At 65.1% G+C, this 223,158-nt stretch carries 214 protein-coding genes, 1 tRNA gene and 1 riboswitch (2 of these 216 running past the window's edge); of the genes, 123 read left to right on the forward strand and 92 right to left on the reverse strand.

Annotation, left to right across the window (positions count from 1 at the left end; translation table 11 throughout):
* The 3 genes from J2X67_RS12270 to J2X67_RS12280 form a co-directional block, all read right to left on the reverse strand.
* Positions 1-1,243: the 5' portion of a PhoH family protein gene (locus tag J2X67_RS12270; RefSeq protein WP_309953344.1), read on the reverse strand. Its footprint begins 572 nt before the window's first position; 1,243 of the gene's 1,815 nt are visible here — the first part of the coding sequence; it begins with the start codon at positions 1,241-1,243; the stop codon falls past the left edge of the window.
* A gap of 211 nt (positions 1,244-1,454) precedes the next feature.
* Complete coding sequence (locus J2X67_RS12275) at positions 1,455-1,931, reverse strand: peroxiredoxin (protein WP_007830801.1); 477 nt, start codon at positions 1,929-1,931, stop codon at positions 1,455-1,457.
* Positions 1,932-2,066: 135 nt separating this feature from the next.
* Entirely contained in the window at positions 2,067-2,450 is a 384-nt protein-coding gene (locus tag J2X67_RS12280) for an Mth938-like domain-containing protein (protein ID WP_126748869.1), read from the reverse strand.
* 100 nt (positions 2,451-2,550) lie between these two features.
* Between J2X67_RS12280 and J2X67_RS12285 the strand changes: the two genes are divergently transcribed.
* The 6 genes from J2X67_RS12285 to J2X67_RS12310 all read left to right on the forward strand — a co-directional run bounded on the left by J2X67_RS12285 (position 2,551) and on the right by J2X67_RS12310 (position 8,732).
* The gene (locus tag J2X67_RS12285) at positions 2,551-3,780 is read left to right on the forward strand and encodes a pyridoxal phosphate-dependent aminotransferase (protein WP_281150127.1); all 1,230 of its coding nucleotides are present in this window, start codon (positions 2,551-2,553) and stop codon (positions 3,778-3,780) included.
* Positions 3,781-3,805: 25 nt separating this feature from the next.
* Positions 3,806-5,128 (forward strand): homoserine dehydrogenase, encoded by a 1,323-nt coding sequence (locus tag J2X67_RS12290; RefSeq protein WP_309953345.1) that lies wholly within the window; start codon positions 3,806-3,808, stop codon positions 5,126-5,128.
* Between the two features lie 21 nt (positions 5,129-5,149).
* A complete protein-coding gene (gene thrC / locus J2X67_RS12295) occupies positions 5,150-6,565 on the forward strand; it encodes a threonine synthase (RefSeq protein ID WP_309953347.1) in 1,416 nt (471 codons plus the stop codon).
* Between the two features lie 85 nt (positions 6,566-6,650).
* Positions 6,651-7,196, forward strand: coding sequence for a molybdopterin-guanine dinucleotide biosynthesis protein B (gene mobB, locus J2X67_RS12300; RefSeq protein WP_309953348.1), 546 nt, complete (start codon positions 6,651-6,653; stop codon positions 7,194-7,196).
* Positions 7,189-8,466 carry a gephyrin-like molybdotransferase Glp gene (glp, locus tag J2X67_RS12305; RefSeq protein ID WP_309953349.1) on the forward strand — a complete coding sequence of 426 codons (1,278 nt, stop codon included), beginning with the start codon at positions 7,189-7,191 and terminating at the stop codon, positions 8,464-8,466. The genes mobB and glp overlap by 8 nt, the downstream gene beginning before the upstream one ends.
* Positions 8,467-8,480: 14 nt before the next feature.
* Entirely contained in the window at positions 8,481-8,732 is a 252-nt protein-coding gene (locus tag J2X67_RS12310) for a MoaD/ThiS family protein (RefSeq protein WP_309953350.1), read from the forward strand.
* Here J2X67_RS12310 and J2X67_RS12315 read toward each other — a convergent pair.
* Complete coding sequence (locus J2X67_RS12315) at positions 8,719-9,714, reverse strand: 4-hydroxy-tetrahydrodipicolinate synthase (RefSeq protein ID WP_309953352.1); 996 nt, start codon at positions 9,712-9,714, stop codon at positions 8,719-8,721. The two genes, J2X67_RS12310 and J2X67_RS12315, sit on opposite strands and share 14 nt — an antisense overlap.
* A gap of 153 nt (positions 9,715-9,867) precedes the next feature.
* On the opposite strand from J2X67_RS12315, the gene J2X67_RS12320 reads away from it, so the two are divergent.
* Positions 9,868-10,344, forward strand: a complete 477-nt coding sequence (locus J2X67_RS12320; protein WP_309953354.1) for a molybdenum cofactor biosynthesis protein MoaE — start codon at positions 9,868-9,870, stop codon at positions 10,342-10,344.
* Positions 10,345-10,357: 13 nt separating this feature from the next.
* On the opposite strand, the gene J2X67_RS12325 is transcribed toward J2X67_RS12320, so the two are convergent.
* The 4 genes from J2X67_RS12325 to J2X67_RS12340 all read right to left on the reverse strand — a co-directional run bounded on the left by J2X67_RS12325 (position 10,358) and on the right by J2X67_RS12340 (position 14,817).
* A complete protein-coding gene (locus J2X67_RS12325) occupies positions 10,358-10,900 on the reverse strand; it encodes a hypothetical protein (RefSeq protein WP_309953355.1) in 543 nt (180 codons plus the stop codon).
* Positions 10,901-10,955: 55 nt separating this feature from the next.
* The gene (locus J2X67_RS12330; RefSeq protein ID WP_309953357.1) at positions 10,956-12,635 is read right to left on the reverse strand and encodes a hypothetical protein; all 1,680 of its coding nucleotides are present in this window, start codon (positions 12,633-12,635) and stop codon (positions 10,956-10,958) included.
* 3 nt (positions 12,636-12,638) lie between these two features.
* A complete protein-coding gene (locus J2X67_RS12335) occupies positions 12,639-13,334 on the reverse strand; it encodes a hypothetical protein (protein WP_309953359.1) in 696 nt (231 codons plus the stop codon).
* A 490-nt stretch (positions 13,335-13,824) separates the two neighbouring features.
* Complete coding sequence (locus tag J2X67_RS12340) at positions 13,825-14,817, reverse strand: Bug family tripartite tricarboxylate transporter substrate binding protein (protein WP_309953361.1); 993 nt, start codon at positions 14,815-14,817, stop codon at positions 13,825-13,827.
* Positions 14,818-14,927: 110 nt separating this feature from the next.
* Here J2X67_RS12340 and clpB point away from each other — a divergent pair, with 110 nt between their 5' ends.
* The 5 genes from clpB (at position 14,928) to J2X67_RS12365 (ending at position 20,346) form a co-directional block, all read left to right on the forward strand.
* On the forward strand, positions 14,928-17,549 hold the full coding sequence (gene clpB, locus J2X67_RS12345) for an ATP-dependent chaperone ClpB (RefSeq protein ID WP_309953363.1): 2,622 nt from the start codon (positions 14,928-14,930) through the stop codon (positions 17,547-17,549).
* A 9-nt stretch (positions 17,550-17,558) separates the two neighbouring features.
* Positions 17,559-17,900: a hypothetical protein gene (locus tag J2X67_RS12350; protein WP_309953365.1), complete on the forward strand. Its 342-nt coding sequence runs from the start codon at positions 17,559-17,561 to the stop codon at positions 17,898-17,900.
* Between the two features lie 128 nt (positions 17,901-18,028).
* Positions 18,029-19,213, forward strand: coding sequence for an acetyl-CoA C-acyltransferase family protein (locus J2X67_RS12355; protein WP_309953366.1), 1,185 nt, complete (start codon positions 18,029-18,031; stop codon positions 19,211-19,213).
* A 16-nt stretch (positions 19,214-19,229) separates the two neighbouring features.
* Positions 19,230-19,637 (forward strand): alternative ribosome rescue aminoacyl-tRNA hydrolase ArfB, encoded by a 408-nt coding sequence (gene arfB / locus J2X67_RS12360; protein WP_157613180.1) that lies wholly within the window; start codon positions 19,230-19,232, stop codon positions 19,635-19,637.
* Positions 19,638-19,776: 139 nt separating this feature from the next.
* The gene (locus J2X67_RS12365) at positions 19,777-20,346 is read left to right on the forward strand and encodes a DUF3299 domain-containing protein (RefSeq protein ID WP_309953368.1); all 570 of its coding nucleotides are present in this window, start codon (positions 19,777-19,779) and stop codon (positions 20,344-20,346) included.
* A gap of 6 nt (positions 20,347-20,352) precedes the next feature.
* Here J2X67_RS12365 and J2X67_RS12370 read toward each other — a convergent pair whose 3' ends face one another.
* From J2X67_RS12370 to J2X67_RS12380, 3 genes are all read right to left on the reverse strand, one after another.
* Positions 20,353-21,237, reverse strand: a complete 885-nt coding sequence (locus J2X67_RS12370; protein WP_309953369.1) for a LysR substrate-binding domain-containing protein — start codon at positions 21,235-21,237, stop codon at positions 20,353-20,355.
* A 19-nt stretch (positions 21,238-21,256) separates the two neighbouring features.
* Positions 21,257-22,999: a SulP family inorganic anion transporter gene (locus J2X67_RS12375; RefSeq protein WP_309953370.1), complete on the reverse strand. Its 1,743-nt coding sequence runs from the start codon at positions 22,997-22,999 to the stop codon at positions 21,257-21,259.
* Between the two features lie 110 nt (positions 23,000-23,109).
* Entirely contained in the window at positions 23,110-24,462 is a 1,353-nt protein-coding gene (locus J2X67_RS12380; RefSeq protein WP_309953371.1) for a M20/M25/M40 family metallo-hydrolase, read from the reverse strand.
* Between the two features lie 151 nt (positions 24,463-24,613).
* Between J2X67_RS12380 and J2X67_RS12385 the strand changes: the two genes are divergently transcribed.
* Entirely contained in the window at positions 24,614-25,522 is a 909-nt protein-coding gene (locus J2X67_RS12385) for a LysR substrate-binding domain-containing protein (RefSeq protein WP_309953373.1), read from the forward strand.
* On the opposite strand, the gene J2X67_RS12390 is transcribed toward J2X67_RS12385, so the two are convergent.
* The 4 genes from J2X67_RS12390 to J2X67_RS12405 all read right to left on the reverse strand — a co-directional run bounded on the left by J2X67_RS12390 (position 25,519) and on the right by J2X67_RS12405 (position 28,761).
* Positions 25,519-26,727: a beta-ketoacyl-[acyl-carrier-protein] synthase family protein gene (locus J2X67_RS12390; protein ID WP_309953374.1), complete on the reverse strand. Its 1,209-nt coding sequence runs from the start codon at positions 26,725-26,727 to the stop codon at positions 25,519-25,521. The genes J2X67_RS12385 and J2X67_RS12390 overlap by 4 nt on opposite strands.
* Positions 26,724-27,011 (reverse strand): acyl carrier protein, encoded by a 288-nt coding sequence (locus J2X67_RS12395; RefSeq protein WP_309953376.1) that lies wholly within the window; start codon positions 27,009-27,011, stop codon positions 26,724-26,726. Before J2X67_RS12395 ends, J2X67_RS12390 begins: the two co-directional genes overlap by 4 nt.
* A gap of 49 nt (positions 27,012-27,060) precedes the next feature.
* Positions 27,061-27,747 carry a phosphatase PAP2 family protein gene (locus tag J2X67_RS12400; protein ID WP_309953378.1) on the reverse strand — a complete coding sequence of 229 codons (687 nt, stop codon included), beginning with the start codon at positions 27,745-27,747 and terminating at the stop codon, positions 27,061-27,063.
* Between the two features lie 117 nt (positions 27,748-27,864).
* On the reverse strand, positions 27,865-28,761 hold the full coding sequence (locus tag J2X67_RS12405) for a helix-turn-helix transcriptional regulator (protein ID WP_309953379.1): 897 nt from the start codon (positions 28,759-28,761) through the stop codon (positions 27,865-27,867).
* An 88-nt stretch (positions 28,762-28,849) separates the two neighbouring features.
* Here J2X67_RS12405 and J2X67_RS12410 point away from each other — a divergent pair, with 88 nt between their 5' ends.
* Complete coding sequence (locus tag J2X67_RS12410) at positions 28,850-30,103, forward strand: MFS transporter (RefSeq protein WP_309953382.1); 1,254 nt, start codon at positions 28,850-28,852, stop codon at positions 30,101-30,103.
* Between the two features lie 58 nt (positions 30,104-30,161).
* Complete coding sequence (locus J2X67_RS12415) at positions 30,162-30,914, forward strand: sulfite exporter TauE/SafE family protein (protein WP_309953383.1); 753 nt, start codon at positions 30,162-30,164, stop codon at positions 30,912-30,914.
* A gap of 16 nt (positions 30,915-30,930) precedes the next feature.
* Here the strand turns inward: J2X67_RS12415 and arsC (J2X67_RS12420) are convergent, their stop codons facing one another.
* The 9 genes from arsC (J2X67_RS12420) to J2X67_RS12460 form a co-directional block, all read right to left on the reverse strand.
* Positions 30,931-31,314, reverse strand: a complete 384-nt coding sequence (gene arsC / locus J2X67_RS12420; protein ID WP_309953384.1) for an arsenate reductase (glutaredoxin) — start codon at positions 31,312-31,314, stop codon at positions 30,931-30,933.
* A 10-nt stretch (positions 31,315-31,324) separates the two neighbouring features.
* Positions 31,325-32,011 carry a glutathione S-transferase family protein gene (locus J2X67_RS12425; RefSeq protein ID WP_309953386.1) on the reverse strand — a complete coding sequence of 229 codons (687 nt, stop codon included), beginning with the start codon at positions 32,009-32,011 and terminating at the stop codon, positions 31,325-31,327.
* Positions 32,012-32,043: 32 nt separating this feature from the next.
* Positions 32,044-32,556, reverse strand: a complete 513-nt coding sequence (locus tag J2X67_RS12430) for a 6,7-dimethyl-8-ribityllumazine synthase (RefSeq protein WP_309953387.1) — start codon at positions 32,554-32,556, stop codon at positions 32,044-32,046.
* 108 nt (positions 32,557-32,664) lie between these two features.
* A riboswitch (FMN riboswitch) is annotated at positions 32,665-32,838 on the reverse strand.
* A 124-nt stretch (positions 32,839-32,962) separates the two neighbouring features.
* Positions 32,963-34,054 (reverse strand): DNA glycosylase AlkZ-like family protein, encoded by a 1,092-nt coding sequence (locus tag J2X67_RS12435; protein ID WP_309953389.1) that lies wholly within the window; start codon positions 34,052-34,054, stop codon positions 32,963-32,965.
* Positions 34,055-34,122: 68 nt separating this feature from the next.
* Positions 34,123-35,001: a sugar phosphate isomerase/epimerase family protein gene (locus J2X67_RS12440; protein ID WP_309953391.1), complete on the reverse strand. Its 879-nt coding sequence runs from the start codon at positions 34,999-35,001 to the stop codon at positions 34,123-34,125.
* Between the two features lie 8 nt (positions 35,002-35,009).
* On the reverse strand, positions 35,010-36,197 hold the full coding sequence (locus J2X67_RS12445; RefSeq protein WP_309953393.1) for a dihydrodipicolinate synthase family protein: 1,188 nt from the start codon (positions 36,195-36,197) through the stop codon (positions 35,010-35,012).
* Between the two features lie 10 nt (positions 36,198-36,207).
* Positions 36,208-37,371: a Gfo/Idh/MocA family protein gene (locus tag J2X67_RS12450; RefSeq protein WP_157613194.1), complete on the reverse strand. Its 1,164-nt coding sequence runs from the start codon at positions 37,369-37,371 to the stop codon at positions 36,208-36,210.
* A gap of 54 nt (positions 37,372-37,425) precedes the next feature.
* Entirely contained in the window at positions 37,426-38,409 is a 984-nt protein-coding gene (locus tag J2X67_RS12455; protein ID WP_309953394.1) for a tripartite tricarboxylate transporter substrate binding protein, read from the reverse strand.
* A gap of 143 nt (positions 38,410-38,552) precedes the next feature.
* Positions 38,553-39,209 carry a TetR/AcrR family transcriptional regulator gene (locus J2X67_RS12460; protein WP_309953395.1) on the reverse strand — a complete coding sequence of 219 codons (657 nt, stop codon included), beginning with the start codon at positions 39,207-39,209 and terminating at the stop codon, positions 38,553-38,555.
* A 93-nt stretch (positions 39,210-39,302) separates the two neighbouring features.
* Between J2X67_RS12460 and J2X67_RS12465 the strand changes: the two genes are divergently transcribed.
* Positions 39,303-41,021, forward strand: a complete 1,719-nt coding sequence (locus J2X67_RS12465) for a thiamine pyrophosphate-binding protein (RefSeq protein ID WP_309953397.1) — start codon at positions 39,303-39,305, stop codon at positions 41,019-41,021.
* A 99-nt stretch (positions 41,022-41,120) separates the two neighbouring features.
* On the opposite strand, the gene J2X67_RS12470 is transcribed toward J2X67_RS12465, so the two are convergent.
* Together J2X67_RS12470 and J2X67_RS12475 are read right to left on the reverse strand one after the other, a co-directional pair.
* Positions 41,121-41,561: an SWIB/MDM2 domain-containing protein gene (locus J2X67_RS12470; RefSeq protein ID WP_019653319.1), complete on the reverse strand. Its 441-nt coding sequence runs from the start codon at positions 41,559-41,561 to the stop codon at positions 41,121-41,123.
* A 155-nt stretch (positions 41,562-41,716) separates the two neighbouring features.
* Positions 41,717-42,643, reverse strand: a complete 927-nt coding sequence (locus J2X67_RS12475) for a DMT family transporter (protein WP_309953399.1) — start codon at positions 42,641-42,643, stop codon at positions 41,717-41,719.
* Positions 42,644-42,712: 69 nt separating this feature from the next.
* Here J2X67_RS12475 and J2X67_RS12480 point away from each other — a divergent pair, with 69 nt between their 5' ends.
* From J2X67_RS12480 to J2X67_RS12530, 11 genes are all read left to right on the forward strand, one after another.
* Entirely contained in the window at positions 42,713-43,114 is a 402-nt protein-coding gene (locus J2X67_RS12480) for a gamma-glutamylcyclotransferase family protein (protein ID WP_309953401.1), read from the forward strand.
* 244 nt (positions 43,115-43,358) lie between these two features.
* Positions 43,359-44,678, forward strand: coding sequence for an isocitrate lyase (gene aceA, locus J2X67_RS12485; protein ID WP_126748901.1), 1,320 nt, complete (start codon positions 43,359-43,361; stop codon positions 44,676-44,678).
* A gap of 326 nt (positions 44,679-45,004) precedes the next feature.
* A complete protein-coding gene (thrS, locus tag J2X67_RS12490; protein ID WP_309953404.1) occupies positions 45,005-46,912 on the forward strand; it encodes a threonine--tRNA ligase in 1,908 nt (635 codons plus the stop codon).
* Between the two features lie 103 nt (positions 46,913-47,015).
* On the forward strand, positions 47,016-47,630 hold the full coding sequence (gene infC, locus J2X67_RS12495; protein WP_309953670.1) for a translation initiation factor IF-3: 615 nt from the start codon (positions 47,016-47,018) through the stop codon (positions 47,628-47,630).
* Positions 47,631-47,796: 166 nt separating this feature from the next.
* A complete protein-coding gene (rpmI, locus tag J2X67_RS12500; RefSeq protein WP_007832497.1) occupies positions 47,797-48,000 on the forward strand; it encodes a 50S ribosomal protein L35 in 204 nt (67 codons plus the stop codon).
* A 24-nt stretch (positions 48,001-48,024) separates the two neighbouring features.
* The gene (gene rplT, locus J2X67_RS12505) at positions 48,025-48,384 is read left to right on the forward strand and encodes a 50S ribosomal protein L20 (RefSeq protein WP_012747009.1); all 360 of its coding nucleotides are present in this window, start codon (positions 48,025-48,027) and stop codon (positions 48,382-48,384) included.
* 114 nt (positions 48,385-48,498) lie between these two features.
* On the forward strand, positions 48,499-49,575 hold the full coding sequence (gene pheS, locus J2X67_RS12510; RefSeq protein ID WP_309953406.1) for a phenylalanine--tRNA ligase subunit alpha: 1,077 nt from the start codon (positions 48,499-48,501) through the stop codon (positions 49,573-49,575).
* 45 nt (positions 49,576-49,620) lie between these two features.
* Positions 49,621-52,062, forward strand: a complete 2,442-nt coding sequence (gene pheT / locus J2X67_RS12515) for a phenylalanine--tRNA ligase subunit beta (RefSeq protein WP_309953407.1) — start codon at positions 49,621-49,623, stop codon at positions 52,060-52,062.
* Between the two features lie 5 nt (positions 52,063-52,067).
* Positions 52,068-52,439, forward strand: a complete 372-nt coding sequence (locus tag J2X67_RS12520) for an integration host factor subunit alpha (RefSeq protein WP_309953408.1) — start codon at positions 52,068-52,070, stop codon at positions 52,437-52,439.
* Positions 52,440-52,504: 65 nt separating this feature from the next.
* Positions 52,505-52,966 (forward strand): MerR family transcriptional regulator, encoded by a 462-nt coding sequence (locus tag J2X67_RS12525; protein ID WP_309953410.1) that lies wholly within the window; start codon positions 52,505-52,507, stop codon positions 52,964-52,966.
* 26 nt (positions 52,967-52,992) lie between these two features.
* A tRNA-Pro gene (locus J2X67_RS12530) sits at positions 52,993-53,069 on the forward strand.
* Between the two features lie 332 nt (positions 53,070-53,401).
* Here J2X67_RS12530 and J2X67_RS12535 read toward each other — a convergent pair.
* Both J2X67_RS12535 and J2X67_RS12540 read right to left on the reverse strand, forming a co-directional pair.
* Positions 53,402-53,677, reverse strand: coding sequence for a hypothetical protein (locus tag J2X67_RS12535; RefSeq protein ID WP_309953412.1), 276 nt, complete (start codon positions 53,675-53,677; stop codon positions 53,402-53,404).
* Between the two features lie 163 nt (positions 53,678-53,840).
* Entirely contained in the window at positions 53,841-54,320 is a 480-nt protein-coding gene (locus J2X67_RS12540) for a VOC family protein (protein WP_309953413.1), read from the reverse strand.
* A 225-nt stretch (positions 54,321-54,545) separates the two neighbouring features.
* Between J2X67_RS12540 and J2X67_RS12545 the strand changes: the two genes are divergently transcribed.
* Positions 54,546-57,581, forward strand: coding sequence for a PAS domain S-box protein (locus J2X67_RS12545; protein WP_309953414.1), 3,036 nt, complete (start codon positions 54,546-54,548; stop codon positions 57,579-57,581).
* 15 nt (positions 57,582-57,596) lie between these two features.
* Here the strand turns inward: J2X67_RS12545 and J2X67_RS12550 are convergent, their stop codons facing one another.
* Positions 57,597-58,838, reverse strand: a complete 1,242-nt coding sequence (locus tag J2X67_RS12550) for an MFS transporter (protein WP_309953415.1) — start codon at positions 58,836-58,838, stop codon at positions 57,597-57,599.
* 116 nt (positions 58,839-58,954) lie between these two features.
* Positions 58,955-60,550, reverse strand: a complete 1,596-nt coding sequence (gene norR / locus J2X67_RS12555; RefSeq protein ID WP_409050488.1) for a nitric oxide reductase transcriptional regulator NorR — start codon at positions 60,548-60,550, stop codon at positions 58,955-58,957.
* A 139-nt stretch (positions 60,551-60,689) separates the two neighbouring features.
* Here norR and hmpA point away from each other — a divergent pair, with 139 nt between their 5' ends.
* On the forward strand, positions 60,690-61,874 hold the full coding sequence (hmpA, locus tag J2X67_RS12560) for an NO-inducible flavohemoprotein (RefSeq protein ID WP_309953419.1): 1,185 nt from the start codon (positions 60,690-60,692) through the stop codon (positions 61,872-61,874).
* A 25-nt stretch (positions 61,875-61,899) separates the two neighbouring features.
* On the opposite strand, the gene J2X67_RS12565 is transcribed toward hmpA, so the two are convergent.
* Positions 61,900-62,343, reverse strand: a complete 444-nt coding sequence (locus J2X67_RS12565) for a universal stress protein (protein ID WP_309953421.1) — start codon at positions 62,341-62,343, stop codon at positions 61,900-61,902.
* Between the two features lie 98 nt (positions 62,344-62,441).
* Here J2X67_RS12565 and J2X67_RS12570 point away from each other — a divergent pair, with 98 nt between their 5' ends.
* The 15 genes from J2X67_RS12570 (at position 62,442) to J2X67_RS12640 (ending at position 75,554) form a co-directional block, all read left to right on the forward strand.
* A complete protein-coding gene (locus J2X67_RS12570) occupies positions 62,442-64,787 on the forward strand; it encodes a cation-translocating P-type ATPase (protein WP_309953423.1) in 2,346 nt (781 codons plus the stop codon).
* Complete coding sequence (ccoS, locus tag J2X67_RS12575) at positions 64,787-64,924, forward strand: cbb3-type cytochrome oxidase assembly protein CcoS (RefSeq protein ID WP_309953425.1); 138 nt, start codon at positions 64,787-64,789, stop codon at positions 64,922-64,924. The genes J2X67_RS12570 and ccoS overlap by 1 nt, the downstream gene beginning before the upstream one ends.
* 65 nt (positions 64,925-64,989) lie before the next feature.
* Positions 64,990-66,429: a cytochrome-c oxidase, cbb3-type subunit I gene (gene ccoN, locus J2X67_RS12580; protein ID WP_309953427.1), complete on the forward strand. Its 1,440-nt coding sequence runs from the start codon at positions 64,990-64,992 to the stop codon at positions 66,427-66,429.
* 10 nt (positions 66,430-66,439) lie between these two features.
* Positions 66,440-67,069, forward strand: coding sequence for a cytochrome-c oxidase, cbb3-type subunit II (gene ccoO / locus J2X67_RS12585; protein ID WP_309953429.1), 630 nt, complete (start codon positions 66,440-66,442; stop codon positions 67,067-67,069).
* Positions 67,070-67,082: 13 nt separating this feature from the next.
* Entirely contained in the window at positions 67,083-67,223 is a 141-nt protein-coding gene (locus J2X67_RS12590) for a cbb3-type cytochrome c oxidase subunit 3 (RefSeq protein ID WP_309953431.1), read from the forward strand.
* Positions 67,224-67,242: 19 nt separating this feature from the next.
* Positions 67,243-68,157, forward strand: a complete 915-nt coding sequence (gene ccoP / locus J2X67_RS12595) for a cytochrome-c oxidase, cbb3-type subunit III (protein WP_309953433.1) — start codon at positions 67,243-67,245, stop codon at positions 68,155-68,157.
* 10 nt (positions 68,158-68,167) lie between these two features.
* Positions 68,168-69,610 carry a cytochrome c oxidase accessory protein CcoG gene (ccoG, locus tag J2X67_RS12600; protein ID WP_309953434.1) on the forward strand — a complete coding sequence of 481 codons (1,443 nt, stop codon included), beginning with the start codon at positions 68,168-68,170 and terminating at the stop codon, positions 69,608-69,610.
* A 10-nt stretch (positions 69,611-69,620) separates the two neighbouring features.
* On the forward strand, positions 69,621-69,911 hold the full coding sequence (locus tag J2X67_RS12605; RefSeq protein WP_309953436.1) for a FixH family protein: 291 nt from the start codon (positions 69,621-69,623) through the stop codon (positions 69,909-69,911).
* Positions 69,908-70,159 (forward strand): hypothetical protein, encoded by a 252-nt coding sequence (locus J2X67_RS12610; RefSeq protein ID WP_281150193.1) that lies wholly within the window; start codon positions 69,908-69,910, stop codon positions 70,157-70,159. The genes J2X67_RS12605 and J2X67_RS12610 overlap by 4 nt, the downstream gene beginning before the upstream one ends.
* Positions 70,156-71,568, forward strand: coding sequence for an oxygen-independent coproporphyrinogen III oxidase (gene hemN, locus J2X67_RS12615; RefSeq protein WP_309953438.1), 1,413 nt, complete (start codon positions 70,156-70,158; stop codon positions 71,566-71,568). The genes J2X67_RS12610 and hemN overlap by 4 nt, the downstream gene beginning before the upstream one ends.
* Before the next feature lie 2 nt (positions 71,569-71,570).
* Complete coding sequence (locus J2X67_RS12620) at positions 71,571-72,281, forward strand: sulfite exporter TauE/SafE family protein (RefSeq protein WP_309953439.1); 711 nt, start codon at positions 71,571-71,573, stop codon at positions 72,279-72,281.
* 91 nt (positions 72,282-72,372) lie between these two features.
* Complete coding sequence (locus J2X67_RS12625) at positions 72,373-73,557, forward strand: fatty acid desaturase (RefSeq protein WP_309953441.1); 1,185 nt, start codon at positions 72,373-72,375, stop codon at positions 73,555-73,557.
* 24 nt (positions 73,558-73,581) lie between these two features.
* Positions 73,582-74,166 carry a hemerythrin domain-containing protein gene (locus J2X67_RS12630; RefSeq protein ID WP_281150197.1) on the forward strand — a complete coding sequence of 195 codons (585 nt, stop codon included), beginning with the start codon at positions 73,582-73,584 and terminating at the stop codon, positions 74,164-74,166.
* Positions 74,167-74,213: 47 nt separating this feature from the next.
* On the forward strand, positions 74,214-74,636 hold the full coding sequence (locus tag J2X67_RS12635) for a universal stress protein (protein WP_309953443.1): 423 nt from the start codon (positions 74,214-74,216) through the stop codon (positions 74,634-74,636).
* Positions 74,637-74,762: 126 nt separating this feature from the next.
* The gene (locus J2X67_RS12640; RefSeq protein WP_309953445.1) at positions 74,763-75,554 is read left to right on the forward strand and encodes a Crp/Fnr family transcriptional regulator; all 792 of its coding nucleotides are present in this window, start codon (positions 74,763-74,765) and stop codon (positions 75,552-75,554) included.
* Positions 75,555-75,574: 20 nt separating this feature from the next.
* On the opposite strand, the gene J2X67_RS12645 is transcribed toward J2X67_RS12640, so the two are convergent.
* Entirely contained in the window at positions 75,575-75,850 is a 276-nt protein-coding gene (locus tag J2X67_RS12645) for a hypothetical protein (RefSeq protein ID WP_309953446.1), read from the reverse strand.
* 222 nt (positions 75,851-76,072) lie between these two features.
* Here J2X67_RS12645 and J2X67_RS12650 point away from each other — a divergent pair, with 222 nt between their 5' ends.
* On the forward strand, positions 76,073-77,215 hold the full coding sequence (locus tag J2X67_RS12650) for a hypothetical protein (protein ID WP_309953448.1): 1,143 nt from the start codon (positions 76,073-76,075) through the stop codon (positions 77,213-77,215).
* Between the two features lie 11 nt (positions 77,216-77,226).
* Here J2X67_RS12650 and J2X67_RS12655 read toward each other — a convergent pair whose 3' ends face one another.
* The 3 genes from J2X67_RS12655 to J2X67_RS12665 all read right to left on the reverse strand — a co-directional run bounded on the left by J2X67_RS12655 (position 77,227) and on the right by J2X67_RS12665 (position 79,695).
* Positions 77,227-77,931, reverse strand: coding sequence for an SDR family oxidoreductase (locus J2X67_RS12655; protein WP_309953449.1), 705 nt, complete (start codon positions 77,929-77,931; stop codon positions 77,227-77,229).
* A 37-nt stretch (positions 77,932-77,968) separates the two neighbouring features.
* On the reverse strand, positions 77,969-78,970 hold the full coding sequence (locus J2X67_RS12660; protein ID WP_309953451.1) for an NADP-dependent oxidoreductase: 1,002 nt from the start codon (positions 78,968-78,970) through the stop codon (positions 77,969-77,971).
* 125 nt (positions 78,971-79,095) lie between these two features.
* A complete protein-coding gene (locus tag J2X67_RS12665) occupies positions 79,096-79,695 on the reverse strand; it encodes a TetR/AcrR family transcriptional regulator (RefSeq protein ID WP_309953452.1) in 600 nt (199 codons plus the stop codon).
* Between the two features lie 97 nt (positions 79,696-79,792).
* Here J2X67_RS12665 and J2X67_RS12670 point away from each other — a divergent pair, with 97 nt between their 5' ends.
* Both J2X67_RS12670 and J2X67_RS12675 read left to right on the forward strand, forming a co-directional pair.
* Complete coding sequence (locus tag J2X67_RS12670) at positions 79,793-80,872, forward strand: RNA methyltransferase (protein ID WP_309953672.1); 1,080 nt, start codon at positions 79,793-79,795, stop codon at positions 80,870-80,872.
* A 92-nt stretch (positions 80,873-80,964) separates the two neighbouring features.
* Positions 80,965-81,759 (forward strand): DUF899 domain-containing protein, encoded by a 795-nt coding sequence (locus tag J2X67_RS12675; protein ID WP_309953454.1) that lies wholly within the window; start codon positions 80,965-80,967, stop codon positions 81,757-81,759.
* Between the two features lie 42 nt (positions 81,760-81,801).
* On the opposite strand, the gene J2X67_RS12680 is transcribed toward J2X67_RS12675, so the two are convergent.
* Both J2X67_RS12680 and J2X67_RS12685 read right to left on the reverse strand, forming a co-directional pair.
* Positions 81,802-82,224 (reverse strand): DUF6766 family protein, encoded by a 423-nt coding sequence (locus tag J2X67_RS12680; RefSeq protein WP_157613215.1) that lies wholly within the window; start codon positions 82,222-82,224, stop codon positions 81,802-81,804.
* Positions 82,221-82,679: a low affinity iron permease family protein gene (locus J2X67_RS12685; protein WP_309953457.1), complete on the reverse strand. Its 459-nt coding sequence runs from the start codon at positions 82,677-82,679 to the stop codon at positions 82,221-82,223. Before J2X67_RS12685 ends, J2X67_RS12680 begins: the two co-directional genes overlap by 4 nt.
* A 230-nt stretch (positions 82,680-82,909) precedes the next feature.
* Between J2X67_RS12685 and J2X67_RS12690 the strand changes: the two genes are divergently transcribed.
* The gene (locus J2X67_RS12690) at positions 82,910-83,398 is read left to right on the forward strand and encodes a DUF2231 domain-containing protein (RefSeq protein ID WP_309953459.1); all 489 of its coding nucleotides are present in this window, start codon (positions 82,910-82,912) and stop codon (positions 83,396-83,398) included.
* Positions 83,399-83,427: 29 nt separating this feature from the next.
* Here the strand turns inward: J2X67_RS12690 and J2X67_RS12695 are convergent, their stop codons facing one another.
* Positions 83,428-84,408 (reverse strand): tripartite tricarboxylate transporter substrate-binding protein, encoded by a 981-nt coding sequence (locus tag J2X67_RS12695; RefSeq protein ID WP_309953461.1) that lies wholly within the window; start codon positions 84,406-84,408, stop codon positions 83,428-83,430.
* Positions 84,409-84,647: 239 nt separating this feature from the next.
* Here J2X67_RS12695 and J2X67_RS12700 point away from each other — a divergent pair, with 239 nt between their 5' ends.
* Positions 84,648-85,196, forward strand: coding sequence for a MarR family transcriptional regulator (locus tag J2X67_RS12700; RefSeq protein ID WP_309953463.1), 549 nt, complete (start codon positions 84,648-84,650; stop codon positions 85,194-85,196).
* 39 nt (positions 85,197-85,235) lie between these two features.
* Here J2X67_RS12700 and J2X67_RS12705 read toward each other — a convergent pair whose 3' ends face one another.
* Positions 85,236-85,931 carry a GntR family transcriptional regulator gene (locus J2X67_RS12705; RefSeq protein ID WP_309953465.1) on the reverse strand — a complete coding sequence of 232 codons (696 nt, stop codon included), beginning with the start codon at positions 85,929-85,931 and terminating at the stop codon, positions 85,236-85,238.
* Between the two features lie 99 nt (positions 85,932-86,030).
* Here J2X67_RS12705 and araD point away from each other — a divergent pair, with 99 nt between their 5' ends.
* From araD to J2X67_RS12730, 5 genes are all read left to right on the forward strand, one after another.
* Positions 86,031-87,758, forward strand: coding sequence for an L-arabinonate dehydratase (gene araD, locus J2X67_RS12710; RefSeq protein WP_309953467.1), 1,728 nt, complete (start codon positions 86,031-86,033; stop codon positions 87,756-87,758).
* 50 nt (positions 87,759-87,808) lie between these two features.
* Positions 87,809-88,519: a ribonuclease activity regulator RraA gene (locus J2X67_RS12715; protein ID WP_309953469.1), complete on the forward strand. Its 711-nt coding sequence runs from the start codon at positions 87,809-87,811 to the stop codon at positions 88,517-88,519.
* 44 nt (positions 88,520-88,563) lie between these two features.
* Positions 88,564-89,565 (forward strand): tripartite tricarboxylate transporter substrate binding protein, encoded by a 1,002-nt coding sequence (locus J2X67_RS12720; protein WP_309953471.1) that lies wholly within the window; start codon positions 88,564-88,566, stop codon positions 89,563-89,565.
* A 150-nt stretch (positions 89,566-89,715) separates the two neighbouring features.
* Positions 89,716-90,447 carry a Crp/Fnr family transcriptional regulator gene (locus J2X67_RS12725; RefSeq protein ID WP_309953473.1) on the forward strand — a complete coding sequence of 244 codons (732 nt, stop codon included), beginning with the start codon at positions 89,716-89,718 and terminating at the stop codon, positions 90,445-90,447.
* Positions 90,448-90,667: 220 nt separating this feature from the next.
* The gene (locus tag J2X67_RS12730; RefSeq protein WP_309953475.1) at positions 90,668-91,108 is read left to right on the forward strand and encodes a LuxR C-terminal-related transcriptional regulator; all 441 of its coding nucleotides are present in this window, start codon (positions 90,668-90,670) and stop codon (positions 91,106-91,108) included.
* Positions 91,109-91,138: 30 nt separating this feature from the next.
* Here the strand turns inward: J2X67_RS12730 and J2X67_RS12735 are convergent, their stop codons facing one another.
* Positions 91,139-91,360, reverse strand: a complete 222-nt coding sequence (locus tag J2X67_RS12735; protein WP_309953477.1) for a hypothetical protein — start codon at positions 91,358-91,360, stop codon at positions 91,139-91,141.
* 190 nt (positions 91,361-91,550) lie between these two features.
* On the opposite strand from J2X67_RS12735, the gene J2X67_RS12740 reads away from it, so the two are divergent.
* From J2X67_RS12740 to J2X67_RS12750, 3 genes are read left to right on the forward strand one after another with little or no spacing between them, the layout of a single operon-like run.
* A complete protein-coding gene (locus J2X67_RS12740; RefSeq protein WP_309953478.1) occupies positions 91,551-92,072 on the forward strand; it encodes a hypothetical protein in 522 nt (173 codons plus the stop codon).
* Positions 92,073-92,106: 34 nt separating this feature from the next.
* The gene (locus tag J2X67_RS12745) at positions 92,107-93,459 is read left to right on the forward strand and encodes an SDR family oxidoreductase (RefSeq protein WP_309953480.1); all 1,353 of its coding nucleotides are present in this window, start codon (positions 92,107-92,109) and stop codon (positions 93,457-93,459) included.
* Between the two features lie 10 nt (positions 93,460-93,469).
* Positions 93,470-93,946: a DUF2269 domain-containing protein gene (locus J2X67_RS12750; RefSeq protein WP_309953481.1), complete on the forward strand. Its 477-nt coding sequence runs from the start codon at positions 93,470-93,472 to the stop codon at positions 93,944-93,946.
* Here J2X67_RS12750 and J2X67_RS12755 read toward each other — a convergent pair whose 3' ends face one another.
* From J2X67_RS12755 to J2X67_RS12770, 4 genes are all read right to left on the reverse strand, one after another.
* The gene (locus J2X67_RS12755; protein ID WP_309953483.1) at positions 93,947-94,207 is read right to left on the reverse strand and encodes a hypothetical protein; all 261 of its coding nucleotides are present in this window, start codon (positions 94,205-94,207) and stop codon (positions 93,947-93,949) included.
* A gap of 27 nt (positions 94,208-94,234) precedes the next feature.
* Complete coding sequence (locus J2X67_RS12760) at positions 94,235-95,140, reverse strand: ZIP family metal transporter (protein ID WP_409050489.1); 906 nt, start codon at positions 95,138-95,140, stop codon at positions 94,235-94,237.
* Between the two features lie 250 nt (positions 95,141-95,390).
* A complete protein-coding gene (locus J2X67_RS12765) occupies positions 95,391-97,178 on the reverse strand; it encodes a hypothetical protein (RefSeq protein WP_309953484.1) in 1,788 nt (595 codons plus the stop codon).
* Entirely contained in the window at positions 97,178-97,708 is a 531-nt protein-coding gene (locus J2X67_RS12770; RefSeq protein WP_309953486.1) for a dual specificity protein phosphatase, read from the reverse strand. The genes J2X67_RS12765 and J2X67_RS12770 overlap by 1 nt, the downstream gene beginning before the upstream one ends.
* 206 nt (positions 97,709-97,914) lie before the next feature.
* Here J2X67_RS12770 and J2X67_RS12775 point away from each other — a divergent pair, with 206 nt between their 5' ends.
* Together J2X67_RS12775 and J2X67_RS12780 are read left to right on the forward strand one after the other, a co-directional pair.
* Positions 97,915-99,300, forward strand: coding sequence for a UDP-glucose/GDP-mannose dehydrogenase family protein (locus J2X67_RS12775; RefSeq protein ID WP_309953488.1), 1,386 nt, complete (start codon positions 97,915-97,917; stop codon positions 99,298-99,300).
* A 47-nt stretch (positions 99,301-99,347) separates the two neighbouring features.
* Positions 99,348-100,400 carry an SDR family oxidoreductase gene (locus J2X67_RS12780; RefSeq protein ID WP_309953490.1) on the forward strand — a complete coding sequence of 351 codons (1,053 nt, stop codon included), beginning with the start codon at positions 99,348-99,350 and terminating at the stop codon, positions 100,398-100,400.
* Here the strand turns inward: J2X67_RS12780 and J2X67_RS12785 are convergent.
* Together J2X67_RS12785 and J2X67_RS12790 are read right to left on the reverse strand one after the other, a co-directional pair.
* Positions 100,319-101,275 carry a glycosyl hydrolase gene (locus J2X67_RS12785; protein WP_309953492.1) on the reverse strand — a complete coding sequence of 319 codons (957 nt, stop codon included), beginning with the start codon at positions 101,273-101,275 and terminating at the stop codon, positions 100,319-100,321. The genes J2X67_RS12780 and J2X67_RS12785 overlap by 82 nt on opposite strands.
* Positions 101,272-102,423, reverse strand: coding sequence for an inositol-3-phosphate synthase (locus J2X67_RS12790; RefSeq protein WP_309953494.1), 1,152 nt, complete (start codon positions 102,421-102,423; stop codon positions 101,272-101,274). Before J2X67_RS12790 ends, J2X67_RS12785 begins: the two co-directional genes overlap by 4 nt.
* A 295-nt stretch (positions 102,424-102,718) precedes the next feature.
* Here J2X67_RS12790 and J2X67_RS12795 point away from each other — a divergent pair, with 295 nt between their 5' ends.
* The 10 genes from J2X67_RS12795 to J2X67_RS12840 are packed head-to-tail and all read left to right on the forward strand — an operon-like array spanning position 102,719 to position 112,832.
* Positions 102,719-103,837, forward strand: coding sequence for an NAD-dependent epimerase/dehydratase family protein (locus tag J2X67_RS12795; RefSeq protein ID WP_309953496.1), 1,119 nt, complete (start codon positions 102,719-102,721; stop codon positions 103,835-103,837).
* Positions 103,834-104,967 carry an NAD-dependent epimerase/dehydratase family protein gene (locus J2X67_RS12800; RefSeq protein WP_309953498.1) on the forward strand — a complete coding sequence of 378 codons (1,134 nt, stop codon included), beginning with the start codon at positions 103,834-103,836 and terminating at the stop codon, positions 104,965-104,967. The genes J2X67_RS12795 and J2X67_RS12800 overlap by 4 nt, the downstream gene beginning before the upstream one ends.
* Before the next feature lie 2 nt (positions 104,968-104,969).
* Positions 104,970-105,923 (forward strand): zinc-binding dehydrogenase, encoded by a 954-nt coding sequence (locus J2X67_RS12805; protein WP_309953499.1) that lies wholly within the window; start codon positions 104,970-104,972, stop codon positions 105,921-105,923.
* A complete protein-coding gene (locus tag J2X67_RS12810) occupies positions 105,920-106,984 on the forward strand; it encodes a Gfo/Idh/MocA family oxidoreductase (RefSeq protein WP_309953501.1) in 1,065 nt (354 codons plus the stop codon). Before J2X67_RS12805 ends, J2X67_RS12810 begins: the two co-directional genes overlap by 4 nt.
* Positions 106,974-108,143 carry a glycosyltransferase family 4 protein gene (locus J2X67_RS12815; RefSeq protein ID WP_309953503.1) on the forward strand — a complete coding sequence of 390 codons (1,170 nt, stop codon included), beginning with the start codon at positions 106,974-106,976 and terminating at the stop codon, positions 108,141-108,143. The genes J2X67_RS12810 and J2X67_RS12815 overlap by 11 nt, the downstream gene beginning before the upstream one ends.
* Complete coding sequence (locus tag J2X67_RS12820; RefSeq protein ID WP_309953504.1) at positions 108,131-109,252, forward strand: glycosyltransferase; 1,122 nt, start codon at positions 108,131-108,133, stop codon at positions 109,250-109,252. The genes J2X67_RS12815 and J2X67_RS12820 overlap by 13 nt, the downstream gene beginning before the upstream one ends.
* On the forward strand, positions 109,249-110,355 hold the full coding sequence (locus J2X67_RS12825) for a glycosyltransferase (RefSeq protein WP_309953506.1): 1,107 nt from the start codon (positions 109,249-109,251) through the stop codon (positions 110,353-110,355). The genes J2X67_RS12820 and J2X67_RS12825 overlap by 4 nt, the downstream gene beginning before the upstream one ends.
* Complete coding sequence (locus J2X67_RS12830; protein WP_309953508.1) at positions 110,352-111,449, forward strand: glycosyltransferase; 1,098 nt, start codon at positions 110,352-110,354, stop codon at positions 111,447-111,449. The genes J2X67_RS12825 and J2X67_RS12830 overlap by 4 nt, the downstream gene beginning before the upstream one ends.
* Before the next feature lie 17 nt (positions 111,450-111,466).
* Positions 111,467-112,285 (forward strand): TIGR04290 family methyltransferase, encoded by an 819-nt coding sequence (locus tag J2X67_RS12835; protein ID WP_309953509.1) that lies wholly within the window; start codon positions 111,467-111,469, stop codon positions 112,283-112,285.
* Positions 112,272-112,832, forward strand: a complete 561-nt coding sequence (locus J2X67_RS12840; protein WP_309953510.1) for a DUF1003 domain-containing protein — start codon at positions 112,272-112,274, stop codon at positions 112,830-112,832. Before J2X67_RS12835 ends, J2X67_RS12840 begins: the two co-directional genes overlap by 14 nt.
* Positions 112,833-112,859: 27 nt before the next feature.
* Here J2X67_RS12840 and J2X67_RS12845 read toward each other — a convergent pair whose 3' ends face one another.
* Positions 112,860-113,453, reverse strand: coding sequence for a DUF4142 domain-containing protein (locus J2X67_RS12845; protein WP_309953512.1), 594 nt, complete (start codon positions 113,451-113,453; stop codon positions 112,860-112,862).
* Between J2X67_RS12845 and J2X67_RS12850 the strand changes: the two genes are divergently transcribed.
* Entirely contained in the window at positions 113,446-113,625 is a 180-nt protein-coding gene (locus tag J2X67_RS12850) for a hypothetical protein (RefSeq protein ID WP_309953513.1), read from the forward strand. The genes J2X67_RS12845 and J2X67_RS12850 overlap by 8 nt on opposite strands.
* Entirely contained in the window at positions 113,622-113,906 is a 285-nt protein-coding gene (locus J2X67_RS12855; RefSeq protein ID WP_309953515.1) for a hypothetical protein, read from the forward strand. Before J2X67_RS12850 ends, J2X67_RS12855 begins: the two co-directional genes overlap by 4 nt.
* A gap of 3 nt (positions 113,907-113,909) precedes the next feature.
* Here the strand turns inward: J2X67_RS12855 and J2X67_RS12860 are convergent, their stop codons facing one another.
* From J2X67_RS12860 to rpoN, 3 genes are read right to left on the reverse strand one after another with little or no spacing between them, the layout of a single operon-like run.
* On the reverse strand, positions 113,910-114,140 hold the full coding sequence (locus tag J2X67_RS12860; RefSeq protein ID WP_309953516.1) for a hypothetical protein: 231 nt from the start codon (positions 114,138-114,140) through the stop codon (positions 113,910-113,912).
* A gap of 15 nt (positions 114,141-114,155) precedes the next feature.
* A complete protein-coding gene (locus J2X67_RS12865; protein ID WP_309953518.1) occupies positions 114,156-114,407 on the reverse strand; it encodes a hypothetical protein in 252 nt (83 codons plus the stop codon).
* Positions 114,408-114,426: 19 nt separating this feature from the next.
* On the reverse strand, positions 114,427-115,884 hold the full coding sequence (gene rpoN, locus J2X67_RS12870; RefSeq protein ID WP_309953521.1) for an RNA polymerase factor sigma-54: 1,458 nt from the start codon (positions 115,882-115,884) through the stop codon (positions 114,427-114,429).
* A 216-nt stretch (positions 115,885-116,100) separates the two neighbouring features.
* Between rpoN and J2X67_RS12875 the strand changes: the two genes are divergently transcribed.
* A complete protein-coding gene (locus J2X67_RS12875) occupies positions 116,101-116,478 on the forward strand; it encodes a histidine kinase dimerization/phospho-acceptor domain-containing protein (RefSeq protein WP_309953522.1) in 378 nt (125 codons plus the stop codon).
* Positions 116,479-116,591: 113 nt separating this feature from the next.
* Entirely contained in the window at positions 116,592-118,049 is a 1,458-nt protein-coding gene (locus J2X67_RS12880) for a sigma-54 dependent transcriptional regulator (RefSeq protein WP_309953524.1), read from the forward strand.
* Here J2X67_RS12880 and J2X67_RS12885 read toward each other — a convergent pair.
* Positions 118,019-118,225: a hypothetical protein gene (locus tag J2X67_RS12885; protein ID WP_309953526.1), complete on the reverse strand. Its 207-nt coding sequence runs from the start codon at positions 118,223-118,225 to the stop codon at positions 118,019-118,021. The two genes, J2X67_RS12880 and J2X67_RS12885, sit on opposite strands and share 31 nt — an antisense overlap.
* Positions 118,226-118,371: 146 nt before the next feature.
* Here J2X67_RS12885 and J2X67_RS12890 point away from each other — a divergent pair, with 146 nt between their 5' ends.
* On the forward strand, positions 118,372-123,000 hold the full coding sequence (locus tag J2X67_RS12890; protein ID WP_309953527.1) for a PAS domain S-box protein: 4,629 nt from the start codon (positions 118,372-118,374) through the stop codon (positions 122,998-123,000).
* Positions 123,001-123,056: 56 nt separating this feature from the next.
* On the forward strand, positions 123,057-124,067 hold the full coding sequence (locus J2X67_RS12895; RefSeq protein WP_309953529.1) for a chemotaxis protein CheB: 1,011 nt from the start codon (positions 123,057-123,059) through the stop codon (positions 124,065-124,067).
* 18 nt (positions 124,068-124,085) lie between these two features.
* On the opposite strand, the gene J2X67_RS12900 is transcribed toward J2X67_RS12895, so the two are convergent.
* Complete coding sequence (locus J2X67_RS12900) at positions 124,086-125,006, reverse strand: manganese catalase family protein (protein ID WP_309953531.1); 921 nt, start codon at positions 125,004-125,006, stop codon at positions 124,086-124,088.
* Between the two features lie 206 nt (positions 125,007-125,212).
* On the opposite strand from J2X67_RS12900, the gene J2X67_RS12905 reads away from it, so the two are divergent.
* Together J2X67_RS12905 and J2X67_RS12910 are read left to right on the forward strand one after the other, a co-directional pair.
* Positions 125,213-125,710: a ferritin-like domain-containing protein gene (locus J2X67_RS12905; RefSeq protein ID WP_309953533.1), complete on the forward strand. Its 498-nt coding sequence runs from the start codon at positions 125,213-125,215 to the stop codon at positions 125,708-125,710.
* A 132-nt stretch (positions 125,711-125,842) separates the two neighbouring features.
* Entirely contained in the window at positions 125,843-126,052 is a 210-nt protein-coding gene (locus tag J2X67_RS12910) for a KGG domain-containing protein (RefSeq protein ID WP_309953535.1), read from the forward strand.
* Positions 126,053-126,076: 24 nt separating this feature from the next.
* On the opposite strand, the gene J2X67_RS12915 is transcribed toward J2X67_RS12910, so the two are convergent.
* Positions 126,077-126,649: a hypothetical protein gene (locus tag J2X67_RS12915; RefSeq protein WP_309953537.1), complete on the reverse strand. Its 573-nt coding sequence runs from the start codon at positions 126,647-126,649 to the stop codon at positions 126,077-126,079.
* Positions 126,650-126,871: 222 nt separating this feature from the next.
* Between J2X67_RS12915 and J2X67_RS12920 the strand changes: the two genes are divergently transcribed.
* Positions 126,872-127,138, forward strand: a complete 267-nt coding sequence (locus J2X67_RS12920; RefSeq protein ID WP_309953539.1) for a hypothetical protein — start codon at positions 126,872-126,874, stop codon at positions 127,136-127,138.
* A gap of 18 nt (positions 127,139-127,156) precedes the next feature.
* On the opposite strand, the gene J2X67_RS12925 is transcribed toward J2X67_RS12920, so the two are convergent.
* A complete protein-coding gene (locus J2X67_RS12925; RefSeq protein WP_309953540.1) occupies positions 127,157-127,570 on the reverse strand; it encodes an SIR2 family protein in 414 nt (137 codons plus the stop codon).
* The gene (locus J2X67_RS12930) at positions 127,567-128,052 is read right to left on the reverse strand and encodes a hypothetical protein (RefSeq protein ID WP_309953542.1); all 486 of its coding nucleotides are present in this window, start codon (positions 128,050-128,052) and stop codon (positions 127,567-127,569) included. The genes J2X67_RS12925 and J2X67_RS12930 overlap by 4 nt, the downstream gene beginning before the upstream one ends.
* Positions 128,053-128,224: 172 nt before the next feature.
* On the opposite strand from J2X67_RS12930, the gene J2X67_RS12935 reads away from it, so the two are divergent.
* Positions 128,225-128,482 (forward strand): hypothetical protein, encoded by a 258-nt coding sequence (locus J2X67_RS12935; protein ID WP_309953544.1) that lies wholly within the window; start codon positions 128,225-128,227, stop codon positions 128,480-128,482.
* Between the two features lie 29 nt (positions 128,483-128,511).
* Here J2X67_RS12935 and J2X67_RS12940 read toward each other — a convergent pair whose 3' ends face one another.
* The 3 genes from J2X67_RS12940 to J2X67_RS12950 form a co-directional block, all read right to left on the reverse strand.
* Positions 128,512-129,942, reverse strand: a complete 1,431-nt coding sequence (locus tag J2X67_RS12940) for a Coenzyme F420 hydrogenase/dehydrogenase, beta subunit C-terminal domain (RefSeq protein WP_309953546.1) — start codon at positions 129,940-129,942, stop codon at positions 128,512-128,514.
* Positions 129,935-131,125 (reverse strand): polysaccharide pyruvyl transferase family protein, encoded by a 1,191-nt coding sequence (locus tag J2X67_RS12945; protein ID WP_309953548.1) that lies wholly within the window; start codon positions 131,123-131,125, stop codon positions 129,935-129,937. Before J2X67_RS12945 ends, J2X67_RS12940 begins: the two co-directional genes overlap by 8 nt.
* 89 nt (positions 131,126-131,214) lie before the next feature.
* Positions 131,215-132,006, reverse strand: coding sequence for an OBAP family protein (locus J2X67_RS12950; protein WP_309953550.1), 792 nt, complete (start codon positions 132,004-132,006; stop codon positions 131,215-131,217).
* Positions 132,007-132,270: 264 nt separating this feature from the next.
* On the opposite strand from J2X67_RS12950, the gene J2X67_RS12955 reads away from it, so the two are divergent.
* Positions 132,271-136,416 carry a chemotaxis protein CheB gene (locus J2X67_RS12955; protein WP_309953552.1) on the forward strand — a complete coding sequence of 1,382 codons (4,146 nt, stop codon included), beginning with the start codon at positions 132,271-132,273 and terminating at the stop codon, positions 136,414-136,416.
* A gap of 21 nt (positions 136,417-136,437) precedes the next feature.
* Here J2X67_RS12955 and J2X67_RS12960 read toward each other — a convergent pair whose 3' ends face one another.
* The 4 genes from J2X67_RS12960 to arsC (J2X67_RS12975) all read right to left on the reverse strand — a co-directional run bounded on the left by J2X67_RS12960 (position 136,438) and on the right by arsC (J2X67_RS12975) (position 139,306).
* Complete coding sequence (locus tag J2X67_RS12960) at positions 136,438-137,808, reverse strand: NUDIX domain-containing protein (RefSeq protein WP_309953554.1); 1,371 nt, start codon at positions 137,806-137,808, stop codon at positions 136,438-136,440.
* A 46-nt stretch (positions 137,809-137,854) separates the two neighbouring features.
* On the reverse strand, positions 137,855-138,058 hold the full coding sequence (locus J2X67_RS12965; protein ID WP_309953555.1) for a hypothetical protein: 204 nt from the start codon (positions 138,056-138,058) through the stop codon (positions 137,855-137,857).
* 95 nt (positions 138,059-138,153) lie between these two features.
* Positions 138,154-138,894, reverse strand: coding sequence for an arsenical resistance protein ArsH (gene arsH / locus J2X67_RS12970; protein ID WP_309953556.1), 741 nt, complete (start codon positions 138,892-138,894; stop codon positions 138,154-138,156).
* Positions 138,860-139,306: an arsenate reductase (glutaredoxin) gene (gene arsC / locus J2X67_RS12975; RefSeq protein WP_309953557.1), complete on the reverse strand. Its 447-nt coding sequence runs from the start codon at positions 139,304-139,306 to the stop codon at positions 138,860-138,862. Before arsC (J2X67_RS12975) ends, arsH begins: the two co-directional genes overlap by 35 nt.
* Before the next feature lie 29 nt (positions 139,307-139,335).
* On the opposite strand from arsC (J2X67_RS12975), the gene J2X67_RS12980 reads away from it, so the two are divergent.
* From J2X67_RS12980 to J2X67_RS13000, 5 genes are all read left to right on the forward strand, one after another.
* Entirely contained in the window at positions 139,336-139,659 is a 324-nt protein-coding gene (locus J2X67_RS12980) for a metalloregulator ArsR/SmtB family transcription factor (RefSeq protein WP_309953558.1), read from the forward strand.
* A gap of 1 nt (position 139,660) precedes the next feature.
* A complete protein-coding gene (gene arsB / locus J2X67_RS12985; RefSeq protein WP_309953560.1) occupies positions 139,661-140,695 on the forward strand; it encodes an ACR3 family arsenite efflux transporter in 1,035 nt (344 codons plus the stop codon).
* A 132-nt stretch (positions 140,696-140,827) separates the two neighbouring features.
* Positions 140,828-141,607, forward strand: coding sequence for an exodeoxyribonuclease III (locus J2X67_RS12990; RefSeq protein WP_309953562.1), 780 nt, complete (start codon positions 140,828-140,830; stop codon positions 141,605-141,607).
* A gap of 42 nt (positions 141,608-141,649) precedes the next feature.
* Positions 141,650-142,345 (forward strand): AP2 domain-containing protein, encoded by a 696-nt coding sequence (locus tag J2X67_RS12995; protein WP_309953564.1) that lies wholly within the window; start codon positions 141,650-141,652, stop codon positions 142,343-142,345.
* A 138-nt stretch (positions 142,346-142,483) separates the two neighbouring features.
* Complete coding sequence (locus J2X67_RS13000; RefSeq protein WP_309953566.1) at positions 142,484-143,170, forward strand: EAL domain-containing protein; 687 nt, start codon at positions 142,484-142,486, stop codon at positions 143,168-143,170.
* A 78-nt stretch (positions 143,171-143,248) separates the two neighbouring features.
* Here J2X67_RS13000 and J2X67_RS13005 read toward each other — a convergent pair whose 3' ends face one another.
* The 3 genes from J2X67_RS13005 to J2X67_RS13015 all read right to left on the reverse strand — a co-directional run bounded on the left by J2X67_RS13005 (position 143,249) and on the right by J2X67_RS13015 (position 150,120).
* Positions 143,249-145,141 (reverse strand): ATPase, T2SS/T4P/T4SS family, encoded by a 1,893-nt coding sequence (locus tag J2X67_RS13005; protein WP_309953568.1) that lies wholly within the window; start codon positions 145,139-145,141, stop codon positions 143,249-143,251.
* A 121-nt stretch (positions 145,142-145,262) separates the two neighbouring features.
* Positions 145,263-148,307 (reverse strand): PAS domain-containing protein, encoded by a 3,045-nt coding sequence (locus J2X67_RS13010; protein ID WP_309953570.1) that lies wholly within the window; start codon positions 148,305-148,307, stop codon positions 145,263-145,265.
* 148 nt (positions 148,308-148,455) lie between these two features.
* Positions 148,456-150,120: an alpha-amylase family protein gene (locus J2X67_RS13015; protein ID WP_309953571.1), complete on the reverse strand. Its 1,665-nt coding sequence runs from the start codon at positions 150,118-150,120 to the stop codon at positions 148,456-148,458.
* A gap of 59 nt (positions 150,121-150,179) precedes the next feature.
* On the opposite strand from J2X67_RS13015, the gene J2X67_RS13020 reads away from it, so the two are divergent.
* Complete coding sequence (locus tag J2X67_RS13020) at positions 150,180-151,790, forward strand: alpha-amylase family glycosyl hydrolase (protein ID WP_309953572.1); 1,611 nt, start codon at positions 150,180-150,182, stop codon at positions 151,788-151,790.
* A 29-nt stretch (positions 151,791-151,819) separates the two neighbouring features.
* Here J2X67_RS13020 and J2X67_RS13025 read toward each other — a convergent pair whose 3' ends face one another.
* The 5 genes from J2X67_RS13025 to J2X67_RS13045 all read right to left on the reverse strand — a co-directional run bounded on the left by J2X67_RS13025 (position 151,820) and on the right by J2X67_RS13045 (position 155,214).
* Positions 151,820-153,166 carry an erythromycin esterase family protein gene (locus J2X67_RS13025; protein WP_309953573.1) on the reverse strand — a complete coding sequence of 449 codons (1,347 nt, stop codon included), beginning with the start codon at positions 153,164-153,166 and terminating at the stop codon, positions 151,820-151,822.
* Positions 153,163-153,855 (reverse strand): phosphoribosyltransferase, encoded by a 693-nt coding sequence (locus tag J2X67_RS13030; protein WP_309953575.1) that lies wholly within the window; start codon positions 153,853-153,855, stop codon positions 153,163-153,165. The genes J2X67_RS13025 and J2X67_RS13030 overlap by 4 nt, the downstream gene beginning before the upstream one ends.
* 107 nt (positions 153,856-153,962) lie before the next feature.
* Positions 153,963-154,301 (reverse strand): hypothetical protein, encoded by a 339-nt coding sequence (locus tag J2X67_RS13035; protein ID WP_309953577.1) that lies wholly within the window; start codon positions 154,299-154,301, stop codon positions 153,963-153,965.
* A 38-nt stretch (positions 154,302-154,339) separates the two neighbouring features.
* Complete coding sequence (locus J2X67_RS13040) at positions 154,340-154,744, reverse strand: Hsp20/alpha crystallin family protein (RefSeq protein WP_309953578.1); 405 nt, start codon at positions 154,742-154,744, stop codon at positions 154,340-154,342.
* Between the two features lie 32 nt (positions 154,745-154,776).
* Entirely contained in the window at positions 154,777-155,214 is a 438-nt protein-coding gene (locus tag J2X67_RS13045) for an Hsp20/alpha crystallin family protein (protein WP_309953580.1), read from the reverse strand.
* Between the two features lie 257 nt (positions 155,215-155,471).
* Between J2X67_RS13045 and J2X67_RS13050 the strand changes: the two genes are divergently transcribed.
* The 9 genes from J2X67_RS13050 (at position 155,472) to J2X67_RS13090 (ending at position 173,690) form a co-directional block, all read left to right on the forward strand.
* Positions 155,472-155,831, forward strand: coding sequence for a hypothetical protein (locus tag J2X67_RS13050; RefSeq protein ID WP_309953582.1), 360 nt, complete (start codon positions 155,472-155,474; stop codon positions 155,829-155,831).
* A 129-nt stretch (positions 155,832-155,960) separates the two neighbouring features.
* Complete coding sequence (locus J2X67_RS13055; RefSeq protein ID WP_309953583.1) at positions 155,961-156,284, forward strand: hypothetical protein; 324 nt, start codon at positions 155,961-155,963, stop codon at positions 156,282-156,284.
* Positions 156,285-156,454: 170 nt separating this feature from the next.
* Positions 156,455-158,353 carry a 1,4-alpha-glucan branching protein GlgB gene (glgB, locus tag J2X67_RS13060; protein ID WP_309953585.1) on the forward strand — a complete coding sequence of 633 codons (1,899 nt, stop codon included), beginning with the start codon at positions 156,455-156,457 and terminating at the stop codon, positions 158,351-158,353.
* Positions 158,350-160,401, forward strand: a complete 2,052-nt coding sequence (locus J2X67_RS13065) for an alpha-1,4-glucan--maltose-1-phosphate maltosyltransferase (protein ID WP_309953586.1) — start codon at positions 158,350-158,352, stop codon at positions 160,399-160,401. The genes glgB and J2X67_RS13065 overlap by 4 nt, the downstream gene beginning before the upstream one ends.
* 12 nt (positions 160,402-160,413) lie before the next feature.
* The gene (gene treS / locus J2X67_RS13070; RefSeq protein WP_309953587.1) at positions 160,414-163,743 is read left to right on the forward strand and encodes a maltose alpha-D-glucosyltransferase; all 3,330 of its coding nucleotides are present in this window, start codon (positions 160,414-160,416) and stop codon (positions 163,741-163,743) included.
* A 59-nt stretch (positions 163,744-163,802) separates the two neighbouring features.
* Entirely contained in the window at positions 163,803-164,567 is a 765-nt protein-coding gene (locus J2X67_RS13075; protein WP_309953588.1) for a mechanosensitive ion channel family protein, read from the forward strand.
* Positions 164,568-164,624: 57 nt separating this feature from the next.
* A complete protein-coding gene (glgX, locus tag J2X67_RS13080) occupies positions 164,625-166,787 on the forward strand; it encodes a glycogen debranching protein GlgX (protein ID WP_309953590.1) in 2,163 nt (720 codons plus the stop codon).
* On the forward strand, positions 166,784-168,637 hold the full coding sequence (gene treZ / locus J2X67_RS13085) for a malto-oligosyltrehalose trehalohydrolase (protein WP_309953592.1): 1,854 nt from the start codon (positions 166,784-166,786) through the stop codon (positions 168,635-168,637). The genes glgX and treZ overlap by 4 nt, the downstream gene beginning before the upstream one ends.
* Positions 168,630-173,690, forward strand: a complete 5,061-nt coding sequence (locus tag J2X67_RS13090) for a malto-oligosyltrehalose synthase (protein WP_309953593.1) — start codon at positions 168,630-168,632, stop codon at positions 173,688-173,690. The genes treZ and J2X67_RS13090 overlap by 8 nt, the downstream gene beginning before the upstream one ends.
* A gap of 20 nt (positions 173,691-173,710) precedes the next feature.
* Here the strand turns inward: J2X67_RS13090 and J2X67_RS13095 are convergent, their stop codons facing one another.
* Positions 173,711-174,160, reverse strand: a complete 450-nt coding sequence (locus J2X67_RS13095) for a glutaredoxin domain-containing protein (RefSeq protein WP_309953595.1) — start codon at positions 174,158-174,160, stop codon at positions 173,711-173,713.
* 946 nt (positions 174,161-175,106) lie between these two features.
* Here J2X67_RS13095 and J2X67_RS13100 point away from each other — a divergent pair.
* The 7 genes from J2X67_RS13100 (at position 175,107) to J2X67_RS13130 (ending at position 181,823) form a co-directional block, all read left to right on the forward strand.
* Positions 175,107-175,538, forward strand: coding sequence for a hypothetical protein (locus J2X67_RS13100; protein ID WP_309953596.1), 432 nt, complete (start codon positions 175,107-175,109; stop codon positions 175,536-175,538).
* 289 nt (positions 175,539-175,827) lie between these two features.
* Complete coding sequence (locus tag J2X67_RS13105; protein ID WP_309953597.1) at positions 175,828-176,259, forward strand: hypothetical protein; 432 nt, start codon at positions 175,828-175,830, stop codon at positions 176,257-176,259.
* 256 nt (positions 176,260-176,515) lie between these two features.
* Positions 176,516-177,226 carry a hypothetical protein gene (locus J2X67_RS13110; RefSeq protein ID WP_309953598.1) on the forward strand — a complete coding sequence of 237 codons (711 nt, stop codon included), beginning with the start codon at positions 176,516-176,518 and terminating at the stop codon, positions 177,224-177,226.
* Between the two features lie 403 nt (positions 177,227-177,629).
* Positions 177,630-177,956 (forward strand): hypothetical protein, encoded by a 327-nt coding sequence (locus J2X67_RS13115; RefSeq protein ID WP_309953600.1) that lies wholly within the window; start codon positions 177,630-177,632, stop codon positions 177,954-177,956.
* A gap of 643 nt (positions 177,957-178,599) precedes the next feature.
* Positions 178,600-179,508 (forward strand): LysR family transcriptional regulator, encoded by a 909-nt coding sequence (locus tag J2X67_RS13120; protein WP_126748004.1) that lies wholly within the window; start codon positions 178,600-178,602, stop codon positions 179,506-179,508.
* A gap of 123 nt (positions 179,509-179,631) precedes the next feature.
* On the forward strand, positions 179,632-180,492 hold the full coding sequence (locus tag J2X67_RS13125; protein WP_309953602.1) for an NmrA family NAD(P)-binding protein: 861 nt from the start codon (positions 179,632-179,634) through the stop codon (positions 180,490-180,492).
* A 14-nt stretch (positions 180,493-180,506) separates the two neighbouring features.
* Positions 180,507-181,823: a serine hydrolase domain-containing protein gene (locus tag J2X67_RS13130; RefSeq protein ID WP_309953603.1), complete on the forward strand. Its 1,317-nt coding sequence runs from the start codon at positions 180,507-180,509 to the stop codon at positions 181,821-181,823.
* 557 nt (positions 181,824-182,380) lie between these two features.
* Here the strand turns inward: J2X67_RS13130 and J2X67_RS13135 are convergent.
* From J2X67_RS13135 to J2X67_RS13155, 5 genes are all read right to left on the reverse strand, one after another.
* Positions 182,381-186,442 (reverse strand): response regulator, encoded by a 4,062-nt coding sequence (locus tag J2X67_RS13135; protein ID WP_309953605.1) that lies wholly within the window; start codon positions 186,440-186,442, stop codon positions 182,381-182,383.
* A gap of 64 nt (positions 186,443-186,506) precedes the next feature.
* Positions 186,507-187,664, reverse strand: a complete 1,158-nt coding sequence (locus J2X67_RS13140; RefSeq protein ID WP_309953606.1) for a two-component system response regulator — start codon at positions 187,662-187,664, stop codon at positions 186,507-186,509.
* A 338-nt stretch (positions 187,665-188,002) separates the two neighbouring features.
* On the reverse strand, positions 188,003-188,227 hold the full coding sequence (locus tag J2X67_RS13145; RefSeq protein WP_309953608.1) for a hypothetical protein: 225 nt from the start codon (positions 188,225-188,227) through the stop codon (positions 188,003-188,005).
* Between the two features lie 115 nt (positions 188,228-188,342).
* Positions 188,343-188,678 (reverse strand): hypothetical protein, encoded by a 336-nt coding sequence (locus tag J2X67_RS13150; RefSeq protein ID WP_309953676.1) that lies wholly within the window; start codon positions 188,676-188,678, stop codon positions 188,343-188,345.
* A 103-nt stretch (positions 188,679-188,781) separates the two neighbouring features.
* Positions 188,782-189,138: a hypothetical protein gene (locus tag J2X67_RS13155; protein ID WP_309953609.1), complete on the reverse strand. Its 357-nt coding sequence runs from the start codon at positions 189,136-189,138 to the stop codon at positions 188,782-188,784.
* A gap of 376 nt (positions 189,139-189,514) precedes the next feature.
* Between J2X67_RS13155 and J2X67_RS13160 the strand changes: the two genes are divergently transcribed.
* A complete protein-coding gene (locus J2X67_RS13160) occupies positions 189,515-189,904 on the forward strand; it encodes a hypothetical protein (RefSeq protein ID WP_309953610.1) in 390 nt (129 codons plus the stop codon).
* Positions 189,905-189,976: 72 nt separating this feature from the next.
* Here the strand turns inward: J2X67_RS13160 and J2X67_RS13165 are convergent, their stop codons facing one another.
* Both J2X67_RS13165 and J2X67_RS13170 read right to left on the reverse strand, forming a co-directional pair.
* On the reverse strand, positions 189,977-190,315 hold the full coding sequence (locus J2X67_RS13165) for a PRC-barrel domain-containing protein (RefSeq protein ID WP_157613327.1): 339 nt from the start codon (positions 190,313-190,315) through the stop codon (positions 189,977-189,979).
* 86 nt (positions 190,316-190,401) lie between these two features.
* Positions 190,402-190,848, reverse strand: coding sequence for a helix-turn-helix domain-containing protein (locus J2X67_RS13170; RefSeq protein ID WP_309953612.1), 447 nt, complete (start codon positions 190,846-190,848; stop codon positions 190,402-190,404).
* 78 nt (positions 190,849-190,926) lie between these two features.
* Here J2X67_RS13170 and J2X67_RS13175 point away from each other — a divergent pair, with 78 nt between their 5' ends.
* Complete coding sequence (locus J2X67_RS13175; RefSeq protein ID WP_309953613.1) at positions 190,927-191,790, forward strand: class I SAM-dependent methyltransferase; 864 nt, start codon at positions 190,927-190,929, stop codon at positions 191,788-191,790.
* A gap of 4 nt (positions 191,791-191,794) precedes the next feature.
* Here J2X67_RS13175 and J2X67_RS13180 read toward each other — a convergent pair whose 3' ends face one another.
* From J2X67_RS13180 to J2X67_RS13190, 3 genes are read right to left on the reverse strand one after another with little or no spacing between them, the layout of a single operon-like run.
* A complete protein-coding gene (locus J2X67_RS13180) occupies positions 191,795-194,323 on the reverse strand; it encodes a cbb3-type cytochrome c oxidase subunit I (protein WP_309953614.1) in 2,529 nt (842 codons plus the stop codon).
* Complete coding sequence (locus J2X67_RS13185; protein WP_309953616.1) at positions 194,320-195,261, reverse strand: c-type cytochrome; 942 nt, start codon at positions 195,259-195,261, stop codon at positions 194,320-194,322. The genes J2X67_RS13180 and J2X67_RS13185 overlap by 4 nt, the downstream gene beginning before the upstream one ends.
* Complete coding sequence (locus tag J2X67_RS13190; protein ID WP_309953618.1) at positions 195,258-195,668, reverse strand: c-type cytochrome; 411 nt, start codon at positions 195,666-195,668, stop codon at positions 195,258-195,260. Before J2X67_RS13190 ends, J2X67_RS13185 begins: the two co-directional genes overlap by 4 nt.
* 78 nt (positions 195,669-195,746) lie before the next feature.
* Here J2X67_RS13190 and J2X67_RS13195 point away from each other — a divergent pair, with 78 nt between their 5' ends.
* The gene (locus tag J2X67_RS13195) at positions 195,747-196,625 is read left to right on the forward strand and encodes a c-type cytochrome (RefSeq protein WP_409050490.1); all 879 of its coding nucleotides are present in this window, start codon (positions 195,747-195,749) and stop codon (positions 196,623-196,625) included.
* A gap of 25 nt (positions 196,626-196,650) precedes the next feature.
* Here the strand turns inward: J2X67_RS13195 and J2X67_RS13200 are convergent, their stop codons facing one another.
* Both J2X67_RS13200 and J2X67_RS13205 read right to left on the reverse strand, forming a co-directional pair.
* Positions 196,651-197,082 carry a hypothetical protein gene (locus J2X67_RS13200; RefSeq protein WP_309953621.1) on the reverse strand — a complete coding sequence of 144 codons (432 nt, stop codon included), beginning with the start codon at positions 197,080-197,082 and terminating at the stop codon, positions 196,651-196,653.
* Between the two features lie 150 nt (positions 197,083-197,232).
* Positions 197,233-199,014 (reverse strand): thiamine pyrophosphate-requiring protein, encoded by a 1,782-nt coding sequence (locus J2X67_RS13205; RefSeq protein ID WP_309953622.1) that lies wholly within the window; start codon positions 199,012-199,014, stop codon positions 197,233-197,235.
* A 213-nt stretch (positions 199,015-199,227) separates the two neighbouring features.
* Between J2X67_RS13205 and J2X67_RS13210 the strand changes: the two genes are divergently transcribed.
* Complete coding sequence (locus J2X67_RS13210) at positions 199,228-199,542, forward strand: plasmid stabilization protein (RefSeq protein ID WP_157613337.1); 315 nt, start codon at positions 199,228-199,230, stop codon at positions 199,540-199,542.
* 45 nt (positions 199,543-199,587) lie between these two features.
* Here J2X67_RS13210 and J2X67_RS13215 read toward each other — a convergent pair whose 3' ends face one another.
* Positions 199,588-200,193 (reverse strand): isochorismatase family cysteine hydrolase, encoded by a 606-nt coding sequence (locus J2X67_RS13215; RefSeq protein WP_309953623.1) that lies wholly within the window; start codon positions 200,191-200,193, stop codon positions 199,588-199,590.
* A 75-nt stretch (positions 200,194-200,268) separates the two neighbouring features.
* On the opposite strand from J2X67_RS13215, the gene J2X67_RS13220 reads away from it, so the two are divergent.
* From J2X67_RS13220 to J2X67_RS13250, 7 genes are all read left to right on the forward strand, one after another.
* Positions 200,269-200,415, forward strand: a complete 147-nt coding sequence (locus tag J2X67_RS13220; protein ID WP_309953624.1) for a hypothetical protein — start codon at positions 200,269-200,271, stop codon at positions 200,413-200,415.
* A gap of 69 nt (positions 200,416-200,484) precedes the next feature.
* A complete protein-coding gene (locus tag J2X67_RS13225; RefSeq protein WP_309953626.1) occupies positions 200,485-201,300 on the forward strand; it encodes an SDR family NAD(P)-dependent oxidoreductase in 816 nt (271 codons plus the stop codon).
* Between the two features lie 16 nt (positions 201,301-201,316).
* Positions 201,317-202,489: a DUF3182 family protein gene (locus tag J2X67_RS13230; protein ID WP_309953628.1), complete on the forward strand. Its 1,173-nt coding sequence runs from the start codon at positions 201,317-201,319 to the stop codon at positions 202,487-202,489.
* Positions 202,470-203,249, forward strand: a complete 780-nt coding sequence (locus J2X67_RS13235) for a S9 family peptidase (RefSeq protein ID WP_281150343.1) — start codon at positions 202,470-202,472, stop codon at positions 203,247-203,249. Before J2X67_RS13230 ends, J2X67_RS13235 begins: the two co-directional genes overlap by 20 nt.
* A gap of 11 nt (positions 203,250-203,260) precedes the next feature.
* Complete coding sequence (locus J2X67_RS13240) at positions 203,261-203,743, forward strand: hypothetical protein (protein ID WP_309953630.1); 483 nt, start codon at positions 203,261-203,263, stop codon at positions 203,741-203,743.
* Between the two features lie 98 nt (positions 203,744-203,841).
* The gene (locus J2X67_RS13245) at positions 203,842-204,339 is read left to right on the forward strand and encodes a hemerythrin domain-containing protein (protein ID WP_309953632.1); all 498 of its coding nucleotides are present in this window, start codon (positions 203,842-203,844) and stop codon (positions 204,337-204,339) included.
* 103 nt (positions 204,340-204,442) lie between these two features.
* A complete protein-coding gene (locus J2X67_RS13250; protein WP_309953634.1) occupies positions 204,443-205,033 on the forward strand; it encodes a hemerythrin domain-containing protein in 591 nt (196 codons plus the stop codon).
* Here J2X67_RS13250 and J2X67_RS13255 read toward each other — a convergent pair whose 3' ends face one another.
* A complete protein-coding gene (locus J2X67_RS13255) occupies positions 205,034-206,347 on the reverse strand; it encodes an FAD-binding oxidoreductase (RefSeq protein WP_309953636.1) in 1,314 nt (437 codons plus the stop codon).
* Complete coding sequence (locus J2X67_RS13260; protein ID WP_309953678.1) at positions 206,348-207,772, reverse strand: saccharopine dehydrogenase C-terminal domain-containing protein; 1,425 nt, start codon at positions 207,770-207,772, stop codon at positions 206,348-206,350. It abuts the gene before it with no gap.
* Between the two features lie 197 nt (positions 207,773-207,969).
* Between J2X67_RS13260 and J2X67_RS13265 the strand changes: the two genes are divergently transcribed.
* On the forward strand, positions 207,970-209,601 hold the full coding sequence (locus J2X67_RS13265; RefSeq protein WP_309953638.1) for a phospholipase D family protein: 1,632 nt from the start codon (positions 207,970-207,972) through the stop codon (positions 209,599-209,601).
* 33 nt (positions 209,602-209,634) lie between these two features.
* On the opposite strand, the gene J2X67_RS13270 is transcribed toward J2X67_RS13265, so the two are convergent.
* The 4 genes from J2X67_RS13270 to J2X67_RS13285 all read right to left on the reverse strand — a co-directional run bounded on the left by J2X67_RS13270 (position 209,635) and on the right by J2X67_RS13285 (position 212,069).
* Positions 209,635-210,141: a murein hydrolase activator EnvC family protein gene (locus J2X67_RS13270; protein ID WP_409050491.1), complete on the reverse strand. Its 507-nt coding sequence runs from the start codon at positions 210,139-210,141 to the stop codon at positions 209,635-209,637.
* 137 nt (positions 210,142-210,278) lie between these two features.
* Positions 210,279-210,791, reverse strand: coding sequence for a CreA family protein (locus J2X67_RS13275; protein WP_309953640.1), 513 nt, complete (start codon positions 210,789-210,791; stop codon positions 210,279-210,281).
* Positions 210,792-210,796: 5 nt separating this feature from the next.
* Positions 210,797-211,348 carry an NUDIX hydrolase gene (locus J2X67_RS13280; protein WP_309953642.1) on the reverse strand — a complete coding sequence of 184 codons (552 nt, stop codon included), beginning with the start codon at positions 211,346-211,348 and terminating at the stop codon, positions 210,797-210,799.
* Positions 211,349-211,367: 19 nt separating this feature from the next.
* Positions 211,368-212,069, reverse strand: a complete 702-nt coding sequence (locus J2X67_RS13285) for a fumarylacetoacetate hydrolase family protein (RefSeq protein ID WP_309953644.1) — start codon at positions 212,067-212,069, stop codon at positions 211,368-211,370.
* 89 nt (positions 212,070-212,158) lie between these two features.
* Between J2X67_RS13285 and maiA the strand changes: the two genes are divergently transcribed.
* Together maiA and pgeF are read left to right on the forward strand one after the other, a co-directional pair.
* Positions 212,159-212,797, forward strand: a complete 639-nt coding sequence (gene maiA / locus J2X67_RS13290) for a maleylacetoacetate isomerase (protein WP_309953680.1) — start codon at positions 212,159-212,161, stop codon at positions 212,795-212,797.
* Between the two features lie 17 nt (positions 212,798-212,814).
* Positions 212,815-213,570: a peptidoglycan editing factor PgeF gene (pgeF, locus tag J2X67_RS13295; protein ID WP_309953681.1), complete on the forward strand. Its 756-nt coding sequence runs from the start codon at positions 212,815-212,817 to the stop codon at positions 213,568-213,570.
* On the opposite strand, the gene J2X67_RS13300 is transcribed toward pgeF, so the two are convergent.
* On the reverse strand, positions 213,502-213,840 hold the full coding sequence (locus J2X67_RS13300) for a hypothetical protein (protein WP_309953646.1): 339 nt from the start codon (positions 213,838-213,840) through the stop codon (positions 213,502-213,504). The genes pgeF and J2X67_RS13300 overlap by 69 nt on opposite strands.
* Positions 213,841-213,954: 114 nt before the next feature.
* On the opposite strand from J2X67_RS13300, the gene J2X67_RS13305 reads away from it, so the two are divergent.
* Together J2X67_RS13305 and J2X67_RS13310 are read left to right on the forward strand one after the other, a co-directional pair.
* Positions 213,955-215,715 (forward strand): class I poly(R)-hydroxyalkanoic acid synthase, encoded by a 1,761-nt coding sequence (locus J2X67_RS13305; RefSeq protein WP_309953648.1) that lies wholly within the window; start codon positions 213,955-213,957, stop codon positions 215,713-215,715.
* Positions 215,716-215,790: 75 nt separating this feature from the next.
* On the forward strand, positions 215,791-216,969 hold the full coding sequence (locus J2X67_RS13310) for an acetyl-CoA C-acetyltransferase (RefSeq protein WP_157613354.1): 1,179 nt from the start codon (positions 215,791-215,793) through the stop codon (positions 216,967-216,969).
* A 544-nt stretch (positions 216,970-217,513) separates the two neighbouring features.
* On the opposite strand, the gene J2X67_RS13315 is transcribed toward J2X67_RS13310, so the two are convergent.
* A complete protein-coding gene (locus tag J2X67_RS13315; protein WP_309953649.1) occupies positions 217,514-218,422 on the reverse strand; it encodes a LysR family transcriptional regulator in 909 nt (302 codons plus the stop codon).
* Positions 218,423-218,579: 157 nt separating this feature from the next.
* On the opposite strand from J2X67_RS13315, the gene J2X67_RS13320 reads away from it, so the two are divergent.
* The 5 genes in view from J2X67_RS13320 to J2X67_RS13340 are tightly spaced (at most 52 nt apart) and all read left to right on the forward strand, a layout consistent with a single transcriptional unit that may run on beyond the window.
* Complete coding sequence (locus tag J2X67_RS13320; RefSeq protein ID WP_309953683.1) at positions 218,580-219,557, forward strand: tripartite tricarboxylate transporter substrate binding protein; 978 nt, start codon at positions 218,580-218,582, stop codon at positions 219,555-219,557.
* A gap of 34 nt (positions 219,558-219,591) precedes the next feature.
* On the forward strand, positions 219,592-220,500 hold the full coding sequence (locus tag J2X67_RS13325) for a MaoC family dehydratase N-terminal domain-containing protein (RefSeq protein WP_309953651.1): 909 nt from the start codon (positions 219,592-219,594) through the stop codon (positions 220,498-220,500).
* A 19-nt stretch (positions 220,501-220,519) separates the two neighbouring features.
* Positions 220,520-221,701, forward strand: a complete 1,182-nt coding sequence (locus J2X67_RS13330) for a CaiB/BaiF CoA-transferase family protein (RefSeq protein ID WP_309953653.1) — start codon at positions 220,520-220,522, stop codon at positions 221,699-221,701.
* Positions 221,702-221,706: 5 nt separating this feature from the next.
* Positions 221,707-222,570: a CoA ester lyase gene (locus J2X67_RS13335; RefSeq protein WP_309953686.1), complete on the forward strand. Its 864-nt coding sequence runs from the start codon at positions 221,707-221,709 to the stop codon at positions 222,568-222,570.
* A 52-nt stretch (positions 222,571-222,622) separates the two neighbouring features.
* Positions 222,623-223,158 carry the 5' portion of a tripartite tricarboxylate transporter substrate-binding protein gene (locus J2X67_RS13340; RefSeq protein ID WP_309953655.1) on the forward strand. Its footprint extends 469 nt past the window's final position, so the window shows 536 of its 1,005 coding nt (coding positions 1-536); it begins with the start codon at positions 222,623-222,625; its stop codon lies off the right edge, out of view.

A 223,158-nucleotide genomic window follows, 5' to 3' on the forward strand; every position in this document is an offset into this window, starting at 1 on the left:
TGAGGGTGACGAAGTCGACTTCCGGGTCCATCAGCAGGTTCATCGCGAAGTTCTGCTCGCGGTTGCGCGTGTTCACGCCCCACACGGCGTTCTTGCCCGAGCTGTAGTCCTTCAGCGTCTTGAACACCGCGGTCTTGTCGCGGATTTCAGTGACGCGCGCGTACATGCTCGGCTCGCCCGGCGCTTCGAAATACACGAACTGGTTGATGTACAGGTTGGGCACCAACGGCCCGCTGATGCGATAGAAGGTGCTGCTGCCACTTTGCCAGCTCTCGACTGTCTTGCTTTGGCGCGTCCAGAAGTCGGCCGGCAGCGCGAGCGAGCCTGCGTAGAGCAGGTCGCCGTCCTCCAGCGTCTTGTCGTTCTGGTAATCGTCGGCGGCCAGGCCGAGGGCGCGCGCCTTGACGCGCATGTTGATGTCCTTCGACACCAGCACCACCTCTTGCTTGGGACGGCCGGGTTGGTCCTTGGCATATTGGTCGCGCAAGGCCTGGACTACGCCGAGGATCTGGTTGTCCGCCTTGCCCTGCGGCAGGCTGACCGGCAGCGAATAGTCCAGCGGCGCCGTCTGGAAGAACAGCTTGCCGCCAGCCTCGCGGTGGCCTGTGGTGTCGAGCTTCAGGCCCTTGGCAATGTCGGCATCTTGCGCTGCGGCCAGGGCGTCGAGCGTGCGGCTCGTCTGGCGGCCATTGCGGGCGACTTCGGTCGTGCCCTTCTTGTGGCCGTCCAGTTCCTCGAGCACGATCATCGGCAGGAAGATGTCGTGTTCTTCGAAGCGGAACAGGCACATCGGGTCATGCAGAAGCACATTCGTGTCGAGCACGAACAGCTTGGCAGGGCCATTGGATTTGGCGCGTTTGGTCCGGGCTGGAGCTTGCGGTACTGCAACTTGCGCCGGCGCCGGCACGTAGGCAGCCGGAGGTGCTTCGGGCTCGCTGCGGGCAGCCGGCCGTTGCTCCTGGTTTCGGTCCTGGCTGCGTTGCTGGTTCCGCTCCTGGTTTCGGGAGGATGTGGATTTGGACCTGGTCCCGCGGCTCGAAGGAGCAGCCTCCGCAGCGCCGCCTACCGCATCGGCGGCGTTGCGGTCGAACAATTCCAACGGCTGGGATCCGCTCGCCGTGGATGAATCGGCACGCGATTCGCCCGAGCGGCGAGATCCCTTGTGCAAGGAGCGGGCGGGTGCATCGTGCGCATCCGGCGAGAGCAATGCGGCGCGTTTCGTGGGGGCGGGAGGCAATGGCATGTGTCAGGTCGCTCGCAGGAGTTGGAAACCAGAAAACGAAAAAGCCGCCTGTAGACCAAGGCGGCTTTGTTCGGGGGATGCGGTCGTGGAGCTCAACGGCATGAGGCCATTATGCACACCCGCCGTGACGCGTCTCGTGCTGTTTGCACCGTTCGTTGGGCATTCCCCACGAAGCGATGCAAAAGCGCACAGAAGGCGCTTCTTGTAACTGTCAGGCAGCCTTCTTGAGCGCCTTGACCGCCTTGAGCACGTCGTCGACATGGCCCGGGACCTTGAGGCCGCGCCATTCAGCCTTCAGGATGCCATCGGCGCCGATGAGGAAAGTGCTGCGCTCGATGCCCTTGACCTTCTTGCCGTACATGATCTTGTTCTTGACCACGCCGAACATGTGGCACATTTTTTCTTCGGTGTCGGCAATGAGTTCGAACGGGAGTTCGAGCTTTGCCTTGAACTCGTCGTGCGACTTCATGTTGTCGCGGGACACGCCGAACACGGTGGCGCCGGCTTTTTCGAAGTCTTTGTAGCGGTCGCGGAACTGCATCGCTTCGGTCGTGCAACCCGGAGTGTTATCTTTCGGGTAAAAATACATGACCAGCACGTGGCCGAGGTGCGAGGTATTCGAGACTTTCAAGCCGCCCGTGGCGTTGGCGTCGAATTCAGGAATGGGTTTGTTGACAACGATCGCCATGAAACTTGTTTTCTCCGTTTGTTTCCATTGAATCGAGCTCTTTCAGGCAGACTCGATGAATGGAGGATTGGTCGTTGCTAACTGAGGGCAGCTGGCCTGTTCGCAACCCGGTATTTTACCCCGAAAACCTCCCCCTCAGCCATCCTGGGGCGGTTCGACCAGCAGGGCGGCGATTACGTGGCGGCCTTCGCCGGCCAGGATGTTGTAGGTACGGCAGGCGGCAGGGGTGTCCATGGTCTCCACCCCGGTGCGCTTTGCCATCAGCGGCTGAAGCCACGCGGCCTGCGGAAACCGGATGCGCGATCCGCTCCCAAAAATGATCAATTCCGCGCCAAGCGACGCGAGCTGGGCGAAATGCTCGGGTCCGAGCTGGTCGAAGCGGGTGCAATTCCATTCGAAACGCTCGCCCCGGGAGCCGACCACCACGCTGCCTTCGACCTTCTCGTTGTTGATTGCTACCCACCCGGGACCGTGAGCGGTAAGGGACTGGGCGTCGGATTTGTCGGGCTGGAGCTTCATCGGGGCATTGGGAACTGTGGTCAAATTATAGGTTTTCCCCAGTGACACGAGGCCTCCAAGGGCCTTTCGACATCGAGTAACCCGCGCCCGGGAGGGCCCTTTGAAGCAGTTCAAGAAATCGGCCAAGCTGGCCAATGTGCTCTACGACATCCGCGGCCCCATCATGGACGCCGCGAAGCAGATGGAGGAAGAGGGCCAGAAAATCATCAAGCTCAACATCGGCAATCTGGCCGTGTTCGGTTTCGATGCGCCCGAGGAAGTGCAGCAGGACATGATCCGCAACCTGCCGGCCTCGGCGGGTTATTCGGACAGCAAGGGCATCTTCGCGGCGCGCAAGGCCGTGATGCACGAAACGCAAAAGCAGGGCGTTGCCGGTGTCACCCTCGACGACATCTACCTGGGCAACGGCGCCAGCGAGCTGATCGCCATGGCCACCAATGCGCTGCTGAACGACGGCGACGAAATGCTGCTGCCGGCGCCCGACTATCCCCTCTGGACGGCCGCATCGAGCCTTTCCGGCGGAACCCCGGTGCACTACCTCTGCGACGAGGCCAACGGCTGGATGCCCAACCTCGACGACATCCGCGCCAAGATCACACCCCGCACCAAGGGCATCGTGGTCATCAACCCCAACAACCCGACGGGCGCGCTCTATTCCGACGAACTGCTCAAGAGCATCGTGGCGATTGCGCGCGAGCACGACCTGGTGATCTTCGCGGACGAGGTCTACGACAAGGTGCTGTACGACGACGTCAAGCACACCGCCATCGCGAGCCTTTCGACCGACGTGCTTACGCTCACCTTCAATTCGCTTTCCAAGAGCTACCGTTCCTGCGGCTATCGCGCGGGCTGGCTCGTGGTTTCGGGCGACAAGAAGCGCGCGCAAGACTACATCGAAGGCCTCAACATGCTCTCGAACATGCGCCTTTGCGCCAACGTGCCCGGCCAATGGGCCATCCAGACAGCCCTTGGCGGTTACCAGAGCATCAATGACCTGGTGGGCGACGGCGGCCGGCTGCGGCGCCAGCGCGACCTGGCCTATGAGCTCATCACGGCCATTCCGGGCGTGAGCTGCGTCAAGCCCAGCGCTGCGCTCTACATGTTTCCCAAGCTCGATCCGAAGGTCTATCCCATCGAAGACGACCGGCAGTTCTTTCTTGAACTGCTGAGAGAAACCAAGGTCATGCTGGTGCAGGGCACGGGCTTCAACTGGGCCACGCCGGACCACTTCCGCATCGTGTTCCTGCCTCACGAGGACGACCTGCGCGAAGCGATCCACCGCATTGCCAAATTCCTGGAGCTGTACCGCCTGCGCAGCAAGACCGACTGATACGAATCCTCAACGCGAATCTCCAATGAAACCCATTCAAGTAGGCCTGCTCGGCGCAGGCACGGTCGGCAGCGGCACCTTCAAGGTGCTGCTGCGCAATCAGGAAGAAATCAAGCGCCGTGCGGGCCGGGGCATCGAGATCACGATGGTGGCCGACCTTGACCAGGCGCGTGCACGCGAAGTGGCGGGCGAAGGCGTGCGTGTCGTCGCCGACGCGCGCGACGTCATTGCCAACCCGGACATCGACATCGTCATCGAACTCATCGGCGGCTATGGCATTGCGAAGCAGCTGGTGCTCGAGGCCATCGCGGCCGGCAAGCATGTGGTCACGGCCAACAAGGCACTGCTTGCCGTGCATGGCACCGAGATCTTCGCGGCCGCGCATGCCAAGGGCGTGATGGTGGCCTTCGAGGCTGCGGTGGCCGGCGGCATTCCGATCATCAAGGCACTGCGCGAGGGCCTCACGGCCAATAGCATCCAGTGGCTGGCCGGCATCATCAACGGCACTACCAACTTCATCCTTTCCGAGATGCGCGACAAGGGCCTGGACTTCGGCACCGTGCTCAAGGAGGCGCAACGCCTGGGCTATGCCGAAGCCGACCCGACCTTCGACATCGAGGGTGTCGATGCCGGACACAAGGTTACGCTGATGAGCGCCATTGCATTCGGCATTCCGGTGCAGTTCGACAAGGCGCACATCGAAGGCATCACCAAGCTCGCGGCGCAAGACATCAAGTATGCCGAACAGCTCGGCTATCGCATCAAGCTGCTCGGCATCACCAAGCGCACGGCGCAGGGCGTCGAGCTGCGCGTGCACCCGTCGCTGGTGCCGTCCAAGCGGCTGCTTGCGAACGTGGAGGGCGCGATGAACGCCGTGGTAGTGCACGGCGATGCCGTCGGCACCACGCTGTACTACGGCAAGGGCGCTGGCAGCGAGCCGACCGCAAGCGCGGTAATTGCCGACCTGGTCGACATCACGCGCCTGCATACGGCCGATGCCGCGCACCGCGTGCCGCACCTGGCCTTTCACCCCGACGCCATGAGCGACCTGAAGGTGCTGCCGATGGCCGAGGTCGTCACCAGCTACTACCTGCGCCTGCGCGTGGCCGACCAGGCCGGCGTGCTCGCCAAGGTAACGGGGCTGCTCGCCACCGCCGGCATCAGCATCGACGCCGTGCTGCAGCGCGAAGCCGATGAAGTGGGCGGCGAGGGCTCCACGCAGACCGACCTGATCATCCTCACCCACGACGCGCGCGAAGGCACGGTGAACGACGTGCTTGCCGAACTGCAGGCTTTGCCCACCGTGCTTCAGCCGATCGTGCGTATCCGCAAGGAAGAGCTGTCCTGAGGGCGGCGCAAGAGAACCATCGTGAACTACCTGAGCACCCGCGGGCACCCGGACCGTAAGCGTTTCTGCGAAATCCTGCTTGAGGGCCTCGCGCCGGACGGCGGGCTTTACCTGCCCGAGCACTATCCGCAAGTCGACACCGCCACGCTCGCCAAATGGCGCGAGCTGCCCTACGCAGAACTCGCGTTCGAAATTCTTTCGCTCTACATCGACGACATTCCGCCGGCCGACCTGAAAGCGATCTGCGCGAAGACCTACACGCCCGAAGTGTTCGGCAGCGAAGAAATCGTGCCGCTGCGCGAGTTGGAAGACGGCGTGTATCTCGAGGCCCTGTCCAACGGCCCCACGCTCGCCTTCAAGGACATGGCGATGCAGCTCCTGGGCAACCTGTTCGAGTACGAACTGGCCCGCCGTGGCTCCGAGCTCAACATTCTTGGCGCCACCAGCGGCGACACCGGCAGCGCGGCCGAATACGCCATGCGCGGCAAGAAGGGCGTACGCGTGTTCATGACCTCGCCGGACGGCCGCATGAGCCCGTTCCAGCAGGCGCAAATGTTCAGCCTGCAGGATGAGAACATCCACAACATCGCCATTGCAGGCGTGTTCGACGACTGCCAGGACATCGTCAAGGCGGTGTCGAACGACCTGGGCTTCAAGCGCAAGTACCGCATCGGCACGGTCAACTCGATCAATTGGGCGCGCCTGCTCGCGCAGGTCGTCTACTACTTTGCCGGCTATTTCCAGGCAACCGCAAGCAACGACAAGCCGGTGAGCTTCACCGTGCCGTCGGGCAACTTCGGCAATGTGTGCGCCGGCCACGTGGCGCGCATGATGGGCCTGCCGATCCACACGCTGGTGGTTGCAACCAACGAGAACGATGTGCTCGACGAGTTCTTCCGCACCGGCATCTACCGCGTGCGCGCGGCCGCCGACACGCACGAAACCTCGAGCCCTTCGATGGACATCAGCAAGGCCAGCAACTTCGAGCGCTTTGTGTTCGACCTTGTAGGCCGCGATGCCGCCAAGCTGCGCTCCCTCTTCGTCGACGATCTGGGTGGCAAGGCCCGCTTCGACCTGAGCGGCGAACCTGCATTCAAGCAGGCGGCAGAACGCTTCGGCTTCAAGAGCAGCCGCAGCACGCACGCCGATCGCCTTGCGACCATTCGCGACACCGAAAAGCGTTTTGCCACGCTGGTCGATCCGCACACGGCCGATGGCCTCAAGGCTGCGCGCGAACACCTCACGGCCGGTGTGCCGATGGTGGTGCTGGAGACGGCGTTGCCGATCAAGTTTGCCGCCACCCTCGTGGAAGCGCTCGGGCATGAGCCGGCGCGCCCGGCCAGATTCGAAGGAATCGAAGCGCTGCCCAAGCGCGTGGTCAAGCTTCCGGCCGATGTGGAGGCCGTGAAGGCCTACATCGCCCAGAACTGCGATTGACCCAGCGCCATGCGATGCAATGGCTGTCCCGTATCTGCGCATTTGCATTCGGCTGTTGCATAGCTAACAGCCACAGGAACTCGTCATGAAGGTGATCGGCTTTTCCGGGTATTCGGGTTCGGGCAAGACCACGCTGGTGGAGCGCCTCATTCCGGTACTCAAGCTCCATGGGCAGCGCGTGTCGGTGGTCAAGCATGCACACCACAAGTTCGACATCGACCATCCCGGCAAAGACACCTACCGCCATCGCGAGGCGGGGGCTTTCGAAGTAGTCGTGGCGTCGGACAAGCGGCTCGCGCTGATACGCGAGTTCGAGCAGCCCGCGCAGCTTACGGTGCACAACCTCATCGCCGAGCTTCACGACGGCGTCGACTGGGTGCTGGTCGAGGGCTTCAAGCACAGCGACCTGCTCAAGATCGAAGTCTGGCGCGCACCCGAGGCCGGCAAGCTGCCGCGGCCTTCGCAGTACATCGAAGACGCTTTCGTGACGGCCATTGCCACCGATGCTCCGGCGAGCCTGCCCGCGCCCACGAGCCTGCCCATGTTCGACCTCGACGACATCGAGGGCATCGCGCAGTGGCTGATCGACAACGCCAGCCGCTTCGAATACAACCCCGAACATCATGGTTGACACCACTCCTTCTTCGCGCCCGCCGCTGATGGCGCTCGACGAAGCGCTGGCAAGCCTGCTCGAAAAAGCGCAACCGAAGCTGCCTGCCGAAAGCGTTGCCACCTTCGACGCGGACGGCCGAGTTCTCGCGCAAGACCTTATATCCGCGCTCACGGTGCCGCCGCGCGACAACAGTTCGATGGACGGCTATGCGGTGCGCACGTCCGACTGCGTTGCGCCTGGCGCTTTGCTGCAGGTTGCGCAGCGCATACCCGCCGGAACTGTGGGCACGCGGCTGGCGGCAGGCACGGCGGCGCGCATCTTCACCGGTGCGCAGATTCCCGAGGGCGCAGATGCCGTCGTCATGCAGGAAGACACACAGGCCGTGCCGCAGGAGGGTAGCCTTGGTGCGGTGCGCATTCAAGTCGCTCCTGCGGCCGGCCAATGGATTCGCAGGGCTGGAGAAGACGTGGCCGCTGGCGATGTGGTGCTGCGCAAGGGCGAGCGCCTCACGCCCGCCGCGCTCGGCCTTGCCGCTAGCGTCGGCTTCGACCGGCTCCAGGTGGCGCGGCGCCCGCGGGTGGCGCTGCTGTCCACCGGCGACGAACTGGTGATGCCCGGCGAGGTCGCCCCCGAGGCCATGAAGCCAGGCGCAATCTACAACTCCAACCGCTTCTTCATGCGCGCCTTGCTGCATCGGCTGGGCTGCGACGTGAACGACCTGGGCATCGTGCCCGACAAACGCGAGGCCACCATCGAGGCACTGCGCCTTGCGGCCGAAACCAGCGACCTCATCATCACCACCGGCGGCGTTTCCGTTGGAGAAGAAGACCACATCAAGGCCGCGGTGCAAACGCTTGGCGAGCTCCAGTTGTGGTCGCTCTCGATGAAGCCCGGCAAGCCTTTCGCCTACGGATCGATTCCCAGGGCCGGAGGCGACGCGAAAGGGCGCTGCCACGTTACCGGGTTGCCCGGCAATCCCGTGTCCAGCTTCCTGACATTTCTGCTGCTCGTTCGCCCCTTTCTGCTGACGCTGCAGGGGGGCGCACGTGTGGCGCCCGAACCCGTGCAGATGCGCGCCGACTTCGATTGGCCGCGCGCCGACAAGCGCCGCGAGTTCCTGCGCGCCCGGCGCAACGCAGGCGGAGGGCTCGATCTGTTTGGCAACCAGAGCTCGGGCGTGCTCACGTCGATGGTGTGGGGCGACGGCGTCATCGACAACCCGCCCGGCCAGACCATCAAGGCCGGCGACACGGTCAAGTTCATTCCCTTGGCCTCGCTGCTCGCCTGAGGCGCAATTCCTACATGAAGGTACAGATCCGCTATTTCGCCTCGGTGCGCGAGGCACTCGCCTCCAGTGGCGAAACCGTCGAAACCGGCGCGAGCACGCTGGCCGCACTGCGCGACGAACTCATTGCGCGCGGCGGGGCATACGCCACGGTCCTTGCACGCGGCAAGGCCGTTCGCATGGCGCTCGACCAGGCCATGAGCGACGAGGCGGCCGCGCTGCGCGACGGCGCCGAAGTCGCCTTCTTTCCGCCCGTTACGGGCGGCTGAGCCGGGCGTTCAGTTCTACCAGCCGGTCGCGCAACGCATCGGACGCGCGCGTCATCGGCGAACGCAACTCGTCGCTCATCGATCCGTCATGCGCCAGCAGCGCCTTCAGCGGCGCCGGGTTCGGTTCGGCAAACAGCATCTCTATCAACGGCTGCAGCGGCAGCCACTCGGCGCGCGCTTCCGCAAGCCGGTTGTCGGCTAGCAGGCGCAGCACTTGCACAAAGCGCCGCGTCTGCACATGGCCGCTCGCTGCAATGGCGCCCACACCGCCTTCGGCCACCGTGCTGAAGATCTGGTGGTCTTCACCGGACAGCACCTGGAGCCTGCCATCTGCAATTACGGCGCGTGTCTTGGCCATGTCGCCGCCGCAGTCCTTGATCCCTCGAATGCGCGGGTGCTCGGCGAGTGTCAGCAGTGTTTCGCGCGCAATGGTCGCACCGGTGCGATAGGGAATGTCGTAAACCAGCACCGGCGCTGCGCTGGCGTCGGCAATGGCGCGGAACCATTCGAGCAGTCCGGCCTGCGATGGCCGGATGTAGTTGGGTGCCGGTACCTGCAGCCCGGCGAGGGGGCGTTCGGCGAGCCTCCGTACCCAGGCCGTCGTCTTGCCCAGGTGGTATCCCGACAGTCCCATGATGATCGGCAGCCCGTCGGCGGCAGCTTGCACCGTGTCGAGCGCGGCCAGTTGTTCCGCTTCATCGAGCGCGGCGGCTTCACCCGTCGAGGCGCAGACTACGAAGCCGGCCACGCCGTCATCGGCAAGCCGGCGCGTCAGTGCCGACAGCGCGGCATGGTCGACGGCGCCGCCGCGAAACGGCGTGACAAGAGGAATCCAGAGACCCGAGAAATCAGGATTGGCGGAGGGGTTTGATGATTGCGGCACGCGAGCTTCCTTTGAGGAATCGACCGATGGAAAAGAACCGTCGTTCGATGCGCGCGCAACCCAATGGGGGCCAAGGCCTTTGCAGGTTCCGTCGCTCATCCGACGACGGAACCGCGGCTCCGGTCAGACGAGCTTTGGTTTTTTGGCTTTGCTGCCTTGGCGCGCGCGGCTGCTTTCGAAGGGCGAAAGCACTGTGAAGAACATGGCGTGGCAAGGCATTGCCGAAGTCTAGCGCGGTGCCACAATCCCCGCATGAGCGATGCACGCGTTTCGATCCAGACAGCCGATTTCGACCTGGGGCAGGAGGTTGCCGCGTTGCGTGCCGGCGACAAACGCGTGGGCGCGGTGTGCAGTTTTGTCGGTACGGTGAGAGACCGCAACGACGGCAGCAACATCGCTTCGATGGAGCTGGAACACTACCCCGGCATGACCGAGAAGGCCATCGAGGCCATGATCGACGAGGCGCACAAGCGTTTCGACATTCTGGGCGCCCGCGTGATCCACCGCGTTGGGCTGCTGCAGCCGCTTGACCAGATCATGATGGTGGCGGTGGTCTCGGCCCACCGCGGCCAGAGCTTCGAGGCCTGCGAGTTCCTGATGGACTACCTGAAGACCCAGGCGCCGTTCTGGAAAAAAGAACAGACGCCCGAAGGCGCGCGATGGGTGGATGCGCGTGTCAGCGACGATGCGGCGCTGGCGCGCTGGGGCATTGATGTCGGCAATGCGTGAATCGCGGCGGGTTTCATCGGGGCTCGACTAGAACATAGTCTCCAAAGCGCTGCCGGTCCTTCTTGCCCACTTTGGCGCACAGGCGACCATCGCACAGCGTGACATCTGCCTGGTTGTAAGCCTTAAGCAGGTCGGCGGACACTTGGTTTGTACGAATCTCCTCGTAGTAGTGCCAGGAAAGCCAGCCTCCGCCAGCCAGAAGAAGCGCGAGACTGCCCAGTGTGATGCCGGCAACTTTCCAGATCAATTGCCTGTGCAGCATTTCAGCGCGCTGCAGTTGGGAGGTGAGTGCGTTCGACCCTTGCTGCAATCTTTCGCCCGCCTCGCGCAAGCGCTGTTCATAGGCGGCTACCGGCCGCTCGATTCCTGATCGGACGCCGCCCATCACCTCGTCGGGAATGCGGCGAAAGTGCTCGTCGGCCGACTGCCGCACCACACCCGGCATCTGTTGCGCGAGGTGGCGCAACTGTCCGCTGACGTGCTCGCAACGGCGATCAAATTGCTCGACAAGTGCGGCAATCTTGCTGACCAAAACCATGCTTTTTTCTTCGTTCATTTTTTCCCCTTTTTTCGCTCCCGGCCTGATCCGTTCGATGGCGATCTACCGGGTGCTACATGCGCATGACCGGGCCACTGACCTGCGCGGCCTGCTGCAGTTGGGCTTGGTGCTGTGCGGCCATTTGCTCCTGGTGGTCTACGGTGGCAACGGCTTCGGCGCGCACCTCGCGTCCGGGTGGTAGATCGGCCAAGGTCTGAGTCATCTTGCGGAAGGAAGCGTCGTCGCCCGACTGCGCGGCGGCAAGCATGCGGTCGAGATAGGCAGAAAAGTCTGCTGTGGGCGAGAGTTCCTGCTGCGCCTGGGGTGTGCCGGAAGGCTGAACGGCCTCCGGATCGCGCGGATCGCCGGCTTTTGCCCCAGGCGATCCCGCCGCGTCGGGAACTACCGGCACATGCTGATGGCTATTGGGCATGCCAACCGGCGTGTTGGTGTGATCGAAATGATGCGGTGCCGGCGGCAACTGGCTGGTGTCGTTGTAAGGCTGCGGGGTGCCGGGGTTTTTTCCGATGGTGATCCCGTTGCGCTCCATCAAGTCTTCGCGCAGCCCCAGGCGAGACATGTCGACCTGCATGTTCGGCGCATGGCCGTTGATGGGCTGGGCGTGGGAGCGCTCCATATCGATAGCGCGCCCAACCGCATGGGCACCGTAGTAGTTGCGGTAGTCGGAATCTCCGTGAAAGCCAATGCCGGTGGTTTGGTTCTCCGGTACGCCGGGCGTCCCCTTGGGCGGCTTGTCGAAGTAGTACTGCCCCGCTGCGGCAATGTTGGCGGGGGTTTGAGACAGGGTGGCGTCGGGGTTGAAAGTCAGACCGGGGCGGGCTTGAGCGGAGTTGGGTGTCAATCCGAGTTCGACGAAATCTTTGACCCTGAAATTCCCAGTCCCCAGCATCTCACTGAGCCCTGCCATTGGATTGATTTGCTGACGTTGACTCAGCAATGCATTCCATCCCGCGATTTGCGCGCTGGCCTCATCCTCGCGCGAAGCCTGAGTCAGCTTGCCGATGGGACGCGTGTAGTCGTGCGCAAGGCTGTTGCTTTGGGCGATCTGCCGGGTCTCGGTGTTGAAAGACTGACTGGCCGCAGCCATGGCGGCGTGATTGAAAGCATGCTGGACTTCGTGGCCCAGCACAAAGGTCATGTCCGCCGAATTGAACTTGCCTGAAAGACTGGACGGCGGCAAGCTCATGGTCTTGGTGTCACCGCTGTAGGTGCCGCCGGCCACCGTCCCGCTGAGCGGCGCAAAGTGCTGCAAGGGCGCTTCCTGCCCCGGGCCCGGCGGCATGACCGCCTTCTTCATCTCCTGCGCCAGCACCGGCGAGCCGTTGATGGTCGATTGCAGGTTGTTCACCATCTCCTGCGTGACCGGACGGCAGAGCTTACCGGCGGGGTCGTCGTAGTCGCCGTGGGCAAAGCGCAGCGACATGTCCTGCAGACGCAGCGTCGCGCTCAAGTCTGCACTGGCGGTTGTGCCGGTGGGCGCAAAACTGCTGAACGGCAAGGTCACGACGCCGGAAGCCTTGTCGTACGTGCCGGTCAGATTCGGTTGGGCACAAGCTTGCGACAGCGCAAAGCCCTTGAGGTCGCCGTCGGTAGCAGCCTGGTTTAAGTGCTCCTGCAATCGGGCATCGCTGGCCATGGCAGCACGCAGCTGCGCTTCGTGCGCGGGTGTGAGGCCAGGTTGGGCGGCGAATTGGGCAAGGGCCGTTTGCAGCTGGGAATTGGGGTTTGCCATGGTCTATCTGACGGCGATGGATTGCACGCAGGCATGGCGCAGCTTTTCGTCTGGGGCATCCGCTTCGCGCCAACGGGTGATCTGCACCACGACGCTTTTGCGCGTAAAAAAATAAACTGGCAGGCGCCGGAACTTGGGTGGAGGCGTTTCGAGGAGCCCTGTCCGTTCATTGAGACGGGGCGGCAACGTCGGATACGTTTCGTACTGGGCCATGTCCTCCCGTTCTTGAAATCCCACGCCCTTTAGCGCAGTCACGTAAGCGTCGTAGTCCATCGTACAGACTGGTGCCATATCGGCGGCTTCATTCTTATTGATGAAGTTGTAGCTGATGTTTTTCAAATCTGGGGATTTGGGGTTGTTGTAATAAGCAAAGACATAGCGCCAACCCGACGTTGGTAAGTGCATCCCAAAACCGTGTGAAGTCGTCTCAGGAATGTCGTACAGAGGCAGCCGCGTCACCTCCCGCACCCGCTCCAACGACAACTCGTCGAAGGATGTGAGGCTGTCGATCAGCTTGAGCATTCGCCGGCCCATTTCTTCCGGCGTGAGGTCGGGGTGCTCGTCCAGCGTGTGGGGACGGTAGGCTTTCGCAGATGCATTCATCGGCATGGTCTTTTTGGAGTCAGGCGCGGGGGCATGAGCACAGGCGCTCAGGGCCAGCGTTGCAAGCACTGGCAATATGAGCTTGCGGGCGATCATCGGGATGCACCTTGGTTCAGTTGCTCCAGCATTTGGGCATTGCTGGCGACGACGGCGCGCAGTTGCGCCTTCTGCGAGGGAGTTACGCGGAGCTGGGCTGCGAGCTGAGCCGGCGCCATTTGCTGTTGGGAGCTGAGGTTGGCCATGACCCATTGTGGTTGGCCGGATTGGTCAAAGCCGTAGTGCTGCCCCGACTGCGGCAAATGAACCGTGAAAGAATGCAGCTCTCCGGGGCGCGCGTGAGCCGTCCGAAGCGCGTGCTATCTCCGGTACTTGCTCCAACTACAACTCCCATGGCGTGCCGCTGTCGCGGCGCTAGCAGCGAGACTGGCGCGTTGGGGCATCACCACCAGCAACGCTTGATTGTCTTTCCCTCTCCCTTTGGGAGAGGGCAGGGTGAGGGCAAGCGGCCGTTGTTGAGCACAGCGCCTCATCCGCGGCACATGCCCTCACCCCGACCCTCTCCCAGAGGGAGAGGGGACAAGAGCGATCAGAGGGGCTTGAACCCGCTCGACTGAATGATCCGTTCCCACGTCTGCGTATAGCTGCGCACGCGGCCCGCAAACTGGCCTTGCGGCTCATACGCCACAGTAAGCCCCATGGTGGTCAGCTTCTGTTTTACGTCGGGCATGGCAAGCACCTTTTGCAGCGCATCGCCATATTTGTCGATGATCGGCTGCGGCGTGCCCACGGGCGCGAAGATGCCGTAGTAGGGCAGGTCTTCGAGGTTCGAGAAGCCCAGTTCGGTGAAGGTCGGCACGTTCGGAAGCACGGCTTGGCGCTTGGCGCCGATTGCGGCCACGATGCGCACCTTGCCCGCCTTGTGGTTCTCGATGAAGTCGGGCACCGAGGCAATGCCCGCGGTGATCTGGTTGCCCAGCATGTCCGCGGTCATCGGCGCGCTGCCGCGGTAGGGCGCGGGCTGCACGTCGATCTTGTATTTTTCCGAGATCATCTTCACCAGGAACTCGGGAATGGAGGCCGGCGCCGGGATGCCGATGGTCTCCTTGCCGCCGCGCTGGGTGCGAACCCACTTCACGTACTCATCAATGCTTTTGGCCGGCGTGCCGCCCGACACTGCGAGCACGTTGGCGAAAGTGGCGAAGCCGGCCACGGGCACGAAGTCGGTCGCGGGGTTGAAGCCGGGGTTCTTCACCACCTGCGGCAGGATGGAAATCGAGTGGTCGTGAGAGATGAAGAGCGTATGGCCGTCGGGCGGCGCCGCCTTGAGCGCCTGGGCTGCGATCTGCCCACCGGCGCCGGCGCGGTTTTCAACCACGACCGGTACACCCAACACGTCCTTGAGTTTTTCGCCCAACGTGCGTGCAATGGCATCGGTGCCTGCCCCGGCCGGAAACCCGACCAGCAGGCGAACAGGCGTACCTTGCGCCTGCGCAAGACCGGCAAGGCCCATGGCCGCTACAAAGAGGCCGACACCAAGCGCCCGGCGAACCGGAAAAGGGCGCTGCATTGAAAAAACCATGATCGACTCCATTCGAAAGATGAGCAGGCATAGTGCAATAGCCGTGCCCGAAGCGCCGGACACCTTGAATCGCGTCCGAACGGTCCTATTTTGAGTGCAGGAATACCACCATGCGACAAGACAAACTCACTACCAAGTTCCAGGAAGCGCTGAGCGACGCCCAATCGCTGGCTCTCGGCAACGACAACGCCTATATCGAACCGGCCCATCTGCTGGTCGCCATGCTGCGCCAGGAAGACGGCCCGCGCGCCTTGCTGGAACGCGCCGGCGTCAACGTGCAGGGCCTTGCAAACGCGGCCGAGGCGGCCATCAAGAAGCTGCCCCAGGTTCAGGGCCACGACATCGTGCAGGTCGGCCCCGAACTCGGCAAGCTGCTGCAGGCGACCGAAAAAGAAGCCATCAAGCGCAACGACCAGTTCATTGCGGGCGAACTCTTCTTGCTGGCCGTGGCCGACAGCAAATCGGACATCGGCCGGATCGCCAAGGAAAACGGCCTGAGCCGCAAGTCGCTCGAATCGGCCATTGACGCGGTGCGCGGCGGGCAGGGCGTGAACAGCGCCGATGCCGAAGGCCAGCGCGAAGCCCTCAAGAAATACTGCCTCGACCTGACCGAGCGTGCCCGGCTGGGCAAGCTCGACCCGGTGATCGGGCGCGACGAGGAAATCCGCCGTGCCATTCAAGTGCTGCAGCGCCGCACCAAGAACAACCCCGTGCTCATCGGTGAACCTGGCGTGGGCAAGACCGCCATCGTCGAAGGCCTCGCGCAGCGCATCGTTGCGGGCGAGGTGCCGGATTCGCTCAAGGGCAAGCGCGTGCTGTCGCTCGACATGGCGGCGCTCCTGGCCGGTGCCAAGTTCCGCGGCGAGTTCGAAGAGCGCCTGAAGACGGTGCTGAACGAGCTTGCCAAGGACGAAGGCCAGACCATCGTCTTCATCGACGAGCTGCACACCATGGTGGGCGCAGGCAAGGCCGAAGGCGCCATGGATGCCGGCAACATGCTAAAGCCTGCGCTTGCGCGCGGCGAGCTGCACTGCGTGGGCGCCACCACCCTCGACGAATACCGCAAGTACATCGAGAAAGACGCCGCGCTGGAGCGCCGCTTCCAGAAGATCATCGTGGGCGAGCCGAGCGTTGAGGCCACCATTGCCATCTTGCGCGGCCTGCAGGAAAAATACGAAGTGCACCATGGCGTGCAGATCACCGACCCGGCCATCGTGGCCGCGGCCGAACTGTCCGACCGCTACATCACCGACCGCTTCCTGCCCGACAAGGCCATCGACCTGATCGACGAGGCCGCGGCCAAGATCAAGATCGAGATGGACTCCAAGCCCGAGGTCATGGACCGGCTCGACCGCCGGCTGATCCAGCTGCAGATCGAGCGCGAAGCCGTGCGCCGTGAAAAAGACGAGGCCTCGCAGAAGCGCTTCGGCCTGATCGAGGACGAGATTGCGCGCCTGCAAAAAGAGATCGCCGACTACGACGAGATCTGGCAGGCCGAGAAGGCGCAGGCGCAAGGCAGCGCAAAGATCCGCGAAGACATCGACAAGATCAAGTTCGAGATCGAAGAGTGGAAGCGCAAGGGCGATTTCAACAAGCTCGCCGAGCTGCAATACGGCCAGTTGCCTGCGCTCGAAAAGCGCCTGCGCGAAGCGGAGGAAAGCGAAGCGAACAAGGGCAAGTCGAGCGCGCCCACGCTGCTGCGCACGCAAGTAGGGTCGGAAGAAATTGCCGAGGTCGTGGCGCGCGCCACCGGCATTCCAGTTGCCAAGCTGATGCAGGGCGAGCGCGACAAGCTGCTCGTCATGGAAGACAAGCTGCACGAACGCGTGGTGGGGCAGGACGAAGCCATTGGTGCGGTGGCCAACGCCATCCGCCGTTCGCGCTCCGGCCTTTCCGATCCGAACCGCCCGACCGGCTCGTTCCTGTTCCTTGGCCCCACGGGCGTGGGCAAGACCGAGTTGTGCAAGGCGCTCGCGGGTTTCCTGTTCGACAGCGAAGACCACCTGATCCGCATCGACATGAGCGAGTTCATGGAGAAGCATTCGGTCGCCCGCCTCATCGGCGCGCCGCCGGGCTACGTGGGCTATGAAGAGGGCGGCTATCTCACCGAGGCGGTGCGCCGCAAGCCCTACAGCGTGGTGCTGCTCGACGAGGTCGAGAAGGCACACCCCGATGTGTTCAACGTGCTGCTGCAGGTGCTCGACGACGGCCGCCTGACCGATGGCCAGGGCCGCACCGTGGACTTCAAGAACACCGTGATCGTGATGACGAGCAACATCGGCTCGCCCATCATCCAGTCGATGGTGGGCCAGCCGGCCGAAGACATCAAGGAAGCGGTGTGGGACGAGCTGCGGAACCACTTCCGCCCCGAGTTCCTGAACCGCATCGACGAGACAGTCGTGTTCCATGCGCTGGATGCGAAGAACATCGAATCGATTGCTGCGATCCAGCTCAAGGTGCTTCAGGCGCGGCTCGCCAAGATGGACCTGGCGCTCGAGGTTTCGCCGGCGGCGTTGGCCGAAATTGCCAAGGTCGGTTTCGACCCGGTGTTCGGCGCCCGCCCGCTCAAGCGAGCCATACAGCAACGCATCGAGAACCCGCTCTCTAAGCTGCTGCTCGACGGCAGCTTCGGGCCGAAGGACACGATTGAAGTCAATACCGACCCGATCCGGAACCCTGGCCATTTTTCGTTTACCAAGGCCGGGGAACCATCGGAGGCCGTTGCGGCCTAAAGTCGGATGATGAACTTCATTTTTCGCGTCATTCTTCTGCTCCTGGGGCTGGTTTTTGCGGCCAGCCTTGCCGTCGCCGTCACGCTGCTGGCGGCCGTGTGGGGCGTTCGCTACGCCTGGGGCCGCATCACGGGCAAGCCCGTGACGCCCTGGATGGCCTCGCTGGGCGGGCGCTTCAACCCGCGCTCGGGCTTCGAGCGTTTTCGCAATGCGGCACAACCGGCTGAACCCAGCGCGGCCGACACGGCCAATGCACGCGCACGCGGCGAATCGGTCGCGCGTCCTGAACGCATCCGCGGCAGCGTCCGCGATGTGACCGACGTTTCTCCAAAATCGGTTTCAGGCGGCTGACCTGCCGTGGCCGTGGCCGGGGGCGTATGCCGCCGGCGACAGCGGCGCTGCGCCATTCGCCTGAAAATCGTCCTCCTGCGACCGTCGCGCCAGACGGCTCCCGCTTTTTATCCAGGAGAGACATTCCCATGACCCAACGCGACATCTTCGTGGTCGGCACCGCCCGCACCGCCATCGGCACCTTCGGCGGTTCGCTCAAAGACGTGCCCAACACCCAGCTGGCCACCACCGCCGTCAAGGCGGCCATCGCGCGCAGCGGCGTGGCGGCCGATGCCATCGGCCACGTGGTGATGGGCAACGTGATTCCCACCGACGTAAAAGACGCCTACCTGAGCCGCGTGGCCGCCATCGATGCGGGTTGCCCCATCGAGACGCCGGCCTTCAACGTCAACCGCCTTTGCGGCTCGGGCTTGCAAGCCATCGTGTCGGCGGCGCAGGCCATTGCGCTGGGCGACTGCGACATTGCCATCGGCGGCGGCTCGGAGTCGATGAGCCGCGGCCCGTACTTCGACACCTCGGCCCGCTACGGCGCGCGCATGGGCGATGCGGTGCTGGTCGACTACATGCTCGGCATCCTGCACGACCCGTGGGAGAAGATCCACATGGGCATCACCGCCGAGAACGTGGCAGCGCGCTATGGCATCACGCGCGAGCAGATGGACGAGCTGGCCGTTGCCAGCCAGCAGCGTGCAGCCGCCGCCATTGCCGCAGGCCGCTTCAAGGAGCAGATCGTGCCGGTCGAGGTGAAGACGCGCAAGGGTGTCGTGCTGTTCGACACCGACGAGCATGTGCGAGCCGACACCAGCGTCGACGCGCTCTCGAAGATGAAGCCCGCCTTCAAGAAGGACGGCCTCGTGACCGCCGGCAATGCATCGGGCATCAACGACGGCGCCGCCGCCGTGGTGCTGGCCGAAGGCGGCCGTGTGAAGGCGCTGGGCCTGAAGCCGCTGGCGCGCCTGGTCGGCTATGCGCACGCAGGTGTGGAGCCCGCGTACATGGGCATTGGCCCGGTGCCGGCCACGCGCAAGGTGCTTGAGCGCACCGGGCTGAAGGTGAGCGATTTCGACGTGATCGAATCGAACGAAGCCTTTGCGGCGCAGGCGTGTGCGGTCATCAAGGAACTGGGCTTCGACCCTGCCAAGGTCAATCCCAACGGCTCGGGCATTTCGCTCGGGCACCCGGTGGGTGCGACCGGCGCAATCATCACCACCAAGGCTATTGCCGAACTGCATCGCACGGGTGGACGCTACGCGCTGGTCACGATGTGCATCGGCGGCGGCCAAGGCATCGCGGCCGTATTCGAGCGGGTTTGAAGGCACACTTGCGGGCATGCTCCGCCCACCCATCCTGATCGACCCCGACGAGGTCGAGATCAGCGCCATCCGGGCGCAGGGCGCGGGCGGGCAGAACGTCAACAAGGTATCGAGCGCGGTCCACCTGCGCTACGACATCCACGCGAGTTCGCTGCCCGCGGACGTGAAAGAGCGGCTGCTTGCGCTACGCGACAGCCGCATCACGCAAGAGGGCGTTTTTGTACTGAAGGCGCAGCAGCACCGCACGCAGGAGATGAACCGCGCCGACGCACTGGCGCGCCTGCAGGCCGTGGTCGACAGCGTGGCCACGCCGCCGCGCGTCCGTCGCCCGACCAAGCCCACCTATGGCTCGAAGCAGCGCAGGCTCGAAGGCAAGAGCCAGCGCTCGCAGATCAAGAACTTGCGCGGACCTGTGCGGGACTGATCAGGTACGGTAGGGCACGCCGAGCACTGCGGTAGTCGCCTTCAGTGCCCTGCGGCACGCGGATCAGGCTAGTGGTCCATGCGAAGACTTTAAGGCCCCGCTAAGCTGGTGGACACGAGCCGCAAGCACAATAGAGACCATGAGAGCCCTCGTTCGCCGCGCCTTGCGGACTTTTCTGCTAGCCCTGGGCGCACTGGCTCTGGCGGGCTGCGGACCGGCCTCAGACAGCACTCCGGCTGCGATCGGCGCAGTGCAGGAACTCAAGTGGGAAGAGCTCGTTCCCAAGAACTGGGACCCTACCAGGCGCTACCGCGACATCAGCCTGGAGTCGCTGCGCGACAACGATCCGCGCGCGGTGCAGATGCTGGAAGAGATGCGTGCCGTCTGGGACAACGCTCCGGTCAATGTGGCGCTCGACGGCACTGCCGCGCGGCTCTCGGGCTTCGTGGTTCCGCTGGACAACACGCAGGGCGGCATTCGCGAATTTCTGCTGGTGCCTTACTTCGGCGCCTGCATACACACGCCGCCGCCGCCCGCCAACCAGATCGTGCACGTCATCGCAGCCGACACCGTGAAGGGCCTGCATGCGATGGACACGGTGCGTGTCAGCGGGCTGTTGAAGGCGGCGCGCTACTCGTCGGCGGACATGGGCGTGAGCGGCTACGAAATCAAGTCGGCCTCGGTGGAGGCCTTTGTAGCGGCGCGCTGATTCTCTTCAGGCCATGCGTTGCGAGAGAAAGTCCAGGAATGAAGTGATCCGCGCCGACAGCTGCGTGTTGCGGTAGTACACGGCGTTGACCGGCTGGCGCACGTCGACCGTTTCCTTCGACAGGACCTGCACCAGTGCACCGCTAGCGCGGTCGGCGCTGGTCATGAAATCGGACAGGCAAACGATGCCCACGCCTGCGAGTGCAAGCTGGCGCAGCGTTTCGCCGCTCGACGCGGCGAGCGTGGGCGTGATGGTCCACTCGTCGCCATGCGCGCCGCGCAGCGGCCAGCGGTTGAGCGATTCGGGCTGCGTAAAGCCCAGCAATGCATGGTCGCCAAGGTCTGCCACCTTGCGCGGCTTGCCGTGTGCTTCCAGGTAGGCCGGGCTTGCGAGCACGCGCAGCCTGTGCGTGCCGAGCGGACGCGCGTGCAGCGTGGAGTCGCGCAGCGGCCCTATGCGAATCGCAATATCGGTGCGGCGCTCCAGCAGGTCGATGGGCAGGTCGTCGGTATCCAGCTCCAGGCTGATCTGCGGAAACAGCCGCCGGAACTCGGGCACCAGCGGCACGATGGCGTGCAGCATGAAGGGCGAGGCCGCGTTCACTCGCAGGCGCCCGGCGGGCTGCTGCCGGCGCGCGGCAAGCTGTTCTTCCGCCTCGTCGATGGCGGCGAGGATGGCGCGCGTGCGCAGCAGAAAAGCCGCGCCTTCTTCGGTGAGTTCAAGCCGCCGCGTGGTTCGCCGCAGCAGCGTGGTTTCGAGCTTCTGCTCGAGCCTGCTGAGTGCGCGGCTGATGCCGGAGACCGTTTGCGAGAGCTGCTCCGATGCTGCGGTGATGGAGCCGGTGTCCACCACGGCGCGGAATGCGACCAGTTCTTCGATGGTGGTCTTCATGGCAAGAAGTGCTGCGTGTTCAGGCGGCGGCTTCGCTCTGCAACGGGGCGGCGGGTGCAGCTTGGGCGGGTTGGGCCAGCGCCGCCAGTGCCTCGGCATCTGTGCGGTAGCTGAAGAGCATCGGCCCGGGTGCGAGCAGGCCGGCGCGCTCCAGCACCTGCATTGCCGGCAGCTTCAGGCCGCTCAGGTGCAGGCGCACGCCCTTGGTTTCCATCAATCGGCGGATGGAGCCGAACACTTCGGCGCCCGTAATGTCGATGCGGTTGATCGGCTGCGCAAAGAGGCACACGTCGGTGAGGTCGGGGCGCTCGGCCAGGGCAACGGTGAGCGCGCGCTCGAGCGTGGAGGCCGATGCAAAGTCGAGCTCGGCATCCATGCGCAGCGCGTACAGATGCGGCGCCAGCGGCGGCAGCTTCCAGAGGTGGCGGTCGCGCAGGCTGCCGTCGGGGTGCAGGCCCACTTCGATGATGCGTGGATGCAGGTGGCGGTACATGTAGTGGGCCATGCTTGCGAGCAGCCCCCCCAGCACACCCCAGTAGATGCTTGGTGCGGTAGCAATGGTGAGCACGAAGGTGCCGAACGCGATGCCCGCCTCGATGCGCGACACGCGCCACAGCGCAACGAAGCTCGCCGGCTTGACCAGCCCCAGAATGGCCGTGACCACCACCGCCGCCAGCACCGCCTGCGGCACGTGGTAGAGCAGCGGCATCAGCCACAGCAATGCGCCGGCCACCACGATCACGCTGAAGAGCGTGGCCCAGCCGGTCTGCGCGCCTGCATAGAGCGTGATGGCCGAGCGCGAGAACGACGAGCTGGTGGGAAAGGAGCCCGAGAAACCCGAAGCCAGCTTGGCCAGGCCCTGGCCGATCAGGTCCTGGTTTTCGTTCCAGAGCGTGCCGGCGCGCGCGTTGTCGACCTTGGCGCTCGATGCGGTTTCCAAAAAGCTCACCAGCGTGATCATCAGTGCGGGCAAGACCAGCGCGCTGAACGTGTTCAAGGGCAGCAGCCCTGGCCAGTAGAAAGAGGGTAGGCCCGAGGGGAGGCTCCCCACCACTGCGCCGCCGCGCAGCGCGTAGTTGATGGTCCAGCTGATGGCCGCGGCGCCCGCCACCAGCGCCATGGTGGTCGGAAAGCGCGGCGCCAGGCGCTTGCCGAGCCACAGCACGGCAATGCTGCCGAGTCCGAAGGCAATCGCCACCATGTCGGGCAGCGGTCCGCCCCGCAGCACCTGCGCAATGGTGCGGCCGGTGAATCCGAGCAACGCCGGCAACTGCGAGATGGCAATCAGCACCGCCGCGCCCTGCGTAAAGCCGATCAGCACCGGCGAATTCACCAGCCGCAGCAGCCAGCCGAAACGGCCCGCGCCCAGCACCATCTGGATGGCCCCCGACATCAGCGTGAGCCACACCGCCATGGCAACCCAATCGGTGCTGCCGGGCACCGCCAGCGGCGCGAGCGAGGCGCCCACCAGCAGGCTTGTAAGCGCGGTGGGCCCTACCGACAGCCGCTGCGACGAACTGAAGATCACCGCGACGAGCGCCGGAAACAGCGCCGCGTAAACACCGGTGACCAGCGGCATGCCTGCCAGCGCCGCGTAGGCCACGCCCTGGGGAATGACCATCAACGCCACCGTGATACCCGCCATTGCCTCGTTGCGCAAAAGCGCGGCCGAGGGGCGTGGCCACGCGAGGCACGGAATCCAGCGGGAAAGTCGCTGGCGCAAGGAAGACGATGAAGAAGAGGAGCGGGCGGCCGGATTCATGAAGCGTTACGAGCGCACGGCAGAAGCGGACGGCACGTGCGCGGCGGGCGAGGGTGGAGAGGCGCCCGCCAGCATACCGGAGAGTCCGGGCCGGTCGCCTTTGCCCGCGCCTACTTGGTGCGAGGGGCTCGCTTTTCGAGCAATGGCGCCGTCGTGCCTTGCACCCCGACGAGACCCAGCACGGTGACGAGCGAGTTCTGTGCGCCCTTCCAGCCGTCCGTCACGTCGATCCACTCGGACAGCGCATGGAAGCCGCCCGTCTTGCCGCCCGCACCGATGATGATTGCCGGGATGCCGAGAGACATCGGTACGTTGGCATCTGTGCTCGCGCCCGACAGCAGGGTTTTTTGGCCGAAGGCGGTATTCGAGCGCGTGGCTGCCTCCACCATCACCGAATCCGATGGGGTGCGGCCGCCGGGACGATCGCCGATCAGCTTGTTGCTGGCGCTCAGCGTGGTCACGTTCCAGCGCTTGTTCTCCTCGGCCACGGCTTCGTCGATGGCGGCGAGGATTTTCTTTTCGGTTTCGAGCAGCGGCGCCATCTCGTCCGAGCGAATGTCGATCGCCATGCGGGCATCCGGCGCAATGGTGTTCACCGATGTGCCGCCGCCCACGGTGCCGACCGTGAAGGTGGTTTTCGGAAAGCTCGGCGTGCGAACTTCGGCAATCTTGGCAATGGCACGGCCCATGCCGTGGATGGCGCTGGGCACCTGGCCAAAAGCTCCGAAGCTGTGGCCGCCCGGGCCTTTGAAAGTGACTTCATAACGGTGGCTGCCCGTGCCGAGCATCAGCACCGTGCCGTCGGCTGCCGGCTCGAGGCCGACCATGCCGTCGATGTCGAGATGGTCGCGAAAGATCGCCTTCATGCCTCGCAGGTTGCCGAGTTCTTCTTCGCCGACATTGCCGACGAACAGCAGGTCGCCCACGGTTTGTACCTTGTTGTCGTTGAGCACCTTGAGCCACGACAGCAGCACCGAAAGGCCGCGTGTGTCGTCTGAAATGCCGGGTGCATAAAGCTTGCCGTCACGCTCCTTCACCTTCACGTCGGTGCCGGCGGGAAACACGGTGTCGAGGTGCGCCGAAACCAGCAGCTTGGGCCCGTTGCCAGTGCCCTTGCGCAGGCCGACCACGTTGCCTTCGGCATCGATCTTTGCATCGGTGAGGCCAAGTGCCTTCATGCGCGCCAGGAAGGCTTCGGCACGCTTCTGTTCCTTGAAGGGAGGCGCCTCGATCTCGGTCAGCATCTTCAAGTCTTCGACCGAGCGCTCGTGGTCGGCCTTGACCGAATCGAGCAGCTTCTGGATTGCGGGCGAAGCCATGAGCTGTGTGTAGACCTTGTCGACTTCGGGCCGAACCTGTGCAGGCGTGGCCGTGACCGCGCCCGTTTGTGCGTGGACGATTCCGGCAACACAGGCCAGGGCGAGGACAACGGGGGCGAGGCGAAAAGACGCGCGGTGGGACATGGTGACGGAAGGTTCCTGGAAGTGAAGAAGGAGTGGATGAGCAGCGACCAAAGGCTCTGCCGGCGCGGCGCCGTCAGCAATTCTTCCGGACACGGGGCTCGCCTGCTCTGGTTTAATCTTCAGCGATGTCAGTTTTTCTAACGAGCCAGCCATGCGCCGCCACATTCCGAGCACTCGTGCGCTGCTGATCTTCGATGCGGTGGCGCGCCATCACGGCGTCGGCAAGGCGGCAGAGGAACTGTGTCTCACCCACAGCGCGGTGAGCCAGCAATTGCGGCTTCTCGAATCGCAGATTGGCGTGCGGCTGGTGCAGCGCACCGCGAGAGGCACCGAACTCACCGACGCTGGGCGCCGCTATCACGGGCAGATTGCCGGCGATCTGCTTCGGCTGCAGAACCACACGCTCGAAGCCATGGCGCAGCACGCGGACGGGTTGCGGCTGATTGTGGGCGCGGTGCCGGTTCTGGCAGACGGTTGGCTGCTGCCGCGGCTGCCGCAGTTCATTGCACGGCATCCGGGTTGCAGCCTGCACCTGCAGGTCTTTCCGACCGAGCTCTACATGGAGGACATGCCTTTCGACGTTGGCGTGCAATACGACGACGCCGTGTGGCCGGGCGCCAATGCGCGGCCCCTGATGGACGAGTTTTGCGTTGCGGTGTGCTCGCCCCACGCCAAGGGCCGGCCCGCAATGGCGCGCGGGGACTTTCGCGCTGCGCCGCTGCTGCAGTTGCGCACCCGCATGGGTGCGTGGGAAGAATGGTTCGCGCAGACGGCACACGCACGGCCACCCGAAAACCTGGTGGCTGGGCACCGCTTCGATCTTTTCTCGTCACTGGTGGCTGCGGTGCGCGCAGACCTTGGCGTGGGGCTGGTGCCGCACTATTTCGTCGAGCGCGAGCTGCGTTCGCAAGAGTTGGTGCTGGCCTGCCCGCACCGGGCGCCGTCGAGCCGGGGCTACAGCGTTTTCATGGCGCCGAACAGGACAGCCGACCCGCTTGCGGAAGCGTTTGTCGAGTGGCTCAGTGAGGCCGGCGCTTCGCAGAAGTTGCCGCCCGGCTAGGCGCGGCGAAAAAGCAGCACGGAGTTGGTGCCGCCGAAAGCGAAGGAGTTGCTGACGGCCGCTTCGATGGTTGGCGCGCTGGTTTGCTGCGCGGACACGAGGTTCATGCTGCAGGCGGGATCGATCTCGTTGCAGTGGGCGTTGGGCGGCAACTGTTTGCGATGCAGCGCAAGCACGGTGATGAGCGCTTCGATTGCACCCGCCGCACCGAGCATGTGGCCGTGCAGCGCCTTGGTAGAGCTGACACGCAGCCGGTCGAAATCGTCGCCCCACACGTCCGCCAGCGCGTTGCGCTCGACCACGTCGCCGATGCGCGTGGCCGTGCCGTGTGCGTTGCAGTAGCCCACGTCGCGCGGCGCGAGCCCGGCCTGCCGCAACGCCTGGCGCAGCGCGCGCGCCTGGCCCGGCGCGTCGGGTTTGGTGAGGTGGGTGGCATCGCTGCTCAGGCCCCAGCCGGCCAGCGTGGCATAGCTGCGGGCGCCCCGGGCACGGGCGCGTTCGGCGGATTCGAGCACCAGGAAAGCTGCGCCTTCGCCGAGCGCAAAGCCGCTGCGGTCGCTGGCAAAGGGCCGCACCGCGCCGGCCGCTTCGCCGGGCTGGAAGCTGGCCAGCGTCTGCATGGCCTGCCACGCCAGCACCACGCCCGGGACGATGAGCGCCTCGCTGCCGCCGGCAATCGCCAGGTCGACTTCGCCGCGTTGGATGGCCTTTGCAGCTTCGGCAATGGCAACCGACGACGACGCGCAGGCAACCGAATAGGTGAGCACCGGCCCCTGCACGCCATTGCGCATGGCCACGTGCGCCGCGGGCGCGTTGGGCATGAAGGCCGGAATGGTGAGCGGCGGCACGCGCGTGCCGCCGCGGTAGGCGGCCTCGAGTGCCGCGGCGCCGCCCATGCCGCACCCGGCGTAGATGCCGATGCGCTCGGGATCGGCGTTTGCAAGGTCGAAGCCCGCGTCTTGCAGCGCAAGATCGGCGGCTGCCACGGCAAGCTGGCTGACGCGGTCGACGCCGGCGAGCTGCAGCTTGGTAAACCAGCGTGTTTCGTCAAATGCCACCGTGGCTGCGGCAGCTGGCTTGGGTAGCTCGGGAAAGATCGGGCGAATGGCCGACTGGCCATCGAGCAGGGCCTGGAACAGCGCATCGGGCTCGCCGCCGTGCGGCGCCATGACGCCGAGGCCGGTGACGCAGACCTCGTGGTTCACGCTGTTTTCGCGGCCCTGACCTTGTCGACCAGCAACGCCAACTCGCCCAGCGTGTCGATGTTCGCGTCGTCGTCGGGCATGGTGATGCCGAAGTGGTCTTCAATGGCAAACAGGAACTCGGCCAATGCCAGCGAATCGAGTCCGCCGGTTTCGCGCATCGACGCGTTGGGGTCGAGCTTTGACGGCTCGATGCCGTACTTCTCGTGGATCAGGTCCTGCAATTCCTTCAGCGAACTCATCGTGCCATGCCTGTTGTCGTGTGCCAGCCGCTGATCGATCGTCACCCTTCAGGGTGCTCCATGGGATCGACCCCTTCCTCGCTCGGCTTGTGGGTCAGTGATGGCCAATGATATCCGCTCCAACCAAAGTATTGCCCCGGTTTCTGTACACGGGGCGCCACCGGAGCGAGGGGAGCGCGAAGGCCATTCCCAGCAATGCACCGGCCACTGCGTCGAGCACCACGTGCTGCTTGACGGCGAGCGTCGAGTAGGCAATGGCGGCAAACCAGAACCAGTTGGCAAGGCGCAGAAAAACGGGTGTGCGTGCTTCGCGCAAGACGTGGTCCAGGCGTATGGCCGTGAAGATGGCCACGGCCACGTGCATGGAAGGGCAGGCGTTGCCTGCGGCATCCACCCCTTGCAGCATCGCAAAGCCGGGGTAGCCCGACACGTCGATGGCAAGCGGTGGAATTTGCGTCGGCCAGAAGTAGAAGAGGCCCAGGCCCGTAAGGCACAGCGCGCCGATCCACAGGCCGTAGACCACCAGCTCTCGAAAGCCCAACTGCAGTCCGGGCGCAATGCCCACGTAGAACCAGAGCGACAGGTACGCCCCCAGCGTGTAGGGCTGGAACGGAATCAGGTGGTCCAGCGCGGTGAGCGGCATCACCACGACCGGGTACGCAGGGTTGCGGAGCAGATGGAAATAGCCGATGAAAAAAACCCAGGTGAACACCGTGGTGCCGATTGCCTTGAGCCAGAAGAGGGAGCGCATGCGCTCGCCGATGTCTGCGGTCCAGGTCAAGGGGCGATGCGATCGGGAAATGGGCGCCATGGGGCAGGTCGGTCGGAGGGTCCGTGGTTTTTTGGGGCCCGCCGATCTTGCCAGAGCGCCGTGACGGCTTGACCTGATGCCAGGGCATCAGGCGAGCGCGGCCGAGCGCTTGCGGTGCTGGAACGATGTCGGCGAACGGCCGGTGGCCGCCTTGAACATGGCGCAGAACGCGCTGTCGGTGGCATAGCCGCTGGCTGCCGCCACCTGGCTCACCGCCATGCCGCGTGCCAGCAGCGGCAGTGCGTGCGCCATGACGGCCTGCTGGCGCCACTGCTGCCAGCTCATGCCGAGCTGGTCGCGAAAGAGCCGCGCCACGGTCCGCTCGCTCGCGCCGATGGCGGCGGCGCGCTCGGCCAGCGTCGCGCGGTCAGCCGGGTTGCGCAGCAGCGCTTCGCAAAGCTGGCGCAGCCGCTTGTCTGTGGGCAGCGGCACATCGATGCGAATTTGCGTGGCACGCTCCAGCTCGTCGACCAGCAGCGGGGCGATCATGCGTTCGCGCTGGGGTGCATGCGGGTCGCTTGGTGGCAGCCCATCTGGCGTGGTGTCGAGCGCGAGCATCAGCGCACGCAACAGGGGGCTGATTTCGAGCACTTCGCACTTCTCCCACGGCGGTCCGAGCCAGGCATGCAGGTACACGGTGCGCAGCTCGGCATCTTCTATCAGCATGATGCTGTGCGGCATGTTGGCCGGCACCCAGACTGCGCGAGAGGGCGGCACGATGTAGCTGCCGTCCTGCGTGCTGAGCCGGATCACGCCGCGCGTGGAGAAGGTCAGCTGCGGCCACGGGTGCTGGTGCAGCTCGACAAAGGTGTCGGCGCTCAGGAAATGTTCTTTGGCGCGCAACGGCCGCACCGCGTCGGGTGCGTAGAGGTGCGGCGTGAGCGAGGCGACGCTGGTGACCGGTGCCACGTTCGGGCCGCGTGGCTTGGCGGCGCGAGGGCTTCCGGCGTCGGGCGAAAAAGGGGGAGAGACGGCGCTTGGCATGGTTTCGACAAATGTTGTCGCTGTATCGCCATTCTGCCGCGACCCGCGGGCATAGCATCGGTGCCTGCGCGGTTTTTTGTAGCAATCCATGTCTTCAACCTCCTCTCCGACAACCACCCCTTCGACCAACCTGCGCAGCGATGCCCAGTTGATCGGCTTAGTGGGCCTGGCCCATGCCATCAGCCACTTCAGCCAACTGATCCTGGCGCCACTGTTTCCCTGGTTGAAGGACGCCTTCAACGTGAGCTACACCGAACTCGGCGCGGTCCTGACGGTGTTCTTCGTGGTGTCGTGCATCGTGCAGGCGGCTTCTGGTTTCATCGTCGACAAACTCGGTCCGCGGCCGGTGCTCTTCGTGGGCCTTGGTGCGCTGGCGCTGGCAGCTTTCGGCTACGCCCTGGCCCAGAGCTACTGGATGCTGCTGGCCTGCGCGATCGTCGGCGGTATCGGCAATGGCGTGTTCCACCCTGTCGACTACACACTCTTCAACCGCAAGGTTGCACCCACGCGGCTGGGTCACGCCTACAGCGTGCACGGAATTACCGGCAGCCTGGGCTGGGCGCTGGCACCTGCCTTCGTGGTGCCGATTGCCATTGCCTATTCGTGGCGCGTGGCGTTGGCATCGGCAGGTGCGCTGGCCATTGTGGTGCTCTTGGTGCTCTGGATCTATCGCAGCGTGCTGGCGCTGGACGTGAAGGCGGTGCAAAAAGCCACCGGTCACGGCGAGCCGGCACCCATCGGCGGCGAGTTCGACTTTCTGCGCATTCCGGCCGTGTGGATGTGCTTCGGCTTCTTCTTCTTGTATGCCGTCGTGATCAGCGTGGTGCAGACCTTCGCGCCGGTGGCTGCAGGCCACCTGCATGCGGTGCCGGTGGCGCTGGTGGCGGTTTGCCTTACGGTGTACATGGTGGCCAGCGCGGCCGGCATGGTGGCGGGCGGCTTTCTGGCCTCCGATCCCTCACGCTGCGAGCGCATCGTGGGAGCCGGCTTCGGCATTGCAGCGGCCGTTGCGCTGGTGCTGGCCTTTGCGCAGTTCCCGCCGGTGCTGGTGCCGGTGCTGTTCGGTGTGATGGGGTTTGTGTCTGGCGTGGCCGGGCCTTCGCGCGACCTCTTGGTCAAGCGCTCGACACCGCCCAACGCCACGGGGCGCGTGTATGGCGTGGTGTACGCGGGCCTGGACATCGGCCAGGCGCTGGCGCCGCTGGTGTTCGGCCGGCTCATGGACCATGCCCAGTACACGAGCGTGATCGTCGGCCTGGCCCTGGTGCAGGGTGTGCTGGTTGCCAGCGCGTTCAATGTGACCAAGGCGCGCCGTACGGCGCTGCTGCCCGCTTCGGCCTGACGTTCAGGGGTGGTGCCGCCAACGTGGCGGTGCGGATGCGGCCGATATCATCGGCCGCATGCAGGCCTTGTATGTGTATGTGATTGTCGGCGCCATGCTGGCGGGTTTTGTGCAGGGCTTGTCGGGCTTTGCATTCGGCCTGGTGGCAATGTCGGTCTGGGCCTGGACCCTGGAGCCGCAACTGGCTGCCGTGCTCTCGCTGTTCGGCGCGCTCACGGGCCAGGTGATTGCGGCCGTTACAGTGCGCCGCACTTTTGACAAGCATGTGTTGTGGCCCTTCGTACTTGGCGGGCTGGTCGGCGTGCCTTTCGGTGTATGGCTGCTGCCGCATCTCGATCTTGTGCTCTTCAAGGTCTGCCTCGGGGTGCTGCTGGTGCTTTGGTGTCCTGCCATGCTGATGTCGCAGCACCTGCCCAAGGTGACCTTCGGCGGACGAATCGCCGATGGGATCGCCGGAACCATCGGCGGTGCCATGGCCGGCATCGGCGGCTTCTCGGGCACCATTCCCACGCTCTGGTGCACGCTGCGCGGCTTCCAGCGCGATACGCAGCGCGCGGTGATCCAGAACTTCAACCTTTCGATGCTCGTCGTGGCGTTTGCCATCCATCTGGCGAGCGGCAGCATCGGCCGCTCGATGGTGCCGCTGCTGGGCGTAGTAGCACTGGCTGTCGCGGTACCGGTGCTGCTAGGCGCTCGGCTCTACATCGGCATCAGCGAGGCGGCATTCCGAAAGCTGGTGCTGGGGCTGCTGACGGCATCGGGCGTGGCGATGCTGGCTTCCGGCGTACCCGCGCTGCTGCAGCGCGGCTAGCCGCCGGCTCTCGTCTTTACGAGTCGGGAAGGATCTCGCGCACGCGGGCCCACGGCCGGCACATGAGCGTGCCGCGCGGCGAGACCACGATGGGCCGTTGCAGCAAGATGGGGTTGGCAACGATGAAGTCGAACAGCTGGTCGTCGGTCCACTTTGGGTCGTCCAGCTTCAGCTCTGCATAGGGCGCTTCCTTCGTGCGCAACAGGTCGCTCGCGCTCATGCCCATGGCCTCTGCCAGTTCGCGCAGCTTCTTCCTGGGCGGCGGGGTTTCCAGGTAAAGAACGATCTCCGGTTCCACGCCGCTCTCGCGGATCAAGCCCAGCACGTTGCGCGAGGTGCTGCAGTTGGGCTTGTGGAAGATGGTCATCGGATAAGCCGTGGTCGGGGTGCGTGCAGTCATACGGTCGTCGTCATTCTTGCTGCACTTGCGGATCTAGCGAGAAAGGAAAGCGCGCCGCCCAGAACTCGGCCAGCCGGGGCTCGGCGTCCACGCGCCGCACCACCTGGGCCATGCGCGGCGCCACGCGGTAAAAGCGCCGTCGATGCGGCGTCCAGCGCGACAGCACGGTCACGTAGAGGTCGAGCATGCTGATCTTCTCGCCGAGCAAATAGGGCGCGGGTTCGTCGATCTGCGTGTCCATCAGGTGCCAGCAGTGCGCAATGCGTTCGGCCGAGCGTTCGAGCATTGCAGGCTGGGCTGCGGGGTCTGGCGTGAGCCGCGTCGGATCGTCGCGCACCCAGTACAGCGAGTAGATGGCCGCCGGCAGGTACACCATCCACCGCAGGTAGCGCGCGCGCAGCGGATCGTTGGGCGCGGGGCAAAGCCCGGCTTCGGGATAGCGGTCGCCAAGCCAGATGAGGATGGCCGCGCTCTCGGTCATCACCTCGCCGGAAGGCAGCACAAGCGCGGGAACCTGGCGCATCGGGTTGACGCCCGAAACGCGATCGCGCTCGGAGTCGCCTTCCCACGGGGAAACGTCGACGGTATCGACCTGCGCACCGATCAGCGTCAGCGCCGCATGCACAGGCGTGGCGCCCGAACCTGGCGCGCCATAGAGGGTGTAGCGGTCGCTCGAAGAGGCGGATGAAGATGTCATCCGCCCAGATTACTGCAGCAGCCCGCCGCTTGTCACGCAGCCAGCAGTGCGTCGACCTTCTTCAGGCCTTCGAGCGTCTTGACGCAGGCTTCGGCCACTTCGGTGCCCTTGACGGCAAAGTGGCGGTGGAAGTATTTGCGGTGCTCCACGTGCTCGTGGAAGTGGTGCGGCGTGAGCACGGCCGAAAAAATCGGCACGTTGGTTTCGAGCTGCAGCGACATCAGCGTGCTGACAACGGTGCTGGCCACGAACTCATGGCGGTAGATGCCGCCGTCCACCACCAGCGCGCAGCCCACAATGGCAGCGTACTTGCCGGAGTTGGCAAGACGCTTGGCGTGCAGGGGAATCTCGAAGGCGCCGGGCACGTCGAACACGTCGATGAGGTCGCGCGCCACGCCGAGCCGTTCCATCTCGGCAAGGAAGGCGTCACGCGCCTGGTGAACGATGTCGGAATGCCACTGCGCCTCGACAAAAGCGATGCGCTCGCCGCGCGGATTGCCCGACGCGTTGATGGCGGAAAGGGGAAGGTCGTTGATCTGACTCATGGTGTGCCTCTTGAAAGCAGGTTTCCTGAATCAGGGCGCACGAAACCGCAAGCCAGACCACGCGCCATTGCACGAGAGACGGCAAAGCGCGCGGGCCAGCCCGCATTTTCGCGCTCTCTTTCATCCGGACTGTGACCGTCGGCTTCGGAATTGCACCGAAATCTGCTGACCCCGCGGCCTGTTTGTCGCAGGCCGCGGGCGCTCGCGGGCTCGTGCAGTTCTTCTCTGGAAGAAGCCGCCAATACCGCCGGTGGGGAGTTTCACCCCGCCCTGAGAACGCTTGCCGTCCGGCACGCCGGACGACCGCGCGATTCTAGGAGCGTGCCGCGCAGCGGGTTGTCGCCCGCGCGCCAGACCTTCCGCAGCGCGGGGATTTTCTTTGCGTGGCTGCGATTGCGGCTGCGGTTCAGCGCCTGACAAGAAACCGGGTCATGCGCTGCAGCTCGTCGTCGAGCGCCGCGCTGAACGCCGCATTGCGCGGCTTTCGTTCCGCATAGCCGAACGCAGGCTGCAACCGGCCTTCGGGCGCAGTGATGTTGGCCCAGCCGATGACGCGGTCGTGCCAAAGCAGCGGCAGGGCGTAGTAGCCGAACTGCCGTTTGGGCGCGGGCATATAGGCCTCGAACTTGTATGTCCAACCCCACAGCAGCTCGAAGCGGCGCCGGTCCCACACCACGGGGTCGAACGGGGCGAGCAGGCGCACTTCATCGTCAGGCGCATGACGGCGCGAGGCGGGGTTCTCGTCGGCTGGCCAGTACCAGGTCGTCCCGTCGATGCGGCAGCTCGCGAGTTCTTCGCGTGCAAGGCGCAGCGCCGCCTGGGTCTGCACCGAAAGATGCGGAGCGCCGTAGCCGAGCAGCCGCACGAGGTAGGTCAGGCTTGCGGCGGGCAGCGGCGCGTACTTGCGCACCACAAGGTCGATGAGTGCGGCGGCTCTGTGTGCACGGCCGGCGGGGCTTTCGTCAGCGGGCGCATGCGTGACGGCCTCGTAGACGCGCGTGCCGCTGTCGCGCCGTACCACGCGCAGCATGCCGCGATAGTGCAGGCCGTCTAGCAGCCGCGTCGTCGCATTGCTCGAGCCGCCCCAATAGTTCTTTACGCTGCCGTGGGCAAAGTGCTGTTCGACTTCACGCGGATGCACCGGCCCGTGCTCGCGCACGAATGCCAGAACGTCGGCGGCCTTGCGGCGGGTGTCCGCGTCCCATGGCTGCCTGGGTTCACGCGGATGCATCAGCGCGAGGTGCTCGCGCGGCAGGAAGCCGTAGTTGACGAGGCAGTCTTCCTCGATGGCAAGGCGCGTGTAGCGGCTTTCGAGATCGCCCGCGCGATAGTCCTTCACGCGGTGGCGCAGCGTCAGGTCTTGTGCACGCGCGGGGGCGCGAATCGGGTCGGCCTGAACAAAGCCGAGTTGACGGATTGCGCCGGGCAGGGTGGTGGGCTTGAAGAGCGTGCGGGCTATTGCATAGCGGCGCAGGTCGTCCAGAGTCGGGGTAGCCATGGGCGAATTGCAGCACAAGTGGCTGTTCTTCGTCGCGCTGCTGTTCGAGGCGGCGCGCCCAGGAGATTTCAAACAGCCCGCTTGTGCCGCTCGATGCAAGCATCGAGCGTCTCGTCGCCGCTCCGCTTCCACCAGTCGAGGCTCGAAAAGATCTCAACTTCGCTGAACCCGGCAAAGCCTGCGTCTTCGACCCAGCCGCGGATCTTCTTGAGTTCCACAACGCCGTCACCCATCATCCCGCGGTCGGAGAGCAGGTCGCGCGTCGGCGTGAGCCAATCGCAGACGTGATACGCCAGCAGGCGCTCGCGGCCGGCGCGGGCAATCTGCTGCTGCAGCTTCGGATCCCACCACACGTGATAAATGTCCAGCGCCACACCGAGCATGCCGCTCCTGCCTGCATCGAGCTCGTCGCAAATGTCCAGCGCATGTTCGAGCGTGTTGATGCAGGCACGGTCGGCTGCTTGCATGGGGTGCAAGGGCTCGATGGCAAGCGGCATGCCGACTTCGCGCGCGTACTCCAGCGATGCGGCGATGCCGTCGCGCACCTCGCCTCGTGCGCGGGCGATGTCCTTGTAGGCCGCCTTGCCTTCGAGGGCGCCGGGTAGCGCACCGACCACCAGGACCAGGCACGGCGCATTCAACGTCCTGGCTTCGTCGATGGCGCGGCGGTTGTCGTCCAGCGCAGCCTTCAGGCCTGCCGCGTCGGATGCCGGGAAGAAGCCGCCGCGGCAATAGCCCGAGAGGCCGATGCCATGAGCCTTGAGCTGCGTTGCGATCTTGTCGAGCCCCACGGCGGCCACCTGATCGCGCCAGGGGCTGATTGCGCGGATGCCGCGCTCGGCGCACTGGTCGATGATGCGGTCCAGCGGCACTTCGGCGCCCGACTGTTTGCGGATGGTTGCCGTGTTGATCGACAGCCAGTCGTGGTTCTGCGAGAAATCGCGCATGAGCTTGCTCAGCCTTCCACGCCGTGCAGTGCGAGCAGCGTCTTCATTCGTTGAACCGCCAACTCTGGATGTTCCAGCAGATTGGCCGCATCGGCCAGCCGGAACAACTCGGCAAAGTGCTGCAGCGAGCGCGTGCTCTGCTGGCCGCCCACCATCGTGAAGTGACTCTGGTGGCCGTTGAGCCAGGCCATGAACACCACGCCCGTCTTGTAGAAGCGGGTGGGCGCCGCAAAGATGTGGCGTGACAGCGGCACCGTGGGGCCGAGAATCGCGTGGAACCTTTCGGTGTTGCCTTGGGCGAGGGCCCCCAATGCCGCGCTGGCGGCCGGAGCAATCGCATCGAAAATGCCGAGCAGCGCATCGCTCTTGCCGTGCGTGGGTTCGCTGCCGAAACCATCGCCGGCAATCAGTTCGGCGTAGTTGAAGTCGTCGCCGGTGTACATGCGCACGCCTGCCGGCAGGCGGCGGCGCATGGCAATTTCCTTGTCCTTGTCGAGCAGCGAAATCTTGATGCCGTCCACCTTGTGCGGGTGCGCGGCAATCACGGCGAGCGCCGTATCCATCGCTGCGTCGGCGTTCTTGTTGCCCCAATAGCCCGCAAGGGCCGGGTCGAACATGTCTCCCAGCCAATGCAGCACCACCGGTTGCTTTGCCTGGCTCAGGATGCGGTCGTACACGCGCTCGTAGTCAGCCGGGCTCTTTGCCACGCGGGCGAGGGCGCGGCTGGCCATGACGATCAGCTTGCCGCCGAGCGCCTCGATGGCCGCCATCTGCTCTTCATAGCCGCGGATCACGTCGTCGACACTCTTCACGTCGTCGATGTTCAGATGGTCGGTGCCGCAGCCCGAGGCCACCAGTGCGCCCGGAACACCTTTCGCCGCATCGAGCGAACGGCGGATCAGCTCGAGCGAGGTCGGCCAGTCCAGGCCCATGCCGCGTTGCGCCGTGTCCATGGCTTCGGCAACGCCCAGGCCCAGCGAGAACAGGTGGTGCCGATAGGCGATGGTCGCGTCCCAGTCGACCGCGCACTGCAGCCACGGGTCTACCGCGGCCAGCGGATCGGCCACCACGTGCGCGGCCGAATAGGCGATGCGGTCGAACTTGACGCCCGCTTCGGGCTTGACCGGCGCGGTGCCGCGCAGGGTGTAAGGGGCGAGCGAGCCGCTCGTCGAGGGGAGAGTCAGCGAAAGAGCCATGCCGCCTGCCTCAGACCTTCAACGCCGGCACGTCGATCCAGCGGCGTTCCTTCCATGACTCGAGCGCGGCTTCGACCAGCTGCACGCCCTTGGCGCCTTCGGGCAAGGTCCACTTGTAGGGCTCGTTCTCGACTACGTGGCGAATGAAGTGCTCCCACTGGATCTTGAACCCGTTGTCGTACACCTGCGAATCCGGAATCTCCTGCCACTGGTCGAAGAAATTCATCATCTGCTTCTCGTCCGGATTCCACACCGGGCGCGGCGTGGCCACGCGGGATTGGGCCCGGCAGCTCGAGAGGCCCGCCACGGCCGAGCCGTCGGTGCCGTCGACGTGGAAGGTCACGAGGTCGTCGCGACGCACGCGCGTGACCCAGCTCATGTTGATCTGCGCGATGACCGGCTCGCCGTTGTGGCCGGTGAGCTCGCAAGTGGCGTAGGCCGCGTCGTCGGCTGTGGCTTCATACGGCTTGCCGGCTTCGTCCCAGCGCTTGGGAATGTGCGTGGCACCCAGGCACGACACCGACTTGACCTCGCCGAACAGGTTGTCCAGCACATAGCGCCAGTGGCACATCATGTCCAGGATCATGCCGCCGCCGTCTTCCTTGCGATAGTTCCAGCTCGGGCGCTGGATGGGCTGCAGATCGCCTTCGAACACCCAGTAGCCGAACTCCAGGCGCACGCTGAGCATGCGGCCGAAGAAGCCTGCGCGGCGCAGCATGTCGAGCTTGCGCAGGCCCGGCAGAAAGAGCTTGTCTTGCACCGCGCCGTGCTTCAGGCCCGAGCCTTCGGCCAGGCGAGCGATCTCGACCGCTTCGTTCAGGTTGGTGGCAATCGGCTTCTCGCAGTACACGTGCTTGCCGGCGCGGATGGCCTTGGCCAGCAATGTGGGGCGCATTTGCGTGGTGCCGGCGTCGAAGAAGATGGTGTCTTCCTTGTTGGCTAGCGCCTTGTCCAGGTCGGTGCCCCAGCGCGCGATGTTGTGCGTCTTGGCAAGCGCTTCCATCTTCTCGGCGTTGCGGCCGATGAGGATCGGGTCGGGCATGACCTTGTCGCCGTTGGACAGCGTGACGCCGCCTTGTGCGCGAATTGCGCAGATCGAGCGGATCAAGTGCTGGTTCATGCCCATGCGTCCGGTAACGCCGTGCATGATGATTCCGAGTCGTTGTGTAGCCATGTCTTCAGCCGAAAAAGGAGTTGGAGGAAAAGGGGAAGAAAAGCGAAGGACGGATTACTGCGCCGGCGTCAGCCCCGCGGCCTTCACCAGCGTGGCGTTGGACTTGATTTCGTCCTTGATGTAGGCGTCGAACTGCTCGGGCTTGAGCGTCCATGCATCGGCACCGAGCTTCAAAAAGCGCTCCTTGACCTCGGGCGAAGCGAGCGCCTTCGCCACTTCGTCGTGCAGCCGGTTGACGATGTCGCGCGGCGTCTTGGCGGGAGCCATCATGCCGATCCAGAAATTGAATTCGGAGCCCGGCACACCGGCTTCGGCCGTGGTCGGCACGTCGGGCAGGGCGGCCGCGCGCTTGGGCGAGCCAACTGCCAGCGCAAGCAACTGGCCTTCCTTGATCTGGCCGATGACCGGCGCGATGGGCGAGAAGTAGTAGTCCACGCGGCCCGACAGCACTTCGGTGACCGCCTCGGCGGAGCCCTTGAACGGAATGTTGGTGGCGTCGATCTTTGCCGCCAGCTTGAACTTCTCGGCGTTGAGGTGGGTGGCGCTGCCCTGGCCTGCCGATGCGAAGTTGATGGTGCCCGGCTTGGCCTTGGCCGCCGCGACCAGCTCCTGCAGCGTCTTGATGTTCTTCGCGGGCGAGATCACCAGCGCATTGGGCAGCGACGAGATGGGCGTGACGGCGGCAAAGTCGTTCACCGTGTCGAACGGCAGCTTCGCGAAGGTCGAAGGGCTCACCGTGTGCGACGACGAGTGAATCATGATCGTGTAGCCGTCTGGCGCCGCCGTGGCTACTGCCTGCTGGCCGATGGTGCCGCTGGCGCCGCCGCGGTTGTCCACTACCAGCGTCTGGCCCATGCTTTGGCCCATCTTGTCGGCGATGGCCCGGGCAATGATGTCCGTGGTGCTGCCGGCCGCGAACGGCACGATCACGCGAATGGGCTTGTTGGGATACCCGTTCTGCGCCGATGCCAGGCCCGGCATCAAGGCGGCGAGGCAGGTAAGCGTGGCGAGTGCAGTGGTGCGTACAAGTTGCTTCATGGGTTGTCTCCGTGCGGTCAGGCCGCCTTGTCTTGGTTGATTAATTCACCAATAAGTGAATTAGCAATTTTAGAAAGGCTGCCGCCGCAGCGCAACCGCCGCTAATCGGTAAATACCCGGAGATGCTGGAGGCGCCCGGACGCTCAGTGCAGGACGTAGCCCAGCACGAGGTCGGTCATGTGCGAGAGACGCTGCGCCATTGCCTTGGGCGCGCGCAGGTCACGGCCGAAGACGGCCGAGAGCGTGTGGTTGTTCGACAGGTAGAAGTAGCAGAGCGAGGCGATCGATATGTAGAGCTGCACCGGATCGACCCCTGCGCGGAACAGTTTGTCGCGCTTGCCGCGCTCCAGCACCGTATCGAGCAACTGCACCAGCGGCGAGTTCATTTCCTGGATGCGCTCGGAGCGCTTGAGGTGCGCTGCGCAATGCAGGTTCTCACTGTTGAGCAGGGTAATGAACTCGGGGTGTTCGAGGTAGTAGTGCCAGGTGAACGAGACCAGTTGCCGAATGGCCTCGACGGGGTCTATCTCGTCCAGGTGCAGTTGCTGTTCGGCCTCGCGGATGTCTGCGTAGGTGCGTTCGAGCACGGCCAGGAACAGGTCGTCCTTGCTGCCGAAGTAATAGTAGATGAGGCGCTTGTTCAGCCCGGCGCGCGCGGCGATGCTGTCCATGCGCGCGCCGGCCAGGCCCCGCTGCGCGAACTCATCGCGCGCCGACGCAAGAATTGCCAGTTGCGAGCGGTCGGCATCGCGGGAGCGCGGCTCGACTGCTTCGGGCGGGGAATCCTTGGGTACTTTCATGGCGCGAATTTAACCATTTGGTGAATTAACGCAAGGCGGTGAGAGCGGGCGCACATAATTCCAAAGACATTTGCAGCTGAGGTTCGACTTCTCATGAGTACATCACAACCCGCCGGCCATCTGATCGTCGAATGCCTGATCGAGCAGGGCATGGAGATCGCGTTCGGCGTTCCGGGCGAAAGCTTCCTTGCGGTGCTCGACGGCTTTCATGCCTATCGCGAACGCGCCCGCTTCATCGTCAACCGGCAGGAGGGCGGGGCCGCCTTCATGGCCGAGGCGCACGGCAAGCTCACCGGACGGCCGGGCGTGTGCTTTGTCACCCGCGGACCGGGCGCCACCAACGCATCGATCGGCGTGCACAACGCTTTTCAGGATTCAACGCCCATGGTGCTTTTTGTCGGCGACGTGGGCAGCGACTTTCGCGACCGCGAAGCCTTCCAGGAAGTGGACTACGGCAGTTTCTTCGGGCCGAGCACCAAGGGCTTCGCCAAGCGCGTGGAGCGCATCGACGATGCGAACCGCATTCCAGAGTACGTTGCGCGCGCCTTTGCGACCGCGATGAACGGACGGCCCGGACCGGTGGTGCTTGTGTTGCCCGAAGACATGCTGCGCGCGCAGACTCCGGCGCGGCCGCTCCCGCGCGTGGAGCCAGTGCAGCCGTGGAGCGATCCGGGCGCGCTGCGCACCTTGCGTGAGTTGCTGCTGAAGTCGCAGCGGCCACTGGTGATTGCGGGCGGCGGCGGCTGGACGACCCAGGCCGCGCAGGCGCTGCAGCGTTTTGCCGAGAACTGGCGGTTGCCGGTGGCCAACGCCTTTCGGTTTCAGGACACGTTCGACAACCACCATCCGCTGTACGCGGGCGACGTCGGCATTGCCATCAACCCCAAGCTCGCGCAGCGCGTGAAAGACAGCGACCTGATCATCGCCATCGGCCCGCGGCTCGGCGAAATGACGACTGGCGGCTACACGCTGCTCGAAGCGCCGAAGGCGCGGCAGAAGCTGGTGCACATTCACGCGAGCGCGGAAGAGCTCAACCGCGTCTATCAGGCCGACCTGGCCATCAACGCCGGCATGAGCGCGGCGGCGCGAAGCCTCGAAGTGCTGAGTGCACCCAATAGTTTGCCGTGGGAGGAGTGGGCTGCGCAGGCCCATGCGGACTACGAAGCGAACCTGGAGCCTCAGGCGCTCGCCGGCATGCCGGCCGAAACACCGCGGGGCCCGGTCGACATGGCGGAGGTGGTCGCGCTGCTGCAGAAGCACCTGCCCGCGGATGCGGCCATTACCAACGGGGCCGGCAACTTTGCGAGCTGGGTGCACCGCTATTTCCGGTATCACGGGCTCGCCAGGGGCAGCAAGACGCAACTGGCGCCCACCAGCGGGGCCATGGGCTATGGCGTGCCGGCGGGCATTGCGGCCAACCTGGCGACGGGCCGGGTGGCCTTCACGATTGCGGGCGATGGCGATTTCCTGATGACCGGGCAAGAACTCGCGACCGCCGCCCAGCATGGTGGCAAAAGCATCATCGTGCTGCTGAACAACGGCATGTTCGGCACCATCCGCATGCACCAGGAGCGCGACTATCCAGAGCGCGAGAGCGGCACTGCGCTGCGCAACCCCGACTTCTGCGGCCTGGCGCGGGCGTATGGCTACGCAGCCGAGCGCGTGACCGAAACCGCGCAGTTCGAGGCCGCGCTGCTGCGCGCGCTGGCAGCCGATACGGGCACGCTGATCGAGATTCCGCTTGACCCCGAGGTGATCACGACGCGCGGCACGCTGGCGTCGATCACGCGCGCGGCGCAGGCGCGGGGCTGAACGAGCGAGGCGAACCGAACGCCGCACGCGGCCAAAAAAAAGCCGGCATATGCCGGCTTTTTGATTCGGGAGCGCGATGGACGCGCAGTACCCGAGCGCTTACTTGACGTGCTTGCCGATCAGCGCAGCCAGTTCGAACATCGACACTTGCGGCTTGCCGAAGATTTCCTTCAGCTTGGCGTCGGCGTTGATGTTGCGCTTGTTGGCCTTGTCCTGCAGGTTGTTCTTCTTGATGTAGTCCCACAGCTTGCTCACGACTGCGGTGCGCGGCAGAGGCGTCGAACCGACCACAGCGGCGAGTGCCGGGCTGGGGGTCAGGGCCTTCATGAACGCGGCATTGGGCGTGCGCTTCTTGGCGGGAGCGGCCTTCTTTGCAGGAGCCTTCTTCGCCGGTGCAGCCTTCTTCGCAGGAGCAGCCTTCTTTGCGGGAGCTGCCTTCTTGGCCGGTGCGGCCTTCTTTGCAGGAGCCGCAGCCTTCTTGGCGGGAGCGGCCTTCTTTGCCGGAGCTTTCTTGGCCGGAGCCTTCTTTGCAGTTGCCATGGTTGATTTCCTTTTTTGGTTGAACGGTCACCAATGAAAAACTTGCGTCTCCAGTGGCATTGCGGATGCTAAAGGAGAAAAAACTCGTTTCCAAGGGAAAAAGAGCTTTTTTCATTGGGAGTTGTTGTTTTTTCAGAGGGGAGAACCCGTGGTTTTCAGCTTCGGCGTTCAGGCCAGGTCGCCAACACCACGCCAATGAGCGCAAGCGCGAATGCAAACAACTGTGCCCCAGAGAGGCTTTCGCCGAGCACCAGCACGCCCACGAGGGCCGCACTCACGGGAAGCATCACGGCAAAAACACCAGCCTGCGCAGCGGGCACATGGCGCAGTCCCGTCATCCAGAGCCACACGGTCCAGATGCTTGCTGCGAGTGCGTAGACCACGAGCAAGGCCCACATGTCGAAGCGTACGGCTGAAAAATCGAACTGCAGCGCGAACCAGATGCCGAAGGGCATCGACAGCACGAAGCCCCAGAGGTTGATGAGCGACGAGATTCGCTTCGGCCCGAGACGGCCGGTGAGTGACTTGCCGATCACGGCGTAGGCCGTCTCGCAAAGCACTGCGCAGAACACGAGCAGGTTGCCGAGCCATGGCATTGAAGACGGCGCATCGCCATCTGTGGCCGCTGGCGCATGCGCCGGCACGAGGGCGAGCAAGCCAATGCCGAGTGCGGCGCATCCAATGGCAAGGCCGATGCGAACGGTGATGCGCTCGCGCAGAAAGAGCCAGCTCGCCACCGCCACGGCCGCGGGAATGGACGCCATGATCACGCCTGCAGACACCGCGCTGGTAAGGCTCACGCCGAACAGCATGAAGATGGAGAACAGGAAATTGCCGAGAAACGACTCCAGGAAGACGAGCCAGCGGGTGCGCCCGCTCATGGGCGGTTCGTCCGGTGCGCGCTTGAGCCAATGCGGCATGGCCAAGGCTGCGATGCCAAAGCGCAGCCATGCGAGCAGCAGTACCGGGAAGGCAGCCACCAGCGGCTTGGAAAGGGCGACATAACCGCCGACGAGCGACATGCTCAAGGCCAGGCAACCATAGGCCACGAGGCGATTGGAGGCGGGGGTAGCGGTGTTCAATAGACTGGACGGCTTGTTGTTCGAACGATGGATTCAATGATGCCGCAAACGCCGAAATCCAACGCACCTATGAACGCGCGCGCACCGCGCCATGTGTTCGTCTACGGCACGCTGCGCCGTGGAGGGCGCAACGATATCGCGCGGTTTCGGCCCGAGCCGTTTCATGTGGCCGACGCCGTCATTGCAGGCACCCTGTACGACCTTGGCGCCTATCCAGGGCTGGTGCTGAGCGGAAGAGGGCGGGTGGTGGGCGAGATCTATCGCATCGAGCCCGAAGTGGAAGCGGCGCTCGATGTGCTCGAGGAGGTTGCCGATGACAACTCCGGCGAATACATCAAGCGCAGCGTGGACGTGGTTGCGGGTGCGCAGCGGTTCGAGTGCCTGGTCTACGAAATTCATCCGGCGCGAATCGGCGGACGTGCGGTGATTGGCGGTGGCGACTGGATTGCACACGCTGCCGCCGCTGGATGAGCCGCGGCGCGCGGTGCTTTTCATAGTTGAAGGTGTGATTGCACATCGCGAAATTGGACGCTGCTGCGCCGCAATATTTTTTCTCAATATGAGAAAAATAATTTCGCATGGAGAAATACGTCGCTAAGTGATTGATTTTTAAAGCGCAAAAATATGTCTTCTATAAGACATAAGAGTATTGCTTGGGCTTAAAGTAACTCCACGGCCGCAGCGCCCATCCTTCAATCAACCTCACGGAGTGACCATGCCCCAGACCCTTACCGAACAACTGAGCCGCGAACAGCAAATTGCCGCCCTCGAGAAAGACTGGGCCACCAATCCCCGCTGGAAGGGCATCAAGCGCGGCTACAGCGCGGCCGACGTGGTGCGCCTTCGCGGCTCGTTCCCCATCGAGCACACGCTGGCACGCCGCGGTGCCGAAAAGCTCTGGGAGCTGGTGAACAACGAACCCTATGTCAATTGCCTCGGCGCGCTGACGGGCGGCCAGGCCATGCAGCAGGTGAAGGCTGGCGTGAAGGCCATCTACCTGTCGGGCTGGCAGGTTGCGGCGGATGCCAACAGCTATTCGTCGATGTACCCTGACCAGTCGCTGTATCCGGTGGATTCGGTGCCGAACGTGGTTGAGCGCATCAACAACACCTTCCGCCGCGCGGACGAAATCCAGTGGTCCAAGAACGTGAACCCCGGCGACGCGGGCTATGTCGATTACTTCGCGCCCATCGTTGCCGATGCAGAAGCCGGCTTTGGCGGCGTGCTGAACGGTTTCGAGCTGATGAAGGCCATGATCAAGGCCGGTGCGGGCGGCGTGCACTTCGAAGACCAACTCGCCTCCGTCAAGAAGTGCGGCCACATGGGCGGCAAGGTGCTCGTGCCCACCACAGAGGCCGTGCAGAAGCTCATCGCCGCGCGCATGGCAGCTGACGTTTGCGGCACGCCTACGCTCGTGATTGCTCGTACCGATGCCGAAGCAGCCGACCTCATCACCAGCGACTACGACGAAAACGACAAGCCCTTCCTGACGGGTGAGCGCACCGCCGAAGGCTTCTACAAGACGAAGAAGGGCATGGACCAGGCCATCAGCCGCGCTGTTGCGTACGCGTACTACGCCGACCTGGTGTGGTGCGAAACCGGCACGCCCGACCTCGAATTTGCCCGCAAATTCGCCGAAGCCGTGCACAAGGTGCACCCGGGCAAGATGCTGGCCTACAACTGCTCGCCGTCGTTCAACTGGAAGAAGAACCTCGACGACGCCACCATTGCCAAGTTCCAGAAGGAACTGGGCGCCATGGGCTACAAGTACCAGTTCATCACGCTGGCCGGCATCCACTCGATGTGGTTCAACATGTTCGACCTGGCGCAAGACTATGTGCAGCGCGGCATGTCGGCCTATGTCGAGAAGGTGCAAGAGCCCGAGTTCGCAGCGCGCGACCGCGGCTATACCTTCGTGTCGCACCAGCAGGAAGTGGGCACCGGTTACTTCGACGAGGTGACCACGGTCATCCAGGGTGGCAAGTCCAGCGTCACGGCGCTCACCGGCTCGACCGAAGAAGAGCAGTTCCACTGAGTCGGCTGTTCGTCGAATCGCCTGCCCAGGCGGTTCGCGGTCACCTCGGAGCCCGGCCTGTGCCGGGCTTTTTTCGTCCGGGCTGGCAAGGCCCGATGCCGGCGGCCTGAAGCGGCAGCGGATAGAATCGCGGTCTCTGCACCCAACAAGAGCGAGAAAGGCACCCTGGTTATGACACCGCGAACTACTCCGCAAGGATTCAGCGGCTTTTTCTTCATCGAAGGAAAAGGCCGGTAGACCGCGCACGCTGGTTTCTTCCAGCTCTCACACCAGGCAAAGCGCGGCAATCACCGCGCTTTTTTTGTTTTTCCGCCCGAGGTTTTTTCATGATCCAGATCACGCTTCCCGACAACTCGCGCCGCGAGTTCCCCGGCCCGGTTTCGGTGGCCGAAGTTGCCCAGTCCATCGGACCGGGGCTCGCCAAGATGACAGTGGCCGGCAAGGTCGATGGCAAGCTGGTCGATGCCAGCGACGTCATCGACCGTGACGCCAGGCTGCAGATCATCACGCCCAAGGACGACGAGGGCCTGGAGATCATTCGCCACTCGACGGCCCACCTGGTCGGCCACGCCGTGAAGCAGCTGTACCCAACGGCCAAGATGGTCATCGGCCCGGTGATCGAAGAAGGCTTTTATTACGACATTTCGTACGAGCGCCCGTTCACGCCCGAAGACATGGCCGCCATCGAGGCGCGCATGCGCGAGCTGATTGCGCAGGACTACGACGTGGTCAAGAAGATGACGCCGCGCGCCGAAGTCATCGAGGTTTTCAAATCGCGCGGCGAAGACTACAAGCTGCGCCTCGTCGAGGACATGCCCGACGAGCAGGCCATGGGCCTTTACTACCACCAGGAATACGTCGACATGTGCCGCGGCCCGCACGTGCCCAACACGCGTTTCCTGAAGGTCTTCAAGCTCACGAAGCTGGCCGGCGCCTACTGGCGCGGTGACGCCAAGAACGAGCAGTTGCAGCGCATCTACGGCACGGCCTGGGCCGACAAGAAGCAACTCGACCAGTACATCCAGCGCATCGAAGAGGCCGAGAAGCGCGACCACCGAAAGCTGGGCAAGGAACTCGACCTGTTCCATATCGACGAAGTGGCGCCGGGCGTGGTGTTCTGGCACCCCAAGGGCTGGGCCGTGTGGCAGGCCGTGGAGCAGTACATGCGCGGCATCTACCGCGACACGGGCTACTGGGAAGTAAAGGGCCCGCAGATCCTCGACAAGAGCCTGTGGGAGAAAACGGGCCACTGGCAGAACTACCGCGACAACATGTTCACGACGGAATCGGAAAAGCGCGAGTACGCGCTCAAGCCGATGAACTGCCCGGGGCATGTGCTCATCTTCAAGAGCGACCTGCGCAGCTACCGCGACCTGCCGCTGCGCTATGGCGAATTCGGCCAGTGCCATCGCAACGAACCCAGCGGCGCGCTGCACGGCATCATGCGCGTGCGCGGCTTCACGCAGGACGACGGCCACGTGTTCTGCACGGAAGACCAGATCCTCGAAGAGTGCGTGGCCTATACGGCACAGCTGCAAAAGGTGTACGCCGACTTCGGCTTCACGGACATCCTCTACAAGGTTGCAACGCGGCCCGACAACCGCGTTGGTTCGGACGAGCTGTGGGACAAGGCCGAGCATGCGGTGATGGAGGCGCTTCGGCGTTCGGGCGTCGACTTCATCATCTCGCCCGGCGATGGCGCCTTCTACGGCCCGAAGATCGAATACACGCTGAAGGATGCCTTGGGACGCCAGTGGCAGTGCGGCACGATGCAGGTCGACTTCAACACGGCGGAGCGCCTGGGTGCCGAGTACGTGACCGAATCGAGTGGCCGCGCCCACCCGGTCATGCTGCACCGCGCCATTGTTGGCAGCCTGGAGCGCTTCATCGGCATGCTGATCGAACACCATGCCGGCGCGCTGCCCGCATGGCTCGCTCCGGTGCAGGTGGCGGTGCTCAATATCAGCGAGGGGCAGGCCGATTACGCTGCTTCAGTGGCGAAAACGCTGCAGAATCAAGGGCTTAGGGTCCAGCTGGACCTGCACAACGAGAAGATTACGTATAAAATACGCAAGCATTCGTTGCAAAAGCTTCCCTACATCCTCGTCGTAGGCGACAAGGAAAAGGAAGCTGGTGCCGTCGCAGTGCGCGCCCGGGGCAATCAAGATCTCGGTGCAATGTCCCTCGAATCGTTCGTACTACGGCTCGTTCAGGATATTGCTGACAAGCGTTGATTTGTGCCGGAAGCACCCTCATCTGTGTTTCCTGGCCCATTTTGCCGCTTGTTCGCGAGAACTGACCGGCGTCCGCTACAGATTTTGTAGCAACTTTTAAAGGATTCTGACCATCGCTACTGCATTTCGCGACCGCCGCCACCGCGAGGAACGCCAACACCGCCTGAACCGGGAAATCATGGCCCCGGAAGTCCGCCTTGTAGGCCCGGAAAACGAGCCATTGGGTGTTATGAGTCTCTCCGAGGCATTGCGCCTCGCCGGTGAGGCCGACGTGGATCTGGTAGAGGTCGTTGCCGCGGCCAATCCGCCTGTCTGCCGTCTGATCGAGTATGGCAAGTTCAAGTACCACGAGCAGAAGAAGGCAGCCGAGGCAAAGTCGAAGCAGAAGGTCATCGAGGTCAAGGAAATCAAGTTCCGCCCCGGTACCGACGATGGTGACTACAACATCAAGATGCGCAATATCAAGCGCTTTCTTGAAGAGGGTGACAAATGCAAGATCACGCTGCGCTTTCGCGGCCGCGAGATCACGCACCAGGAGCTCGGTCTGGCTTTGCTGCAGCGCATTCGCGATGAGCTCGGCGACCTTATCGTCGTCGAGCAGTTTCCAAAGCTTGAAGGCCGCCAGATGATCATGATGATCGCTCCCGGCCGCAAGAAGCCAGGCGGCGGTGCCGCCAAGCCAGCGTCGTCGGAAACGTCGGCGCCTGCAGCAGCCTGAAAAGGCGGCTGCGCGGCAGAGAAGAGATAGCAGGGTTCAAGAATTTCGCCCCTGCAGGCGCTTCGAAAGAAGTGCCGGCAGGGGCGGAGTAAAGAAGTGTCTCGGGGCCAACAAGTCCGTGGAGTATCTGCGGCGCCTCACGAGCACAAACTAAAGGAGCATTCATATGCCCAAAATGAAGACCAAGAGCAGCGCGAAAAAACGTTTCCGCGTTCGTCCCGGTGGCACCGTCAAGCGCGGTCAAGCCTTCAAACGTCACATCTTGACCAAGAAGACCACCAAGAACAAGCGTCACCTCCGTGGTGCAGTGGCAGTGCATGAAACCAACATGGTTTCGGTCGCCGCCATGCTGCCAGGCCGTGGCATTTAACTCAGACGAACAAGGAGTACACACATGCCTCGCGTCAAACGTGGTGTAACGGCTCGCGCCCGCCACAAGAAAGTTCTCGCACTCGCCAAGGGTTTCCGTGGTCGCCGCGGTAATGTCTTCCGCATCGCCAAACAGGCGGTAATGAAGGCTGGGCAATATGCCTACCGTGACCGCCGCACCAAGAAGCGCGTGTTCCGTCAACTGTGGATCGCGCGTATCAACGCCGCCTCGCGTGAACTGGGCCTGACCTACAGCCAGTTCGCAAACGGCATCCGCAAGGCCGGAATCGAGATCGACCGCAAGATGCTTGCGGACATCGCAGTGCACGACAAGGCCGCTTTTGCCGGCATCGTGGAGCAGGTCAAGGCCAAGCTGGCTGCTTGATTCTGTACAGCAGGGCGGCTGTCTTCGTGGCAGCCTCCTGCGCCCACGACACAAGGGCTGGCGCTTGAAAAGGCTCCAGCTCTTTTTTTATTTCCCCGCCTAATTTTTGTTGCTATGAACGAGTTGGACTCCCTGGTCGACACCGCACGCGTTGCCTTCGCCGAAGCGAAAACGCCCGCCGAGCTCGAGAACGCCAAGGCGCAGTTCCTCGGCAAATCCGGCCGCATCACCGAGTTGATGAAGGGCATGGCCGCGCTCAGCGTCGACGAGAAAAAGTCGCGCGGCGCCGCAATCAACGTGGCCAAGCAGGCCATCGAGTCCTTGCTTACCGACCGGCGCCAGCAATTGGCCGACGAAGAGCTTTCGCAGCAACTGCGCGCAGAGGCGCTGGATGTGAGCCTGCCTGGCCGTCGCCGCATTCCTGGCGGCCTCCACCCGGTGAGCCGCACCCTGGAGCGCATTGAGGAGATCTTCTCGAGCATGGGCTTCGACGTGGCCGACGGCCCGGAGATCGAGAGCGACTGGCACAGCTTCACCTCGCTCAACAACCCGCCGAACCATCCTGCGCGGTCGATGCAGGACACCTTCTATGTCGACCTGAATGGCGACGACGGTATTCCCTACAACCTGCGCCCGCACACCAGCCCGATGCAGGTGCGCTATGCGCATCAGCACATCAAGAAATACGCTGCCGAGTTTGCTGCGGCAGCTGCCGACACCACCGGTGCGGCCAAGGCGCCCGAAATACGCGTGATTGCACCGGGCCGCACCTATCGCGTCGACAGCGATGCCACGCATTCGCCCATGTTCCACCAGTGCGAAGGCCTGTGGCTCGGCGAAAACGTGAGCTTCAAGGACCTGAAGGTCGTGTTCACCGATTTCTGCCGCACCTTCTTCGAGAGCGACGACCTCGTACTGCGCTTTCGGCCAAGCTTCTTTCCGTTTACCGAGCCCAGCGCCGAGATCGACATCCAATTTGCGAGCGGTCCGCTGGCCGGGCGCTGGCTCGAAGTCGCAGGTTCGGGCCAGGTGCATCCGAACGTGGTGCGCAACATGGGGCTCGACCCGGAGCGCTACATCGGCTTTGCCTTTGGCATGGGGCCCGACCGGCTCACGATGCTGCGCTACGGCGTGAACGATTTGCGGTTGTTCTTCGACGGCGACTTGCGTTTTCTCTCGCAGTTCCAGTGACCTGCCCAGTTCAATACTAGAAAAACCGAATACGAGATCGAAGAGATGCAATTCCCGGAATCCTGGCTGCGCGAGTTCTGCAACCCGCCCCTCGGTAGTGCCGAACTGGCCGAAACGCTCACCATGGGCGGCTTCGAGGTCGAAGAACGCCGCCCCGTGGCACCGCCCTTCAGCCGCATCGTCGTCGGCGAAATCAAGGAAGCGGTGCAGCACCCGAACGCCGATCGCCTGCGCGTGTGCCAAGTGGACGTGGGGCAGGGCGCCTTGCTCAACATCGTGTGCGGCGCACCCAATGCGCGCGTCGGCATCAAGGTGCCTTGTGCGCTGGTGGGTGCCGAACTGCCGCCCGGCGAAGACGGCAAGCCCTTTCTCATCAAGCTCGGCAAGCTGCGTGGTGTCGAGAGCCAAGGCATGCTGTGCTCCGCCCGCGAACTGCAGTTGAGCGAAGACCATGGCGGTCTGCTCGAACTCGCCGCTGATGCACCCGTCGGCGCCAACGTGCGCGACGTGCTCAAGCTCGACGATGCGCTGCTCACCCTCAAGCTCACGCCCAACCTGGCTCACGGCCTGAGCGTGTACGGCATTGCGCGCGAACTCGCAGCGCTCACTGGCGCACCGCTCAACACGCCGGCCATCGCGCCGGTCGCACCATCGTTTGCCGACGTGCTGCCGGTGAAGGTGGAGGCGCCCGAACTCTGCGGGCGTTTTTCGGGCCGCATCGTGCGCGGCGTGAACACCAAGGTCGCCACACCGGCCTGGATGGTCGATCGCCTGGCGCGCTGCGGCCAGCGCAGCGTGACGCCGCTCGTCGACATTTCGAACTACGTCATGTTCGAGTACGGCCAGCCCAGCCATATCTTCGACCTCGACAAGATCCACGGCGGCCTCACGGTGCGCTGGGGCAAGGCGGGCGAGCAGCTGAAGCTTCTCAACGGCAACACCATCAGCGTCGACGACAAGGTTGGCGTGATCGCCGACAACGAAGCAGTCGAGTCGCTTGCCGGCATCATGGGCGGCGACGCGACCTCGGTGTCCGACGACACCCGCAACATCTACGTCGAGGCCGCGTTCTGGTGGCCCGAAGCCGTTCAGGGCCGCTCGCGCCGCTTCAACTTTTCGACCGACGCAGGGCACCGCTATGAGCGCGGTGTCGACCCGAGCCGCACGGTCGAGATCATCGAACGCATCACGCAGCTCATCATCGAGATCTGCGGCGGCCAGGCCGGCGCCATGGACGACAAGGTACTGAACGTGCCCGAAGCCATGCCCGTCACGCTGCGCGTGGCGCGCGCCGCGCGTGTGATCGGCATGCCGCTCACGCAGGCGCGATGCGCCGACGCGTTGCGCCGCCTCGGTTTCGCGCTCAACGAAGGCGAGGGCACGTTGACCGTCACGCCGCCGCCGCACCGCTTCGACCTGCTGATCGAGGAAGACCTGATCGAAGAGGTCGCTCGCCTGATCGGCTTCAACAACCTGCCGACAACCGCTCCATTGGCGCCCATTACCGCGCGCGTGCGGCCTGAAGCCAGGCGCAGCCGCTTCGCGGTGCGCCGCAGCCTGGCGGCGCTTGGCTACCAGGAAACCATCAACTTCAGCTTTGTCGAGGCGCATTGGGAGCAAGACCTCGCAGGCAACACCAATCCGGTGAAGCTGCTGAACCCGATTGCCAGCCAGATGAGCGTCATGCGCTCTTCCTTGATCGGCTCGCTGCTGCAGGTGCTCAAGTTCAACCTCGACCGCAAGGCACCGCGCGTGCGGGTGTTCGAACTGGGCCGCGTGTTCATGCGCGACGACAGCGTGGCCACCACCGACAGCACTGTGCGCGGCGTTCACCAGCCGATGCGAGTGGCTGGTCTTGCATGGGGAGATGCCGAAGAAACACGCTGGGACGGCAAGCCGCACCGTGTCGACTTCTACGACGCGAAGGGCGACGTCGAAGCATTGCTGGCGCCACTGGTGCCTAGCTTCGAGGCGGCCGAGCATCCCGCCCTGCACCCCGGCCGCTCTGCGCGCGTGCTGGTCGACGGCAAGGCCATCGGCTTCGTCGGCGAACTGCATCCGCGCTGGCGCCAGAAGTGGGACTTTGCCCTGGCTCCGGTGGTTTTCGAACTCGACCTCGACGCTGTTGCTGCTCGCCCCCTCCCCGTGGCAAAGCCTGTGCCCAAGCACCAGGCCGTCGAGCGCGACATTGCCGTAGTCGTGGCCGAGGCCGTCACGCACAATGCGTTGATGCAGACCATTCATTCGGCTGCGGCAGCCCAGGGCTTGCTGCGGGACGCCACGCTGTTCGACATCTATCGCCCCCAACCGGCGCGTGATGGTGCCGTGCCCACATCGGGCGGCCTGGCGCAAGGGGAGAAGAGCATGGCCGTGCGCCTGAGCTTCCAGGACGATAGCGCCACGTTGACGGACGAGCAGGTGGAGCCGGCCGTACGCGCCATCGTCGAACAGTTGAGCGCCAAGCTCGGCGCACGCCTGAGGGGTTGATGAGAATGAACGCTGCGGAATTCACGCTCGAAGCCCTCGAAACGCCCGCACTCACCAAGGCGCACCTGGCCGATTTGCTGTTCGAGCAGATCGGCCTGAACAAGCGCGAATCCAAGGACATGGTCGAGGCGTTTTTCGACCTCATCGCCAGCAGCCTGATCGACGGCACGGACGTGAAGATCTCCGGCTTCGGTAACTTCCAGATCCGCGTGAAGGCGCCTCGGCCGGGCCGCAATCCGCGCACCGGCGAAGCCATTCCAATCGGCGAGCGCCGCGTGGCCACCTTTCACGCGAGCGCCAAGCTCAAGGAACAGATCCACGGAAGCATCGAGCAGAGCGGCACTTCCGAAGTCGAGTGGAGCCTGGGCGCGGAATAAGTGCTTGGTGCTGCGCGGGTGCGTAGAGTAATCTCTAAGGTTTCCCGCGCACGGTCTTGATTTCAATGGAGAAAACGCTCCCGCCCATTCCCGTCAAACGCTACTTCACCATTGGTGAGGTCGGCGAACTCTGCGGCGTCAAGCCGCATGTGCTGCGCTATTGGGAGCAGGAGTTCACGCAACTGCGTCCCATGAAGAGGCGCGGCAACAGGCGTTACTACCAGCACCACGAAGTGCTCATGATCCGTCGCATCCGCGATCTGCTCTACGACCAGGGCTTCACCATCAGCGGCGCGCGCAACAAGCTGCAAGAACTCGTGCAGGGCGAACGCGACCGCCGCAAGGCGGGCATGGTGCCGCTCGAGGGAATGGAGGCCGTTGAAATCGACCAGGAAGAGTTCGATGCGGCCGTTCACGAGGACGAGCCGGGTTCTGAAAGTGCGGCTCGCACGATCGATCCGTCCCAGTTGCTGCACTTGCGGCGCGAACTCTTTGAAATTCGTGAGCTGCTGACCGTCGGACGGTGATTTCAGCCGGCTATAATTGAGAGCTTCGGTGTGTGGCGCAGCCTGGTAGCGCACTTGCATGGGGTGCAAGGGGTCGAAGGTTCGAATCCTTTCACACCGACCAACATTGCCTTGTCAAACAAGGATTTAAAAGGGCCTGGTTCCAACGAACCAGGCCCTTTTTATTTTTGCTGACAGCGCGCGGGGCCTCTACGTCAAGGCGCGCCTGCCAGACGAAGCCGGCGCCTCCTGCCGAGAGCCGAGCCGCACCTTCGCGTATTCGGCCCTCAGGATTGCCGCCTTCTTGCGCAGGCGCGCAGATTCATCAACCAGTTGGTTCGCAACTGCGTTGAGTTCCGCGATCCGTCGTGTCAGCTCGAAATTGCTTTCACTGCGCATCCCGCCATTACGAGTTGCGCGCGCTCATGGATTGTTTGGACGGGCAGTTTTCGTGCGCTAGCCCGCCTCGGCTGCCGGCATGCGGCGAGTGAGGCTTTCCGCCGCGTCTTGCAGGATCGCTTGGCGATCCGGGTCGCCGCTCACATACGGGCTCGACAGCAATTGGGCGATCAACTGGTCGAAGTAGTGCCTGACTCTTTCCGGAGCAGGATGCGCCATGTACATCGCGCGCAACATCGAGGCCATGGTGGTGATCTGTGCCTCGAACACTTCGGCTTCGCCGATGCGTTCCGCGGCGCTGGAAACCAGACATTGGTCTTCGTTGATCGTCATGTTGTCGTCGCCCGTTGTGCGGCGTTGGAGTGCGTGGTGCTCGCGCTGTGCTGCTTCGCTTGATTCCCGATGCGCGCCAGCCGGCGAATCAATATGTGCTTGAAATGAATTCTAACGTACTACATTTCAACTGCACTGGCACCCCTAGGCAAAGGAAGGCGTATCAACCGCGCCGGGCCGCCTCGATCGTCGCAATGTCGATCTTCCTCATCTCCATCATGGCTTCGAACGCGCGCTTGGCCGCCGCCGGGTTGGGGTCGGAAATGGCGGCGATCAAGGCGCGGGGCGTGATCTGCCACGACAGCCCCCACTTGTCCTTGCACCAGCCGCACTCGCTTTCCTGGCCGCCGTTACCGACAATCGCGTTCCACAGCCGGTCGGTCTCGGCCTGGTCGTCCGTTGCCACCTGAAATGAAAAGGCCTCGCTGTGCTTGAACACGGGCCCACCGTTCAGTCCAAGGCAGGGAACGCCCATCACGGTGAACTCGACCGTCAAGACATCGCCTTGCTTTCCCGATGGATAGTCGCCCGGCGCGCGATGGACTGCGCCTACCGAGCTGTCCGGAAAGGTTTCGGCGTAGAACTTGGCGGCGTCCAGGGCGTCGCGGTCATACCAAAGGCAAATCGTGTTCTTGCTGACCATCTTGGTTCTCCTTGGTTGAGAAGGCAGGTCGATGTCGGGCAACGGTTTTCGGCCAATCCGTGGAACGCACCAGACCATACGCAAATCCGCGTGTCATTGCCAGTGGCATACGGCTTGCCGACGCAGGCGGCGCCCCTGGCTTGGCTGCTGCGGAGGTGAGAAAAAAGGCCGTTGCTATCATCGAAAAATGCGGCCAGGAACAACCGTCCTCGTGAAGGAAACCAAGTGCGGCTCAAGCTGAGAACGAAGACGGCACTGCTGGTCACTTCTCTCGTGCTCGCCCTTGTCGGTGCAACGGGATGGTGGCAGTACCGCAACCTGTCCAGCGAGTACCTCAACCTGATGCGCGAGCAGCAGCAGGCGCTCACCGAAAGCGCCGCGGCCGATCTCGACTACAAGCTGGGTGTTCATGTGGCCGCTCTCGCGCGTGCGGCGCGGGAGCTGGGCGCGCGCGGCTTCGACGACCCCGAGGCGCGGCAACGCTTTCTTGCCGACGTCGACCTGCGTGCGATGTTCGACAACGCCGCGCTCGCCAACCTGGACGGCACCATCGTGGCCATCAACCCGCCGGCGAGCGACCCGCCGAACGTTGCCGATCGCGACTACTTCCGGCAAGTGCGCGACCTGCGGCAGCCGGCCATCTCCGCACCGTTGCTTACCAAGGGCGGCAAGCAGCCCGCGGTGGTCATGGCGGTTCCAGTCGAAACACCCGACGGCCGCCTCATCGGCGTACTGGGCGCAGCGCTGAACCTGCAGCGCGCCAACATGCTCGGCGACATGAGCCAGGCCACGGTCGGCCGGGGCGGCTACTACGTGATCGTCACGCGCGACGCATCTCCGCAGGTGGTCATGCATCACGATTCCACCCTGCTGCTGAAGCCGGCAAGCGCAGCTGCCGTGGCGCCAACCGATGGCACCCTGAACGATCTCGCGACGCGCGCCACCATACGCAATGCCGATTGGGAGCTGCGGCTGGTCGTGCCGGCGAGCATTGCCTACGCCCCGCTGGAGCAGGCAAGGCAAGCCTTGCTGCTGCAATTGCTGTGGCTGGGCCTGGGCTGTGCGCTCCTGGTCTGGCTGGGTACGTCATGGGTCATGCGCCCGCTGGAGGCGCTGACCAATGCGATCCGCACGCTGCGGCATTCGCCCGACAGCCAGGTCAGGCTCGATGTTGCCGCCAACGACGAGCGCGGCGAACTGGCACGCGAGTTCGACGCCTTGATGGCCGAGCTGCGCGAGCAGCGCCTCGAGGTGGCGGCAGTCACCGACGCATCGCCCGTGGGACTGTTCCGTTCAGACACTGAAGGCCGCGCCACCTACGTGAACGACGAGTACCTCGCGATCCACGGCCTGGAGCGGAAAGACGCCGCACAGGGATGGCTCACGCTGGTGCGCGAGGACATCCGCGAAAAGGTGCGCAAGGAATGGATTCGTCTTGTCAACACGCCAGAGCCATTCAGCGCGACTCGCCGGCTGCATCGCAGGGATGGAACCCGCGTGCTGGTGGCATTGAAGAGCCGGCCTGTGATCGTCGGCGGCCGCGTCCTCGGCCATGTAGGAACGGTGGCCGACATCACCGAGCGCACGCGGGCCGATCAGGCCCTTCGCACGCTCACGGCCATCTTCGACATGACGACCGACTACATTGTCCAGCTCGATGCGGCGGGCCGGCTCATCTATATGAACCCGGCGGCGCGCATCCGCACCGGGCTGCGTCTCGACGCGCCTATCGAACAGCTGAGCGCGAGCGACTTCAATCCGCCCAAGACCATCGAGAGGTTCAGGTCTGAAGTGGTGCCCACGGCACTTGCCAACGGGGTATGGGTCGGCGAGTCGATGGTGTGGGACGCCGAGCGCCGGGAGTTTCCTGTCAGCCACATGGTCATTGCGCACCGCGACAAGCACGGCAAGGTGGAGTACTTCTCGGGCCTGATGCGCGACATTTCTGCAGCCAAGGCGGCGGAGCAGGCGCTTCGCGACAGCGAACACCGCCTGCGCATGGTGACGGACCACCTGCCCGCGCTGATCTCCTACCTTGACTGGGACCTGCGCTTCAGGTTCGTCAACAAGGCTTACCAGGACTGGTTCGGTGTCGACCCCGAAAAGCTGATCGGCCGCAGCATGCGCGAGTTCTACGGAGACGAGGCCTGGGCCCAGATGGAGCCGCACCTTCGCGCGGCGCTCGCGGGGCGCCAGGTTACCTACGAGCGAAGGGTGATGGGCCCCGGTGGGCGCCGCGACATTCAGGCCACGCTGGTTCCGGAGCGCAACGAACAGGGCAGGGTCATGGGCCTCTACACGCTGGACAGCGACATTACCGCGCACCATGAGGCAGAAGAAGCGCTTCAGGAGAGCGAAGCCCGCCTGCGCACGGTGGCCGATGCACTGCCCATGCGCGTGGCCTACATAGACGCGGACGAGCGCTACCGCTTCAACAACCTGGCCTACGAGCGCGAATTCGGCCTCTCGCGCGACCAGATCCAGGGCCACACCGTGCAAGAACTGCTTGGCGAACCCGCCTACGAGAGCGTGAAGCCGCACATACGCGCCGCGCTGGCCGGCGAAGTGGTCACCTTTCAGAGTGAAGACACGCAAAGCGACAGCTACAACTGCTACGAGGCCCAGTACATTCCGCAGCCGGCCGCCAATGCCGACACCATCGTCGGCTTCCACGCCGTCATCACCGACATCACGCGCCAGAAGCTCGAGGAAAAGCGCCTGGTCAACCTGGCGCAGATCGATCCGCTCACCGGACTTGCCAACCGTGCGGGCTTTCAGGCGCGCCTGGGCGAGGCCATGGAGCGCAGCCGCGGCGCCGGTGCGCTGATGGCGCTGATGTACCTGGACATCGACGGCTTCAAGCAGGTCAACGACCAGTTCGGCCACCAGGCGGGAGACGAGCTTCTTAAGGCCTTCTCTAACAGGCTGTCGCATGGGCTGCGCTCCACCGATATTCGCGCGCGCCTCGGCGGCGACGAGTTCACGGTGATCATGGAAGGCCTGCCCAACACCGACATTGCAGTGTCTGCTGCCGCGAAGCTCGTCGCGGCCACACAAGCACCGTTTGCCATCGAGCAGCAGCAACAACCTCAGCTGACGATCAACATCACATTGAGCATCGGCTTGGCGTTCTACCAAGGCGGCGACGCGGACGCCGCCACGCTGGTCAGGCGCGCGGACGAGATGCTCTACCAGGCCAAGAGATCGGGTCGCAACAATGTCCAGGTGGCGCCGCTGCCGGTGCAAGACGAGCGCCCATAGCCAGGGCCGGGCTCGCTACCCCGCCGGCTGCAGGCGCGGTTGCTTGCCCGCGTGGTCCGTTCGGGGGAACGTGAGTGCGATGAGCACTGCGCCAAGCCCCACGGCCATGGAGCCGATGTACATCCAGGCATAGCTGCCGTAGCGGTCGAAGAGCCAGCCGCCCAGCACCGGACCCAGCGCCATGCCAAGGCTGGAGAGCATCGACGCCGCGCCCAGCACCGTGCCCAGGATGCGGGGGCCAAAATAGTCCCGCGCCAGCACCGCATAGAGCGGCATCACGCCGCCATAGGCAAGGCCAAAGACAATGGCCACGGCATAAAAGCCGCCGAGCCGGCTGACCAGCAGATAGCTGGCAGCGGCAAACGCCTGGATCAGCAAGCCTGCGACAAGCACTCGCTTGGCGCCTACCCTGTCTGCCAGCACGCCGAAGAGCAGTCGCCCACCCAGCCCGGCTGCGCCTTCCATGCTGTAGATGGTCACTGCCGCGAAGGTAGGAAGGCCGCAGCCGATGGCGTAGCTCACCGTGTGGAAGATCGGCCCCGAATGCGCCGCGCAGCAGGCGAAGAAGGTAATTCCGAGCACGAGGAAAGCACGCGAGCGCAGCGCCTCCCCGACTTTCATCTCAGGCGCTTGGGTTGCCCCGCCAGCGGTGGTGGAGGCCGCGCCGGGAACTGCGCGAACAAGCCAAACTGCGGGCAGCAGCACAACCCACGCACCAACGCCGATGATCAACTGCGCCATGCGCCAGTCGTAATGCGTTACCAGCCACGCAGCCAGCGGAGAAATGGTCATCGGCGCCACGCCCATGCCTGCCGAGACGAGCGAGACGGCGAGGCTGCGATGCTTGTCGAACCATGACGCGGTGGTTGCGATCACCGGTGCGAAGAAGCTGCCCGCGGCAATGCCCATCATCACGCCGTAGAAAAGCTGGAACTGGAGCAAGCTCGATGCGCGGCTGGCAAGCACTGTCGAAAGCCCCAGCAGCACCGTGCCCGCCAGCACCACCACGCGCGGGCCGTAGCGGTCGCTCAATGCGCCCCAGCCAAAACCGGCCACGCCCATGCTCAAAAAGGCCAGCGTCATGGCACTCGAAATGCCGGCGCGCGACCAGCCCGTGGCCGCGCTCATGGGCTCGAGAAAAACCGCCAGCGAGAACAGCACGCCAATGGCAACGCAGGTCATCAGCGCGCCGGCGGCAACAATGGACCAGTTCGAATCGAGCGCGTCAGCCGGGCGCGCGGAGGCACGGATGTTCATCGTCTTGCTCCGGAAGGAATGTAATGGTGAACCAATCGGTTTACTGTACAGCCCTTTTGTTTTTTCCGCAGCGCCTTTTTTTGTGCCTCGCCGATCGAGCGGAGGCTCTTGCGGTGCTATTGCTCGTCGCCCGAGGGGCGCACCCCCAGCTTTCGCAACGTGCGGTGGAAGTTGCTGCGGTCGATGCCGGCCTCGCGTGCAGCGTTGGCCACATGCCCGTTGTGCCGCGCCAGCGCATCGGCGAGCCACGCACGCTGGAAGGCCGCTGTTGCTTCGCGCAGCGTGCCGCCGCCCGCAGTGCCTGTGGAGCTCGCGTGCCCATCGAGCGCCGGCGTCTGTGCCGATGCAACCGGCACAGCCGGCTCCACCGCATGCCCGCCGCTCGCCGCGGCATCCAGCGCCAGGTGGTGCGGCTCGATGGCCGTCCATCGCGCGCCGCGGCCCTGCTCTGTAAATGCCCTGAGGGCCGCGCGGCTGATGACGTGCTCGAGCTCGCGCACGTTGCCTGGCCAGCTGTGCGCAAGAAGGGCGGCCTTCGAGGCCGGTGAAAGCCGCAGGTTGCGCGCGCCAAGGCGATGCTGGTTCTCCTCGAGAAAGCCGCCCGCCAGGGCGACCACGTCGCGCCCGCGTTCGCGCAGCGGCGGCACGACCAGCGGATACACCGAGAGCCGGTGATAAAGGTCGGCGCGAAAACGCCCTTGCGCAATCGCGGCGGGCAGGTCGCGGTTGGTGGCCGCAATCACGCGCACGTCGACCTTCAGCGTCCGGTCACTGCCGGGCCGCTGCACCTCGCCGCTTTGCAGCACGCGCAAGAGCTTGGCCTGCACCGTCAGCGGCAGTTCGCCCACTTCGTCCAGAAAGAGCGTGCCGCCATCGGCTATCTCGAACTTGCCGTTCCGGTCTTGCACTGCGCCGGTGAACGCGCCGCGCTTGTGGCCGAAGAGTTCGCTGTCGGCCAGTGTCTCGGGAAGCGCCGCGCAGTTCACCTGCACCAGCGGCTGCTCGCGCCGCCTCGAAAGCGCATGAAGGCGCTGTGCCACCAGGTCCTTGCCCACGCCCGTTTCTCCGAGCACCAGCACCGTGAGGTCCGACGCGGCGACCGTGTCGATCTCGCTGCACAGCTGCTTCATTGCGGCGCTGCTTCCGAGCAGTTCGCGCGTGGCGCCGCGCCCCGAGCGCAGGGCCTGCACCACGGCCTGCTCGCGCATGGCGCGCGCTTCCATCTCCTGGATCGTCTGGGCCGACTCGATGCCGGTTTCCACCAGCGCGACAAGAGCTTCGAGTTGCGCCGGGCTCACTGATTCGAATGCGCCGGGCTCCAGCGCATCCAGCGTCAGCAGGCCCCAGAGCGCACCCCGCAAGCGAAGCGGCGCGCCCATGCAGTCGTGCACAGGCAGGATTCCCGGCTGTCCCGCCACAAGGCCGTCGTAAGGGTCGGGCAGGGCGCAATCGTGCGCAAAGCGCAGGCCTTGTTCGCTCTCCAGCAGGCGCGCAAAGCGCGGATGCGACGCCACGGGAAACTGCCGCCCCAGGGTCTCGTCGCTCAGGCCGTCCACCGCAAGCGGACGCAGCACGTCGCCGTCCAGCCGCAGTAGCGCGGCGGCATCACACCGCACAAGGCCCCGGGCCGCGGCCAGAAGCGAGCGGAACCGCTGCCCTTCGGAGGCTGGCGATGCCGCTGAAGTGGTCAAATCGACACTGCCTGTGGTCATAAATACAACGCGAGTATTGTTGCGAATTTGACCACGTATTCAAAATCCCCAATGCCGGCGGGCACTTGCGCCGGTGGCCGCGACTGGCACGGTTCGTGAGAAAGAAGGAGCATCTCAACTGCCGATCCTCGAGCCACAGATGAACCCGCAGACCATCGCCATCGTCAAAGCCACCGTACCCGCACTTCAGGCGCACGGGGAGGCCATCACCAGCCACTTCTACCGGATCATGTTCGAGGGCCATCCGGAAGTGAAGGCGTTCTTCAACGAGGCGCACCAGGCCGCCGGTAGCCAGGCGCGCGCGCTCGCCGGTGCGGTGCTGGCCTATGCCACGCACATCGACCGGCTCGACGAAATCGCCGGTGCGCTGCCGCGCATCATCCAGAAGCACGCAGCGCTGGGTGTGCTGCCCGAGCACTATCCGGTGGTGGGCGGCTGCCTGTTGCAGGCCATCAAGGACGTGCTCGGCGACGCCGCAACCGACGAGATCATTGCTGCATGGGGCGAGGCCTACGAGTCGCTCGCGGCGATCCTGATTGCCGCGGAAGAAGAGGTCTATCGCAACAACGCCGCCCAGACTGGCGGCTGGCGCGGCGAGCGCGAGTTTCGTGTCGCCCGCCGCGAGAAGGAGAGCGAAGTCATCACCTCTTTCTACCTGGAGCCCGTCGACGGCGGCCCGCTCCTCGCCTTTTCGCCCGGCCAATACCTCACGCTGGTGCTCAACATCGACGGCGAGCCGCTCCGGCGCAACTATTCGCTGTCCGATGCGCCGGGCAAGCCGTGGTACCGCATCAGCGTCAAGCAGGAAGAGGGTGGCCGTGCCTCGAACTGGCTGCACGGGAGCGCAACCGTTGGAACCATCCTGAAAGCGCAGGCGCCCTGCGGCGACTTCGTGCTGCAGCCCGCGGGCAATCAGCCGCGCCCGCTGGTGCTGGTAACGGGCGGCGTCGGCATTACGCCGGCCATGAGCATGCTCGAATCCGTGGCGCACACCGGTCGCCCGGTGCACTTCATTCATGCGGCGCGGCATGGCGGCGCCCACGCATTCCGCGAGCGGGTCGACGCGCTGGCGGCGCAGCATGCCAACGTGAAGCCGCTCTACGTGTACGACACGCCGCGTGAATCCGACCGGCCGCATGCAACAGGCTTTGTCACGCGCGAACTGCTTGGGCAGCAACTGCCGGCCGACCGCGATGTCGACCTGTATTTTCTCGGCCCCAAGCCTTTCATGAAGGCGGTGTATGCCAACAGCCTCGAGCTGGGCGTGCCCAGGCAGCAGTTGCGCTACGAATTTTTCGGCCCGCTCGAGGCGCTCGAGGCATAAAGCGGCGAACCGGGGCTTGTAGCGCCTACCGGAGCACAAGCACCGGCAATGCCGAGTGCGCCAACACGTGCTGCGTCTCGCTGCCCAGCAGCAGGCGCTTGATGCCCTTGCGGCCGTGCGAGGCCATCACGATCAGGTCGCACTTGTGCTTTTTTGCGGCCGCGACGATCGATTCCGCCACCAGGTCGGAGTTGACCGTTGCCGTCTTGATTCGCACCCCGCTTTGCTCTGCACGCGATTTCACGGTGTCGAGCATGGCCTGGGCCTTGTCGGCCCACTGCTTCTCGACACGGCCGATGTCCTCGGGCGAGAAAGCCACCGCGCCTTCGAAGTAGCCTTTGGGGTAGCGCGGAATCACGTTGATCGCCACCAGGTCGGCGTCGTGCGTGGCGGCCAGCGCAATGGCGCTCGTTACGGCTTTTTTGGAGAGCGTCGAACCGTCGGTGGCGACGAGGATGCGTTTGAACATGAGGGGCTCCGAAGATTGCGCCCAGCTTAGGAACGCGGCGGCTCCGGGGGTTGATGCAGATCAAAGGGCGCCTTGGCGGCCGCCCTTAGCCTTGCCCGATGCAAGCTGCGCTCGCCCCGTTTTCGCCGCCTTCTTCTTCGGCTTCTTCAACCACGCCGGCCTCCGGCGAGGCATTGCGGGTGTTGGACGACCCCATCGAGTGGCCGGCATTCAGCCACCTTGCCGAAGGCGATCCGGCCACGGGCCGATGGGAATCGCAGACCGTGGTCGAGGGCATGCACTGCGCCGCTTGCGCGTTCACCGTCGAGGCCGCCTTGCTGCAAGTGCCGGGCGTGCTCGAAGCGCAGGTCAATGCCGCAAACCGGCGTGCCCGCGTCGTGTGGTCGGCTGCGGCCACGCGGCCTTCGCGCTGGTTCGAGGCCGCAGCCGCGGCCGGATACCCGCTGTTGCCGGCTTCGAACAGTTCTGCCCGCGAACGTCGTGCAAGGGACCTGCGCCTTGCGCTCTGGCGCTGGCTGGTGTCCGGCTTTTGCATGATGCAGGTCATGATGTATGCCTACCCGGCCTACATCGCGCAGTCCGGTGAGATGACGGCCGACGCAGCGCAGTTGCTTCGCTGGGCCTCCTGGGTGCTCACGCTGCCGGTGCTGTTCTTTTCATGCGGGCCATTTTTTCGCAGCGCATGGAGCGACCTTCGCCATGCGCGCATCGGCATGGACGTGCCCGTTGCCTTCGGCATCGGCATTACCTTTGCCGTCAGCACCGCGGCCACCTTCGACAGTGGGGGCGTGCTGGGCGCCGAGGTGTTTTTCGATTCGCTCACCATGTTCGTGTTCTTCCTGCTCACGGGCCGTTGGCTCGAGGCGCGACTGCGGGACCGCACCGCCGGCTCGCTCGACGCGGTGATGAACCGCCTGCCCGACAGCATCGATCGGCGTGGCGCAGGGGGCGACTGGCAGCGTGTGGCCGTCGGCCGCCTGGCGGTGGGCGACGTGGTGCGCGTGCTGCCGGGCGAAGCCTTTCCAGCGGATGGCGTGCTGATCGAAGGCAACACCAGCACCGGCGAGGCGCTGCTCACCGGTGAATCGCGCCCGGTGCCGCGCACATGCGGCGAACGCGTTCTCGCGGGCAGCCACAACCTGTCGGCCACCGTCCAGGTGCGGATCGAATCGGTAGGCGAGGGCACCCGCTTTGCGCAGATCGTCCGGCTGATGGAAAGCGCCGCATCGAGCAAGCCGCGGCTGGCCCGGTTGGCCGATCGCATCGCGCGGCCGTTTCTTGTTCTGGTGCTGTTGGCGGCCATGGGCGCTGCGGCGTTCTGGTGGCATGCGGACACCGGCAAGGCGCTGATGGTGGCCGTGGCAGTGCTCATCGTGACATGCCCTTGCGCGCTTTCGCTTGCCACGCCCGCAGCCATGCTCACCAGCGCTGGCGCGCTCGCCCGCGGCGGCGTGCTCACTTCGAACCTGCAGGCGCTCGAGGCGCTGGCAGCCGTGGATACAGTGGTCTTCGACAAGACGGGCACCTTGACCGGCGACACACCGCGCCTCGAACGCGTGTATTGCCGTCAGGGCCTGCGCCCCGGCGACGCGCTGGAGATAGGCGCTGCGCTCGGTGCGCACTCCCTTCACCCCGGGGCGCGTGCGCTGGTGAACGCATGGAACGCGCAGTTCCGCACGCCACCGGCATGGGCCGTGACGCAGCCGGCCGAACTCGCGGGCCTTGGGCTCGAAGGCCTGCTTTGCCGCGGCTGCGTCGACGAGGGCACCGCACAACGTGTGCGGCTCGGCTCCGCAGGCTACTGCGGGGTGACGCCGCTCAAGGTCGACGCGCCGCAGGTTCACCTGTGCGACGAGCAGGGCTGGATCGCGAGCTTCGTGCTCGCTGAAGAACTGCGCGCCGATGCAGCCTCCGCCGTGGCGGCGCTGCAGGCAGAAGGCATTACGGTGCGCCTGCTTTCGGGCGACCGCGACAGCGCCGCCCGCGAAATTGCCGCGCGCGCCGGCATCGAGTTTGCGCAGGGCGATTGCAAGCCCGAAGACAAGCTGGAGGCCCTGTGGCGCCTGCAGGCGGAGGGCCGGCAAGTCGCAATGGTGGGTGATGGCCTCAACGACGGCCCTTCGCTGGCACGCGCAAATGCATCCTTCGCCTTCGGCAACGCGGTGCCGCTTTCGCGCGCGCGCGCCGACTTCGTGGTGCTCGGCGATGCGCTGGAGGCCATTCCACGCACCATTGCGCAGGCGCGCCGAACGCTGCGCGTGGTGCGCCAGAACCTTGCCTGGGCCGCGGGCTACAACGCCCTGTGCGTGCCGCTGGCCGTGGCGGGGTGGCTGCCCGCGTGGCTCGCGGGCCTTGGCATGGCCGCCAGCTCGCTGGTGGTGGTGCTCAACGCGGCGCGGCTCGCCGCACCGGCCAACGCACCTGCGGGTGGAGCAGGGCGCTGATGGACATCCTCTTTCTACTCATTCCGCTGTCGGTCATGCTGGTGCTCGTCATTCTTGGCGGGCTGTGGTGGGCCATTGAACGGGGCCAGTTCGAGGACGTCGACATCGAGGCCGACCGCATCCTGCGCGGCGATTGATCTGCATCAAACCCTGTGTCGGGTTGCAAAGGGACACTGCCTGCAGTTCACCAACAGGCACCACGATGCAAGAACCCAATCCCCCCGCAGCGGTCTACGACGACACCGTCGTGCGGCAGTTCGCCCTCATGTCCGTGGTCTGGGGCGTGGTCGGCATGCTCGTCGGCGTGATCATCGCCTCGCAGCTGACCTGGCCCGAGCTCAACCTCGGCATTCCATGGCTCGGCTACGGACGCTTGCGCCCGCTGCACACCAACGCGGTGATCTTCGCGTTCGGCGGCTGCGCGCTCATGGCCACCAGCTTTCACGTGGTGCAGCGCACCTGCCAAGTCCGGCTGTTTGCGCCGGGGCTCGCATCGTTCGTGTTCTGGGGCTGGCAGCTCGTGATCGTGGCTGCCGCCATCAGCCTGCCGCTCGGCTACACCACGGGCAAGGAATACGCCGAGCTCGAATGGCCCATCGACATCCTGATTGCAGTGGTGTGGGTGGCCTATGCGGTGGTGTTCTTCGGAACCATCGGCGTTCGCAAGGTGCGCCACATCTACGTTGCCAACTGGTTCTTCGGCGCGTTCATCATTGCCGTGGCGTTGCTGCACATCGTCAACAGCGCAGAAATTCCTGCCGGCTGGATGAAGAGCTATTCGGCCTATGCGGGCGTGCAAGACGCCATGGTGCAGTGGTGGTACGGGCACAACGCGGTGGGCTTCTTCCTCACGGCGGGCTTTCTCGGAATGATGTACTACTACATCCCCAAGCAGGCTGCGCGCCCGGTGTATTCGTACCGGCTTTCCATCGTCCACTTCTGGGCGCTCATCTTCACCTACATGTGGGCCGGCCCGCATCACCTGCACTACACGGCGCTGCCCGACTGGACGCAATCGCTCGGCATGGTGTTCTCGCTCATCCTGCTGGCACCCAGCTGGGGCGGAATGATCAACGGCGTGATGACGCTCTCGGGCGCATGGCACAAGCTGCGCACCGACCCGATCCTGCGCTTCCTGATTGTTGCGCTCTCGTTCTACGGCATGGCGACCTTCGAGGGCCCGATGATGTCCATCAAGACCGTCAACGCCCTGAGCCACTACACCGACTGGACCGTCGGCCACGTGCATGCGGGTGCGCTGGGCTGGGTGGGCTTCATCACCATGGGATCGCTCTACTACCTGATCCCGCGCATGTACGGCCGCACCGAGATGTACAGCGTCAAGGCCATCGAAGCCCACTTCTGGGTGGCCACCATCGGCATCGTGCTGTACATCGCGGCCATGTGGATTGCCGGCGTGATGCAGGGCCTGATGTGGCGCGCCATCAACCCCGACGGCACGCTCACCTACACCTTTGTCGAGAGCGTGAAAGCCACCTTTCCGTTCTACCTGGTGCGGCTGGTCGGCGGCCTCCTGTACCTCGGCGGAATGCTGGTCATGGCGTGGAACGTGTGGATGACGGTCATTTCCGGCCGCTCGGTGCGCGCCGTGATCCCGGCAGCCGCCATTGCCCACGCCTGAGAAAGCAGCCATGAATACCAAAACCGAAACCAAGACCGGCTTCACGCACGAGAAGGTGGAAACCAACAACCTGCTGATGATCGTGCTCATCCTGGTGGTGGTGGCCATTGGCGGGCTGGTCGAGATCGTGCCGCTGTTCTTCCAGAAGTCGACCACCGAAGCCGTCCAGGGCCTGAAGCCGCCCACGGCGCTGCAGCTTGCGGGCCGCGACGTGTACCTGCGCGAGGGTTGCTACAACTGCCACTCGCAGATGATCCGTCCGTTTCGCTCGGAAACGCTGCGCTACGGCCACTACTCGGTGGCCGGCGAGTTCGTGTACGACCACCCGTTTCAGTGGGGCAGCAAGCGCACCGGCCCCGACCTGCACCGCGTGGGCGGCAAGTACAGCGACGAATGGCAGCGCATTCACCTGAACAACCCGCGCGACCTGGTGCCCGAGTCGAACATGCCGGCCTATCCGTGGCTCGGCAAGAGCCTGGTCGACTCCGAAGCCATTCCGCGCCGCATGCGGGCACTGCGCCGGGTCGGGGTTCCGTACACGGACGAAGAGATTGCCGGCGCCGCTGAAGAGGTTCGCGGCAAGACAGAACTGGACGCCACCGTGGCGTACCTGCAATCGCTGGGCCTCACGCTCAAGTAGGAAGCACCGAACCATGACCGACATCACCACCCTGCGCGTTGCCGCAACCGTTCTGTGCTTTGTGCTCTTCGTGGGCATCGTGGCGTGGGCGTTCGCCCGCCGCAACACGGCCCGCTTCGAGGAAGCCGCCCGCCTGCCGTTCGAGCAAGACTGAAGAAGAAGAGGGGCCCCCGATGAGCGATTTCGTCAACAACTTCTGGTCCAACTACATTGCCGCCGGCACCGTGCTGAGCATTCTCGGATGCATGCTGCTGCTGTGGCTCACCGCCCGCAAGCGCGTGCCGTCCGATGCCGACAACACCACGGGCCACGTGTGGGACGAAGACCTGCGCGAAGCCAACAACCCGCTGCCGATGTGGTGGGTGGGGCTCTTCGTGCTGACCATCTTCTTTTCGGCCGGCTACCTGGTGATCTTTCCGGGCCTGGGCAGCTTCAGCGGCCAGGCCAACTGGAGTACCGAGTCCGAGTACGGCACCGAGGTGGCCAAGGCCAACCAGGCGTTGGCACCCGTGTATGCCGCCTTCGACAACATGCCCGCGGAAGAGGTTGCCCGCAGCCCGAAGGCCATGGCCATCGGCGAGCGGCTCTTCATGAACAACTGCTCTCAATGCCACGGCTCCGATGCGCGAGGCAGCAAGGGCTTTCCCAACCTGACCGACAAGGACTGGCTGCATGGCGGCGCGCCCGAGAAGATTGCCGAGACCATTACCAAGGGCCGCACCGGCGTGATGCCTCCCATGGCTGCGGCGGTGGGCTCGCAGGACGACGTGAAGAACCTGGCCAACTACGTGCTCAGCCTTTCGGGCGAGCCGCACGATTCGGTGCGCGCGGGCCTCGGAAAGTCGAAGTTCACGGTGTGCGCGGCTTGCCATGGCATTGGCGGTGTCGGCAACCAGGCCGTGGGTGCGCCCAACCTGAGCGACAAGGTGTGGCTCCATGGTTATGGCGAGGCGGCCATCGTGCAGATCGTCAACGCCGGCAAGCACAGCCAGATGCCCGCCCAGGAAGGCCGGCTGACCGAAGCGCAGATCAAGCTGCTTTCCGCATACGTCTGGGGGCTTTCGAACGCACCCGTTGCGGGGCCCTGAAGGCGACGCCATGGACTCATCGGCACCCGCGAGACCGGCCCCGCGCAAGATCATTCCCATTGCTGCCGCAGAACCGGAAGCGGTGGGCCTGTACGAGGCCACGAAGAAGATCTACCCACGCACCGTTCGCGGCATGTTTGCGCGCTGGCGCTGGGCAATGGTCTTTCTTACCCAGCTGGTCTTCTACGGCATGCCCTGGGCGCAGTGGGGCGAGCGGCAGCTTGTGCTGTTCGACCTTGCGGCGCGGCGCTTCTACATCTTCGGACTGGTGCTGTACCCGCAGGACCTGATCTATCTTTCCGGCCTGCTGGTGGTCAGCGCGCTGGCGCTCTTTCTCTTTACCGCCGTGGCCGGGCGGCTGTGGTGCGGCTATGCCTGTCCGCAGACGGTGTACACCGAGATCTTCATGTGGGTGGAGCACAAGATAGAGGGCAACCGCACCGCGCGCATGCGGCTCGACGCCGAACCGATGTCGACCGAGAAGCTGGTGAAGAAGTGGTTCAAGCACCTGGTATGGATCGGCATTGCGCTGTGGACCGGCTTTACCTTCGTGGGCTACTTCACGCCCATCCGCGAACTGGGCATGGCGTTCCTGCAGACCCGAATGGGCTCGTGGGAGGTGTTCTGGGTGTTCTTCTACGGGTTCGCGACCTACGGCAACGCGGGTTTCATGCGTGAGCAGGTGTGCAAGTACATGTGCCCGTATGCGCGCTTCCAGAGCGCCATGTTCGACCGCGACACGCTCATCGTTACCTACGACCCCAAGCGCGGCGAGCCGCGCGCACCGCGGCGCAAGGGCCTCGATCCGCGCAGCATGGCGCTCGGCGACTGCATCGACTGCGGGCTGTGCGTGCAGGTGTGCCCCACGGGCATCGACATTCGCCAGGGACTGCAGTACGAGTGCATCGGCTGCGGCCTTTGCGTGGACGCCTGCGACACGGTGATGAAGAAGATGGCCTATGCACCGCGCCTGATCCGCTACGACACGCAGAACGGCATGGAAGCCGGCTGGACGCGCCGCCAGCTGGTGCGCCGCGTGCTGCGCCCCCGTGTGCTGGTCTACACCGCCGTGCTCGCGCTGCTGGTGGCGGGGCTGCTTGCCAGCCTGGTCACCCGCACGCCGCTGAAGGTCGACGTGGTGCGCGACCGCGCATCGCTTGCCCGCATCGCCGAAGGCGGCCGGCTCGAGAACGTCTACCGGCTGCAGATCATGAACGCCACCGAAGAGCCCCGCGGCTATCGCATTGCCGCGCACGGCATCGAAGGGCTGAGCGTTTCGCCGGACGAGCGGATCACCGTCGGCCCCGCCCAGTCGCGATGGGTGGCCGTGCGGCTCCAGGTGCCCTACGGCGCGGCATCGGCCGGCTCGCACACGGTGTACTTCGACATCAGGGAAGAGGGCGCAGGCGCGGTGCAGGTGTCAGAAAAAGCGGTGTTCCTTGTACCGCGCTGAAGGAATCGAAATGGACGCAACGAGAAACGAACTGTCGGTGCCGCAAGACGCATGGTGGCGGCATCCGCTGCTGTGGATGGTGATTGCGGGGCCGGCGCTGGTGGTGGTCGCGAGCTTCGTGTCCTTCTGGTACGCCTGGGGCACGCCCGATCCGCTGGTCTCGGAGGACTATTACCGCCGCGGCGTCGAGATCAACAAGACCCTGGCCGACAAGAAGCTGCTGCCCGCGCTCGCCGGCAGAAACCACGCGGCAACGCCGGCCGAAGCCGTGCCCCTGCCGCGCCGAGAGGCCGCGCCATGAGCAGCTCGCCCCGGTTGATCAGCATCCTTTGGCCGTCGTTCTTGCTGGCCTGCGCCATCGAGATCCTGGTGTTCGCGCTGGTCGATCCGGCCGACCTGCACTGGGGCGGCGAGGCGCTGCGGATGTCGCGCCAGGGCGTCTACACCGTGGCTTTCTTTCTTTTCTGGGGCATGGCGGCGGCCTCCAGCGCATTTACGGCGCTGCTGGCCGAGTCGCCGCCCCGCGAGTTTTCGGGACGTGTGCAATGACATCGCCTTCCACCGCCCGCGCACAGGTTACCGGCGCCGCACCCCTGCCGGCCTCCGTGCTGCGGCAGTTCGACGTTGCAGGGCCGCGCTATACCTCCTACCCCACCGCGGACCGCTTTGTCGACGCCTTCGGTGCGGACGACTACGCATCGGCGCTCCGGGCGCGGCGCGACGCCGGAGCCTCCGCGCCGCCGCTTTCGCTCTACGTGCATATTCCGTTTTGCGAATCGCTCTGCTACTACTGCGCATGCAACAAGGTGGTGACGCGGCACCCCGAAAGGGCCGTGCAATACCTTGCCTACCTGGAGCGCGAAACGCTGCTCCAGGCCGCGCAGCTTGGCCGGCGCGCTACCGTGAGCCAGTTGCACCTGGGCGGCGGCACGCCCACTTTCCTGAACGACGCGCAGCTGGGCGAGCTTCTTGCCATGCTGCGCAGGTCGTTCGACCTTGCCGCCGGCGGCGAGCAATCCATCGAGATCGACCCCCGCACCGTCGATGCGGCACGGCTCGCCAACCTGGCGGCGCTGGGCTTCAACCGGCTGAGCTTCGGCGTGCAAGACTTCGACCCCGACGTGCAGAAGGCCGTGCACCGCATACAGCCGGCGCACCAGGTGTTCAGCCTCATGGCCGATGCGCGGGCGCTGGGCTTCAAGTCGATCAACGTCGACCTGATCTACGGCCTGCCGCGCCAGAACGACGCGTCTTTTGCGCGCACCATGGAGCAGATCTGCGAGCTTCGGCCCGATCGCATTGCGCTTTATGCCTACGCGCACCTGCCAGAGCGCTTCAAGCCGCAACGCCGCATTGCCGCCGAAGACCTGCCCGACGCCGAAACGCGCGTGCGCATGCTCTCCAGCGCCATTGCAACGCTCACGGCCGCGGGCTACGTCTACATAGGCATGGACCACTTCGCGTTGCCCGACGATCCGCTGGCCGTGGCCAAGCGGCAGGGCCGGTTGCAGCGCGACTTCCAGGGCTACAGCACCCAGCCCGAGGGCGACCTGGTCGCGCTCGGCGTTTCCGCCATCGGCCGCATCGGCACCACCTACAGCCAGAACGCCAAGACGGTGGACACCTATTACGACCTGCTCGACCAGGGCCATCTTCCCGTGGTCCGCGGCATTGCGCTCTCGCGCGACGATGTACTGCGGCGCGCAGTGATCATGGCGCTGATGTGCAAGGGCCGCGTGGGCTTCGACGACATGGGCGAAGCGCACCGCATCGATTTTCGGCATCACTTTGCTGCTGAATTCGCGGCCCTCGGGCCGCTGGCTGCGCAAGGCTTTGTGCGGGTTACCGACCACGACGTCGAGGTGACCTCGGAAGGATGGTTCGTGGTGCGTGCCATCGCCATGGTGTTCGACCGCTATTGCCGCGACAACCGCACCCGCTTTTCGCGCGTGGTCTGAACATGCAGGCCGCGCTCGCCGGTGCCGCTTTGCTGATGGGCCTGGCCGGCGGGCCGCACTGCGTGGCCATGTGCGGTGCGGCATCGGCCGCGGTGATCCGAATCGTGCCGGTTGCTCTTCCGGCGGGGCCTGGCGCGGCGGGCGGCACCGCACCGGCTGCGCAGGCGGCTTTTCACATCGGGCGCATCGCGAGCTACGCCGTGGCCGGTGCCCTGGCCGCAGCCAGCGTCAACAGCCTGGCACTGGCTGGCACGCAAGTGGCCGCGCTCAAGCCGCTCTGGATGCTTCTGCACGTGTTCGTCTTTGCCTGGGGCGCCATGCTCGCCATTGCGGGCCGCCAGCCCGCATGGGCGCGGCGCATCGGGCGCACGCTCGAAACCCGGCTTCGCTCGCACGCAGCGGGCACGGCCTGGGGCGTGCTGGCAACCGGTGCGCTATGGGTTGCAATGCCTTGCGGGCTGCTCTATTCGGCACTGCTGCTCGCCAGCCTGGGCAACGGGCCATTGCAGGGCGCGCTGGCAATGGTGCTGTTCGCCATTGGCAGCGGCCTCTCGCTGGTGCTTGCGCCCTGGCTCTGGCAGCGGCTGCGCTTGAGCGGCGGCGACAAGGGCCAGGCCTGGGGTGCGCGCCTTGCAGGCGTGTTGCTCGCGGCCGTGGCGATGCAGGCACTCTGGGCCGACCTCAGCCACCAGATCGGCATCTGGTGCAGCTGAGCGGGTGCGAGCACCGCTCGCGTTGTTGACCTGTATCAAACGCACCGGGGCGGCTGCTTCGCAAAATGCCCCAACTGTTCCAGAGGTGCCAATGCAATCCGTCCTGTTCTCCGGAGTTTTCGATCTTCCATGGTGGGGTGCCGTGCTGGTGGCGCTCGCGCTCACGCACGTCACCATCGCGTCGGTCACCATCTTCCTGCACCGCCACCAGGCGCATCGCGCATTGGAGCTGCATCCGGTGGCCAGCCATTTCTTTCGCTTCTGGCTGTGGCTGACGACCGGCATGGTGACCAAGGAATGGGCGGCCGTGCACCGCAAGCACCATGCAAAGTGCGACACGCCCGAAGATCCGCACAGCCCGCAGGTGTTCGGGCTCTCGCGGGTGCTGTGGGGCGGCGTGTTTCTCTACATCCGCGAGAGCAACGTAGAGCAGACCATTGCACGCTACGGCCACGGCACGCCGGACGACTGGATCGAGCACAAGCTGTATTCGCGCCACAAGATCCTGGGCATCGTGTTGATGGGCATGCTCGACATGGCGCTCTTCGGCGTGGTGCCGGGCGGGCTCATCCTGATCACGCAGATCGCGTGGATTCCGTTCTGGGCCGCTGGCGTGGTCAACGGCATTGGCCACTACTGGGGCTACCGCAACTGGGAGGCGCAAGATTCCAGCACCAACATCTCGCCGATCGGCATCCTGATTGGCGGCGAGGAGCTGCACAACAACCATCACGCCTTTCCCAGCTCGGCCAAGCTCTCCAGCAAGTGGTACGAGTTCGACGTGGGCTGGCTCTACATTCGCGTGCTGCAGGCGCTCGGCCTTGCCACGGTGAAGCACGTCGCGCCGACGGCCCGGCTTGCCGCGCCCAAGCCGAACGTCGATCTGGAAACCGTGCAGGCGGTCATCCGGTGCCACTACGACGTGCTTTCGAGCTACGGCCGTTCCCTCAAGCAGGCCTACGCCGAAGAGTTCGGCCGGCTGCGCCGTCTTTCGCCGCGCGAGGCGCGCTCGCTGCAAGCAGTGAAGCACTGGCTTCCCAAGGACGAACGCATGCTCGACGAGGCGCGCCGCGCGCGGGTTGCAATGGCTTTGCGCGGTTCGCATGCGCTGGACACCATGTACTCGATGCGCAGGGAACTGACTGCGCTGTGGAGCCGTTCCGCTGCAACGGGCGAACAACTCGTCAAGCAGCTGCAGGACTGGTGCCACCGGGCCGAAGCCAGCGGCATTGCGCCGCTGGCCGAGTTCTCCAGGCGCCTTCGTTCCTACGCCTGAGCCGGGCACGCACAGGAGCCGTTCATGACCCACGCGACCATTCGCATCATCCGCCAGGAGCATGCGGCACTTGCCGCGATGCTGCGCTCCATCACCATGCTGCTCGAGCAGCATCGCCGCAAGGCCACGCGGCCCGACTTCGCGGCCCTGCGGGCGATGCTGTTCTACGTGGACGAATTTCCCGAGAAGCGCCATCATCGCAAGGAGAGCGAACTGCTGTTTCCAAAGCTGCGCGCCAGAACGCCGATATCGCGCGAGTTGATGGACCGGCTCGACAACGACCATGCCTGGGGCGAGCGAAAGGTCCGCAATGTCGAGCATGCGCTGCTCGCGTTCGAGATGCTGGGCGAATCGCGTCGGGCCGCCTTCGAAACCGCCATGGCTCAGTACGTCGATTTCTACCTGGACCATATGTCGCTCGAAGAACGCGAGATTCTCCCGCTCGCAGAGCGGGTGCTCACCGCCGAAGACTGGCGCGAACTCGACGAGGCCTTCGGCAGGAACCGCGATCCGCTCACCGGCTACCGGCCCGAGCGGGAATACGAGGCGCTTTTCACCCGCATCGTGAACATCGTGCCGGCGCCCATCGGGCTTGGCCCCGCTGCCTAGCGCCACCGGGCATCCTGCCCGTCTTCAAAAAACACCCAAGGAACATCATGAAAATTCTTCTCGCAGTCGATGGCAGCGAATACACCGCCCGCATGCTCGACTACATCGGCGCGCACAAGGAATGGTCGAACGCGGGCCATGCATTCACGGTGTTCACCGCCGTGCTGCCCGTGCCGCACAGGGCAGCGGCTTTTGCAGGGCCCGACCTCGTGCACACCTACTACGACGACGAGGCTCGCGTTGTGCTGGAGCCCGTGCGCGCAGCCCTGGCCGCGCGCGGCATAGAGGCGGCGTTTGCGCACAAGGTCGGACACGCGGCAACCGAAATAGCCGCATTTGCGGAGCACGGAAAGTTCGACCTCCTGGTGATGGGCTCGCGCGGGGAGGGCGCGCTGTCGAACCTGGTGCTGGGGTCGGTGGCAATGAAGGTGCTGGCCCGCTGCTCGGTGCCCGTGCTGCTGGTGCGCTGATACACGCCGGACACAAACCATTCACGGAGCGTTACCCACCGACTCCTGCTGTTGTCATTGTGTTGCCGGGCGCTTCATAGCATCCATCCATCGACCCGCGATGCACACAACAACCAGGAGCCCCTCATGTTCAACACGTCCCAGACCCAAGCTGCCCCGGCACCGGCGATGACCGGCTTTCTTGCCGCAGGTGCAGTGCCGAAGGCGAGCGTGGAGTTGCAGGAGCGGGCCAGCCACAAGCTGATGGAGACCCAAAAGCTGCTGAAGGAGCGCCTGGACCCGCAGCGCCGCGTGGTGCATGCCGGCGACGTGATCTACCAGGCCGGCGAGCGCTTCGGCAACCTCTACATCCTGAACTCGGGCTTGTTCAAGATCGTGAACCTCTCGGCCGACGGGCGCGAGCAGGTGGTGGGCCTCAAGTTTCGCGGCGACTGGCTTGGCTTCGATGGCATTGCCGGCGGCCGCTACTCGTGTGACGCGGTGGCCATGGACACCGGCGAGGTCTGGGTGGTTTCGTATGAAACGCTCTTGTCCGCCGCCCTTGCCGAACCGGCCTTGCTTCAGGTGTTCCACACCGCCATGAGCCGCGAGATCGCCCATGATCGCGATTCGCTCATGTCGGTGTGCACGCTGCCGGCCGATGCACGCGTGGCGGACTTCTTGCGCTACTGGGCCGAATCGCTGGCCGAGCGAGGCATGCGCACCGACCAGATCACGCTGCGCATGACCCGCGCCGAAATCGGCAACTACCTGGGCATGACGCTCGAAAGCGTGAGCCGCGCACTCTCCAGGCTGGCGCGCGACAAGGTGATCGAGTTTGTGGAAAAAGGCCGCCGCGATGTGCAGATTCCCGACGTGGGCGCCTTGTCTGCCTTTGTGCAGCGCTGCCTCGCACCCGCGCCCGCCATGCTGCAGTAAGCGGGCGCCACGGGCCGCGGCTACATCAGCCGCAATCCCCGGTTGAATTGCAGAAAGGTCCTGATGGGCGGCGGCACGTCGCCCATCTTCGCTATTTCGGCGCGGCCGTCATCGGTGATGCGAATTACCGTTGCCATGCGCGACGACACATAAGGTGAGGTCGGCTTGAGCGTGGTGATCTCGGCCTCTATCAAGCCGGTCGCCAACAGCACTGAAACATGCCGGACTTCATCCGGATTGGCAACGCGCACCGGAAGCTGCACATGCTGCAGCCTGTTCAAGAACGATAAAGGCATTCGATTCTCCGATTGCAGGTGTTGGACCCTTGCGGGGGAGCACCTCCTGGGCAATCTGGATGCCCGAACCGCGTCCCCCGTCGCGGCTTGCCAGTTGTAGCTGCTGCCCGGGTTTTTACCTATGCGCCAAATGGCTATGGTCAGATGAATCTGGGGTAGCAGAAAGTCTTACTGCATATATCGCGGTGAATTGTTCCACCCGTTGTCTGGTACAAAAGGCAGATGACCGTTCCGCTCGCGGTTTCCATCGTCGATCTGTTGCTCGGACTGGAACTCGGTTCCACTGCGGAGCCGGCTCGCAATCGCTGCTCGCTCGAAGGCCTCGCCTGGAAAAAATCCGGGGAGGAGGGCGCGTTCGAAGTCTCGGTGCAAGCACTCGAAGCGACATCGCTGCGGCTCGCGTCGGGGCCGCTGGTGCTCGAGATCGGCCGCATTGCGCTGCGTGAAGTCACCGCGCAGGTGCGCACCAATGCCGGCGTGCCGCGCCTTTCCTCCATCAAGGCAGTCGAAGCCGAACTCTCGGGAGTGAAGCTGCAGGGGCCCTTTGTCGTGTCGCCGCATGTCCAGGCGGCATTGCAAGCCTTGCAGGGAGCGGCCGGCGCAGTGTCGCCTGCCACTGCCACTGCCACCGCCAGTGCACCCCAAGCGGCCAGCGACGGGACCCTCGGCCCGCTGGGGGCGGCCGAGGGCACGATTCGCGGTCGGATCACCGATGCGCATTTGCTGTTCGACGCCGACGTGACGGTGCCCATCCGCCGCGGGCAGATCGACTTCAACGACGCAACGGTCGAGCATGTGGGACCGGATTCGCGCATGGGCGTGAGCCGGCTCGGCCTCTATGTCGACGCGCCGAACGGGCGCAGCTACCTGTACCAGTTTGCCTCGGCGCCCGTCGCCGGCGTGGAGTTCGAGCAACGCGGGGCCTTGTTGAGCCCGTGGGTTTCCGAGCGCGGCAAGCTGCACCTGCAACCCTTTGCCGAAGCGATGCTGCGCCAGTGGTCGGGAGGCCAGGGCCAGGGCTTGACCGAGCAGGCACGCCTGCTGCTGGGCCGCACCGCGCTTTCAGGCGAGGTGCAGCTTGGCGACGGACTTTTGGCGGTGCCCGGGGTGCAGGCACTCATGCAGGGCAGCGGCCAGGGCCGCAACGCAGTCGGCCTGCGCTCCGATGCCCTCGGCCGCGGCCTGACTGTCGAGATGGCGTCGCTGTCGGCTGGCAATGCGTCGGCAAAGTGGCGGGGCGCACAACTGGGCTGCGACAGCATGGCGGGGCGGCTCAGGCTCCAGCTGCTGGTCGAAGGCGCGCAGATGCGCTTCGTCGCCGAAATCGAAAATTGCAAGCTCGGCGGCCTGCGGCTCGATCTTTAGGGGCGGCCGGCTCAGGCGGCCTGCGGAAGGTAGCTGGGCCGCGGCGCCGTCATGCCGCGCTTCAGCTGCTGGGTGAGCTCGTCGGCCAGCACCTCGTCTTCGCCCGCCTCGAGCCCGTCGAGCGCGCGCTTCACGATGTCTTCGGGGCTGGTCTTGGGAACGTCGAACCCGCGCGTCAGGTCGGTATCGACATAGGCCATGTGCAACCCCAGCACCTGGGTCTGCTGCGCCGAGAGTTCGCTGCGCAACGCGTTGGTGAGCGACCATGCTGCCGACTTGCTTGCCGAATACGCCGCCAGCTCGCCGCCGTTGGCCCACGACGCGGCCGACAGCACGTTGAGCAGCGCGCCGCCGCCGTTGGCCTTGAGGATCGGCGCGAAGGCCTTGCTCATGCGCAGCACCGCGAAGAAGTTGGTTTCGAAAATGCGCCGCGAGACCTCTTCGCTGTCGGCGGCAAGAAAGCCTCCGGGCTGGGCAATGCCGGCGTTGTTGATCACCAGCGTCACGTCGGACGCCAGTGCTGCGGCAGCTGCCACGTCTTCGGCGTTGCTCACGTCAAGCCGCAGTGCCTGAACGCCCGGCTGCGTAACCGCCACGGGGTTGCGTGCGCCGGCATACACCTTGCGCGCGCCGCGGGCGAGCAGCTCGCGCGCAAACACCAACCCGATGCCGCGATTGGCGCCGGTGACGAGGGCAACGGAATTTTCGATCTTCATGGGAATCTCCAGAGGGGGGTATGTGGACGAACGAAGCTCACTTGACCTTGATGACGACCTTGCCCTTTGCACGGCCTGCTTCGACATAGGCCAGGGCTTCATTGGTGGACTCGAACGGGAACACGCGGTCCACCACCGGTCGGATGGCGCCGGCCTCGAACAGGCGGGTGATCTCGCGCAGCTGGCTTCCGTTCGCCCTCATGAAGAGAAACGAGTAACCGACCCCGCGTGCCTTGGCCCTGCGCCTGATGCCGGCGCTCAAGAGCCGCATGGCGAGTTTCACGAAACCGGGCGCGCCGCTTTCCTTGCCGAATTCAGGGTCGGGTGGTCCGGAGATCGAGATGAGCTTGCCGCCGCGCTTGAGCACGCGAAGCGACTTTTCGAGTGTCTTGCCGTCCTGGCTGTTCAGCACCACGTCGTAGTCCTGCAAGACATCCTCGAAGTCCTGTGTGCGGTAGTCGATCACCACGTCCGCACCCAGGCTCTTGACGAGCGCTGCATTGGACGCGCTCGTTGTCGTGGCTACCGTTGCGCCCAGCTGCTTGGCCAGCTGGATCGCAAAAGTGCCCACGCCGCCTGAGCCCGCCTGGATAAAAACCTTCTGGCCCTTCCTGAGGCCGGCTTTCTCGACCAGCGCCTGCCAGGCCGTCAACGCGACCAGCGGAATGGAGGCTGCTTCTTCCATCGACAGGCCCTTGGGCTTGAGCGCGAGCGACGCCTCCTTCACGGGTACGAATTCGGCAAAGGTTCCAATGCGGAAATCATCGGGGCGCGCATAGACCTCGTCGCCCGGCTTGAACTGCCGCACCCGCGCGCCGGCCTTCACGACCACTCCCGCCACGTCGTGCCCCAGCACCAGCGGCAGTCGATAGGGCAGGATGAGCTTGAACTCGCCGTCCCTGATCTTGGAGTCCAGCAGGTTCACGCCGGCGGCATGTACCTCGATCAGCACCTCGTCGTCGCGTAGCTCCGGCGTTGGCATGTCTACCGCTCGCAGCGGCCGCTTCTTGCCGTACCGGTCAAGAACAAAAGCTTTCATGGTCTTCCTTGTTACCTGGCGGACCCAGGTCTGCGAACGGCAACGATGCCGGAGTATTTATCTTTAATTCGCATGATGTTCATCATATTTTTAGACGAGAAAACAGGCATTGGCTGGGAGGCGATTCAGGCTGCGCCCAGGTGCTTCAGCGCGGCTTCGCAGAGGCTTGAAGACAGCGCGGGCTCGTCGACCGCACGCGCCAGCAGCAGCGCGCCCACCATGGTGGCCACGGTGGCGAGCGCCCGTTCGTGCGCGCCGGGCTGGCCCCAATCGGGCGACTGGCGGGCGACGAGATCGATCATTTCCTTGACGTGGCGCGTGGTAACGCGGCGCACCTCCGGCGCCTGGCGCGGCGTTTCAGAGCCCAGCGCGGCAAGAGGGCAGCCCAGCTCGACCTGCGTCACGTGCTCAGGCGAGAGATAGGTGCGAAGCATCAGCGCCAGCGCTTGCTCCGGCGGCACGCTCGCCGCGACGTTGACCGCCACTGCGGCCGACTCGGCGCACGCCCGGCTGGCCGCTTCGGCCAGCATCGCTTCGCGCGACTCGAAATGTGCATAGAAGGCGCCGTGAGTGAGGCCGGCTTCCTTCATGATGTCTGCGACTCCGGTTCCGCCGTAGCCGCTGCGGCGAATGGCCCGCGCGGCCGCAGACACGATGCGCTCGTGCGAGTTCTCCTTGGCCGAGGTTCTGGTTCCGTGCTTTGCTTTTCGCATGATGTGCATCATACATGTTCAGGCAAATCACGTACATCCGGGCTTCGGCGCATGCCGCCTCCGAATGGCCGCCGTGCACAATCTGCCGCATGTCGACCTTCTTTCAGTGATGCGAATACACGAACTCAAGCAACGGCTGCGCGAAGCCGGCGCGGGCCCCAGCCACGAGCAGCGGGTTTTGCGGCTGTGGTCGCATGCGCTGCCCCGCAACAGCGGCAGGCGCTTGCCCGGGAGCTTCTTTCCGTCTTCGCTGCTCGAAGCCCTGCCGTCGATCGAGGCCGAGCTTGCGGGCCTGGCGCGCATCCACACCGTGCATCCCGGTGCCGACGGCTCCGAGCGGCTGCTCGTTGCCCTGGCGGACGGCCAGACAGTGGAGAGCGTGTTGCTGCCCCGTGACGGCCTGTGCGTGTCGTCGCAGGTCGGGTGTGCCGTGGGCTGCCAGTTCTGCATGACGGGCCAGGGCGGACTGCTGCGCCAGGTAGGAAGCGCCGAAATCATCGCGCAGGTGGCCCTCGCGCGCATGCGCCGGCCGGTGCGCAAGGTGGTGTTCATGGGCATGGGCGAGCCGGCCCACAACCTGGACAACGTGATCGAGGCCATCGAACTGCTCGGCACAGTGGGCAACGTCGGGCACAAGAACCTGGTTTTTTCCACCGTGGGCGATCCGCGCGTGTTCGAGCGCTTGCCTCAGGAACGCGTGCGGCCCGCGCTGGCGCTCTCGCTGCACACCACCAATGCCGAGCTGCGCAAGAAGCTCCTTCCGCGCGCGCCGGGCATGGCGCCCGAAGAACTGGTCGACGCAGGCGAGCGCTACGCCAGGGCCACCGGCTACCCGATTCAATACCAGTGGACGCTGCTCGAAGGCGTGAACGACGGACCGGACGAGATCGAAGGCATCGTCAGGCTGCTTTCGGGCAAGTACGGCGTGCTGAACATGATTCCCTTCAATGCAGTGGACGGCGTGGCGTTCGGCCGTCCGTCGTGGGAGCGCTGCAAAGAGATGGCGCGTGCGCTGCACCAGCGCGGCATTTTGACCAAGCTGCGCAACTCGGCGGGGCAAGACATCGACGGCGGCTGCGGCCAGCTGAGGGCGCGCGTGGCCGGGGTGCCGGTGCGCTTCGCTGAACGGCGGCAGGGCAATCCCGCCAATCTTGTTACTCCCGGCACTCGGCAGCCCGCGCCAAACTGACTCCTGTCCGCCAACGAGCGGCAAGCAAACAGCAAACAGCCCTTGCTTCGGCTACGAGGCGCGGGCGTTTGCCAACCCAGGAGATTTCAGCAATGACAGCATCCATCGAGAACGCACCGCAAGGCCCGCAGCCTGCCATGAACACGCCTCCCGTCGTGTCGCCCAAGGCGTGGCAAGCGGCCTACGAACAACTGCTGGTACAGGAAAAAGCGAACACCCGCGCGCGCGATGCACTGGCCGCCGAGCGCCGGCGAATGCCGTGGACAGCCGTTGAGAAGGCCTATGCCTTCGAAGGCCCCGCAGGCAAGGCGAGCCTGGCAGACCTCTTCGAAGGACGGCGCCAGTTGATCGTGTACCGCGCCTTTTTCGAGCCCGGCGTATTCGGCTGGCCCGAGCACGCTTGCCGCGGCTGCTCCATGGTGGCCGACCAGGTCGCCCATGTGGCGCACCTGAATGCGCGCGACACTACGCTTGTCTTCGTCTCGCGTGCGCCGCAGCAAGACATTGCGCGGCTCAAGGCGCGCATGGGTTGGAAAATGCCGTGGTTCACGCTCACCGACAGCTTCGATGCCGACTTTGGCGTGGACGAATGGCACGGCACCAACGTGTTCTACCGCGACGGCGAACGCGTGTTCCGCACCTACTTTCTCAACAACCGCGGCGACGAGCAGATGGGCAATACCTGGAACTATCTCGACATCACACCGCTGGGCCGGCAAGAGGTGTGGGAAGACTCGCCCAAGGGCTATCCGCAGACGCCCACCTACAAGTGGTGGAACTGGCACGACAGCTATGCAGCCGATGCAGCGTCCGACAAGAAATGGGCCGAGGTAGCGGCGGCCGGCGAGGCGGCCTTCCGCGAGGAGAGCGCTCGCGCCAAGTCTTGATGCGCGGCTTGAGGGGTGGCTTGAGGGGCGCGGCTTCTCGCGCTACTTCGAGGAGTCCTGCTTGGCCATCTTCGTCCAGCGCTGGTCGGTGTGCCTGCCCGCATATTCCTGGTCGATCTCGTCGATCAGCTTGTCGGCATTCTTCGGGTCGACCGCCGCCAGGATGGCGTCGATCTTGGCCTCCATGCGGTCGTCGCCTTCCTTGGATTGCGGCGAACCGACATAAAGAAGAAACGCCAGCCCGCCAATCTGCCAGATCAGCTGCAGGAACTCCGATTGCCAGTTTTCCAGCGTGTCACGCGACATCTGGATGAGGTAGCCGGACATCTCGGGCGGCACGCCAAAATTCTTTTGCTCGTCGACATAGGCGAACCAGCCAAAGACCCAATGGCCGACCAGCGACACGAGAAAGAAGCCAAGGGTGACCCATCCATAGCCGTACAGTTTCCAGATCGATTTCTTCATGTTGTGCTTTCCGCTCGGGTTGCTTTTTCGGTGGCGCCCTTTTCGGAGCCGCCCTTATGGGCGCGGCGCGCACGCTCATCGCGCGTCTTGTCCAGGGCCGCATGGCTCATCTTTGCAGCTGCCTCGCACTTTTCGTGGAGCACGGCCAGCTCCTTGTCGGTGAGCTTCTCGATGCCGATGAACTCGTCGCCGGCGCTCGAAGAACGAATCAGTTCGTCCAGCTTGGTTTGAAGCGCCACGCCGTCGCGGTTTTGCGTGTTCTGGATAAGGAACACCATCAGGAACGTGACGATGGTCGTGCCCGTGTTGATGGTCAGTTGCCAGTTTTCCGAAAAGTCGAAGAAAGGTCCGGCAACGGCCCACGCAACGACCAGCGCGATGCACAGCAGAAACGCGAATGGACTGCCGGCTGCGCGTGCGGTGGCATTCGCAAAGGTTGCAAAGAACTTGTCCATGGCTGAAAGGGTGCTGCATCGGCAGCAGCAGGGCGTCATCCATCGCCGATAAAACGCGGCTGAAAATTCCCACTGCGCCTGTGAGGAGGCGTGCCACCTGCGGGTTGAATGCACGGCCACAGGTAAGTAACCAGCAGTAGGAGAGTACCGACCTGCGCTGGCGGTGGTTGCTTGCGCAGGCGCGCTGCCGTAGTGGCTCAGATGACGCCCTCAGTCAATGGAGGTGACCCATGCACGCAAGAGTTCGTCTTCTCGGCCATCCGGTGCACCAGATGCTCGTGGTGTTCCCGCTCGGGCTGCTCGCAACGGCGGTGGTGTTCGACATCATTTACCTGGTCAGCGACAGCCAGGTCATGGCCGCGGTGTCCTACTGGATGATCGCGGCGGGCCTCATCGGCGGCCTTCTGGCCGCGCCTTTCGGCACCATCGACTGGCTGGGCATTCCTGCCGGAACGCGGGCCAAGCGCATCGGCGCAATGCACGGCGGCGGCAACGTGCTCGTGCTGTTGCTCTTCGCCCTGAGTTTTTTCCTGCGCGACACGGCCTATGCACCGGGCCTTGCCCAGATGGTGTGGTCGTTCGCCGGCGCAGCCATTGCACTGGTTACCGCCTGGCTGGGCGGTGAGCTGGTCGATCGGCTGGGCGTAGGCGTCGATGAAGACGCGGGCATCAACGCCTCAAGCTCGCTGCACAAGCGGCATGTTGCCGCCGGCAAGTAGAAAAGAAAAGGCTCGCTGGGGCGCGCTGCTCAGGGCTGGAAGCCCGACCGGCGCACCACCGGCTCCCATTGCTGGCGGAAGGCCTTCAGCATTTGAACCGTCTCGGCCTGCGTGCTGACGATGGGCGTGATGTACGCGGCATTGGCCGCCTTCTGCAGCGCCGGGTCTTGCATCACCTCGCGGATGGCCGTGGCCAGCAACTGCACCTTGGCCGGCGGCATGGTGGCGGGTGCGAAGAAGGTGTTCCAGCCGTCGGCGTCGATCTTCATGCCGGCCTCGCGGAAGGTGGGAATGGCCGGGGCGAAGCTCACGCGCTTCTTGCCCGACACGGCCAGGATGCGGATCTTGCCGGCCAGGTGCTGGCCATAGAGCGAGTCGAGCGTGTCGATGGCAATCGGCAGGTTGCCGCCACTCAGGTCGGCCGACAGCGGCGCCGATCCGCCGTAGCCCTTGATCTGCGGCTGCACGCTGAGCGCGTCGCCCACCATCAGGCCGAAGAAGTGGGGCAGGCTGCCGGTTGCCGGCACGCCGAAGACGGCCTCTTCCGGATGTGCCCAGAGCCGGCCCACCAGGAACATCGCGCGGTCGAGCTGCAGCTTGTTGCCAACGGCCAGCGCAAAGTCGTAGCTGCTGACCTGCGACACCGGCACGAAGTCCTTGTCGGGGTCGTAGCCCGCGTCCTTGAACACCAGCGGCGCCACCACCATCACCGCGGGGTTGCCGAGCATCAGCACGTTCTGCCCCGCGGGCGCACGCTTGACCTCCTTGGCCGCCAGCCGGCCGCCTTCGCCGGGGCGGTTTTCGACCGTGGTTGCCACGCCAAGCCTGGCGCCGAGCCGCTCCGCCACCAGGCGGGCGATGCGGTCGGTGCTGCCGCCGGCCGTGTAGCCCACCACCAGCGTCAGCGGGCCATCGAGAGCGGGTGCCTGGGCATGGGCCAGGGGGGCGGCGCACGCGCCGAGCGCGAGGCACCACGCCGTGAGCCTTCGGCGGGAAAGAAATAGGGACATGAATCCTCCTGCTGCTGCGTTGTTCGGTACGCGTGATGGCGAACGGGGCGCGCGCAGGGTTTCACGGCGACAATCGCCGGCCTACGTTTCGACCCGTGTAATTTGTTACCGAGTTTTACGCAGGCAATAACAGTTGATCTAATCCATCAATTTGCCGCTGAGGCGTGCAAGTCACAGCTGTTTCGTCGCCACATCGTCAATCAACCAGCCCGACCTTTTCCATGCACGGCACGCAAGGCATGCAAGCTTTACCGGACGCAGGCGCCTTGCGCGCCCCGCAATCCCTGGACGACCTGCTGTTGTACCGGCTCTCGCGCGCGGTGCGCACCAGCAGCGGCATGGCCACCCGGCTGGTGGAGGGCGGCTTCGGCATTACGCGCCGCGAGTGGGGAATGATTGCCACGCTGGCGCAGCAGGGCGAAATGAGATCGTCCGCGCTGGCCGCGCACCTGCACCTGGACCGCGTGCGCACCTCGCGCGGCCTGCGTGGCCTCGTCGAGAAAAAGCTGGTGGCACGGCGGCAAGAGGCCGAAGACCGGCGTGAAGTGCACGTGCGGCTGAGCGCGTCGGGCCAGGAGCTCTACGAAAAGGTGTTTCCGCGCATCGCGGGGCTCAATACCGATCTGCTCCAGGGCATCGAGCCGGCGCACCTGGACGTCTTTTTGCGTTGCCTCCAGCACCTTGAAGAGCGCGGCAATGCGCTCAGCGCGCAGGGTGTGGTGGCAGAGAAGGCCAATCGGCGCTCGGGCGGCACGCGGCACCGTTGGCCGGAGCCCGGCACGGCCTAGCGGTGCCAGTTGCCCCGCGGCAACCTCGCAGTTGCGCCTTCAGTTCCCCGGCACGATAAAGCTGGGATGCCGCGCGCAAATTTCCGGCAGCGAGCTGAGCGTGCCCGAAAGGTGCTCGCGCAGCGCCTTCTGCGCGCCTGCGCTGTCGCCTTGCGCAATGGCACGCACGATGGCGCGGTGGTCGCGAAGAATCGCCTCGGTCTTGCCTGCGGTGGGCAGGTGCAGGCGCCGCAAACGGTCGACGTGGCCCGACACGCGGCTCACCATGTCCCACAGGCTCGGTACGCCCGCGGCTTCGTACATCAGGTGATGAAACTTGCGGTCGGCGCCCACAAAGTCGCTGTACTGCCGCTCGGCCGCCAGCGTTGCCTGCAGCGCGATTTGTGTTTTGAGTTGCGCCACAAGGTCGGGTGTGGCCTGCGCGGCCAGCTGGTGCACGATCTCCAGCTCGATCGACAGGCGCAGAAAGTGTGCCTGCCGGGCCGCGTCGACGTCGATGCGGCTCACCAGCGTCGCGTGCTGCGGAAACACATCCACCAGGCCTTCTTCGGCCAGACGCAGCAAGGCCTCGCGCACGGGCGTCTGGCTTACGCCGAACCTGTCGGCCAGCTCTTGCCTCACAAGTACCGTGCCGGGCACCAGTTCGAGCGAAAGAATGGCGTCGCGCAGCTTCTCGAGCACCTGTGGTGCTGCGAGGCGCGTGCGGTCGAGTCGGATCCGGGTGAGGGTGGTCATTCGCTGGAATTTTCGCTTTGCCGAACTGATATATTAGTGTTTTAATGTAGGTGATTTCCAGGAATCACCGATTCAGCCACCGCTTCTTCAGCCCCTCCGATGCCACGCTCCTACGACACCCTGCGCAGCGCCCGCTGGTTTGCGCCCGACGACTTTCGCTCTTTCGGCCACCGCTCGCGCGTCATGCAGATGGGCTACGCGCCCACCGACTGGGTCGGCAAGCCGGTCATCGCCATCGTCAACACATGGAGCGATGCCAACCAGTGCCACTCGCACTTCAAGCAGCGTGTGGACGACGTCAAGCGCGGCATCTTCCAGGCGGGCGGCTTTCCCTTGGAACTGCCGGCCATTTCGCTGTCCGAGAGCATGGTCAAGCCGACCACCATGCTCTACCGCAACTTCCTGGCGATGGAGACGGAAGAGCTGCTGCGTAGCCATCCGATCGACGGCGCGGTGCTGATGGGCGGATGCGACAAGACCACGCCGGGCCTCACCATGGGTGCGCTCAGCATGGGCCTGCCCTTCATCTACCTGCCGGCCGGCCCCATGCTGCGCGGCAACTGGCGCGGGCAGGTGCTGGGCTCGGGTTCGGACGCGTTCAAGTATTGGGACCAGCGCCGCGCCGGCCAGCTGGGCGACCAGGCCTGGCAAGAGATGGAAGCCGGCATTGCACGCAGCCATGGCACCTGCATGACCATGGGCACCGCCGCCACCATGATGGGCATTGCCGAGGCCGTGGGCTTTTCGCTGCCGGGCGCATCGAGCATTCCGGCGGCCGATGCCAACCATGTGCGAATGAGCGCCGAATGCGGCCGCCGCATCGTCGAGATGGTGTGGGAAGACCTGACGCCCGCCAGCATGCTCACGCGCGCCAACTTCGAAAACGGCATTGCATGCGCCATGGCCATGGGCTGCAGCACCAACGCCATCGTCCACCTGATCGCCATGTCGCGCCGCGCGGGCCATCCGGTCACGCTGGACGACTTCGACGCGGCGAGCCGCACGGTGCCGGTCATCGCCAACATCAGGCCGAGCGGCGACACGTACCTGATGGAAGATTTTTTCTACGCCGGCGGCCTGCCCGCAATGCTGGAGCGCATTCGCGGCCACCTGAACACCGAGGCGCGCACCGTCAACGGCCGCACCATCGGGCAGAACATCGAGGGGGCCGAGGTGTTCAACCACGACGTGATCCGGCCGCTCGAGAACCCCATCTACGCAGAGGGCGCGCTCGCCGTGCTGCGCGGCAACCTCGCGCCCGACGGCGTGGTGATCAAGCCGAGCGCATGTGCGCCGCACCTGTTGCAGCACACCGGCCGCGCGCTGGTGTTCGACGACTACCCGGCGCTCAAGAAGGCCGTGGACGATCCAGACCTGGACGTGACCGGCGACGACATCCTTGTGCTGCGCAATGCCGGCCCGCGCGGCGCCGGCATGCCCGAGTGGGGCATGCTGCCGATTCCCACCAAGCTGCTGAAGCAGGGCGTGAAAGACATGCTGCGCCTGTCCGACGCGCGCATGAGCGGCACCAGCTACGGCGGCTGCCTGCTGCACTGCTCGCCCGAAGCGGCCGTGGGCGGACCGCTGGCACTGGTGCGCACAGGCGACCTCATCTCCGTCGACGTGCCCGCGCGGCGCATTCACCTCGAGGTGAGCGACGAGGAACTGGCAAGCCGCAAGGCCGCATGGACACCACCGCCGCCGCGCTACGAGCGCGGCTACGGGTGGATGTTCGGCCGCCACATCCTGCAGGCCAACGAAGGCTGCGACTTCGACTTTCTCGAAACCGCATTCGGCAAGCCGGTGCCCGAGCCCGACATTTTCTGAAGACCTTTTCCCCTTATCGAACCAACGCCCAAGCAAACGGAGACCCCGACGTGAATCCCCAAACCCGCGAGAAGCTGATGCAGGTCAGCACCGCCACCCTGTGCACGGCCCTGTTCAAGCGCGGGCTGCGCAACCAGTTCATCCAGAACGTGCATCCGCTCAACCCGTCGCTGCCCAAGATGGTGGGCGAGGCTTTCACGCTGCGCTACATGCCGGCGCGCGAAGACCTCAACCCGATCACCGTGTTCAACGACCGCAGCCATCCGCAGCGCCAGGCCGTGGAGCAATGCCCGGTGGGCGCCGTGCTGCTCATGGACAGCCGCAAGGACGCGCGCGCCGCGTCGGCCGGCGGCATTCTGGTGAGCCGGCTCATGAAGCGCGGCGTGGCTGGCGTGGTCACCGATGGCGGCTTTCGCGACAGCCCAGACATCGCGAAGCTGGGCTTTCCGGCGTATCACCAGCGCCCGAGCGCGCCGACCAATCTCACGCTGCACCAGGCCATCGACATCAACGTGCCCATCGGCTGCGGCGACGTGGCCGTGTGGCCCGGCGACGTGGTGGTGGGCGATGCCGAGGGCGTCATCGTGATTCCGGCGGACATTGCCGACGAAGTTGCGGCCGAGGCCACCGAGATGACCGTCTTCGAAGACTTCGTGCAGGAGAAAGTGCTCGAAGGCCGCTCCATCCTGGGGCTCTATCCGCCGACGGAAGAGCAGAGCCGCACCGAGTTTGCCGCCTGGCGCGAGGCCCGCGGCCGCTGAAGCTCAACTCCATTCATCCGACAACGACAACGAGAGACAAGACCATGCCCTTCATCCAACGTGCCGCGCGGCTGCTGCTCGCCGCATCCGCAGTCGCATCCGCATTCGCACTGGCGCCCACCCTGGCGCTTGCGCAAGCCGAATGGCCCACGGCCAAGACCATCACCTACGTCGTGCCCTTCACGGCCGGCGGCTCCACGGACATCGTGGGCCGCATTCTCGCCAACAAGCTGCAGGAGAGCCTGCACCAGTCGGTGGTGGTCGACAACAAGCCGGGGCAGGCGGGCGGCATCGGCGCGGCCTACGTGGCCAAGGCCCCGCCGGACGGCTACACGCTGTTCGGCGGAACCATCAGCACGCACGCCATCAACGCCAGCCTCTACAAGAAGCTGCCCTACGACCCGATGAAAGACTTCGAGCCTGTGTCGCTGGTCGGCCGGCTGCCCAACGTGCTGATCGTCAACAGCCAGCTCGGCGTGAACTCGGTGGCCGAGCTGATTGCCTTGCTCAAGAAAGACGAATCGAAGCGCACCTTCGCTTCTTCGGGCGCGGGAACTTCGACCCACCTGGCCGGCGAGATGTTCGCCGACATGATCGGCGTGAAGCTCACGCATGTGCCGTACAAGGGCACGCCGCCCGCCATGACCGACGTTGCATCGGGCCTGGTGCCTTTCATGTTCGACCAGGTGACTGCCGCGCTGCCGCTCGTGAAAAGCGGCAAGCTCAAGCTGCTGGCCGTGACCACCGGCAAGCGCATTGCGCTGGTGCCCGAGCTGCCGACCATGATCGAATCGGGCGTGGCCGGCTTCGAAATGTCGTCGTGGCAGGCCGTGTATGCGCCCAAGGGCACGCCCAAGCCCATCATCCAGCGCCTCAACGCCGAGATCGTGAAGGCGCTCAAGCAGCCCGACGTGCAGGCCAAGCTCTCGGGCCAACTGGCCATGGACATTGCCGCCAGCACGCCCGAAGAACTGCGCGACCACATGGCCCGCGAGATTCCGCGCTGGGCCGAGCTTGTGAAGAAGTCGGGCGCCACCGCCGACTGACGTCGCGGCGCGCCTGCGGCGTGCGGCCAAGGCAAAGCCCGGGCGATAGGGGGCTACCGGGGAGTGCCACACGGAAGCCTCCCCGGCGATCCGCGCAGCATCCCCAATTCATGGGTACTCTGCCGTGGCGCTCTAGGGCACTATCCGGACATGTATCTGCATACGTTGGTTGCCGATCTGCCGCAGGCGGAACGCGCTGCATTGGTCCAGGCCACCGAACTGCGCTCCTACCGGCGCAATGAAACCGTGCTCGCCGCCGACGAGTGGACCGACTGCATCTATTGCGTGGCAGGCGGGCTGCTGCGCGTTGTGGCGCATGGCAGCACCAGCGACGACGTCACCACCGAATTCATTCGGCAGGACGATTTTTTCTTCGGCTCTTCTTTCAGCGAAGACCGCTACCAGGTGGCGCAGTCGCTGGTTGCGGCGCTTCCGTCTTCGGTGTACCTCATTCCGGTTTCCGAAATGCGCAGGCTGTGCGCGGCGCATCCGGAAATTTCGTTGAAGCTGCTCGAAATGGCCATGAAGCGCCTGAGCGCGATGCGCGGGCAGCTTCGGCGAATTTCGTCGCTCCCCTCCGAAGACCTGGTGGGCCGCGTGCTGCATCAGCTGAGCCAGCTGGCGCCTTCCACCAGCGGCGGCTACGACAAGCGCATCACGCAGGCGGTCATCGCCTCGTATGCGGGGCTTTCGCGCGAAGTGGTCAACAAGGCCATGCGCAACATGGAAGACCGCGGGCTGGTGCGCCGCGACGAACATGGCCTGCACGTGTCGGCCGACTTTGCCGCAACCGATTTCGAACCGCTGCCGCCCGAGATTGGCTCCACCGGATCCACCGGTCAACCGGGTGCCATGCCGGAGCCAGACCCCCGCGCCGATTGAAGCCTGGAGCCCTTCCGGAGCCCATGCAGGCCGAATTTCCTCTTCTACATGTGAACGCAAACACATCCGCGCTTGAAAAGTGGCTGCGCAGGGCGGCCATTCTCCATAGCATCGAGTTCCATCAACGCGCGCGGAGTTGCAACGTGAAGGTCATCAGATCCATGTTTCCGAGTCCAATCCACACGAGTCGTGCGGCCCCGGCGTTGCCGGCGGCAGGCCTATGAGCGCCGCCACTGCTGCCGCAGGTGTCGTGCGGCACCTCTTCGCCGAGGCAAACGAAACGGACCTCGCCTTGCTGATGCGCTCCGTCGAGCTTGGCGACTCCCTGGGGGCATCGCAGATTGCGCGCCGCATTCTGGACGGTGTTGCCGCCAACCCCGACGCAAAACTCTCCGCTGTTGCCGCGCAGCGCGCAGGCAGCCTGGTGCATGCCGAGCACATGGCGCCCAAGGGGCTGCTGACGCCGCGCGAGCTCAACGTGCTGCGGCTCCTCGCCCAGGGCAAGACCAACCGGCAGATTGCCGAAGAGAGCAAGCGCTCCGCCCACACGGTCGGGGCCCAGCTCAAGAGCATCTTCTACAAGCTGGCGGTCAAGACGCGCACGCAGGCAGTGTGCGAGGCCACCCAGCAGGGCCTGCTGAACTGGAACACGTCTTCATGACGCGAGCCGCGGCGCGCGGCTGAAACGCACCTATTTCGTCGGCGATGCCGGCGATGCCGGCGATGCCCCAGGGGACGTGGTCTGCGGCGCACTCTGTACCGGCGTGTCCGGCTTTACCGGGCCTTCTTCGCGTGTCTGCGTCAGCAGGTTGTACGCCAGCGCCAGCACAAAAACGAAAATCGCCGCGCCCACGCCCCACCGGAAAACCCGCTTGTTGTCGCGCTCGTCATTTCTCGCTTGTTGAGCCTTCATCTGTGGTTCACCTCTCAGTGCAATGCGCCAAGGCTGCGGCGGCGCATGGGCGCCAGGTGTCGGACAGCGGCGCGCGGGCCTGTCGCGAAACTCCCGAAGCGCGCTCCCCTTGCAGCAATGCGGCGCCGGCCTACGTGTTTGTGCTCCCGGCTGCACTCGCGCGGCGGCGCGAAGCGCCAAAGATCCGGGCATGCAAACCAGTGAAACGATGTCTTCGGAAATGGGCGCGCAGAGCGGGGTGCGTGCAAAGTCGGCCATCAAGACCGGCCTGATTGCGGGTGCGTTCGCCAGCGTGGCCTCGACCATCGCGCTGGCGGTATGCGGGCGCTACGAGGCCGGCAGTTCCATCGCAACAACCAATGCCACCAGCCATTGGGTATGGGACCGCGAAGCCCTGTTCCGCAAGTCGCCCTCGTTGCGTCACACAGTGCTCGGCTATGCCATTCACCACGGCTCGGCAACCTTCTGGGCGGTTCTCTATGCGTGGCTTCATGCCAACCGGCGGCCTGCCCAGTCGGCTCCCGCTGCCTTGGGCAGCGCCGGCGTTGCCGCGGCCACCGCCTGCGCTGTCGACTATCTGGCGACGCCCCGGCGGCTGACGCCCGGCTTCGAGCATCACCTGTCCAAAACCGCCATGGCGGCCGTGTATGCCAGCTTTGCGGTCGGCCTGGCGCTGGGCTGTGCGGTGGCAAACCGCGAGCGCCGGCAGTGAGGCAGGCTGGCCGCGGCACGGGGAAGGGCAAAGAGTGAGGGTAGTGATCGTCGGCGCATCCGGCTTTCTCGGGCGCGCATTCGCCGAAGCCTTTGCACACCGCGGGGCAGACTTGCTTTGCACGGCGCGCAACGCAGGCAAGGCGCGTGCGGAGGCCGGCTGGCCGCAAACCCATACGCACTGGATCTCTGCCGACCTGGCCGATGTTCCGCCGGCTTCCTTCTGGATGGAACACCTGCGGCCGGGAGACATCGTCATCAACGCGGCGGGCATATTGCGCGAGCGCCGCCCGGGCGATTTCGACGCCATTCACCACCTGGGGCCGGTGCAGCTGTTCGACGCCTGCGCCGCGGTTGGCGCTGCGCTGGTCATCCAGGTTTCGGCGTTGGGCGCCACGCCTGCCGCGGCCAGTGGCTACCACCGCAGCAAGGGCGCGGCGGATCGCCACCTGCGGCAGTGCCGCGTGGCTTCGGCCATCGTGCAGCCTTCGCTGGTGTGGGGCGACGAAGGCGCGAGCGCGGGCCTCTTTGCCACCCTGGCCGTCCTGCCGGTGCTCCTGCTGCCGGGCGGTGGCCGTCAATGGCTGCAGCCGGTGCACCTGCACGACGTGGTTGCGGGCGTGCTGGCGTTGGCCGAGGCACGGCCCGTGGGCAGCCGCACCATCGCCTTCGTGGGGCCCGAGCCGGTAAGCCTGCGCACCTACCTGGCCGATCTGCGCGGGCAACTCGGCTATGCGCACCGGGCGTGGGTGCTGCCGCTGCCCGAGCGCCTTTTCAGGTTTGGCGCAGCGCTGGCCGGGCGGTGGAAGGGCAGCTTTCTCGACGCCGAGACCGCGGGCATGCTGCTGCAAGGCAACGCCGCGCCCGCAGCCGACCTGCAAGCCTGGCTCGGGCGCGCGCCGCGCTCGCACCATGCTTTCATCCCGGCCCATGGCGTGCAGGCGCTGCGCCGTGCCGCCTGGCTGCAGTGGATGCTTCCGCTACTGCGCTGGTCCGTTGCGCTGGTGTGGATCTGGACCTTTGTCGTTTCCATCGGGCTCTATCCGCGCGACCAGAGCCTTGCTTTGCTGGCCCGGGTGGGCGCCAGCGGCCTATGGGCCGAACTGCTGCTCGACGGCGCTGCTGTGTTCGACCTGGCCCTCGGCATCGGCACCCTCGCGCTGCCCGCTGCCTGGCGCAGCCGCGTGCTGTGGCCGCTGCAGCTTGCGTTGATCGCCTTCTACACGGCCGCCATCACGTGGGCAATGCCGGAGTTCTGGCTGCATCCCTTCGGCCCGCTCTCCAAGAACCTGCCGATGTGCGCGGCCATCGCCTTGCTCTGGGCGATGGAGCCGCCAACGCGCCGCGGCATGCATGCCACAGCCAAGCCGCCCGCAACGCCACCTTGAAAGCCGCACCATGGAATACCTCGTCCTGAAATACGTGCACGTGATCTCGTCGACCCTGCTGTTCGGTACGGGCATCGGCTCTGCCTTCTACCTGCTGGCCACCACCTTGTCGCGCGACGTGCGGGCGGTGGCCGTCGTATCACGCATGGTGGTGCGTGCCGACTGGCTCTTTACCGCGACCACGGCCGTGCTGCAGCCGGCAACGGGCCTGTGGCTCGTGCACCGCATGGGCATGCCGCTTTCCACGCCTTGGATCAAGGCATCGCTGGTCTGCTATGTGCTTGCCATCGCGTGCTGGCTGCCCGTCGTGTGGCTGCAGATGCGGCTGCGCGACCTGGCAGCGGAAGCGGCACAGGGCAACACGCCGCTGGCGCCGCGCTACTGGCTTTTGTTCAAGTGGTGGGTGGCGCTGGGCGTGCCGGCGTTCTTTCTCTTTCTTGCGCTCTTTTGGCTGATGATCGCCAAGCCCGCGCTCGGCGGCGCCTGATCAGGCCGTGGTTTTTGCGCGCTCGATGATTCCGCGCACCATGAACGAAAGGGTGCACAGGTAGCGCGCGTCGGCCGAGAGCGATCGGCTCATCGCCATGGCCAGTTTCTCGAAATCCTTGTCGGCAGGGCCCTGGCCCGCATCGCCGCTTTGCCTGGCAAGCGCCTCGGTAATGCGGTTTTGCGCCTGCAGGTAGTCGGCCCGCAGCAGCACGCTGCGCGCAAGGAGCACGTCCAGGTTCAAAAGGTCCAATGCAGTCATGCGGCGTGTCCTTTCTGTGTCCCTTCTTCAGCCCAGGGCCGTGTCCAGCACCATCATCAATACGAACCCGACCATCAGGCCGCCCGTCGCATAGGCTTCGTGCCCTTGCCGGTGCGACTCCGGAATGATCTCGTGGCTGATGACGAACAGCATGGCGCCGGCCGCCAGTGCAAGGCCCCAGGGCAGCAGGCTGGCGGTGAGCGTTACCACCGTGGCGCCGAGCACCGCCATCACGGGCTCGACCAGCCCCGAAGCCACGCCCAGGCCTACAGAAAGGAATCGGCTGTAGCCGACCCCGCGCAGCGCCAGCGCCACCACCATGCCTTCAGGCACGTCCTGTATGGAGATGCCCGTTGCCAGCGCGGTGGCTGCCAAGGTCTCTGAGCCCGCGAAGGCCACGCCGATGGCCAGGCCCTCGGGCAGGTTGTGCAAGGCGATGGCCAGCACAAAAAGCCATACGCGCTTCAGCTTTCTTGCCTTGGGCCCCTCGAGGCCCTTGACGAAGTGCTCATGCGGAACCAGGCGGTCGATGGCCAGCAGCAGCGCCGCCCCCAGCAGAACGCCACCGCCGACGATGCCTCCGGCACCCCATGCGCCGGCCCCCTGGGTTCGCGCGGCGTCAAGGGCCGGAATCACCAGCGAGAACGAGGTGGCGGCAAGCATCACGCCGGCGCCGAAGCCCAGCATGGTGTCGCAGCTGCGTTGGGAGAACTGCTGCGAAAGCGCGACCGGCAATGTGCCCAGCGCCGTTGCCAACGCGGCCAGGCTGCCGCCAAGCAAGGCACCTCGCACGCGTGGATCGCCTCGCATGATTGCCTCGGCCGCCTCGAAGGCCAGGAGCCCCACGCCCAGTGCAACGATGCAAAAGCCAAGCATTCGCCGTACCGGTCGCATCCTGGGGCCTCGCGCAAACAGCAGATCAAGGGTCGTCATCTTCAAGCAGGCGATGCGCTCGCAAAAAAGGCGGCGGCCACCATGGCCGCCGCCAAACTCGCACCCACGGGAAAAATATGGTTGTCGAGCCGGTGTGTTCACCCAGTCGCAGGTTCGGGGCGCCCAGGGATGCTGGGCGTAGGAACGTTTCTCGTGTGGGTGGCAGCGCAGACTACATGCGCCCCCGTTGAGCGGGCTGCGCTGAAGACTTCTGTTCGCATCGGCTGCGCCAGGCGCGGCGCGGCCGGCTTCAGGCGGTTTCTTCGAGATGGCGGCGCAGCGCCCGCGTGTAGCGCTCGCACTGCGTGTCGAGGCGGGCTCGCTCGGCGGGCAAGGTGGCATCTTGTGCCGCCATCGCGTAGTGCCCAAGCTGGAAAGCGAGGTACGCCGGCGTATAGAAGCCCAGCAGCTCTGCATCGATTGCGCATCCGCGCCTTGAAAGACCGTCGAGCAACCCTGCCAGCTCATCGGCTCCCAGCCCAAGCTCGGCCTTTGCGCCGGCGACGTCCCAAGCCGGGTCCTGGCAGCCGACCAGGTCGTGGCCGGCATGGTGGTCTACGGCGTCTGTCTTCAACAGGCGGCCTTCGCCCGCCAGCCATTCCCATGCGTGCATGCGGTTGTCCGTTTTCGCGCGGCGCACGCGGGCCTGCAGCCGCTCCGCTTGTCGCCGGTAGCGCATCCACGCGCCTGCAAGCTCGCTGCCCAGGGCTTCGCTGCTGTTGTGGTGTCCCATCTCATACAGTGCCTGCAGCGATGCACCGTTCTCCTGCGAAGCGGGAAAGCTGTGCGCCCGAAAGGCGATATAGCCGGCGAGGCGTTCGATCAACCGGGCCCGGAGTTCGGAGGTTTGCAGGCGAATGGGCGAGAGCGGCGCCATCTCGCCATGCCATCGCTCCACCATGAAGCCGTGGCAAAGGCCGGCCACGGAAGGGCAGAGGCCAGCTTCCGCCAACTTCACGGCGCAAGCGAAGCGCTGCCGCGCCGCGTGGCCAAGGCCGATGAACTTGACGAGCCACGTGCCTGAGTTGCCGCGGGCGAGAAACTTGCGTCGCTCCTGCCACGGATGGGCCGGTGGCGTCTCGTCCGAGGCGTTGCCGTGCTCACGCCGCCACCCGCCACCGGTGATCTCGGCAAGCGGCGAGTGGAGCGGGCCGACCCGTGCCTCGACCCAGGCCTGCAGCCGATGCGCGGGGTTTTCAGCATTCAGGATGAGCTCGTCGAACCCGACCACGTGCACTGCAGCAGCCTGCTTCCACAATGCGCGTGTCTGCTCACTGGCTTGCGCCCCCGGTCCGTTCGAATGTCCCGGAAAAAGATGGATGCGGTCCGCAGGCACGCCTTCATCGCGCAGGCGCCGTATCACGCCCGCCATCGATGAACCCGAGAGTCCTGGCCCTTCGTCGACGATGGCGTGATGCGCCGCCGGGCTCGCAAGCGATGCATCGGCCAGCGAAACGCGTCGATCGAACGGATGTCCGACTGGCCGCAGCGTGACCGGCGATGGCGCTTCGAGCGCGACCGCCGCCATGGCGGCAAGGCTGGTGCCGATGCTGCGCAGCCCGATCACGCGCCACGGCGCGAGCCGCAGCCCCGTCTGAAGCCGCTTTGCCGCTACAAAATGGCCTTCGGGGTACAGCGCATAGAACGCGTAACCCTCGGGCTGCTTCACTTGCAGGTCGATGGATGGAAGCTCTGCTTCGCAACCGGCAAGCAGCTCTTCCAACAGGCCTTCGTCCCCGGAAGGCCGCACTGCGGAAAACCCCGTTTCCCAGGACCGGGCGCACAGCCTGGCCACCGCCATGGTGAGCGCCATGGCGGCATCGGTTTCGGGCGATTGCACGTCGCGCTTTCCTGCCGCAAGAAAGTGCGCGTCCGCAATGCCCTGCACCAGTTCGCCGGCGTCGATGAGCGCATCCACCAGCAGCGCGTGCCTGCCGATGCCCGCCGCCGAAGCCCGCGCTTGCAACAGAAGGCCGCGCAGCCGCGCCAGCTTTTGCGCGGCCGGCTCACGCCGCGTGGCGTCTCCGTAGACCAGCATCAGCGGGTGCGCATGTGGCGGTATGCAATGGCCTGGAACGCATCGAAATCAGGAACATCCCAGGGTGCGCCTTGCAGTTCGCGATGGCGGGCCAGCCATTCGCTCCAGCACGCGAACTGCGCAGGCGAGGGCGACACCAGCGCCCTGCGGCTTTTCATGAGCTCCAGCGCATCGAGCGGGCGTTCTCCGCGAGACACCATCACGCACAGCGCAAGCGTGGCCGAGCGGCCGATGCCGTGTTCGCAGTGAATGAGCACGCGTTCACCGCGGTCGAGTGCGGCGCTGGCAAACGCCACGCCTTCATCGAGATTGCCGGCATCGACGCCGCACATGTCCTCGGTGGGCAAGTGCAGCAGCGTCATGCCGTGCCGGCGAAGCACGGCCTCGTCGTCCTTCGCTTCGTTGCGCAGGTCGACCACCGCGCGAATGCGGTGTGCAGAGGCAAGCTCTTCGGCACGCTCCGAAGGAAAGCTGCCACCCACGGCGAGCTCTTGCGTGATCCAGCTGAAGTTGGGTGTCCAGGTCGTCATCGTTCGCAGTCGTCGAAAAAAGTTCATGGCAACCGGCATGCCCGGAGGCGCCGCCTCGTTGTTTCAGTGCACCACGTTATTTCTGCTCATCAATGCAGTCAACCGTGCCCCACGGTGCTGTCCTGTTCCTTCCTCGAAAAATTTCTGCTAGGTTTTTTTCAACACGCTTACACCACCACGAACATCGGCACTCATCCGCTCTCTCCATGAAAATTTCAGTCCTCGGTACCGGCTATGTAGGTCTTGTCACGGGCAGTTGCCTGGCGGAAATCGGCAACGAAGTCGTCTGCTTCGATGTCGACAAACGCAAGGTCGAAATCCTGCAGTCGGGCGGCGTTCCGATTCACGAGGAAGGTCTTCCGCAGCTCATCGAACGCAACGTGCGCACCGGTCGGCTGCATTTCACGAACGACGTGACGCGCGCCGTGCACCACGGCGACCTCATCTTCATTGCCGCCGGCACGCCGCCCGGCGAAGACGGCAGCGCCGACCTGCAATACGTGCTCGCTGCGGGCCGCAGCATCGGGCGCCATATGCAGGGCTTCAAGGTGGTGGTCGAAAAGTCCACCGTGCCTGTGGGCACCGCCGGCAAGTTGCGTGCAGCCATCGAGGAAGAGCTGTCAGAGCGCCGCAGCAACGGCGACCATGCCGCGGGCAGCAGCTTGCAGGGGCTTCCGGTCGCCATCGTGTCCAACCCCGAATTCCTCAAGGAGGGCGCAGCCGTCGATGACTTCATGCGGCCCGACCGCATCGTGGTCGGCACCGAGCCCGGCGAGGCGGGCCGGGAGGCGAGAGATGTGATGACCCGCCTGTATGCCCCCTTCAACCGGCAGCGCGACCGCATGATCCACATGGACGTGAAGGCGGCCGAGTTCACCAAGTACGCAGCCAACGCCATGCTCGCCACACGCATCAGCTTCATGAACGAGCTTGCAAATCTTGCGGAAAAAGTGGGCGTCGACATCGAGCAGGTGCGCCGCGGCATCGGCTCCGATCCGCGCATCGGCTACAGCTTTCTTTATGCAGGGCTGGGCTATGGCGGCAGCTGCTTTCCAAAAGACGTGCAGGCGCTGGTGCACACCGCCGCCACGCACGGCCAGCGCCTGCAGGTGCTGGAGGCCGTGCGCGCGGTGAACGACGCGCAAAAGCAGGTGCTCATAGAAAAGATTGTCCGCCGCTTTGGCGAAGACCTGCGCGGCCGCCGGTTCGGCGTATGGGGCCTTGCCTTCAAGCCCGACACCGACGACATGCGCGAAGCGCCGAGCCGCCTGGTGATAAAGGCGCTGCTGGTGCGCGGCGCCGAGGTTGTTGCGCACGACCCGGTGGCCATTGCCGAGGCGCGCAAGGTTCTTGCGGGCGACCTGGACGGCATGCCCGAGCTGATCGCCCGCCTGCGCTACGTCGAAAACCCCATGCAGGCCGCCGAAGACGCCGATGCGCTGGTCATTCTTACGGACTGGAAAGCCTTCAAGAGCCCGAGCTTCAGTGCGCTGAAGACCGCGCTCAGGCAGCCGCTGATATTCGACGGCCGCAATCTGTACGACCCCGACATCCGCTTGCAGGGTTTCGACTACCTGGCCATCGGCCGCTGAACAAAGACAAAAGACGAACAGCCAAACAGAAAACAGGAGCTTCGATCATGCGTGTCTACAACACCCAACGCCGCATTCTCGTGACCGGGGGCGCGGGCTTTCTGGGCAGCCATTTGTGCGAGCGTCTGCTGGCGCAAGGGCACGATGTGCTGTGCGCCGACAACTTTTTTACCGGAACCCGCCGCAATGTGGAGCACCTGCTCGGCAATCCGCATTTCGAGCTGATGCGCCATGACATTACTTTTCCGCTGTATGTAGAGGTAGACCAGATCTACAACCTGGCCTGCCCCGCATCGCCCGTGCACTACCAGCATGATCCGGTGCAGACCACGAAGACCAGCGTGCACGGCGCCATCAACATGCTGGGCCTTGCCAAGCGGGTGCGAGCGCGCATCCTGCAGGCTTCGACCAGCGAGGTCTACGGCGACCCCGACGTGCATCCGCAGCCCGAAAGCTACTGGGGCAAGGTCAACCCGATCGGCGTGCGCAGCTGCTACGACGAGGGCAAGCGCTGCGCCGAGACGCTGTTCTTCGACTACCACCGCCAGCACCAGGTGGACATTCGCGTCGCGCGCATCTTCAACACCTATGGGCCCCGCATGCACCCGCGGGACGGGCGCGTGGTGTCCAACTTCATCGTGCAGGCGCTGCGCGGCGACCCCATCACCATCTACGGTGAAGGCCTGCAAACGCGCAGCTTCTGCTTTGTGGACGACCTGGTGGAAGGCCTCAACCGGTTCATGGACGCATCGCCCGGAGCGCCCGGCCCGGTGAACATCGGCAACCCGGTCGAGTTCACCGTGCGCGAGCTTGCGACGCTGGTCATCGAGCTCACAGGCTCGTCATCGAAGCTCGCGTTCGCGCCGCTGCCTTCGGACGACCCCATGCAGCGCCGGCCCGACATCGGGCTTGCCAGGCAGATGTTCGGCTGGCAACCGAGCGTGCAGCTCGAAGAAGGCCTGCGCAAGACCATCGAGTATTTCGATGGCCTGCTCTCGGCCGGAGAGCTCTCGCCGGCTCAGCTGGCGGGCATGCGCGACGGGGCGGTGGTGCCGGCGGCCGCAAAGGGCAACACGGTGCACGCCCGGTTCGACGCATAGCGCCGGACCATGCTCGCGCAGAACTCGGCAAACTCTTCGGGTTGCTGCGGCGGGCTGGTGTGGTGCGGCGCCATGCCGCGGTGTTCGGGCGTGAAGCAGAAGGTGAGCGTCACGTCGAAGTCTTCCAGCGCCCGCATCTGGCGGTCGAACCACTGTTCAGCGTTCGGCCGAAAGCTGTCGGCCCAGCTGAGACCTGTGCGCAGTTGGCGAACGCCCAGGCGCTCGAGCCAGCGCACGGCGTCGTCCAGGCGGTGGTCTTCGAAGTGGAACCACTGGCAAATGCCCATCGACGGGGTGTAGGCCGCAAACTGTTCGCAGGCGATCTTGGGCGTTCCGTCTTCGCGCAGCAGGCCCATGTGAAAGTGGCGGTAGTAGCTGGAGCCCTCGGCCTCGCGGTGCCGCGTGGTCGCGGGCCAAGCCTGGGGCAGGTCGTAGAGCGAATACCAGAAGATGCGCGGCACCCGGCCTATCAGCAACTCGGCCGTGCGGCGCAACCCGAACTCCTGCACCTCTTCGGCGCCGAAGGTCGACACGCCCACTTCGGTCACCCACACGGGCAGGTGCGTTACGGCCTCGATTTCTGCAATGCGTTGCGGCCATTCGTGAATCTGCCAGTTGTTCCAGTCCAGCGGAAAGCCGTGCACCGCCACCGCGTCGAGCCCGTCGAGCACGCCCCGGTCGCGCAGTCCCGCCATGAAGTGCGCGTCGATGGGCGAGATGCCGCCGAGCACCTGCGTGAGCGTGCTGTTCTCCGCGCGCACCGCAGCCGATGCCAGCTTGACCATGTGCGCATAGGCCGACCAGTCGGGGTCGAGTTCAAGGTCCCAATGAGACTTGTTGTTGGGCTCGTTCCAGAACTTGACGGCTTCGATCATGCGAGCTTGCTCCTTTTGGTGTGGCGTGCGGCGCGTTCGTGCGCGCGGGGGGGGCGGTCGGGCGGTGCGGCGGCTTCGGCGTCGCCGCGAATGAAAGCCTCCACCAGTTCGCGTGCCTCGTCGTCGGTGAACTGCTGGGGCGGAGACTTCATGAAGTAGCTCGAAGGCGCGAGCACCGCGCCGCCCACGCCGCGGTCGAGCGCGAGCTTTGCGCAGCGCACCGCGTCGATCACCACGCCGGCGGAATTGGGCGAGTCCCACACCTCGAGCTTCACCTCGCACTGGAGCGGCACGTTGCCGAAGGTGGTGCCCTCCATGCGGATGTAGCACCACTTGCGGTCGTCGAGCCACGGCACGTGGTCGCTGGGGCCCACGTGAACGTCGCTCGCCTTCATGGGGTGGCCGAGCTGGCTTGTCACGGCCTGCGTCTTCGAGATTTTTTTCGACAGCAGCCGCTCGCGTTCGAGCATGTTCAGAAAGTCGGTGTTGCCGCCGAAGTTGAGCTGGTAGGTGCGGTCCAGCCGAACGCCGCGCTTCCTGAAGAGGTCCGTGAGGATGCGGTGCACGATGGTCGCGCCCACCTGCGACTTGATGTCGTCGCCGATGATCGGAAGGCCACGTTCGGCAAAGCGCCTTTCCCATTCGGGCCGCGATGCGATGAACACCGGCACGCAATTGACGAAGGCGCACCCCGCCTCCAGCACCTGCTCGGCGTACCACTGGGTGGCTTTCTCGGAACCCACGGGCAGGTACGAAACCACCACGTCCGTCCGCGTTTCTTTCAGGATCTTCGCCACGTTCTGCGCCTTGCCGGGCGCAAGCGGCACCACCTCCTTCAGATAGGCGCCGATGCCGTCATGCGTGGGGCCGCGGTGCACCGGCACGCCCAGCTTGGGCACGTCGGCAAAACGGATGGTGTTGTTGGGCGCTTCGTAGATGGCTTCGCCCAGGTCGCGCCCGACCTTTTGCGCATGCACGTCGAAGGCCGCGCTGAACTCGATGTCCGACGGGCGGTAGCCCGCGAGATCGAGATGCATCAGGCCGGGAATGAAGTCGGAGCCCTGGGCGTTGGCATAGAAGTGAACACCCTGTACCAGCGAAGAGGCGCAGTTGCCCACTCCGACGATTGCGACACGAATCTTGCTCATGTTGGAGACCTTTGCGAGTGCCCCGCGCTTGTTCGCGCGAGCGTGATTGAACACAAGCCGAAGCTTTGTTCCTTGGCAATCTACGCTCGTTTGAAGCCTCGCGCGCACGCGAAAAGGCTTCGATGCACAGAGCCAACTCAGCAGTGGCGTAACAGGGCAACGCGCCTACACACAGGTAAGTACCTTCGCACATCAACGCGGCATTTTTCCGTCGAATTTAGGGCTTCGCCAAGGCGTTGGAAAAGAAGGTTTCTACCTCGACAACCCGACGGCGGTTCAAACAAAAAGGGGTTTCATGTCGCAGCAAATTCTCATCACCGGCGGCGCCGGTTTCATCGGCTCGCATCTGGCAGACGAGCTTCTGTCCCACGGCTATCGCGTTCGCGTTCTCGACAACCTTGCGCCGCAGGTGCATGGCGACAGCGGGCGAAGGCCCGACTACCTCGAGGCGGACATCGAACTCGTCGTGGGTGACGTGTGCGACCCGGCAGCAGTGCGCAGTGCGCTGAAGGGCGTGGACGCGGTTTATCACTATGCGTCGGCCGTGGGAGTGGGGCAAAGCATGTACGAGGTAGCGCACTACACGCGCGTGAACAACCTCGGCACCGCGGTGCTGCTCGAGGCGCTGATTGAAAAGCCGGTGAAGAAGCTCATCGTCGCATCGAGCATGAGCCTGTATGGAGAAGGCCTTTACCGCACCGCAGGCGGCGAGCTCCGCACGGTGCAGGAGCGCACGCTGGAACAACTGCGGCGCGGCGACTGGGAATGGCGCGACGAAGACGGCCTGGCCCTGGTGCCCGCGCCCACGCCTGAAGACAAGGCACCCGCGCTCGCGTCGGTGTATGCGCTTTCCAAGTTCGACCAGGAGCGCATGTGCCTGATGATCGGCCGCGCGTACAACATTCCGACCGTGGCGCTGCGCTTCTTCAATGCGTACGGCCCGCGCCAGGCACTTTCGAACCCCTACACCGGCGTGCTCGCAATCTTTGCATCGCGCCTGCTCAACGACAGCCCGCCCAAGATCTTCGAAGACGGACACCAGCAGCGCGACTTCGTGAGCGTGTACGACATTGCTCGCGCCTCGCGGCTCGCACTCGAAATGCCGGCTGCGGCGGGTGAGGTGTTCAACGTCGGCAGCGGCGAGGCCTACAGCGTGCGCGACATTGCGCAGCGCGTGGCCGAGGCCGTGGGCAAGGAAAACCTGGCGCCCGAAATCACCGGCAAGTACCGCGTGGGCGATATACGGCACTGCTATGCGGACATATCCAAGGCTCGCCGCGTGCTGGGCTATTCGCCCCGCGTGAGCCTGGAAGACGGCCTGGCCGAGCTCGCGGCCTGGCTGGAGGGGCAGGCGGCGGTAGACCGCGTGGCGCAAGCGAGCGCCGAGCTTTCCGCGCGCGGGTTGGCCATATGAACAGCCGGGACGCAGTACTTACTCCCCGGCGCGCGCTCAACGGCAAGGACCGGGTCACGCTCATCACGGGTGGCGCGGGCTTCGTGGGGGCCAACCTCGCGCATCGGCTGCTGTCCGAAGGCCACCGCGTGCTGGTGTTCGACAATCTTTCGCGCCCCGGTGTGGAACGCAACCTCGACTGGCTGCAGCAGAACCATCCGACCGGGCTCGACGTGGCGGTGGCCGACATTCGCGATGCCACCGCGGTGGAGCGCGCGGTGGCGCGGGCCGACCATGTCTTTCATTTTGCGGCGCAGGTGGCGGTAACGACGAGCCTCGTCGATCCGCGCGAAGACTTTGCCGTCAATGCGCTGGGCACGCTCAACGTGCTGGAGGCGGCCCGCGCGCAGCCGGTGCCGCCCTCGGTGCTGATGACCTCGACCAACAAGGTCTACGGTGGCCTGGAAGACGTGCAGCTCAAGCTGGAGGGCCAGCGCTATGGCCCGGTGGCCGCCGACATTGCCGGGCACGGCATCTCCGAAGCGCGCCCGCTCGACTTTCACAGCCCCTACGGTTGCTCCAAGGGAACAGCCGACCAGTATGTGCACGACTACGCGCGCAGCTACGGCATGAAGACCGTGGTCTTCCGCATGAGCTGCATCTATGGCCAGCGCCAGTTCGGCACCGAAGACCAGGGCTGGGTGGCGCACTTCCTGCTGCGCGCGCTCGATGGCGACCCCATCACGCTCTTCGGCGACGGCAAGCAGGTGCGCGATATCCTCTTTGTCGACGACCTGGTCGACGCCTTTGTGCTGGCACAACGCAACATAGGCAAGCTGGCGGGCAATGCGTTCAACATAGGCGGCGGCCCGCGCAACGTGATCAGCCTGCTCGACCTTCTCGACCAGATCGAAGTGCTCGAAGGCAAGCGGCCCGAAACCACGCATGAAGACTGGCGCACCGGCGACCAGCGCTACTACGTTTCGGACACGCGCCGCTTCGAGGCGGCCACGGGCTGGCGGCCCGCCGTGGATGCGCGGCAGGGCATCGAGCGCTTGCACCAATGGCTGCGCGAAATGCGGTCCCGGCCCTCCGTCGTCCGCAAGGCCGGCCAGCGGCGCCCCGTGGTGCTTGCAGCGGCGGGGAGGTGAGCATGCTCGCGAGTGTCATTGCTTCGCCGGGGCAAGCGGTGCTTCGGCGGGTGGAAACACCCGAGCCTGCGGCCGGCCAGGTCCTGCTCAAGCTCGAAGGCTCGGGCGTGTGCGCCTCGAGCCTGCCGCTGTGGGAGGGCCGCTCGTGGTTCGAATACCCGCAGCCCGCCGGTGCACCGGGGCACGAAGGCTGGGGCCGCGTGGCCGCGGTGGGCGAGGGCGTGCAAGGCCTGGCCGTGGGCGACCGCGTGGCCGCGCTCACCTACCGCGCGCATGCCGAATACGACGTGGCCGACGCGGGTTCGGTGGTGCCGTTGCCGTCCTCGCTCGCCGATGTGGCCATGCCCGGCGAGCCGCTGGGCTGTGCGGTCAACATCTTTCGCCGCAGCGACATCCGGGCCGGACAGACGGTGGCAATCGTCGGCATCGGGTTTCTTGGCGCCGTGCTTACGCGGCTTGCTGCGCAGGCGGGTGCACGGGTCATCGCCATATCGCGGCGGCCCTTTGCGCTGGAGGTTGCGCGCAATGCCGGCGCTGCGCACACCATCGTGATGGACGATCACTGGCGCATCCTCGATGAGGTGAAGCGCCTCACCGGCGAGAAGATGTGCGAGCGCACCATCGAGGCCGTCGGGCTGCAGCGGCCGCTCGACCTGGCCGGCGAAATTACCGGCGAGCGCGGTCGCCTCGTGATTGCCGGCTACCACCAGGACGGAACGCGCCAGGTCAACATGCAGATGTGGAACTGGCGCGGCATCGATGTGATCAACGCGCACGAACGCGATCCGCGCATGTATGTGCAGGGCATTCGCGAAGCCATCGACATGATGGCCGCGGGCGTGCTCGATGCGGAGCCGCTTTTTACCCACCGCCTGCCGCTCGACAGGCTGGGCGAGGCGCTGGAGCTCACGCGAACGCGGCCCGACGGCTTTCTCAAAGCGGTGGTGACCACGTGAGGGCGGCGCACGTGATGAATGCGCTGGAGCCCGGGCCGGCGGTGGCGTCGTCCGATGGAATACCGGCTGCGCCGCTTCGCAAGCCGCGGCTCGGCTTTCTCGGCGTCGGCTGGATCGGCAGGAACCGCATGGAAGCCATTGCAAAAGATGGCTCTGCAGAAATCGCGGCCATTGCGGATGCGCATGACGAGGCACGCGAGGCTGCATGCGCATTGGCGCCAGGTGCCGCGAGCTTGCGCTCGCTCGACGCGCTGCTGGAAAGCGGTCTCGACGGCCTGGTGATTGCCACGCCGAGCGCGCTTCATGCGCAGCAGGCCGAAGCGGCGCTTGCACGCGGCCTGGCGGTGTTCTGCCAGAAGCCGTTGGCACGCACTGCCGGGGAGACCCAAGGGGTGATCGACGCGGCAAGGCGCGCGAACCGGCTGCTGGGCGTCGATCTTTCTTACCGGCGCACGGCAGGCATGCAGCGCATTCGCGAGCTTGTTTCCTCCGGCGAGATCGGCGATGTGTATGCCGTCGATCTCGTGTTCCACAACGCCTACGGCCCCGACAAGCCGTGGTTCCGCGACCCGGTGCTTTCGGGTGGCGGCTGCGTGATCGACCTGGGCATTCACATGGTCGACCTGGCGCTATGGACGCTGGGCTTTCCGCAGGTAGGGGCGGTGTCCAGCCGCCTCCATGCCGGCGGCCGGCGCCTTGCGCTGCCTTCGGCGGTCGTCGAAGACCATGCGGTGGCGCAGATCGACCTGGCGGGCGGCTGCGTCGCGCGGCTCGCTTGCTCATGGAACCTGCCGGCCGGCCGGGACGCCGTCATCGAGGCCAACTTTCACGGTACGCGCGGCGGTGCCTCGTTCCGCAACGTGGGCGGATCTTTCTATGACTTCGTTGCCGAGCGCTTCGACGGTACGCGTGCAATACCGCTTGCTTCGCCGCCCGACGACTGGGGCGGGCGCGCCGCCGTGCACTGGGCGCGCGCGCTCGCGAACGGCGGCGCCTTCGATCCCGAGATAGAACGCCTGACCGACGTCGCGGCTGTGCTGGATGCGATCTATGAACGCTGAAGTGCCGCATCAGGCGCCACGCCACGTGCTGATGACCGCCGACACGGTCGGCGGCGTCTGGAGCCATGCGCTGGAGCTTGCCGCGGCACTCGGTGAGCGGGGCGTGCACGTGTCGCTGGCCACCATGGGTGCAATGCCAACCCCCGCACAGCGTGCGCAGGCTGCGTCGCTGCCGGGGCTGGAATTGCACGAGGGCGACTGGCGGCTGGAGTGGATGGAAGACCCGTGGGACGACCTGCTGCGCGCCGGCCAATGGCTGCTGGAGCTTGAACGCACGCTGCAGCCCGACGTGGTGCATCTCAACCAGTTTGCCTTTGGCGCATTGCCGTTCGCGGCGCCCAAGCTCGTGGTGGCGCATTCGTGCGTGGCCTCGTGGTGGCGCGCGGTGCATCGCCAGATTGCCCCCGCGAGCTGGGACGCCTACCGGCAGGCGGTGAGGCAGGGGCTGGACGGCGCCACCCTTGTCGGCGCGCCGACCGAAGCTATGCTGTCGTCGCTTGCGCTCGACTACGGGTACATCAAGGGAGGCCTCGTGCTGCCCAACGGCCGCAGCGCCGAAATGTTTGCTCCGGGCGACAAGGAGCCGGCCATTTTTTCGGCAGGCAGGCTGTGGGATGCCGCCAAGAACCTGTCTGCATTGCAGGCTGTGGCGCCACGCCTGCCGTGGCCCGTGTGCGTGGCCGGCTCAGCATCGGCGCCGGGTGCGGCTGCGGGGCGCATCCAGGCGCCCGGCGTGCTGTGGCTTGGCGAACTGTCACCCGAGGCAATGGCCGCGCAGTTCGCGCGCGCATCGATCTATGCCTTGCCCGCGCGCTACGAGCCCTTCGGACTCTCGGCGCTGGAAGCGGGGCTTTCGCAGTGCGCCTTGGTGCTGGGAGATGTGCCGAGCCTGCGCGAGGTGTGGGGCGACGCCGCGCTGTATGTGCAGCCCGAAGATCACCAGGCGCTGCATGCCGCGTTGATGCGTTTGATCGACGATGCGCCGCTGCGCCAGCAAATGGCCCACAAGGCGCTGGAGCGTGCGCGGCACTTCACCACGGCGCGCATGGCGGACGCCTACATGTCGGCCTACGGCCGCTTGCTTGCCCCCGCAGCCTCGCACGCGGGCGGCGCCGGGCGATCCCGAAGAAAAACAAAGGAGGCCGCATGCGCTTCGTGATGTTCTGCCATTCGCTCGTTTCAGACTGGAACCACGGCAATGCGCATTTTTTGCGCGGCGTTTGCAGCGAACTGCTCGCGCGCGGCCATGAGCTTGCGGTGTACGAACCGCAAGGCGCCTGGAGCCGCACCAATCTGCAGGCCGAGCATGGCCATGCGCCGCTCGAAGAGTTTGCGCGCGTGTATCCGGAACTGCACAGCACCACCTACGACCCGGCCACGCTCGACCTGGACCAGGCGCTGGAAGGCGCCGACGTGGTGCTGGTGCACGAGTGGAACGACCATGCACTGGTGCGCCGCATCGGCCTTCACCGGCGGGACGGCGGGCGCTACCGGCTCTTCTTTCATGACACGCACCACCGTTCGGTAACCGAAGAAAAGTGCATGGCCGGCTACGACCTTTCGCACTATGACGGCGTGCTGGCCTTCGGCAACGTGATTCGGGAGCTGTACCGCAGGAAGGGCTGGGCGCGCCGCGCGTGGACCTGGCACGAAGCGGCCGACACGCGGCACTTTCATCCGATTCCGGACGAAGTGGAAGAGGGCGACCTGGTCTGGATCGGCAATTGGGGCGACGACGAGCGCGAGGCCGAGCTCGACGAGTTCCTGCTCGGCCCCGTGCGCGACCTGCACCTGAAAGCCCGCGTGCATGGCGTGCGCTACCCCGACAGGGCGATCGAGCGCCTGCGCGCGACGCGCATCCACTTTGGCGGATGGCTCCCCAACTACCGCGCGCCGCGTGTGTTTGCACGCCATCGCGTCACCGTGCACGTGCCGCGCAGGCCTTATGTAAAGGCATTGCCGGGCATTCCGACCATTCGTGTGTTCGAGGCGCTCGCGTGCGGCATTCCGCTCGTTTCGGCGCCGTGGAACGACGCCGAAGGCCTCTTCACGCCGGGCCAAGATTTTCTGGTCGCGCCCGATGGCGCGGCCATGCGCCGCCACCTGCGCGACGTGCTGCACGACCCCGACCTGGCGCGCGCGCTGCGCGAGCAGGGCCTTGAGACCGTGCTCGCGCGCCACACCTGCGCCCACCGCGTCGACGAGTTGCTGGCCATCTACGCCGAACTCGAAGACGAGCCCACCCACCTCCGGAGCATTCCTGCATGAAGAAAAAAATGAACATCGCCTTCTTTGCATCCAGCCTGGTTTCCGCCTACTGGAACGGTGCCGCCACCTATTACCGCGGCATGGTCCGCGCGCTGCACGAGAGGGGCCATCGCGTGCACTTCTACGAGCCCGACGCCTTCGGCCGCCAGCAGCACCGCGACATGGACGATCCCGATTGGGCCGAGGTCATCGTCTATCCGGGCGAGGGCGACGCCAACGCGCGCCGCATGGTCGAGCATGCGCGCGGCGCCGATCTGGTGGTCAAGGCCAGCGGCGTGGGCGTGTTCGATGCGCTGCTCGAAGACGCCGTGCTCGATTTGCAGGGGCCGGGCACGCGCGTGGTGTTCTGGGACGTCGATGCGCCCGCCACGCTCGACCGGCTGCAGGCCAACGCAGCCGACCCTTTTCATGCGCTGGTGCCGCGCTACGACATGGTGCTGACCTACGGCGGCGGCGACCCCGTGGTGCAGGCCTACCGCCGTGCCGGTGCGCGCGATTGCATTCCCATCTACAACGCGCTCGATCCGTCCACGCATCACCCCGTGGGCCCCGATGCCCGCTTCGAGGCCGACCTGGGCTTTCTGGGCAACCGCCTGCCAGACCGCGAGGCACGCGTGGAAGAGTTCTTTCTTCGCGCCGCCAGCTTGCTGCCCGAGCAGCGCTTTCTGCTGGGCGGCAGCGGCTGGAGCGACAAGGCCATGCCCAGCAACGTGCGCTATGTGGGCCACGTGTACACCGCCGACCACAACGCATTCAACCGCACGCCCATGGCGGTGCTCAACGTGAGCCGCGACAGCATGGCGCGCTACGGCTTTTCGCCGGCCACCCGCGTGTTCGAGGCAGCCGGTTCCGCTGCCTGCCTGATTACCGATGCGTGGGAGGGCATAGAGCTTTTTCTGGAGCCCGGAAAGGAAGTGCTGGTAGCCGCCAACGGCGAGGAAGTGGCAGCCCATGTGCGCCAGCTCGACGCTGCAAGCGCACGCCGCATCGGCGAGGCCGCCTGCCGGCGCGTGCTGGCCGAACATACCTATGCGCACCGCGCTGCACAGCTCGAGGCGCTGCTCGAAGGCCGCGACGCGGCACAGGCCCTGGAGGTTGCATGAGCATGCAGGCATCACCGCTCAAGATCGTCATCCTCGGTCTCTCGATCACTTCTTCGTGGGGCAACGGGCACGCCACCACCTACCGCGGCCTTGTGCGCGAACTGGTGCGGCGCGGACACGACGTGCTGTTTCTCGAACGCGACGTGCCCTGGTATGCAGGGCACCGCGACCTGCCCAACCCTCCCTTCGGCCGCACCGAGCTGTATGCAGACCTTGCCAGCTTGCAGCGTGACCATGCGGCGCACGTCGGCGAGGCAGACCTTGTGATCGTCGGTTCCTTTGTGCCGGACGGCGTGGCCGTGGGTGACTGGGTTCAGGCCGAGGCACCGGGCCGCACCGCCTTCTACGACATCGACACGCCGGTGACGCTTGCCGCACTTGCGCGCGGAGGCACCAGCTACCTGCAGGCGCGGCAGATTGCGGGCTACGACATGTACCTGTCGTTCACAGGCGGCCCCACGCTCGACCGGCTGGAGCGTGAGTTTGGCTCGCCCGCGGCACGCATGCTTTATTGCTCGGTCGATCCCGAGCTGTACTACCCCGAACCGGTGGCGCAAGACTGCGACCTGGGCTACATGGGCACCTACAGCGACGACCGCCAGCCCACGCTCGAAGCACTGCTGCTTTCGCCCGCGCGGCAGTGGCCGCAGGGCCGCTTCGAAGTGGCCGGGGCGCAGTATCCGGACAGCATCCAATGGCCGAATAACGTGCGCTACACAGCGCATTTGCCGCCGGCCCGGCACCGCGACTTTTATAACCGGCAGCGCTTTACGCTCAACGTCACCCGCGCCGACATGATCCAGGCCGGCTGGTCGCCCAGCGTGCGCATCTTCGAGGCGGCAGCGTGCGGCACGCCGATCATCAGCGACCGCTGGGACGGCATCGAATCGCTGCTGGTGCCGGGCGAGGAAATCTTCCTGGCCGATTCGCCCGGCGAAGTGCTGCGCCTCCTGCGCGAACTGCCCGAGGACGAACGCCGCGCCGTCGGCGAGCGGGCGCGCCGGCGCATTCTTTCGGAGCACACCGCCGCTCATCGCGCTGCCGAGCTCGAAGGCTACGCACGCACGCTGCTGCAAGTGCGTGAGACGGCTTGAAAAAAGGAGGCATGCACGTGCAAAACCAGAAACACACCGCCGCCGTTGCCCAGCAAGACCCCGGCCCCATGCGCCAGCAGATAGAAGCCCTTGGCCCCTGGTTTCACAACCTGCACCTGCCGGGCGGCGTGCAGACCCTGCCCAAGCATTTTTTGGGAGGCGACTTTCCCAACTTCAAGTGGCAGGAGATCAAGCCCTTCGTTCCGGAAGACCTCAGCGGATGGCGCGTGCTCGACGTCGGGTGCAACGCGGGCTTCTACAGCTTCGAGCTGGCGCGGCGCGGAGCATCGGTGCTGGGCATCGATGTCGATGCGCACTACCTTGCGCAAGCCCGCTGGGCTGCCGGCCAGCTCGGGCTGGAGTCGCAGGTGGAGTTTCGCGAAATGCAGGTTTACGACCTGGCACGCTCCGATGAAACCTTCGACCTTGTCTGGTTCATGGGCGTTTTCTATCACCTGCGGTATCCGCTGCTCGCGCTCGACCTGCTGGCCGCACGCACGCGCCGCATCATGATGTTCCAGACGCTCACCATGCCGGGCGACTCCGTCTACACCGAGACGGCCGATTGCAACATCGACAACCGCACGCCGCTGCTCGAGAGCGGATGGCCGCGCATGGCCTTCATCGAGCACCGGCTCGCCAACGACCCGACCAACTGGTGGGCGCCCAACCATGCCGGCGTGGAGGCCATGCTGCGTTCCAGCGGGCTTCGCATCGAAGCCCGGCCCGGCCACGAAATCTACCTGTGCGTGCCCGATGCACAGGCGCATGGCGCACGCGCAATCTATGGTTCGCAGTACGAGTCGGCCACGGGAGTGATCCGTGGCGGCGGCTGAACCGGGCCCTGGAGGCCGGGAAGGGGAGGCGCCCGTTGCGGGTGTGGTCGACCGCAACATTGCCGCGCTGGTGCGGCGGCGCCAGCAGCAAAAAATATCGACGGGCTTGCAGGACAAAATTGCCGACGCGATTACCCGCTTTGCGGGCAGCATGCGGTTCGTCTACCTGCATCTGCTGATCTACGGCAGCTGGATCGTGGTCAACCTGGGGTGGGTACCCATCGTGCGCCCCTTCGATCCGACCTTCGTGGTGCTGGCCATGGTTGCATCGGTCGAGGCCATCTTCATTTCGACCTTCGTCATGATCAGCCAGAACCGGATGGCAGCGATGGCCGACCAGCGTGCGGACCTGGATCTTCAGGTCAGCCTTCTCGGCGAGCACGAGATCACCAAGATCATGACGCTCGTGACCGAGATCGCAAAGCGCATGGACATTCCGGCGGCGCAAGACCCGGAACTTGACGAGCTACAGGAAAACGTTTCGCCGGAAAAGGTGCTCGACCGCATCGAGCGCCCGTCGGAAGACCTTGGCCAGGCCGGCCGGTAGTCCGCCGGCCGGCTGCGGCTGGCGCCTTTACTTCTTGCCCGTGATTCCCTGCGCAGTTTCCAGGTGGCCATGAACCACCGGCAGCGTCTTGGCCGCATAGGCCTTCAGCTCGGGGTCGGTCGCATTGCGCTGCACCTTCTGCAGCATTTCGTGCGTCTTCTTGTGGTCGGAAAGACCGGCCATCGACATGTACTGCTTGTCGAAGGTTTCGCCGCTCAGGGCCTTCAGCGCGGTGGCGGTGGCCTTGTGCTTCGTGTCGGGCTCGGTGGGCAGCTCCACGCCTTTCTTGGAGGCTATTTGCTGCAGCTCGCTCAGCGCCTTGGTGTGGTCGTCGACCATGGTCTTGCCGAACTGCTTCACCTCGTCCTTCGAGGCTTTTTCCTGCGCGAGCTTTCCGGTTTCGATCTCGGCGATGTTGGCCTGCGCAATGTCTTTCATCATGCGCTGGTCCGCCTTCGCAGACTTGCCCGCAGAGTCCGGCCTGCCGGAGGCGCTGCGCGTTTCCGTGGCCTGGTCGCCGCGCGAACCTGCACTCTGGGCTCCCGACGGGAGAGACGTGGTGAACGCGCAGGCGGCCACTGCGGCAAGGCCGAAATGGAGTGCGGTGCGTTGAATGGTCATCGAGGTGCTCCTTGAAGAAAAGATGGTTTCGGGCCCGTTCGCTCAAGCGGGGGCATCCGCGCTTTTCGTGGCAACGCGCATGCCCGCCGCATTGCGGGCATGCCGCTTGCCGCAGGTTGTTGCCTTTCTTCTGTCCTTCATGCTTTTCAACGCCCTGGACGTCCTGCCATGAAAAGATCGCAATCGCGCATGAGCCATGCCAGCGAGTGCTATGAACTGCTCGAGTTCCTGTCGCGCCGCCAGATGCCCGTGGTGTGCTCGGAGCCCGACGACATCCACAAGATCCTTGCGCTGCGCAGTGCCTCGCTGCTGCAGGCAATGACTGAGCCGACGGTGGTCCTGCGCACGGGCGAGCGGCGGATCGAACGCGCCATCGTTACCGCCATTACCGCGGAAGGCCGCGCCGCCTGCATGATGCGCAGCGCAACCGCGCCGAGTGCCTGGCGCCGCTGAGCTTCAGGGCTGGCCCTGCGGCGTGGGCGAATCGCCACCGCGAATCGCGCTCCACCCGGCGGGAGTGAGCGAGCGGACTTCGCCGAACTGCCCGGCGCAAGGTTCCGGGGGATAGAAGCTCACCTCCACGTGCCCGGTGGCCGCAAGCTGGCGCAGCGCGCGCACCTTGGAGGGCCTTGCCACGAAGATCGGAAGGCGCTTTCGCGCCAGCGTTTCGAGATAGCGGTAGGACATGCGGACAGCTCTCCCTTACCGCTGCGACTGCAGCATCGGCTGCGCGCCGTCGCAGTCGTCTTCGCCGTTCGTGTCCAGCGCATCGCGGCCATCGGGCGTGAGGGCGAGAAAGCGGCCCACTTCGCGCCTTCCATCGTCGGTCTTGAGCGTGAAGGCCGCCACCAGGCCGGCCGCCCGCAGCACCAGCAGGTTGTCGACGTCGCGGCGATGCGTCAGCGTGACGGGCGCGGGCAGTTTTGCAAGCGCGCGCAGAAATTCGATGCACATGTTTTCTCCTTGTGCGGGGTCAAGCCGCAGCTCCCATTTCTCCCCCTTGGGCGCGGCGGCGCTCGAAGGGATCGATATTCATGCTCTGGCGATACTTGGTAACGGTGCGTCGCGCAATGCGAAAGCCCTGCTGCGCGAGCTGGCGCGCCAGTGCCGCGTCGCTCAGCGGCGCCACCGGCTTTTCGACGGCGATGAGCTCGCGGATGAGCCCCTGCAGCGCCACCGGCGCGCTCGCGCCGCCCGCCGCGTGGTTGAGGCCGCGCGAAAAAAAGTGCTGCAACTCGAAAACGCCGGCCGGCGTGGCCATGTACTTGTTGTGCACGGTGCGAGACACGGTAGACGGATGCACGCCCACTTCTTCCGCAATCTCGCGCAGGCCGAGCGGTTTCATGGCGAGCGGCCCGTGTTCGAAGAACATCTTCTGGCGCGCGACGATGGCACGGGCCACTTCGAGAATGGTGGATGCGCGCTGCGACACGCTGCCCACCATCCAGCGGGCCTGCTCCAGGCATTCCTTCATTGCGGTGCACTGGCCAGTGCCGTGTTTCTCTCCATGCTGCTCCAGCAGCTGGGCGTAGGCCGAGTTCACCTTCACGCGGGGCAGGGCGCCGGCGTTGAGCGAGGTCCGCCAGGCGCCGCGCACCTTTTTCACGGTTACATCGGGTATCACCACGCGCGCCGCGGTTTCGCCAAATTGCCAGCCCGGGTGCGGGTCGAGGCGCCGGATGCAATCGATTGCGCACTGCACTTCCTGCGGCGGCGCATCGAGCGCCTTTGCCAGCTTGCCGACGTCATGCGTTGCGAGCAGGCCAATGTGCGCTTCGAGAATCCGCCGCGCGAGTTGCCGGGCGCCTGCGCCGCCCGATTGACGTGGAGCAGCTTCCAGCTGCAGGCAAAGGCATTCGGCCACGCTGCGCGCCGCCACGCCGGCGGGCTCCAGCGCCTGCACGCGCCTGAGGGCCGTGCGCAGTTCGCGCTCGGCGTCGGCGCCTGTTTCGCCGAGGGCTGCGCCCACTTCCTCGAGCGAGATGCGCAGGTAGCCGTCTTCGTCGAGCGCCTCCACCACGGCTCGTGCAAACGCCAGCTCACGCTCAGAAAGCCGGAGCACGCCGAGTTGGCCGTGCAAGTGGGCGCGCAGCGAATCGGGCAGCGGCACGCGCTGCATCAGGTCGAAGCTTTCGTCATGCGACAGGTGCCGCTCGCCCGGCGCAGGGGCTGCGGTGATCCGGTCGAATGCGGCGGCCGCTTCGATGTCGGCGGCAGTATCGGCGGTGACGGGAGCAGCCTCCGCAATGGCTTCGGGGCCTTCTTGCGCGGGCGCTTCGATCTCGAGAAACGGGTTCAGCTCGGCCGCATCGCGCAGTGCCTGGGCGTATTCCTGCGCCGACATCTGGAGCAGCCGCACGGCCTGCTGCAACCGGGGGGAAAAGATGGGGGCCTGCACCTGGCGAGGCTGCAAAACAATCGACGTGTTCATGTTTCTCCGTAGCGCCTCCGATGCCCGGCGGCGGGAGTTGCTGCGCAACGGTCGTGCCAGGGTGTTTTGGTCTTTTCCAAGCCGGAAACTAGTTTTAAAGTACGCACAAACGGGTTTGAGCGCGGCTTCACCATCGGCACTGTGGAAGCCTTGCGGTAAATCTTGCGGTTCTCCCGGGGCAGACAGGAGCGGTGCATTTGTCGCAAACTCCCCGCCATGAAAAATTCATCGGGAGGGCGGCCCACGGCGCATTCGGCGCCGCCGCTCGGGGCCTGCGCCGGCATTGCGGGACTTGTGGGGCTGGGGTTGGGCCTGGCTCTGGCGTTCCGTCAGAACGCGCGTGCAGCGCAACATGCCGAAGAAGCGCTGGCGCAGCATCGGGCCCGGCTGTCGCGCGAGGCCCTGCGCGCGCGGCGCCTCGAACACGACCTGCGCAGCCCTGTAGGTGCGATGGCGGTTGCCCTGGAGCTTCTGCGCACCTCCGACGACGACGAGCTCCGGCGCGAAGCCATGCAGGTGCTCGAGCGGCAGGTGGCGCGTATGACCTCTCTGACAGAGCAAGTGCGCGAATTCGCACAGGGCTTGGACGATTGAACCGTCCGGCGTTTCCTGCCGGTGGGCGCAGGATTCGGAGTGGGATATTTCCGTAAGAAATCGAGGCAGGCACTCGCTCGCAGTGCAGCACAGGCGTCAAGCCAGGTACGAAGTTGGGTCACACACTTATTGTTGAAGACGACGAAGATTCGGCGCGGATGATTGCCGCCCTGGTCGCGCGCGAGGGGCACACGGTGATGTGCGCGCATTCCATTGCCGCGGCCCGCCGGCTGGTCGCCATGCAGCGGCCCGCCCTGCTGCTGCTCGACCTGCATCTGCCCGACGGAAGCGGTTTCGACCTGCTGAACGAGCCCGAGATCGTGAGCGACACCATGCTGGTTCTCATGACGGGCCAGGCCAGCCTGGAAACCTCCATCAAGGCACTCCGGCTCGGCGCGGCCGACTACCTGGTGAAGCCGATCAACCCGCAGCACCTGAAGGGCCTGCTGTCGCGCCTTATTGCGCCATCGCAATTGCGCGCCGAGCTGGACGAGGTGCAAGAGCTCTGGCGTGAAACGGGTCGCTTCGGCCACCTGATCGGCCGCTCGCAGCCCATGCAGCGCGTGTACCGGCAAATCTCCAGGGTGGCCGGTACGGCTGTTACCGTGTTCATCCACGGAGAAAGCGGAACCGGCAAGGAGTTGGTGGCCCGCGCGGTGCACGACCTGAGCCGCCGGCGCGAGCAGCCGTTTCTGGCGGTGAACTGCGGCGCGCTGTCGCCGCATCTTGTCGAAAGCGAAATCTTCGGCCACGAGCGCGGCAGCTTTACCGGGGCCGAGCGCCAGCACCAGGGCTTTTTTGAGCGCGCACACGGTGGCACGCTGTTTCTGGACGAGGTAACCGAGATGCCGCTCGAGCTGCAGGTCAAGCTGCTGCGCGTGCTGGAGAGCGGCACCTTCATGCGCGTGGGTTCCACCCAGGTGCAGCAGACCGACGTGCGCATCATTGCGGCCACCAACCGCAATGCTGGCGAGGCAGTGGCGCGCGGCACCATGCGCGAAGACCTGCTGTACCGGCTCAACGTGTTTCCAATTGCGCTGCCGCCCTTGCGTGAACGCGGCGACGACATCGCGCTGATTGCCACCAGCTTTCTGCAAGACCTTGCGCGCCAGGAAGGCGGCAGCAAGCATTTCACGTCCGGCGCGCTGGCGCGGCTGTCGGCCCACCGCTGGCCGGGCAACGTGCGCGAACTGCGCAACGTGGTGCAGCGCGCCTGGGTCATGGCTTCGGGCAACGAGATCGACGAGGAATGGCTTCCCGCTGGAGACGACGCAAGCCCGCTGCCCGGTGCCGCGCCCGATTCGGAGCCGGCACGCGGGCGCACGCTTGCCCCTTCTTCCGCGCTCACTGCGTCGCCCATGCTCAACGGCCACCGGAACGGCGTTGCGCAGCCGGCCGAACCGCGGGAAGACCAGATCGTGATCGAAGTGGGAACGCAGCTCGCAGACGTGGAGCGGCGCGTCATCCTCGCCACCTACGAACGCTGCGGGCGCCACAAGGAGCGCACCGCTGCGCTCCTGGGCATCAGCATGAAGACGCTCTACAACCGGCTGAAGGAGTACCAGCAATGAGAAGGCGCCTGCGGCTGCGCGGGCGTGTTCCGTCGGGCGCATGAACGACGGCGCTCCTTCCACCCGAGCAGGCGCAACCGGTAGGCCGCGGCGCCGGCGGGATCGAAGTCGGTTCCCAGATAATTCGCCGGGTTTTCAAGAGGATGGCGGGCGAAATAGCTGCTGAGTTCGTTCATGCGTGTCTCCGGGGGGCGTGAAGGTTCTCGCTCGGCGAAGGTCTCGCGCAAGGCATTCACAGCCCGGCAAACTGCGTGCCGGCCGTGGCGCCGCCGAGCCGGTACGCCGTTTGCCGGAGCAAGAAGGAGAAAGCGCATTGGATGAAATGAACTCCGTGAACCCAGACTACGCCGAAGAAGCGCTGGGCGACCAGATCGACGACGCCGTTCCGTCGCGCGGCTATCGCATGCTGCCCGTCGTGGGCCTTGGCGGCTCCGCGGGCAGCATCGAGGCCGTGGGCGCCTTCTTCGAGGCCACGCCGCCCGACACCGGCATGGCCTTTGTAGTGGTGCTGTACCTGCCATCGGCGCACGAGGGCGCGCTGGCGCAGGTGCTCGCGCAGTCCACCCGCATGCGGGTGGTGCAGGTCGGCGGCAGGGAGCGCATTGCGCCCAACACGGTGTATGTCGTTCCGGCCGGCAAGGCGCTGCGCACGCGCGGCGAACTCATCGAGCTGGCGGCCTTGCCGCCGGGCCAGGGCCGCCACGTGGCGGTCGATTTTTTCTTTCGCACGCTGGCCGATACCCACGGGCCGCACGCCATTGCGGTGGTTCTTTCGGGGGTGGAGAGCGACGGCACCATCGGCATCAAGCGCATCAAGGAGCGCGGCGGCCTGACGGTTGCGCAAGAGCCGCAGGAAACGCGGCACGCCGGAATGGTGCAGTCGGCCATTGCCACCGGCATGATCGACTGGGTGCTGCCGGTGCGCGAAATGGGCGCGCGCATTCACGCCTATTACCGCATCGAACGGCAGCTCAAGCTACCGCCCGAGCAGCTGCCGGACGGTGACGACGACGACGCGCCGCCCGCGCCGGATGTGGACGAGGCGGCCTTCCGCGAGGTGCTGGCCTTTGTGCGGAGCCGAAGCGGGCGCGACTTTGTCAACTACAAGCGGGCCACCGTGCTGCGGCGCATCGGCCGCCGCATGCAGGTAAACGGCGTGAGCGACCTGGCGGCCTACCTCGATTGCCTGCGCACGCGCCCCGGTGAGGCCGGCGCGCTGCTGCAGGACATGCTGATCAGCGTGACCAATTTCTTTCGCGACGGCGAGTGCTTTTCGGCGCTCGAAGGCATGGTGCACGAGCTGTTTCGCAGCAAGACTTCGGCCGACACCATTCGCGTGTGGGTGGTGGCCTGCGCCACCGGCGAAGAGGCCTACTCGATTGCAATGCTGCTGAGCGAATACGCCCGCACGCTCGAAAGCCCGCCTTCCATCCAGATCTTTGCCACCGACCTGGACGAAGACGCGGTGCGCGCCGCGCGCGAAGGCGTGTACCCACTGGTCAGCGAGGCAGATGTTTCGGACGACAGGCTTCGGCGCTTCTTCGTTCGCGAGCAGCGCGGCTACCGGGTGCGCCGCGAACTGCGCGAAATGGTGCTGTTTGCGGTGCACGACGTGCTGAAGGATTCGCCGTTCTCGCGCATCGACCTGGTCACTTGCCGCAACCTGCTCATCTACCTCAACAGGGAGGCGCAGGCCAGGGTGTTCGAGACGCTGCACTTTGCGATGCTGCCCGGCGGCCGGCTGTTCATCGGCGCATCGGAGGCGGTGGACGACGACAGCCCGCTGTTCTCGGCAATCGACAAGAAGCACCGCATCTACGCGCACCGCCATGCGCCCAAGGCTGCGTTGCCGGTGCCCACGGGCCGCAGCAGCGCCGCGCTGGCGCTGGACGTGAAGCGCGCGCTGCCCGTGATTCCGGGCGCCGCGTTTTCGCAGTTGCAGCGCAGCGCGCTGGCGCCGCTGGCCGACGGCCGCACCATGACCTGGGCCGAACTGCACCTGCGGCTGCTCGACCGGCTGGCGCCGCCTTCCATCCTGCTGGATTCGGACCACGAGATGCTGCACATCTCGCCCGCGGCAACGCCGTTCTTGCACTTCAGCGGCGGCGAGCCGTCGCGCAACGTGCTGCGCGCCATCGTGCCCGACCTGAAGGCCGAGCTGCAGACCGCGCTCTATCACGTGAACGAAAGGCGCCAGCCGGTCGAAGTAGCGCCGGTACGGGTGCGGCTGGGCCAGGCCGAAGCCGAGGTTTCGCTCCATGTGATGCCGGTCGAAGAAATTGGCGGCGGCCTCCTGGTGCTGCTGCGGCAGGGCGACCCCACCAGCGGGCGCAGCAGCATCGTGGTGCCGCGCGTGGACGCGGAACCCCTTGCCGAGCACCTGGAGCGCGAGGTGACGCGCCTGAAGTCGCAGTTGCGCGAAACGGTGGAGCAGTACGAGACATCGACCGAGGAGCTGAAGGCGAGCAACGAGGAGCTGCACGCCATGAACGAAGAGCTTCATTCGGCGACCGAAGAGCTGGAGACCAGCCGCGAAGAGCTGCAGTCCATCAACGAAGAACTCACCACCGTCAACCACGAACTCAAGAGCAAGGTGGACGATCTTGGCCAGGCCAACAGCGACATGCTGAACCTGATGGACGCAACCGCCATTGCCACCGTATTTCTGGACCGCGAGTTTCGCGTGACCCGCTTCACGCCCAGCGCGGTTGCCATCTTCAAGCTGATTGCCACTGACGTCGGGCGGCCGCTTTCCGACCTGACAACGCCGCTGGACTACCCGCAGCTTGGCGCCGATGCGCGCCGCGTGCTCGAGACGCTGCAGCCCTCCGAGCGCGAAGTGGGCGACACGGCCGGCAACTGGTACCTGGCACGCGTGCGGCCCTACCGCACCATCGAGGACCGCATTGCCGGCGTGGTGCTCACCTTTGTGGACATTACCGAGCGCAAAGAGGCGCAAGAGTCGCTGCGGCAGTCGCAAGAGCGCTTCAGCGCCATCGTCAACCAGGCCTCGGTGGGCGTGGCGCAAACGCGGCTCGACGGCGAGATCACCTTTGCCAACACCTGCTACCACCAGCTCATGGGCTACGGCGAGAACGAGCTTGCCGGCATGAGCGCGCTCGACCTGGTGCACGCGGCCGACAGGCCTGCCATTGCGGCGCTGTTCGCACGGCTGGCCCAATACGGCGAGCCCTTCCAGAGCGAGAGCCGCAACGTGCGCAAGGACGGCTCGTTCATCTGGCTGCACAAGAGCGTGACGGTGCTCACCAACGCGGGCGGCAAGCCCGACTCGGCGCTGATTGTTTGCAGCGACATCAGCGAACGAAAATCCGCCGAAGAGGCGCTGCGCGAAAGCGAGGAGCGCTTCAGGCTGACGCTCGAAAACGCGGTCGACTACGCGATCTTTTCGGTCGACATGGAGCGCTGCGTCAAAAGCTGGAACACCGGCGCCGAGCGGCTCCTGGGCTACACCGAGGCCGAGATTCTGGGCCGTTCGGCCGACATCATCTTTACCGACGAAGACCGCGCAGCGGGCGCGCCGCTCGAAGAAGCCCGCACTGCGCTCAGCGCCGGCAGGGCTGCCGACGACCGGCTGCACCAGCGCAAGGACGGCTCGCGCTTCTGGGCCAGCGGCGCGCTCATGCCCATGCACAACGGCGAGGGCGCGGTGGTCGGCATGGTGAAGGTGCTGCGCGACCAGAGCGAGCAGCGCGCGGCCCAGCAAGAGGTGGAGCAAAGCCGCGGCGAACTGCTCGATGCGCTGCGCGCCAACGAGGCGGCGCGACAGGCGCTCGAAGCCGCCGATGCCGCCAAGGACCGGTTTTTGGCGGTGCTCTCGCACGAGTTGCGCAACCCGCTCGCCTCGATCAGCGGCGCCGCCGAACTGCTGGCGCCCGAGGAGCTCCCGACGCAGGAGCACGCGCGCGCCGCGCATGTGGTGCGGCGCCAGGCGGCGGCCATGAAGGTGCTGCTGGGCGACCTGCTCGACGTGTCCAGCCTGCGCCGCGGCCGGCTGGTGCTGCGGCGTGAGCGCGTGACGGCGCAGAGCATCGTCGATGCCGCGCTCGAAGTGACTCGCCCGCTGATGGAGCAGGGCCGCCACAGGCTCGAACTGGATGTTGCCGACGCAGGAGTACCGCTCGACGCCGACCCCATGCGCCTGACGCAGGTCATCTCGAACCTGCTCTCCAATGCTGCCAAGTACACGCCGAACAGCGGGGACATTCGCCTTTCGTTGCATGCCGACCCGGATGCCGGCCAGGCGATCTTCACCGTCACGGACAACGGCATCGGCATGGACCCGGACACGGTCGACACCATGTTCGAAATGTTCACCCAGAGCGTGCATGCACACGAGCGATCGGCCGGCGGCCTGGGCATTGGCCTTGCGCTGGTGCGCAACATCGTCGAGCTGCACGGCGGCACCGTCACGGGCGAGAGCAGGGGCCTGGGCCACGGCAGCCGGTTTACCGTGCGCATTCCGCTCGCGGAACCGCGCATGGCCGAGGCCGAGCCTGCGCAGGCAAACGGCGAGGCAGGTTCTTTGCCAGCTGCCCCGGCCGGCGAAACCCCGCAGCGCGTGCTGCTGGCGGACGACAACGTGGATGCGCTCTGGGGAATGGCGCGCATGCTGGCAATTTCGGGCCTCAGCGTAAAGACGGCCGACAACGGAGTCGACGCGCTCCGGCTGGCCGAGCAGTTCAGGCCCGATGCGGCCGTGCTCGACATAGGCATGCCGGGGCTCGACGGCCATGAGGTGGCGCGCCGGATTCGCACGCAGCCGTGGGGCCGCGGCATGCTTCTTGTGGCGGCAACCGGCTGGAGCCAGCCCGAAGACAAGGCGGCCGCGCTGGAGGCGGGTTTCGACGAGCACCTGGTCAAGCCCGTTGCCGCAGCCGATGTGCAGCGCTTGCTGCGTGCGCGCAGTGCCGGCGCGGCGACGGGCGGCTGAGACCCGGGCACGCCGCTTGCCCTGCAGAAAAACAGTGTACTTTTTGCCTGTCAGGAATGCCCACATCCGTATCCCCGAACCAAGCGATTTTCATTGGCGCCTCCGTGGGCGGCGTCTATGCAATGCTCGACCTGGTCGCCGACTTGCCGGCCGATTTTCCAGCGCCCATCTTCTTTGTTCAGCACATCGGCGCCCACCGCAGCCACCTTGCCTCGTTGCTCAACGACCGCGGGCCGAACCGTGCCGTGGAAGCGAAGCAGGGCGACGTGGCCGCACCGGGCACCATCTACATCGCGCCGCCCGACCATCACATGCTGCTCGAAGGCGGTGTGATCCGCCTGACCCGCGGACCCAAGGAACACCATGCCCGCCCCGCCATCGATCCGCTGTTTCGTTCCGCCGCGCTGGATTGCGGCCCCCGCGCCATTGGCGTGGTTCTTACCGGCAGGCTGGACGACGGCAGCGCCGGCCTGCGCGCCATCAAGGATTGCGGCGGCATTGCCGTTGTGCAAGACCCGGCCGAAGCCCATGAGCCCAGCATGCCGCAAAGCGCGATGGCGGCGGTGCAGGTCGACCACGTCGTGCCGCTGCGTGGCATGGGCAAGCTCCTGTTCGAGCTGGCGCAGCAGCGGCGCGACCTGCCGCCTTGCGAGCCGTCGGCCGCTTTGCGCCGCGAGTACGCCGTGGCCGTGGGAGAGCGCACCGTGGAAAACCTGAAGGTGATCGGCGAGCCGTCCATGTTCAGCTGCCCCGATTGCGGTGGCGTGCTGTTCGAGCTGCACGACAAGCACCCCGTGCGCTACCGCTGCCATACCGGCCACGCCTTCAGTGCACGCAGCCTTGCGGCCACGCAAGAGCAGGTGACCGATGCCGCGCTATGGACCAGCCTGCGCGCCATGCAGGAGAAAGAGGCAATTCTTCGGCGGCTTGCCGAGGTGCAGAAGGTAGAGGGCGTTGGCAATCCCGAGGCATCGCTGCGCGAAGCCGACGAGCTCGCGGCCGTGTGTACTGCGTTGCGCAAGCTCACGCTGAAGGCGCCCAGCCCGGCCAGTTTCGACGCGAGCTGAGCGGTTTCGGCGCACCGCTTACTTCTTCGGCAGCACGGGTCCGTTGGCGCCGTCTGGCAGCGTCGGGCCTTCGCCCATGCCAAGCTCCGCGCCGGTGAGCGGGTCGCCGTCAGGGCGCGACTGCGTGCGTGCCGCCATCTGCTGCAGCACGGGCGCGTCCGCATCGTCGAGCTCTACCGTGGCCAGGCCGTCGCCGCCGTCCACCGGCCCCGAGTCTTGCGTCACGGGCACAAAGTCCCAGCGCTCGCCCTGGTTCCATGGGCCGCGCAGGTCGGCGTCGCCCTTCGACATGCGGAAGTACACGTTGGTAAAGCGCGGATCGCCCGGCAGCTTGCCCGGCGGAAAGTTGGGCTCGATGGAATAGAGCGCCTTTTCGAATGACTTCTGGTGCGCGATTTCGCGGGTCATCAAGAAGGTCAGCGCGTCTTTCACGCCCGGGTCGTCGGTCAGGTTGATGAGGCGTTCGTACACGATCTTGGCCCGCGCCTCGGCCGCGATGTTGGAGCGCAAGTCGGCCGTGGGCTCGCCGATGGTGTCGATGTAGGCGGCCGTCCACGGCACGCCGGCGGAGTTGACCAGCGGCGGGCCGCCGCCGTAGAGCACCTGCGTGATGTGGCTGTCGTTGCCCGCGCCGGTAATGGTGCGGTACATCTCGCCTTGCTCTTCCACGCCTTCGGCCAGCCGCCCCTTCGCGCCCTTGTTGAGCATGCCGACGATGGTGCCGATGATTTCGAGGTGGCTCAGCTCTTCGGTCGAGATGTCGAACAGCATGTCCTTGCGGCCCGGGTCATCGTCGCCGAGCGCCTGGGTGAAGTAGCGGCATGCGGCTGCCAGCTCGCCCTGCGGGCCGCCGAACTGTTCGAGCATGAGGTTGGCGAGGCCGGGATTGGTCTCGCTGACGCGCACTGTGTATTGCAGTCGCTTGTTGTGAGAGAACATGGGGACTCCTTGCGTTGGGTTGGGTCTGGTTGAACGGCCGCGCCCTTCGGCACCACCGCACTTTTTCTTGCGGCAAGCGGCGTGCCCCCTCGGTGTGCGGCAACGGCTGACAAGGCGTTTGGAAACGGCCTTGCCTTGCTTGCACTCGCGCATTGCAAACATCGGCGCGTGTTTCGTTTTCACCAACCCTTTTTTCAGGAACCGACATGCCCGTAAAAAACCTGTCCGATCTTTTCGTCCACGAGCTCTCCGACACCTACAGCGCAGAAAAACAGATGACGCGCTCACTGCCCAAGCTTGCCCGCGCCGCAACCGACGAGGGCCTGGCGTCGGCCTTTGAAACGCACCTGGAAGAAACGCGCGGCCAGGTCGAGCGCATCGAGGAGATTGCCGAACTGCTGCAGATCAAGATCAAGCGAATCAAGTGCGACGGCATGGCCGGCCTGGTGGAAGAAGGCGATTCGCTGATCGACGAGATCGAGAAGGGCCCCGTGCTCGATGCCGCATTGATTGGCGCGGCGCGCAAGGTGGAGCACTACGAGATTGCCGGCTACAACTCGCTGTGCACGCTGGCCAAGAAGCTTGGCTACACCGACGCGCTGCCGCTGCTCGAAGCCTCGCTCGCCGAAGAAACCGCCACGGACGGCAAGCTGAGCGCGCTGGCCGAGGCGCAGGCCATGGAAGAGGCCATCGCCGAGGAGTGAGATAGGCGGGCTGCTTTCCTTCCCGCGCCTTGCACAGGGCGTGGGCACGCCGTTTGCCGGGTGCAGGGTCTGCGCGCAATGGTTGCGCGCACAGGCCCGCACTGTGTTTGCGGGGCGAAGGAAAGCATGTCAATGAACGATCAAGAAGGGCGCATCCGCAGCCGGCGGGGTTTTGCTGGAATGGACCCCGAACGCCAAAGGGAAATTGCCAGGAAGGGCGGGCGCACCGCCCACGAGTTGGGCCTGGCCCATGAGTTCACGCCCGAGGAAGCCCGCAACGCGCGGGCCAAGAGCCTCAACGCGCGGGCGCAGGGAACCGGCGCTACGCCGCAGCAGGAGTAGTCAACAGGCCGCCCGGCGGCCCGATCAGGCGATTGCGGCGCGCAGGGCGGCGGGCTCGAAAGACCTGGCAAGCACGGCATCGAAGCCTGCGATGCCGCCCTTGTCCTGCTGGGCTTGGGCCAGCGGAGATCCCCATACGGCAACCATGCGGCCTTCGAAGCCTGCGTCTCGTGCACGCCGCCCCAGCGAAAGCGCCGTGCCGGCGGAGGTGCGCACGTCGACCACCGCAATTTCAGGTGCGCGCTTCATCAGGGCGGTGTAGCCGCCGTCTCCGCTTGCGGCAAGGTCTACCTTGTAGCCCGCATCCGAAAGAAGCCCGCCCATCAGCGCCAGCAGCCTTGCATCGTCGGACACGGCCAGCGCCCGGCCGGGCTCGCCCGCAGCGCGCTGCGCATGAACGACTAGCTGGTCCATCCGGTCCGTGAGCTGGTGGATCTGCCGTGTCATTACCACGGAGGCCTCGTGCAGCACGGCGTGCGGGAGCCCCACACGCGCGAGCACCTCGCCGGCAGATGAAATGGCGGCCAGTGCGTTGCGCGCATCGTGCACGCAGCGCCTCAGATCGCGGGAGTCGTCGACGATGGAATGTTGGGTCATGTGAATCAGGGGCATTGAAGGCGACACCTCGCACAGCACACGGCGTGCCCGGCGCGCAGCAAGGCAGGGCCGGCGGCGCGCCGCCGTTTTAGCCGCCCGCATTGCTGCAAGTTTTACTGGCCGAAAACCCGGCGCGGCTTACAGCACCGTCGGCGCCCGGACGACAAGACCCGCCCCAGCCTTGCACATCATGGATTCGTCAAACGGCTGAAGGAGCAACAAGTGACCCGTCCCCCAGAGCAATCGCCCGTGAACATCGACCAGAACCGTGCCGTGGGGCAAGACAGCCCCCAGGAGGGCAGCGATATCGGCCGCGAAGCGAACAAGCGCAGCGGCTATCCCGGCTCGCGCGACATTGGCACCAACGCATCGCAGAGCATGCAGGTGGGCGAGAAGCCGCCGCCGAGAGACGCCACCAGGCCCGAGCCGGGCGAAACCGAGCCTGACACCGACGCCCGGTCCAAGCCTGGAGCAGGGGCCAAACGATAGGCCGGTGAGCTCGCAGGGCTACCCGACCACGCCCTCCAGAAATTCGATCAGGGCCTTCGAAGGATCGTCCCGCGCAAGCGGGATCATCTCGATGCCCCATTGCGCAAGCACGGCTTGCTGCACCTCGTTGGCGGAGGGCGAGAACAGGTAGGAAACCGGCTGCGCCACATCGGGCACCGATTGCTTCCACAGCCGCGAGAGCTTGTAGAACAGGTAGCGAATGTTCACGTCGGCCAGGCTGTAGCCGATGAAGACCACCGAGCGCCCAAGCACGTCGGCGCGCAGCTTGATGTCCAGCGGCGATTCGAAGTCGAGCCGCGCAAAGTAGCTGCTCTCGTCGAGCACGATGGAAGCGTCGTCCTCCAGGTCGCCGTGAAACTTGATGATCTGCGTTACGCCCGGGTGCAGCTTGGCAAGGTCGGCAACGCTCACGATCTTTGTGTACCTGACCTTGTGGTGCTCGAACGCGGTCTCCAGCCACCGGTCGTAGTGGTGGTGTAGATGATCGGGAAGCGGCCCTTGGCCAGCAACTCGTGGATGCGCGAGGCCTCTACCCGCACGTCGCCGCGGTGCCACTCGCGGTCCATCCAGCTGCGCAGGGGGCCGATGCTCCCGTGCCGCAGCCGAAAGTATTCGGCCAGCGTCAGGTAGCCGCCCTTGTCGCCGAACGAGCGTGCATCGATGCCGAGCTCGCGCGCCATGTGCTCGATGAGCGCCGACCATGGCGGCAGGCCCAGCCCCATCGATATGCCGGCGCCCACGAACAGCACCACCTTGCCGCGCCGGTGGGCCTCGCGCAGTTGCGCGATCTTTTCATCGTGGGGTTTTTGCAGCGCCACGCGCGGCGCGGCGCGCGGCTTCGAGCGCGGCTTGGAGCGCTTGGCGGTAGGTCGCGAAGGCGCAGTAGAGCTCATGAAAAAAAGCGCGTAGTGAATGGCAAAGTGCGTTTGGCAAGCAGCATGTCCTTGCGGGGCGCCGCCGCCTGTGGGCGCTATCCGACCGGGCCTGTCGGCGTCTGCTGGCGCGCCCGCCTTGCATGCAGCCGATGCTTGCTGCCGTGTTCCACTTTTCTACGGGGCGAACCGCATGAACAAGGATTCGGTCAAGGAGATTCGGCCGGGCGCGTTTACGGAATCGATTGCGGGCGAGGAAGACCCGGGTGCATCCATCGACCTGGTGCAACCCCCGCCCATGCAGCCCGGCGACGAGGCGCCACCCGGCGCGCCCGGAACCGGCGAAACGGTGTGCCGCCTGTGCGGCGGCAGCGGGCGCCGCAACGGCGGCGAAAGCTGCCCGGAGTGCGGTGGCACGGGCAAGGTCAATGTAGGTGTCGGCGGCGGCTGAGCACAGCGCTGCGTGGCTTCAGCGTGGGTTCAGCCGCCGCGGTCGTCCGGCGCCAGGCGGGCCACCCATGAGCCGATGCGCCCGCGCGAATAGGCAAGGGCGTGATACAGCGACAACGCGCCCCGAGCCCATTGCACATAGAGCGAGCGGGCGCCGGCCCACCGCGCGGCTGCGAACAGGCGCCTGCTCCAGCGCGTGATGGCGGCGCGCATGCGGTAGATGAGTTTTCTGCGCCAGGGCATGGCGCGGCCCGGCTGCACCCGCTTTACCGGCCGCACGATGGGGCCGAGCCCGACTGGCCGCCACCTGCTGAGCCGGTAGGCCAGGCCTTCGCGGCGTTGCCGAAAACCCGCAGCCTGTGTTTGGGCAAGAAAGGCCGCGTCGACCGGCGCGAGCTTGAGCCGCCCAGCCGCTGCCGCGTTGGCCACAAGCTCGTGCAGCACCGCCGAGCGGACGATCACGACGTTGGTTCCGCGGCCGTCCGACGAATAGGGCTCCACCCATGCATCGCCGAAGGAGATGTCCGCGGTTTCCGAAACGACGTCGTCGCAGAAGTTGCACGCCTCGTTCTGGAAGAAGCCGGAGCCCCAGTCGCCCTCCGCAAGATGAAACCAGTCGCGCTGCACGCTGCGGCCGTCGCGCAGCACGAACTGCGCGGTGTACCAGTTGGCGGGGCGCCGCGCGTCTTTCAGCCGGTATTCCACGCTTCGAATGTCTTCGACGTTCACGCCCATCTGGTAGGCGAAGCTCTCGACCAGGCGCGCGCTTTTCATATGGCCGCAAAACAGGCCGAGGGTGAAGGCAACGCGCTCGCGCATCAGCGGGTCTTCGCGCCGCAGCAGCTGCACCGCCTTGATGAAGCAGGGCACGCCCACCACGGCATAGCGGCCGGGCACGTTGCGAATCGTCTCCAGCACTTCGGACATTTCGACCGGGTAGTAGCGCGACTTGGCGCCTGCGCCAATTTCCTCAGGCGTGCGCGACAGCTGGTAGCGAAAGAACCGCTCACCGTTCGATGGCAGCACATGGGCCACCGCATCGACCAGGCTAGTGCGAAGCAGTTCGGAGGCGGTCCAGCTGACCATGCCGCCGGAACTGCCTTGGGCGCGAAAGCTTTCTTCTTCGGCATGCCCCACATATGCGCTGTAGAAGCGCCCCACCTGCGCGTCGTCGTGGAAGGCGCCGGGAAAGAGATCGGCCGCGAGCTCCGTTTCGTTGCGCGCCGCGGGAGAGAAGGGGCAGGTTCGCGCAAAAGCTGGCGGACCTTGGCGCAACCACTTTGCGGGCCCCTGGGGCTTCAGGTCGCCATAGCGATCGAACTGCATGCGGGCTGCTCCGCCGCCGTGTGCGGAGGGCGGCGTTCCTTCGCTGCGGCCCTGCGCAACGCAACTGCCGCAGCCGATGCAAAGGCCCGAGCGCACGATGCCTTCGGGCGACACGGAGAATTGCGGCTCAGGCATGGGCGCGCTCCTGCGTGCGGGCCATTGAGTCTTGCTGCAGCGCTTGCTGCAGGTATTCGCCCGACGAGGCGCGCAGTGCCGCGATGCGCGCCTCGATCGATGGCGCTAGCGGTTCCGACAACACCGCGTCGCAATGGGCGGCGGGGGTGTCGGCATCCGCCAGGTGATGCTGCGCGCCCAGGGCAAACAGCAAGTCGTGGATCTTGATGGCGCGGTAGGCCGAGTTCTCGCAGGCAAAGGGCTTGCGGTTTCGCAGCGCGAAGACGCAGCCGTGAAAGAAGTTGGTTGCCACCGCGTCCGCATCGGCCATGAAGCGTGCGAAGTCTTCAGGGCTGGCGGTGAGCCACTGGGTATCGGCCCAATCGTTGCGGTAGCCGATGCTCACCAGGCGCATGTTCCGCTTGCGGGCCCACTCGCGCATGCGCACCGCGAACCAGTCGCTGAAGTTGTGGCCATACACGGCCACGTGGCGCGCCCGATGCGGCTTCTTGTGTTGCGGCTCGCGTGGTTGGGGCGGTGGCGCAAATTGCAGGCAGGGGTCGAGCACCAGTTCGGGTGCATGCCCCAGTGCCGCGCCCAGGAGCGCGCGCGAGTTGGCATCGCGCACCGACATGCTATGAAATTGGTGCAGCATGCCCGCCCAATGTTGCGGCAAACCTTGCCCGGCCGGGTAGTTGCCAAAGCTCGCCGCATAGGCAATGAGCCGCTTCGCCCGAACGCCTTCGCCAAAGAAAAGCGGGCAGCGCCCATACCAGGGATGCCAAAGGTTCCACACCTCGTCGCTGCCGACCACGACGGCGTCGTAGTCGTCCATGGCGCCCGAAGTTTCGAGCGCGAAGCGGCGCGAGAGCGGAAGCGAGGCCATCGACTCCAGAAACTTGCGTGTCTTGTGCGCATAGAGCTTGCGGTCCGCCGGAGCAACCGGCGTGGGCAGCACCGGCCGAAGTGCGCAGCGCCACTCGGCCATGTTCACGCGATGCGAGTGGTGGTCGAGCAGCACGGCGCGGTGGCCCATGTTTTGCAACGCTTCGACCAGGAGGCGCGCCTGCCAGTAAGAGCCGTAGTTGATGCAGCGATGAAAGGTGAGCACGCCGATCATCGGCTGCGCCGTGGCAGGGGTGCGCGCGGACGAGCTGAAGGCCAGGGCAAGGGGAGGCAATTTGGTGAGGGAGGGCGCTTGCATTGCTCCAACGCTAGGCAGTGCACTGCGGGCAATGCGTCGGACGATGTGCCGTCGGCCGGTGCGCGGCCCCTGCCGCGTTGGCAGTCGTCCTACTTGCCCGCGCCCGGTGCCGCGTGCGTGCCGTTATGCCCTGCGCCGGTGGGGTCGGCCAGCTGCACTGCCTTGCCGTTTTGCCAGCTGTCCGCGCCTTCGGCAATGGCTGGGGCGGGAATGTCTTCGCGGTTCTTTTTCTTCTCGGCGGAATTTACGCCGAAGCGCTTGTCGCGCTGCGCGACCATGCCGGCGTCGGCCTGTCCGTCGGCAGTGAATCCCATCATCAGCTGAGGAACACCGGTGGGTAGCTCTTTTTGCATGTCGGTGTGCCAGGTGTGAAAGGTCTTGCCATAGGTTCCGACGAGCTTTTTCATGAGCTCGTGCTCGGCGGCCTGTGGAATGCCGGGCGCGATGAGCTGGCCCGATTTGACTTCGTGCACATGGCTGTGCCACAAAGTTTTTTCCTGCGCGGGGAGCGACTTGAAAAGCCGCTCGCTCACGATGTATTCGACCCCCATGATCCTCGCGTCTTTCACGTTGCCGTCATAGATGACGCACTGGATCAGCTCTTCGTTCAAGACCGAGCAGTAGTGGTGCGCCTCCATCTGGGCCTGCATGTTGCCGCTGTAGAAATGAAAGCCGTCCAGGTACGCGTTCAGCGCCTCGATGGGCGGCTTGTCCTGCAGGGCCGCGGCGCCGGTTTCGAGCGTGGCGGTCTTTGCGCTTTTGCCGGCGCCCGGCGAATCGACGCCGGAGGCGGTGTTGCTGCCGCCACATGCGGCGAGCAGCGCCACCAGCGCAAGCGGAAGGAGGGGTGAGAAGATGGTTTGCAATGGCGTGGGCTGCATGGTCGGTCCTGGGCGGCAAGCGAAAACTGCGACCATGCGCCGCAGGCACCCGGCAGCGGCAAGAGACTGCCGACGCGGTGTGTAGGAACATCCCGAAAACCCTGCCAACCGCAGGCCCGGCCCGGCTGCACCCCAGCGAATCGCAAAAATCGGGAAAAAAACCCGCCCCCAAAACCGGAATATGGCGGCCACAAGGGGCAAAATTTCAGATTCGAACGCCGCGCGCGGCAGGCTCCGGGGCTGCGGCCCCGCAACGACATCTCAATGCCCACATCGAATCCGCCTTCGCCTTCTTCTACCGATGAAGGCAAGCTCACGCCCAGCACGCTGAGCTTTCCCGTCATCGGCATTGGCGCCTCCGCGGGCGGGCTGGAGGCGTTGATCCGCTTTTTCGAGGATATGCCGGCCGATGCAGGCATGGCGTTTGTCGTCATCCTGCATCTGTCGCCCAGGCATGAGAGCAATGCAGCTGAAATATTGCAGCGCTCTACCCGGATGCCCGTGATGCAGGTCACGCAACCGGTGGCGATTGAAGCGGACCATGTGTACGTGATTCCGCCCGGCGTCGAGCTGACGATGAACGACGGCTACCTGCAGGCCGTGCGCAGCGAGCGCGTCAAGGGCCAGCACCTGGCGGTGGATGTGTTCTTTCGAACCATGGCCGAAGTGCACAGGGAGCGGGCCGTCTGCATCGTGATGTCGGGCACGGGCAGCGACGGTGCGGTGGGTCTCACCCGCGTGAAGGAGCACGGCGGCATTGCCATGGCCCAGTCGCCCGAAGACGCGGCGCACGACGGCATGCCGCGCGCCGCCATTGCCACCGGCATGGTCGACATCGTGCTGCCCGCGGCCGAGATGGGCGAGCACCTGCTTCAGCATTGGCTCAACGCGCAGCGCATTCGCATGCCTGGCGCCAACGACGAGCAGGCCGGGCTCGCGCAGGAACCCGACAAGGGAGATGCAGCCAAGGGGGCTGAAAAGGCCCTGCAAGAAATCATGGGCCTGTTGCGCACCTACACGCGGCACGACTTTCGTCACTACAAACGCGCCACGGTGCTGCGCCGCATCGAACGCCGCCTGCAGGTAAACCGGCTGGCAGACCTGCCGGCGTACCGCGACTTTTTGCGCGACCACCCCGAGGAGGCGGTGCCGTTGCTGCAGGACATGCTCATCAGCGTGACCAACTTCTTTCGCGACCCGGAGGCCTTCGACGCTCTCGAACTCGACGCGCTTCCCGGGCTGATCGAGAGCAAGCAGCCCGGCGAGCAGGTGCGCGCCTGGGTGGCGGGTTGCGCCACGGGCGAAGAAGCGTATTCGCTCAGCATCTTGCTGCGCGAGCAGATCGACAGGCACGCCAAGCCGCTCGACATCCAGATATTTGCCACCGACATCGACGGGCGCGCGATTGCCACGGCGCGCAGGGGGCTGTATGCACAGGGCATTGCGGAGGACATTTCACCTTCGCGGCTGCAGCAGTTCTTTGTGCCCGAGCAAGACCAGTACCGCGTGACGACCACGGTGCGTGAGCCGGTGCTTTTTGCCCTGCACAACCTGCTGTGCGATCCGCCGTTCTCGCGGCTGGACATCATCTGCTGCCGCAACCTGCTGATTTACCTGGACCGTGCGGCGCAGGCCCATGTGCTGGAGATGTTTCGCATTGCGCTGCGGCCGGGGGGCTACCTGTTCCTGGGCACTTCGGAGTCGATCGATGCGGTGGGCAGCCTCTTTACTCCGGTCGACAAGAAGAACCGCATCTACCGCGCCAACCCCGAGTTGCCGAGCGGGCGCCACATGCCGCTCATCAGCGACGCGCCGTTCAAGCTGGGTTCGCCCGATCCGCTGGAAGCACTGCGCTCGCCCAAGCGCGCCGAGCGCGTGAGCTTTGCAGAGCTGCACCAGCGCGCGCTCGAGCAGTTTTCACCGCCCAGCGTGCTCATCAACAGCGAGCATGAGGTGCTGCACCTCTCGAGCGGAGTCGGCCGGTTTCTCGAGCGTGCCGGCGGCGAGCCGTCGAACAACCTGCTGAACAACGTGCGGCCCGATCTGCGGCTGGAACTTCGCACTGCGCTTTTCAAGGCTGCGCAAACGTCCCGCAGCGTTGAAACGCGGCTGGTGCAAAGCCGGGACGACGGGCGGCAGGTGTTCCTGAACATCACGGTGCGGCCGCTGCAGCAGGGCGAAGGCGAGGACAAGGACGCACCGCAGCTCACGCTCGTGGTTTTCGACGAGGTGGAAGACAGCGTGCGCCCCGAAGGCGGCGAGCCGGCCGATGCGGCGCGCGAGCTGCTCATCGGCCAGATGGAAGACCAGATCCGCCAGCTCAAGCTGCATCTGCAAGAAACCATCGAAGGCGCCGAAACCTCGACCGAGGAACTGAAGGCGTCGAATGAAGAGCTGCAGGCCATCAACGAAGAACTGCGCTCCGCCACCGAAGAGCTCGAGACCAGCAAGGAAGAGCTGCAGTCGATGAACGAAGAGCTGGTAACGGTGAACTTCGAGCTCAAGATGAAGGTGGAAGAGCGCGGGCACATCAACGACGACCTGCAGAACCTCGTCACATCGTCCGAGATTGCGACCGTGTTCGTGAGCCGCGGCATGCACATCAAGCGCTACACGCCGCATGCGAGCAAGCTGTTCAACCTGATTCCGTCGGACGTGGGGCGCTCATTGTTCGACATCACGAGCCGGCTCAACTACCCGGAGCTTGCGGAAGACACGGCCTCGGCCTTCAAGGACCTGCGCATTACCGAGCGGCACGTTGCCAGCGTGGACGGGCGGCACTTCATGGCGCGAATACTCCCGTACCGCACGGCCGAAGACAAGATCGAAGGCGCGATCCTCAACTTTTTCGACATTACCGAGCTGCGCGCCGCGGAAGAGAGGGTGCGCGCCGGCGAAGAGCGGCTGCGCATGGTGGCCGCAACCACGCGCGACTTTGCCATCATCACCAGCGACGAGCAGGGCCAGATCACCACGTGGAACGCGGGCGCGCAGCGCATCTTCGGCTACACCGAGGAAGAGATGATCGGCCGGCCCCTGGCAATGATCTTTACCGCCGAAGACCAGGCGAACGGCGTGCCCGAGCGCGAGATGCGCCGCGCGGTGGAGCTTGGCCGGGCCGAAGACGAGCGCTGGCACCAGCGCAAGGACGGCAGCCGGTTTTTCTGCAGCGGCGTCACCACGCCCATGGAGCCCGCCGCCGGCGGGGGCTTTGCCAAGATTGCGCGCGACATGACGGGCACCAAGCAGCATGAGCTTGCCCAGGAGCACAGGCTCTTCAAGGAAAAGAAGGCCAGCCTCAGCGCGCAGGCAGCCAACGAGCTGAAAGACAAGTTTCTTGCGGTGATGTCGCACGAGCTCAAGCAGCCGCTCAACCTGATCCAGATGAACGCCGAGCTGCTGATGCACATGCCCGCCACGGCAGAGGTGCCGGCGGTGCGGCGGCTGGGCGAAACCATCAAGCGTGCCGTGGCAAGCCAGACGCGCATCATCAACGACCTGCTCGATCTCTCGCGCATCCGCACCGGCAAGCTGCGGCTGAACCGCGTGGCCGTCGACCTGGGCGAGCTGGTGCAGACAACGGCGCACGCCGCGGTGAACGACGTGGCCGGCAAGAAGCTGGCGCTCGATGCGCACTGCGAAGCCGGCGTGCTGTGCAACGGCGACCGCATACGCATGGAGCAGATCGTCTGGAACCTGCTGAGCAACGCGGTCAAGTTCACTCCCGACGGCGGGCGAATTTCGGTGCGCGTGGTGGCCGAAGAAGACTTTGGCCGGCTGACCGTGGCGGACACGGGCTGCGGCATAGCGGCGGAGTTTTTGCCGCACGTGTTCGGCATGTTCAACCAGGCGAGCAGCGATGCGACACCGCCCAACGGCGGCCTGGGCATTGGCCTGGCATTGGTACACGAGCTGACGCGGGCGCACGGCGGCCGGGTCGAGGTGCATTCGCCCGGGCTGGGCCTGGGCACCGAGTTCAACGTGTGGTTGCCGCGGGTGGGCGCTGCCGTGGAAGCCGTGGTGGAAAAAGCGCCCGCCGAAGTAAGCCTGCGCGGCTGGCGCGTGCTTGCGGTGGACGACTATGCCGATGCGCTGGCCCCGTTTGCCGAAGTGCTGAGGCTGGAAGGCGCGATCGTCGACGTTGCACCAAGCGCTAAAAAGGGCCTGGAGCTGCTCGAATCCAATGCGTACGACCTGCTGGTGTCCGACCTGGGCATGCCCGAGATGGACGGCTACCAGTTCATTGCCGAAGTGCGCCGCAGGCCCGCTACGCGCGAGCTGCGTTCCATTGCCATGTCGGGCTTCGGCCGCCGCGCCGATGCGCGCCGTGCGCTCGAAGCCGGATTCAATGCACACCTGCCCAAGCCCGCATCCATCGATGAACTGAAGGCGTTGATCGGAAAGCTCTGAGCGTGCGGGTGTGTGCGCGGTTCAGGCGCCGCGCCGCAAGAGGAAGCCGTTGGCGGGTGCAATCCACTCGACCGAGCCGTCGTTCGCGTGCAACGCGGGCGCGCCGGTCGCACCCGTGAACAGCGTGCGTTCTTCGGTCAGCAGAAACTGAAGCGCATCGGGTGAGGGGCCGCCGGCTGCTGCCTGGGTTGCCAGGGTGGCGTCGCCCACGTCAAGCGTCTCGCCAGGTGCGGGCCAGCGCACGGCGGCATCGGGCCACGAGGAGCGCAGGCTTTCGAGCGAATCGACCGCGGCCGCTGTGCGCGGTGCGGTGGAGAGCAGCCACCCCACCTGGCCGGGCGCCGCGCTTCGCAGCAATACGCCGCTTGCGGCTGCCTGGTGCGGCTGAGAGACGATCAGCGCGCATGGGCCACGCTCGCCGCCGACGAAGTAGCTGTTCGAGCCCGGCTCGTCCGGCGATGCGCCGCCGCTGCCCGTTACCCGCCATACGCGGGCGGACAACTGCATGACCAAGCCGGCTTCGAGGGCATAGCGCGCATGGCCGGTGCCATCGGGATCGAGGCGGCCGATTTCCGGATAGGCCGCTTCGTCGATGTTGACCGCGCGGCGCCCCTGTGGCCCATCCGCCAGGCGCGGCATGTTCAGCACAATGCCGGCCAGGCCCCGTGCATGGGTCATGCAACTGGCAGTGCTTTCGAATGCGGCCAGCTGCTCGAGCGTGCGGCGTGTCACGTTCATCAGCTTGAGGCCGCGGTCCGGATGCACTGCATCGGCGGGCCTGAGCCACATGTGCTCGACCGTTTCGCGGCCGTCCGGCTTCACGCTTTGCCCGGCGGGCATCTGCGCAATGAAAAAGCGGGTGTCGAACCGGCGCGGCATGCCCGGCGGCGTGAGCCAGTGGCTGAAGTAGGCGAGCCGGTCGACCGCAAGGCGCCAGCCTTGCGCATCGCACATGGCCAGCAATGCGTCGGTGCCTTGCTCGGCGGCGTGGCGCATGGCCTCGAGGCGGGAAGCGGGCAGGCGGTCCAGCTCGACCACGCGGTCTTCGGCGTCGCTTGCGAACAGCACGCCCGCTTCTTCGAAGCATTCGCGCACCGCGGCGGCGTAGTAGTCGAGGCCGCCTTCGGCCACGCCAAGGCGCGCGCTGGCGGCTGCGTCGTCCAGGCCCTTGCACATCAGGCGCAGGCTGCGGTCGTGCGTGTCGACCACGCCCCCTGGGAACACGCTGGCGCCGCTGTTCTGGTCGTCGGCTTTTTCAGCGCGGCGCAGCATCAGCACTTCCATGCCGCGGGCGCCGTCGCGCAAGAGAATCAACGTGGCCGCATTGCGGATGGGGCGAGGCGCCGGCCGGGGCGGGTTTGCCGGGGTCGTCTCCGAAGGCTTGGCATTCATGGGCGACGATTGTCGGCCAACGAGCGCCTTGCCTGCTTTGCCGCGTTCAGTCCTTGGGTGTCAGCTGACCGGCCGCGCCGCCTGCCGAAGAGTTGGCGGACTTGCCGAGCGATGCGCCTTCGTTGACCTTGGGCGTGGCCACCGGGCCTTCGGACTTGCCGGTGGCCGGGGCGCGCCGGCCTGTTGCGGGCTGAACGGTTCGCGGGGCACGGACGGGGTCGGGCTTCGATGTCGATTTGGATGGGCTCATGCATACCTCCTGAACGAGCCCACGCTACCGGCGCCATTGCGCGCCGGTGTCGGACAGCCTGCATGCCGGCGTAGGACGGGGCGTGAAACAAGGCGCTAGATGGCGCGCTGGTTCACCCGCTGGGCCAGTTGCTCGGCGCTTTCGCGGCGCTCGCTGTAGCGGTCGACCAGGTAGCCGGCGGCGTCGCGCGTGAGCAGGGTGAACTTCACGAGTTCTTCCATCACATCGACAACGCGCTCGTAGTACGAAGAGGGCTTCATCCGCCCGGCTTCGTCGAACTCCAGAAAAGCCTTGGCCACCGAAGATTGGTTGGGAATAGTGAGCATGCGCATCCACCGCCCGAGCACACGCAACTGGTTGACGGCGTTGAACGACTGCGAGCCGCCCGACACCTGCATGACCGCCAGCGTCTTGCCCTGCGTGGGGCGAACGGCGCCAATGCTCAGTGGAATCCAGTCGATCTGCGCCTTCATGATGCCGGTCATGGAACCGTGGCGCTCGGGCGAGCACCACACCATGCCTTCGGCCCATTGCGCCAGGTCGCGCAGCTCTTGCACCTTGGGATGGTCGTCCGGCGCGCTGTCGGGCAGGGGCAGCCCGGCAGGGTTGAAGATGCGCGTTTCGCCGCCCATGGCCTGCAGGAGGCGCGCGGCCTCTTCGGTCAGAAGGCGGCTGTAAGAGCGGTCGCGCAGCGACCCGTACAGCAGCAGGAAGCGCGGTGCGTGGCGCGCCGGCTGGTCGACCGAGAAGAGCCGCTCCAGCGAGGGCCGGTCGAACAGCCCCGCATCGATGTTCGGTAGCTCAGGCAGCGCGGTCGACACGGCGGCCCTCCGCATCGATGACGGGTTCGCCGTCCTCCTTGTTGAACGCGCCCTTTTGCGGCGAAGGAAGAATGTCGAGCACTTCTTCGGAGGGGCGGCACAGCCGGGTGCCCAGCGGCGTCGCCACGATGGGGCGGTTGATCAGGATGGGATGCGCGAGCATGAAGTCGACCAGTTGTTCATCCGTCCACTTTGGATCGGCCAGCCCGAGTTCGGCATAGGGCGTTCCCTTCTCGCGCAGCAATTCTCGCGGCGACATCTTCATGGCGGCGAGCAGTTGGAGCAGCGTCTCCTTGCTGGGCGGCGTCTTCAGGTATTCGACGACGTGCGGCTCTGCGCCGCTGTTACGAATGAGCGCCAGCGTGTTGCGCGAGGTGCCGCACGCAGGGTTGTGAAAGATGGTGATGGATGGGTGGGGCGATTGCATCTTTCTAATTATGCAACTATTATTGAATTATGGAAGAACAAGATGTCGTCAAGTCCCTGGCCGCACTGGCCCAGCCGGTGCGCCTGCAGGTTTTTCGGGCGCTGGTGGTGGCGGGGCCTGCGGGGCTTACGCCTGGCGCGCTGGTCGAGGCGCTCGAAGTACAGGCCACCAGCCTGTCGTTTCACCTGAAGGAGCTGACCCATTCGGGCCTTGTGACGCAGGAGCGCAGCGGCCGCAACCTCATCTACCGCGCAGCCTTTGAACAGATGAACGCGCTTGTCGGCTACCTCACCGAAAACTGCTGCCAGGGCGAGGCTTGCCTGCCGGCGGCAGCGCAGGCATGTGCGTGCTGAGATGATCGGTTTTTTCGAGCGCTATCTCACCGTGTGGGTCGCAATGTGCATCGTGGCCGGCATTGCGGTGGGCCAATGGTTTCCTCGCGTGTTCCACGGCATTGCCTCGCTGGAGGTTGCCAACGTCAACGTGCCGGTGGGCGTGCTCATCTGGGTGATGATCATCCCGATGCTGCTGAAGATCGACTTTGCCGCGCTCGGGCAGGTCAGGGCGCATTGGCGCGGCATCGGCGTGACGCTCTTCATCAATTGGGCCGTCAAGCCTTTCTCGATGGCGCTGCTGGGCTGGATCTTCATTCGCCATGTGTTCGGGCCACTGCTGCCGCCGGCGCAGCTCGACAGCTACGTCGCCGGCCTCATCCTGCTGGCGGCGGCGCCTTGCACGGCCATGGTTTTCGTGTGGAGCCAGCTGTGCAGGGGCGACCCGTACTTCACGCTCTCGCAGGTGGCGCTGAACGACGCGATCATGGTGGTGGCTTTTGCGCCGGTGGTTGCGCTCTTGCTGGGGCTGTCGTCGATCACGGTGCCGTGGGACACGCTGCTGACTTCGGTCGGCCTGTACATCGTGGTGCCGGTGATCATTGCGCAAGTGCTGCGAAAGCAGTTGCTCAAGAAGGGCGCGGCGCACTTCCAGGCGGTTGCGGCGCGGCTCGCGCCATGGTCGATATCGGCGCTGCTGCTCACGCTGGTGCTGCTCTTTGCTTTTCAGGGCGAAGCCATCATCCGCCAGCCGCTGGTGATTGCGCTGCTCGCGGTGCCCATCCTCATCCAGGTGTTCCTGAACTCGAGCTTGGCCTACCTGCTGAACCGCAAGCTGGGGGTGGCGCATTGCGTGGCGGGGCCGTCGGCGCTGATCGGCGCGAGCAACTTCTTCGAGCTGGCGGTGGCCACGGCCATCAGCCTGTTCGGCTTTCAGTCGGGCGCCGCGCTGGCCACGGTGGTGGGCGTGCTGATCGAGGTGCCGGTCATGCTGCTGGTGGTTGCGGTGGTCAACCGGTCGCAAGGGTGGTACGAAAGAGGTGCTAACGCGCAGTGATGTGCACTGGTGTGCATTGAGGGTCAACCGGCGAGGCACGCAGGCCTTTGCACCGCAGGGCGTGTTCTCCGACAAGCCGCGGGCGGCTTTCGGGCCATCATTGGCCCAATTCGTTCTTGTTTCACAGTGCCCGTGAAGATCGCGACCTTCAACGTCAACGGCATCAACGGTCGGCTCCCCCGCCTGCTCGAGTGGCTTGAAGAGTCCCGCCCCGACGTTGCCTGCCTGCAGGAGCTCAAGTCGCCGGACGCGAACTTTCCGGCGGCGGCAATCCGCGAGGCGGGCTACGGGGTGGTGTTTCATGGCCAGCGCTCGTGGAACGGCGTGGCCATCCTCGCGCGCGGAAGAGAGCCCATCGAAACGGGCCGGGGGCTCGACGGAAATTCGGAAGACAGCCAGAGCCGCTACCTTGAAGCGGTGGTGAACGGCGTGGTGGTCGGCTGCCTCTACCTGCCCAACGGCAATCCGCAGCCCGGCCCCAAGTTCGACTACAAGCTCGAATGGTTCGAGCGGCTCAACGCCCATGCCAAGCGCCTCTACGGCTGCGGGCTGCCGGTAGTTCTGGCCGGCGACTTCAACGTGGTGCCGACGGACGCCGACATCTACAACCCCGCGTCGTGGCGCGACGATGCGCTGCTGCAGCCCGAAAGCCGCGCCGCCTTTTCGCGCCTGCTGGCGCAGGGCTGGACCGACGCGATCCGCACCCGCCATCCGGGCGAGGCGATCTATACCTACTGGGACTACTGGCGCAACCGATGGCCGCGCAACGCGGGGCTGCGCATCGACCACTTGCTGCTCAACGAAGAGCTGGCACCCCTCTTGCGCGACGCGAACGTGGACCGCGAGGTGCGCGGCCGCACCGGCGCCAGCGACCATGCGCCGGTGTGGATCGAACTCGACTTGCCCTCCTAGAATTCTTTGCCAATGCCAAAAGGTGTTCCGAACCCAGCTGCCATGTACGGGATCTACACCCGGCCGTGGGGCTTCGAGGTTTCGATCGTGAGGCGCGGCGTCAGGTATTTCCAGCAATTCGGCAAAGCGAGCTACGGCGGTGCAGAGCACGCGCTGCGGCAGGCACAGGAATGGCGCGATTCGATTGTGAGAAGCGTGCCCCCCGTTGCGCGGCGCGAGCGGGCAGAAAGGCTGCGGGCGAGCAACACCACGGGCGTGCCGGGTGTCTTTTGCCTGGTGTCGCCCGACGGAAGAGGGCTGTCTTGGCTCGCCAAGACCTACATTGCGGCTGAAGAAATATTGCGCGCCAATTTTCCGATTCACAGCTGGGGCGATGCGGCGCGCAACCTGGCCATTCAGGAGCGGGCGAACCAGCTCAAGCACATGACGGGCCTTGCGGCGCTGCATCCGGCTGAAGAAGCGATCCGCAAGTCGCACGGCGCGGCGCCCGCGGCTGCGGGGCCGCCCAAGCGTTCCCGCTCGGAGATCATGCGAAAGTCGAATTCGAGCGGCGTACCCGGCGTGCACTTCAAGCGGCCAAGGCCCGACCACCCCGGCTATTGGCTCGCCATTACCTATACGGCAGGCAAGGGCAGCGTGAGCAAGGCGTTCTCGGTAAAGGCCCATGGTTACGATGAAGCCAAGAGGCTGGCGGCCGCCGAGCGCACTCGGCAGTTGGCTCAAAAGGGCATTGGATAATCCGGCGCTTACATTTTTGCGCTAACCTGCCGCCCGTATAAGAAAATTTAACTAATTGAATTCCACCGCGGAACCCCACCTGTGACCATCCAAACAACGGCTAACTCCGGGTCTCCCGAGCCCGATTCCGGGTTTGTGATGGCTTTTCAGCCGATCGTGGACTTCGAACGCAGGGAAATTTTTGCGCACGAAGCACTGGTGCGCGGCATGTCGGGGGAGGGCGCCATCGAGGTGTTGGCACGCGTGAGTCCGCGGCACAGGTTCGCGTTTCATGAGGCCTGCCGCATCAAGGCCATCGAGTCCGCTTCCGCACTGGGCATGCAGACAAGGCTCAGCCTCAACGTGTGGCCCAACGACATCACGGAGCGCATCGACTGCTTTCATACCGCCATGGACACGGCCCGGCGGTGCAACTTTCCTGTGCACCGGCTGATGTTCGAGATTGCCGAGTGCGAGCGCGTGGCCGACCTGCCTGCGCTTGCCGCCGCCTTCCGGGCCCACAAGGCCTACGGTTTCACCTCGGCCATCGACGACTTTGGCGCCGCCTATGCCGGCTTCGAGCTGCTGGCGGGTTTTCAGCCCGACCTGGTGAAGATCGACATGGGCCTGGTGCGCAACATCCACACCGATCCGGTCCGGCTCAGCATCGTCAAGGGTTTTGTCGGCACCTGCGCCGAGCTTGACATCCGGTTGGTGGCCGAAGGCGTCGAAAGCTCCGAAGAGGTGCACGCACTGCAGGCGCTGGGCGTGGGGCTGTTCCAGGGCTTCTTGTTTGCCAAGCCGGCCGTCGAGATGCTGCCGCCCGTGGCGTGGGATGCCGCCTGAGCCGAACCGAACCGAACCGAACTGAACCGGCGCAGGCACGGCCAACGCGGCGCCGCCGTTGCATGCGGCGCCGACCCCTCAGACGTTGCTCGTCGCGCGGACCTCTTCGATGGTGGTCTTGCCGGCTAGGACCTTCTCGATGCCGTCCTGGCGCAAGGTGCGCAGGCCCTCGCGCAGGGCCGCTTCCTGCAGCTCTTCGGCACGCGCTCCGCCCTGGATCAGGCGGCGCAGCGTTTTCGAGACCACCATCAGCTCATGAATGCCCACGCGCCCGCTGAAGCCGGTGTTGTCGCAGTGCTTGCACCCGGGGCATGAATAGGCGAGCAGCTGGCCGTCCTGCCCGTAGTGGCGGTGCCAGCCGTGCCGTACCGACTCGCGTTCGGCCGGAGTGTCGTGCACGCCGAAAGAGTGCATGTAGTCGGCCAGCAGCTCCTCCACTTCTTCGGCGCGCATCGGCCGGCTGGTCACGCAGCGGCTGCAAAGGCGGCGCACCAGCCGCTGCGCCAGCACCGCCAGCAGCGAATCCGCAAAGTTGAACGGGTCCATGCCCATGTCGAGCAGCCGGGTCACGGTTTCGGGCGCGCTGTTGGTGTGCAGCGTCGACAGCACCAAGTGGCCCGTCAAAGAGGCCTCGATGGCGGTCCTGGCGGTTTCCTCGTCGCGGATTTCGCCCACCATGATCACGTCCGGATCGGCGCGCACAAAGGCCCGCAGCGCCTTGGCAAAGGTCCATTCGATGCGCGGGTTCACCTGCACCTGGCGCAGGCCCGGCTGGGTAATTTCGATGGGGTCTTCGGCTGTCCAGATCTTGCGCTCCGGCGTGTTGATGTGCATCAGCGCCGAGTGCAGCGTGGTGGTCTTGCCCGAACCCGTGGGGCCCACGCAAAGCACCATCCCGTAGGGCCGCTCCACCGCCTTGGTGAACTCCAGCAGGTTGCGTTCGGAGAGCCCGAGCTGCTCCAGCGCAATGGGCTTGGCCGAAGCCAGGATGCGCATGACCACGTCTTCCAGCCCGTTGGTGGTGGGGATGGTGGCCACGCGCAGCTCGATGCGGTGCTGCGGCGAGTATTTGGCAAAGTTGATCTTGCCGTCCTGCGGCTTGCGCTTTTCGCTGATGTCCAGGTCGCACATGATCTTTACGCGTGCGACCACCGCGTTGCGGTAGCTGGCCGGCAGCTCCAGGTGGGTGCGCAGCCGTCCGTCGCGGCGAAAACGGATGCGGGTTTTTTCTTGCCCCGGATAGCTTTCGATGTGAATGTCGGACACGCCTTCGCGGTGCGCGTCGACGATCATGCTGTTGATCATTCGCACCAGCGAGTTGTCCGACTGCTCGATGGTCGATTCTTCTTCGATCGCGGGAGTGGGGCGTTCCTTTTCAAGGGTCACCAGCAGTTCGCTGGTGGCTGCGGGCTCGAACTCCAGAGGCCGCGAGGGGTCATGCACGATGGTCGGGTCGAGCACCGTGTCGCTGCCGATCTTGCCGTAGGCCTTGTAGAGCACCGTATCGAGCACCAGGCATTCGCCGATGACCGGCACCACCTTCAGCTGCGAGATGAACTCCACCTCGTCGATGGCGGCATGCCGGCTGGCGGGGTCGTCCATGGCAACGATGAGCCGGCCTTCGTGCAGCATGAGCGGCATCACTTGCAGGCGGCGGGCAACCCCGTGGCTGATGGTGCGCAGGGCATCGATGGAAACCGGAAACACGTGCAGGTTGACCAGCGGGTAGCCCATCTTGCGCACGAGCGCGGCCTTCAGCTGCTCGCGTGTGACCACGCCCATGCGAACCAGCGTTTCGCCCAGGGGCACGCTGCGGTCGAGTTGCTGCTGGGCCAGGCCCTCGCGCAGCTGCTCTTCGGTAACCGCGCCCAGTGCCATCAGCGCCTGGCCGATACGCAGGATGGGCATGCGGCTTTGGACTTCAAGGGCGTGCAGCAGTTGCTCGGGCGTGACGATTTCGGTCGGCGACATGAATTTGAATCTCCTATGAGCCCATTCTGGGGGGGCCAAGGAGGCTTGTCAGCAGGAGCACACCGCATGCGAAGAGCCGTCGCCGCGCAACATCACTACCAAAGTTCTCAACTGAGGCGCATCAATCCGAAAAGCCGTACGTATTGCGTCCCGCGGACTTTGCGCGGTACAGCGCCGCATCGGCATTGGCGAGCAGTTCGGAAGGCGTGGCGGGCGGCTCGCTCGCGGGATGAAAAGCCACGCCGATGCTGGTGGTGACGCGAAGGCTCTGCCCATCGACTTCGAACGGCGTGTTTGCCATCTGGTCGACGATCTTTCGCGCGATGGCCTCCGCCGCTTCTCTTGTGTGCAGGTTTTCGAGCACCACCACAAATTCGTCCCCGGCAAGGCGCGCCACGGTGTCGGTGCTTCGCACACTGGCCAGGAGGCGGCGCGCATATTCGACCAGCACACCGTCGCCCGTGGCATGGCCGAGGGTGTCGTTGATGGTCTTGAAGCGATCGATGTCCAGGAACAGCACCGCCAGCGCGCATTGCGTGCGCTGCGCGCGGGCAATGGCGCCGGGCAAGAACTCGTTGAATGCGAGCCGGTTCGAAAGACCCGTGAGCGTGTCGGCGCGTGCCAGGTCGGTCAGCTTGCGCTCCACCGCCTTCAGCGCGCTGATGTCGAAGCTCAGCGAGAAAATGCCGCGGGTAATGCCGTCGGGCCCGGTGTCGGGCACGTAGCTCACACGCGTGATGCGGTCCGAATCCTTGGTGCGCATGTAGCCCTCGAACTCGACCCGCTCGCCGGCCAGGGCCCGCTGGATCATGGGCTTGCGCGAGATGTACAGCTCGGGGCCGGCCACGTCGCCGATGTGATGGCCAAGAATGGTGGAGGGCTCCACGCCCAGCCAGTCCCGATAAGTGGCGTTGGCAAAGGTGATCTTCTCTTCGCGGTCGATGTAGGTGATGAGCGCCGGCAGGTTGTCGGTGATGGTGCGCAGGCGCATTTCGCTTTCGGCCTGCCGCACTTCGGCCTTCTTCAGCGCGGTAATGTTGAAGGTCATCAGATAGAAGCCCAGCACCTTGCCGTCCAGGTCCTTGTCGGGAATCAGGTTGACCTGGAAATAGCCGGTCTTGCCGTGCAGCGGCGTGCGCACCGGAAACCTCACCGCCTTCCCCTCCCGCACCATGGGCAGGTAGGGCTGCTGCTGCCGGTACACCGTGTCGCCCACGGCCCTGCGCAGGTTCACGCCGATGAGCGGGCCGTCGTCCAGCCCCGCCATGCGCCGCGCCCGCACGTTCGCAAAAAGACAGTTTTCGTCGCTGTCGAAGTAGCTCACCAGCGCCGGAATGTTGTCGGTTACGTCGCGCAGGCGCTTCTGCTGCTCGGTAAGCGCCTTGCGGATGTTCACCTCGTCGGTAATGTCGAAGGTCATGGCGAACACGCCTTGCACCACGCCGTCGGTGTCGCGGTCGGGAATGTAGTGGGCCTTGAAGGTGCGGTCGCCAATGCCAATGGCCGGGTCGCCCGATTTTTCGATGACCACCGTTTCACCGGCAAGCGCACGCCGGTAAGAGTCGGCAACTATCGCGAAATCGTCCGAGCCGCGCACCTCCGGCATCGACCGGCCGATCATGGCCCTGTCCTTGTGCAGCGCCTTGACCTTTGCATTGACAAAGGTGTACCGCAGCGATGAATCCACATGCGACACCAGCGCGGGAATGTTGTCCGCAATGATCCGCACCTGCGCTTCGCTGTGCGCCAGGCTCATTTCAATCTGCTTGCGCTCCGTCACGTCGGAGGTCATGGCGTAGTAGCCGCGAACCTGCCCCGTCTGGTCGCGGTCGGGAATGAGCTCGGTCTGGTAGAAGCGGTCTTGCTCGCCACGGCGCGCATCGCCCCGGCTCTCGAAGCTGACAGCTTCGCCGGCCATCACGCGGCCAACCGCGGCGTCCAGTGCCTCGTTTTCGCCCGGTGGGCTGGCCGTGCGCCCGATGAGCTGCGCCGCGCCGCGGTCGAGCTTTTTGCAGAGCGGGGCGTTGACGAAGGTGTAGCGGCCTTGCGCATCCACGTGCGACACCATCGCCGGAAGGTTGTCGGTAATGTCGCGCAGGAACTTCTCGCTCGTCTTGCGCTGGCGCATCAGTTCGTCGAATGTGCGCGCAAGATCGCCTATCTCGTTGCGGGGGTAGGTGCGCGGCACGGCACTTTCCATGGCCGCGTTGTCGACGTCCAGCATGTGCCGGTGCAGGTACTTGAGCGGCCTGAGCTGCCTGCTGACCACCGCCAGTGCAACCGCGCCCGCTACCGCCGCGAGCACCAGCGCACCCACCCACGCTGCGCGCTCGATGGCGCCGACCCTGGCAAAAGCTTCCGCGGTCGGGTACATCGCCCCGATGATCCAGTTGGTCTGCTGGATGCGCTTGAAGGCATAGAGGCCCGGCACTCCTGCATGGTTGACGCCTTCGGCTGCGCCTTCGTAGCCTTCCATCGGGCGGTCGATCTCGGGGTTGCCCGTGCCCTTGAGACCCGTCTGGTTGACGACGAACTCAGTGCGCGGGTGGTCGATTACCACGCCCTCGGTGCTGGTGATGAAGAGGTAGCCGGTTTCGCCGAACTTCACATCGCCAAGCTCGCCCAGCAGGTTGCGCTCTTTCAGGTTGATGGCGCCCGAGATCACGTATTTCACTTCGCCCGCCGGGTTCCGCACCGGCTGGGTAATGGCAATTTGCCCCAGGCCGCTCAGCCGGTTGAGATAGGGCTCGGAGATGACGCCCGCCTTGGAAGCGATGGTCTGCTGGAAGTACGGGCGGTCCCTGATGTTGACGCTGCCTTGCTGCTGCGCACCGCTGAGGCTGGCGATCAGGTCGCCGTCGGCCGTGAAGAATGCAACGTTGCTGAACGCCTTGCGCAGCGGCTGGTGCTTTTCAAGAAAGGCCTGCAGCGCCGCCGTGTCGGCAAAGTCTTGCGACTCGACGCTGTTGGCAAAAGTCTCGAGCAGGGTGCGCCGGCTGATGAACTTTTGATTGACCGTGTTTGCAACGGCCGACAGCCGCGCGAACTCCTCGCTCTCGATCGATGCCTTCATGCTGGCCTTGACCAGGTTCAGGGCCACCGCGCCGATGGTGAACGTGGCCGCCAGGACCACCAAGGCAACGCCCAGGCCGAGGCGTGTATTCAAGCTGATGCGAATGTTCCGGAGACCTGATAAGTTCATTGGCGTGGACAGGCACCGCGATGGAATCCGCGTTGCGCATGTAGTGTGTCAGAAGCCGAATTTCCCGTACTTCGCGCAATCCCCCATATGTTGCTGTGCCACCGCGGCGCCCTCACATTTCGTCCCGCTTGAGCAGGTAGTCGAGAGGGCCCACGCGAAACCACCGGTAGCCATACGATTCGATCACCATGCAGTGCTTTCCCTTGGCATTGGCGCGGCTGTGCGCGTTCGACAGCAAATTGATGAGTTGACCGCCGTGCCGGCCCAGCGCCTTGGCCTCGAGCTTTATCTCCAGCGGGTTCGCGTCGAAATTGTGGATGAATACAACCGCGTTGCCGCGCCATTCGTAGCGCACCACCAGCACCGCGTGCTCGTCGTTGGGAATCACGTCGAAGTCGCCCCAACCGATCTCGGGCACTTCCTTGCGCATGCGAAACACGCGTTCCATCCAGTTGAGCAGCGAGTCGGGGTCGCGCCGCTGCGCCGCCACGTTCACATGCTCGAAGCCGTAGGCACCGCCCGAAACCACCGGGAGCACCGGCCTTGAAGAGGTGGTGAACCCGCCCTGCTTCTCGGTGGACCACTGCATGGGCGTTCGCGCGCAGTTGCGCTCCGGCAGGCTCAGGTCGTCGCCCATGCCGATCTCGTCGCCGTAGCGCATGACCGGCGTGCCGGGCAGGGTGAGCATGAGGCTGTAGGCCAGCTCGAGCCGCCGCCGGTTGCCGCCCAGCATGGGCGCAAGGCGGCGGCGTATGCCGCGGTCGTACAGCTGCATGTTCTTGTCGGGGCCGAACGCCTCGAACACGCGCTTGCGCTGCGCGGGCCGCAGGCGCCCCAGGTCGAGCTCGTCGTGGTTGCGCAGGAACATGACCCACTGCGACGTGGCGGGGCGCTCCCGGGTGGCCTCCAATGCCTTGACCAGCGGGCGCGTGTCGCCCACGGCCATGGCATAGAACAGGTTCTGGTTCACCTGAAAGTTGAACATCATGTGCAGCCGCTCGCCCTCGTCGCCGAAGTACGCCATGTTGGTCTTGGGCAGCACGTTGGCCTCGGCCAGAATGATGGCGTCGCCCCGGCGCCATTGAAGAAGTTCGCGAAACTGCCGCAGCATGTCGAAGCGCTCGGTGGGGTACACGACCTTCGGCCCCTTGGCGCCGATCACGAACGGCACGGCATCCATGCGGAAACCCGACACGCCCAGCTGCGTCCAGAAGCCCATGATCTTCAGGATCTCGGCCTGCACCTGCGGGTTGGCCGTGTTCAGGTCGGGCTGGAACTCGTAGAAGCGATGAAAGTACCAGCGCCTTGCGAGCTTGTCGAAAGTCCAGGTCGATTTCTGCACGCCCGGAAAGACCACACCGTCGGTGAAGCGAGGCGGCTTCTTGTCTGACCACACATACCAGTCGTGGTATTTTGAATTCCGGCTCTTGCGCGCATCCAGAAACCACGGGTGCTGGTCGGAGGTGTGGTTGACCACCAGGTCCATCAGCACGCGCATGCCGAGCTGCTCGGCCGAATGCGTGAACTCGACGAAGTCGCCGAGCGTGCCAAAGCGGGGGTCTACGTTGTAATAGTCCGAAACATCGTAGCCGTCGTCACGGCCCGGAGACGGATGGAACGGCATGAGCCACAGCGTTGTCACGCCCAGGCCATGAAGGTACTCCAGCCTGCGTGTCAGGCCTTCGAAGTCGCCGCAGCCGTCTCCGTTGGAGTCCATGAAGGTCCCCACCGAGAGACAGTACACCAGGGCGTTCTTGTACCAAAGGTCATTGATCATGCCGGGGGAACCTCCTAGGAATGGAAGCCTCGCAAACAGGACACACGAAAGGAAACCCGATGTCGGCCGATGCTTGGTGGAAGAACGGAATCGTTTATCAGATCTATCCGCGTTCGTTCCAGGACAGCGACGGAGACGGCATCGGGGACCTGTGCGGCATCCGGAAGCGGCTTGATTATCTGGTCGAGCTTGGCGTGGATGCCGTCTGGATATCGCCGATCTACCCCTCACCAATGGCCGACTTCGGGTACGACATTTCCGACTACTGCAACGTCGATCCGCGTTTTGGCACGTTGGAAGACTTCGATGCACTGGCCGCCGAGTGCAAGGCGCGCGGCCTCAAGCTGGTGCTGGACTTCGTGCCCAACCACACGTCGGACCGGCACCCCTGGTTTGTGCAGAGCCGGGGCTCGCGCAACAACCCGAAGCGCGACTGGTACCTGTGGCGCGACCCGGCTCCCGGCGGCGGCCCGCCCAACAACTGGCTGAGCAACTTCGGCGGGCCGGCATGGACCTTCGACGAGGCCAGCGGGCAGTACTACTGCCATTCGTTCCTGAAGGAGCAGCCCGACCTCAACTGGCGCAACCCCGAGGTGCGCGAAGCCATGTACGAGGTGCTGCGCTTCTGGTTCCGGCGCGGCGTGGACGGCTTTCGCATCGATGTGCTGTACCACCTCATCAAGGACGAGCTGTTCCGCGACAACCCGCCCAACCCCGCCTACCAGCCCGGTGCAGACCCTTCGCACCGCCTGCTGCCGCTCTACACCACCGACCGGCCGGAGATGCAGGACATCATCGTCGAGATGCGCCGCGTGGCGGACGCCTTCAGCGATGCAAGCTCGGCGCGCGTGCTGATCGGCGAGCTGTATCTTCCGCTCGAACGGCTCATGGCCTATTACGGCGCAACCTCCGAAGGCCTGTTGCAGGGCGTGCAGCTGCCGTTCAACTTCCAGCTCATCACGGCGCCGTGGCATGCGACCGAAATCGACCGCATCGTGCGCAACTACGAAGCCGCGCTGCCCCAAGGCGCAGCCCCCAACTGGGTGCTTGGCAACCACGACAAGCCGCGCATCGCAAGCCGGGTGGGGCAGGAGAGGGCGCGCCTCGCGGCCATGCTGCTTCTTACATTGCGCGGCACGCCCACGCTCTACTACGGCGACGAGATCGGCCTGACCGACGTGCCCATTCCCCCCGAAGAAGTGCAGGACCCGTTCGAAAAGAACGAGCCTGGCAAGGGCCTGGGGCGCGACCCGCAGCGCACGCCCATGCAGTGGAGCCGCTCACACGCCGCCGGCTTTACCGACGGTACGCCGTGGCTGCGCCTTGGCGGCGACTGGCACATGCGCAACGTGGAGGCGCAAATGGGCGACCCCGCCTCCATGCTGCAGCTCTACAAGCGGCTGATTGCGCTGCGCCGGCACGAGCCCGCGCTGCACGAAGGCAGCCACGAGCAGCTCGACGCAGGCGCCGATGTGCTGGCCTACGCAAGAACCTCGGGAACAAGGCGGCTCGTTGTGCTGCTGAACTTCGGCATTACCGAGACCACCATTTCGGGCGAACTGCTGCCGGCCGAGGTCGTCGTGCTGGCCTCGACGCACGCGGAGCGCACCGGCACGGTGAAGGGCCGGCTCACGCTGCAGCCGCTCGAGGGTGTGATCGTCGCGCAATAACGGGGTCGGGCACGGGGTCGGCCCCGGCGCTACTTGCCCGACGGATAAGTCTCGGGCACGCCGGCGTTGTCAGTGGCTGCGCCCCTGTCCAGCGGCTCCACCGCATGCGTGCGGTCGATGTGCAGCAGCGCATCGAACTGCACCGGCAGCCGCGCGAAGAAGTAGTGGCTTTGCCGCTCTGTCTCCGGCCGGTAGATCACGCCGATGGCGCGTTCGAGGCGCTGCTCCCTCAGCGCAAAGAAATGGCTTCCCTCGCCGCGCAGGGGCAGCATGAAGCGCTCGAGGCCGGTCTCGTGCAGGAGCCATTCGTAGCTGTCCGGGCGAGAGGGAACGACGTGCTTGCGCTCGGCCGGCGCGCCCCAGTCGGACGCCGCCATCACGGTGCCCGTGTGGGTGGTAAAGCCCACCAGCACCGCGTCGCGGCCTTGGCGTTCGCGCACCAGTTGGCCCACGTTGAGCTCGCCGCGTTCTTCGCCCATTTCGGTGGCGCGCGCATCGCCCAGGTGCGAGTTGTGGGCCCACACGACGATCTTGGGGCGCTCGCTGCCGCGCCAGAGGTGGCGCTCGACCTCGCCCAGCGTCTCGACCATGTGGCGGTCGCGCAGGTTCCATGATGAAACGTCGCTCAGGTACATCGAGCGGTAGTAGGCCTCGGCGTTCTTGACGAGGCGCGCGTTCTGCTCGGCGTTGAAGGCGTCCTCCTCGTCGGCCGCATTGCCGCTGCGCCAGGCCTCGCCGGCGGCGCGCCGCATTTCGAGCAGCATGTCGACCACGGCTTGCTGGCAAGAGGCCGTGTTGCCGAGGCCAGCCATCAGCCCGTAGTTTTGTCCGCGGTCGCCGTAGCGGTCGAAGCATCCGTAGCGTTCGCGCGCGAGGCGGGCGGCGTCGGGGTCGGTTCGCTCGAAGTACGCGAGCACGGCTTCCATCGAGCCCGAGAGGCTGTACAGGTCCAGCCCATAGAACCCGGTTTTTCCCTGCGGCGGGGTGGAATCGTTGAAGGCGCGCTGCCATTCCACAAAGCGTGCCACCTCTTCGTTGCGCCACATCCAGGTGGGAAAGCGCCGGAAGCCGGCCAGTGCTTCGGCCGCACTGGCGTCGTCGCTGGTGCCTCTTACATAGCGGTTCACGCGATACGCATCGGGCCAGTCGCCTTCGATGGCCACGGCGTTGAAGCCTTTTTCGGCCAGCAGGCGGCGCGTGATGTTCGCGCGCTCGGCATAAAACTCTTGCGTGCCGTGCGAGGCCTCGCCGAGCAGCACATAGTGCGCATCGCCGATCAGGTCGAGCAGGGCGTCGTGGTCGCAGGGGTTTCCTTCGAGCGGATGCGCCGCCGAGCGCAGCGCCTCCGCTTCTTTCGAAATGTTGGATGGCTTCATCGTGCAAGGTCCTCAGGCTGGGGTGCGCGGAGGCGGCGCGCATCTGCTTCTGCTTCTTCGAGCAGGCGGCAGACTTCTTCGTCGCTGGTCTGCGAAAAATCGAGATACCAGCGTCCGACACCCAGGAAGGCATCGGGTACTTCAGGGCACACCACATCGTCTGCCTCGCCCTGCAAAAGCGTGCAGGCTTCGGGCGACGCCACGGGCGCCGCAACAACCACGCGGGTCGGCGCCTGGCGGCGCACTGCGCGCACGGCCACGCGCATGGTTGCTCCGGTGGCAAGCCCGTCGTCGACAAGGATCACGATGCGGCCGCGCAGGTCGGGCGCGGGGCGGTTGCCGCGATAGGCACGCTCGCGCCGTTCGAGCTCATGCCGTTCGTTGCGCACCACTTCATCGACTGCATCCACGCCAATGCCAAGCTCGCGCACCAGGCCGTTATCGAGCACCTGCTCGCCGCCGCCCGCAATGGCGCCCATGGCGTATTCCTCGTGTCCCGGAACACCCAGCTTGCGCACCACCAGAACGTCGAGGGGCGCCTGCAGTGCCCTGGCCACTTCATACGCTACCGGCACGCCGCCGCGCGGCAGGGCCAGCACGGTGACGTCAGGCCACACTGCGTAGATGGCCAGCTCTTGTGCGAGCGCCCGGCCCGCATGCTCCCGGTTGCGGAAAAACTCGAATGACATTTCGGTGTCCTTGCGGCCACCTTAGGTTTGCTTGTGCGGGAGCGCTGTAGGGGGATGCTCACATCGGCGTAGGCGTGCTCTGCACCTGGCTCCGCGCCCGTGCCGGGCTACGCGCTCGGCTGCATGGGCCCCGAGCGGAAGCGTTGCGCCGTTTCCCAGGCGTTCACGATCAGGTCGCGCGCCTTGGGATGCTCGGGGTCGGTTACCACCCATTCCGGATACGCGTGCGGAAGGCTGGCCGCCGTCACGCGGATGGCGTCGAATTCGATGGGGGACAGCGGCTTGGTCGCGCTGGCACGGTGGCTCAGCGTCTTGTGCAAGCCCGCCTTCCATGCATCCGGCAGGTGATCGACGGCGGGCAGCAGCGCCAGCGCGATGTGCGCCGCGCGCGGGCTCAAGGCTGCGGCGTCGGCGCGCAAACGCGCCAGGCACTCGGCGCCGCTCATTTCTCACCTCCGGAGCATGTTTGCATGGCGGGCCGCCCTCACGCTGCCTGGATCTCGATGCGCCGCGGTTGCGCGTGTTCCGCCTTCGGAATGCGCAGCTTCAGCACGCCTTGCTTCAGTTCCGCCGAGATGGCGGCGGTGTCCAGCTCCTTGCTGAGCGTGAACACGCGGCGGAAGCGGGCCAGGCCCACCTCCGTGTGGCTGGATTCCAGCCCCTCTGGAACGGCCAGGTCCGATTCAGCCTCGATGGTCAGCGTGTCGGACGCAACATGCAGGCCGAGCTTCTCGCGCGACACACCGGGCAGGTCGGCAAAAAGCGTGATGCCGCCGCTGTCCTCGATGACGTCGACCGGCGGCGTAAGGGCTGCGTCGCTGTAGCGCGCGCCCTCCTTGCGGGCGAGCTCCTTCGATTCGGCAACGCGAGGCGATGTGGTGCTGTTCATGATCGTCTCTCCTTTATTGGTTTGTCTGCTTGTCACTGAACGGTAATGCGGCGGGGCTGCGACGAGGCGCGGCGCTGCACGGTGATGTGCAGTACCCCGTCGCGGTACTTGGCCTGCACTGCGTCCGGGTCGGCATCGTCCGGAAGGGTCAGCACCCTGCGGAAGGCGCCCTCGAAGCGCTCGTTGATGTGAACCGCCGCCTTGGCATCGCCCTGGGGCAGTGCATTGGCGCGCGTGCCGGCAATGGTGAGCAGGCCGCGCTCGAGGTTGACCTCCAGGCTGGACGGATCGACGCCCGGCGCAAACGCGTAGATCTCCACGGTTTGCGGCGTGCCGCCGATATTCAGCGCAGGAAAGCCGTTGCGGCCGAAGCCGCGGATGGTGGGAGACAGATCGAAGGCCTGCTGCATCTCGCGCTGCAGGCGATCCATCTCGGCGAACACGTCGCGCGGAAACAAGGATCGGTACATGGCGAAAACCTCCATTCGAAAGTTGAACAGGGCGCCGGAGGCCTCTCTCCAGCGCTTCCGATCAGCGAAATAGGCGCGGCCAAGGGTTTTTCAAGAGCTTTTTTTCCAGCACCGCGGCGGCGGGGATGCGAGCTATGAACCTGCCGCCCGCGATTAAAAAGACCATTCGCCAAGCCTCTTGAAGCGCGGCGCGGCGCACCTAATTCGAACCTCGTCGAAATCGTCAGTCGTCATTCCAGACCTAGAGGAGATTTGTCATGTCGATGGACCTGCTCAAGCAGATTGCCGCATCCCGCCTTCCCATGTCTTTCCGGACGCCCAAGGAGATCGACGAGGTCAGGATTCTTCGCCAGGCCGGACTCGTGATTGCCTTTGTTCCGGCGCCCGCCGACCCGCTGAAACTGTCGGGCTCGGAGCCCGCGGCGCAGGTGCTTGCCATTACCGAAAAAGGGCGCGAAGAGCTCTCGCGAATCCGCTATCCGGGCGAGGCGCCGCAAGGCGGCAAACCGCGCCACATGGGCTTCAGGAACTGGCTTGCCGGCGCGCGCAACAGGCACGGATTGCAGCAAGGTTTGCGGTCAGCCAAACACGATTCGCGGCAGTCCCAAACCATGTAGGCGGCCTCCTTCCTGAACATGCGCGGAAGTCCATGCCAGCGCGTGCGCGCTTTCGCGCTGAATCCGATTCGCCAGCAAACCGATATACGAGCGACAAGCGAAAACAGGAAAGAAAGACAGGAGACACACATGGACTTCGAAGGCATCTACTGCTTTGACACGGCAAGCGTCCGCTTTGCAATCTACCCGGACGGCCCCGATGGCGCGCGGATCATCGCGCAGATTTCTGAAGAAACCCTGCACGACGTGTTCGGCACCAGGAACCTTGGCGACCGGCTGCTCGAAACATGCAGGACGCACTTCGACGCCATCGGCGCCGCTGCGCTCAAGCGCTTCCGCAGCAACCCCAACCGGACCATCAACCTGACGGTGGAAGACTTTTCTTCGCGCCGCTTCCTTCCCCGGTCCGCAGCGGCCCAGGAGTCGTGGTCTTCCGCCTCGCTCGCGGCCTGACTCAGGTTGCCCATCGCGTTATGGGGAACTCTCCGACACGGCAAGGAGGTTTCAGCCGTACCCGCAAAGCCTGAAATCTTTGCAAATTGTGAGTTGAGGCCGTTGGGTTGACGAGAGCGTGTTCCTTCTGGACACCCGGTCGCTGGCCTTCATGCAAGCAAGGAACACCGGTGCCAGTGACTCAGCAGCTTTCCGAGCCCGCGGCGCAAGACGCCTACCTGTTCCGCGAAGGAACGCATTCCCGCTTGTACGACCTCATGGGTTGCCACCTTGCAGAACAAGGCGGCGCCCGCTTTGCGGTGTGGGCACCCAATGCGGAGTCTGTGTCCGTCGTGGGCGACTGGAACCACTGGTCCGGCGATGCCGACCCTCTCACCCCGTCGCCGGACGGCACGGGCATCTGGCTGGGCCATGCGCCCAACGCGGCGCTCGGCCAGACCTACAAATACCGCATCCGCTCGCGCTTTGGCGGCTACACGGTCGACAAGGCCGACCCCTTTGCCTTTTGCGCCGAGCACCCGCCCGCCACGGCGTCGCGCATTTGCGATCTTTCGTATGAATGGAACGACAGCGAATGGATGGCGACGCGCGCCGCGCGCAACGCGCTCGATGCTCCCATGTCGGTCTACGAGGTGCACCTGGGCTCGTGGCGGCGGCGCGATGGGCAGTTCATGGGCTACCGGGAAATTGCGCATGAGCTTGCGGACTATGTGAAGCACATGGGCTTCACGCATGTGGAGCTCATGCCCGTGACGGAGCATCCGTTCTACGGCTCTTGGGGGTACCAGACCACCGGCTACTTTGCGCCCACGGCGCGGTTCGGATCGCCGCAGGACTTCATGTACCTGGTCGATCACCTGCACCAGAACGGCATCGGCGTGCTGCTGGACTGGGTGCCTTCGCACTTTCCGACCGATGAGCACGGGCTTGCGTTCTTCGACGGCACGCACCTCTATGAACATGCCGATCCGCGGCAGGGCTTTCACCCGGAGTGGAACTCGAGCATCTTCAACTACGGCCGCGCAGAGGTGCGCAGCTTTTTGGTGTCTTCGGGGCTCTTCTGGCTCGACCGGTACCACCTGGACGGGCTGCGGGTGGACGCGGTCGCGTCGATGCTCTACCTGGACTATGCCCGCAAGCACGGGGAGTGGATTCCCAACCGCCACGGCGGGCGCGAGAACCTCGAGGCGATCGACTTCTTGCAAACGCTCAACCGCGCCGTGTACCGCGAGCACCCCGACACCATTACCGTGGCCGAGGAATCGACCGCATGGCCGCGCGTTTCGCGCCCCACCGACATGGATGGCCTGGGCTTCGGCGAGAAATGGAACATGGGCTGGATGCACGACGTGCTCGCCTACATGAAGGAAGAGCCCGTCCATCGCAAGTACCACCACCACAAGATGACGTTCTCGCTGGTGTATGCGTTCCACGAGAACTTTGTGCTGCCGCTCTCGCATGACGAGGTTGTGCACGGCAAGGGCTCGCTGCTGAACAAGATGCCCGGAGACCCGTGGCAGCAGTTTGCCAACCTGCGCGCGCTCTTCGGCTTCATGTGGGCGCACCCGGGCAAGAAGCTGCTGTTCATGGGCGGCGAGTTCGGTCAACGGCGCGAATGGACGCACGACGGCGAACTCGAATGGTGGGTGTGCGACCTCGAAGGGCACGCCGGCCTGCAGCGGCTGGTGTCGCAGCTCAACCGGGTGTACCGCGGCGCGCCCGCCCTCTACCAGCAGGACTTCACCCCCGCGGGCTTCGAATGGGTGGTGGCGGACGATGCCGAGCGCAGCGTTTTCGCTTTCGTGCGAAAGGCGCGCGATGGCCATCCGCCGCTGCTGGTGGTCAGCAACCTGACGCCGGTGCCGCGCACCAACTATGTGCTGGGCGTGCCGCAAGGCGGCTACTGGCGCGAACTCATCAATACAGACGCAGTGGAGTTCGGCGGTTCGGGCTGGGGCAACCTGGGCGGCGTCGAGTCTGCGCCCGTGCGCTCGCACGGCCGCATGCAGTCGGTGTGCATCACGTTGCCGCCGCTTTCCACGCTGATTCTCGAACACCGCCCATCATGAAAAAACTGTTCGCAACACCGCAGACGCCCGCAGCTTCGAGAATGCCCGAGGTGCCCCACGGAGACCGGCGCGCGGTGGTCGATGCCGTCTTGCCCGCGGTCGACAACGGCCGCTTTCCGGTGAAATGCATCGTCGGCGAAATGGTGCACGTGAAGGCGCATTGCTTTACCGACGGCCACGACGTGCTGCGCGTGGTGCTGTGCTGGCGGCCGCACGACAAGACCGAGTTCCGCGAAGTGCCGATGAAGCCGCTCGTCAACGACGTGTGGGAGGCCACCTTCTCTCCGCCCGCGCTCGGGCGCTACTACTACACCGTGGTTGCGTGGGTCGACCCCTTCGAATCGTGGCGCAGCGAAATGGCGCGCCGTGTAGACGCCGAGGACGTGCGCATTGCCTCGCAGGTGGGCGCACTTGAAGTGGCCGCGGCTGCCGAACGGGCCGAGGGCGCCGACCGCCAGGCGCTGGCGCGCTGGGCCACCGAGCTCGATGCAGTTGCCGCACACCCGGCCACGGAGGTGTCGAGCCTGAAGGCGCTGGCCATGGACGAAGAGTTGGCCATGCTCGCCCGCCGCCACCCCGACCGCCGGCACGAGGTGCGCTACCCCGTCGAGCTGCCACTGGAGGCCGAGCGCGAGCGTGCCCGCTTCAGCACCTGGTATGAGCTGTTTCCGCGCTCCGCGGGCACCACGCCCGGCGTGCACGGCACCTTCAAGGACGTGGAAGCCCGCCTGCCGGCCATTGCGGCCATGGGTTTCGACGTGCTCTACTTTCCGCCGATACACCCCATTGGCCGCGTGCAGCGCAAGGGCCCCAACAATGCGCTGGCCAGCGGGCCCGACGATGTGGGCAGCCCCTGGGCCATTGGCGCGGCCGAAGGCGGCCACAAGTCGATTCTTCCGGCCCTTGGCACGGCGGAAGACTTTCGCCACCTGTATGCGCAAGCCGCCGCGCTGGGGCTCGAGATTGCGCTGGACATTGCGTTTCAGTGCGCACCCGACCACCCGTATGTAAAGGCGCACCCGGACTGGTTCCGGTGGCGGCCCGACGGCAGCGTGCAATACGCGGAGAACCCGCCCAAGAAGTACCAGGACATCTATCCCTTCAACTTCGAGAGCGAAGACTGGCGCGGCCTGTGGCTGGAGTTGCGCAGCGTGATCGAGCACTGGATCGGCGAGGGCGTGCGCATTTTCCGGGTGGACAACCCGCACACCAAGGCGTTTTCATTCTGGGAGTGGGCCATTGGAGAGATCCGGCGCGAGCACCCCGAGGTGATTTTTCTTGCCGAGGCTTTCACGCGGCCCAAGGTGATGCACCGGCTGGCCAAGCTGGGCTTTTCGCAGTCGTATACCTACTTCACCTGGCGCAACACCAAGCAGGAGCTCACCGAATATTTCACCGAGCTTTCGACCGCGCCCGGCGTGGATTACTTCAGGCCCAACGTGTGGCCGAACACGCCCGACATCCTGCACGAGCAACTGCAGGGCGGGGAGCCATCGGTGTACATGGCGCGGCTGGTGCTGGCCGCCACGCTGTCGGCCAACTACGGCATCTACGGGCCGGCCTACGAACTCCGCGAGCACCTGCCGCGCTCGCCCGGCAGCGAGGAATACCTCGATTCAGAAAAGTACCAGCTGCGGCACTGGAACCACGACGACCCCACCAGCCTGGCGCCCTTCATTGCCCGCGTGAACCGCATCCGCCGCGAGAACCCGGCGCTGCAGTGGGACCGCAGCCTGCGGTTCCTGCAGATCGACAACGACCAGCTGCTGGCCTATGCCAAGGTGTCGGAGGGCGGCGACAACGTGATCGTGACGGTGGTGAACCTCGATCCGCACAACGTGCAGACGGGCTGGCTGCAGTTCGACCCCCAAACCGCGGGCATCGACAGTTCGCGTGCCTTCCAGATGCATGACCTGCTGAGCGGGCAGCGGTTTACGTGGCAGGGCGGATGGCATTACATACGGCTCGATCCGCACAGCGTGCCCGCGCACATCTTCGTCGTTCGGCGGCGCCATGGCGACGAGCGCGACTTCGACTACTTTCTGTGAGGCCGCGCCACCATGAACGCACCTGTCTCCCACATTGCGCTTGAAACGGTCGAGATCGACATCAGCGACGATCCGCTGTGGTACCGGGACGCGGTGATCTACCAGCTCAACGTCAAGGCGTTCTTCGATTCGAACAACGACGGCATCGGCGACTTCAAGGGCGTGACGGCCAAGCTCGACTACGTGAAGGAGCTGGGCGTCAACACCATCTGGCTGATGCCGTTCTATCCATCGCCGCTGCGCGACGACGGCTACGACATTTCGGCCTACGAAGACGTGAACCCGCAGTACGGCACGCTCGACGACTTTCGCGAAATGCTCGATGCCGCGCATGAGCGCGGGCTGCGCGTGATTACCGAACTGGTCATCAACCACACCTCGAGCGACCACCCCTGGTTTCAGGCTGCACGCCGCGCACCGCCCGGTTCGCCCGAGCGCGACTTTTATGTGTGGAGCGACACCGACCAGATCTACCAGGGCACGCGCATCATCTTCACGGACACCGAAACGTCGAACTGGGCGTGGGACCCGGTGGCCAAGGCCTACTATTGGCACCGCTTCTTCAGCCACCAGCCCGACCTGAACTTCGACAACCCGGCGGTGCTGGAGGCCATCTTCAAGGTGATGCGCTTCTGGCTCGACATGGGGGTGGACGGCTTCCGCCTCGACGCCATTCCCTACCTGGTGGAGCGCGACGGCACCAGCAACGAGAACTTGCCCGAGACGCACGCGGTAATCAAGAAGCTGCGCGCCGCCATCGACGCGCAGTACAAGAACCGCTTTCTGCTGGCAGAGGCCAACATGTGGCCCGAAGACGTGCGCGAATACTTCGGCGACGGCGATGAATGCCACATGGCGTATCACTTTCCGCTGATGCCGCGCATGTACATGGCCATTGCGCAGGAAGACCGGCACCCCATCGTCGAGATCATGCAGCAGACGCCGGACATTCCGGAAGGCTGCCAGTGGGCAATCTTCCTGCGCAACCACGACGAGCTCACGCTCGAGATGGTGACCAGCAAGGAGCGCGACTACATGTACACCATGTATGCCGCCGACATGCGCGCGCGCATCAACCTGGGCATTCGGCGGCGGCTTGCGCCGCTGATGGAAAACGACATCGACCGCGTGAAGCTCATGAACGGCATGCTGCTGTCGATGCCGGGCTCGCCCATCATCTACTACGGCGACGAGATCGGCATGGGCGACAACGTGTTCGTGGGCGACCGCAACGGCGTGCGTACCCCCATGCAGTGGAGCCCCGACCGCAACGCGGGCTTCTCGCGTGCCGACCCGCAGCGCCTGTACCTGCAGCCCATCATGGACCCGATGTTCGGCTATGAGGCGCTCAACGTGGAGGCGCAGGCGCGCGACAGCAGCTCGCTGCTCAACTGGACCAAGCGCATGCTGGCCGTGCGCAAGACGAGCCATGCCTTCGGCCGCGGCAAGCGGCGCTTTCTGAAGCCGGGCAACCGAAAAATTCTCGCCTACCTGAGCGAATACGGCGACGACATCATCCTGACGGTGTTCAACCTGTCGCGCGCTGCGCAGCCGGTGGAGCTCGACCTTTCGGCCTTCAAGGGCAGGGTGCCCATCGAAATGCTGGGCCGTGCGCCGTTTCCGCCGATCGGCGAGCTGCCGTACCTGCTCACGCTTTCGTCATACGGGTTCTACTGGTTCAGGCTCACGTCCGACGCCGAGATGCCCAGCTGGCACCAGGAAGGCGTGGCGCTGCAGGAGTGGCCCACGCTGGTGCTGTTCGACGGCTGGACCAGCTTCTTCCGCGACCGCGTGATGCCATGGCGCATCGGCATGTCGGAGCGCATGCGCGCGCAGTTCGAGCAGGAGGTGCTGCCGCGGCACATCGAGATCCAGCGCTGGTATGCATCGAAGGGCACGGCCATCGAGCGTGCGCGCCTGGCGGACCACGCGGTATGGGAGGCCGGCTCGCAAAGCTGGATGCTGCCCCTGCTCGAACTCGACGGCCCGCGCGGCGGCGCCACCTACTTCATGCCCCTGGCACTGGCCTGGGAAGAGCGCGACGAAGAGCGCATGGCCGGCGTGGCGCAGGCCGCGGTGGCCAAGGTGCGGCAGCAGGCGCAGGTGGGCCTGATGGGCGACGCCTTCTACGACGAAGCCTTTTGCCGTGCGCTGCTGCATGCCATCCGCAACGGCATGGAACTGGAAACAGCGCACGGGCGGCTGCGGTTCCGCGCAACGGAGGCCTTTGCCGCCATCAAGGCCGACATCGACAGCCTGCCAGTCGGGCGGCCGAGCGGCGTGAGCAGCAACACGGTGGTCACGGTGAACGAGACCCTGTTTCTCAAGGGCTACCGGCATCTGCGCGAAGGCCTCAACCCTGAGCTGGAGATGGGCCGTTTCCTGACCGAGGTGGCGCACTATCCGCACTGCGTTCCGGTGCTGGGCGCGCTCGAATACACCGCCAACGACGGCCGCACCATGACGCTGGCCATGGTGCAGTCCTATGTGTCGAACCAGGGCGACGGGTGGGACCACACGCTCGGCTACCTGGAGCGCTTCCTGCGCGACTTTGCGACCACCAACGGCGCGCTGCCCGACCCGCTCGCCGCACATGGCGGCTTTCTTGCGCTCATGGCCACGCTGGGCCGGCGCACCGCCGAGCTGCACAAGGCACTGGCAATGCGCACCGGCGCCGCGGCGTTCGAGCCCGAGCCCTTGCTGGCCGAAGACATTGCCCGCTACACGGCGCAAGCCCGGGCCGACGTTGCCACCACGCTTTCGCTGCTGCGGGAGCGGATCGGCCAGTTGCCCGGGCCGGCACAGATCGACGGCCAGGCGCTTCTGACGATGGAAGAGGCACTGCAGGCTTCGATTGCCGCGCGCAGGCCGCAAGCGCAGGGTGGCATCAAGAGCCGCTACCACGGCGACTTTCACCTGGGTCAGGTGCTGGTGCGCGACAACGATTTCGTCATCATCGACTTCGAGGGCGAGCCCGCACGCAGCTTCGACGAGCGCCGCGCCAAGGGCTCGCCGCTGCGCGACGTGGCGGGCATGCTGCGCTCGTTCAACTATGCGCGCTGGTCGGCTTTGCGGCGCGTGGCCCAAAGCGTGGAAGAGGCCGCCTACCTGGCGCCGCCCGCTGCCGCATGGGAGCAGGCAACCCGCCAGGCCTTCATGGACGGCTACTCGCAGGCTGCCGGCGGCGATGGCAACGCGCACATCGACGCCGAACTGCTCACGCTGTTCGAACTGGAGAAGGCGCTGTACGAGCTGCGCTACGAGCTCAACAACCGCGCCGATTGGGCCCAGGTGCCGCTGAACGGCGTGCTTGCGCTCCTGCAGGCAGAGCGGCCCGGTTGATGCTTGCACCGCATTCGCCGCTTTTGTCCGCAACCGCATTTCAAGCACCGGAGAGACTCATGGACCGATTTGGCATTCACCTGGAGCCGTTGAACGCAATGCTCTACCAGGTTGGGGCCTTCGTGCCTCGCCTGGCTATTGCACTCGTCGTGGTGCTCGCCGGCTGGCTTATCGCCAAAACGGTGCGCTTTGCCGTCACCAAGGCACTGCGCGCCATCAACTTCAACGTGCTGACCGAGCGCGCCGGGCTGGACAACTTCTTGCGCCAGGGCGGCTGGGGCGGCGACACCAGCAGCCTCTTCGGTGTGCTGGCCTACTGGCTTGTCATTCTTGCGGCGTTGCTGGTCGCCTTCAATGGCTTGGGGCTGAGCTACATCGCAGACCTGCTCGGGCGCGTGGTGTGGTTTGTGCCCAATCTCTTCGTTGCCTTGCTGGTGCTGGCCTTCGGTTCGTATTTCGCCCGCTTCGTGGGAGAGGCGGTGTCGAGCTACTTTCGCGGCGCGCAAATGCGCGATGCCGTGCTGCTGGGGCAGATTGCGCGCTATGCCGTCATGGCCTTCGTCATCTTGATTGCGCTGGACCAGATCAAGGTGGGCGGCGACATCGTGCGCGAGAGCTTCCTGGTGGTGCTGGCGGGCGTGGTGTTTGCGCTGGCCCTGGCTTTCGGCCTTGCGGGCAAGGACTGGGCTGCGGCGCAGATCGAGCGCTGGTGGCCGCGTGCGCCAAAGGACAGGAGCGCCACCGCCAGCACCACCACAACCACGCCGACCATCGTGGTCGAGCCCGGCAAGGGCAGCTCGCCCGGGGAGCGGCCGCCGCGTTGAACGCGCGTCTTCTTTCTGTTTTTTTCTTTTCGCGTCTTTCTCCCACATTCGATTTCGATGACACGCAGCAAACGACCTTTCATTACGGCCGTGTGGCCGGGCCGCCCATATCCGCGGGGCGCCAACTGGGACGGAGAGGGCGTCAACTTTGCGCTCTTCTCCCAACACGCACAGGGCGTTGAACTGTGCCTTTTCGACGAGAAGGGCCGCCACGAGATCCAGCGCATTCCGATTCGCGAGCGCACCGACGGCATCTGGCACTGCTACCTGCCCGAAGCCCGGCCGGGCCTGGCCTATGGCTACCGCGTACATGGGCCCTACAGGCCCGAAGAGGGCCACCGCTTCAACCCGCACAAGCTGCTGGTCGACCCCTACGCAAAAGACCTGGTCGGCGACCTGCGCTGGGGCGATGCGCTTTATGGCTATACCGTGGGCAGCAAGCGCGAAGACCTTTCGTTCGACCGGCGCGACAGCGCGCCGCTCATCCCCAAGGGCCGCGTGCTCGAAACTGCCTTTACCTGGGGCGACGACCGCCGGCCGTCCATACCCTGGCAAGACATGGTCATCTACGAGCTGCACGTGCGCGGCTTCACCATGCGCCACCCCGACGTGCCGACCGAACTGCGCGGCACCTATGCCGGCCTGTGCTGCGCGCCGGTGGTCGACTACCTGAAGCGCCTGGGCGTGACCACCATCGAGCTGTTGCCGGTGCACAGCTTTCTTAACGACCGGCACCTGGCCGAGAAGGGCCTGCAGAACTACTGGGGCTACAACACGCTGGCCTACTTCGCACCCGAAATGCGCTACAGCGCCTCCGGCAAGGTGAAGGAGTTCAAGACCATGGTCAAGACCCTGCACTCCGCGGGCATCGAGGTGATTCTCGATGTGGTCTACAACCACACCTGCGAAGGTAACCAGCTGGGGCCCACGCTATCGATGCGGGGGGTGGACAACTCGTCCTACTACATCGTCAACGCAGAGAACCGGCGCTACTACGACGACTTCACCGGGTGCGGCAACACAGTGAACCTGGAGCATCCGCATGCGCTGCAGCTGGTGATGGATTCGCTGCGCTACTGGGCCGAAGAAATGCACGTCGACGGGTTTCGCTTCGACCTGGCTTCGGCGCTCGCGCGCGAGTCGGGCAAGGTCGAAAACCTGGGCGGCTTCTTCGATGCCATACGGCAAGACCCGACGCTCAACCGCGTCAAGCTCATTGCCGAACCGTGGGATCTTGGCCACGGCGGCTACCAGGTGGGCAACTTTCCGCTGGGCTGGGCCGAATGGAACGACCGCTACCGCGACGGCATGCGCGGCTTCTGGAAGGGCGATGCCGGGGTGATCGGCGAAGTGGGCAAGCGCCTCACCGGCTCCGAAGACCTGTATGGCTGGTCGGGCAAGCAGCCCACGGCGAGCATCAACTTCATTACAGCGCACGACGGCTTTACCCTTAACGACCTGGTCTCTTACAACGACAAGCACAACGAGGCGAACGGCGAAGACAACCGCGACGGCAACAGCCACAATATATCGTGGAACTGCGGCGCGGAAGGCCCGACCGAAGACCCCGATATCGTGGCGCTGCGCGAGCGGCAAAAGCGCAACATGCTGGCCACGCTGCTGCTCTCCCAGGGGGTGCCCATGCTGCTGGCCGGCGACGAGCGCGGCCACACGCAAAACGGCAACAACAACGTCTACTGCCAGGACAACGAGCTGGGCTGGATCGACTGGACGCCCACGCCGGAGCGCCAGGCGCTGGTCACCTTTGTGGAGCGCGCCATTGCGCTCAGGCGCGCGCACCCCTCGTTCAGAAGGCGCAGCTTCTTTGCGGGCAAGCCGCGCGAGGCTGAAAGCGTGACCGACGTGATCTGGCTCAAGCCCGACGGCGCTGAGATGCGGCCCGAAGACTGGGGCGACGCCAACGCCAGGTGCTTTGCCATGTACATGTCCGGCGGCGGCATCGTCGATCGCGGCCCGCGCGGCGAGGCGCAGCACGACGACGATTTTCTGGTGCTTTTCAACGCGCACCACGACGAGATCATGTTCACGCTGCCGCCAGCGCCCTACGGCGCATGGCGCTTGCTGCTGGACACCGCCAGCGGCTCGCCGCCGCCCGCCACCGAAGACGTGGCCGCGCTCGCGCCCGCCTGGTCGGAGCCCGCTTACCCGCTGCAGTGCCGCTCTCTGGTGGTGCTGAGCCGGCCGGATGTACGGCCATGAAGCGTGCTCATCGCATGCCCTTCGGGGCCACTGTAAACAGCGGCGGCGTCGACTTTGCACTTTGGGCGCCGTCGGCGGAAGGCATCACGCTGGTGCACACGCCGGCCGGAGGGGCGGCCTCTTCGCACGCAATGCAGCGCAGTGAAGATGGCTGGCACCGCCTTGCGCTGCCCGAGGCGCGCCATGGCGACAGCTATGCCTACCGGCTGGCCGATGGAACCACCATTCCCGACCCCGCGTCGCGCTACAACCCGGACGACGTTCATGGCCCGAGCCGCGTCATAGACCCGCACCGCTTCGAATGGACCGACGCGCACTGGCGCGGCCGCCCCTGGCACGAAGCCGTGGTGTACGAACTGCACGTGGGCACCTTCACAGAAGAGGGCACCTTCGAGGCAGCGCGCGAGCGGATTGGCGAGCTTGCGGAACTGGGCATTACGGCCATCGAGCTCATGCCTCTTGCGGATTTTCCGGGCGCGCGCAACTGGGGCTACGACGGCGTGCTGCAGTTTGCACCCGATGCCAGCTACGGAACGCCCGACGACCTGAAGGCGCTGGTCAATGCGGCGCATGGGCTGGGCCTGATGGTGCTGGTCGATGTGGTCTACAACCACTTCGGACCTGAGGGCAACTACCTGCACGCGTGCTGCCCCGAGTTCTTCAATGCGGCGGAGCGCACGCCCTGGGGCGCCGCCATCAACTTCGACGGCGAGCAGTCGCGCACCGTGCGCGACTTCTTCATTCACAACGCCTTGTACTGGATCGAAGAGTTCCACATCGACGGCCTGCGCATGGATGCGATTCACGCCATTCGCGATTCGTCCGAAAAGCACATCGTGCATGAGATACGCGAGGCGCTGAACGCCGGCCCCGCGCGCGAAAGGCATGTGCACCTGGTGCTGGAGAACGACGCCAACCAGGCTTCGCTGCTGGCACGCGACGACGCCGGCCTGCCCATTGCCGGCACCGCGCAATGGAACGACGACCTGCACCATGCCGCCCATGTGCTGGCCACCGGCGAGCGCGACGGCTACTACGCCGACTACGCGGACGACGCGGCGTGCCGCTTTGCGCGTGCACTGGCCGAAGGCTTCATCTACCAGGGCCAGGCATCGGCATTCCGTGGCGGCGAGCTGCGCGGGGAACCGAGCACGCAACTTCCATCGACCGCCTTCGTGTCCTACCTGCAGACCCACGACCAGGTGGGCAACCGTGCTTTCGGCGAGCGCATTCATGCCATGGGCGATCCGGCGCTGGTGCGCGCGGCGTTTGCCTGCGTGCTGCTCTCGCCGCACGTGCCCATGCTCTTCATGGGCGACGAGTTCGCGGCGTCGTCGCCGTTCCTGTACTTTTGCGACTTCGGGCCTGAGCTGGCCTCGGCCGTGGCCGAAGGGCGGCGCTTGGAGTTTGGCGGGTTTGCCGCCTTTGCCGACGAAGCGGCCCGCGCCCGCATTCCAGACCCCAACGCAGAAGAAACCTTTGCCACCTCGAAGCTCCGGTGGCGCGAACGCGGCACACAGCCGCACTTTGCGCGGCTGTGCGAAATGAAGCAACTGCTCGATGCGCGCCATCGCCTGTTGGTGCCGCACCTGGCCGGCGCCCGGCGCGCCGGAAGCTATCGCTGCGAAAACGGCTTGGTACAGGTGCAATGGGAGTTGTCGGGCACCGCCGCTGGCGAAGCAGCCAGGCGCCTTCATCTGCTTGCCAACTTTGGTGCGGAAGCCGCCACGCAGGCAGCGGCGCCACCCGGTGCGGTGGTCTACAGCTCGGGTGCCGCTGCCGATGCAGCAGGCCTGCACCTGGAGCGCGGCGCAGTGCACGCAACGCTGGAGGACGTGGCCGGTGGATGATTCGAGCAATTGGCCCGCCGATGCGCTGGAACGCCTTTGCAGGCACTACGGCATTTCCGCCACCTATTTCGACGCTTTTGGAACACAGCGCCACGCCACGCCCGAGAACCTAACCGCTTTGCTGGCGGAGTTTGGCGTGCGGCCGGGCGCAGCAGCGGCCGATACGGCCGAACCGGCGCTACCGCCTGTGCTGGTGGTGGCGGCACACGCAACACACTGGGCAGTGCATCTTTCGCGGCACGGCCATGTTGCAGGCAAGCTTCGCTGGCGTTTGCGCGATGAAGAAGGGCGCCTTCGCGAGGGCGAGGCCGATGCCCACGCGCTGCACGACGGCGGTTGCGTGCTGCACCTGGCCGAGCCTCTTGCGCCCGGCTACCACTGGCTGCAAATCGACGGGCTGGATGGGCTCCATGGCGAGACCATGGTGGTCGCTTCGCCCGGGCGCTGCTACCGGCCACCCGCCGCGCGCGAGGGTGGGCGCGTGTGGGGGCCGGCCGTGCAGCTGTATGCACTGCGCTCGCCGCGCAACTGGGGCATCGGCGATTTCACGGACCTGGACACGCTGATCGACAGCATGGCCGGGCAGGGCGCCGACGTGATCGGGCTGAACCCGCTGCATGCGCTGTTTCCCACAGACCCGCAACGCGCCAGTCCCTATAGCCCATCGTCGCGGCAACGGCTCAACGTGCTGTATATCGACGTGGAGGCGGTGGACGATTTTGCCGCGTGCGAGCCCGCGCGTCGCCGTGTCGAATCACCCGAATTCCAGTTGAAGCTGGCGGCCCTGCGCGAGACGCCGCTGGTGGACCATGCCGGCGTGGCTGCTGCCAAGTTCGAAGTGCTCGAGCTGCTCTTCGAGCATTTCAAGACGCACCATCTCTCGCGTATGGGTGGGCCGGACGCAGCCGGCCAGGCCTTTCTGGCCTTCGTTGACGAGCAGGGCGAGCCGCTTCGCCGCCATGCGCTCTTCGAAGCGCTGCAAGCCCACTTTGCGGCGGCCGACCCGCACTGCTGGGGCTGGCTCGCCTGGCCAGAGGCTTACCGCGACATCGACGCACCCGCAGTGCAAGAGTTTGCGGCGCAGCATGCGGACCGCCTGCAGTACCACCAGTACCTGCAATGGCTGGCCGAGCGACAGCTCGCGCGAGCCGGCGCGCGCTGCGAGGCACTGGGCATGGGCATCGGCCTTTACCTCGACCTGGCCGTTTCGGTGGACCGCGGCGGCTCCGACGCCTGGGGCGCGCAGCACTGCTTTGCAGTGGGTGCGAGCATTGGCGCGCCGCCGGACGAGTTCAACCCGGCCGGGCAGAACTGGGGCCTGCCGCCGCTGCGGCCCGACCGCCTGCGCGCCAACCACTACCAGCCATTCGTGCAGATGCTGCGCGAGAACATGCGCCATGCGGGCGCGCTGCGCATCGACCACGTCATGGGGCTGATGCGCCTGTTCTGGATTCCGCCGGGCCGCACCGCGCATGACGGCGCCTACGTGCGCTACGCAGTCGACGAAATGCTCGCCATCGTGGCCGTGGAGAGCCACCGCCACCGCTGCATGGTCGTGGGCGAAGACCTTGGCACGGTGGAAGATGCAATGCGCGAGGCGCTCGCACGTGCCGATGTGCTGTCTTACCGGCTGCTCTATTTCGAGAAGCAGCAGGACGGCGGCTTTACTTCTCCCGCGTCGTACCCGCCTGCGGCGCTGGTCGCCATCAGCACGCACGACCTGGCCACGCTCGCGGGCTGGTGGTCGGGGCATGACCTGCGGCTTCGGCTGGCGCTCGGCCTTTTTCCGGACCCGCGGCTCTTCGACAGGCAACTGCTCGACCGCGCGCACGAACGCGTCCGGCTGATGCTGGCGGTGCGCGAAGCGGGGCTGCTGTCAGACGACGAAGCCGCGCAGGCACTGGCGCAGGCGACACCTTCGCCGCGGACCGTGCAGGCCGTTCATGCGTTTCTGGCCGCCGCACCCTCGGCGCTGATGGTGTTTCAGCTGGAAGACGTGGCCGGTGAAGTGGAGCAGGCCAACATGCCCGGCACGGTCGACACGCACCCCAACTGGCGGCGCAAGCTTGCTTCGTCTGTGCAGGCGCTGGCAGCGAGCGATGCCATGCAGGGCCTGGCCGGGCACCTGCGCGCGGCAAGGCCCCGTCGCAGCGCGGGCGCCGAGCCGGCACCGGTTCTGCAAGCACGGGTGCCGCGCGCCACATACCGCCTGCAGTTTCACAAGGGCTTCAGCTTCGACGATGCCATTCGCGTGCTGCCTTACCTGGCGCAGCTTGGTGTGAGTCATGTGTACTGCTCGCCCATTCAGCGGGCCCGCGCGGGCAGCACCCACGGCTATGACGTGGTGGCGCATGCAGAGATCAACCCCGAGCTTGGCGGCGCCGAAGGCTTCGAGCGCTTCGTCAGGGCGTTGCGGGCCAACGGGCTTGGGCAGCTGCTCGACATGGTGCCCAACCACATGGGCGTGCTCGGCGCCGACAACGCGTGGTGGATGGACGTATTGGAGAACGGCCCGGCCTCGCTCTTCGCGCAGTATTTCGACATCGACTGGCAGCCGCTCAACGAAGAGCTGACCGGCAAAGTGCTGCTGCCGGTGCTCGGTGGCCACTACGGCGAGGTGCTTTCCAGTGGTGAGCTTGTGCTGCATTTCGAAGCCGCACAAGGCAGCTTTGCGCTGCGCTATTTCGACCACCGGTTTCCCCTTGCGCCCGAAAGCTACCCCACAGTGCTGGGGCGCGCGTTGCCGCATTTGAAAGACCCGGCGCTTGCGGCAGAGCTTGCCAGCCTTTCGACGGCCTTCGGCCACTTGCCAGGCCGCCATGCGCAGGCACCTTCGCAACGCTCGGAGCGCGTGCGCGACAAAGAGCTGTTCAAGGCCCGCCTCGCGCAGCTGGTGCAGGCGCATCCCGCCCTGGCGCGCGCCTTGCTTGCAGCAGTGGCCGAGCTCAACCTTGCATCGGACAGCGCGCGCGACCAGCTCCACCGGCTCATCGAAGTGCAGGCCTACCGCCTCGCGTACTGGCGCGTAGCGGCAGACGAAATCAACTACCGGCGCTTCTTCGACATCAACGACCTGGCGGCCGTGCGCATGGAGCGCGATGAAGTGTTCGAGGCCACCCAGTCTTTCGCGCTGGACCTTGCCGCGGCCGGCGTGGTGGACGGCCTTCGCATCGACCACCCCGACGGCCTGTATGACCCTGCGCGCTACTTCAGGCAACTGCAGGAAGGCTATGCGCGGCGCGCGGGCGTCGTGCTGCCCGCTTCCGAGCCGGGCGGCAGGCCACCGCGCCCGCTGTACGTGGTAGCCGAAAAAATTGCCGCCTCTGAAGAAGAGGTGCCCGTTGAATGGCACGTGCACGGCACCACCGGCTACCGTTTTGCCAATGTGGCCAACGGCGTGCTGGTAGACACTGCGGCAGCAGATGCGCTGCGGCAAACCTGGCACCGCTTCACCGGCGACGCGCAAGACTTCGATGCCGTGGCCCGCGCAGGCAAGCATGAAGTGATGCGAAGCGCGCTCGCTTCAGAACTGAACGTGCTTTCTACCGAACTGCGGCGCATTGCGCGCGCCGACCGCACCACACGCGACTACACGCTGAATGCGCTGCGCCGCGCACTGGCCGGCGTGGCGGCGTGCATGCCGGTGTACCGCACCTACATCGTCGATGCGCCGTCCGCACAAGACGCGCATTTCATCGATGCGGCTACAGATGCCGCCGAACGCCAGAGCCTGGACGCCGACCGTTCCATCTTCGCTTTTGTGCGCCGCTCCCTGCGCGGCGAGGCTGCCGAGCATGCGACGCCGGCGTTGGCCGAACGCGTGCGACGGTTCGCGGTACGGTTTCAGCAGTTCAGCGCACCCGTTGCGGCCAAGGGCGTGGAAGACACCGCCTTCTACCGCTACTTTCCGCTGAGCGCGCTCAACGAAGTGGGCGGCGAGCCCGATCAGTTCGGCTTTGACGTGGACGAGTTTCACGCGCTCAGCGCCGACCGCGCACGGCACTGGCCGCACACCATGCTTGCCACTTCGACGCATGACAACAAGCGCTCGGAAGACGTGCGCAACCGCATCGATGTGCTTTCTGAAATGCCCGAAGAGTGGGGCGAAGCGCTCGTGCGTTGGCACGCGCTCTGCAGTGACGGGCACGAGGCTACCGCACCTTCGCGCGCCGACGAGTACCTGCTCTACCAGACCCTGCTCGGCACCTTGCCCTTTGGTGGGCTCAGCGCCGAAGCCATGCCGGCGTATGAACAGCGCGTGCTGCAGTACATGCAAAAGGCTGCGCGCGAATCCAAATCGCACACGCGCTGGACCCAACCCGATGCGCAATACGAAGAGGCCCTGGAAGCCTTGGTGCGAAAAATCCTTTCCGACCGTTCAGCGGGCGGGTGCCTCGCCGATATCCAGCGCATGGCCGATCGCCTCTCGTGGTTCGGCGCGTGGAATGGCCTGACGCTGACGCTGCTGAAATACGCCTCACCGGGTGTGCCCGATCTGTATCAGGGCAGTGAACTCATCGACCTGAGTTTGGTCGACCCCGACAACCGGCGGCCGGTGGACTATGCATTGCGCACGAAGCGGCTCGATCAGCTGCAGGCCATCGCCGATGAAGCCGATCTGCCGGCGCGAGTGCAATCCCTTGCCGAGGCGCCACACGACGGCAGTGCAAAGCTCTGGTTCATCTGGCGGCTGCTGTCGATGCGGCGTGAGCATGCGGAGCTTTTTCGCAATGGCAGCTATGAAGGCCTTGCGGTCGAAGGGTCGTTGGCCCGGCATGTGGTGGCCTTTGCGCGAAGGCATGAAGGGCGCACGCTGGTGGTGATTGTGGGGCGGCTGTTTGCCGGCATTGCGCAGGGCGGGGCGGATGGGGGAGCGCCGGTGCTTCCTGAGGCGGATGCCTGGCGGGGGACGAGGGTGGTGCTGCCTGAGGGGCTTGGGAGTGCGAGGCTCGCGAATGTGCTTACCGGGGACGCGCTTGCAGCGGACGGCAATGTCGTGCCGCTTGAGGAGGCGTTTCGCCGGATGCCTTGGGCTGCGTTTGCCTTGCGATAGCCGCCTGTCGAACTCAAGCCCTAATTGCGCGAAGCCTTGAAAAATGCGTCGTACGCGGCAGCGGTAAAGCCAGTGACACCTCGGCCGTTCGCAAAGAGTTGAGGCACCCCGCTGTTGCCGCCGAGTTGCGCATAGGCTGATTTGCCTTCCGCGGTGTCGATGTCCACCTCCCGATAACCGATGCCCTTGGCTGCCAAGTAGGCCTTTGCCTGTTTGCAGTAGCCGCACCACTTGGCAGAAAAAAGCACCGTGTCGCGAGGCGGCGCGGCTGATGTTCGGGCGTCGGCTGACTTGCGCAACTGTTCGACGTACGCAAGGGTGTCGGCAGACAAGGGGCTGGCCGGTAGATTCTTGAATGTCAGCGTCTTGGAGTCGCGGGCCTGTGGCGGCGGAACGTCGCTATAGATCGTTCTTCCATCAGGGCCGGTGGACTTGTAGAGCGTTGTGGTCGATCCCTCTGCGGCGGACACTGTGCTTGCGCAAACGAGAACAGATATGGACCAAATCCGCATCCTGGAACCTCGGAAGTTTGATGGCCGTGAGAATAGCACCGGCTGCAATACGAGGAGTCGACAGCTATCCGCTATGCAAGGGACTCGCAGTATCGACAATGATTCAAGCACGGGGCGGGATGCGCATGCAGGAATTGAGAGCCGATCTGGTCGGCTTGGGAGTTCTGGCCGTCTTGGTGACACTTGCGTCATTTCGAGTGCCCGACGCAGACGTTCCCAAACCCATCTGAATCTTCGCGTATGGCGTGTGGGTGGTGTCCACGCTGTTTGTCGGGCATCACGAACTTGCGCCACCGTCGAACCTACGCGAATTTCGATTCGCCATTGGACCACGCGTGTGTCGCACTTTTGCATCGACCTGTGGCTCACGACCGGCTGCTTTGGGCGAGGCCCGATGTCTCAGATGGGCTCTGTATCGTCGACCGCCATTGGGCTACAGTCGGCCAACAGCTGCCATTCACCGATTCATAAGCATGACCTCAGATGAAGAAATGCGGAGACGCCTAGCGTGGCTCGTGAAAGCGGGTTATGTGCTCACGGCAGTCGGTACTCTTCTGCTACTAGTGCTCTTTAGCTTCTTGCTGCCAGTCGAGCTACTTGGCGGGCCGCACCACTACTACCGGATAGTCCCATCCGATCATGGTTGGATCATTGCTGCAACTTTGACGGGATTTGGGATGGCGTTGGTGCTGATCGGTCGGATGCTGCGCACCAAAGGCCGGTGACGACAAGCGGCCAAGACCGGACCTTCGCCAGTGCGGCAGAATTCGGCGGTCACCGAATTTGATCTACGTCATTGGAGCGAAGAATGGGATTTTCTGTTGCTTGGCTAGCAGTCCCGAGGGAGGCGAAAGCTGAAACCCTTAGAGCCCTCGGCCTTCGAGAGACTGGAGATCGAGAGGATATGCCCGAGTCGCCCTTCCTAGGATCGGACTTGCCGACGGGCTGGTACCTGCTGTGGTTTGATGAGGCCAGCCCAGCAGCGTTGAAGCCAGAATCTTTGCGGTCGATTTCCTCAGGCACGGAACTCTTCGCTTGCCAAGTCGAAGAACACTCAATGTGCAGCACCGCTGCTCATTGGGTCGACGGTGGAGAGCGATGGTTCGTTGCACATGATTCGGAGGACGGGCTGACGAGCCTCGAAGTTATCGGCAGTCCCCCCGCGGCACTCGAGCCTATTCGTGCCAAGCAGATGGCATTGCAGCAAGGCGTGACCGATGTGGACTACGTCTTCGACGTTCCTCTTGCACTGGCCGAGACGTTCGTGGGCTTTCGGCACGATGGAGCGTTTGATGATGCCGACGGCGAGATGTTCACTGTTCTCGCTCCACGGTAGTGCCGCGTTCGGCCAGAACCGAACCTTCGACTCGACCTCCCGATCATGAAATTTGAGGGCCAGAATTTTGCTGCAGCGACCATGTCCTCCGAGGCAGGCTTCTCGCGCTCAAGAGCTATGGTCGGCATTCGTACGCCTCGCTCACCGACGCTCAGGGAAACTATCTTCAGGTGGCCGGCGGCGGCAAAATCCGACTTAAGCGAGCGGAGTGGTCATGAACCAACTGGCACCAACGCAACGCGCAGTTCAGGTTTCAGCTTTCGAGTAACTCACGTCAGCCTATCAACCCATGGAAGCAAGAAATCGCTTTGGTGTTCTTTCTGTGTTCTTCGGTATTGCAGGGCTGCTCGCCGCCATCGGATTCACGGAAGCCGAGCGCGCGCGCATACCGGGATTCGGCCATCTCCTCACCTGGATGGATCGACTGGGTTGGGTAAGAGCGCCGCCTCCAGGCCAACTGCCGGAGTGGCGGCCCTTGGGTCTTTTTGACCTCACGGACGACCGGGTCCTTCAATGGACTCTTGTGTATTCGGTCTGCTTTGCAATCTGGGCCGTCTTGATGGCACTCTTCGCCGAGTATGAGCGCGAAGAGTCATCAAGTTTGGGTTTGGGCTTCATTCTGGGAGCGCTGGCACTCTATGTTCATGGCTTCGAGTACGGCATGTCTGCACTGCTTGCCGGTGGTGCCGCCCTTGTACTTATTAGGCGCGGAAAGACCTAATTTTTTGACGGGCCAGACAACGCTTCGGCGAACCGATGCGTCGCTGATCGCGGAGGTTGAAAGTCCGCCTTCGAAAACTCAAACGAATGCAACGGGCTCTACGTCGCCGACCACGCTTCGACTACAGTCGGCCAGGAGCAGACATTCGCGAAGCCCGTTCCAGAAGAGCTGAAGCGGCGGTGAGCCGAAGCTTAGGTCCACCCTGCGACAGTTAAAGATTTCGCCGAAGACGCAGCTTTTTCCTGACGATTTGGACATGCACTACTGGAACAAGGCCAACTTTGACGGGCTCGCCCGTCTTTCGGAAGAACTTGAGGTCTACCCGAACCTGCGATCCCTTGCGAGCTATTGCCGCCAGCGCGAAAAAGGACTGCGCCGGGAGGCCATGGCCACACTTGAACTCTTTCTGATCGCCGCGCAGTCGTTTGACAAAGCAACTGCTCGTTCTTCCGCCATTCAGATTTTGGAATTGAACGAGCGAACCAGAGAGGCACATCAGTTCCTGACGCAACCGTTGATCTCGCGCTTTCTGGTTCCGGCTTTGCAGGCTTGGTCAGAAGATGAGCCGAAAGCCGGCGTGCCGGTTCGTTGGCTCGGCATGCTCCTTCGTGATTCCGACTTGCTCACCAAGGCCCTCGTGATGTGCCCGGAGGATCTTCCAGTGCGCAAGCTGCTCATCGAGCGCAATATCTCGAACGCCGAGCACGCGACACATCATCTCGACGAGAGCTACTTTATCGGCTCTGTCGAGGATGCCATCGTTGCGCTGGAGCACGCCAAGAATTTGATCTCTAACGCGCCGGATGCCGAACAAGTCGTGTCCCTGACCTCTGAGGTTAACTACTTCAACGAGCTCTTGGCAGATTGGAAAGCCTATTCGGAAGATCGTGCCGGTACCTTCCCGGAGTGGTGTGAGACACGAGGGCGGCGGTACGGTTACCCGCTCAAGATCTACTATCAAAAGTGAATCTCATCCAAATAAAGCCCAGCGGTGCACTAATTAGACGCGCAGTGAGAAGGCAGAATGCGGCCAGAACCAGTCGTTCGCCTATACGTCTCAATGCTTGATGCGCTCGTCTCACCATGGTCTTGTCTTGGCGCCGTTGTCGGCTTGGCGCTCGCAGTGGTGGTCCATTGGGCCGCGCCGGGCAACGTCGACACAGTTCAGGCCGGGGCATGGTTGGTGGGCATCGGTTGGGTTGCAGGCCTTGCGTGGGACCTCATAGGTCGCGAAAGCTCCAATTAGCCCGCCGGCCCTAGACAGCCGTTGCGGCCTCAGGAGGAAAGGCAGAATGCGGCCAGGAGGGTCGGCGGCTACAGTTTCTCCATTGATTGCTTTCACCGTGCTATCGAGCCGTTCTCGAACTGACATGTCCAATTTCAAATACCCCGTGCCGCGTATGGCAGCACAAATCGAAAGGGAGTGGTCAGAGGAGCTTGGAGCTCATCTTGGCTGCTCGGCGGCAGAGGTGCAAGAGCGCCCTGAAACGGTCATCCGATTTCGGAGGGAGACGGTTCGCATTGACCTGATGGACGGCTCCTCGGTGCAGTTCAAATATGCGTTCTTTATCGCCAGCGAAACGAAGAAGGCAATTGCTGTGTTCTCAGAGCACTGCGGCCACCACGTCTTCCCTCACCACGACGCTAAGGTCTTCGTGGACGGTAAGCTCGCCTATGAGCAGAGCTTCCGTGCTTGAACTAACGCCGGCACTCGGCCAGAACCGGACGGTCGGCCGCGTGCCAATATTCCCCCAAAGCGCGCCATGCGCATTCATTGAGCCGGAAACTGCATGACCCCTTGCTATGAAGCGACTGTCGTGGTCACAGGGCTGAGCACGAACAAAGGAGCCTTCCGCGAAGAGATTCAGTCCTCGACGCGACGTTGGCCCGGAGATACGCGAACTCACGAGGACCTACGCAGAGAGTCCGTGCAGGGAGCCCGCGACTACCTCTATGAGCATGAGACTCGTCCTTGGCGACCACAGGCAAGGTACGAAGGCATTGCCAACCTTGTGATCGAGGTTGGGGAGATCCGCACAGTTGGAGAGTTCTGAGAGCACGTCAGAATATCGCCCGGCTCCTTCCGGCCATGAGGAGTCGTTCGCGATCCGTCCGAAAGCGGACGCTTCCGCTGCGCACGCCAAGCCGCATCATCTCTCGCCACCGCGCTTGCTCATTGAACCGTAGGGCTGCGCTGGATGCTCCTAGCTGTCAGCCGAATCGCTAGCCACTGCAACCGCCCGACAACGATAGCAATAACACAGAGAATTCGATCCCGTGCGTCGCGATTGAAGATGGCGATAGCATGTATGTCGTTTCTTAAATGACAAATTGGCATGTATGGCAGGCTTTGACGATCGGGTGACAAACGGGATCAGCGTGCTGTCCGCGATCGTCGACAGCGGCACGTTTGCGGCGGCTGGCGACATACTGAACATGTCGCAATCTGGCGTCAGCCGGTCGATTGCGCGGCTTGAGGCGCGGCTGGGTATTCGGCTGCTCGAACGCACCACGCGATCTGTCAGCCTCACCGACGAGGGCAGGCGCTTCTACGAGCAGGTGATGCCCCTTTTAGCCGGCCTGGAAGAGGCTGCGGCCTCCGCCGCCCAAGGCGCGGCCGCCGTTCGCGGGCGCCTGAGGGTCAATCTTGATCCGTATTTCTCTCGGCTGATCCTGGGGCCAAGGCTGGGCGCATTCCTCGAGAGCTACCCGCAGTTGCGCCTCGAACTGATCACAACGGATCGCCTGGGCGACCTTGTGGCCGATGGTTTCGATCTGGCCGTGCGCTTCGGAAATCCTCGCCCGTCGACACTGGTCGCACGCAAGCTGCTGGACACCCGGATGGTGACCATCGCAGCGCCCGCCTACCTCAAGCGCTACGGCCATCCCAAAGACCCACGCGAACTCGAGAAGGGCCATCACGTCTGCATTCAGTTCCGTGATCCGGAGTCCGGGCGTCCCTATCCATGGGAGTTTCACAAACGTCGCAAGAAGCTGGTGCTCGAAACCAGCGGCTCGTTGACGGTCAATGATGCCGGAACGCTGTACAGCGTGTGCCTCGCCGGTCACGGGATGGCCCAAGTCATGGACTTGGGCGTCGGGCCGATGATTGCCGATGGACGATTGGTCGAGGTGTTTCCAGACTGGCCCGATGAGCGGTTTCCGTTGTATGCGCTGCACCCGTCACGCCATCATGTGCCCGCGAAGACGCGCGCGTTTCTGGACTTCATCGTCGCGCTGCTGCATTAGCCTCCAGCTTCAATGATGATCTTGTGTCATTAATGAAATGACACCCATGTCATTGAAGTATCAAGCTCGTTCTCCGAGACTTCTTGCACCGCGGCTCAGTGCCGCCTTCCCGAGGAGTCTCGAATGTTCGCCATTACAGGAATCACAGGTCAGGTCGGGGGTGCCGTCGCAAGGGCACTCATCGACAATGGACAGCGGGTACGAGCAGTCGTGCGCAATGCCGAAAAGGGCGCGGCATGGGCGCGCAAAGGGTGTGAGGTCGCAGTCGCGGACCTGTACGATGCCGCCGCACTGAAGAAGGCCTTCGCCGGCGTGCAAGGGGTTTTCTTCCTGCTGCCGCCGGTGTTCGATCCGTCACCCGACTTTAGCGAAGCGCGTCGTGTGATCGCCGCCGTCCGTGAGGCGCTCGAAGTCGCGCGGCCCTCCAAGGTTGTCTCCCTGTCGACGATAGGCGCTCAAGCGCTGCAGCCAAACCTGCTGCAGCAGCACCGGTTGCAGGAGAAAAGCCTGGGGACCTTGCCGCTGCCCATCACCTTCTTGCGCGCCGCCTGGTTCATGGAGAACGCGACATGGGATGTCGCACCGGCCCGCACGACCGGCGTGATCCCGAGCTTTCTCTATCCGTTGGACAAGCCGGTGCCGATGGTTGCCACCGAGGACATCGGGCGCGTGGCGGCCGAGTTGCTCCAGGAAACCTGGCAAGGCAGGCGCGTCGTCGAATTGGAGGGTGCGCGCTTGTCACCCAATGACATCGCCGCGGCCTTTGGGCGCGTGCTCGAACGCCAGGTGCGGATGGAAGCGGTGCCGCGCGCCACCTGGGAGGCGCTGTTCAAGTCGCAGGGGATGAAGAACCCGGTGCCACGGGCCCAGATGCTGGATGGCTTCAATGAAGGGTGGATCGACTTCGAGGGTGACGCATCCAGCACGCGCAAAGGCACCGTGTCCCTGGATACGGTTCTGCAAACCCTGATCGCGCGCGCCTGACAGGAGTCATGAACATGAACCAAGACTTCAGTAGGCGCAATCTGCTCAAAGGTGCTGCCACGTTGATGACCGTCCCCGCGCTCGCCCAGTTGGCGAGCGCCCCAGTTATGGCGGCGACGGCACGTACCCCGAGCCCGGTGGCCAAATACCCTCGCAGTGGCGCCTTCAACTCGATAGATCGAATGCTTCAGCGTGCTGTTGACGGGAGGCAAGTCGCTGGCGTCGTTGCCGTAGGTGCGACTGACAAAGGCATCGTCTACGAAGGGTCGTTCGGCAAGCGCGACGCGGCGCACGGCCCAGGCATGTCGCTCGACACCGTCTTCTGGCTGCTGTCAATGACGAAGGCGGTAACGGCAGTCGCCTGCATGCAACTCGTCGAACAGGGTAAGCTGCAACTTGACGATCCCGTGGGCAAACTGATGCCGGAACTGGCGTCGCCCAAGGTTCTGCAAGGCTTCGATGCGACTGGTGCACCCACGCTGCGGCCCGCCAGGCGGCCAATCACCTTGCGCCACCTGCTGACCCACACCTCGGGCCTTACCTATAGCAACTGGAGCGACAAGCTGGCCCAGTACGAGAAGTTCACGGGTCTGCCCGATATCGCCGAAAGCAAGAACGGCGCGTTCGCCGCCCCGCTCGAGTTCGACCCGGGTGATCGCTGGCAGTACGGCACGGGCATGGATGCCGTGGGCAAGATCGTCGAGGCCGTTAGCGATCAATCTCTCGAGGTCTACTTCCGCGAGAACATCTTCGCGCCGCTCGGCATGATCGATACCGGCTTCTTGATCAGCAGTGCGCAGAAGCGTCGCGTGGCGACGACGTACATCCGCCAGTCGGATGGCTCGCTCAAGTCGATGCCGTTCGAAATGCCGCAGCGCCCGGAGTTCTTCTCGGGCGGGGGTGGCCTGTTCGGCACGCCGCGCGACTACATGGCCCTCCTGCAGATGCTGCTGAGCGGCGGTACGTTCCGTGGCGCCCGCATCCTGAAGCCACAGACGGTGGCCATGATGCGCCAGAACCAGATCGGCGATCTGAACGTGAACCCGCTGAAGACATCCGCGGCAGCGTGGTCGAACGACGCCGACCTATTCCCCGGCATGCCGCAGAAGTGGGGCCTTTCGTTCGACATCAACACGCAGCCCGGGCCCAACGGTCGCAGCGCAGGCAGTTACGCGTGGGCCGGGCTGCTCAACTGCTACTTCTGGGTCGACCCGGTCAAGAAAGTGACCGGTGCGGTATTCACGCAACTGCTGCCGTTCTACGACGCGCGAATGGTCGAACTATTCGGTGCTTTTGAGCGCGGCCTCTACACCGGCTTGGCAAGCGCCTGAGCTCCTTACATCGATTCCCAGACTCAATTCGGACTTCGTCAAGCATCGGTCCAGGGGATCGAGCGCCTCAAGTTTGGCGACGATGTGGAAGCGGGGACCACATGGTTGCGGAGCCGGCTGCCGGCCGGTCAATCTCTTGTCGTAGTGCTCGGCAGGACCGCGTGCTTCAAGTGCGATGTGGCATTCTTTGTCGACAACTGGCAGGACATTTTCCGCCACGGGCGAGATGACGCAATGGTCTATTCCGAGGACAGCAGCCTCATTCTTTTCGTGAATCATGAAGGTGGATTTGAAGTCGGTGAACGACCGCTTTAGGGTTTTCTGAACTTCGGCTTCGGGCCCATTGCGGTCCTACGTACTGCTCTGAAGCAGTCACTCGAAACCAAGCCGCCTCGCACATGCTCGACGGAGCGAGAGCCCCTATCAACTCAATTGCGCACGGGCACCGCGCTTGAGCAAGACCCCAGACGCATGACTTCTTTCGAGATCAGTGCTCTTAAGTAAGGATGCCCAGTATCCGCGCTCGCGCAACTGCGTGCCGCCTGTTCACCGCACCACTATGAATCTCCGTCGCTCGAGGTGACCGGCGTCCAACCGCTCGCCCACGTATCGAGGAAGCCCATTGCATCTTCGAACTCGAAGCAATCGATCTTTTGGGCAATGTAGCGTACGGCTGACTTGTGCTCAGGATGGCCGGCAACGATCTCCTCGAGCTCCGCAGAGAGCTCCAGCGCAGCGGGATCGCTATCAGCAAGCCGCTGCTTCAAGCGCTCGATCAATGGCCCGAGACGGGCCAGCGTTAGCTCGGCCACAATTTCCGTTCGTGCTGGGCGCCCCGGAGATTCGAGCGCCCTCAAGCCGTTCATCACGAGCGCCAGTTCACTCTGCACTGTAGTCAGCGCATCGCGAAACGCGTCGCTGCGCAAATCCTTCTGGCAGGCGTCTTCGAGCGCGGCTGCGGCGTGTGCCAGATCCGCCGCTCCGATGCTGGCGGCCGTTCCACGCAAAGTGTGCGCTGTCCGACCCGCCGCAGAGTTGTCGTCGCCCTCCAGGGCCTGCGCGAAAACCGATGCGAACGATCCTTGAGACTCCCGGAACATGTCGAGCATTCGCCGATACAGATCGAACCGTCCCTGGCAAGTGGCCAAGCCCGCCGCTTGATTGATCCCCGGCAGGACGGGAAGACCTTGAACCGCCGACGCTGGCGTGACCGCTTGGTGGCTGGGTATTCGCGCTGCAGGAAATGCCTTTGCCGGTCGAATCCATTTCGCCATGGTCGCAAACATCGTGGCCTCGTTCAGCGGCTTGGCGATGTGATCGTTCATTCCGCTGGCCAAGGCCTTTTCGCGATCGCCGGCCATAGCATTGGCGGTCAAGGCGATGATGGGCAATGCGCCAAAGCGTGGCTGCTCGCGCAGCCTGCGCGTGGCCGCATAGCCGTCCAACACCGGCATCTGGCAGTCCATCAGCACGCCGTCAAACACGCCGCCGTCCTCGAGCAATTGCAGTGCTTTCTCCCCGTCGGCCGCGATGACGACCTGGATGCCTGCGCTCTCCAGCAGCTCTTGGGCTAGCTCCTGATTCATCTCGTTGTCCTCGACCAGCAGCACGCGTGCACCGGCCAATTGGGCCATCGCGAACGCATTCTGCTTGGAATGCTCTGCGGTGCGGGTCTCGGACAACTGCCCCTTGCCGAGCACCTGGCCAATCGCCTCCAGCAGCGTTGAAGGCGTGACTGGCTTAGTCAGGACCACGGGCAAGCGGATGCCGCGCAGGTCGGCCTCTTCCAGCGCCTCATCGCGGCCGAAGGCTGTGACCATGATGACTGCGGGCGGTCGCCGAGGTGCTTGCGCATGAATCCGCTGCGCGGCTTCCACTCCGTCCATGCCCGGCATCTTCCAGTCCATCAGCACGAGATCGTGGGGCAGGCCCTTGCGCTCGCAAGCGGCCACGAGCAGCAGGGCCTCGTGGCCGCTGCGTGCTACGTCCACCTCCAGGCCGAAGCCCTCGGCCATCGTCGACAGGATCTCGCGTGCGCTCGCATTGTCGTCGACCACCAGGGCGCGCAACCCGAGCAGTTCGTCAGCGTTGAGCATGCGGTGCGGCTGCGGTTGCACCTGCAGTCCGAAGCGGGCGGTGAAGTGAAAGACGGAACCTTTGCCGCTCTCGCTCTCGACCCAGATGCGCCCTCCCATCATTTCGACCAGCTTCTTGGAGATGGTCAGTCCCAGGCCCGTGCCGCCGTACTTGCGGGTGATTGAACTGTCGGCCTGGCTGAAGGCTTGGAACAGTCGTCCGGTTTGTTCCGGCGTCATGCCAATGCCGGTGTCGCTGACTCGGAAGTGCAGTTCCACGAGGTGGTCGCCCAGGACCTGCGCCTCCACGCTGACGACGATCTCCCCCGAGTCGGTAAATTTGACCGCGTTGTTGCCTAGATTGACCAGCACCTGGCCAAGGCGCAAGGAGTCGCCGACCAGAGCCGTCGGCAGGTCCGACGGCGCGCTGAACAGTAACTCAAGACCCCTGGCCTCGGCTTTCAGTCCGACCATGCTCACGAAGTCGTCGATGACGTTCTCGAGCCGGAATGGCATCTGCTCCAACTCCATCTTGCCCGCTTCGATCTTCGAGAAGTCGAGGAGATCGTTGATGATGCCCAGCAAGTTCTCGGCCGCGCGATGCGTCTTTTCGATGTAGTTGCGTTGCTGCTTATTCAGCTCGGTCTTCAGCGCCAGATGGCTCATGCCGATGATTGCATTCATCGGCGTGCGAATCTCATGGCTCATGTTTGCGAGAAAGTCGCTCTTCGCACGCGTTGCCTCCTCGGCCAACTCGCGTGCCCGTTGAACTTCCGCTTCGACCGCCTTGCGGTCGGTGATGTCGCGCACCGATGCGCAGATGCAAACGCCCCTGCCTTCGATCGCAGGAAGGTGCGACAAACCGATCTCGACCGAGAATCGAGTGCCATCTTTGCGAAGTCCCTGCAGGTCGGCTTCCGCGCTGCCCATCTGGCGCCTCACGCCATGGATCACGAAGCCCGCACGTAGTCCGGGGTGGCGCGGCCGACTGTCGGGAGGCACCAGAACTTCCATCTGCTGGCCGATCAACTCTCCATCGGGATAGCCGAACAGGCGGTCGAGTTGGGGATTCGTCAGTAGGATGCAGCCGGCGGCATCGATGACGAGCATGCCGTCCGGCGCCGCTTGGACGATGCCCTGGTACCAAGCTCTGGTCGCCTGCAGCGCGGCCTGCTGCGCCTCCAACTCCCTGGCTTGGTCTTCCAGGCGATTTGCCTGGGCCTGGATCGACGCCGACTGCTTGCGAGTCTGGTCGAGCAGTTCTTGTACGGCTTCGTTGCGTTCGATGACGGCAAGGCTCATTGCCAGCCTGGGCTGCAGATCGCGCAGCAACACGAGTTCCTTGTCGCCGGGTGCGGCGTCGGAGGCAAACTCGATCACGCCAAGCAAGCGCTCTCCCTGAAAAATCGGCAGCGCGGCCGCCCATCCCGGGAAGTTTTCACCCGACTCCGGCCGCGGCTCGATGTAGATCTCGCAGCCTTCCCGCGCGCACCGGCCAGCAAGTCCCTCCCCGAAAGATACCCGGGGGGAGGAAGGCCGATCCGTCGCGATGCCATGTGTACCGGCTACCTCGAGGCTTTGCGCATCGAAATCAACCCGATATAGCTTTGCTTGTGTCGCGCCAAGGACCGGAGCGACACCGCCTAAGAAGCGATGCGCGAGTTGGGCTGGCGTGGCCGCATGCTGCAGTTCGGCCTGGATGTGCGCCTGGTGGTGCTTGCTCCACCGTTGCACTTCGAGCTGCCGCAGCTCGGATTGCAACTGAGAGACGGCGCGCGCGAGTTCACCCATTTCATTGGGCAGCCCCGTGCACGGCACCGGTTGGTCGAGCTGGCCGCGAGCCAACGCGTCAACGGCCTGTCGCACGCGGTTGCCGGGCCGGCGGATCGATAGTGCGATCGCCCAGGACAGCGCCAGCGTGAGCCCCAGGCCGCCGAGCAGTAGCGCAAGGGACACAGCGGCATTGCGAGCCGCGAAGCGGCGGATTTCGTCGGACGCGTGGTCCGCGTTTTGTTCCTTCACGGCCGCGATATCGGCGAGCCGACGATCGGCCTGCTGGGCGAGTTGCTCGACGGCACCATCGGCCACCAAGGCCTGCGCCTGCGCGCGCAAGCCGCGGCCGGACATGTCCACGGCCTGTGTGCTGGCACGCTCCAGGCGTGCCAGCAGCGCTTCGAATTCTTCCAGCCTCTCGATGTTTTCACGCCGCTGAAGCGTGGGCTTGATCTGCGCGAGCGCGCTCTGCAGTTGGCGGCGAGCGCTCTCAAACTCCTGCAAGAACTCGTCTCGTTGCGCAAGGCTCGGCGCGCCGACCGCGTTGCGCAGGGTCAGACGCATTCGCACCAGATGAATCTGCGCTTCTTTCGCGCGGGCAATGCCGACGACCTCCTCAGCTTGAAGCCGCTCGAAGTCGCGGCTGAGCCGATCCTGCGAGAGCAGGCTTTGCACGCCAAGTACCAAGGACAACAGCAGCAGCGAGCCGAATCCCAGGATCAGCTTGTGGCGCAGGGGCAGACGTTCGAGCAGTTCAAGAAGTTTGCTCATCGGCGCTCCGTCGGCACTGCGGCGACGCACCCTAGGTATGCGTAGGCCGACAGCAAGATGCCGCTCACGCCGAGTCGGCGATGTAGATCAATGCCTCGGCCTTCTTGGCCATGTCCTCGTCGCTGTCGGTAAATCGCGCCGCGATCTCGCGAAAGTCGTCAACACGTGCGAGGAAGGCATCGACGATGTCGGGATCGAAGTGCGCACCACGGCCATCCTGGATGATGCTCACGGCCTGCTCGTGGGACATGCCATCCTTGTAAACCCGGCGGCTGATCAGCGCGTCGTAGACGTCGGCCACGGCCATGAGTCGCGCGGCGATCGGAATGTCGTCGCCGGAACGGCCCTCGGGATAGCCGCTGCCGTCCCATTTCTCCTGGTGGCCGTAGGCGATTTCCTTGGCCAGCCGAAGGAAGGCGACGTCGGTGCCGAGCTGCCGCTCGGCCTGTTCGATAGCATCACGGCCCAGCGTGGTGTGGGTCTTCATGATCTCGAACTCCTCCGGGGTCAGCTTGCCCGGCTTGAGGAGGATGCGGTCTGGTATGCCGACTTTGCCGATGTCATGCAGCGGCGCCGACTTGAATAGCAGCGTGATCGTCGCGTCATCGAGGAAATGGCGAAAACGCGGATGCTCACGCAGATGCTCCGCCAGTACCCTGACATAGTGCTGCGTGCGGCGGATGTGGTTGCCGGTTTCGTTGTCGCGCGTTTCGGCCAGCGATGCCATGGCGTGGATCGTGACGTCCTGGATCGCCGTCATTTCCCGCGTGCGCCGGGCGACCTCCTGTTCCAGATACTCGTTCTGGTCGCGCAGGAAGTCGGCCGCAGCCTTGAGCTTCAGTTGGGTATCCACCCGCGCCAGCAGTACTGGCGGCCGGATCGGCTTGGTGATGTAGTCGGCCGCACCAAGCTCGAGCCCGAAAGTCTCGTCGTCTTCGGAGGACAGCGCGGTCAGAAAGATGATCGGGATGTCTCGGGTCGGTGCATCGGCCTTCAGCTGCCGCGCTACCTCGTAGCCCGACAGGCCAGGCATGAGAATGTCTAACAGGATGAGGTCCGGCGCGTGGCCGGCCCGAGCGATCCGAAGGGCCTTCTCGCCGCCATTGGCCACCTTGATCGCGTAGAGATCCTTGAGCAGGCTGCTCATCAGCAACAGGTTGTCCGGCGTATCGTCGACGATCAGGATGGACTGTCTGCCGGTGATATCGAAATCCGAGCTCATCGTGGACACCCTTTCCGCAGCGAGATGCTCCTTATACGCTGTCTTTCTGATTCGCTCAAACACCGATGAGGCTTCCATGCTGCGACGCAACGGCAAGCTTTACCCGAAAAAGCAACACACAGCGTCGCACACGAACGCGAGCAAAAAGAACAGCAAGCCGACTTCTAGAGGTCGGATTTTCTCAGCGGCGAACCTTGGGAGCCGCTGAAGATCATTCGGCGGGTGGGTGGTCCTTAGCAGGGGCAAAAGCCGCGGACAAGGCCACCACCTTCTCTTCCGGTGCAGATTCTCCAATCTGGACTCCTTCGTCGAATGTCCGCTACTGGCCGCCTGCGGGCCTACGGCGTCACCATGACGCACCGGGCATGGTCGTAGTCCCAAGAACCTCCGCGGTCCAGGCAGCCATCAATGGAAAGCTCGCGGCCCAGCCACACTCCCGCAGCCGTCAGAGCGATGGCTGCAAGCAAGGCGATTCCAATGCGCGTACGTAGGCTCATGACGAAGGTCTGCAGTTGGCCGTATTCTGCCCTTACGTTTTCCGCGCCGACGCGCCGCTTGGTCATGCTCAAAGTCGCGCGCAGGCACCTCTCCCTCAAGACAGCAGCCGTCTTGCCGCAGCCGAGGAGCTCGCCATTGCGGATGCTCGAACGCCGAGACGACGTCTTTTAGCGACTGAGCTCAGCTTGGCTCATGGTTCGCTCTCGCAGCAGCTTGCAACAGTTCCAACGATAGGGCCCCCGGCAGGCTGTGCACTTCGCAGTACCAGACCTGGTAGCACCATCGCCCCGCGATCTGCTCGGTTCCGGCAAAGCTGATGGTGTCGAATGCGCAGGCGACCACCTCGGGGCGCCAGAGGATGCCCAGTGGCGGCGGCACGTCGTCTGGGCGCGCCTCCCACAGGCCGAGCTGCGTCCTTCCTTCTATGTCTCGCAGTGTCAGCATTCCGCACAGCCACGGCTGATCGACGAACTCCCGCTTGCTCAGCCGGGTGCCGCCGCGGTATCGGGGTTTCATCTTCACGCGCACGACGAACTCAATGGCCTTAGAACTTTATACTGTACAAATATACAGTATTTTGGCGATGGCAAGGCAATGAAAACGTGCCTGCTACGTTGCTTCAGGCGAGGGCGAGGCGCACCGATTCAATCGTCGTTTCAGCGGTTTCGATGCGGCGTTGCAGTTCTAAGTTGAGCAACCGCAGGAGCGCGCTCAGCTCACTGCGGCTCACATAGACCTCTGCCGGGTCGTTTAACCGCCGTGGCTCGATGAGTCCTTCGAGGCACGCGTATGCGCGGTGCACGTCGTGAATATTGCTGATGTCATCGGATGCCTGAAGAGCGAGCGACTCGGCGCTGTCTTGCAGTGGGCGCAAGCTTGATTCAGCTGCGGCGTCAGAACTGGATATCGCGTCCGGCGCAGCTGTGACTTTTTCGGAAAGGGCAGGAAGCGCGGGCGCGCGAGCGGATGCAGCCATGAGTGGCCTCCAAGAGGTGCGGTTTGCAAAAACCACCGCACCCAACGCCAATTGGGGCGGCAGCTCGAACAGGTTGGCGTACCGGGCACCTCTTGCGAGAACCGGCGAGCCTTGCGGCTCCCTGCTCGAGCCGCCAAAACTGGAGGCACGAACGACAGAAGCCGCAGAGTCTCTGCGGAGAAATCTGCGGCTTGCGTCGCAGAGGTGCTTCGGGACGCCAATCCCGATCACGCCGTTTTCTGACGTGACCGGCCCAGTATAGCGAGCAGGCCTTCCTCGAATTCCCAATGAACCGACCACCTGCCCGGCATCCGTCCGACATCCCCGCTGCTCGAAATCGCAGAGCGTGCCATGAAGAAACTTTCAGGAGAATTTCATGGCTCAACTCAACCAACCTGTCGACAAGAGCGGATCTCACGACCGCGGTCATCCCGCACCATCGCCCACAGACCTGAAAAAGGCTGCCGACGAATTCACCGAGGGGCCGAATGTCGAGGCGAGTCCGTGGGAGCTCCAGGCCGCGCGCGGAGAAACACCGCTGCAAGGGCCCCGCGCAGAAAACGCCCTCGATTGGGACGAATTCCTCGCACGCTATGGCGAGTGGAAAGACGCGACGGTTCGCTTCGAGGCGGCTGTTCGCGAGATGAAGGCGGGCTCGGAGCAAGGCCGCTTGCAGGCGCAGCAGCTTGCACGCGAACTCGCCCGTCTGCACCATGCGTTCATGGAGTCCTCGCAGCCTTACTTCCAGGCATCGAAGGTCGATTGAGGAGGAGGAGGCTCCCCGCCGCCGCTACTACATGGCCCGGCGGGGATGCGCTCTACGTTCCCTCTGGCTCTCTTACAGCCCGTAATACTTGTCGACCGTGCCGCTGTACGTGTCGTCGTAGTCAGGCACGCGGTCGCTCGCATACTTGGGCGCGCCTTCAAGCTGCGCCTTGTCCAGCGGCACCACGTAGCCGTCTTGCGAAAGGTCGTACTTCAGCATGGGCCAGGGAATGGGGTAGCGGTCGGTGCCCATGCCCAGGAAGCCGCCGAACTCCATCACGGCGTAGCGGACCTGGCCCGAAACCTTGTCGATCATGAGGTCGTCGATGGTGCCGAGTTTGTCGCCCGCCGCGTTGTACACGGTGGTCCCCTCGACACGCTCTGAAGAAATAACCGGATTGGAACTGGTCATGAAAGGATGTCTCCGGCCGGCATTTCTGGGGATGACGGCGTTGAATGTTGCAAAGCCCAGAGCTGCAACTCTCCGCCTTGAAAAATTCAGCCACATCGGTCGAGAGACCGTCGTGTTGTAGGCGCCTTTCGGCCGCCCGTGCGTGGTGCAGCCCGCAAGATGCGCTGGAAGGTCGGGCATTCCATGTGGCTTGGCGCAGGGCAGGCGGCGGCATGGCGCAAGCCGTCGCGCATGGCAGTGAGCTTGCGGATGGTTCTGTCGAGTTCGTCGGCCTTGGCCGCGAGCATTTGCCTGTCGATGCGCGGCACGCCTCCGGGCGCGAACATGTGGCCGATCTCTTCGAGCGAAAAGCCCGCGGAGCGGCCGACCGCAATAAGCGCAAGCCGCTCGAGCACGCCGGCGTCGAACAGGCGGCGCAGGCCGCGCCGGCCGGTGGAGGCGATGAGCCCTTTTTCTTCGTAGAAGCGCAGCGTCGATGCGGGAACGCCTGATTGCTGCGCCACTTCGGCAATGTCCATATGAATTGCTGCCATCGGCTCTTGACCTCAAGTCGACTTGAAGTTGCACAGTCTAGCTTCCGCCTCTTGGGGCATGCAAGGAAAGCGATGATCATGAACATCAAGCAGCACGACATTGAGGGCAATGAACAGGCCGCACTGTGGAACGGCCGCGCAGGGCGCGCCTGGGTCGACGCGCAGGCCTCGTTAGACCGGTTGTTCGCGCCGTTTGAAAACCTGCTGGTGAGCGAGGCACGCGCACTGGCTGTGCGCCGCCGGGTGCTCGACGTAGGCTGCGGCACGGGTGCGACCACGCTGGCCATCGCACGAACGCTGGGCGAAGAGGGCGCCTGCACCGGCGCCGATATTTCGGAGCCGATGGTTGCCGCCGCTCGGGCGCGTGCCAAGCGGGAGGGCGCCCACGCAAGCTTCATTTGCGGCGATGTGCAGAGGCACGCCTTCGAGCCCGCGGGTTTCGACCTGATCGTTTCGCGCTTCGGCGTGATGTTTTTCGACAGCCCGGTGCAAGCCTTTGCGAACCTGCGGCACGCTGCCAGGGATGGCGCGGCGCTGAGGGCTATTGCGTGGCGCAGCGCGGCAGAAAACCCGTTCATGACCACGGCCGAGCGGGCGGCGGCGCCGCTGCTGCCGAACCTGCCGGCCCGCAAGCCAGGCGCGCCGGGACAGTTTGCTTTTGCAGACCAAGGCCGGGTTGCCGACATCCTCGAAGAGAGCGGCTGGGCAGGCATCGACGTTCGCGCGATCGACGTGGAGTGCACGTTTTCAGAAAGCGACTTGCTCACCTATCTCACCCGGCTCGGCCCGGTCGGCCTGGCTCTTCAGGACGAGGCGGACGAGCGCAGGCGCGCACAGGTTGTCGAAACCGTTCGCGCTGCGTTCGAGCCCTATGTGCACGGCGCGGAGGCTCGCTTCACCGCCGCCTGCTGGATGATTGGCGCACACGTGGCTGCTGCGTAGCGCTTCAACCCAGCAGCCGCGGCACCAGTTGCACCGTGAGTGCGCCGATGATTCCCTGCGCCGCCACGCAATGCCACATGAGCCCGGTGTTGTCGATGGTCGCGCGCGCCGTGGGCAGCAGCCGCCCCGCCCACGAGCGCACCAGCACATAGCCGCCCATCAGCATGAGCACGGCAATGTGAAAGGCCTGGTAGCCGAGCAGCATGCCGACGGATGCACTCCAGCCTTGCGCACGGGGGTCGAGTTGCGCCAGCACGTGCCCGGCGATGTCGAGCGCGGCTGCGGCAACTGCGGCCACGATGGCCAGCGCCACCAGCATGCGCAGCAGGCGCTGGCCGTTTGCATGCGCGGTGCGCGCCAGGCGCGTGGCGGCCAGCATGGCGGCCGAGCTTGCTGAGAGCAGCAGGGCCGTGGCCAGCGGCCAACGCGTGGCGGGCAGGGCGGCGCCGGGTGGCGGGCACACGTCGCTTGCCATGGCAAGGTGCACGTGGGTGTAGAGCAGCGAAACGAAGATGGTCATGTCCACCGCAATCAGCACGATCATGGCCCACCACGAATGCGATGTGCTGCCGTGCGCGCCCACCGGCAGGTGCACGCCATGGCCCACGTCCACCGTTGCAACCGGCGGCGGCTGATCCGAATCCCATAGCCAGCGCAGGATGAATGCAATGGCCAGCACGCCGCACGCAAACGCGGGCACGGTCTGCGCCACCGTGAGAAGCAGAAAGAAGCCCGCAGTGCCGGCCGCTGCGCCCAGCGGCCACCAGCTGTCGGTGGGCAGGCGCAGCAGGTGCAACGGCCGCGCGTCGCGCAGGCTGGTCATCAGCGTTTCGCGGCCGCCGAACACGGTGCGGGGCAGCCAGTGGTGGCCGGCCTCTACCTCTTGCGGCAGCGCGGGGTTCTTCCAGAGTGGATAGCGCGAACCGACCTGCGGAATGCTGCGCGCGCCGTATTCGCGCGGCGGCAGCCATTCGAGAGTGCCGGCGCGCCATGGGTCGCCGTGGTCGCGGGGCGGCCGCCGCAGGGTGCGAAACGTATCGATGAAGAAGAGCAGCACGCCGACCGCCAATACATAGGCGCCTACGGTCGACAGCATGTTGAGTGCGTTCCAGCCCAGGCTGCCATCGTAGGTGTACACGCGCCGCGGCATGCCGAGCATGCCCGCGATGTGCATCGGAAAGAACGCCAGGTTGAATCCGCCGAACATGAGCCCGAACACCCACCGGCCCCATCGCTCCGAAAGGCAGTGGCCGTTGAAGAGCGGCGCCCAGTAGTAGAACCCCGCAAACACCGGAAACACCATGCCGCCGATGAGCACGTAGTGCAGGTGCGCCACGATGAAGTAGCTGTCGTGCGCCTGCCAGTCGAACGGAAGCACCGCCACCATCACACCCGTAAGCCCGCCCAGCACGAAGATGAAATGAAAGCCCAGCAAGAACAGCGTAGGCGCATTCAGCGCAACGCGGCCGCGCCAGAAGGTGGCAATCCACGCGAACACCTGCACGCCGCTGGGTATGGCCACAATGAAGCTCGCAGCAGACACGATCAGCAGCGAGAGGTTGCCCAGGCCTGCGGTAAACATGTGGTGCGCCCACAGCGCAAAGCTCACCACGCCCACGCCGATGAGCGCCAGCACCACCGCGCGGTGGCCCACCAGCGGCGTGCCGGCCAGCGTTGCCACCATCATCGAGACCATGCCGGCCGCGGGCAAGAAGATGATGTAGACCTCGGGGTGGCCAAAAAACCAGAACAGGTGCTGCCACAGCAATGGATCGCCGCCGCGCGCAGGAATGAAAAACGGCCAGTCGAATGCGCGCTCCAGCTCCAGCAGCATGGTGGCGGCAATCACGGCCGGAAACGCGATGACGATCATCAGCGCGCTCACCAGCATGGCCCAGGCAAAGATGGGCATGTGCATGAGCTTCATGCCCGGCGCGCGCGTGAAGAGAATGCCCACGATCAATTCGATGGCGCCCGCAATCGCCGAGATCTCGATGAACCCGATGCCCAGCAGCCACCAGTCGGCGCCGCGCCCGGGCGAAAACTCCTTGCCGGTAAGGGGCGGGTACATGAACCATCCGCCGTCCGGAGACTCGCCGAAGAAAATGGTGCAGAAGAAGGCCAGGCCGCCAATGGCATAGGCCCAGAACGCATACGCGGAGAGCAGCGGAAACGGCAGGTCGCGCGCACCGAGCATGCCCGGCAGCAAATAAATGGCCACGGCCTCCACGATGGGAACCGCAAACAGAAACATCATCACGGTGCCGTGCATCGTGAAGAGCTGGTTGTAGGTGTTGGCGTCGATCAGGCCGTTGCCGGGCACCGCCAGTTGCGTGCGCATCAACAGCGCCAGGATGCCGGCCAGCACAAAGAAGAGCATGGCCGTGGCAATGTAGAAAACGCCGATGCGCGTGTTGTTGACCGCCGAGAGCTGGCGCCAGCCGGTGGGCGGTTTCCACGCACGCTCCAGCGCCTCGCGCTCTGCTTCGGGGCGCGGGGGCAGGGTTGCTGGCGCGGTCGCTGCGTGGGTCATTTCAGTTGCGCGAGCCAGCCCGCGATCAGTTGAAGGTCGGCATCGCCGATGCGATTGCCGGACGAAGGCATGCGCGCGCCGGGCTTCAGCTGCTGCGTGTGGGCCACCCAGGCAGCCAGTTGGGCGGGTTCGTTGGACACGGTGCCGGCCCCCAGGTGCAGCCGGCTGCCCACGTGGGTCAGGTCGGGGCCGAGGCGGCTTTCTTCGCTCACGCCGCGCACGGTGTGGCAGGCGTTGCAGCGGTGGGCAAGAAAAGCGTCGCGCCCGCGTTCGAGTTCGGGTGACGAGGGGGCCGGCGCAACCGCGGGCTTTGCCTGCGCAGCGAGCCAGGCATCGAAGGCGGCGGGCTCTTCTGCCACCACATGCAGCGCCATGCGCGCGTGCTGCTCGCCGCAATACTCCGCGCATTGGCCGCGCCATGTGCCGGGCCGGTCGGCCTGCAGCTGCAGGTGCTGCACGCGGCCGGGCAGCATGTCCATCTTGCCGCCGAGCGAGGGCACCCAGAAGCTGTGAATCACATCGGCGCTGCCAAGGCCAAAGTACACGGGCCGCCCGACCGGTATGCGAATTTCATTGGCGGTAACCACTTCGACGCCGGTGGCGGGGTCGCGGTAGCGCACCTCCCACCACCACATGTGGCCTGTTACGCCGACGATCAGCGCGTTGGCTGGCGGAATGGGGCGCCAGGGCGGCCGGTGCCATTCGCTGTAGAAGAAAAGCGCCACAAGCACCACAGTCGGAAACACCAGGCCGCCGCCAATGAGCCACCAGCGTGTGTTCACGGTGCCGCTGCGGCGGCGAACGGCCAGCACCAGCAGCAGCATTACCCCCGCAAAGATGAGCGTGCCGCCGACCGCAAGCACAGTGCTCACCTCGAGCAGCGTGCCGGCGACGGGCCCGGCGGCCCTGAGTGCGGATTGCGGCGGGCCTTCGCTCATTCGAGTGCAAGCAGGTAGGCCGCCATGTCGCGCGCGTCGTCAGGTGAAACGCCCATTGCCGGCATGAGGGTGCCGGGCACCAGCGAGCGCGGCGAAACGATCCATCTGGCCAGGTGCTCGGGCCCGTTCGGCACATGGCCCGCGATGTAGCTGCGGCGGCCGAACGAGGCGAGCGTGGGGCCCATGCGGCCGCGGGCCGCCTGCACGTCTGGAATGGCGTGGCAACTGCCGCACTGGTATTGCGCGAGCAACTGCCTTCCTTTTTCTGCCTGCGCTTGGGGCGCACGATCGAACGGCGGGGGAATGTCTTGCGGCATGCACCCGGCAGCAAGCAGCGCCAGCAACAGCAAGGCGAACGGGTGTACGGCAAACCGGGGTACGGCGCGATACGGCAGGGCGGCCAGCATGGCGCAATTTTGCGGACAGGAACGCGGCTTGCGCCGACACGGCGGCGCCGGAGCGCGTCGGACAATGCCGCCAATTGAATGTTGCCGATGGGTGCACCCAAGACCGTTCTTCTCACCGTTGCCGTGCTGGGCCTTGCTGGCGCGGCGGCGGGTGCGCTGGTGGTGTATGGCGGCCTCTACAACGTGGCAGCCACTGTGCAGCACACCCAGCCGGTGTACTCGCTGCTCGAAACCGCCATGCACCAGTCGGTAAAGATGCGCGCCCGCAACATCGAGACGCCGCCGCTCGACGATGAACGCATGGTGATGCGCGGCGCAGCATGCTTTCGCGACAAGTGCGTGCAGTGCCACGGCGCACCGGGTGTTGCGCAAGGCGACATCGGAAAGAGCATGCAGCCGTTGCCCGGGCCGTTGGTGGACGCGCGGCACCACTGGAAGCCGCGCGAGTTGTATTGGCTGACCAGGAACGGCATCAAGATGAGCGGCATGCCGGCCTGGGAGTACCGGTTGTCCGAGGAAGAGCTGTGGTCGGTGGTGGCCTTTCTGGGCCGCCTGCCAGACCTCACGCCGCAGCAATATGCAGAAGCCACGCGCTTCGACGCGACCGGCGTGCAGGGCGCAGGCGCATCAGGGGGTTCGGCATGCGGCGCCGTTCCGGACGGCTCATCGGTTCGCCAGGGCGACGTCGATCGCGGCAAGCGGGCGCTTCACCAGTACGCGTGCAACGCCTGCCACACCATTCCGGGCGTCACGAGTTCTTCACCCCACGTCGGCCCACCGCTGGCGGGAATAGGAGGGCGCACCCTCATTGCCGGAAAGCTCGCCAACACACCCGAGAACATGGTGCGCTGGCTGCGGCATACGAAAGAGGTCGATCCATTGACGGCCATGCCGGAACTCGGCGTGACCGAGCAGGACGCCCGCGACATAGCCGCCTACTTTGCAACGCTGCGCTGAGGGCGGGCTGCGGGCCGCGCGGCGGTCACTTCTTCATGGCCTTGATTTCGGCCTTGCCCTTTTCGTGGTCGGCCTTGGCTTGCTTCACGCAAGCATCCTTGGCGTCGCCCTTCTGGTCGTCGCACTTTTCCTTGGCAACGTCGTAGGCCACGTCTATCTTGGCTTCGGCCACCTTGCGGGCATTGCCGTCGCTGGGCTTCTGCTTCTGATCGAGTTCGGCCTTGGCGATTTTTTCCTTGCCCTTGGCCTGCTCCATGCAGACGTCCTTGGCGTTGTCCTTCATGGCGTCGCAGGCAGCCTTGTCGGCCTTGTAGTCGGCCGAGATCTTGTCGCGGGCCGCCTTGAATTCGGCCATGGCCGGATCGGTGGCTGCAGACGGAGTGGTGTTTACTTGCGCATGCACCTGGACCATTCCAAGGCACGATGCCGCTGCGCAAACCATAAGCAGTTTCTTCATGATGATCTCCTTGACGCCGGTGGTTGTTCTGCAAGGAAGGGTCGGCGTCTGAATTCAATATAGAAGTCGCCCGCGCCCCAGTGGTAGGACGCTTTTCAAAGCGGCCGTAAGCACATGCTGACGCCGACTTTCATGGCTTGATTCATCGGGTCACGCCGTTGCACTGGCCCAGTATTCCCGCGCCGCCGCCTTCACGGTGCGCATCGCTTCGGGGTCGCCATGCCATAGAGCCGAAAGGTACGCCTTGGCCTGCGCAAGCGACACGTCGGGCGGCAGCGGCGGCACCGCGGCATCGGTCACCATTTCGAGCAGCATGGGGCGGTCGGCGGAAAAGGCGGCCTCCCATGCCGGGCCGATTGCTTCGGGCGTATCGACGCGCAACGCGCCCAGGCCGAGCATTTCGGCAAAGCGCGCGTACGGAAAATCGGGCAGCACCTGCGAGGCCTCGAACTTGGGATCGCCGCCGAGCACGCGCTGCTCCCAGGTCACCAGGTTGAGGTCGCGGTTGTTCAGCACCATTACCACCAGGCGCGGGTCGGCCCAGTCGCGCCACATGCGCGCAAGGGTAATGAGCGCATTCAGGCCGTTCATCTGCATGGCGCCGTCGCCCAGCATCGCAACAACCGGTCGGTCCGGGTGCGCGAGCTTGGCCGCAATGGCATAGGGAACGGCGGGGCCCATGGTGGCCAGCCCGCCGGAGAGGCTGGCCTTCATGCCGCGGCGCAGCTTGACGTCGCGGGCGTACCAGTTGGCGGCCGTGCCGCTGTCGCAGGTCAACACAGCCTGCTCGGGCAGGCGCGGCGATAGCTCCCAGAACACGCGCTGCGGGTTGAGGGGCGATGCCTCCACGTGCGCGCGGGCCTCGAGCCCCCGCCACCACTTGGCCACTTCGGCTTCGATGCCGCGGCGCCATGGGCCGTGTTCCTTTGGCTCTAGCAGCGGCAGCAGGGCGGCCAGTGTGGCGCGGCTGTCGCCGACCAAGCCCAGTTCGGCCGGGTAGCGCAGGCCGATGGCGCGAGGGTCGGTGTCTATCTGTACGCAGCGCGCCCGGCCTTCAGGCGGCAAGAACTCGGCATAGGGAAACGACGAGCCCACCATCAGCAGGGTGTCGCAGTCTTCCATCATCCGTGAGCTTGGCCGGGTGCCCAGTACGCCGATGGCGCCGGTCACGAAGGGAAGGTCGTCGGGCACGGCGGCCTTGCCCAGCAGGGCCTTGGCAATGCCGGCGCCCAGCCGCTCGGCCACAAGAACCAGTTCGTCGGTAGCGTGCAGGGCGCCCGCGCCTGCGAGGATGGCCACCTTGCTGCCGGCATTGATGATTTGCGCCGCGTGCTCGAGCGCCGGCGCCTCGGGCACCACTGCGGTGGCCGTGGTGCCGATGCCGCTGTGAACCGTGCCGTGCTCGCGCGGAGGCACCGGCACGGCGGGCAGGTCTTGCACGTCGTTGGGAAAGATCACGCAGGTAACGGCGCGCCGGTCGCGTGCAATGCGCATGGCACGGTCGATCAGGTGGCGGGCTTGCTCCGGGCTGGAGGCCATCTGCACGAACTCGTGCGCCACGTCCTTGAAGAGCGAAACAAGGTCTACCTCTTGCTGGTAGTCGCCGCCAAGCGCGCTGCGCTTCTGCTGGCCGACGATGGCAACCACGGGCTGGTGGTCGAGCTTTGCGTCGTAGAGGCCGTTCAGCAGGTGGATTGCGCCCGGGCCCGAGGTGGCCAGGCACACACCCACCTCGCCGGTGAACTTGGCGTGCGCGCAGGCCATGAAGGCGGCAAGCTCCTCGTGGCGGCTCTGAATGAATTCGATCGAGCCTTCGGCGCGGTCGAGTGCGCCCATCAGGCCGTTGATGCCATCGCCGGGATAGCCGTAGATGCGGCGCACGCCCCAGTCGTACAGGCGTTGCACCACGAAGTCGCTGACTGTCTGCTTCATCGAAGAGGCTCCATGTGCGAAAAGCGCCATGTTCGGCACGTGGCGCGCTGAAGGGTGTCGTGCAATCGGCGTGAGGGCCGTCGGTGCAATCCCACAGTCGAGGCGGCTTCGCCGTCGCCAGACTGCTCCCACGCGCATGCCCTGAGTCTTCCGACCTGCGGCGCATAGGCCAGGCGCAGGATGAGAGGCTTCTTCACCCTTAAGGAGAAAGCAATGCCAAGAGGTGACAAGTCGTCCTATACGGACAAGCAGAAACGCAAGGCCGAGCACATCGAGGAAAGCTACGAGCACCGCGGTGTCGGCAAGGCCGAAGCCGAGAAGCGCGCCTGGGCCACGGTCAATGCCGAGACGGGCGGCGGCAAGAAGAGCGGAAGCGGCCGCGGCAAGGCCGAGAACCATGCGCCCTCGCGCAAGGGCGGCCACAAGGGCGGCGCAGCAGCCGCATCGCGCACGGCGGCCGAACGCTCTGCATCCGCCAAGAAGGCCGCGGCCACGCGCAAGCGCAACGCAGAGCACCGAAGCGGCTGACCGCCAAGGTGGGCATGCTGTCGCTGGGCGACAGGGCCGCCGTGCTCAGCGCTTTGCGGGCAGGCGAATGCGCGGGCCCGGGGTGGTGCGCACCAGCAGCGCCTCTTCAGCCTGGCGCAGAAACCGTTGGTTGCGTTCCGGTGTCTGCGAAGCAACGCAGTCGCGCGGCGCCAGCGCTTCCAGGTCGCGCATGCCTGCATCGGCAAGCGTCGCCCAGATGCATTGGTCGCTTGCCACGCCCGTCACTATCAGCCGCCTCGCATCCAGGTAGGCGAGCAGCAGCTCCAGCGGCGTGGCAAAGAAGGCCGACTGCTTGGGCTTCAGTACAAAGTAGTCCTTTTCGCCGGGGAGCAGCGCCGAGGTTATTTCGGCGCCCCCGCCGCCCGAGGCAAGGGACATTTCCACCAGCTTGGGAAAGTCGGAGCGCCAGCGTCCGCGGTTGTCGTTGACGTAGATGGTGGGCACTCCGGCGCGGGTGCATCGGGCCTTCAGCGCCGCAATGCGAGGGGCGATGGAAAGGGCGCCGGGCAAGAGCTTGTCGGCATCCGGAAAATCCCAACAGCTGATCATGTCGATGATCAACAATGCGGTGTGGCCGGCGGCGGGCGTAGGTGCAAGGGCAGGGGGCGGGGAAGAAGAGGTAGCGGCCATGTACCGGGAGGTCTCCAGTCAGCGGAGGCATCACCATTTCAAAAGCCCCCAGCCGCCCCCGTAGGAAAGCTGCGCGTGGCCGCGAAAGTCGCCGCCGAGTTATCGGAAAGCGCGGGGAAAGTGCGGCGCGTAGGAGGCCTCTTTCACAACGACGCGCGTTATCCCGCCCTGACGGATTGCAAGCTGTTCGACTATCGCGATCAGGACGGCAAGGGCGCGTAGGCGCTTCGCCCGTCGACATGCACGGATCGCCGCCGTGCGCCCGCCAATCGTTCACAAGGAGCTATTCCGATGAACACTTCCCCGATGGACACTTCCGCTTTCACCCGGCCTTTCGCCATCGTGACCGGCGCTTCGTCGGGCATAGGGCTGGAGCTCGCGCGCTGCTGCGCCAACGAGGGCTTCGATCTTGTGATTGCGGCCGACGAGCCGGAGATCGAGGACGCCGCCGTTCAATTGCGCCGCCTGGGCGTCGAAGTGCAGCCCGTGCTTGCCGATCTTTCCACCACCGAAGGGGTCGACCGTCTGCTGGCGGCCGCGGGCCAGCGACCGGTGAATGCGTTGCTGGCCAATGCGGGCCGGGGGCTCGGCCATGCGTTTCTAGACCAGAATTTTTCAGACGCGCGGCATGTGCTCGACACCAACATCACCGGCACGCTGTACCTGATTCATGCCGTGGGCGGTGCAATGCGCGCGCGCGGGCAGGGCCGCATTCTGATTACCGGCTCCATCGCGGGCTTCATGCCCGGGAGCTTCCAGGCGGTGTACAACGGCACCAAGGCGTTTCTGGATTCGTTCTCTTTTGCGCTGCGCGACGAGCTGAAGGACAGCGGCGTTACCGTAAGCTGTCTGATGCCCGGCCCCACCGACACCGAATTTTTTGACCGCGCCGACATGCTCGACACCAAGGTGGGCCAGGACGACAAGAAGGCAGACCCGGCCAAGGTGGCGAAGATCGGCTTCGAAGCCATGATGGACGGCGAAGGCGACGTGGTCGCCGGCTGGGAGAACAAGCTGCAGGTGGCTGTTGCCAACGTTACGCCGTCGGCATTGCTGGCCAAGCAGCATCGCAGAATGGCCGAACCCGGAACGGCGGACCAACGCTAGGCCGGGAGCGCACGCCATGGACACATTATTCAGCTCGGGAGTCGCCCTCGTGGACACCGTCCTCAAGAGCACCGGCGGCAGCGTGGTGGTGTGGAGCGCCGACCCCGAGGCCTACTGCAGCGACCACGAACGCGCCACGCGCAGCAACTTTGCTCAGCGCCTTGCGGCGCTGAAAGGGTTTCGCTTTGCCGGCGAGTACGACGCATCGCGTGCGCACGAAAACACGCCGCTGTACTTTGTGCCAAGCGACACCGTGCCCAGCACGCAGATGGCACGCTCGCTCGGCATATCGACGCTGCACGACCTTTTCGGGGGCGTGGTTCCATACCCCTTCGTAGCGACCAAGGCCATCACGCATCCGCTGGTAGGCAGGGCCGCCGCCTGCCCCGAGGGCTGGGCGCCTGGCTTTGCTGCCGACATATCGCATGCGGCACTCGAAGGGTTCTCTGCCTTTGCCGCAGAGGATGCGCGATGGGCCGGGCGCCGGCTGCTGGAGAAGGGCCCTGTGCGTGTAAAGCCGGTGTGCGCCACCGGAGGGCGCGGCCAGACGGTGGTAACCGATGCCGATGCGCTCGACCGCAGCCTGGCGGCCATGGACGAGAGCGGGATTGCGCTGCACGGCGTGGTGATCGAAGAAAACCTGGAGCGGCCCGACACATTCAGCGTGGGACAGGTGATGGTCGACCACATGATCGTGAGCTACTTCGGCCGCCAGCGCATGACGACCGATAACTCGGGGCAGAGCGTGTATGGCGGTTCCGACCTGACACTGGTGCGCGGCAACTTCGACGCGCTGCTTGCAAAGACCAGCCCCAACCCGGCGCTGTGCCTTGCCATCGAGCAGGCGCGGCGCTACCACCAGGCGGTGATCGACTGCTTCCCGGGCTTTCTTGCATCGCGCGTCAACTACGACGTGGCGCAGGGCGTGGGTGCCGCGGGTGCGTGGCGCTCGGGCGTGCTCGAGCAGTCGTGGCGCGTGGGCGGTGCAACCGGCGCAGAGATGGTGGCGCTCGAAAGCTTCTGGCGCGATGAGGCGCTCGAGCGCCTGCGCGTCTCGTGCTTCGAGGCCTATGGCGCAGCAGCGCAGATTCCGGCGGATGCAAGGGTGCACTACCGCGGCATCGACAAACAGAATGGTCCCCTGACCAAGTACGCATTGATCCAACCGTATGCCAGCGACACGACATAACGTCATCGATATTCCCGTAGACGGCCAGCACATTGCCGGAACGCTGGTCGCCGCTTCCACGATGGTGCCCGGTGTCCTGCTCGTGCACGGCTGGGATGGCAGCCAGGAGCAATACATTGCCCGCGCGCACGACATTGCCGCGCTTGGCTGCGTGTGCCTTACCTTCGACCTGCGGGGCCACGCGCGCCATGCGGCGCTGCGCAAGGAGGTGACGCGCGAGGACAACCTGCGCGACGTGCTCGCGGCCTACGACACGCTGGTGAGCCACCCCACGGTCGATCCCAACGCAATTGCCATCATCGGCAGCAGCTACGGCGGCTACCTGGCGGCGCTGGTCAGCGCCATGCGGCCGGTGCGCTGGCTTGCACTGCGCGCGCCGGCGCTCTACCGCGACCGCGAGTGGCTAGCGCCCAAGGGGCAGTTGAGCAGGTCGGACCTGGTGGCCTACCGACGCACCCTGGTGGGCCCGCGCGACAACCGCGCGCTTGCCGCCTGCGAAGCGTTTACCGGCGACGTGCTTATCGTCGAGTCGGAGCACGACCAGATCGTGCCGCACCCGGTCATCGAAAACTACCTGGGTGCTTTCAAGCGCGTTCGTTCTGCCACGTACCGCGTCATTTCGGGTGCCGACCACGCGTTGTCCAAGCAGTCTTCGCGCCAGGCCTACGGGCAGTTGCTGGTGTCGTGGATGACCGAAATGACCCTGGGCGCCAGGGCCACCGGCGCCATGACACGCGCAGTTTCCGAAAGCCCCGCATAGAGGTCATGAACATGAACACAAGCAAACGACTTGCGCCGGTGCTGCGAACCGGCCTGATTGCCGGAACGTTCGCAAGCCTTGCCTCGACGGCTGCGCTCATGCTGCGCGGGCGCCGCGAGGCCGGCAGTGCGGTGGCACCCACCAATGCCACCAGCCACTGGCTGTGGGGCGACCAGGCCCTGACGGTGTACCGGCCCACGCTGCGGCACACAGGCCTTGGCTATGCCACCCACCATGCGAGTGCGATTTTCTGGGCGCTGCTCTACGCCTGGCTGCATGCCGAGAGGCGGCCCCCGCAATCGGTGCCGGCCGCACTTGCCAGTGCCAGCGCGGCAACGGCGGTGGCTTGCGCGGTGGACTACACCATTACCCCGCGCCGGCTCACCCCGGGGTTCGAGCACCACCTTTCCAAAGGCTCGATGGCGGTGGTCTACGGCCTCTTTGCAGTGGGCCTGGCAGCCGGCTGCCTGCTTGCGCAGCGCGGGCGCGAGTAGTGGGCGCTGCTACGCACACACAGGCAGCTTTCCTACGTCGCGGAGTTTCGCGTCACCGCATCGTTCAGCTTCCACCAACCCATTATTCGGAGCCCACGATGCCCACCTCTACCAAACGAGCAGCACCTGATGCATGCAGCCTTCTCGATACCGACCACCGCAACGTCAAGAAGTTGTTCAAGGAGTACGAGGAACTGACCCATTCGCGAGCCGCCAGCGCGCAGCAAAAGAAGCGCGAACTGGCAACCCAGATCTGCACCGAGCTGACGGTGCATGCGCAAATCGAGGAAGAAATCTTCTACCCCGCACTGCGCGAGGCGCTGAGCGAAACCGATCTGCTGGACGAGGCCGAAGTCGAGCACGCCAGCGCGAAGGAACTGATTGCGCAGATCGAATCCGCCGCCGACGTGGACGACAAGTTCGACGCCAAGGTGATCGTGCTGGGTGAATACATCGACCACCACGTGAAGGAAGAGCGCAACGAGATCTTCGTCAAGGCGCGCGCCGCCAAGGGGCTCGACCTTGTGGCCATGCGCGAGCAGCTTGCGGCCCGCAAGGAAGAGCTGATGGAAGAACTCACCGGCGCAACCGCCTGAAGACCCGCAAGGGTTTGCGGGTTGCCCTGCTACCCCCAACGGCACCCGGCCGCTTGCCGGCCGGGTGCCACGCTTTTGCTTTTCATCGGCCCTGGAGGTCACCATGACAAATCTTGTCTCCCGGCTCTTTCCCACGGCGACCAACATGATTCGCCTGGATCACACGCACGTGCTTTCCACTTTTCACCAGTACAAGGCCAGCGCGCCGAGCCGCGTGAAAAAGGGGCTGGTCAACACCATTTGCACGGCGCTCGAAATTCACGCGCAGCTCGAAGAAGAAATCTTCTACCCCGAGATGCGCAAGATCGACGACGAACGCATTACCGAGGCGATCCACGAGCACTCCGAAATGCGCAGGCTCATCGGCCTGCTTCGCACCATGGAGCCCGAGGCGCGCGACTATGACGAAACGCTCTCGGCACTGATGCGCGACGTGATGCATCACGTGGCCGACGAAGAAACCATCGTGCTGCCGGCGGCCGAAAAACACCTGGCCGACAAGCTGGGCGACCTGGGTGCGCAAATGACCAAGCGCCGCCTGCAGCTCGCGGGGCCGCGCACGGGCGAAATTGCGCTCGACATGGGGCGCGCCGCTTCTGGCAACACGACGGCCATTGCGATGGTGGGGCTGGCAGCCGCGGGGCTCCTGCTGGCTCGGCGGTCAGGGCACTTGCGCTGGCCTGCGCGCGCCTAGCTACAGCATGTCGCGCAGGCGGTAATACATCATCCCCAGCACGAGTGCAGGGGTGCGCAGCAGGGTGCCGCCCGGAAAGGCCAGGTGCCCGATGCGGGCGAACAGGTCGAACCGTTCGGCCTGCCCCGCAATGGCCTCGGCCGCGAGCTTGCCCGCCATGCCTGTCAGCGCCAGGCCGTGGCCCGAGAAGCCTTGCAGGTAATAGATGTTGGTGCCGATGCGCCCGAAATCGGGTGCCTTGTTCATGGTGATGTCGACGAAGCCGCCCCAGGCGTGGTCGATGCCCAGGTCGGACAGCTGCGGAAACACCGCCAGCATGCTCTTGCGGATTTTCTCGATGAGGTTGCGCGGGGTGCGGGCGCTGTAGCTGTCGCCGGAGCCGAACAGCAGTCGGTGGTCGGCGCTCAGGCGAAAGTAGTCGAGCACGAAGTTGGTGTCCGACGCGGCCGGCCTGCCGCGCATGAGCGCGTCCGCACGCGCCTTGTCCATGGGCTCGGTCGCAATCATGTAGGTGCCCACGGGCATGATGCGCGACGACACTTCGGGCGCCACGTCGTCGCCGTATTCAGCCAGGTAAACGTTGCCCGCCAGCACCACGAAGCTGCACCGCACCTCGCCCTGCGCCGTCTTTACCACCGGCCGCGTGCCGCGTTCGATGACCTGGGCCGCGGAGTTTTCATGCAGTTGCGCGCCGGCAGCACGTGCGGCGGAAGCCAGGCCCAGCGAATACTTGAGCGGATGCAGATGGCCCGAAAACGCATCGAAGGTGCCGGCGTCGAAGCGCTTGCTGTCGACCCACTGCGCGATTTCCGGGGGCCCCAGCCATTGCAGCGGGTAGCCGTAGACGCGGCCCACGTGGTCCATCCATTGGCGGAGCGCGCGCGACTTCGAAGGCTTGACTGAAAGGTTGAGATAGCCGGGTTGCCAGTCGCAGTCGATGGCATGGCGCGCCATGCGGTCGCGCAGCAGGTTGAGCCCTTCGACCGAAACGTCCCACGCGCGGCGCGCGTCTTCTGCCGTGAACTGCTTTTCGATGGCCTCTTCGCCGTCGGAGCCAAAGCCCACGATCGCCTGGCCGCCATTGCGGCCCGAGGCACCCCAGCCGACGCGCTGGGCCTCCAGCAGCACCACCGCATAGCCGCGCGAAGACAGCTCCAGCGCCGCCGAGAGCCCCGCGAGGCCGCCGCCCACCACGCAGACATCGGCGGTGGCAATGCCTTCGAGCGGACGCGCAGCCTCGAACCGCTCGGCGCGCGTCACGCTTGCTTCGTAGTAGGAGTTCTCGACAACGCCGAGTTCTTTTCGCAGAAGCAATCAGGCCACCCGGAAGTTGAGAAACTGCCAGGGGTCTTCTTCATCCTTTTCTTCGTTGAAGAGCGGGCTGCGGTCTTTGAGCGGTGTCCAGTCGCCATACACGCCCGCCACCTCGCCAAGGTAGGGCATCGCGGCTTCAAGAACAACACGGTGATCGAGATCGTCGGGCTCCACCAGGCCGGCGTCGGGGTTGCGCAGCGCCCACAGCATGCCGCCCAGGATGCCGGCCACCACCTGCAGGCTGGTAGCGCTGTTGGCAGGCGCCAGTTCGCGCGCCTGCTCGATGGTCAGGCGCGAGCCGTACCAGTAGACGCCCTTGGGGTTGCCCATCAACAGCACGCCAAGCTCGTCCATGCCTTCGACTATTTCGTCGCGGATGATTTTCTGGCGATGCTGCAGCTGCCAGTTCTTGCCGGCCACTTCATGCAGCGAGAGCACGGCGTCGTCGCAGGGGTGGTAGGCGTAGTGCACCGTGGGGCGGTACACCACTTCGCCGTTCTTGCGGAGGGTGAGGTGGTCGGCAATCGAAATCGATTCTGCGTGGGTTACCAGGAAGCCGTGGTACGGCCCTTCGAGCGGTGTCCAGCTGCGCACCCGCGTGCCGATGCCGGGGCGCTTCAGGTAAATGGCCGCATCGCTGCCAAAGCCATGACGGGCTGCGTCGGCGGGCCAATGCCGCTCGTGCGTGCCCCAGCCCAGTTCGGCCGGCTGCAGGCCCTCGTCGACGAAGCCCTGCACCGACCAGGTGTTGACGAACTCGTTGCGCTGCTTGCGCTGCCTTGCCGCCTGCGTGTCGCGCTCGGCGATGTGAATGACCTTGATCTCGAGCTGCTTCGCGAGCGCGGCCCAGTCTTCGTAACTGGTGGGCATCGATTCGACTTGCGCATGCGTGTCGGCCGCAATGTTGAGCAACGCCTGCTTGACCAGTGCGGACACGAGGCCGGGATTGGCGCCTTGCGTAATCACCGCTGTGGGGCCGCTGCGCTTGTCGAGGCGCCATGCCAGCACTTCTTCGCGCAGGCTGTAGTTGGAGCGGCGCGACGGGGGCAGGCCGGGGTCGTCGTAGCGCCCGGGCCAGGGCTCGTTGCAGGTGTCCAGGTAGAAGGCGCCGCGCTCGCGGCACAGCTTGATGAGTGCCAGGCTCGAGACATCGACCGACAGGTTGACCAGGAAGTCGCCTTTGCCCACCAGGGGCTCGAGCACGGCCGAAAAATTGCCTTCTTCGAGCCGCACGGGAATCACTTCGACGCCCAGCTCCTTGGCAAGGCCGCTGCGGTCTTCGCCCGACTTGACGATCCTGACGTCGGAGGCCTTCAGGCCGAACAGGCGCAGCAGCAGCGGCAACAGGGCCTGGCCGATGGAGCCGAAGCCGATCATCGTGATCTTTCCGTCAAACCTTGCCAGCAGTTCGTTCTTCCTTGTCATGCGCAACCTCGCCGAGTGGTTCTTCGTTTTCAGAAAAATGTGGTGCGAGCGGTTGCTTGCGCGCGTCAGCTTGCCTTTGCCGATGGTGTAGGAGGAGTCCATGAGCGGGTCATTTGGCCCGGCTCATGGTAGAAACCGGCGACCTTGCGCGCGTCGCGCATCGCATCGCTCCGATGGCAGAAAACTCCAACTCAAGAATGTCCGGAATCTTCGAAAGACCAGCTGGCAACGGCGCGCGCTTCGCGTGGCCGTTTTTGCTTGCATTCAGCATTGCCTTGTTGCTCCTGGGTGGTTGCGCGGGCCTGCCGTCGGGCGTCGAGCGCAAGACGTCCGTGGCCATTTCGAACGGCGCCGACACCACGCTCGGCCGCCTGGTTACGGCGGCTTCACCGCCGGGGCAGGGGCTGAGCGGGTTTCGCCTGCTGCCCATGCCGCAGTTCTCGCTGCATGCGCGCATCGAGCTGGCCAGGCGCGCGCAGCGCTCCATCGACGTGCAGTACTACCTGGTGCAGAACGACGAAACCGGCCGCTACCTGCTGCGCGCATTGCGCGACGCGGCCGAGCGCGGCGTGCGCGTGCGCCTGCTGGTTGACGACCTCTACACCGTAGGCGCCGATCCGCTGTTCGCAGGCTTGGCGGCGCACCCCAACGCCGAGGTGCGGATGTTCAATCCGTTCCCGAGCGGGCGCGAACGCCTTGGCACGCGCTGGGCATCGTCGCTGCTCGACTTCGACCGCGTGCACCGCCGCATGCACAACAAGCTCTTCGTGGTCGACAACGTCATGGCCGTGATGGGCGGGCGCAACATTGCCAACGAATACTTCTTGCGCGACGGCGGCTCCAACTTCATCGACATCGACACACTGGTGGCCGGCACGGTGGTGCCGCGCCTTTCGTCGCTGTTCGACATGTACTGGAACAGCCCCTACGTGTACCCCGTGGAGTCGCTGGTATCGACCGGCGGTGCCACGCCGGAGCAATTGCGCGAGCGCTTCGAGCAACTGACCGGCGGGCCGGACACACTGCACCCCGAGCCGCTGGTTTCTACCGACTTGCTGGGCAACAACCCCCTGGCCAAGGACCTGGACGAGGGCGCGCTTTCGCTCGTCTGGGCGCGTGCCGAAGCCTATGCGGATGCGCCTGCCAAGGCGCTGGGCCCGACGGAAGAAGCCCGCGGGCTACCCGCCGACGAGGCGCCCGACAGCGTGCTGTACAACGTGCGGCGCTACATAAGGAGCGCCGAGCACGAGGTGCTGCAGACCACGCCTTACCTGATTCCGGGCCGCGGCGGCATGGAGTCGATTCGCCTCGTGCGGCAAAAGGGCGTGAGCTACACCATCGTTACCAATTCGCTGGCCGCCACGGATGAGTCGCTGGTGCATATCGGATACCGCCGCTACCGGCCTGCGATGCTGCGGCTGGGCGTGTCTCTGTACGAGCTGAGCCCCAAGCGCGTGGAAGAAACCAGGCGCTTCGGCATGTACGGTTCGGCAAGCGGAAGGCTGCACGGAAAGTCGGCCGTGGTCGACGGCAACATCGTCTTCATCGGCTCGATGAACTTCGATCCGCGCTCGATGCTGCACAACACCGAGATCGGCATTTTCATTTTCAGCCCGCAAATTGCGCAGCAGCTCACCAGCCTGATCGGCTTCATACGGCTCGACGGCGCCTACCAGCTGCAGCTGGGGCCGCGCGGCGGCATCGAATGGGTGAGCCCGGCGTCGGGCGACGGCGCGGACACCATCCTGCACGTGGAGCCGGAAACGGATTTCTGGTCGCGCTGGAAGCTGGAGCTGTTTGCTCCGCTGGTGCCCGAGAGCCTGCTTTAGCGCGCTGCACCCGGGGGTGCGCGCGCCGCGGGCCTACTGCTGCAGGCGCCCGTTCAGATAGGGTTCCGGATCGACGGCGGTGCCGTTCTTGCGGATCTCGAAATGCACCTTCACGCGGTCGGTGCCGCTCTTGCCCATTTCGGCGATTTTCTGGCCCTGGCGCACCACCGCGTTTTCCTTCACGAGGATGGTTTGCGCATGGGCGTATGCGGTAAGAAAGGTGTCGTTGTGCTTGACGATGACCATGTTGCCGTAGCCGCGCAGTTCGCCGCCCACGTACACCACGCGTCCGTCGGCCGAAGCGACGACGGGGTCGCCAAGGTTGCCGGCAATGTCGAGGCCCTTGTTGCGCACGCCGTCGAAGCGGGCAATGGTGGTGCCGCTGGCGGGCCGGATGAACAGGGCCTGCGGCTGCTGCACCGGCGGTGGCACGTTCACGCCGGAGCGCGGCGGCGGTGCGGGCGTGGTGCAGGCTGCAAGGCCGGCGGCTACGAGTAGCGCGGCGCCGGTACGTAAAACAAAAGTCTGAAGGTGCTGCATGGTTCTCTGTTGGAACGAATTCGTTGCTGAGGGTTCCTTCGGCCCGGCGCGCCGGCCAGCCTCGGCCGGCATGCTAGCAAACCCGGAAGGGTCAGCCGGCCGGAAGGAACCAGGAGTTGTAAGTAACCGCCCCGCAGTTACTTGAGCGGAATGGGCGTGCCGCGGTCGATCGGCACCGCCGTGACGCTGTTCTTCGGCGAACCGTCGATCAGCAGGTCGGAATAGGTGAGGTAGATGAGCGTGTTGCGCCGAGCGTCGACCATGCGCACCACCCGCAGCCGCTTGAAGAGAATCGACAGCCGCTCGGTGTAGACCTCTTCGCGCTTGGGCAGCGGCTGGGTAATGCTGACGGGGCCGACCTGGCGGCAGGCAATGGAGGCCTCCGACTTGTCTTCGGCAACGCCGAAGGCACCGGCCAGCCCACCCGTCTTGGCGCGCGAGACATAGCAGGTCACGCCGCTGACCTTGGGGTCGTCATACGCCTCGACCACGATCTTGTGGTCCGGGCCGATGAGCTTGAAAGCGGTGTCGACGTCGCCCACAATTTCGGCCTGCGCCGCCGAAGCAAGCGCAAGGCCCAGCCCGGCGGCAACGGTGGATGCGAGCGCCGCACGGAAGAGGGCAGAGGCGCGCGGTGCCTGGTTGGTCATGTGTTTCAAACGATGCTGAGTTCGTGCACGCGGTCGAAGCTGCCGCGTCGCCGGTCTTCGAAGAAGTGTTCCAGGGCCTCGCGCACGGTGCGAAACGCAATTTCTTCCCAGGGAATTTCTTCTTCGGTAAAAAGCCGGGCCTCGATGGTTTCGTGGCCCGGGTCGAAGCGGTCGTCCAGCAGGCGGGCGCGGTAGAACAGGTGCACCTGCCCCACGCGCACCACGCTGATCACCGCGAAGAGGCCCTGCATTTCGTAGTTGGCACCGGCCTCTTCGTCGGTTTCGCGCGCGGCGCCCTGGGCGGTGGTTTCGCCAAGCTCCATGAAGCCCGCGGGCAGCGTCCATTTGCCCCAGCGCGGCTCGATGTTGCGCTTGCACAGCAGCACCTTGTCGCCGAGCACGGGAATGGTGCCCACCACGTTCAGCGGGTTCTCGTAGTGGATGGTGCTGCAGGCGGGGCAGACGGCGCGTTCCTTGGTGTCGCCGTCGTCCGGAATGCGGTAGACCACCGCTGTGCCGCAGTTCTTGCAGTGCTTGATGGGTACGCGCAGGATCATGGAGCGTGGCGCGCGGGTGTCAGACGATCTTGACCGTCAGCTTGGGCAGGCCGGCCACTTCGCCGACCAGCGTGTCGCCCGCCACCACCGCCGCCACGCCTTCGGGCGTGCCGCTGTAGATCAGGTCGCCGGGCTGCAGCTCCCAGGCGGCCGAAAGGTGCTCGATGGTTTCGGCCACGTTCCAGATCAGCTTGCTCACGGTGCTGCGCTGGCGGTCGGCGCCGTTCACTTGCAGCGAGATTTCGGCGTTCTCGGCATCGCCCGCCTGCGCCACCGGCACGATGGGGCCGATGGGTGCGCTCTGTTCGAAGCCCTTGCCGATGTCCCAGGGGCGGCCCTGCTTCTTCATTTCGCCCTGCAGGTCGCGGCGGGTCATGTCCAGGCCCACGGCGTAGCCGTAGATGTGCTTGTGCGCATCGGCGGCCTTGATGTTCTTGCCGCCGGTGCCAATGGCCACCACAAGCTCGATCTCGTGGTGCAGGTTCTTGGTGAGCGTGGGGTAGGCCATGGTGCCGGTCTGGCCCGCATCGACCACCACGAGCGCATCGGCCGGCTTCATGAAGAAGAACGGCGGCTCGCGGCCGGTAAAACCCATTTCCTTGGCGTGATCTTCATAGTTGCGGCCCACGCAGTAAATGCGGTGCACCGGAAAACGGGCGGGCTGCCCGACCACCGGAACCGAAACGGTTGCGGGCGGGGCGAAAACAAACTCGGAAGCCATTGCGTCTGTCCTTTTCAGCGAAACGGAGAAAAACGGCAGTGTGCCAGAGGCAGGCCAGGGTTGTTCGCGGGCGCTATGCTTGCGCAATGATGAAGCTGCATAACTACTTCCGCTCCTCGTCGTCCTTCCGGGTGCGCATTGCGCTGAACCTGAAAGGCCTGGACTACGACTACGTGCCGGTGCACATTGCCCGTGGCGACCATCGCACCGGCCCCTATTCGGCCATTTCGGCCGACATGCTGGTGCCGCTGCTCGAAGACGAGGGCGAGCGCTTCTCGCAGTCGATGGCCATCATCGAATACCTGGACGAAACCCACCCCGAGCCGCCGCTGCTGCCGCACGACCCGGTGGGCCGGGCGCATGTGCGCGCGCTGGCGCAGTCGATCGCCTGCGAGATCCACCCGCTGAACAACCTGCGCGTGCTCAAGTACCTGGTGAAAGAGCTCAAGCTCGATGACGAGGCCAAGAACACCTGGTATCGCCACTGGGTGCGCGACGGCATGCTGGCCTTCGAGCGCCAGTTGGCGCAGCACCCTGGCAGCACCTTCTGCTACGGCAACACGCCCACGCTGGCCGACTGCTGCCTGGTGCCGCAGATCTTCAACGGCAGGCGCTTCGACTGCGACTTCAGCGGGCTCCCGCGCACCATGGCCGCCTTCGAGGCCTGCATGGCGCTCGACGCGTTCCAGCGCGCCCAGCCTTCGCAGGCGCCCGACGCGGAAGCCTGAACGGCATGAACCCCGGCATGGACCCGCGCTGGCTCGTGCCCGACTGGCCGGCGCCGCAGAACGTGCGGGCGCTGTGCACCACGCGCAGCGGCGGCGTTTCGCAGGGGCGGTATGAAAGCCTGAACCTGGGCGACCACGTGGGCGACGACCCCGGCCACGTCGCTGCCAACCGGACCCGCCTGCGGGAGGCCATCGGCGTGCGGCCAGTCTTCTTGCAGCAGGTGCATGGCAGCGAGGTCGTGGTGCTCGAGGGCCCCGGCAGTTCGTTGCCCGACGGCGCCGCCGCCGATGCCTGCACCACGGCCGAGAGCGGCCTGGCCTGCACGATCATGGTGGCCGATTGCCTGCCCGTGCTTTTCACTGATACCGCAGGCCGCCGCGTGGCCGCTGCGCATGCGGGTTGGCGCGGCCTTGCCGGCGGAGTGCTCGAAGCGGCAGCGGGGCGTTTTGCCCCGGAGCACGGCAAGGTGCTGGCGTGGCTCGGCCCCTGCATCGGCCCCAAGGCCTTCGAGGTGGGGGCCGAAGTCAAGGCGGCGTTCGAGGCGCACTCGCCAGAGGCTGCCGGGTGTTTCAAGCCCGCTGCAACTGGCGGCAAATGGCTGGCCGACCTGCCGGCACTTGCACGCCAGCGCCTTCGCGCGGCGGGTGTAGAGGCTGTCTACGGCAACGATGGCACCGATGGCTGGTGCACCGTCGGCAACCCGTCACGGTTCTTTTCGCACCGGCGTGACGGCGTCAGCGGGCGCTTCGCCGCCCTGGTCGGGAAGGCCTGATTCCTTCTTTGCTTCGGCCTCGGCTGCGGCTGCGGCTTTGGCGGCAGCGGCGCGGCGTGCCTCTTCCTGCGCCTCGGCTTCGCGCTGCCTGATGGCGCGGCGCCGGCCAGGGGTTCCCATCAGGTAAACCACCAAGGCCACGGGCGCCAATCCGTACATGAGAAATGTGAAGATGGCGCCCAGCACGGTGCCGTTGGTGTTGGTGGCTTCGGCCACGGCCATCATCACGGCGACGTAGAGCCAGCCGATCACGATCAGGTGGATGAACACAAGAAGTTTCAGTCGGTAAGTAGGTGGGCGGCGTTATGAAGGCCTTGTGAAATGCAGCATACTCAAAACACGAGCAGCCATCCGTACCGACTCAGGCGAGGACCAGGAGACACCATGAAGCAACAAGCCACGGGGGCCGATGCGTTCGCGCCCTTCCAGCAGGCACTGTCAGAGGGATGGAACAAGGCGCTGGAATCATTCCAGCAATCCGCCGCGCAGGGGGCTTCGGCCTTCGTCGGCGGTACGCCGCTGTGGCAAATCCCGCAGGCGGCCGGAATGCCCGAGCTGCCCAAGGTCTCCGTCGACCCCGAAAAGCTTCAATCCATCCAGCAGCAATACGTTGCCGAGGCCACCGAGCTATGGCGCCAGGGCTTTGCCGCGAAGCCTGAAGGCGACAAGCGCTTTGCCTCCGACGCCTGGGGCGGCAACCCGCTGGCGGCCTTTTCGGCCGCGGTGTACCTGCTCAATGGGCGCACCATGCTGAACCTGGCCGAAGCCGTGGACGCCGACGAAAAAACCAAGGCGCGCCTGCGCTTTGCGGTCGAACAATGGATGGCCGCCTCGTCGCCGAGCAACTCGCTGGCGCTGAACGCCGAGGCGCAGAAAAAAGCCATCGAAACCCAGGGCGAGAGCATTGCCAAGGGCATTCAGAACCTGCTGCACGACATCAAGCAGGGCCACCTCAGCATGACCGACGAAAGCGCCTTCGAAGTAGGGCGCAACGTGGCAACCACCGAAGGCGCGGTCGTGTTCGAGAACGAACTGTTCCAGCTGCTCGAATACAAGCCGCTCGGCGCCAAGGTGTACGAGCGGCCCTTCTTGCTGGTGCCGCCCTGCATCAACAAGTTCTACATACTCGACCTGCAGCCTGAAAACTCGCTGATCCGCTATGCGAACGAGCAGGGCCACCGGGTGTTCGTGGTGAGCTGGCGCAACCCCGACGAATCGTTGGCCAACGCCACCTGGGACGACTACATCGAGAACGCCGCAATCAAGGCGATTCACACGGTGCAGGAGATCAGCGGCCCCACCAACAAGTCGGGGCAGATCAATGCGCTCGGCTTCTGCGTGGGCGGCACCATCCTGAGCACTGCGCTGGCCGTGCTGGCGGGGCGCGGCGAAAAGCCGGCGGCATCGGTCACGCTGCTCACCACGTTTCTCGATTTCAGCGACACCGGCATTCTCGACATCTTTGTCGACGAGCCAATGGTGCAGTACCGCGAAATGCAGCTTGGCAAGGGCGGGCTGCTGCCGGGCGGCGACCTGGCCTCGACCTTCAGCTTTTTGCGCCCCAATGACCTGGTGTGGAACTACGTCGTCGGCAACTACCTGAAGGGCGAAACCCCGCCGCCGTTCGACCTGCTTTACTGGAACAGCGACGCCACCAACCTGCCGGGCCCGTTCTACACCTGGTACCTGCGCAACACGTACCACGAGAACAAGCTCGCGAAGCCCAATGCGCTGACGGTGTGCGGCCAGAAGGTCGACTTGGGCAAGATCGATGTTCCGGTGTACATCTACGGCTCGCGCGAAGACCACATCGTGCCCATTGGCGGGGCCTATGCGTCCACGCAACTGCTGCCGGGCAAGAAGCGCTTCGTCATGGGCGCATCGGGCCACATTGCAGGCGTGATCAATCCGCCTGCCAAGAAAAAGCGCAGCCACTGGATCCGCGAGGACGGCAAGTTTCCGAAGACGCAGGCCGAATGGCTGGCGGGTGCCACCGAGCACCCCGGCAGCTGGTGGACCGACTGGGCCCAGTGGCTCAAGGGCCATGCCGGCAAGCAGATTCCGGCGCCCAAGACGTACGGCAACGGCAAGGCGTACAAGGCCATCGAGCCGGCGCCGGGGCGCTACGTCAAGGCCCGGGCCTGACCCGGCCCAACGCAGCAGCCGCGCACACAATCCCACGGACCCCGCTTCATTCAAATCACTTCAACGGAGAACCTCATGGAAGACATCGTCATCGTTTCGGCTGCACGCACGGCGGTCGGCAAGTTCGGCGGCTCGCTCGCCGGCATTGCGGCCACCGAGCTGGGCGCCCTCGTGATCAAGGAAGTGATTGCACGCGCGAACCTCACGGCCGAGCAGGTCGGCGAGGCCATCATGGGCCAGGTGCTGGCGGCCGGCGCCGGCCAGAACCCCGCGCGGCAGGCGTGGCTCAAGAGCGGCGGCGCCAAGGAAACCCCCGCGCTCACCATCAACGCGGTGTGCGGCTCGGGCCTGAAGGCCGTCATGCTCGCGGCGCAGGCCGTGGCCACGGGCGACAGCGAAATCGTGATTGCCGGCGGCCAGGAGAACATGAGCATGGCGCCGCACGTGCTGCCCAACTCGCGCAACGGGCAGCGCATGGGCGACTGGAAAATGGTCGACACCATGATCGTCGACGGCCTGTGGGACGTGTACAACCAGTACCACATGGGCATCACGGCCGAGAACGTGGCCAAGAAGTTCGGCATTGACCGCTCGGCGCAAGATGAACTCGCCCTCGGCAGCCAGACCAAGGCCGCGGCTGCGCAAGATGCCGGCAAGTTCAAGGACGAGATCGTGCCGGTGAGCATTCCGCAGAAGAAGGGCGACCCGCTCGTCTTCGACAAGGACGAGTTCATCAACCGCAAGACGAGCGCCGAGGGCCTGGCGGGCCTGCGCCCCGCGTTCGACAAGGCGGGCGGCGTGACTGCGGGCAATGCCTCGGGCCTGAACGACGGCGCTGCCGCGGTGATGGTCATGACGGCCAAGAAGGCCGCCGCCCTGGGCCTGAAGCCGCTGGGCCGCATTGCAAGCTACGCCACGGCGGGCCTCGACCCGGCCATCATGGGCATGGGGCCTGTGCCGGCGTCGACCAAGGCGCTGCAGCGCGCCGGCTGGAAGGCGGCCGATCTCGATCTGCTCGAGATCAACGAAGCCTTTGCGGCGCAAGCTTGCGCCGTGAACAAGGAAATGGGCTGGGACGTGAACAAGGTGAACGTGAACGGCGGCGCCATTGCCATCGGCCACCCCATCGGTGCGTCGGGTTGCCGCATTCTTGTGACGCTGCTGCACGAAATGCAGCGGCAGAACGCCAAGAAGGGCATTGCGTCGCTGTGCATCGGCGGTGGCATGGGCGTGGCGCTGACCATCGAGCGCTGACTCTCTAGCGCTGAGTTTCCTTGGAGCGCCGCGGTCGAGCGGCGCTCCCGCTTTTTTGGCGCTGCCTGTCGTTCAGGGCGGCGCACCCGCCGACGGGGTACCTTACTCCGCGAATGTCCCCCGGCCTGCGGCCTCCTCCTTTATTTCGCTGCGCAAGGCACCCCGTCAGCGGGTGCGTTGGGCAGAGCCGTGGTTGATCAGCGGAACACCAGCAGCGTGCCCAGGTGCACAGGCCATCGGGTGCTCCCCGCAGCGAAATAAAGGAGGAGGGGCGCAGCCCCGGGGGACATTCGCGGAGGGGAGTACCCGGTGGCCTTTGCACACGCCCTGAACAGCAGCCCCCAACAGCAGCCGCCACCTTGTTCACCGCCCAAATTTTCAGCAAACTGATTATTCCCGTTATAAAACAACAACTTAAATCGCGTTTACAAGGAAGCACATTAGTTATCCCCAAAGTTGTCCACGGAAAATGGGGACGGCACCGGCTTCTTCACAATCCGCTCGCAAGTCCTTGTTTTATCGACCCCGCAGAGCCGGAATTCAGTCAGGCCGCGGCCTGCTCACCCGCATAATGCTGGCACAGCGTTTCGACCAGTGCCTGCGCATAGATCGGCAAGGCCGCGCGATCTCGCACCAGCAGGTAACGCTCCCGCACACACCATGCATCGCTCAGGTCGATGAGCGCGAGTTGCATGCTGTCCTGGTTGCGCCGTGCCGCCGACTCGGGCACCACGCCAATGCCCACGCCGCTGCCGATCATCCGGCACATTGCATCGAAGCTGCCCAGCTGGATGCGCAGCTTCTGCCGCTTGCCGAGGTTGTCGGTAATTTGCGCGAGAAAAGTCTGCAGCGTGCTGCCTTGCTGCATGCCGATCGCGTCTTCGTCCAGCGTCTCGGCAAATGAAATCTTTCGGCGCTTTGCGAAGCGGTGCTTGCGTGAGGTAACGAGCACCAGCCGATCGGTGCTGAAGTGGATGGCTTCCAGGCCCAGCGTGTCGACGCGCCCCGCGACGATGCCGATGTCGGCACGGCCGTCGAGCACGCCGCGAGGAATCTGAGCATTCGGTTTTTCCTGAAGGTCGACGTTGATGCGCGGGTTGTGCGCAAGAAAGCCGGGCAATATTTCAGGCAGGAAATCGGTCACCGCCGTGGTGTTGGCGAACACGCGCAGGTGGCCGCGCAGGCCGCCCCCGTATTCGAGCAGGTCGGCGCGCAGTTGCTCCGTTTGATGCAGCACCAGGCGGGCGTGGTGCAGAAAGGCTTCTCCCGGGGGTAGCAGGCGCACGCCGCGTGCTTCGCGCTGCAGCAGTTGCAGGCCCGCCTGGGTTTCGAGCGCCTTGATGCGCGCACTGGCCGCCGCAAGCGACAGGTGCTGCCGTTCGGCGGCGCGCGTGAGGTTGCCGAGTTCGGCGGCGGCAACGAAAAGGCGCAGGTCGGTCAGGTCGAAGAGCATGGGCTATCGTACCCAAGCCTTCGGAATTCCAGAAGGCTGGGTTCCGAAATCGCAGATTGCGCGCAGGGGTAGGGCGGAACACCATCCGGGCATGGAGACACAACACCAACCAGCGACCAACGGATTAAAAGTCCGCTGCTCTACCAATCTCGCAAACGTGGGGTTTCGCGCACTCGCGGCCCTGGCGTTTGCTACCGCAGCCTTGCTGATTCACGCCGGCCCGGCAAAGGCGCAGCCTTACCCCTCGCGCCCCATCACGCTCATCGTGCCGCAGGCCGCCGGCGGCACCAACGACATCGTGGGCCGCCTCGTGGGCCAGAAGATCGGCGAGGTGATGAACGCGAGCGTGGTGGTCGACAACCGGCCCGGAGCGGGCGGCAACATCGGCACGCAACTTGTCGCCAAGGGTCCGAAGGACGGCTACACGCTGCTCATGACCATCAGCAGCAGCCAGGCCATCAACCCGGCGCTCTACAAGAACGCGGGCTTCGACCCGGTGAAAGACTTCAAGCCCGTGGGCCTGGTGGGCGCGGTGCCCAACGTGCTGCTGGTCAACCCGTCTTTTCCGGCCAAGGATTTCAACGAGTTCCTGAAGCTCGCGCGGGCGAAGGGCGCCAACTACCAATACGCCTCGGCTGGCAACGGAACGCTCAACCACCTGCTTGGCGAAATGCTCAACAGCATGGCCGGCATTTCTTTGCAGCACGTGCCCTACAAGGGCGTGGCACCGGCGCTGAACGACGTGCTCGGCGGGCAACTGCCCATCGTCTTCGCGAGCTTGCCTTCGGCGCTTTCGCACATCAAGGCCGGCAAGCTGCGCGCGCTGGCCGTGAGCGGCGACAAGCGCTCGCCGGTGCTACCCGAGGTGCCCACCATTGCCGAGGCGGTGCCGGGCTACAACGGCACGCTGTGGATCGGCCTGTTTGCGCCGGCGGGCGTGCCGGCCGACGTGCTCGCCACGCTGCAAGAAGCCACGCGCAAGGCGCTGGCCGCAAAAGACCTGCGCGAGAAGCTCGACCAGCAGGGCGTCGAGATTGCAGCGCCCACCACGCCTGACCAGTTTGCAAAGCTGCTTCAGGACGACATCGCCAAATGGGCGCGCATCGTCAAGGCATCGGGCGCCGCAGTGGACTGATGGACCGATGCACTGATGACATGACAGAAGAACCATGAACAATCACGCCCCGGAAAATTCATTGCCGCTGATCGACAGCGGCACGCTTGCAAAGCTCCAGTCATGGCAAGGCCGCAGCGAAACGCTGGCCGACGACATTACCGCCGCGCCCGTGCGCGCACTCTCCGCCACGCTGGACCGTGACGACGCATTGCCCACAGCCGGCACGCGCCTGCCCGAACTCTGGCACTGGCTCTACTTTCTGCCGCACCATCGCCAATCCGAAATCGGCGAAGACGGCCATGCAAAGCGCGGCGGCTTCTTGCCGGCCGTGCCGCTGCCGCGCCGCATGTGGGCTGGCGGACGGCTGGCGTGGGAGAAGGGCAATCCGCTGCAGGTTGGCGACAAGGTCGAACGCATCTCGACCATTGCATCGGTTACGCACAAGGCCGGCCGCACCGGCGAGCTGGTGTTCGTGCTCGTGCGCCATGAGGTTCGCAACGAACGCGGGCTCGCGCTCACCGAAGAGCACGACATCGTCTACCGCGCCGCTGCCGGCCCCGATGAGAAAACCCCGCCACCCACGCCCGCGCCCAAAGACGCCGCCTTCAGCCGCGAGATCGTGCCCGACGACGTGCTGCTGTTCCGCTACTCGGCGCTTACCTTCAACGGCCACCGCATTCACTACGACCGCCGCTACGTGACGCAGGTCGAGGGCTACCCGGGACTGATCGTGCACGGCCCGCTCATTGCCACTCTGCTGGTCGACCTGCTGCGCCGCAACGTGCCGGGCGCACAGCTTGCGCGCTTCGAATTCCGGGCGGTGCGGCCGACCTTCGACATTGCTTCGTTCCGCGTGCATGGCAAGCCGGCCGAAGGCAGCACCGACGGCAAGACTTTCAGCCTGTGGGGCGAAGACGCCGACGGCTGGCTCACGATGCAGGCCACGGCCGTGCTTGCATGAACACAGGAAACACAAGCGCATGACAAGACCCCTCGACGGCATTACCGTGGTTTCGCTCGAACACGCGATTGCCGCACCGTTCTGCACCCGGCAGCTGGCCGACCTTGGCGCCCGCGTCATCAAGGTGGAGCGCCCTGGCGTGGGTGACTTTGCCCGTGCCTACGACGCCCGCGTGGGGGGCGAGGCCTCGCACTTCGTGTGGGTGAACCGCTCCAAGGAAAGCCTCACGCTCGACCTGAAGCAACCGGCCGCCTTGGCGGTGCTGCAAGAGCTGGTCGCCAGTGCCGATGTGCTGGTGCAAAACCTTGCGCCAGGCGCCGCTGCGCGCATGGGGTTGGGTGCCGAGGCACTGCAGGCCCGGCACCCGCGGCTCATCGTGTGCGACATCTCGGGCTATGGCGAAGACGGCCCCTACCGCGACAAGAAGGCGTACGACCTGCTGATTCAGAGCGAAGCAGGCTTTCTCTCGGTGACGGGCACGCCGGACGATCCGTGCAAGTCGGGCAACTCCATTGCCGACATTGCGGCGGGCATGTATGCGTACACCGGCATCCTCGCGGCGCTGCTGCAGCGCGGCAAGACGGGCAAGGGCTCGCACATCGACGTGTCGATGCTCGAATCGCTTGCGGAGTGGATGGGCTACCCGATGTACTACGCCTACGAAGGCGCAGCGCCTCCGCCGCGCAGCGCCGCATCGCACGCGACCATCTACCCCTACGGGCCGTTTCCGGCTGGCGACGGCGGCACGGTAATGCTGGGCCTGCAGAACGAACGCGAATGGCGTGCGTTCTGCGAGAAGGTTCTGCTGCAGGCGGGGCTTGCCACCGATGCGCGCTTCGACAGCAACGCCCGGCGCAACGAAAACCGCGAGGCATTGCGCGCCATCATCGTGGAGACCTTTGCCGCGCTTGGCAGTGCGCAGGTGCTCGAGCGCCTAGATGCTGCGCAGATTGCCAACGCGCGCATGAACGACATGGCGGGGCTGTGGGCGCATCCGCAATTGCAGGCGCGTGACCGCTGGCGGCAGGTGGGTTCGCCGGCTGGCGACATTCCGGCCCTGTTGCCGGCGGGCCGCCAGAGCGCGTTCGACTACCGCATGGACCCGGTGCCCGCCGTCGGTGAGCACACCGAAGCCATTCTGCGCAGCCTGGGGCGGGGCGATGCCGACATTGCCGCGCTGCGAGAGGCGGGGGCAGTGTGAGCGCAATGCATGCAGCCTCGCCGCTGGCCCTGGCGCGCACCTTCCTGTTCGTGCCCGCAGACCGGCCGGAGCGCCATGCGCGCGCGCTGGCCAGCGGCGCGGGCGGCGTGATCGTCGACCTGGAAGATGCAGTGGCGCCTGACCGCAAGGCGGAAGCGCGTGCACAGCTGAAGGCTTCTTTCGGTACCTTGGGCGCGGTGCAGCGGCAACGCCTGCTGGTGCGCATCAATGCGTGCGGCACGCCGTGGCACGGCCATGACCTTGCCGAGGTGGGCGAGCTCGCCGCACAAGGCCTGATTGCCGGCGTGATGCTGCCCAAGGCCGAGCGTGCTGCCGACTTGCAGCGGCTCGGTGCGGCCATCGGTCCGAAGGGCCTGCTCGTGCCGTTGATCGAATCGGCCGCGGGCCTGGAAGCCGCGCGCGAACTGGCGGCCGCGCCGCAGGTGCTCCGGCTCGCATTCGGCAACCTCGATTTCCAGGCCGACCTGGGGCTTGCCTGCGATGCGAACGAAGCGGAGCTGGTGCCGGTGCGCCTGGCGCTGGTTCTGGCTTCGCGCCGCGCCGGCCTTGCAGCGCCCATCGACGGCGTGACGCCCGATTGGCGCGACACGGTGCGGCTTGCCAGCGATGCGGCACGCGCACGTCGCGGCGGCTTCGGCGCCAAGCTTTGCATTCACCCGGACCAGGTCGCGCCTGTGTATGCCGCGCTCGGCCCAAACCCCGACGAGCTCGCATGGGCACGCCGCGTGATGGATGCGACCCGGGCTGCGGGCGGCGGTGTCGTCAGCCTCGACGGACGCATGGTCGACGCGCCGGTGGTGCGGCTCGCGGAGCGGCTGCTTGCGCTCGAGTCGCAAGCCCCGCCCTGAAGGCGGCGGCGCTTCGAACATTCCAAACCAATAACCTCAAGGAGACAACGAAGTGAAAGCAACAAGAAACTGGAAGACAAAGGCGGTGCTGGCCGCGTCGCTGGGCGCCTGCCTGCTGGCCGCGCAAACACCGGCCACTGCACAGGCGCCCTGGCCTGACAAGCCCATCACCATGGTCGTGCCGTATTCGGCCGGCGGCCCCACCGATGTGGTGGCGCGCATGCTGGCCATTCCCATGGGCAAATCGCTCGGGCAGACGGTCATCGTCGAGAACACAGTGGGTGCGGGCGGCACCATCGCACCCGGGCGGGTGGCCAAGGCGGCGCCCAACGGCTACACCATCCTGATCCATCACATGGGCATGGCCACAGCGCCGGCGCTTTACAAGAAGCTCAGCTACGACCCGCTGAAAGACTTCGAATACGTCGGCCAGGTGATGGACGTGCCGATGACGCTGCTCTCACGCAAGGATTTCCCGGCCAACAACTTCCAGGAATTGCTGGCCTATGTGAAGGCCAACAAGGACAAGGTCACGCTTGCCAACGCCGGCGTTGGTGCCGTGTCGCAGCTGTGCGGCATGCTCTTTGC

The organism is Variovorax sp. 3319 (genome assembly GCF_031456585.1).
In the GTDB taxonomy this organism is placed as follows: domain Bacteria; phylum Pseudomonadota; class Gammaproteobacteria; order Burkholderiales; family Burkholderiaceae_C; genus Variovorax; species Variovorax paradoxus_P.

Excerpts from the sequence above, each read along its gene's own strand:
- J2X67_RS12275 (WP_007830801.1), bottom strand. The coding sequence starts at position 1,931 with ATGGCGATCGTTGTCAACAAACCCATTCCTGAATTCGACGCCAACGCC.
- J2X67_RS12280 (WP_126748869.1), bottom strand. The coding sequence starts at position 2,450 with ATGAAGCTCCAGCCCGACAAATCCGACGCCCAGTCCCTTACCGCTCAC.
- J2X67_RS12290 (WP_309953345.1), top strand. The coding sequence starts at position 3,806 with ATGAAACCCATTCAAGTAGGCCTGCTCGGCGCAGGCACGGTCGGCAGC.
- mobB (WP_309953348.1), top strand. The coding sequence starts at position 6,651 with ATGAAGGTGATCGGCTTTTCCGGGTATTCGGGTTCGGGCAAGACCACG.
- glp (WP_309953349.1), top strand. The coding sequence starts at position 7,189 with ATGGTTGACACCACTCCTTCTTCGCGCCCGCCGCTGATGGCGCTCGAC.
- J2X67_RS12310 (WP_309953350.1), top strand. The coding sequence starts at position 8,481 with ATGAAGGTACAGATCCGCTATTTCGCCTCGGTGCGCGAGGCACTCGCC.
- J2X67_RS12315 (WP_309953352.1), bottom strand. The coding sequence starts at position 9,714 with ATGAGCGACGGAACCTGCAAAGGCCTTGGCCCCCATTGGGTTGCGCGC.
- J2X67_RS12320 (WP_309953354.1), top strand. The coding sequence starts at position 9,868 with ATGAGCGATGCACGCGTTTCGATCCAGACAGCCGATTTCGACCTGGGG.
- J2X67_RS12325 (WP_309953355.1), bottom strand. The coding sequence starts at position 10,900 with ATGAACGAAGAAAAAAGCATGGTTTTGGTCAGCAAGATTGCCGCACTT.
- J2X67_RS12330 (WP_309953357.1), bottom strand. The coding sequence starts at position 12,635 with ATGGCAAACCCCAATTCCCAGCTGCAAACGGCCCTTGCCCAATTCGCC.
- J2X67_RS12335 (WP_309953359.1), bottom strand. The coding sequence starts at position 13,334 with ATGATCGCCCGCAAGCTCATATTGCCAGTGCTTGCAACGCTGGCCCTG.
- J2X67_RS12340 (WP_309953361.1), bottom strand. The coding sequence starts at position 14,817 with ATGGTTTTTTCAATGCAGCGCCCTTTTCCGGTTCGCCGGGCGCTTGGT.
- clpB (WP_309953363.1), top strand. The coding sequence starts at position 14,928 with ATGCGACAAGACAAACTCACTACCAAGTTCCAGGAAGCGCTGAGCGAC.
- J2X67_RS12350 (WP_309953365.1), top strand. The coding sequence starts at position 17,559 with ATGAACTTCATTTTTCGCGTCATTCTTCTGCTCCTGGGGCTGGTTTTT.
- J2X67_RS12355 (WP_309953366.1), top strand. The coding sequence starts at position 18,029 with ATGACCCAACGCGACATCTTCGTGGTCGGCACCGCCCGCACCGCCATC.
- arfB (WP_157613180.1), top strand. The coding sequence starts at position 19,230 with ATGCTCCGCCCACCCATCCTGATCGACCCCGACGAGGTCGAGATCAGC.
- J2X67_RS12365 (WP_309953368.1), top strand. The coding sequence starts at position 19,777 with ATGAGAGCCCTCGTTCGCCGCGCCTTGCGGACTTTTCTGCTAGCCCTG.
- J2X67_RS12370 (WP_309953369.1), bottom strand. The coding sequence starts at position 21,237 with ATGAAGACCACCATCGAAGAACTGGTCGCATTCCGCGCCGTGGTGGAC.
- J2X67_RS12375 (WP_309953370.1), bottom strand. The coding sequence starts at position 22,999 with ATGAATCCGGCCGCCCGCTCCTCTTCTTCATCGTCTTCCTTGCGCCAG.
- J2X67_RS12380 (WP_309953371.1), bottom strand. The coding sequence starts at position 24,462 with ATGTCCCACCGCGCGTCTTTTCGCCTCGCCCCCGTTGTCCTCGCCCTG.
- J2X67_RS12385 (WP_309953373.1), top strand. The coding sequence starts at position 24,614 with ATGCGCCGCCACATTCCGAGCACTCGTGCGCTGCTGATCTTCGATGCG.
- J2X67_RS12405 (WP_309953379.1), bottom strand. The coding sequence starts at position 28,761 with ATGCCAAGCGCCGTCTCTCCCCCTTTTTCGCCCGACGCCGGAAGCCCT.
- J2X67_RS12410 (WP_309953382.1), top strand. The coding sequence starts at position 28,850 with ATGTCTTCAACCTCCTCTCCGACAACCACCCCTTCGACCAACCTGCGC.
- J2X67_RS12415 (WP_309953383.1), top strand. The coding sequence starts at position 30,162 with ATGCAGGCCTTGTATGTGTATGTGATTGTCGGCGCCATGCTGGCGGGT.
- arsC (WP_309953384.1), bottom strand. The coding sequence starts at position 31,314 with ATGACTGCACGCACCCCGACCACGGCTTATCCGATGACCATCTTCCAC.
- J2X67_RS12425 (WP_309953386.1), bottom strand. The coding sequence starts at position 32,011 with ATGACATCTTCATCCGCCTCTTCGAGCGACCGCTACACCCTCTATGGC.
- J2X67_RS12430 (WP_309953387.1), bottom strand. The coding sequence starts at position 32,556 with ATGAGTCAGATCAACGACCTTCCCCTTTCCGCCATCAACGCGTCGGGC.
- J2X67_RS12435 (WP_309953389.1), bottom strand. The coding sequence starts at position 34,054 with ATGGCTACCCCGACTCTGGACGACCTGCGCCGCTATGCAATAGCCCGC.
- J2X67_RS12440 (WP_309953391.1), bottom strand. The coding sequence starts at position 35,001 with ATGCGCGATTTCTCGCAGAACCACGACTGGCTGTCGATCAACACGGCA.
- J2X67_RS12445 (WP_309953393.1), bottom strand. The coding sequence starts at position 36,197 with ATGGCTCTTTCGCTGACTCTCCCCTCGACGAGCGGCTCGCTCGCCCCT.
- J2X67_RS12450 (WP_157613194.1), bottom strand. The coding sequence starts at position 37,371 with ATGGCTACACAACGACTCGGAATCATCATGCACGGCGTTACCGGACGC.
- J2X67_RS12455 (WP_309953394.1), bottom strand. The coding sequence starts at position 38,409 with ATGAAGCAACTTGTACGCACCACTGCACTCGCCACGCTTACCTGCCTC.
- J2X67_RS12460 (WP_309953395.1), bottom strand. The coding sequence starts at position 39,209 with ATGAAAGTACCCAAGGATTCCCCGCCCGAAGCAGTCGAGCCGCGCTCC.
- J2X67_RS12465 (WP_309953397.1), top strand. The coding sequence starts at position 39,303 with ATGAGTACATCACAACCCGCCGGCCATCTGATCGTCGAATGCCTGATC.
- J2X67_RS12470 (WP_019653319.1), bottom strand. The coding sequence starts at position 41,561 with ATGGCAACTGCAAAGAAGGCTCCGGCCAAGAAAGCTCCGGCAAAGAAG.
- J2X67_RS12480 (WP_309953401.1), top strand. The coding sequence starts at position 42,713 with ATGAACGCGCGCGCACCGCGCCATGTGTTCGTCTACGGCACGCTGCGC.
- aceA (WP_126748901.1), top strand. The coding sequence starts at position 43,359 with ATGCCCCAGACCCTTACCGAACAACTGAGCCGCGAACAGCAAATTGCC.
- thrS (WP_309953404.1), top strand. The coding sequence starts at position 45,005 with ATGATCCAGATCACGCTTCCCGACAACTCGCGCCGCGAGTTCCCCGGC.
- rpmI (WP_007832497.1), top strand. The coding sequence starts at position 47,797 with ATGCCCAAAATGAAGACCAAGAGCAGCGCGAAAAAACGTTTCCGCGTT.
- rplT (WP_012747009.1), top strand. The coding sequence starts at position 48,025 with ATGCCTCGCGTCAAACGTGGTGTAACGGCTCGCGCCCGCCACAAGAAA.
- pheS (WP_309953406.1), top strand. The coding sequence starts at position 48,499 with ATGAACGAGTTGGACTCCCTGGTCGACACCGCACGCGTTGCCTTCGCC.
- pheT (WP_309953407.1), top strand. The coding sequence starts at position 49,621 with ATGCAATTCCCGGAATCCTGGCTGCGCGAGTTCTGCAACCCGCCCCTC.
- J2X67_RS12520 (WP_309953408.1), top strand. The coding sequence starts at position 52,068 with ATGAACGCTGCGGAATTCACGCTCGAAGCCCTCGAAACGCCCGCACTC.
- J2X67_RS12525 (WP_309953410.1), top strand. The coding sequence starts at position 52,505 with ATGGAGAAAACGCTCCCGCCCATTCCCGTCAAACGCTACTTCACCATT.
- J2X67_RS12535 (WP_309953412.1), bottom strand. The coding sequence starts at position 53,677 with ATGACGATCAACGAAGACCAATGTCTGGTTTCCAGCGCCGCGGAACGC.
- J2X67_RS12540 (WP_309953413.1), bottom strand. The coding sequence starts at position 54,320 with ATGGTCAGCAAGAACACGATTTGCCTTTGGTATGACCGCGACGCCCTG.
- J2X67_RS12550 (WP_309953415.1), bottom strand. The coding sequence starts at position 58,838 with ATGAACATCCGTGCCTCCGCGCGCCCGGCTGACGCGCTCGATTCGAAC.
- norR (WP_409050488.1), bottom strand. The coding sequence starts at position 60,550 with ATGACCACAGGCAGTGTCGATTTGACCACTTCAGCGGCATCGCCAGCC.
- hmpA (WP_309953419.1), top strand. The coding sequence starts at position 60,690 with ATGAACCCGCAGACCATCGCCATCGTCAAAGCCACCGTACCCGCACTT.
- J2X67_RS12565 (WP_309953421.1), bottom strand. The coding sequence starts at position 62,343 with ATGTTCAAACGCATCCTCGTCGCCACCGACGGTTCGACGCTCTCCAAA.
- J2X67_RS12570 (WP_309953423.1), top strand. The coding sequence starts at position 62,442 with ATGCAAGCTGCGCTCGCCCCGTTTTCGCCGCCTTCTTCTTCGGCTTCT.
- ccoS (WP_309953425.1), top strand. The coding sequence starts at position 64,787 with ATGGACATCCTCTTTCTACTCATTCCGCTGTCGGTCATGCTGGTGCTC.
- ccoN (WP_309953427.1), top strand. The coding sequence starts at position 64,990 with ATGCAAGAACCCAATCCCCCCGCAGCGGTCTACGACGACACCGTCGTG.
- ccoO (WP_309953429.1), top strand. The coding sequence starts at position 66,440 with ATGAATACCAAAACCGAAACCAAGACCGGCTTCACGCACGAGAAGGTG.
- J2X67_RS12590 (WP_309953431.1), top strand. The coding sequence starts at position 67,083 with ATGACCGACATCACCACCCTGCGCGTTGCCGCAACCGTTCTGTGCTTT.
- ccoP (WP_309953433.1), top strand. The coding sequence starts at position 67,243 with ATGAGCGATTTCGTCAACAACTTCTGGTCCAACTACATTGCCGCCGGC.
- ccoG (WP_309953434.1), top strand. The coding sequence starts at position 68,168 with ATGGACTCATCGGCACCCGCGAGACCGGCCCCGCGCAAGATCATTCCC.
- J2X67_RS12605 (WP_309953436.1), top strand. The coding sequence starts at position 69,621 with ATGGACGCAACGAGAAACGAACTGTCGGTGCCGCAAGACGCATGGTGG.
- J2X67_RS12610 (WP_281150193.1), top strand. The coding sequence starts at position 69,908 with ATGAGCAGCTCGCCCCGGTTGATCAGCATCCTTTGGCCGTCGTTCTTG.
- hemN (WP_309953438.1), top strand. The coding sequence starts at position 70,156 with ATGACATCGCCTTCCACCGCCCGCGCACAGGTTACCGGCGCCGCACCC.
- J2X67_RS12620 (WP_309953439.1), top strand. The coding sequence starts at position 71,571 with ATGCAGGCCGCGCTCGCCGGTGCCGCTTTGCTGATGGGCCTGGCCGGC.
- J2X67_RS12625 (WP_309953441.1), top strand. The coding sequence starts at position 72,373 with ATGCAATCCGTCCTGTTCTCCGGAGTTTTCGATCTTCCATGGTGGGGT.
- J2X67_RS12630 (WP_281150197.1), top strand. The coding sequence starts at position 73,582 with ATGACCCACGCGACCATTCGCATCATCCGCCAGGAGCATGCGGCACTT.
- J2X67_RS12635 (WP_309953443.1), top strand. The coding sequence starts at position 74,214 with ATGAAAATTCTTCTCGCAGTCGATGGCAGCGAATACACCGCCCGCATG.
- J2X67_RS12640 (WP_309953445.1), top strand. The coding sequence starts at position 74,763 with ATGTTCAACACGTCCCAGACCCAAGCTGCCCCGGCACCGGCGATGACC.
- J2X67_RS12645 (WP_309953446.1), bottom strand. The coding sequence starts at position 75,850 with ATGCCTTTATCGTTCTTGAACAGGCTGCAGCATGTGCAGCTTCCGGTG.
- J2X67_RS12650 (WP_309953448.1), top strand. The coding sequence starts at position 76,073 with ATGACCGTTCCGCTCGCGGTTTCCATCGTCGATCTGTTGCTCGGACTG.
- J2X67_RS12655 (WP_309953449.1), bottom strand. The coding sequence starts at position 77,931 with ATGAAGATCGAAAATTCCGTTGCCCTCGTCACCGGCGCCAATCGCGGC.
- J2X67_RS12660 (WP_309953451.1), bottom strand. The coding sequence starts at position 78,970 with ATGAAAGCTTTTGTTCTTGACCGGTACGGCAAGAAGCGGCCGCTGCGA.
- J2X67_RS12665 (WP_309953452.1), bottom strand. The coding sequence starts at position 79,695 with ATGATGCACATCATGCGAAAAGCAAAGCACGGAACCAGAACCTCGGCC.
- J2X67_RS12670 (WP_309953672.1), top strand. The coding sequence starts at position 79,793 with ATGCGAATACACGAACTCAAGCAACGGCTGCGCGAAGCCGGCGCGGGC.
- J2X67_RS12675 (WP_309953454.1), top strand. The coding sequence starts at position 80,965 with ATGACAGCATCCATCGAGAACGCACCGCAAGGCCCGCAGCCTGCCATG.
- J2X67_RS12680 (WP_157613215.1), bottom strand. The coding sequence starts at position 82,224 with ATGAAGAAATCGATCTGGAAACTGTACGGCTATGGATGGGTCACCCTT.
- J2X67_RS12685 (WP_309953457.1), bottom strand. The coding sequence starts at position 82,679 with ATGGACAAGTTCTTTGCAACCTTTGCGAATGCCACCGCACGCGCAGCC.
- J2X67_RS12690 (WP_309953459.1), top strand. The coding sequence starts at position 82,910 with ATGCACGCAAGAGTTCGTCTTCTCGGCCATCCGGTGCACCAGATGCTC.
- J2X67_RS12695 (WP_309953461.1), bottom strand. The coding sequence starts at position 84,408 with ATGTCCCTATTTCTTTCCCGCCGAAGGCTCACGGCGTGGTGCCTCGCG.
- J2X67_RS12700 (WP_309953463.1), top strand. The coding sequence starts at position 84,648 with ATGCAAGCTTTACCGGACGCAGGCGCCTTGCGCGCCCCGCAATCCCTG.
- J2X67_RS12705 (WP_309953465.1), bottom strand. The coding sequence starts at position 85,931 with ATGACCACCCTCACCCGGATCCGACTCGACCGCACGCGCCTCGCAGCA.
- araD (WP_309953467.1), top strand. The coding sequence starts at position 86,031 with ATGCCACGCTCCTACGACACCCTGCGCAGCGCCCGCTGGTTTGCGCCC.
- J2X67_RS12720 (WP_309953471.1), top strand. The coding sequence starts at position 88,564 with ATGCCCTTCATCCAACGTGCCGCGCGGCTGCTGCTCGCCGCATCCGCA.
- J2X67_RS12725 (WP_309953473.1), top strand. The coding sequence starts at position 89,716 with ATGTATCTGCATACGTTGGTTGCCGATCTGCCGCAGGCGGAACGCGCT.
- J2X67_RS12730 (WP_309953475.1), top strand. The coding sequence starts at position 90,668 with ATGAGCGCCGCCACTGCTGCCGCAGGTGTCGTGCGGCACCTCTTCGCC.
- J2X67_RS12735 (WP_309953477.1), bottom strand. The coding sequence starts at position 91,360 with ATGAAGGCTCAACAAGCGAGAAATGACGAGCGCGACAACAAGCGGGTT.
- J2X67_RS12740 (WP_309953478.1), top strand. The coding sequence starts at position 91,551 with ATGCAAACCAGTGAAACGATGTCTTCGGAAATGGGCGCGCAGAGCGGG.
- J2X67_RS12750 (WP_309953481.1), top strand. The coding sequence starts at position 93,470 with ATGGAATACCTCGTCCTGAAATACGTGCACGTGATCTCGTCGACCCTG.
- J2X67_RS12755 (WP_309953483.1), bottom strand. The coding sequence starts at position 94,207 with ATGACTGCATTGGACCTTTTGAACCTGGACGTGCTCCTTGCGCGCAGC.
- J2X67_RS12760 (WP_409050489.1), bottom strand. The coding sequence starts at position 95,140 with ATGACGACCCTTGATCTGCTGTTTGCGCGAGGCCCCAGGATGCGACCG.
- J2X67_RS12765 (WP_309953484.1), bottom strand. The coding sequence starts at position 97,178 with ATGCTGGTCTACGGAGACGCCACGCGGCGTGAGCCGGCCGCGCAAAAG.
- J2X67_RS12770 (WP_309953486.1), bottom strand. The coding sequence starts at position 97,708 with ATGACGACCTGGACACCCAACTTCAGCTGGATCACGCAAGAGCTCGCC.
- J2X67_RS12775 (WP_309953488.1), top strand. The coding sequence starts at position 97,915 with ATGAAAATTTCAGTCCTCGGTACCGGCTATGTAGGTCTTGTCACGGGC.
- J2X67_RS12780 (WP_309953490.1), top strand. The coding sequence starts at position 99,348 with ATGCGTGTCTACAACACCCAACGCCGCATTCTCGTGACCGGGGGCGCG.
- J2X67_RS12785 (WP_309953492.1), bottom strand. The coding sequence starts at position 101,275 with ATGATCGAAGCCGTCAAGTTCTGGAACGAGCCCAACAACAAGTCTCAT.
- J2X67_RS12790 (WP_309953494.1), bottom strand. The coding sequence starts at position 102,423 with ATGAGCAAGATTCGTGTCGCAATCGTCGGAGTGGGCAACTGCGCCTCT.
- J2X67_RS12795 (WP_309953496.1), top strand. The coding sequence starts at position 102,719 with ATGTCGCAGCAAATTCTCATCACCGGCGGCGCCGGTTTCATCGGCTCG.
- J2X67_RS12800 (WP_309953498.1), top strand. The coding sequence starts at position 103,834 with ATGAACAGCCGGGACGCAGTACTTACTCCCCGGCGCGCGCTCAACGGC.
- J2X67_RS12805 (WP_309953499.1), top strand. The coding sequence starts at position 104,970 with ATGCTCGCGAGTGTCATTGCTTCGCCGGGGCAAGCGGTGCTTCGGCGG.
- J2X67_RS12815 (WP_309953503.1), top strand. The coding sequence starts at position 106,974 with ATGAACGCTGAAGTGCCGCATCAGGCGCCACGCCACGTGCTGATGACC.
- J2X67_RS12820 (WP_309953504.1), top strand. The coding sequence starts at position 108,131 with ATGCGCTTCGTGATGTTCTGCCATTCGCTCGTTTCAGACTGGAACCAC.
- J2X67_RS12825 (WP_309953506.1), top strand. The coding sequence starts at position 109,249 with ATGAAGAAAAAAATGAACATCGCCTTCTTTGCATCCAGCCTGGTTTCC.
- J2X67_RS12830 (WP_309953508.1), top strand. The coding sequence starts at position 110,352 with ATGAGCATGCAGGCATCACCGCTCAAGATCGTCATCCTCGGTCTCTCG.
- J2X67_RS12850 (WP_309953513.1), top strand. The coding sequence starts at position 113,446 with ATGGTCATCGAGGTGCTCCTTGAAGAAAAGATGGTTTCGGGCCCGTTC.
- J2X67_RS12845 (WP_309953512.1), bottom strand. The coding sequence starts at position 113,453 with ATGACCATTCAACGCACCGCACTCCATTTCGGCCTTGCCGCAGTGGCC.
- J2X67_RS12855 (WP_309953515.1), top strand. The coding sequence starts at position 113,622 with ATGAAAAGATCGCAATCGCGCATGAGCCATGCCAGCGAGTGCTATGAA.
- J2X67_RS12860 (WP_309953516.1), bottom strand. The coding sequence starts at position 114,140 with ATGTCCTACCGCTATCTCGAAACGCTGGCGCGAAAGCGCCTTCCGATC.
- J2X67_RS12865 (WP_309953518.1), bottom strand. The coding sequence starts at position 114,407 with ATGTGCATCGAATTTCTGCGCGCGCTTGCAAAACTGCCCGCGCCCGTC.
- rpoN (WP_309953521.1), bottom strand. The coding sequence starts at position 115,884 with ATGAACACGTCGATTGTTTTGCAGCCTCGCCAGGTGCAGGCCCCCATC.
- J2X67_RS12875 (WP_309953522.1), top strand. The coding sequence starts at position 116,101 with ATGAAAAATTCATCGGGAGGGCGGCCCACGGCGCATTCGGCGCCGCCG.
- J2X67_RS12885 (WP_309953526.1), bottom strand. The coding sequence starts at position 118,225 with ATGAACGAACTCAGCAGCTATTTCGCCCGCCATCCTCTTGAAAACCCG.
- J2X67_RS12890 (WP_309953527.1), top strand. The coding sequence starts at position 118,372 with ATGAACTCCGTGAACCCAGACTACGCCGAAGAAGCGCTGGGCGACCAG.
- J2X67_RS12895 (WP_309953529.1), top strand. The coding sequence starts at position 123,057 with ATGCCCACATCCGTATCCCCGAACCAAGCGATTTTCATTGGCGCCTCC.
- J2X67_RS12900 (WP_309953531.1), bottom strand. The coding sequence starts at position 125,006 with ATGTTCTCTCACAACAAGCGACTGCAATACACAGTGCGCGTCAGCGAG.
- J2X67_RS12905 (WP_309953533.1), top strand. The coding sequence starts at position 125,213 with ATGCCCGTAAAAAACCTGTCCGATCTTTTCGTCCACGAGCTCTCCGAC.
- J2X67_RS12910 (WP_309953535.1), top strand. The coding sequence starts at position 125,843 with ATGAACGATCAAGAAGGGCGCATCCGCAGCCGGCGGGGTTTTGCTGGA.
- J2X67_RS12915 (WP_309953537.1), bottom strand. The coding sequence starts at position 126,649 with ATGACCCAACATTCCATCGTCGACGACTCCCGCGATCTGAGGCGCTGC.
- J2X67_RS12930 (WP_309953542.1), bottom strand. The coding sequence starts at position 128,052 with ATGAGCTCTACTGCGCCTTCGCGACCTACCGCCAAGCGCTCCAAGCCG.
- J2X67_RS12935 (WP_309953544.1), top strand. The coding sequence starts at position 128,225 with ATGAACAAGGATTCGGTCAAGGAGATTCGGCCGGGCGCGTTTACGGAA.
- J2X67_RS12940 (WP_309953546.1), bottom strand. The coding sequence starts at position 129,942 with ATGCCTGAGCCGCAATTCTCCGTGTCGCCCGAAGGCATCGTGCGCTCG.
- J2X67_RS12945 (WP_309953548.1), bottom strand. The coding sequence starts at position 131,125 with ATGCAAGCGCCCTCCCTCACCAAATTGCCTCCCCTTGCCCTGGCCTTC.
- J2X67_RS12950 (WP_309953550.1), bottom strand. The coding sequence starts at position 132,006 with ATGCAGCCCACGCCATTGCAAACCATCTTCTCACCCCTCCTTCCGCTT.
- J2X67_RS12955 (WP_309953552.1), top strand. The coding sequence starts at position 132,271 with ATGCCCACATCGAATCCGCCTTCGCCTTCTTCTACCGATGAAGGCAAG.
- J2X67_RS12960 (WP_309953554.1), bottom strand. The coding sequence starts at position 137,808 with ATGAATGCCAAGCCTTCGGAGACGACCCCGGCAAACCCGCCCCGGCCG.
- J2X67_RS12965 (WP_309953555.1), bottom strand. The coding sequence starts at position 138,058 with ATGAGCCCATCCAAATCGACATCGAAGCCCGACCCCGTCCGTGCCCCG.
- arsH (WP_309953556.1), bottom strand. The coding sequence starts at position 138,894 with ATGCGGAGGGCCGCCGTGTCGACCGCGCTGCCTGAGCTACCGAACATC.
- arsC (WP_309953557.1), bottom strand. The coding sequence starts at position 139,306 with ATGCAATCGCCCCACCCATCCATCACCATCTTTCACAACCCTGCGTGC.
- J2X67_RS12980 (WP_309953558.1), top strand. The coding sequence starts at position 139,336 with ATGGAAGAACAAGATGTCGTCAAGTCCCTGGCCGCACTGGCCCAGCCG.
- arsB (WP_309953560.1), top strand. The coding sequence starts at position 139,661 with ATGATCGGTTTTTTCGAGCGCTATCTCACCGTGTGGGTCGCAATGTGC.
- J2X67_RS12995 (WP_309953564.1), top strand. The coding sequence starts at position 141,650 with ATGTACGGGATCTACACCCGGCCGTGGGGCTTCGAGGTTTCGATCGTG.
- J2X67_RS13000 (WP_309953566.1), top strand. The coding sequence starts at position 142,484 with ATGGCTTTTCAGCCGATCGTGGACTTCGAACGCAGGGAAATTTTTGCG.
- J2X67_RS13005 (WP_309953568.1), bottom strand. The coding sequence starts at position 145,141 with ATGTCGCCGACCGAAATCGTCACGCCCGAGCAACTGCTGCACGCCCTT.
- J2X67_RS13015 (WP_309953571.1), bottom strand. The coding sequence starts at position 150,120 with ATGATCAATGACCTTTGGTACAAGAACGCCCTGGTGTACTGTCTCTCG.
- J2X67_RS13020 (WP_309953572.1), top strand. The coding sequence starts at position 150,180 with ATGTCGGCCGATGCTTGGTGGAAGAACGGAATCGTTTATCAGATCTAT.
- J2X67_RS13025 (WP_309953573.1), bottom strand. The coding sequence starts at position 153,166 with ATGAAGCCATCCAACATTTCGAAAGAAGCGGAGGCGCTGCGCTCGGCG.
- J2X67_RS13030 (WP_309953575.1), bottom strand. The coding sequence starts at position 153,855 with ATGTCATTCGAGTTTTTCCGCAACCGGGAGCATGCGGGCCGGGCGCTC.
- J2X67_RS13035 (WP_309953577.1), bottom strand. The coding sequence starts at position 154,301 with ATGAGCGGCGCCGAGTGCCTGGCGCGTTTGCGCGCCGACGCCGCAGCC.
- J2X67_RS13040 (WP_309953578.1), bottom strand. The coding sequence starts at position 154,744 with ATGAACAGCACCACATCGCCTCGCGTTGCCGAATCGAAGGAGCTCGCC.
- J2X67_RS13045 (WP_309953580.1), bottom strand. The coding sequence starts at position 155,214 with ATGTACCGATCCTTGTTTCCGCGCGACGTGTTCGCCGAGATGGATCGC.
- J2X67_RS13050 (WP_309953582.1), top strand. The coding sequence starts at position 155,472 with ATGTCGATGGACCTGCTCAAGCAGATTGCCGCATCCCGCCTTCCCATG.
- J2X67_RS13055 (WP_309953583.1), top strand. The coding sequence starts at position 155,961 with ATGGACTTCGAAGGCATCTACTGCTTTGACACGGCAAGCGTCCGCTTT.
- J2X67_RS13065 (WP_309953586.1), top strand. The coding sequence starts at position 158,350 with ATGAAAAAACTGTTCGCAACACCGCAGACGCCCGCAGCTTCGAGAATG.
- treS (WP_309953587.1), top strand. The coding sequence starts at position 160,414 with ATGAACGCACCTGTCTCCCACATTGCGCTTGAAACGGTCGAGATCGAC.
- J2X67_RS13075 (WP_309953588.1), top strand. The coding sequence starts at position 163,803 with ATGGACCGATTTGGCATTCACCTGGAGCCGTTGAACGCAATGCTCTAC.
- glgX (WP_309953590.1), top strand. The coding sequence starts at position 164,625 with ATGACACGCAGCAAACGACCTTTCATTACGGCCGTGTGGCCGGGCCGC.
- treZ (WP_309953592.1), top strand. The coding sequence starts at position 166,784 with ATGAAGCGTGCTCATCGCATGCCCTTCGGGGCCACTGTAAACAGCGGC.
- J2X67_RS13100 (WP_309953596.1), top strand. The coding sequence starts at position 175,107 with ATGCCCGAGTCGCCCTTCCTAGGATCGGACTTGCCGACGGGCTGGTAC.
- J2X67_RS13105 (WP_309953597.1), top strand. The coding sequence starts at position 175,828 with ATGGAAGCAAGAAATCGCTTTGGTGTTCTTTCTGTGTTCTTCGGTATT.
- J2X67_RS13110 (WP_309953598.1), top strand. The coding sequence starts at position 176,516 with ATGCACTACTGGAACAAGGCCAACTTTGACGGGCTCGCCCGTCTTTCG.
- J2X67_RS13115 (WP_309953600.1), top strand. The coding sequence starts at position 177,630 with ATGTCCAATTTCAAATACCCCGTGCCGCGTATGGCAGCACAAATCGAA.
- J2X67_RS13120 (WP_126748004.1), top strand. The coding sequence starts at position 178,600 with ATGGCAGGCTTTGACGATCGGGTGACAAACGGGATCAGCGTGCTGTCC.
- J2X67_RS13125 (WP_309953602.1), top strand. The coding sequence starts at position 179,632 with ATGTTCGCCATTACAGGAATCACAGGTCAGGTCGGGGGTGCCGTCGCA.
- J2X67_RS13130 (WP_309953603.1), top strand. The coding sequence starts at position 180,507 with ATGAACCAAGACTTCAGTAGGCGCAATCTGCTCAAAGGTGCTGCCACG.
- J2X67_RS13135 (WP_309953605.1), bottom strand. The coding sequence starts at position 186,442 with ATGAGCAAACTTCTTGAACTGCTCGAACGTCTGCCCCTGCGCCACAAG.
- J2X67_RS13140 (WP_309953606.1), bottom strand. The coding sequence starts at position 187,664 with ATGAGCTCGGATTTCGATATCACCGGCAGACAGTCCATCCTGATCGTC.
- J2X67_RS13145 (WP_309953608.1), bottom strand. The coding sequence starts at position 188,227 with ATGACCAAGCGGCGCGTCGGCGCGGAAAACGTAAGGGCAGAATACGGC.
- J2X67_RS13150 (WP_309953676.1), bottom strand. The coding sequence starts at position 188,678 with ATGAAACCCCGATACCGCGGCGGCACCCGGCTGAGCAAGCGGGAGTTC.
- J2X67_RS13155 (WP_309953609.1), bottom strand. The coding sequence starts at position 189,138 with ATGGCTGCATCCGCTCGCGCGCCCGCGCTTCCTGCCCTTTCCGAAAAA.
- J2X67_RS13160 (WP_309953610.1), top strand. The coding sequence starts at position 189,515 with ATGGCTCAACTCAACCAACCTGTCGACAAGAGCGGATCTCACGACCGC.
- J2X67_RS13165 (WP_157613327.1), bottom strand. The coding sequence starts at position 190,315 with ATGACCAGTTCCAATCCGGTTATTTCTTCAGAGCGTGTCGAGGGGACC.
- J2X67_RS13170 (WP_309953612.1), bottom strand. The coding sequence starts at position 190,848 with ATGGCAGCAATTCATATGGACATTGCCGAAGTGGCGCAGCAATCAGGC.
- J2X67_RS13175 (WP_309953613.1), top strand. The coding sequence starts at position 190,927 with ATGAACATCAAGCAGCACGACATTGAGGGCAATGAACAGGCCGCACTG.
- J2X67_RS13180 (WP_309953614.1), bottom strand. The coding sequence starts at position 194,323 with ATGACCCACGCAGCGACCGCGCCAGCAACCCTGCCCCCGCGCCCCGAA.
- J2X67_RS13185 (WP_309953616.1), bottom strand. The coding sequence starts at position 195,261 with ATGAGCGAAGGCCCGCCGCAATCCGCACTCAGGGCCGCCGGGCCCGTC.
- J2X67_RS13190 (WP_309953618.1), bottom strand. The coding sequence starts at position 195,668 with ATGCTGGCCGCCCTGCCGTATCGCGCCGTACCCCGGTTTGCCGTACAC.
- J2X67_RS13195 (WP_409050490.1), top strand. The coding sequence starts at position 195,747 with ATGTTGCCGATGGGTGCACCCAAGACCGTTCTTCTCACCGTTGCCGTG.
- J2X67_RS13200 (WP_309953621.1), bottom strand. The coding sequence starts at position 197,082 with ATGAAGAAACTGCTTATGGTTTGCGCAGCGGCATCGTGCCTTGGAATG.
- J2X67_RS13205 (WP_309953622.1), bottom strand. The coding sequence starts at position 199,014 with ATGAAGCAGACAGTCAGCGACTTCGTGGTGCAACGCCTGTACGACTGG.
- J2X67_RS13210 (WP_157613337.1), top strand. The coding sequence starts at position 199,228 with ATGCCAAGAGGTGACAAGTCGTCCTATACGGACAAGCAGAAACGCAAG.
- J2X67_RS13215 (WP_309953623.1), bottom strand. The coding sequence starts at position 200,193 with ATGGCCGCTACCTCTTCTTCCCCGCCCCCTGCCCTTGCACCTACGCCC.
- J2X67_RS13225 (WP_309953626.1), top strand. The coding sequence starts at position 200,485 with ATGAACACTTCCCCGATGGACACTTCCGCTTTCACCCGGCCTTTCGCC.
- J2X67_RS13230 (WP_309953628.1), top strand. The coding sequence starts at position 201,317 with ATGGACACATTATTCAGCTCGGGAGTCGCCCTCGTGGACACCGTCCTC.
- J2X67_RS13235 (WP_281150343.1), top strand. The coding sequence starts at position 202,470 with ATGCCAGCGACACGACATAACGTCATCGATATTCCCGTAGACGGCCAG.
- J2X67_RS13240 (WP_309953630.1), top strand. The coding sequence starts at position 203,261 with ATGAACACAAGCAAACGACTTGCGCCGGTGCTGCGAACCGGCCTGATT.
- J2X67_RS13245 (WP_309953632.1), top strand. The coding sequence starts at position 203,842 with ATGCCCACCTCTACCAAACGAGCAGCACCTGATGCATGCAGCCTTCTC.
- J2X67_RS13250 (WP_309953634.1), top strand. The coding sequence starts at position 204,443 with ATGACAAATCTTGTCTCCCGGCTCTTTCCCACGGCGACCAACATGATT.
- J2X67_RS13260 (WP_309953678.1), bottom strand. The coding sequence starts at position 207,772 with ATGACAAGGAAGAACGAACTGCTGGCAAGGTTTGACGGAAAGATCACG.
- J2X67_RS13265 (WP_309953638.1), top strand. The coding sequence starts at position 207,970 with ATGTCCGGAATCTTCGAAAGACCAGCTGGCAACGGCGCGCGCTTCGCG.
- J2X67_RS13270 (WP_409050491.1), bottom strand. The coding sequence starts at position 210,141 with ATGCAGCACCTTCAGACTTTTGTTTTACGTACCGGCGCCGCGCTACTC.
- J2X67_RS13275 (WP_309953640.1), bottom strand. The coding sequence starts at position 210,791 with ATGACCAACCAGGCACCGCGCGCCTCTGCCCTCTTCCGTGCGGCGCTC.
- J2X67_RS13280 (WP_309953642.1), bottom strand. The coding sequence starts at position 211,348 with ATGATCCTGCGCGTACCCATCAAGCACTGCAAGAACTGCGGCACAGCG.
- J2X67_RS13285 (WP_309953644.1), bottom strand. The coding sequence starts at position 212,069 with ATGGCTTCCGAGTTTGTTTTCGCCCCGCCCGCAACCGTTTCGGTTCCG.
- maiA (WP_309953680.1), top strand. The coding sequence starts at position 212,159 with ATGAAGCTGCATAACTACTTCCGCTCCTCGTCGTCCTTCCGGGTGCGC.
- pgeF (WP_309953681.1), top strand. The coding sequence starts at position 212,815 with ATGGACCCGCGCTGGCTCGTGCCCGACTGGCCGGCGCCGCAGAACGTG.
- J2X67_RS13305 (WP_309953648.1), top strand. The coding sequence starts at position 213,955 with ATGAAGCAACAAGCCACGGGGGCCGATGCGTTCGCGCCCTTCCAGCAG.
- J2X67_RS13310 (WP_157613354.1), top strand. The coding sequence starts at position 215,791 with ATGGAAGACATCGTCATCGTTTCGGCTGCACGCACGGCGGTCGGCAAG.
- J2X67_RS13315 (WP_309953649.1), bottom strand. The coding sequence starts at position 218,422 with ATGCTCTTCGACCTGACCGACCTGCGCCTTTTCGTTGCCGCCGCCGAA.
- J2X67_RS13325 (WP_309953651.1), top strand. The coding sequence starts at position 219,592 with ATGAACAATCACGCCCCGGAAAATTCATTGCCGCTGATCGACAGCGGC.
- J2X67_RS13330 (WP_309953653.1), top strand. The coding sequence starts at position 220,520 with ATGACAAGACCCCTCGACGGCATTACCGTGGTTTCGCTCGAACACGCG.
- J2X67_RS13335 (WP_309953686.1), top strand. The coding sequence starts at position 221,707 with ATGCATGCAGCCTCGCCGCTGGCCCTGGCGCGCACCTTCCTGTTCGTG.